Below are 229,175 nucleotides of genomic sequence, written 5' to 3' on the forward strand. Positions count from 1 at the left end.
CCGACGCGACGATCATGTAGCCGCATTTGACGAGGCCGCACGATGCTTCGTCGTCGCCGAGATACTCGGGGAACGTATTGAAGACGTGCCACGACTTGCGGGCCAGCTCGACGTTCTCCTTGACGGAGTAGTGCGTGCGCAGGATGCCCGAGGACTGCGAGGTCGTGCCGGCGCCGATCGTGCCCCGGTCCAGAACGAGCACGTTCTTGGCGCCGAGCTTCGACAGGTGGAACGCCACGGAGCTGCCGATCACGCCAGCACCGATTACGACGACGTCATACGAGTTCATGATTCCGTTTCCTTCTGGTCAGGGTGTGAACGAGTCTGACTCGGAAAAAAACGGAGCCCGGCAATATAAGCGCGGGCAATTTTTAGCAAAAGGCGCAGCGTGGCGAGCGGGCGCTGCCGGTATCGAGCGGAAGGATCCGGTCGCGTGCGCGGCAGGGAAAATCAACGCATGATTGTGTCGAGCATAAGGGGATCTTATGTCGACCGATATGTCGGACGTCAAACCATAAGATCGCTTCGACGCCGAACCGGACGCGTTGCGGAAGCGGTCGAAAAACGACCGGAAAACGGTCGATTTGCCGCGGAAGGACGGTCCGATCCGGCCGATTCACGGCGCACGCCATGTATCCGGCGGCAACGCCTTCGTGCAGCGTATCGCAATGTCCGGGTGGCGGTGACTGCTCGACGCGGTGGTCGACGCGTCGGCCCGGTTGCGCGGCGCATGCCGCGCAAAACATCAACTTACCAAGGAGACTGGCCGCCGATAGCGCTTGCGGGTTGATCGTCCAGTGCGGCAGTTCGGGCCGGAATATGCACTGACGTTGCCTGTCGAGCCTGAAGGTGTCCACGTGAGACATCATCGTGTCAAAGGCATTTTCTCGTACCGTTCCCGCTCATTCCCTGCCTGCGGCGGCACTATCCGGCAAACACCGAAAATTCCTCACGAAACTGACCGCCGTGATTTCGGGCGGCATGTTCATCGATGGATTCATCCTCGGCTGCATCGGCATCGTGATGCCTGCGATCACCCGCGACCTGCACCTGTCGTCGGTCTGGCAGGGGTTGATCGGCGCATCGGCGCTGATCGGCATCTTCATCGGCGGCCCGCTCGGCGGATGGCTGGCGGACCGGGTCGGACGCCGGCCGATGTTCACGGTCGACCTCGCCATCTTCCTGGTCGGCTCCGCGGCCCAGTTCTTCGTTGCCGAAGCGTGGCAGCTCTTCGTCGTGCGTCTGGTGATGGGGATTGCGATCGGCGCGGACTATTCGATCGGATGGCCGTTGCTCGCCGAATTTGCGCCGGCGCGCCTGCGCGGAAAATTGCTCGCGATGCTCGAGCTGGTCTGGTATGTCGGCTATCTCGTGTCGTATGCGATCGGCTGGGGGCTGACCGAGTCCTCGATGGCCAGCTGGCAGGTCATTCTGGGCCTGAGCACGGTGCCGACGGTCGTTGTCTTCCTGATGCGCCTCGGCACGCCCGAGTCGCCGCGCTGGTTGATGAGCCAGGGCAAAGTCGCCGAAGCGAAGGCGCTGGCGAAGGAATACATGGAGCAGGACGAACTCCGGGAACTGCAACCGGGTGGCGCGGCCGAAAAGTATGGATTCCGATCGTTGTTCTCGCCCGGATACTTCAAGACCACCTTCTTCGTGTCGATGTTCTGGGTATGTAACGTCACGCCTTACTTCGCCATCGGCGCGTTCGCACCGATCGTTCTCGAGCGGCTGGGGCTCAAGGAGGGAATGACGGGCGGCCTGGTGCTCAACGGCGTCGCCGTGCTGGGGACGATCATCGCGGTGATGCTGATCGAAAAGGTGGGGCGACGCGTGCTGGCCATTCCGCCGTTCTTCGTCTCCGCCATCGCGCTGATGAGCGTGGCGCTGTTCTCCGACGTTTCGTCGGCGCTGATCCTCGTCTGCTTCTTCACGTTCTCGTTGGTCAACGCCATTTCGACGGTGCTGACCGGCGTGTATCCCGGGGAAGTGTTTCCGACGGAAATCCGCGGGATCGGCGTCGGCGTCGCCACGGCCGTTTCGCGTGTCGGCGCGGCCATGGGCACCTTCCTCCTGCCGGTGATCATCGAAACGTATGGTGTGGGTGCCGCGATGATGATCGCCGCGGGCATCAGTCTCGTCGGCGGCGTGATTTCCTATGCATTGGCGCCGGAAACGAAGGGCAAGTTGTTGAGCGAGGCATCCGCTCCCCGCAAGTGAGTCGGATCGATTCGAGGGCGGCGCTCCCGACCGCTGCATCCGCTCGCCAATCCAAGCGGCGGTTGTTTGGAGCATCACGTCCGTTTATATCGCGTGACGTCGCATTCTCGATGGGTAGGATGGGCTCGACGTGTCGTGCGAATCATGGCGGGGACGCCACGCGCGAGCGGGCCGCGACCAGGGTCGCAGTTGGCCGGTGACTACCCATTTGAAAATTTGCGATATTCAGACATGAACACACAGAATCTCGTCGAGCAATTCGGCCCACGCGAATCCATGGAGTACGACGTGGTCATCGTCGGCGGCGGGCCGGCCGGACTGTCGGCCGCGATACGGATCAAGCAGCTGGCACTCGAGAGCGGCGGGGACGTCAGTGTTTGCGTGCTCGAAAAAGGCTCCGAGATCGGCGCGCATACGCTTTCCGGCGCGGTCATGGATCCGCGTGCGCTTCAGGAGCTGATGCCGGACTGGCGCGAGAAGGGCGCGCCGCTCGACGTCGAGGTGACCGAAGACCGCTTCCTGTTCCTGTCGCAACGCGGTGCGAAGCAGGTTCCGAACTGGCTGCTGCCCGACAATTTCAAGAATCATGGCAACTACGTCGTCAGCCTGGGTAACGTGACGCGTTGGCTCGGTCAGCAGGCCGAGTCACTGGGCGTCGAGATTTTCGCCGGGTTTCCGGCGGCCGAGATCCTGTACGGCGAGCGCGGCGAAGTCAAAGGCGTCGCGACCGGCAACATGGGCGTCGGCAAGAACGGCGAGCCGACCGAGAACTTCCAGCTCGGGATGGAACTGCACGCGAAATACACGCTGTTTGCCGAAGGCGCGCGGGGCCATCTCGGTCGTCAGTTGATGGATCGCTTCAAGCTTCGCGACGGTGCCGATCCGCAGGTGCATGGCCTCGGCATCAAGGAGCTGTGGGAAATCGACCCGACCATGCACAAGCCAGGGCTCGTCATTCATACGGCCGGCTGGCCGCTTGACCGCGATACGTACGGCGGGTCCTTCCTCTATCACCTCGACAACCATCAGGTGGTCGTCGGTTTCGTGGTCGGCCTCGGCTACTCGAACCCGTACCTGTCGCCGTTCGAGGAGTTTCAGCGATACAAGACGCATCCCGAGATTCGCAAGTTCCTCGAAGGCGGCAAGCGGGTGTCGTACGGCGCCCGTGCGATTACCGCAGGCGGGCTGACGTCGTTGCCGAAGCTCACGTTCGCGGGCGGCGCACTGATCGGCTGCGACGCGGGTTTTCTCAACGCGTCGCGCATCAAGGGCAGCCATGCGGCCATTGCGAGCGGAAAGATGGCCGCGGAGGCCGCCCATGAAGCGCTGCGCGCCGGCCGACAGCGCGACGAGCTGGTCGAGTATCCGCAGGCGTTCGAGCGTTCCTGGTTGAAGGACGAACTGCATCGCGCGCGAAATTTCAAGCAATGGATGAGCAAGGGGCTCTACGTGGGCACGTTCATGGTAGGCCTCGAACAGAAGGTGCTCGGCGGCCGCGCGCCGTGGACGCTCCATCACCGGCACGCCGACCACGAGACACTCAGGCCCGCATCGGCCTGCAGGGAAATCGTCTATCCGAAACCGGACGGGAAGCTGACGTTCGACCGGCTGTCGTCCGTGTATCTGTCGAATACGAACCACGAGGAAAACCAGCCCGCGCACCTGACGCTGAAGGATGCGAGCGTTCCGGTGCGGGTGAACCTGGCGAAGTATGCCGGCCCGGAAGCGCGGTTTTGCCCGGCCGGCGTCTACGAGTTCGGGACGAAAGCCGACGGTACCGAGGGGCTGACCATCAATGCGCAGAACTGCGTCCACTGCAAGACCTGCGATATCAAGGATCCGACGCAAAACATCGTATGGGTCACCCCGGAGGGCGGTGGCGGCCCCAATTATCCGAACATGTAAGCGCGTCGATTCAAGTCGACCCTCCCACCACGAGCCACGAGCGAAAAAATTGAATCTCGGATTTATCGGAACCGGCGTCATCACGAAAGCCATCGTTACCGGCCTGATCCGGTCGGGCTTCTCGTTCGACCGGATCGCGTTGTCGCCGCGAAACGCCGAAACGGCCGCGGAACTTGCCGCGCTGGATGCCCGCATTCAGGTCTGTACGTCCAATCAGGCGGTGCTCGACGCGTCGGACGTCGTCTGTCTCGCGGTCGTACCGCAAATTGTCGTCGACGTGCTGAACGCGCTTCGGTTCGAAGCGCGGCACCACGTCATCACCTTCGTCCCGGGAACGTCGATCGAGACGTTGAGTCGACTCGTTCATCCCGCGAGCCGGCTTGCTCGCGCGATACCGTTGCCGGCGGTCGCGGATCTCAAAGGCAGTACGGCGATCTATCCGCCGGATGAAGTCGCCAGATCGCTGTTTGCCGGGCTCGGCGAGGCTGTCGAGGTGGAAAGCGAGAAACAGTTCGATGCGGTGCACGCCGTGACGGCGACGATGGCCAGCTTCTATGCGGTGCTCGAACACCAGGCGACATGGCTGACGCAGCAAGGGCTTCGATACGACGCCGCGCGTGCATTCCTGTCCGGTTACTGCGTGGGCCTGGCCCACGACACGACCCGCACCGGCCAGTCGTTTGCCGAGATGATCGAGCACTGCATGACGCCCGGCGGCCTGAACGAGCAGTTGCATGCCGAACTCACTGCGCATGGCGCCTATCGGTACTACGGCGAAGCGCTCGATCGCATTCTGGCGCGCGTGGAAGGCCGCGCCTGAACGTCCAGTCCGGTCAGGACAAGTTCCGCTGAGTTTCGGCATCAGCGATGTTGATGCAAGCACCATGAGAGTGCGGGCGGCGCAAGATGAAAACACGCTGGCCTGTCGGGAAACGCCCGAAGGTCCGGCAACATTTTCGATCGTGGCCAGACACTCATGAATATCGACACTCACCATTCGACGCCCGATACACCCGATACGCCGGGTGCGACGTATCCGGCTTACCGGCAAGGCTCGGGCTGGAACGCGATGTTGCCGGAGCGACTCGCGCGCGGCCCGACGACGATCCGCAGCTTCGGATCGATCGTCATCGGAGGCGGATATACGGGCCTCGCGGCGGCGCGACGCATCGCGGAGCTGTGTCCCGACGAGCAGGTGCTGGTGCTGGAGGCGTCGAGCGTTGGAGAAGGCTCGTCGGGCCGCAACTCGGGCTTCATCATCAACCTGCCGCACAACACGAAGCTGGGCGGGCATACCAGCCCGCTGGAGGTGGCGCGCAGGCAGATCCGGATGTATGACGCGGGTCTTCGCTGGCTCGAGCGGCTCGTTCGCGAAAACGGGATCGAATGCGGCTGGAACGCGGCGGGAAAGTTTCATGCGGCCGCGACCGAAGCGGGTGTCCGGAATCTCCACGCGGCGCTGGCCCAATATCGGGAGTGGGGCGTGGCATACCAGGAGTTCGACCGGGACGCGCTCGCCGAAAAGCTTGGAACTGCATATTATCGGTACGGCTTTCACTCGCCGAGCAACGTCTTCGTGCAGCCCGCGGCGCTGATTCGAGGGCTGGCCGATGCGCTTCCGTCAAATGTCGTTCTGGTTGAAAACGAACCGGTCGTCTCGCTGGATGGCGCGTCGCCTTTCAAGGTTGCCACGGTCCGGGCGGAGTATTGCGCCAAGCGCGTCGTATTGGCCAACAACGGATTCGCGAAGTCGCTCGGTATCCTCCGTGACAGGCTGATCACGATCTTTACGTATGCGGCCGTCACGCCACGGTTGCCGGAGTCCGAACTGAAAAAACTCGGCGATGCATCGGAATGGGGCGTCATCCCCGCCAACCGGCTCGGGACCACGCTGCGTCGCATTCAGGACGGGCGTTTCATGGTGCGAAGCGCGTATTCGTACGAGCGCGAGCAATCGCCGGCCGATACCTTGGCGCAACTGACCGCCAGTTACCGGAATCGCTATCCGGACATGAAGTCTCATCGCTTCGAACACGTATGGGGCGGAACCACGGCATTGACGCGAAACGGTGCGACGTTCTTCGGTGAATTGCGCCCGGGCCTGTTTGCGTCGCTGGGATGCAATGGCGCGGGGGTGCTGAAGGGCAGCACCTACGGCAAGTTGCTGGGTGAAATGGCCATGGGCGCACAGTCGTCGCATCTGTCCGACGCGCTCGCCATGGAAGGGCCCAACTGGCTGCCGCCCGAACCGTTCCGCCGCATCGGCGTTGTCTCCGCGATCAAGTACCAGGCTGCAGTGGCCGGCCGGGAACGATGATCATTGTTGAATTACTCATCTGGAATCTGGAAATCGAAAGATGCCCGAAATCAAACGCAGTTACGTAGGAAAACGCCTGTCCGAGGCCGCTGTGCACCAAGGTGTCGTTTATCTGGCCGGCCAGGTGCCGAGCGACGTCACCCAGGACATGGCCGGCCAGACCCGCCAGGTACTGGCTTCGATCGATGCATTGCTCGCGGAACAGGGTTCGGACAAGTCGCGCATCCTGTCCTGCCAGATCTTCGTTTCCGACATGTCGCAGGTCGCGAAGATGAACGAGGTGTGGGATGCATGGGTGACGCCCGGGCAGGCGCCGCCGCGCGCGACGGTGGGGGCGCAACTGGCTTCGCCTGAAAAGCTGATCGAGGTCGTGATCGTGGCGGCGATCTGAACGCTGCCATTGCCGGTCGTGCGCTGCAGCAACCGTTCTCCCAACGGTTTTTCCTGCTCGGAGACCGCGCGCGTGACGGCAACTGGTGAAATACCCAGTTGCCCGGATTCCGGATCAGCCTCATTTCTTCCTGGCGTGGCAATTGGGCGACCACACGAATCCTCTCCCCATTGAACGCCTTCAGTGTCTCGGGGCTCCTCCCGGATACGCCCCAGGCAGATGCCGTTCAGGTCGCCGAACGCATTCGCGCAGCGATCGATGAGCTGGTACTCGAGCACATCGGTAGCGAATACGGACGCATTACCGCCAGCATTGGCCTGGCGAGTTGGATGGACGATCAGGAAGGTGATCCGCGGGTGGTGATCAGGGCGGCCGACGGGGCGCTGTACTACGCGAAGGCGACGGGCCGAAACAAGGTCGCGACCTTTCAGGTCCCCGGGTAATGCCTGAATGTGCCGCCGCCGCTGTGAACATCCCGGGCACCCATCGGGAATAGCGAAAGCAATTCCGGCGGTGTGATCCGAAACACCGACTTGGGGCGACTCGGTGCATATCGATATTGCGCCCGAAAAAATGAACTCGAGCGGTGCATTCCCGGCGGTGTGACTGGCGAATCGGCCCTGCACTCGAGATGGGCGATTAACGAAAATTAATTGATTTTCATTAAACTTTCCTTGATGCGACGAAGGCGCGACGCCTCGTTGTCTTGCCAGCGAAGCATTGAGTACGAACGGCAGGTCGGCCACGACGACGCGGCGTTCAGGCGCGCATCCGCAGGCCGGAGCGCTGAGCCTCTGCCGGGTACATTAAAAATGCACGCGTTATCTCGGCGAATTTCCTGAAACAGTGATGTGCAGTGGAGCGATTCGACCAGCAGCCGATAAACCAATGATTTTTCGCGGCAAATACACGAATGTCGATCAGGGTATGTGCGGAGGTAGATGGGGGGCCACGTAGTTGCTAGTACATATTCCCTAGACTAATATCCTCCTCGCATCGGTCGGTTTAGTCAGTTTAAATCGGACGACCGTGATGCAAGGCGTGCCAATCCGTTGTTTTGGTTTTGTAAGGAAATGAATCGCCCATGGCCGAGAAGAGCCTCGGAGGCGCCGTCGACGGTTTGATGCATCGTGCCGACGTGGCAGGCGATCTGCTGCATCTGCGGCCTGCGCAGGAAAGCGACCGTGCATTCCTGCGCACCGTATTCGAAAGCACGCGGATCGACGAGTTCGTGCAGGCCGGGTTGAGCGCGGATCGCATCGCGGCATTGCTGGTCGAGCAGTTTTCGATGCAGGACAGGTATTACCGAGCGCACTATCCGCATTGCCGGTTCGATGTGGTGATGCTCGGAGAGCATGCGATCGGTCGCCTCTATCACGATTGGCGGGGCGGTGAAGTGCGCGTGATCGATATCGCGCTGCTGCCCGCGCATCGCGGGGCCGGGGTCGGCACGCGGCTCGTGCACGCGATCGTATCGCTGGCAGCCGCCTGCGCAATGCCGGTCGTGCTCTATGTGGAAATGAACAACCCGGTGCGGGCTCTGTATCGGCGGTGCGGATTCGAGCAGACCGGCGAGAACGGGATCTACCTGCAGATGACGCGCCCCGCCGTGCCGTTCGACCGGGCGAACGTGAGGCCCCTGCCAGGCCTCGCGATCGAAGGCGCGCAGGCCGCGAGCAGTACGGACATCAGGCAGTAGCAACGAAAGACCGCGACCGGCCGTGCCGGTTACCGGTACAACGAACAAACAACGATCGGGGGCGTGCGTGCTGTCCATCCCTACCCATGCCGAATTGCTCGATGCGATCGGGCAACGGTTCACGTTTGGCGCCAGCGGCGGCGAGCCGGTCGACGCTGTACTCCTCGATGCACCGCCCGGCCTCCCGATGAACGACCAGTTCGTCTGCTACTCGGCAACGTTCGCGTTGCCCAGCGGTGTGCATCGTCCGCAGGACGTTTATCGCATCGTATCTCCGGCCGGCCATGCGTGGGCGCTGCTCGCGACACCGACGCGGCCCACCGAGAACGGATGCTCGACACTCACCGTCGTCGTGCACTGTCGTACCGATCAACTTGCCGGGGCCGCCGGCCCGCGCAGCGACGCGTAGGGTTTTTCTTCTTTTCCCGCAAGAGAGGAGGCGTGTGATGAGTGATCCGTATCTGGGTGAAATCCGCATGGTGGGGTTCAACTTTGCTCCCTACGGATGGGCATTGTGCCAGGGCGAGGTGTTGGCGATTTCCCAAAACCAGGCGCTGTTCTCGTTGCTTGGCACGTACTACGGCGGTAACGGCACGACGACGTTTCAGTTGCCGGATTTGCGCAGCCGCACGCCAGTTGGTGTTGGACAGGGACTGGGATTGTCCGCGGTCGAGATAGGCCAGATCGGCGGCACCGAAGGCGCATCGCTGACGACGCAGAACATGCCGCTCCATACGCACGTCGCGACGGTGTCGACCCCCGGCGCCGCGCAGGGATCGATCTCGATCCCCGCGTCGACTTCGACGGACACGAGCACGCAAAGCGCGGTGCCCGGCAATACGTCGGTGCTGGGAACGGTCAGCGTGTCGAATCGCCAGGGCGACCTCTACAGCACGGTGGCCGCCGATACGACGCTGAAGCCGTTCGACGTGACCTTGCCGGTTACGGCGCCGACGATCCAGAACGGCCCGGCTGGCGGCAGTACGCCGTTCTCGCTGCGTAACCCGTACGTCGGCATCAATTTCATCATTGCACTGACCGGTGTATTCCCGTCGCGGGGGTAATCGGTAAAGTGCGCGTGCCGCATGAGCGGCACGCAATCAAGGACATCGAGCGATGAAATTCGCCGGCAGCCTCCTGAAGCTTTTCGCCGCGATGCGTGCGTCCGATCCGCGCCCGCGTAATCGGACTGCCGCGCTGCCGGCGCCGCTCATCGTCGCGCTCGAGCCGCGCATCGTCTACGACGGGTCGGTTGCCGCGATGGGCGCCGTTGCCGTTGCGGCCGCGCATCCGGCCGGCGCCGACGCGCACGCCGCCAATGCGTCGCCCGACGCGGCATCGGCGGCCGGTGCACAAGGCGGCGCTCGCGCCGCCGACAGCGCGGCTCCATCGCACGCGGCGCACGGCGACACGCCGGCCGCGGTGGCCGGCACGGGCGCCATCCACACGACCGAGTCGGCCGCGATGCGCGCGGTGCACGGGCTTGCGGAAGTCGGGGGGCAGCCGACGGACCATCAGGTGGTGTTCGTCAACTCGAACGTCACCGACTATCAAACGCTCGTCGCGGGGCTGCCGCCGGGCACGCAAGTCGTCGTGCTCGATGCGACGAAGGACGGGCTCGCGCAAATCGAGCAGTATCTGCAGGCGCACCCCGGCATGAGCGCGATCCATCTCGTCTCGCACGGGTCGGATGGCGAAGTGCAGATCGGCAGCACCTGGCTCGACCAGGCCGATCTGTCGGCCTACGGTGCGCAGTTCGCGCAAATCGGCGCGGCGATGAAGCCGGGCGGCGACTTTCTGATTTACGGATGCGACGTGGCGCAGAATGCGGACGGCAAGGCATTCGTGCAGCAGATCGCCACGTTGACCGGATTGAACGTGGCGGCGTCGACCGACGTCACGGGTGCGGCGTCGCTTGGTGGCAACTGGACACTCGAGTACGACGTCGGCGAGGTGCATACCGGTGTGGTCTTCTCGACATCGGCGGAGCAGAACTTCGATCACGTGTTATCCGTCTTTGACGAGACGTATGACAGTCAGGTCGGATTCGACACCGGCGCGACGGCTGTCGCGTCCACCACGCTCGATGGTCTCGTCTATACGGGCGATCAGTCGGTCGAGTATTCCGTCGTCAATGGGTCGCTTCCCGCTAGCGGTTCTGGCGGCGAGTTCATCGTGAACGTGCAGGGCACGCAGATGTCGTCGCTGACGATCCAGCGGCAAGACGGCGCATTGATGGCGGTACAGAGCTTCGACATCGATGTCTTCCTGAGCTCGAAAGTGACGGTCCAAGGATTCGACTCGTCCGGCAACATTCTCGGCAGCGTCGTGCTCGATATTGCCAACAATGGCAACAACTCCGTGTTTCACGTCGACTTGTCCGGAAATGCGGCGTTCTCCCAGGTCAAGAGCATCAAGCTGGTGGAGTCGAGCAACGACGGCGGTTTCCTGTCGCCGACGCTCGACAACTTCGCTTACCTCGCGCCGTCGTCACCGCCGACGCTTACCGCCACGGGCGGCGCCACGTCGTTCGTGGCCGGCGACAACACGGCGTCGACGCCGGTGGCCGTCGACACGGGGATCACGCTGACCGACGGTAATTCGACTACGGCGGTGAGCGCTACCGTGGCGATCACGGGGAACCTGCACACCACCGAAGACACACTTGGCTTCACGAATACGAGCGCTGCCACGTACGGCAACATTTCGTCGACGTACAACGCGCTCACCGGCGTGCTGACGCTGACTTCGTCGGGCGGCACGGCGAGCATTGCGCAATGGCAGGCCGCGCTGCGCGCGGTCACGTACACCGATACGGCCGTGACGCCCAATGCCGCCACGCGAACCGTCAGCTTCGAGATCACGAGCGACGGCCATACGTCGGGCAACACCGTGACGAAGGCGATTTCGGTGACCGACACCGACCAGACGCCAATCGTTGCATCGACCGGCGGCACGGCGACCTATCGCTCGGGCACCGCGGCCGTGACGATCGATGGCGGTATTTCGGTGAGCGACCGCGACAACACGACGCAAGCGTCGGGCACGGTATCGGTATCGGGTGGCTTCCACAGTGGCGACACGCTCGGCTTCACGAACACCGACTCGGCACTGTTCGGCAATATCGTTGCATCGTACAACGCAGCGACGGGCGTCATGACGCTCACGTCGGCAGGTGCTACCGCCACCGATACGCAGTGGGCCAACGCGTTGTCGGCGGTCACGTTCTCGAGTACGAGCACGACGCTCGGCAATCGCACGATCTCGTTCGCGACAAGCGACGGCTCGAAAACGAGCGTCGCCGCGACTGACACGGTCAGCGTCGTGAGTTCGGCGCAAGTCACGACAGATTCTGGATCGGCGGCATTCGTCGCTGGGGACAACGTGCTGTCGACGCCGGTGCCGATCGATTCGGGCCTGACGGTGACCGACGCCGCTACCGGCACGCTCGCGTCCGCGACGGTGGCCATCACGGGCGGATTCCACAGCGGCGAGGACGTTCTGTCTTTCGTCAATGACGGTGCGACGATGGGCAACATCACCGCGTCGTATAACGCGGCTACGGGTGTACTGACGCTGACATCCGCGAGTGCGTCGGCGACGCTCGCCCAATGGCAGGCCGCGCTGCGGTCGGTCACGTATACCGACACGCTGGTGACGCCAGACGCGACGACGCGCACGGTCAGCTTTACCGTGGTCGACAGCGCGAGCAACACGAGCAATACGGCCACGCGCACCGTGACGGTGACGGACACGGACCAGACGCCGATCGTCACGACGACGGGCGGTACGACGAGCTACGTGGGCAACGCGCCGGCCGTAACGATCGACGGCGGCATTTCAGTCAGCGATCTCGACAACACGACGCAATCGTTCGGAACCGTGTCGGTGACGGCCGGATTCCACAGCGGGGACGTGCTGAGCTTCGTGAACACGAGCTCGGCGCTGTTCGGCAATATCGTTGCATCGTACAACTCGGCAACGGGCGTGATGACGCTCGTTTCATCGGGCGCGACGGCCACCGACGTGCAGTGGGAGAACGCACTGTCGGCGGTGGCGTTTTCGAGCACGAGCACGACGTATGGCAACCGGACGATTTCATTCTCGACGAACGATGGCGTGAAGACGAGCACCGTGGCGACCGATACGATCACGATGACCGCGCCGCCGACGATCACGACTGATGCGGGCTCGGCTTCGTTCGTGGCGGGAGACAACACGGCATCGATACCGGTGGCGGTCGATTCGGGCCTGTCGGTGACCGACGGCAGTGCTACCACGCTGGCGTCGGCAACGGTTGCGATCACCGGTAACTTTCACAGCGGCGAAGACGTGCTGGCGTTCGCCAACGATGGCTCGACGATGGGCAACATCACCGCGTCGTACAACGCATCGACGGGTGTGTTGACGCTATCCTCGGCCGGCGCGACGGCGACGCTCGCCCAGTGGCAGGCCGCGCTGCAATCGGTAACGTACACCGATACTGCCGTCACGCCGAACCCCGCAACGCGCACGGTCAGCTTCACGGCGCTCGACGGTGCAGGCAATGCGAGCGCCACGGCCGCGCGCACGATCACGGTCACGGACACCGACCAGACGCCAATCGTTACGTCGACGAGCGGCACGACGAACTACGTCGGCGGGACGTCGGCCGTGACGATCGACGGCGGCATGTCGGTCAGCGATCTCGACAACACGACGCAATCGTTCGGAACCGTGTCGGTGACGGCTGGCTTCCACAGCGGCGACACGCTGACGTTCATTAACTCGAACTCGACGACCTACGGCAACATCGTCGGTTCGTACAACGCCGCGACCGGCGTGCTGACCCTCACGTCGTCCGGCGACACCGCCTCTGATGCGCAATGGGCCAATGCACTGAGTGCAGTGACGTTCTCGGCGAGCTCGAGCGCGCCGCCGGGCAACCGCACGATTGCGTTCACGACCAACGACGGCATCAAGACGAGTGCGGCGGCGCTGGATACCGTAAGCGTGCTCGGCCCGCCGACGATTACCGCCGATTCCGGCTCGGCATCGTTCGTGGAGGCCGACAACACGGTGTCGACGCCGGTGGCGGTCGACCCGGGCATCGGGCTGAGCGACGGGGTCTCGGCGACACTGGCATCGGCCACGGTCGCGATCACGGGCAGCTTCCACAGCGCGGAGGACGTGCTCGCGTTCGTCAATACGAACTCGACGACGTACGGGAACATCACCGCGTCCTACAACGCGGCAACCGGCGTGCTGACGCTGAGTTCGGCCGGCGCAACGGCCACGCTCGCACAATGGCAGAGCGCGCTTCAGTCCGTGACATACACGGATACCGCGGTCACGCCGAACACGGCGACGCGCACGATCAGCTTCACGGCAGTCGACACGGGCAGCTATACGAGCAATACGGCGGTGCGTACGGTCACGGTCACCGCAACGGATCAATCGCCGGTGCTGGCGACCACGGGCGGGACCAGCTACGTGGGCGGCACGTCTGCCGTGACGATCGACGGCGGGATGTCGGTGAGCGACCTCGACAATTCGACGCAGTCGGCGGGGACGGTATCGATCTCCGGAGGCTTCCACAGCGGCGACACGCTCGGTTTCACGAACACGAGCGCGACGCTGTTCGGCAACATCGTCGCATCGTATGACGCGGCGACGGGCGTGCTGACGATGACGTCCGCCGGGGCAGTCGCTTCGAACGCGCAGTGGTCGCGTGCGCTATCTGCCGTGACTTACTCGAGTACGAGCACGGTGTACGGCAATCGCACGATTACGATTGCGGTGAGCGACGGTACCAAGACCAGCGCCGCGGCAACCGATACGGTGGCCATGACGGCGCCGCCGCAGATCACGACCGATGCGGGCTCGGCCGCGTTCGTGGAAGGGGACAATACGGCGTCCACGCCGGTGGCGATCGATCCGGGCCTGACGCTGAGCGACGGGAGCAGCGCCACGCTGGCGTCGGCAACGGTTGCGATCACCGGCAGCTTCCACAGTGGCGAAGACGTGCTGGCGTTCGTCAACGACGGTTCGACGATGGGCAACATCGTGGGCGCGTACAACGCGACGACGGGCGTACTGACGCTGAGTTCGGCCGGCGCGACAGCCACGCTCGCACAATGGCAGAGCGCGCTGCAGGCGGTCGCGTACACCGACACGGCTGTCATCCCGAACACGGCGACGCGTACCGTCGGCTTCACCGTTATCGACGGCGGCGGCAATACCAGCGCCACGGCGACGCGCACGGTGACGGTGACGGCGACCGACCAGACGCCGATCGTGACGTCGACAGGCGGCACGACGAATTACGTCGGCGGGACGTCTGCCGTGACGATCGACGGCGGCATGTCGGTCAGCGACCTCGACAACACGACGCAATCGTTCGGAACCGTGTCCGTGACGGCAGGTTTCCACAGCGGCGATACGCTGACGTTCGTCAATACGAATTCGTCCACCTACGGCAACATCGTCGGTTCTTATAACTCGGCGACGGGCGTGCTCACACTCACATCGTCGGGCGCGACTGCAACCGATGCGCAATGGGCGAGTGCCTTGAGTGCCGTGACGTTTTCGACGAGCGCCAGCGCCGTACCGGGTAACCGCACGATCGCCTTCACCACCAGCGACGGCACGAAGACGAGCGTCGCCGCGACCGATACCGTCGCCGTGATCGGGCCGCCGCACATCACGACCGATCCCGGCTCGGCCTCGTTCGTCGCGGGAGACAACACGGCATCGACGCCCGTGACGATCGATCCGGGGCTGGTCCTGACGGACTCCGGGGCACCGACGCTGGCGTCGGCCACCGTCGCGATCACCGGCAACTTCCATGCCGGTGAAGACGTGCTGTCGTTCACGAACGACAGCGCGACGATGGGTAACATCAGTGCGTCCTACGATGCGGCGACGGGCGTGCTGACGCTGACGTCGGCGGGATCGACGGCGACGCTCGCGCAGTGGCAGAGTGCATTGGCCTCGGTGACGTACACCGACACCGTGGTCACGCCGAACGCCGCGACCCGCACGATTGCCTTCACGGCCGTCGATACTGGCGCCATCGCGAGCAATACGGCAACGCGCACGGTGACCGTGACCGATACCGATCAGACGCCGATCGTGACGATGCCCGGCGGCACTGCGTCGTACGTGGCCGGTGCGTCGGCGACGATCGTGAATTCGGGCGTGAGCGTGACCGATCTCGACAATTCGACGCAGTCGTCCGCCACGGTCGCGATTACGGGTGGTTTCCGTTCGGGCGAGGACGTGCTGGCGTTGACGAACGGCGACGCAGGCGCGTTCGGCAACATTTCCGCGTCGTACGACGCGGCCACTGGCGCGTTGACTCTTTCCTCCGCAGGCGCGACGGCGACCGACGCGCAGTGGGCACGCGCATTGTCGAACGTGACGTTCGCGACCAGCGGCACGCACTTCGGAGATCGTACGATCGCGTTCCAGACGAACGACGGTACGAAGACGAGTGCATCGGCAAGTACCACCGTTACCGTGATGGACCGGCCACACGTCGACACCGGCGCGGGTTCCGCTTCCTTCGTCGCCGGCGACAATGCTCCGTCGGTGCCCGTCGCGGTGTCTCCCGGCCTTGCGTTGAGCGACGGCAGCAGCGCGGTGCTGAGGTCGGCGACGGTAGCGCTCACGGGCGGCTTTCATCCGGGCGAAGACGTGCTCGCATTCCGCAACGACGGTGCGACGATGGGCAACATTACGGCCAGCTATGACGCGGGCACGGGCGTACTGACGCTGACGTCCGCCGGCAGTACGGCGACGCTCGCGCAGTGGCAGGCGGCGCTCGCATCGGTCACCTATACCGACACGGCGGTTACGCCGGACGCCACGACACGCGTCGTCAGCTTCACGGTGACCGACGGCAACGGCACGGCCAGCGATGTACAAACGCGCAGCGTGACGGTGGCCGATACCGATCAGACACCGCGCCTGAGCGTCGACGGCAATGCGACCTATGTCGCGCAGGCATTCAATCCGGTGCCGGTGGCGGTCGCGCCACAGGTCGCGCTGAGCGATCGCGACGACACCACGCTGGCGTCGGCCCAGGTATCGATTGGCAGTGGTTTCGATGCGGCGCACGATACGCTGTCGTTTACCGCCAGCGCGGCGACGGGAGATATCGGCGCGCGCTACGACGCGGCCACCGGGGTGCTGACGCTCACCTCCGCCAGCGGCAAGGCGACGCTCGCGCAATGGACCACCGCGCTGCAATCGGTCAAGTATGCGGATTCCGCGCTCAACGCGGCGGGCAGCCGCACGGTCACGTTCACTGTGAGTGACGGCATGAAGACCAGCGCCCCCGCTTCGACCACGGTGACGATCGTCACGGGGCCGTCGGGCGGTGTACCAAACGTGCGCGAGCAGCCGACGATCATCGCGTCGCCCGGCCCGGCATCGCCTGCCGCGTTCGCGGGTTCGGACAACACCGCGCCGCCGGACGTGCTGCAGGAGCTTGAAGAGCCGCCCCGGATCGGATCGGTGCCGGTGGTACCGACCATCACGTTCCAGGATCCGGCGGCGCCGCGAGACGCGTACCTGATCAATCGCACCACGGTGTCGCGCTTCGATTTCGCAGCGCTCGACGCGGCCCTTGCCGCGACGCCGCTTGACGCACCGCTGCCGTTGCCCGACATGTCGTTCTCGATCGCGACGGACGAACCGTTCTCGATCGACGTGGCGACGCTGCTGCCGCTGTCGGAGGCGATGCACGGCGGCGCGCAAGTCACGGTACGGCTCGCAGACGGTCGTTCGCTGCCGGGCTGGATCCGCTACGACGCAGCCAATGGCGTGTTGCGCGGCAAGTTGCCGCCCGGCACGCAGGAGGTGCACGTTTTTATCCAGACGCGCGACGCGTCCGGCCATGCGACCCGCCGCGAGATCGTGCTGGCTCCCCATGCGCACAGTGACGCGCATCGCGCCGCTCACCCGGCCGGGCCCGGACCTGCTGCCGGGGAGATGGCCGGGCCGACGACCGCTGTGGCACGGCCGGCCGGCAAGCTGTCGCTCGATCAGCAGTTTGCGCAGGCGCGTGCCGCGTTGCATGTGCCGCATCCCGGCGACGCGGTGCGTCGCCTATGAATTCCCGTCATGCGCCGATAACCATGAGATCACAAACGTCCGTTGCCGAAGCGATGCCGTTGTCCGTCCTTGCTTCGCGTGCCGTGCCCGGCCGCCGTTCGACGCGCCTGCCGCGCTTGTCGCTGATCGCCGTCTCGGCAGCCGTGGTCTGGCTGTCGGGCTGCGCGGTTCACCCGACACCGTTTACGGACGCGGAGCGCGTGCAGACCGTGCGTGAGGACCGCGCCGCGATGTTCGCGAATCAGCCGCCGCTGGCCGGCCCCGTCACGCTGCAGGAGGCCTTGGCGCGCGCGATCCGCTACAACCTCGACCATCGGCTGAAAATGATGGAAGAGGCGCTCGCGGAAAAGCAGCTCGATCTCGCGAACTTCGAGATGTTGCCGCGCCTGACCGCCCAGGCCGGCTACACGACGCGCAATCATCCGCTCGCATCGTCGTCGCAGGGGCTCTTCACGAACACGCAGGTCGTGCCGCCGTCGTACTCGACGGACAAGAACGATCGCACGGCCGATCTGTCGTTCTCGTGGAACCTGCTCGATTTCGGCGTCAGCTACTTCGAGGCGAAAGAGCAGGCCGATCGCGTACTCGTCGTCGAGCAGCGCCGGCGCAAGGTGGTGCAACTGATGATGCAGCAGGTGCGCGAGGCGTACTGGCAGGCCGTTGGCGCGCAGCGTATGGCGTCGCGCGTCGGCCCGCTGCTTGCACAGGCCGGACAGGCGCTCGACGCGTCGCGCCAGTCGCAGCTCGAAGGCTTGCGCTCGCCGCTCGATACGCTCGCCTATCAGCATGCGCTGCTCGACATCATGCGCCAGCTCGAAGCCGTGCGCGACCAGCTCGACGAAGCCAAGCCGCGCCTCGCGTCGCTGATGAACATCGCGCCCGGTACCGATTTCCTGCTCGCGCCGCCCGGAAGTTTCACGGTGCCGAGCTTTGACATGCCGATGGCGCGCATGGAAGAGACGGCGCTCGAACGGCGTCCGGAACTCGTCGAGGCAAGCTACAACGAACGCATCAGCGTCAACGAGACGCACAAGGCGATCGCCAAGCTGCTGCCGGGCATCGAGCTGCAACTGGGTGCGCATTACGACAGCAACAGCTTCCTCGTCTATCACGCGTGGCGCGCGGCCGGCATCAACGTGAGCTGGAACCTGCTGAACGTGCTCAATGCGAAGAACATTCGCGGTGCGGCCAAGGCGCAGCTCGACGTCGCACATGCGCAGCGCCTCGCACTGTCGATGGCCGTGCTGACGCAAGTGCACGTCGCGCGCGCGGAGCTGAGCGCGAGACAGCGCCAGTTCGATCTGTTCAAGCAGATCAACGACGTGGACGACCAGATTCTGCAGCACACGCACAATGCGACGATCGCGAACGCGCAAGGCAGGCTCGAGGAGATTCGCGCCGCGACCTCCGCGATGATGTCGGAACTGCGGCTGTATCAGAGCTACGGCGAACTCGAAAGCGCATACGGCCAGCTGCTTGCGACGCTCGGGCTCGATCCCGTGCCGTCCTTTGCGCGCGATGCGGATTTGAAATCGATCGAGCAATCGATCGATACCGAGCAAGCGCGTTGGGCGCAATTCGGCCACGCGGACGGAGTAACGACGCAATGAATCGATGGTGCAGGGCAGGGCTATGCAGTGCCATCCTGATGGTGGCCGCTCATGGCGCTTGGGCGGCCGGGGCGCCGGGCGGTGCGGGTGCGCAGCGTGCCGTGGCAGCACCGGGCGCACTCCACGGTGTGCCGGCGGTGGTGCCATCCGTGGCGCACGCCGACGACGACGGCCGGATTCGCGTTCAGCTCGTCGCACGCGATCAGGTCGATATCTCGAGCGAGATCAGTGCGAAGATCGCATCGCTGCCGTTTCGCGACGGCGATGCATTCCGCGCGGGGCAGACGCTCGTCTCGCTCGATTGCGCTCTCTACGCGGCGCAACTGCGCAAGGCGCAAGCAGAGGCGGAAGCAGCGGGGCAACTGAAGCGCGTCAACGACCGGCTGCTGGAGCTGCATTCGATCGGGGCGGTCGACGTCGAGCAGGCCAACGCGAAGGCGAAAGCCGGGGCGGCCGAGGTCGCGTACATGCGGGCAACGGTGGGCAAGTGCAGGATCACCGCGCCGTTCGACGGACGGGTGGTCAAGCGCAGCGCGTCGGCTCAGCAGTTCGCCGAGCCCGGCAAGCCGATTCTCACCATCGTCGACACCGGCCATCTGGAACTCAAGATGATCGTGCCGTCGAGATGGCTCGCGTGGCTCAAGCCGGACCATCCGTTGAGTGTCTCCGTCGACGAGGTCGGCAAGACGTATCCGGCCACGGTCGCCCGAATCGGCGCGCGCGTCGATCCCGTCACGCAGACGGTCGATGTAACGGCCGCGCTGTCCGGCCGCCTGCCCGAGCTGCTGCCGGGCATGAGTGGCTGGGCGCGGTTCGCCGGCGCTGCCCGCTAGTCGCACGATGAACGCCCCGCTGCAGGTCGATGCGAATGCGATCGCCGTTCTCTGGCAGTTGTCCGCCCGCGCGCGCGAGGCGCCGAGCGAGGAGACGCTCGGCTTCGTCATGGTCAATGAATCGCTGTCGCTGGTGCCGTATCGCCAGGCGGCCTGGTGGCGGGCGCCGGGGCCCGTGCCGGGTGCGGTCGCGGCGGTGTCGGGCTTGCCGCAAAGCGATCCAGGCACGCCGTACGTGCAATGGCTCGGTGAAGTCTGTCGCGTGCTTGAACGCCAGTCGCGGCAAGCGGGGGCGCCAGCGCACCCTCCGAGCTCGGCTGTCATCGGCGGAGAGGCCGGTGCGTCTGCGTTGCCGCATGCATTCGACGCAAGCAGCCTGCCGGCGACGCTCGCGGCCGACTGGGCTGCCTGGTGGCCGTCGCACGCACTGTGGGTGCCGCTCGTCGATCGGGCCGGCCGTTCGTTGGGCGGTGTCGTGCTTGCGCGCGAGCAGCCATGGACGCCGATCGAGCAAGCGCTGCTCGCGGAACTTGCCCGTGTCTGGGGCCATGCGCTTGCTGCGTTTTCGCCGAGCGCATCATGGCTCGAACGCACGCAACTCGCGCTGCGCGCCGGCAAGCATCGGCGCCGCGCGCTCGCGGCTGTCGCCGTCGCGCTGGTCGTGCCGGTTCCGTTGACGGTCCTTGCACCTGCCGAAGTCACGCCGAAGGATCCGTTCGTCGTGCGTGCCCCGCTGGACGGCGTCATCGATCATCTGTTTGCGCAGCCGAATCAACGGGTCGCCGCAGGGGCGCCATTGTTCGCGCTCGATTCGACGGCGCTCGCATCGCGTTATGCGCTCGCGAACAAGAACTACGCGACGGCGCAGGAGGAGTACCGCCAGACCGCCCAGCTCGCGGTGACCGATGACAAGGACCGGCTCGACATGGCATTGCGCAAGGGCAAACTGGACCAGAGCGCGGTCGAGCTCGACTACACGGCGCGCGAACTCGCGCGCGTGAGCGTGACTGCGGCGCGCGCCGGCGTGGCAGTGTTCTCGGATCCGAACGACTGGAACGGGAAGGCGGTGTCGATCGGCGAAAAAGTGATGTTGCTCGCCGATCCCGCGCACGTCGAACTCACTGCGTATGTGCCCGTCGCCGACAACGTCGATGTTGTGCCGGGCGCGACCGTGACCCTTTATCCGAAGAGTTCGCCGCTCGATGCGTACGATGCGCGCATCGATACCGTGGCCTACCGCGCCGAGCCGACGCCGGATGGCGTCGTCGCCTACCGTGTGAAGGCGACGTTCGCGGGTACGGCGAAGCCGCCGCTCGGCATGATGGGCACTGCGCGCATTCATGGTCGCTGGGTGCCGCTTGCCTATTACCTGCTGCGCCGGCCGCTCGCGACGGCGCGGCAGTGGCTCGGCTGGTAGTCCGCGCATGGCCGCCGCTTTCACCGGACCTGGCGCATCGACGTCACGTCTCCCGTCTCTTCGCCAGGAGCTGACCCTGACGCACGGCGCCCCCACGCCGGGCGGCGCGCCGACCTGGATGCTGCACGACCCGGCGGCCAACCGGTTCTTTCAGATCGGCTGGCCGGCGTTCGAAATGCTCTCACGTTGGCCGCTGGGCGGCCCGATGGCGATCGTCGCGTCGGTCAACGCGGAAACGACGCTGCGCGTGACGATGGACGATTTCGAATCGCTCGTGCGCACGCTGCATCATCAGCACCTGTTCGTCGCGTCGAGCGCGGCCGATACGGGCCGGCTTGCGGGCGCGGCGGCCGCGAGCCGGCTGTCGCATGCGATGTGGCTGCTCAAGCATTACCTGATGATCCGCGTACCGCTGTGGCGGCCGATGCCGTTCCTGCGGCGCTTCGCCCGCCATGCGGACATCGCGTACCGGCCGGCGTTCTGGGGCGTGGTCGCGCTCGTGGCGCTCACTGGCCTGTTGCTGGTGTCGCGCCGCTGGGACGAGTTCGTTCATACGTTCCACGGCTACGCCGACCTGCGCGGACTCGTCGCGATCGGAATCACGATCGGCTGTGCCAAGGTTCTGCACGAGTTCGGACATGCGTTTACCGCCTATCGCTACGGCTGCCGCGTGCCGACGATGGGGATCGCGTTGCTCGTGATGGTGCCGGTGCTCTATACCGATACGACCGAAGCGTGGAAAGTACCGGGCCGCGCCGAGCGATTGCGAATCGGCGCGGCCGGCATGCTGACCGAACTGGTGCTCGCCGCGTTCGCGACGCTGGCCTGGAGCGTGCTGCCCGACGGGCCGCTGCGCGCAGGCGCGTTTCTGCTGGCGACGACGACCTGGATCGGCACGCTGACGATCAACGCCAGCCCGTTCATGCGCTTCGATGGCTATTTCCTGCTCTCGGACTGGCTCGACATGCCGAACCTGCACGATCGCGCGTTCGCGTTCGGTCGCTGGTGGATGCGCGAGCGGCTGTTCGGTTTCGGCGATCCGCAGCCCGAGCCGTGTGCGCCGCGCCGCCGCCGGTTCCTGATCGCGTTCGCGTTTGCGACGTGGCTTTACCGGCTCGTCGTGTTTTTCTCGATCGCGCTCGTCGTCTATCATACGTTCTTCAAAGCGCTCGGGTTGGTCCTGTTCGGTGTCGAGTTTGGCTGGTTCATCGCGCGGCCGATCGTACGCGAAGGCGTTGCTTGCTGGCGCCGTCGTTCGGCGCTCCGGTGGTGCCGAGCGACCCGGCGCGCCGCCGCCGTCGGTGCGGCGGTGCTCGGGCTGCTGGTGCTGCCGTGGTACGGCGGGATCGGCGCCCCCGCCGTGGTCGGCCCGCTGCGCGCGCAGGGACTCTACGTACCCGAGGCCGCCTATGTGACGGCCGATGCGCCGATTGCCCGCGATGGCCAGCACGTGCGCGCGGGCGACGTGCTGGCCGTGTTTGCGTCGCCCGACCTTGCGCATCGGCTGCAGGCGGCACGGGTTGCCGATGCGCTGCTGCGCTGGCAGCTCGAGCAGCAGCCGTTCGACTCGCGGCTGCTCGAACAGGGCGTCGCGTTAAAGCGCCGCTCGGACGCGGCGCATGAAACCGTTGCCGGGCTCGCGGCACAAGTTGCGCAATTGACGCTGCGCGCGCCGTTCGACGGCGTCGTGCAAACCGACGACACACTTGCGCCGGGCACCTGGCTGCCGCGCGGCGAGCATGCGTTCGACGTCGTCGGACCGGCCGGCGTGAAGGGCGAAGCATTCGTCAGCGAAGAGGATGCGGCGCGGATCTCGGCCGGCGATCGCGTCAGCTTCGTCGCATCGTTACCCGAGTTCGGCGCGCTGGACTGCCGGGTCAGTGCGATCGATCGCGTCAATGTCGCCACGCTCGACGCGCCGGCACTTGCGAGCGTCTACGGTGGTCCGCTGCCCGTGCAGCTTCAGCCGGGCACGCATCAGCTCGTGCCGCTCGCGGCGACCTATCGCGTGCGGATTGGCGATTGTCCGGCAAGCGTAGCGTGGCCGCGCGAGATCGTCGGCACAGCGACGATCGGCGGCGCGCGGCAAAGCTTCGCATGGCGCATGCTCGCGTGGCTGACGTCGGTGTTTGTGCGCGAGAGCGGCGCATAGGCATTGCGACGCCGGGAGTCGCGCGGTACCCCGGGGCGGCAGAGACTACCGGCATCGCGTCGGCTGTCGCAGTCGATCGATGTGCTCCATTCGCTCTTCGTACTCCCAATCCTTCCTTGCGGCCGGTCGACGGTTCAGCCTGTCATGTGTTCCCCCACCCCACGCCCCCGGCGTGCCGATTCGCGACATTGGCGCCGGAACGATCTTTTCCTGCCCGCGCAATGCTCCGGTGACCGTGCAGGGCATCGAAATGAAAACGTAATATTTTAGAATAAGTGCCGTGACCGGATACCGAATGAATAACAATCGACCGAATTGTTGCCAAAGTTGCCAAAGTTGCCGAGATTGCCTTGTTATATTGTTGATGTTCAAGGATGGATGCATTGTATTGGTAGCATAAGTTATTGATTTTTATAAGATAACTTCGTTTTTGTGCGGCCGCTTAATATTAATGTAAATGCAAGAAAATCACCTGCTGCCAATTGCCTTGAGCGATTGGAGAATTATCTTGTCGATCTCGCAAACGTATCCTATTGTCTTCAATGCAGAGAAAATAACGGCGTTTATTTCATAAACAAACGAAACGGAGCGAAGAGACCATGTCGACCAACAAGGCCACCCCCAGTCAGGCACTTCTCACCCTCGCGAAGAGTTTCAAGCTGGATGTCGAGAGACTTTCGCGTGGAGAAACCGTTGCGGCGACGATCGTCGTTTCCACGCCGCAGGAAATGAAAAAACTTCTCGCAATTCCGACGACGCCGGACACGTACGATCTGGTCGCAAAGACAATGGCGTTAAATGGAGAGGCACCCGATTCGTACGAAGCGGGACTGAAGCATTTCTCTGCCTATGCGTGTGGCGTGTCGAATCTCGATACGTCGATCGGGAGTGCCTTTTTCAAGAAAAGATTCCCGATGGAAATCCGGATGGTGGCGTCGTCGCAAATCGAACTGACGAGCGACTACGTCGTGAACCCGGGCTCGCCGCCGGTCTACATCGCGTGCGACGAATTGATTTTCAACGGCGGATCGTACGTGATACAGAGCACGAACTTTACGCTCTGGGTCACTTCGCAGTTGACGATCGAGTCGTCGGGCTCAAGGCCGTATCACATTGGTATCCTCGGCTCGCCCGGCGGCCCGGGTTCGAACGGGGCGAACGGTGGCACGCAATCGCAGGCGCCTAACGGTCAGAATTCGTCGCCGGCGTCCCCGGGGGTCTGCACCGGATCGGGCAGCGGCGGCAACGGTACGGTCGGCAACACCGGGTACAACGGCGGCGCGGGCGGAAACGGAATGAACGGTGTCGCGAGCGTCGTCGCAAACATCAACATTGCGAACTTCGCTTCGCCGCAGGCGCCGCTGGTCGTGTTCGGCATGTCCGGCACCGGTGGCAATGGCGGGAGTGGCGGCAATGGCGGCACGGGCCAGCAGGGCGGCAACGGTGGAAACGGCTGCAATGCCGGATGCGAGGGCACCAACGGTGGCAATGGCGCCAACGGCGGAGCAGGCGGCAATGGCGGAAATGGCGCTAATGGCGGAAACGGCGTCAACGGCGGAGCGATCTATCTGAACCTGAATCCGTCGCAACAGTCCGCGAATTTCTACACGTACATGAGCCAGCAAGCGGCACCCGGACAAGGCGGCGCGGGCGGCGCGGCGGGGCAGGGCGGCGCGGGTGGAACGGGCGGCAGCGGCGGTCACAGCAGTTCCGATGGCACCAACGGCAATACCGGTGCATCGGGCAATACAGGCGCGAACGGTGCGTCCGGCGCCGCATATGGCACGCCGCCGCAACTCATGGTCGCCAGCTACAAGGCCCCGTCGAACAGCGAGCTGCAGCTCGAGGTTCGTTCATGACCCCGGAGATCCACGCACAGGAGTTGAGATACTCGCTGAACGGGAACGGTTATGTTTGCCTCAAGGTCTTCGTCGTCAAGCGGATCTCGACCATCAATCTGAAAACGCAGCCGGTCTATCTGATCAAGACCGTGCTCAAGGTGTCCATCTACAACACTCAGGATTTCAACATCAATCCCGGGCCGGTGACGTCGTACATGAATTACCCGGCCATGTTCAGCTTTACCAAGTCGTTGACGTGCAGCGTATCGTCGCAGTCGGCCAACTTCAAGCTGCTGAACTATTCGCCGATCACCGTGAATTCGTCGATCACGACGTCCCGCAGCGATGTGACGGACAGTACACAGACGAACTCATCGCAACAGTCGGTCGGCTCGAGTGCGTCGCAGACCAACTCGTTCGGCGTCGACGTGCAGGCGGGCTGGATGATGGAGTCGCCGCTGCTGTCGATCGGCTTGAGCTACGACCACGCGTACACGTCGGCGAACAGTCAGGAGCGCACCACTGCGTCGGGCAACAGTGCTTCGCAGCAGAACGGTGTCGCGGATTCGTACAGCATCAAGGACTGGGGAATCTACGCGAATGTCAATCGCGAAAACCTCCAGACGACCTGGGTATGCGCGCAGGAATACCCGTGGGACATCCTCCAGTATCGCAGCGCCGACGGCACCGGCAACATCGGTCTGCCGCAGCCGATCGTCGACCGGATGCTGGTCGGCGAATGCGTGCTGCCGCCGTCGCAGCTTTCGCAGTTCGGCACCGACTTCACGTTCACCGCCGACTGGAGCTTCATGCCATCGGAGTTCAACGTCGACGTCGCCACACCTCTGCTGTCATTCGATATCGATACGGCTTACGTGCTCGGTTCGCATCAACGCACCGGGGATGCACCGCCGTACTCGCTCGCGGCATCGCTCGGGCAATCGACCACGAACTCCAATTCGCTGGCGCTTACATGGTGGCAACTCGAATGTCTCGCGCTGGATGCGATCGTGCCGGGCCGCAACGACGCGAGCGCGAATTTCGACAAACTGCCGGCATCGCGCTTTCCCGCGGACGGTTCGGTGCCGCTGGTCGTGATGTCGCCGACCAATACGCTGCTGTGTGTCGCGCCCGGTTTCAGCCCCGGAATGATCGTCGACGTCGCGAAGAACGACGCGACGTACACGCTGGCGTTCAAGGTCGTCGAAACGGTCGGTGAAATCACCCTCTATCTGAAACACTGGAAGCTGGACTCGACCGGCCTGGTGGTGAATATTGCCGTCAACGGTGCCGTGCTGCCGGTGCAGTACGTCGACGCGGTACAGGGCGCGGGCGGGATGGCAAACCGTACGGACATCACGCTGCGGTCGACCGATTACATGGCGGAGGATTTCAGCGACTATCTGGTGGTCGGGCTGAATACCGTGGTGGTGACCGTATCGGCGAGCGACGCGGGACCGCCGGCGGACACGGCGCGTTATTGCCTCGCGGCCGTCGTCGTGTCCTGAACGTGCCGCACTCCTATGGAAAATCGCTGAAGCGGTATTCCGCCAAGGAGCGCGTCGCAAAGACGGCTCTGGCGATTCGTACCGTTCGTTCGGCAATCAAGAAACCGGGCAGCGGCAGCATCCTGTCAAAGACACGTGTGCTGAAGGCGCACGATCCGAAGCGCAAGATCGCCAAGCTCGAGGACTATATGAAGGCGGGAATGAAAAAGACCTTTCCCGTCGTTTACCGAGGCATCTGGGACGCGCAGGATGAAATCGTTCGCACGTCGTTGATTACGGACCTGCTGGTCGGACTCGAAAAGGCGGGACTGAGCAAAGGGGAAATGGCGCGGCTCAAAACGGCAATCGACGGGTTTTCCAGCATCCGGCTTCCGACGCGCTGGTCCGGCTTCAAGCTGAAGGGCGGTGATACGGTGCTGGGATTCAGTGAAATGCAGCATCCGACGTCTGCCGGCAAGGGCATATGGATACCGTCGAAGTCCAGCTTCTCGAAGGCGCATACCGCGCTTGACGAAGCGCGTGTGAAGGCGGCACTCGACGCGATCAACACCTTCGTCGTGAAGGATAAGAACGGTGCCGTCACGCTGGCGTCGGGGGTCGCGATCGAGGACATCGTGAAGGCCGCGCTCATCGCGGCCGGCACATTTACGTTGAACTACTTTACAGCGCCCGCGCTCGCGAGCAACGTCGACGCCACCGCTTCCGGGAAAGTGAAGAAAGCGCAGACTCAAGCCCGTGAATTCATGAAGGATCAACTCGAGAGCATCGGTGCGAAGCGCGCTACCGGGTCGACCAGTATCGTGATTCCGAAGCTGAACCTTCCGACACGCGAGTGGAAGCCAGATGCACTGAACCCCGGAGAGGTCAGTCCGCGACGAGGATCTCCGATCAGTCTGTCGGTGGCAGAGCTCAGTTGGGCGGTCGAATAGTAACCGCGCCGAGGCACGTGCACGGTACTTCCCGACCGGCTTGAACAACTATGTATGCACCCGGATCTGGATGCGAACCATGGAACGCGTAGTCATCACCGGCATTGGACTCGTCTCTTGCCTCGGGCAAGACCTGGATACCGTCGCCACGGCATTGCGCGAAGGGCGCAGTGGCGTGGTGCGCGACCCGGAGCGCGAGGCGCTCGGTTTTCAGTGCGCGCTCACGGGGGCAATCACGGGGTTCGATCCGGCAGAGAGGCTGAGCCGCAAGGATCGACGGGGGATGGCAGAGCCCGCGCTGTACGGTGCGGTAGCCGCGCTGCGGGCGCTCGACGATGCGGCACTATCGCGCGACGCGCTGCGTCGACCGGAAGCCGGTGTAATCGTCGGAAACGACTCCAGTGCGGATGCGGTGCGCCGCGCGTGCGATGACACGCGCAGCGTGGGCACGACACGTCTGCTCGGCTCGTCGGCGGTGGTCGAGGCGATGAACTCGTCCGCGAGCATGTGTCTGTCGGTTCTGCTCGGTACCGGGGGCGCGTGCTGGACCGTGTCCGGTGCGTGCGCATCCGGTGCTCATGCAATCGGCCAGGCCAGCATGTTGATCGAAAGCGGCCGACAGGACATCGTCGTGGTCGGTGGCGTGCAGGAACTGAACTGGGCCGGGATGTGCGCATTCGACGGACTGGGTGCATTTTCAACATGGAGCGGCGAGCCGGCACAGGCATCGCGGCCGTTTTCCGCGAATCGCGACGGGCTCGTGCCGAGCGGCGGCGGTGCGATGTTGGTGCTGGAGTCGTTGCGACATGCGCAGGCACGCTCGGCCCGCGTGCGCGCGATGCTGCGTTCGTACGCGTTCTCGTCCGATGGCCGGCATCTGACGCTGCCGGACGGAGAGGGCGCGCGGCGCTGCATGCGCGACGCGCTGAGATACGCGAACTTCGCACCGGCAGACATCGACTACGTGAATGCGCATGCAACTTCGACGCCGTCCGGAGACGTTGCCGAAGCCGCGGCGATTCTCGACGTGTTCGGCGACGCGCGGCCGCCGGTATCGTCGACGAAGGGAATGACCGGGCATGAGTGCTGGATGGCCGGTGCATCGGAGGTCGCATATAGCCTGCTGATGGCTGAGCACGGATTCATCGCCGCGAACGCGAATCTCGGCGAACCGGATCCTGCGTGCGCGGAACTCGATCTCGTACGGCACGCACGCGATGCACGCGTGCGGACGATCATGTCGAACTCGTTCGGATTCGGCGGGACGAATGCAAGTCTTATTCTGGAGACCAAATCATGGTGACGAATCCCGTCGAAATTCAGGCCATCATTCAACGCGTCCTGGTCGATGTGTTCGAGTTGAACGTGGACGTGATCGTGCCGGAAGCTCGCCTGAAAGAAGATCTCGATCTCGACAGCCTGGATGCCATCGATCTCGGCGTGGCAATCGAGGAAGGGCTGGGCGTTAAACTCAATCAGTCCGCTTTGGCGCCATTGCGCACGGTCGGAGAAATTCAGGCGTATTTGATTCGTTCATTGACCTGACGCTTGCCGTGGCGCGCGGTGATCGAACGTGAGGCGCCGCACGCGTCGCCGAGCGAGTGGGCCACGTGCAAACGAGACCGTTCGGGATGTTGCATGAAGTTCGCTGTCAGCTTTATGTCTGAGGCGAGGTCATGTTCGCCAAAGCCTACCGATTCGATCGGGATTTTTGATGATGTTGTCCATCGGCCGCCTTGATCGACCTCGACATACGCGCTGCCCGTCCGGAGCAGCAGCGCGTCGGCGAGCGCAGCGACACGAGGGCGATTGAATTCGCGTCGTGCCGCCCGATAAGGCGGCATTCTTCGCGCACGAGAACCTGCACATTTTCGAAACGCATGACCCGGCGAGAATCGGGGCATTGTTCGCTGACCCTTACTCCGGGCTCTGAACGCTCCACACCAATAACGCCCGCTCTCCGCTACCGAGGATCCGTGGCATACGAGCAGGCTGCTGCTCAACTTTACGACCACCGCGGGCGTGTTCACGCTCGCCGTAACGGGTCAGACGCAGGAGGGCGGCTCCGACTCGCCGCGCATCCTGACCGATGAGCAGATTGATATCTGCCACGAGAATCTCGAGGGCATCGCGATGTACGTTGCCGTGCGACGCTCGAGGCTCGGCCTCAACCTGAAGTTGCAAAGCGCGTATGTGTCCGGTCAAGTATTTCGCTTACTGCATGGGACCGGCCGGGCGAGGTAACCCTTTCCGGTTACAAGCCGGTGGGTTAACCATACCGAACGTCATGCGCGGGCGTGCTCCATCGCTCAGAACGTGTCGCGTCTGCTTTTTAGTGTTCGGACTGCGGTAGGGGAAGTTTCGTTTTAGGGGCCACAGCGGAAAGCCTTGCGGGCATTGGCTCAGGTCACAGGCACAATTCAAAGTTAAATGAAATGTGACCCCTGCCCGCCGCAAAATTTTGCACAATGGCGACAGCGCGGCGTTGCTGCCGCCATTCGCCTCCCCGGCAACCCGGCCTTCCGGCCCGCAGGGGCGGCCAGATCGAACCTTCGAAACCGACCCGAGCCCCTACCGACGTGCCGCCGCCGACCGCCATGGACCACCCGAAACGCATCCTGATCGTCGAAGACGACGCCGACATCGCCGACGTGTTGAGCCTGCACCTGCGCGACGAGCGCTACGAAGTCGTGCACAGCGCCGACGGCACGGAAGGACTGCGCCTGCTCGAACAGGGCAACTGGGACGCGCTGATCCTCGACCTGATGCTGCCCGGCGTCGACGGCCTGGAAATCTGCCGGCGCGCACGCGCGATGGCGCGCTACACGCCGATCATCATCACGAGCGCGCGTTCGAGCGAGGTGCACCGGATCCTCGGCCTCGAACTCGGCGCCGACGACTACCTGGCGAAACCGTTCTCGGTGCTCGAACTTGTCGCGCGGGTCAAGGCGCTGCTGCGGCGCGTCGACGCGCTCGCGCGCGATTCGCGGATCGACGCGGGCACGCTCGACGTCGCCGGGCTGTCGATCGACCCGATCGCGCGGGAGGCGAGCGTCGACGGCACGCGCATCGACCTCACGCCGCGCGAGTTCGACCTGCTGTATTTCTTCGCGCGGCATCCGGGCAAGGTGTTCTCGCGGATGGACCTGCTGAACGCCGTGTGGGGCTACCGCCACGAAGGCTACGAGCACACGGTGAACACCCACATCAACCGGCTGCGCGCGAAGATCGAGGCCGATCCGGCCGAGCCCGTGCGGATTCTCACCGTGTGGGGACGCGGCTACAAGCTCGCCGCGCCGGACCAGCGGGACACCTGATGAAACTGACCCTCACCCAGCGGCTGTCGTGCGTGTTCGCGGTGCTGCTGCTCGCGTGCTCGGGCGCGTCGGCATGGCTGCAGATCCGTGCGAACGACATGCGCGAAAAGGAAGTCGTTCAGGGCCTGTCGCGCGATCTCGCCGCGCACATCGCGAGCAGCGCGCCGCTGATGGACGCGAACGGGCTGCGTCCGGATGCCGTGCGCACGCTGTTCGGCCAGCTGATGGGCGTGAACCCGAGCGTCGAGGTGTACCTGCTCGACAACGCGGGGCGTATCAAGGGCGACGACGCGCCGCCCGGCCACGTGAAGCGTGACCGCGTCGACCTTGCGCCGGTGCAGCGCTTCATCGCGGGCGAGCCGCTGCCGATCCTCGGCGACGATCCGCGCAGCCCCGACGCGCGCAAGGTGTTCAGCGCGGCGCCGCTGCAGCGCGCCGGGCAGCCGCCGTCGGGCTACATCTACGTGGTGCTGCTCGGCGAAGCGCACGACCGGCTCGCCGCGCGCGTCGACGCCGGCAACGTGCTGCGCACGACGCTATGGTCGATGGCGGTGGTCGCGCTGCTGGGCCTGCTCGCGGGCCTGACCGCGTTCAGCTTCATCACGCGCCCGCTGCGCCGGCTGACCGACGCGATGCGCCGCTTCGACGCGAACGGCGCGCCGGACACGCAGCCGCCGGTGCCGCGCTCGCCGCCCGGGCGGCGCGGCGACGACATCGCGGTGCTCGAATCCGCGTTCGCGCAGATGGCCGACCGGATCGGCGACCAGTGGCGCGCGCTGACGCGCCAGGACCAGCAGCGGCGCGAACTGATCACGAACATCTCGCACGACCTGCGCACGCCGCTGACGTCGCTGCACGGCTATCTGGAAACGCTGTCGCTGAAGTCCGATACGCTCGCCGAGACCGAGCGCCGCCGCTACCTGTCGATCGCACTCGCGCAGAGCACGAAGGTCGGCCGGCTCGCGCAGGCGCTGTTCGAACTCGCGCGGCTCGAATCGGGCGGCGTGCAGGCCGAGCGCGAGCCGTTCTCGCTCGTCGATCTCGTGCAGGACATCTTCCAGAAGTTCGAGCTGGCCGCGCAGTCGCGCGGCATCGCGCTGCATGCGCGGATCCCGCCGCGCGTGCCGGTCGTGTCGGCCGATCTCGGGATGATCGAGCGCGTGCTGACCAACCTCCTCGACAACGCATTGCGGCACACGCCGCAGCACGGCGAAGTCGAAGTGGCGCTGACGCCGCAGGACGATCGCGTGGTGGTGACCGTGTCGGATACCGGCGAAGGGATTCCGCCAGCGCGGCGCGAAGGGCTGTTCCAGCGGCCGCAGCGGCCGATGAGCGGCGGCGCGGCGACGAGCGGCGGGCTCGGGCTGCTGATCGTGCACCGGATGCTGGCGCTCAACGGCAGCGCAATCCGGCTCGTCGATCGGGACGGGCGCGGTGCGGTGTTCGAGTTTGCGCTGCCGGTCGCGCATCCGGCGCCCGGCGAAACGCGCTGAAACCGGCGACGAAGCGCTGGCGCGCGCTTACCCGCCGCGCTTGCGCCGCACGTCGCTCGGTGTCGTGCCGGTCCAGCGCTTGAACGCGTGGCGGAACCCGACCGCATCGCTGAAGCCGAGCGTCAGCGCGATGTCCTCGGTGCTGAGCGTCGTGGTGCTCAGGTAATCGATCGCGAGCGCCTTGCGCACGCTCGTCAGCAACTCGCTGTACGACGTGCCTTCGGCGTCGAGCTTGCGGCGCAGCGTACGCGACGTCATGCACAGCGTGTCGGCGATCGCGTCGATGTCCGGAAACTGCCCGGGCGTGCGCGTGAGTTCCTGGTATACGCGCCGCGTGACGCCGGCCTGGCTGCGCAATTCGTCGAGCAGGCGCGCGCAGTGCGACGACACCTGCGCGGCGGTGATCGGGTTCGCGAGTTGCGGCGCGCGCGTGAGCCACGCGGCCGGGTAGCTCAGCACATGGTGCGGCTGGTCGAACGCGATCGGGCATTCGAGCGCGTCGGCGAGCTGCGCCGCGTGCGCCGGCTGAGGCTGCGCGAACTGCGCGCGGGCCGGCACGCACCATGCACCCATCACGTCCTTGATGATCGTCACGTGCAGCGCGAACTGCATGTCGATCAGGAAGCGATACAGCGGCAGGTCCGGCTCGGGCAGCGCGGCTTCGTGCGGATCCGGGAACAGCCACGACGCGGTGTCGCCCTGTTCGACCCAGCGGATCGCGAGCATGCCGTTCGCGAGCTGGTGATATTTGACGGCCGAATCGAACGCACGCGCGAGCGATTCCGAGCACAGCATCGCGTAGCCGTACATGCCGTAGCTCGACGCGTGCAGCCGACGGCCGACGCGCACGCCGAGATCGGTGCCGTCGTAGCGGTCGATCGCATTGCGCGCGGCGGTCAGGAACTGCAGCGACGACGTGAGCGTGAACGGATCGGCGACGGCGTCCGGCGACAGGCCGGTGCCGTCGAGCACGGCGGCCGGGTCGAGGCCGAGTTCCTGGGTGACGCTGACGAGCACGGCCAGCTTGGCCGGCGAGAAGCGCTTCTCGCGCGACGCGTGGGCGGGCAGGGCGTCCGGCAGCGAGGCGGTGCCGGTGGCCGTCGGTTTCAAGAGCGCACTGCGCGGCATGGCGGGTTCTGCGTCCGATTCGATATCGTTCCGGTGCGCGATTCTGCGCCGGAACGCGCTGCGGCGCCATAGGGTTCACCCTGATGAGCATGAGCATGCACGGCCCGACACGGCGGGACCGATGCATGGACGGAAGCGGCGTCAGGCGGCCCGCTGCGCGCCGGCGTGTCCGTTTCGATCATCTTTTCGACCGTCCGGATCATTTTCAAAGCCTGTCCGGCGGGCGATAGTCGTCGGTCAGGCGGCGGCCTGCGCCCATCCGGTGCGCGGGCCGCCGTGCGAACGGCGCTGCCCGGCGCCGTCCCCCGAGGAGCAGGACATGACGAAGAGACACTGGATCGGGTCGTACGGCTCGATCCCCGCCGAGATCGATGCCGATCGCCATCCTTCCGTAACCGCGCTGCTGGACGACACGATGCGCCGCTTCGCCGAGCGTCCCGCGTTCCGCGCGTTCGGCCGCACGCTCACCTACGCCGACGTCGACCGCCTGTCGAGCGCGCTGGCCGCCTACCTGCAGCAGGTCGTGGGCGTGCGCAAGGGCGACCGCGTGGCCGTGATGCTGCCCAACGTGCTCGCGTTTCCGGTGGTGTTCGTCGCGCTCGCGCGGATCGGTGCGATCCAGGTCAACGTGAACCCGTTCTACACCGCGCATGAGCTCGAGCATCAGCTCAACGACGCGGGTGTCGAAGTGGCCGTGGTGTGCGGCGGCTCGATGGGCACGTTCGCCGACGTGGTCGGCAAGACGCGCATGCGGACCGTGCTGAGCGTGGGCCGCGGCGATCTCGGTATCGTCGATGCGCCGGCCGGCGCGTGCGACGCGCTGCCGCCCGGCTCGATCGCGCTCGCGGATGCGCTTGCCGCGGGCGAAGCGCTCGCCTTCGAGCCGGTCGCGCTCCGCGGCGACGATCTGTTGCTGCTGCAGTACACGGGCGGCACGACGGGGCTGTCGAAGGGCGCTGCGCTGTCGCACCGCAACCTGGTCGCGAACATCGAGCAGTTCGGCGCGATCGTGCCGGCCGCGCGGCGGCCGGGCGAGGAGGTCGTCGTCACGGCGATCCCGCTGTATCACATCTTCGCGCTGACGGTGAACTTCCTGTCCTACTTCGCGATCGGCGCGGAGAACTGGCTGGTCGCGAATCCGCGCGACATGGACGGCTTCATCGACGTGCTGAAGGACGCGCGGCCGTCGGTGTTCGTCGGCGTCAATACGCTGTATGCGGGGCTCGCCGGCCATCCGCGGCTGAAGGAGGTCGACTGGTCGCGGCTCAAGCTGTCGGCCGGCGGCGGCGCGGCGGTGATCGACGTGATCTCAGCGCGCTGGAAGGCGGTGACGGGCAACTTCATTCGCGAAGGGTACGGGCTGTCGGAAACGTCGCCGGTGGTCACGTTCAATCCGCAGTCGATCGACGCGTTCACGGGCACGACGGGCCTGCCGCTGCCGTCGACCGACGTGAAGCTGCTGGACGACCAGGATCGCGAGGTGGCGATCGGCGAAGCGGGCGAGATCTGCGTGCAGGGGCCGCAAGTGATGGGCGGCTACTGGCAGAAGCCGGAGGCGAATGCGACAGCCTTCACCGCGGACGGCTATTTCCGCACCGGCGACATCGGCGTGTTCGACGCGGCCGGCTTCCTGAAGATCGTCGACCGCAAGAAGGACATGATCATCGTGTCGGGCTTCAACGTCTATCCGAACGAGGTGGAAGCGGTCGCGACCGCACTGCCGGGCGTCGCCGAATGCGCATGCATCGGCGTGCCCGACGAGCGCACCGGCGAGGCCGTCAAGCTGTTCGTGGTGCTCGCGGCGGATGCGGCCGTGACCGAAGCGGAGATCGTCGCGCATTGCCGTGCCAACCTCGCGGCCTACAAGGTGCCGAAGCTGATCCGCCTGGTCGACCGGCTGCCGAAGTCGACGGTCGGCAAGATCCTGCGCCGGGAACTCAGCCGCGCCGACTGATGGTGCCGAAGCGCCGCGCACCCGGCGGCGCGCGGGCCGGTGCGCCGCATGCCGCGCATGTCCCGAAAGCCCGGTCCGGGCCGCTCCAGTACAATGCGAGCGGTTCGACCGATGGGGACGCGATGACCGGTTCAGACTCACCTTCCGCCCGGCCCGGGCGTGCGCTGCCGTCGCCGAGCGCGACGGTGCCGATCTCGCTCGTCAACGGTTTTCTGGCCAGCGCGGGCGCGCAGCGCGACGTGGTCGAGCGCTACCTGCGCGGCGCCGGCATTCCGCTCGAGCTGCTTGGCGAGCCGCATGCGCGCGTGACGGAAGAGCAGTTCTCGACGCTGTACCGCACGCTCGCGATCGACCTCGACGACGAGATGCCGGGCATCTTCTCGCGCCCGCTGCGCGGCGGCACGCTGAAGTACCTGTGCCTGAGCCTGCTCGATGCGCGCAACCTCGAAACGGCGCTGCATCGCTTCGGCCAGTTCTTCCATATCCTGCTCGACGACTTCTTCGTCGAATCGAGGCGCGACGGCCTGGTCGCGCAGGTGCTGCTGCGGCCGAACCCGGCCGTCGGCCCGATCGGCGCGCTCGGCCAGGAGCTGATGCTCAAGCTCGTGCACGGCGTGTGTTCCTGGCTGATCGGGCAGAAGATCCCGCTGCTGAAGATCGAGTTCGCGTGCCCGCGGCCGCGCCATGCGGTCGAGCATCTTTATTTCTTCTCCGGCTCCGTGCAGTTCGATTGCGAACGCACGCTGATGCGCTTCAGCGCCGACTACCTCGATGCGCCGATCCGGCAAAGCAAGCGCAACCTGCGCAAGTTCCTCGCGCGCGCGCCCGGCGACTGGATCTTCGAATCGTTCAGCGAACAGCTCGTGTGCCATCGCGTGCGGCAATACCTGTCGGCGGCGCTGCCCGACCTGCCGGTGATCGATCAGGCAGCCGAGCATCTGCATTGCTCGGTGCGCACGCTGAGCCGCCATCTGGCCGCCGAAGGCACGACGTTCCAGGCGCTCAAGGATGAACTGCGGCGCGACATCGCGATCCAGCGGCTCACCGACACGCTCGACACGATCGCGGCGATCGGCGCCGATATCGGCTTCGACGATCCGAGCGCGTTTCATCGCGCATTCCGCCACTGGACGGGGAGTACGCCGGGGACTTACCGGCGGCGCGCATAGCACGGGTTTTTCAAGCGCGCTCCCATAACCGGCATCCTTCGTGCGATCCCATGGATGGCTCCCCGTCGTTCCGGTACCGCGGATGTGCGTCGGCCCGTCACGCACTGCCGATGCGTGACGGGCCGACGGGTCATTGGGTCCACGCGCTGCTGAAACGGGCCGGTTGCCCGCTCCGCGCGCGTGGCCGCACTCAGGCTTTCAGTGCGCCGAAGATTTCATTGAGCATCGACTTCGCATCGCCGAACAACATGCGGTTGTTGTCCTTGTAGAACAGCGGATTGTCGACGCCCGCATAGCCGGACGCCATGCTGCGCTTCATCACGATCGACGTCTTCGCCTTCCACACTTCCAGCACCGGCATGCCGGCGATCGGGCTCGCCGGGTCGTCCTGCGCGGCCGGGTTCACGATGTCGTTCGCGCCGATCACCATCGACACGTCGGCCTCGGGGAAGTCGCCGTTGATCTCGTCCATTTCGAGCACGATGTCATACGGCACCTTCGCCTCGGCCAGCAGCACGTTCATGTGGCCCGGCATGCGGCCCGCGACCGGGTGAATCGCGAAACGCACGTCGACGCCCTTCTCGCGCAGCAGCTTCGTCAGTTCGAACACCGTGTGCTGGGCTTGCGCCACGGCCATCCCGTAGCCCGGCACGATGATCACGCGCTTCGCCTCGCGCAGCAGCTCGGCCGTTTCCGCCGCGCTCACCGCGACCGCTTCGCCGGCCGGCTGCGCAGCGCCGCCGGCTGCCGCCGGTGCGCCCGCGCCGCTGCCGAAGCCGCCCGCGATCACGCTGATGAAGTTGCGGTTCATCGCGCGGCACATGATGTACGACAGGATCGCACCGGACGAGCCGACCAGCGCGCCGATCACGATCAGCAGGTCGTTGCCGAGCATGAAGCCGGTGGCCGCCGCCGCCCACCCCGAGTAGCTGTTGAGCATCGACACCACGACGGGCATGTCCGCGCCGCCGATCGCCATCACCATGTGCACACCGAACAGCAGCGAGATCACGGTCATCACGGCGAGCGGCAGCATGCCGTCCTGGATGCTTTCCGCATGCAGGAACGCGCGGCCGTAGTAGATCACGATCAGCAGCGCGGCGAGATTCATCCAGTGCCGCGCCGGCAGCAGCAGCGGCTTGCCGCCGATCTTGCCCGACAGCTTGCCGAACGCGATCACCGAGCCCGCGAAGGTGATCGCGCCGATCAGGATGCCGACGTAGATTTCCACTTCATGGATGGCCTTCTCGGCGCCGGTGAGCTGCAGCGACGTGTCGATATAGCTCGCGAAGCCCACCAGGCAGGCCGCGAAACCGACCAGGCTGTGCATCAGCGCGACCAGTTCCGGCATCTGCGTCATCTGCACCTTCTTCGCGGCGTACAGGCCGACGGCACCGCCGACGACCAGCGCGGCGATCACGTACGGAATGCCCGCGGCCGACACGCGCGGACCGGCCACGGTGGCCAGCACGGCGATCAGCATGCCGATCATGCCGAGCAGGTTGCCGCGGCGCGCGGTCTCGGGATTGGCCAGCCCGCCGAGGCTGAGAATGAACAGGATCGCGGCGCCGATATAGGAGACGGTAGTCAGGTTGGAAGTCATTATTGTTGTCCCCTTATTTACGGAACATCGCCAGCATGCGCCGCGTGACCGCGAAGCCGCCGAACATGTTGACGGCCGTGAGCGTGAGCGCGCCCACCGCGAGACCGAGGATCAGCCCGGACGGACGATCGCCGGCGTTGGCCAGCTCGCCCAGCGGCGGCGCGACCTGCACGAGCGCGCCGATCGCGATGATCGACGAGATCGCGTTGGTCACGCTCATCAGCGGCGTGTGCAGCGACGGCGTGACGTTCCAGATCACCATGTAGCCGACGAAGCACGCGAGCACGAACACCGTGAAGTGCGACAGGAAGCTGGCCGGCGCGAACTGGCCGACCAGCAGGAACGCCAGCGCGCCGATCGCGAACACGATCGCGAGCGCCTTGGCCGACATCGGCTCGCCGCTGTGACCGTGGCCCTTGGACTTCGCCGGCGCGGCCGCGGCGGGGGCGGCCGCCGGCGGCTTGGGTGCGATGGCCGCCTGCTTGATCGGCGGCGGTGGCCACGTGACGTTGCCTTCCTTGATGACCGTGAGGCCGCGGATCGCGTCGTCGTCGAAGTCGACGTTGATCGTGCCGTCCTTGGTCTTGCACAGCTCCTCGACCACGCGCAGCAGGTTGGTCCCATACAGCGTGGACGACTGCCGCGACAGGCGCGACGCGAGATCGGTATAGCCGACGATGGTCACGCCGTGGCGCACGACCGCCTCGCCGGGCACCGTGAGTTCGCAGTTGCCGCCTTGTTCGGCGGCCATGTCGACGATCACGCTGCCGGGCTTCATCGACCGCACCATCTCGGCGGTGATCAGCTTCGGCGCCGGCTTGCCGGGGATCAGCGCGGTGGTGATGATGATGTCGGCATCCTTGGCCTGCTGCGCATACATCGCGCGCTGGGCCTGCTGGAAGCCTTCGCTCATCACCTTCGCGTAACCGCCGCCGCCCGAGCCTTCTTCTTCGTAGTCGACCTTGACGAACTCGCCGCCCAGCGACTTGACCTGATCGGCCACCTCGGCGCGCGTGTCGTTCGCGCGCACGATCGCGCCGAGGCTCGCGGCCGTGCCGATCGCGGCGAGGCCCGCGACGCCGGCACCGGCGATGAAGACCTTGGCCGGCGGAATCTTGCCGGCCGCCGTGACCTGGCCGTTCAGGAAGCGGCCGAACGCGTGGGCGGCCTCGATTACCGCGCGGTAGCCGCTGATGCCGGCCATCGACGTGAGCGCGTCCATCTTCTGCGCGCGCGACAGCGTGCGCGGCAGCGAATCGATCGCCAGCACCGTGGCGCGCTTCGCGGCCAGCTGCTGCATCAGTTCGGGGTTCTGTGCCGGCCACACGAAGCCGATCAGCGTGCCGCCTTCGCGCATCAGCGCGACTTCGTCGGCACTCGGCGGGCGCACCTTGAACACGATGTCGCTGCCGGACCAGAGCTCGGCCGCCGTGGCGGCGATGCTCGCACCGGCTGCGCGGTACGTATCGTCGTCAAAATTCGCGCCGGCACCGGCGCCGCTTTGGACGGTCACCGAAAACCCCAGCTTGATCAGTTTCTCGACCACTTCCGGTACGGTCGCAACGCGCCGTTCGCCGGTGGCTGTCTCCAGAGGAATCCCAATCTGTAATGTCATAGTATGAAAGATGGGTGATGGCCGTCGCGATGCGCTCGGGCCGGTGCGTCAAGGTACCAGAATCGTGTGTGTGTTTAGTGGATCACGCGAGAGTTTGCGTCAAGAAATGAAACGATCGTTCGCTGGGTGCGAACAGAGTATGCCTTATAACGACGGCACTATCGAGGATGCGAGCGCATCGAGTGCGTCGGGCGCCTCTGCAGTTGTACTGTTGCGTTTTATCCACGCGCGGGCCGTATCGCATCGGCCGAACGGATGTCGACGAGGTGCGCAGACTGCCGCTGTCGTGGTGCGACGTCGTTGCGTGACCCGGCAGGCGCGCGACGGCACCGCACGAGTTTCCCATAGCCGGCTTCCTTTGAGGGTTCCCATGGCCGGCTTCCGTCGGCGGTCCTGGCGTTGAATCGGATCACGCACACCGGGCACGATCCGGCTGATCTCGACACGCAGGCGCGTCATTCGTCAGCGGCCTGAAGCCATCCCGACCGACCGGTAGGCCAATGCCCGGCTGCTGACGACGGACCGCTGACCACCGACCGCAGGCGGCCTGCCAGCCTGTCGCGTCGATTACCCGATCAATTGAGCAGACACCAGATCGCGAGGAACGGCGCGTCGCCCGAACGCATCGCATGCAGTGCACCACGCGCGTTGTGGATGCCGCCGCCGATCCCGGGATCGAACCACGCGCCGTTTTGCTGCCGGAATTCACCGGTGGTCATGAGCACGTACGCTTCCTCCGGTGCGTGGCCATGATCCGGATATCGGACGTTGGGCATCATCAGCGAGAAGCCGAGCTGGATGTCGTCGCGGCTTTCCGCACCGCCGGGCCCGCAGATCATCCCGTTCACGTGCCCGTCGATGTAGTTCGGACTGCCGTCCTTTCCCGACGTGCGACGCGACCAACCCACCTCGGGCTCGAGCGACTTGATCAGTTGCGCGACGGTGGCGAACGTCGGGTCGACGCGCGCGACCGACTCGAGCGCGCGGTCGAGCCAGTCGCATGCGGGGTAGCGCGCCGCGAGCCGTGTTCCGTTGTCCGACGGCGTCTGCAGCCGGGCGAATACTTGCGGCGCGAACGCGCGCGCGGCGGGTGGCAGCTTGTCCGACTGGAACAGCTCGCCGGCGATCCGGACGAAATCCGCGATGTTCTTCGGGCGTTCACTCATGCTGGTCTCTGCTCCTGCGGCCACTTGGCTTGATGAAACGAAAGTCTACGCAGAAACGCGCGGGTCCTGAAAGCGAAAAAGGGCGTCCGATTTGGCACCGGCCGCCATGCATGCGCCGCTGTTGACGTCCGGCCCGCGGCCCGCATCGCCTTCTTTACAGCCAGTCGGTTTCGAACGCGCAGTCGGTCAGCGACACGCAGCCGTGCTCGGTCAGCACGACCTGCTGTTCGAGCTTGACGCCCTGGCTGCCGCCTTGCGCGCCGATATAGCTTTCGACGCAGACCGTCATACCGATCTCGAACCGGCCGTCGTAACCCGCGCTGTCCCAGTCGACCTGGTGCGCGATCGACGGATACTCGTCGACCATCCCGATGCCGTGCGCCAGGCAGCAGTAGCGGTTCTCCACGAACGGGTCGGGGATCTTCCACGCCTTTTCCGAGAACTCGCGGAACGTCATGCCGGGCCGCAGCAGATCCATGTTGAAATGCACCTGTGCATACGCGTATTCGTACAGCTTGCGTTGCTCGTCCGACGGGCGGCCGTCGCCGACGAGCCAGGTACGGGAGATGTCGGAGCAATAACCGTTCGGCCCGACCATGTCGGTATCGAACGCGAGCAGGTCGCCCGCCTCGAGCACCCGCGACGAACACTCGTGCATCCACGGATTCGTCCGGTCGCCGGACGCGAGCAGGCGCGTTTCGATCCATTCGCCGCCATGGCGGATGTTCTCGTAATGCAGGTTCGCCCAGATGTCGTTCTCGGTCAGACCCGGGCGCAGTTCGCGCCGCATCCGCTCGATCCCTTTCTCGGCGGTGCGCAGCGATTCGCCGATCAACACGAGCTCGCCCGACGACTTGATGAGCCGGGCGGTTTCCATCAGCGCCTGGCCGTCCGTCAGCGTGAGTCCGTGCTTCTCCAGATACGCGGTGCCGAACGGATCGAGGCGATCGACGGCCAGGAAGCGCTCGCCCGGCGCGTGCTTGCGGAACACGTCGACGATTTCGGCGCCCCACGTCTCGGCGCGCTGCTCCGCATCGGGGCCGGCGTTGAAGTAGGTCCAGCTGACCGCACCGCGCAGTTCCACATCGAGATTCAGGCCGTCCCACACGTGCTCGCTGCTGTGGAATTCCCACGCGACGATGCGCCCGGTGGCGAACACCATCACGTAGCGTGCGGGGTTGCGCCCGGCCCACACCTGCATGTTCGACGTATCGGTCGCGTAGCGAATGTTGACCGGGTCGTACAGCAGGATCGCCGGGATCTTGTGCGCGAGCAGTTGCTCCTGAACCCGGGCCAACCGGTATGCGCGTACGTCGCGCAAGACGGCATCCTTGTCATGCGAATTAATAGCACTGCTTACATCTAGGAGCTGATCGCCCGCCATACTGTGCCTCCTGGGGTTGTTCTGATGGTGCGTTTGCAGGGAACGCGGCGTGAGCGCGTCGGCGTGATCCGGGCTCTTGTGGAAGGGCCCGTGTCCGTGCCGCGCGCGGTTGCCGACGGACTAGAGTTCCAGCACGAGGTCCGACGTCGGGCGGCTGCAGCAGAGCAGCCGGAAGCCTTTCTGGACTTCCCGGTCGCGAATCCCGCCGTTGTGCTGCATGTCCACCGTGCCTTCGAGCACCTTGGTCTTGCACGTGCCGCAGATGCCCTGGCTGCAGGACGACGGAATCGCAAGGCCCGCCTTTCTCGCCGCCGACAGCACGGTGTCGGTGGCGTGCATCGTAAATGTCTTCGACGAACGCGACAGCTTGACCGTGAAGGTTTCCGACGACGCTTCGGATGCCGGTTCGACAGGTGCCGACGCGACGCCGGCGCTGATGTCGAAGCTCTCCTGGTGATAGCGCGCGGGATCGTGACCGCCGCCGCGCAGCAGGTCGCGTACCGCATTCATGTAGCCGGCCGGGCCGCAGGTAAATGCTTCGCGCTCGGCGTAGTCGGGCACCTGTTCGGCAAGCAGCGGCAGGCTGAGCCGGCCAATCGGTCCCGGCCAGTGCGCTTCGTCGCCGGCGCCTTCACAGACGAAGAACGTGCGCAGGCGCGGCGAAAGCGCCTCGAGCCGCCGCAGCTCGTTGCGGAACACGATATCGGCAGGCGTTCTCGCGCTGTGGACGAACACGATGTCCAGGTCGAGCCCGAGGTCGATGCTCGCGCGCGTCATCGACATCAGCGGCGTCACGCCCGAGCCGGCCGACAGGTACAGCAGCTTGGCGGCGGGTGCCGCGGTCGGCGTGAAGCTGCCCGACGGACCGTAGGCCAGCAATCGGTTGCCAGGCTCCATGTTGTCGTGCAGCCAGTTCGACACGACGCCGCCGGGAACCCGCTTCACCGTGATGGACAGCAGATAGGGGCGGGTCGGCGGAGACGAGATCGTGTAGCAGCGCTCGACCGACTGGCCGTGGACGTCCGCCGACACGGTCATGAACTGGCCGGGTTCGAAGCGAACGGGCGAGCCGTCGCCCACGCGGAACTCGAAGCTTTTGACGTCGTGCGTCTCGTCGACGACGCGGCAGCACGTCAGCACCTGCTGTTCGCCGCTCGCCCAGGTTCTTCCAGTGCTGTCCCACGTGCCGGGATGGGAGAGTCGGTCGTGTGCTTCGAGGGCGGGATCGAACATTCTGTCTACGGAGTTCATGGCATTGCTTCCTTGGGGCGCGCGGCACGCTCGACGTGCACGCTGTCATTCGCGAAGGCCGGGCTTCGATGACGGGCCTCTGTCGTGCCGCGTTCCGATGTCTCGCTCCATGCCCGGAGTACCTTCGCTGTGGCCCGAGTATTGGCATGCACTAAAACAGCGTCAATGCGCTTTATTTTCCGGCCGCCATTACATTAGGTTATGCGTGGCGCGCGTCCACGCGGCCAGTGCCGCGGCGGCAACGATCGGGCGCTTGCCGACGCGGATTTCGTTCGCGATGACGCGATGCGAGCCCGTGGGGGCGGATGATGCTTCGCGCTTGCCGCAGGCAGCGCGCGCCGCAGTCGATATGTCGATGCGTTGTGGTTGGGGACGGATCGCGATGGTCGGTCGCCCGACTTTCCCACCCGGCCATGTCATGCCGGCCGAATCGCGTGTCCCACGCAGCTTGTTCCTCTAACATCCGGGCTGGGAGCGCCTGGATCACCCTCCGGGCGGCCTCGGGAGGGGGAAGTCGCCTGCCGATCGCGGCCCGTCGAGCCGGTCTCGAGGCCGGTACCGATCCTCGCGGGGTAAGCAGTTTCCCGCATTAGACACATTGAAGTCTTGACGAATACAATTTGTATACAGACGATGCATGCAACAGGAGAGCACATGAAGGCGAATCTCGTGGACACCGAACGTGACGATGCGCAGTCGCCGTCGCTGGATCGCAAGGCGGTTCTGGCGCAGACGCTTCGACACCGGATCCTCAGCATGGAGCTCCAGCCCGGGGCGACGCTGGACGAGGTGGCACTCGGCGAGGAATTCGGGCTGTCCCGTCCGCCGGTGCGCGAATTGATGCGGCAGATGGCGGCCGAGGGCTATATCGAGCTCGAAGCCAATCGCGCCGCGCGGGTCGCGTCGATGAACTACGACTCGTTGCGCAACTATTTCCTGGCCGCGCCGCTGATTTACGTGGCGACGACCAAGCTGGCCGCGATGCATGCGACCCAGGGGGAAATCGACGGGCTGAAGCGTATCCAGGAGCGGTTTCGCGCGGCGGTGGAAAGCGGCGGGGTGGACGAGCGGGTGCTGCAGAACGACGAGTTTCACCTCGCGATCGGCAAGATGGCCCACAACCCGTACCTGCTGCCGAGCCTGTGCCGCCTGCTGATCGATCATGCGCGGCTCGCGAAGACGTTTTATCAACCGCGCGACGAGAAGATGGAAGCCGAGCTCGTCGAGGCGGTTCAGCAGCACGACGCGATCATCGACGCCATCGAGCGCCGCGACGCACAGGCTGCCGGAGAGATCGTGAGCGCGCACGTCTACCTGGCGCGCAGAAACATGGCGTCGTACGTGGCGCCCGAAGGTGTCGACGTATCGATTGATTTTTAGTACCACGAACCGAGCCGCTGATTCGGTTCCTCATGAAACCCTGTATCGATGAGAGACTGATATGACTGAGTTGCTGTCCCGGAGCGAGTATCAACGGATCGCTCGCGAGTTGAATCTGCCGCGCAGTGTCGTGATCGACGGCGAGGCCCACGCGGCGCGGTCGGGTGCCACGTTTGCCACGATCAACCCGGCAACCGGGGGCCGTCTCGCCGACGTGCCGGCGTGCGCGAAGGAGGACGTCGATGTCGCGGTCGCCGCCGCCCGCGCCGCGTTCGACGACGGCCGCTGGTCGAAGCTGCATCCGGCCGCGCGCAAGCAGGCGATTCTCCGGCTGGCGGACCTCGTCGAGAAGCATGCGCTCGAGCTTTCGGTGATGGAGAGCCTCGACAGCGGCAAGACGATCTTCGATTGTCAGACGGTCGATATCCCGGAAACGGTCAACGTGCTGCGCTGGCATGCGGAAGCGATCGACAAGATCTACGACCAGGTGTCGCCGGCCTCCGACGGTCATATTTCGATGATCGTGCGCGAACCCGTCGGTGTCGTCGGTCTGGTGCTGCCATGGAATTTCCCGCTGCTGATGCTCGCGTGGAAAATCGGTCCGTCGCTCGCGGCCGGCTGCACGCTGGTCGTGAAGCCCGCCGAGGAGACGTCGCTCACGACGATGCGGGTCGCCGAGCTGGCGCTCGCGGCCGGCATTCCGCCCGGCGTATTCAACGTCGTGACCGGCACGGGCCCGGCGGTCGGCGAACCGATCGGCCGCCATCGCGACATCGACATGGTGTCCTTCACCGGGTCCACCGACACCGGCCGGCGCTTCCTGTCGTACTCGGCCGAGAGCAACCTCAAGGAGGTCGTGCTCGAGATGGGCGGGAAAAATCCGTGCGTCGTGATGGCCGATGCGACCGATCTCGATGCCGTCGCGAGTCACATCGTGAACGGCGCGTTCTGGAACATGGGCGAAAACTGCTCGGCGATTTCGCGGCTGATCGTGCATCGTGATATCAAGGCGCCCTTGCTGGAGAAGATCACGAAGCTGGCCGACGAATGGCATGTGGGCGACCCGCTCGATCCGGCCAACCGGATCGGGCCGCTGGTGTCCGCGCAGCATTACGAGAAAGTGCAGTCGTATCTGGGTGGCGACACCACCGTGCTGTACGGCGGGCAGACGAGCGAAGGCCGTTATGTCCATCCGACCATCATCGACGTCGCGAACAACGACGCGAAGCACGCACGCGAGGAAATCTTCGGACCGATCCTGTCCGTCATCACGGTGGACGGCATGCAGGAGGCGATCGACATCGCGAACGATACGGACTACGGCCTTGCGGCGTCGGTATTCGCCGGAAACGGCAAACGCGCGATGCGTGCGGCACGTGCGGTTCGCGCAGGCACGGTGACGGTGAACGCATTCGGCGAAGGCGACATCACGACCCCGTTCGGCGGCTTCAAGCAGTCGGGCTTCGGCGGACGCGACAACTCGCTGCACGCCCATGACCAGTACACGCAGCTCAAGACCCTCTGGGTCGACCTGAACATTAACGAAGCGGACGAGGCATAACGACATGAAAGACTTTGCTTTCCCTGGCATCAACCTGGCAATCAGTACTCCTTTCGATGAGAACGGGAAACCGGATCATGCGCGCCTTGAGCAACTGATCGAGCGCTATCTCGCGGTGGGCATCGAGGGCTTCGTGCTGAGTTCCGGCACCGGCATGCACGTGTATCTGTCGCAGGAGGAATCGAAGGCGCTGGTCGCGTTCGGCGCGAAGGTTATCAACGGGCGCGCGCGCATCATCGCGCAGACGTCCGCGCTGCTCGTCGACGATGTCGTCGAGCGCACGCGTCACGCGGCCGATTGCGGTGCGGGCGGCGTGATGGTGCTGCCGCCGTTCTTCGAGGGGCCGACCGACGATGACGGCGTGTTCGAGTTCTACGCCGCCGTCGCGCGCGCCGGGCTGCCGATCATCGGCTACAACGTGCCGCAGGCGGTCGGGGTCGAGATCACGCCGTCGCTGCTGCACCGGCTGTGCCAGATTCCCGAATTCCTCGCGGTCAAGGACAGTAGCGGCGACCTGGCGAAGCAGGCCGCGCTGGTCCGCACGGGGCTGCCGATGATGAACGGTGCCGATCCGCTCGTGCCGTATGCGATGTATGCCGGCGTCAGCGGCCTGATCTGGGGCGGTGCCAACTTTGCACCGAAGACCTGCCTCGAACTCGTCGAGGCCGCGCAGGAACGTCGCTGGGTCGACGCGCGGGAAATCTGGCGACTGCTGGAGCCCGCGATGTCGCTGATCTGGGAAGGCGACTACGTGCAGTCGGTCTACGCCGCGGCCGAGATGACCGGCTACGGCGCGGGCAATCCGCGTCGCCCGCTGTCGCGCCTGTCCGCCGCGAAGCGCGACGCATTGCAGACCGCTGTCGGCGCGCTGGTCGAGCGCGAACGGCAAGCCGTGTAACGGAGCGGGTGAACCATCATGTTCGTAGCGAGCAAACTCCCGCAGCATCTCGGCAAGTCCGGCTGGGTCGAGATGCTGCCCCCGCGGACGCCGCGCGCGCCGCTCACCGGCACGGTGAACGCCGACATCGCGATCATCGGCGGCGGGTTCGCGGGCCTGTCCGCGGCGCGGCGCCTGTCGCAACTCGATCCGCGCGTCAAGGTCGTCGTGCTGGAGGCCGGCGAAGTCGCCGAAGGTGCGACGGGCCGCAATTCGGGCTTCATCATCGACTTGCCGCACGAAGTATCGTCGGAAGACTATGGCGGCTCGGGCAGCGACGAGCGGCGGCACGACATCCAGGTGCACCGGATGGCGATCGCAATGGCACGCGATCTGGCGCTCGAGAAGGGCTGGGGCAAGGACATTTTCGACCCGTGCGGGAAGTACAACGTCGCAATGGGGCCGCGGGGCGACAAGCACGTCGCCTCTTATGCGGTCCAGCTCGATAAGGTGAACGAACCATATCGTCTGCTCGATGCAGGAGAGATCGCGACGGTCACCGGCACGACGTCGTTCACGTCGGCGATCTTCACGCCCGGCACCGTGATGATCCAGCCGGCCGCCTACATCCGGGGCCTCGCCGATTCCTTCGGCGACCCGATCAGGCTTTTCGAGAATACGCCCGCGCTGTCGCTCGAGCGGCAGGGCGCATCGTGGCGCATCAAGACCCCGAACGGTGCGGTCAACGCCGGCAAGATCATCTTGGCGAACAACGGGCACGCGCAGAGTTTTGGCCTGTTGCCGGGCGTGCTGCTGCATGTCTACACGTACGCATCGATGACGAAGGCATTCGATCCGTCGCGGCTCGGCGGCGAGCGCGCCTGGGCCGCGACGCCCGCGTTCCCGATGGGGACCACGGTGCGTCGCGTGCGCGGCGACGACGGCGACCGGATCCTGATCCGCTCGCGCTACACGTACAACCCGCGGCTGCAGGTGACCGAAGGCGCGATCGCACGCGCGGGCCGCGTCCACGACCGCAAGTTCGACGCGCGTTTCCCGATGCTCAGGGGCGTGCCGATGGAGTACCGCTGGGCAGGCGCGATGGCGCTGACGTGGAACGGCGTGCCGGCGTTCGGCGAAATCGAGCCGGGCATCTTCGCGGCGATCGCATGCAATGGCGTCGGCGCGACGAAGGCGACCGCGTCGGGCATCGCGGCCGCCGAGGCGGCGCTGGGAATGGACTCGTGGCTCGTGCAGGTGTTCCGCGGGTTCGCGGCGCCGAAGCGGTTGCCGCCGCAACCGTTTCTGACGATCGGCGCGACGGCCAACCTGAGCGTCAAGGAATGGTCGGCCGGCATCGAATGAAGGACAACCCCCGACACGCCGGCCTATCGGCAGGCCTTCCGGCGGGCATCGGACTGATGGAGAATCAAATGGACTGGATACACACGTTTCCGCACATGCAGGACGACGCGCTTCTGAACATGAAGCGCTCGATCGACGACGGTTTCCGCGCTTTCACCGCCGCGTACGGCGACCCGATCGACGCGGCGTTCCAGCCGCTTCAGCAATTCCTGACGGCGGCCGAGCACTTCATGACGCGCACCCCGTGGCCGGTCATCATGCTGCTGGTGCTCGCGGTCGCATGGGTGGCGAGCCGGAACTGGAAGATCGTCGCCGGCTGCTTCGTCACGCTTGCCGCGATCGGCTACCTCGACATGTGGGAGGACACGATGCGAACCGTGTCCATGATTTTCGTTTGCACGTTCCTGTCGATCCTCATCGGCTTGCCGATCGGCATCCTGATGGCGAAGTCGAACCGGATCCGCAAGCTGGTCGACCCGGTGCTCGACGTGATGCAGACCATGCCGAGTTTCGTCTACCTGATTCCAGTCGTGATGCTGCTCGGCATCGGTCGCGTGCCCGGCCTCATCGCGGTCGTGATCTATGCGATCCCGCCGATGATCCGCCTGACCAATCTCGGGATCCGGCTGGTCGACGTGGACATCATCGAAGCCGCCGACGCGTTCGGTTCGTCGGGCTGGCAGCGGCTCGTGAAGGTGCAGCTGCCGCTCGCGCTGCCGACCATCATGGCAGGCGTCAACCAGACCATCATGATGGCGCTCGCGATGGTGGTGGTCGCCGCGATGATCGGTGTGCAGGGGCTTGGCCAGCCGGTACTGAAGGCCATCGCCAACCAGTACTTCACGCTCGGTATCTTCAACGGCCTCGCGATCGTCGGCATCGCCGTCATCTTCGACCGCGTCAGCCAGGCCTACGGCAAGCGTCTTCAAAAGCATCAGGAGGTGGTCCATGGCTGACATCCAGTCCGGCGGCATCGCGATCCGCAATCTCTACAAGATCTTCGGGCCGAAAGCCGCGTCCCATGTCGATGCCGTCAAGAACGGCTTGTCCAAGGCCGAACTGCTCGCGCAGACCGGCCACGTGCTGGGGCTGAGGAATATCAACCTCGACATTCCCGCCGGTTCCATCCAGGTGATCATGGGCCTGTCCGGCTCGGGCAAGTCGACGCTGATCCGCCACATCAACCGGCTGATCGACCCGACGGCCGGCGAGGTGCTGATCGGCGGCGTCGACGTGTGCCGGATGAAACTGAAGGAGCTGCGCGAATTCCGCCGGCGCCAGACGGCGATGGTGTTCCAGAAGTTCGCACTGCTGCCGCATCGAAACGTGCTCGAGAACGTGATCTACGGTCTCGAAGTGTGCGGCGTGGCGCGCGACACGTCGGTCGACACGGCGATGCGATGGCTCGAACGCGTGGGGCTGAAGGGCTTCGAGCAACGCTATCCGAATCAGCTGTCCGGCGGCATGCAGCAGCGCGTGGGCCTCGCTCGCGCGCTGTCGATGGACGCGCCCGTGCTGCTGATGGACGAAGCGTACTCGGCGCTCGACCCGCTGATCCGGATGGACATGCAGACCGTGCTGCTGGATCTGCAGAAGGAAATCCGCAAGACGATCGTCTTCATCACGCACGACCTCGACGAGGCGCTGAGGCTCGGCGACCAGATCGCGATCCTGCGCGACGGCAACATCGTCCAGCAGGGCACGAAGCAGGACATCGTGCTGCGCCCGGCCGACGAGTACGTGACCAACTTCGTCAGGCAGGTGAATCGCGGGCGCGTGGTCTGCGTCGAGGACGTGATGGCGCCGCTGCGCACGGGCGCGTCGGTGGTCGGGGCGCACGTCGCGGCCGGAACGACGCTCGAAAGCGCGCTGTCGATGCTCACGCGCGATCCGGGCATCGATCGCCTGACGGTCGTCGGCGAAGGCAACCATCCGCTCGGCACGGTCGACCTGCGCCAGCTCGCCTGCGCGCTGGCGACGCCGGAGGACGCGACCGACCTGCCGCACGTGCAGCCGGACGCGCGTGCGCGCGTGGAGGCCTCCGTCGCGGCGGTCCGCGGGTGAGCGCACCCGTGACGCTCGCGCAAGACCACTGACCCACATCTCGCCATCAGGCCGGCGATTCGAACGATCGCATGTGCCCGCAGTAATGCGCTCGACCGTGTCCGGTTCGGACCGAACACGGAAGGGCGTACAGACCAACGCATACCGGGGAAGGTCCGGCAACTTTGAGGAAACGGCAATGAAACTGACATCTCTTCGCGCACTCGCCGCAGTTGGCGTTTTGTTCGGCGGCTCGCACGCCTACGCTGCCGGTTGCGGAAACGTGACGATCGCCAACATGAACTGGCAAAGTGCCGAGCTGGAAGCGGCCGTCGACAAGGCGATCCTCGGCGAAGGCTACGGCTGCCAGGTCAACACCGTGATCGGCGATACCGTGCCAACGATTACGTCGATGGTCGACAAGGGCAAGCCGGACATCGTGTCGGAAGGGGCCATTGCATTGCTGCCGGCGATCGTGCAGCGCGGGATCGACGAGAAGAAAATCGTGATGGGCGCGAAGACCATTCAGGAAGGCGCAGTCTACGGCTGGTATATCCCGAAGTACGTCGCGGATGCGCATCCCGACATCAAGACGATTCCGGATGCGCTGAAGCACCCCGAACTGTTCGCCGACCCTGAGAATCCCGGCAAGGGCGCGATCTACAACGGCCCGCAAGGCTGGGGGATCACGACCAATACGACGCAACTATATAAGGCGTACAAGGCGCAGCAGGCCGGGTTCCGGCTGATCGATACGGGGTCGGCGGCGGGGCTCGACGGATCGATTGCGAAGGCCTACGAACGCAAGAAGCCCTGGCTCGGCGTCTACTGGGCACCGACGTCCCTGCTCGGCAAGTATCAGATGGTGAAGCTCGACGCCGGCGTGCCGGTCGATCAGGCGGAATGGAAGCGCTGCACGACGGTCGCGAACTGCCCCGATCCGAAGCCGACGGGCTGGCCGGTCGGTGAGTTGTATACGCTGGTGTCCAAGTCGTTCGCGGACAAGGCCAATCCGGACGTGATGAAGTATCTGAACACGCGCAGCTTCAAGACCGCGGACCTGCAACAGGTGATGCTCTGGATGACGACCAACCAGGCCACCGGCGACGACGGCGCGAAGCGCTTCCTGAAGGAAAAGCAGGACGTGTGGACGAAGTGGGTGACGCCGGCTGCGGCCGAGAAAATCAAGGCGTCGCTGTAAGGCGAAACCGAAGCTCGGGATCGTCACGCCTGCCAAGCGGTTCAAACACCGACGGGCGCGCGGCACGGATTGCCGCCCGCTCGTCGGTGACGTATCCGAAGCTGGTCACTCATACTCAACCAACAGGTTCACGGTGAAGCGGGCATGGACGGTGCAAAAGGTTATCGGCGACTCATTCCTTCGTTGACGGCGCTGGTGGAGTTCGAGGCCGTCGCCCGGCTGCGCAGCTTCACGCAGGCCGCCGCCGAACTGGGTGTCACGCAGGCTGCGGTCAGCCGGCAGATCCGTCTGCTGGAGGAATTGCTCGGCGTGCGCCTGCTGGACCGCCTGCATCGCGCGACGACGCTGACGGCCGAAGGCGCGGCGCTTTACGCGGTCGTGGCCGAGGCGATGGGCAAGATCGCCGGCGTGTTCGACCGGCTGTCGACCGGCATCGAAGACGAGGAGCTCGTGCTCGCCACGACCGCGGCGTTCTCGCATTTCCGGCTGATGCCGAGTCTCGCGCGGCTCAAGGAACTGCACCCGAACCTGCGTATCCGTCTCACGACGACGATGTTTACCGCCGATCTGCGCCACACCGAAGTCGATGCGGTGGTTCGCTGGGGCGACGGCAAGTGGCGCGACGGCACCGCGCATCTGCTGTTCGACGAGCAGGTGTTTCCAGTCTGTTCGCCCGCTTGGCGAGACCGGTACGGTACGCCGGATTCGCTGGACGAGCTCGCGAACATGACCTTCATCGAGGAAGACTCGACGTCTGAAGGCTGGCTGAGCTGGGACAAGTGGTTCCGGGCCGTCGGCGCGCGTCCGGCCAAGCTCAGGTACGGCGTGCGCACGTGCCTGTATCCGGACGCGGTTCAGGCGGCGTTGCTCGGGCAAGGTGTCGCGCTCGGCTGGAGCCGGCTGCTCCACGAGCATCTGGCGTCGGGTGATCTGGTGCGCCTGATGGACGTGTCGCTGCCGTTGAGCGACGCGTATTACGTGGTGGTGCCGCACGGGCGCTCGGTCACGCCGTCGATTCAGAAGCTGATCGACCTGTTGAAGGACGACGCCGGTGTCGCATGATGTGCGCGGGCGGAAGGAATCCGCGTGCGTTCCTGCGCGGTTCAATTAATTAATCATCCTTATCACTGACGCGGTTTCGCCGCCTGGGCGAACTGCCTTGTCCCGCGTCCCGCGAACTTCGAGCGAACTTGCCCGATGGCGCGGGATTTTTTTTGCGCGCAAGCCGCACCGAAGTCGCCCTGAAAGACCGGGTCCAGCCCTCACCGCCGACCCATAATCCAATGTAATGAAGCGGGGAAAATAAAGCGCATTGACGCGTTTTTCCGGCAATCCAATACTGCGGCTAGCGCGGGACCGATTCAGGTCCCGCTTCCCCATCAACGTTGGAGAAGACGATGTCAGACGTTCAATTGAAGCCCCTTGGCGAACTCGTGCGCAGCCGTGAGCCCGGCTGCGGAATGCCTGGGGAAGTGTTCAGCCGGCCCGATGTATTCGAGACGGACGTCGACATCTTCTTCCACAAGCACTGGATCGTGGTCGGCGTGACCGCCGACGTTCCGGAGCCGGGTGACGTGTCGGTCGTCGACATCGGCAACGCGTCGGTCATGATCGTGCGCGACGACGACGAAGCCATCCGCGCATATCGCAACGTGTGCCGCCACCGCGGCGCGCGTCTGAAGGAAGAAGGGAAGTCGACGGTCGGCATGCTCGTGTGTCCGTACCACCAGTGGACCTACGACCTCGACGGCAGCCTGCGTCACACCAAGCACATGGGGAAGGACTTCGACAGCACCTGCCGCAATCTCCTGCCCGTGCATGTGAAGGTGGTCGGCACGCACGTGCTCGTGTGTTTTGCCGACGAGCCGCCGGCCGACATTGCACACCTCGAGGGGACGATGGGGCCGCGCTTCGCGCCATACGAGCTGCAGAACACGAAGATCGCGTTCGAGTCGGAGATCGTCGAGGACGGCAACTGGAAGCTCGTGATGGAGAACAACCGCGAGTGCTACCACTGCGAGGCCGGGCACCCGGAGCTGACGCAGTCGTTCCTGCCCGAGTCGACTGGTTCGAGTGCGGACGACATGGACGAGGCGTCGCTGAAGGCCCAGCAAGCCTACGAGAAGCTCAATGCCGACACGCAGCGCAACTGGGAAAACGAAGGGTGGCTGTGCAAGGCGGTCGAAGCGCTGTCCGGCGACGTCGCGACGCATTTCCGCACCGAGCGGCTGCTGATCGCCGGTCACGGCGAGTCGCAGACGATGGACACCAAGGTGGCCTCGCAGAAGCTGCTGGGCAAGCTCACGCGCCGCGACCTCGGCGACACGCACATGTGGACGCACAACTCGTGGACGCACGTGATGAGCGACCACGCGATGATCAGCTACATCATCCCGCTCACGCCGGAAAAGACGCTGGTCCGCACGAAGTGGCTCGTGCATGCGGACGCGGTGGAGGGCGTGGACTACGACCTGACGAAGCTGACCGAGGTCTGGGTCGCGACGAATGCGCAGGACGCGAGCCTGGTGGCGATCAACCATCGCGGCGCGAAAGACCCGGGCTACATTCCGGGCCCGTACTCGCCGTCCACCGAAAACTACGTCGACCAGTTCGTCGACTGGTATGCGGGGCGCCTCGACGCACACGGGATCTGACGTGCGGCGCGTCGCGCGAACGCGCGTGGCCGGAGCCCGTGCACGACTGTCCTTACGTGCACTGCTCCGCCGGCACGGACGCGGCGGCGCGCGGCGCCCGCTTGCGCGTCGCGAGCCAGCACAGCACCGAGCCGCCGCACACGCAGAACGCGCCGCTCCAGAAGCCGGACGACAGCGACGCATCCAGCAGCAGCGCGGCGAGGCCGGCCGAGATGACCGGAATGAAGTACGACACGCCGGCGAGGAGCGCGACGTTGCCGCGCATGATGCCGATATTCCACGCCGAATAGCCGAAACCCATCGCCGCCGATGCGAGCACGAAGCTGGCGAGCGCATTGAAGCCGAACACGATCGTATGCTCACCGTCGAGCAGATATTTGATCCACAGCGACAGCGCGACGAGGATGAAGAACAGCGTGATGCCGTTCTTGCCATTCGCAATCCTGATCGTCACGGTGCAATAGGCGGCCCAGATCAGCGAGCCGGCGAAGGCAAGCCCGTAGCTGAGCGGGTTGTCGACGACATTGGCCACCATGCCGGCCGTATCGAAGCCGTGCTCGCCGCCGAGCACCCAGCCGACGCCGGCCATCGCGAGGATCACGCCCGGCACGATCAGCAGGTTCGCGCGCTGGCGGAGAAAGAGGATCGCGAACACCATCGTGAAGGTCGGCCACAGATAATTGACCATGCCGACCTCGATCGCCTGGCGCGCCGTGTGCGCGTTGCCGATCGACAGCGACAGGCACCATTCGTACGCGACGAACAGCACGCTGCCCCACAGCAGGTAGCGGCGCGGGAAATCGCCGAGCCGCGGCAGCCCGGTCGTCACGAGCAGCAGTGCCGCCGCCCCCGTGTAGATCATCGCGGCGCCGCCGGTTGCGCCGAAGCTGTCGCTGACACCGCGAATCAGCCCTACCACCGAACTCCATAAAACGATTGCGACGAATCCGATCAGCGTCGCCCTGTTCCTGCTGCTCATGCCTGTTTCCTGCCGATACCGGGTGAATACGTTGTGCCGGGCCGATTGCCCGGCAGATGTGACAAACCGGCCGCGATCGCTCGTGGCGACCGCGGCCGGCATACGGGTGCTGCGTGTCGATGAGATTATGCGCTGCGGGCCGGTACGTCGATCCAGATGGTCTTGATCTCGGTGTACTGGTCGTGCGCCCAGATCGACTTGTCGCGGCCGCCGAAGCCGGAAGCCTTGTAGCCGCCGAACGGGGTCGTGATGTCGCCTTCGCCGAAACAGTTCACCGTCACCACGCCGGCCTGGATCGAGCGCGACAGGTGAATCGCGTCGTTCAGGTTGCTGGTGTAGACCGATGCCGCGAGCCCGTAGACCGAATCGTTCGCGAGCGCGATCGCCTCGTCGGTGTCCGTGAAGGTCGTGACGGCCAGCACGGGCCCGAACACTTCCTCCTGGAACAGCGTGTGGTCGCGGCTCACGCCGTCCACCACGGTCGGCTCGACGAAGATGCCGTTCTCGGTCGAACCGCCGAACACCACGTCGAGCTTGTCCGCGCCGGCCTGGTCGAGGTACGTGCGGACCTTGTCGAAGTGCGCCTTGCTGATCAGCGAACCGACGCGGTGCTCGGGATCGAGCGGGTCGCCCATCTTCCATTCGCGCATCTGCACGCCGATGCGCTCGAGCAGCGCCGACTTGATGTCGGCATGCACGATCAGGCGCGACGACGCCGAGCAGTTCTCGCCCATGTTCCAGAACGCGCCGTTCACGACATGCTGCGCGACCGCGTCGAGGTCCGCGACGTCGCGCATCACGACGGCCGGGTTCTTGCCGCCGCATTCGAGCACGATCCGCTTCAGGTTCGATTCCGCCGCGTAGTGCAGGAAGCGCCGGCCGGTCGCGGTCGAACCGGTGAAGCTGACCATCGCGACGTCCGGGTGGCGGCCCAGCGGCTCGCCGACTTCCTTGCCGCCGCCCGGCACCACGTTGAACACGCCGGCCGGCACGCCGGCCTCGTGCGCGAGTTCGGCCACGCGCAGCGCGGTCAGCGTGGTTTCCGTCGCCGGCTTCACGACGATCGAGCAGCCTGCCGCCAGCGACGGGCCGATCTTCCACGCCAGCATCAGCAGCGGGAAGTTCCACGGCAGCACCAGGCCGACCACGCCGATCGGCTCGCGCACCACCAGTGCGAGCGCGTTCGAGCCGACCGGCGCGGTGTTGTCGTAGATCTTGTCGATCAGCTCGGCGTGCCAGCGGATCGTGTGGATCGTCTCCGGCACGTCGATGTTCTGGCATTCGCGGATCGGCTTGCCGCTGTCGAGGCTTTCCATCGTCGCCAGTTCGTGCGCGTGCTGTTCGAGCAGGTCCGCGAACTTCAGCAGGATGGACTTGCGCTGCGACGGCGGCAGCTGCCGCCAGCGGCCGTCGGCGAACGCCGCCTTCGCGCGTGCGACTGCATCGTCCACGTCGCTGGCGTCGCACGCAGCGACATGCGCGAGCACCTGATCGGTGGCCGGGTTGACCGTCGCGAACGTCTTGCCGGCGTTGGCGGGGCGAAATGCCCCGTCGACGAAGGCCTGCGTCGGCAGTTTCAGTTCGGCCGCGAGGGCCGCGTATTGCGATGCGCTGAGCAGTTCCGCCATCAGGCCTGGCCTCCGACGACCGCCGCGATCTCGCGCTTCACGTCGGCGACGATCTGCTTGAGGGTCGCCTTGTTCGCTTCGTCGAGCGGCTGGAGCGGGGCGCGCACGCCGCCGCTGCGCAGGCCGACGAGTTCGCTGCCGTACTTGATCGACTGCACGAACTTGCCCGCGTCCTCGAGGAAATCCATCAGCGGCATCATTGCCGACATGATGCGGCGGCCCTTGCGGAAGTCGTTCTCGACCACGCAGGCCTGGTGCAGCGCGACGTGTTCCGCCGGCAGGAAGTTCGAGCCCGCGCAGACCCAGCTGCTCGCGCCCCACGCGAAGAATTCGAGCGCCTGGTCGTCCCAGCCGCACGACACGCTGATGTTCGGGAATTCGCGCGCGAGCATGTGGAGCTGCGCCGTGCTGCCTGAGCTTTCCTTGATCGCGACGAAGTTCTTCGACGCAGCGGTGACGGCGCGGAAGAACGCGCGGCCCATCGACACGCCCATGCGCGCCGGGTAGTTGTAGAGCATCACCGGCAGGTCGGCGGCGCGGTCCACCGCGATCGCGTGCGCGGCGTTTTCCTGCTCGGTCGGCAGCGCATACGGCGGCGAGCCGACCAGGATCGCATCGGCCTTGATCTCTTTCGCGGACTTCGCGTATTCGACCGAATCCTCGGTGCGGATCGCGCCGGTGCCGATCACGAGCGGCACGCGCGTGCCGATCACCTGCTTCGCGTACGCGCCGAGCTCGATGCGCTCCTGCATCGTGTGGGCGTAGTACTCGCCGGTCGAGCCGCCGATGATGATGCCGTGCACGCCGGCGCCGATCAGGTATTCGAGGACCTCGGCGAACGCCGCCTTGTCGATGCCGCCTTCGGCGGTCAGGGGCGTGATGGCCGGCGTGTAGATGCCGTTGAAGTTCATGATGTGCTCCCGCTGGAATGAAAGTAAGCGTTGCGTGGGAAATGCCGACGCCGCGACCGTCGCGGCGTGCGTGAAATACGGGTCAATGACTGAGCGAAGCGGCTTCCTGCAGCGACAGCGATGCCGTTTCGGGCGCGAGCGCGACCGAGGCCAGCAGGCCGACGAACGACACGGCCGCCGCCGCGTACATCGTGTTGCCGATGCCGATGTTCTGCAGCGCGATCGGGACGAGCCAGGTGCCGACCGCCGCGCCGATGCGCGACAGCGACGCGCCCATGCCGACCGCGAACGCGCGGATGTCGGTCGGGAAGATTTCGTTCGGATAGACGAGCTGCAGCACCTGCGCGCCGCCGATCAGCAACGCGTATGCGCCGAACAGCACCAGGATCAGCAGGGCCGAGCCGTTCGAGCACGCGCCGAGCGCCAGCAGCGCGAGCGCCGACCACAGGAAGCTGTGGATCACCAGCGCGCGGCGGCCGAGCGTGTTGATCACGCGCGTGGCGAGCGCGCAGCCGACCACGAACAGCAGCGTGATGGCCACCGAACCGTACGCTTCCCAGTCGCCTTCGAGGTGCAGCGCCTGCAGCACGCGCGGCGCGAACGAATAGACCGCGAACACCGGGATCACCGAGCAGGTCCAGAACAGCACCACGAACAGCATGCGCTTGCCGTAGCCCGAGTGCAGCAGCGCGCCGAGCGAGATCTTCCGGTCGACCGGCTCTTCCGGCAGGTTGCGGATCGAGAACGACGGCCCGTACACCTTGCGGATCACCGCGTCGGCTTCCGCCTTGCGGCCCTTGTTGAGCAGCCAGCGCGGCGATTCCGGCGTGCCGATGCGCACCAGGAACAGCGCGACGCCGATCACGGCCGGGCTCGCGAGCACCCAGCGCCACGCGTCGGGGCCGGCCTGCGCGAGCAGGATGTTGCCGACGATGTACGCGAGCGCCGCGCCGAAGAACCAGATGATGGTCAGCATCGCGAGGCGCGGGCCGCGGTACTTGCGCGGCATGAATTCGGTCAGCAGCGATCCGGCCACCGGGTACTCGATGCCGACGCCGATGCCGGTGATGAAGCGCAGGACGAACAGCGCCTCGCCCGATTGCACCCACAGCTGCGCGATCGAGCAGACGATGAACAGCACGGGGCCGAAGAAGTAGGGCCGGCGGCGACCCATCCGGTCGGTCAGCCAGCCGCCGAGGAAGCCGCCGACGAAGATGCCGAGCAGCGCCGACGCCGCGATCATGCCTTCCCAGAAGCTGGTCAGGTGCAGCGCGGCCGAGAATTGCACCATGGCCACGCCGATGATGCTGAGCACGTAGCCGTCCATGAGCCAGCCGCCGCCCGAGCGTATCGTGAGCAGCTGGTGAAATCCGTTGAGCGGTACGTCTTCGATGGATACCGTCGTTTTTGCCATTGGCGGTCGTCTCCTTCCTTCCTGATGAATGGGGCGATCTCCGTGGGGCGCGCGGTGTCCGCGCGGCGCCCGATCGCTGAATCGTGGATTCGGTGGGTGGTCGTTCGATGCGGCCGGTTCAGCTCTCCAGGCCCGCCTTGCGCTGGCCCCACCAGAGCGTCGCGTTGACGCCGGCCGACAGGAACGGCTCCGGCGGGTTGCGGTTCGGGCCGGACGTCGCGAGCAGGAAGTCGGTCAGCGCGTCGCGCTTGCCGGCCAGCCAGTCGGCGAGCAGCGTGCCCGTCACCGTGCCGCGCGTGATGCCGAGGCCGTTGCAGCAGAGCGCGCCATAGACATTCGGCGCGAGTTGGCCGAAGAAGCCCTTGTGGTTCTGCGACAGCGCCAGCGAGCCGCTCCACGTGTAATCGAACTCGACCTCCGACAGCATCGGGAAGCGGCGCTCGAACGAGAGCCGGTGGCGCGCGAGCGCTCGCTCGCGATGGCGGTCGTTCGGGCGGCCGTTCGGATTGAAGCTGAAGCTGTTGCGGATCAGGATGCGGTTGTCGTGGGTGCGGCGCACCGTGCTGCCGAACGGATCGGCCGGAATCACGCCCCAGAACGGCTGGCCGCCCAGCCGCGCCTGTTCGGCGCCGGTCAGCGGCCGCGTGAGGCTCGCGTACAGGAACACCGGCAGCATCGTGCCGGCGAGGAAGCCGAAGCGCATGCCGAACGCGTTGTTCGAGAGCACCAGCTTGTCGACGACGATGCGGCCGCCGGCGTGCCCGAGCACGATCTTCTCGCCGTATTCGACGTCGGTGATCGGCGTGTGCTCGTGCAGCGTGACGTTCGGCGGCAGGCTGTCGGCCAGGCCCTTCACCAGCGCCGACGGCTGCAGCAGCATCGTGCCGGGCGTGAACAGCCCCTTCCGGTAGAAGCCGGTGCCGATATGCGCGGGCAGATCCTTGCCTTCGATCACTTCGTACGGCTGGCCGAGCTTGTCGAGACCGCGCCGGTACGCGTCGAGCACCGCGACGCCGCGCGGCTCGACCGCCGCCTGGTACTTGCCCGACGCGCGCAGGTGGCAATCGATCCCGTGTTCGTCGACCAGCGCGCGCAGGATCGACTGGCCGAGCAGGTTCAGTTGCAGGGTCGTCTTCGCCGTATCGATGTCACCGATGTAGTCGTCCGCGCCGATGTCGTGTGGCAGGTCGATCGCGAAGCCCGCGTTGCGCCCCGACGTGCCGAAGCCGACTTCCTGCGCGTCGACCAGCACGACTTCGTCGTCCGGGAAGTTCAGCGCGAGCTGGCGCGCCGCGGCGAGCCCGGTGAAGCCGGCGCCGATCACGCCCCAGCGCGCCTTCGTGGTGCCCGTGTGACACGGCCGCGGCACGCGCGGCGGGCTGGTGTGGTACCAGCCGCACGCGTGGTCGTCGGCAGGCAGCGCGCCGACCTTGACCTTGCGCGCATCGCGTTGAGGCTGCGCAGCCTCTTCTACCGTCGGCGAAGTAACCCTAAGCATTCCTGAATCCAGCGTCTCGTTGAGTGAAATGACACGCGCGTGCGGATGCGCCCATGTCCTTGTTGGTGATGTCGGCCCTGGCGGTTCGCGTGGTCGGGGCGGTCGCGTCGGGCTATCGGCGTGGCGTCCCGAGGCGCGAAACGCCTGACCGGAAAGAAAATTCTGTCGTGCGGCTAATAAACTATACTTAGTAGACAAACTATAGTCTAACAATCGTATTGCGGGAATCGAGGGTTAACCCTCGATGCGTGGGGTGGTTCGACTGGCGATGGTGAGGGCCGAAACGGCCGAAACGGCCGAAACGGTGGAAACGGTGGAAACGGCCGAAACGGCCGAAACGGCGGAAACGGCGGAAACGGCGGAAACGGCGGAAACGGCGGAAACGGCGGAAACGGCGGAAACGGCGGAAACCGGAAGCGGCGGTGCGAAGGGGCGCATGCCGTCGTGGCAGGTTTTCGTGACGGGGAAGGAGGGGGCGGCGGCGCCTGCATCGGCGCATGCCGTCGGGACAGGGGACGGCGCTAGCCATGGCCCGGGACGGGGCCTTATAGTACGCGCTTCAAAGTGACGAGGGCGTTATGAAAGGAACGGGTGGGGAGTCGGCACCGGCGGATGTGGCACAAACGGTCGATCGCAAGTCGGCCCTGGGCGAGGCATTGCGACGCCGGATCGTGAACATGGAGCTGGCGCCGGGCGCACTGATCGATGAAGCGGCGCTGGCCGACGAGTTCGGCATGTCGCGGCCGCCGATTCGCGAGCTGATCCGGCAGATGGCCGCGGAAGGCTATATCGAGCTCGAGACGAATCGGGCGCCGCGCGTCACGTCGATGAATTTCCAGTCGCTGCGCAGCTTCTTCATCGCCGCGCCGGTGATCTATATCGCGACGACCCAGCTGGCGGCGCTGAACGCGACACCCGACGACATCGCGCGGCTGCGGACGATCCAGGCGCATTTTCGGGCCGCGATCGAAAGCGGCAACGTCGCGAACCGTGTGTTCTACAACGACGAATTCCACCTTGAAATCGGCCGGATCGCGCAGAACGATTACCTGATGCCGAGCCTGCGCCGCCTGCTGATCGATCACGCGCGGCTCGGGAAGATGTTCTACCGCTATCCGGCCACGGACACGATGCAGCACACGCTCGAAAGCGCCGTCGTCCAGCATGACCAGATCATCGATGCGCTCGCGAGGCAGGACGCAGATGAGGCGGGGCAACTGGTCCGCGACCACTTCGAATTGTCGCGCCGACGGATGACCGAGTACGCGGCGCCGCAGGGCATGGCAGTCTCCGTGAACCTCGGCGATCCGGTGCTGACGCAGGACAAGCGATAGCGGAGGGCGGCCGGCGCGCCATGGTCATGGATGCAGCAAGCAATCCAGGCCGGGTCGTCGGCCCGGGACTGTAGTCGTCCACCATCCGCCGCCGGTTTTTTCCGTCCCCGCTGGTTTCATCGAGTACGGGGCGCTATCCCATAACCCGCTCCCTTCGCCGGCTCCCATGGCCGGCTTCCTTCGGCGACTCCCGTGATCGGCGCCGCGTCGCCGACCTTGCCACCCCGTTCACGGCGCCGTGGCGCGCCGTCGCTTCGACCCCATCACTGTATACATCCGGCCGGCACGCCGATTGCGCGTTGTCGTGCGCCGAAACCCGCATCCGGGAAACCCCGCCCCGACGCCCGCTTCCGACATTGCCTCGCGCATCGCGTGGCCGGTTTTGTCACCATGTGGGCCGGATATGACAATGGAAATCCGCCGGTGCGGCATTACGATGGGTCACGACGTCGCCTGGCGCTGGCCGGTTTTGCCGCAGCCGCCCGGGTCGCGCGCCTCATTCACCGCCTGATTGGAACATCGACCATGAGCTATAACGCCCCTGTCAAGGACATGCTGTTCGTGCTGAAGGAACTCGCGGGCATCGACACCGTTGCGCAGTTGCCGGGCTTCGAGGAAGCCGGCTACGACACGGCGCAGGCCGTGCTCGACGAATCCGCGAAATTCTGCGGTGAAGTGCTGGCGCCGCTGAACGTCGAGGGCGACCGCAACCCGAGCAGCTGGAAGGACGGTGTCGTGACGGCAACGCCCGGCTTCGGCGCCGCGTTCCGCCAGTTCGTCGAAGGCGGCTGGCAGGGCCTGCAGCATCCGGCCGAGTACGACGGCCAGGGGCTGCCGAAGCTGATCGCGACGCCGTGCATCGAGATGCTGAACGCATCGAACCTGTCGTTCGCGTTGTGTCCGCTGCTCACCGACGGCGCGATCGAGGCGCTGCTGACGGCCGGCACCGACGAACAGAAGCAACGCTACGTGCCGAAGCTGATCTCGGGCGAATGGACGGGCACGATGAACCTGACCGAGCCGCAGGCCGGTTCGGACCTGGCGCTGGTACGCTCGCGCGCGGAGCCGCAGGGCGACGGCACGTACAAGGTGTTCGGTACGAAGATCTTCATCACGTGGGGCGAGCACGACATGGCGGACAACATCGTCCACCTGGTGCTCGCGCGCACGCCGAACGCGCCGGAAGGCGTGAAGGGCATCTCGCTGTTCATCGTGCCGAAGTTCATGGTCAACGAGGACGGCTCGCTCGGTGCGCGCAACGACGTGCACTGCGTGTCGATCGAGCACAAGCTCGGGATCAAGGCGAGCCCGACCGCGGTGCTGCAGTACGGCGACCACGGCGGTGCGATCGGCTACCTGGTCGGCGAGGAGAATCGCGGCCTCGAATACATGTTCATCATGATGAACGCGGCGCGCTTCGGCGTCGGGATGCAGGGGATCGGCGTGGCCGACCGTGCGTACCAGAAGGCCGCGGAATTCGCGAAGGAGCGCGTGCAGAGCCGCCCGGTGGACGGTTCGGCCAAGCAGTCGGTGACGATCATCCATCATCCGGACGTGCGCCGCATGCTCGGCACGATGCGCGCGCTCACCGAAGGCGCTCGCTCGCTGGCCTACGTAGCAGCCGCGCACAGCGACATTGCCCACCGTCATTCGGACGAGGCGACGCGTGCACGTCATCAGGCAATCTACGAATATCTGGTGCCGGTCGTGAAGGGCTGGAGCACGGAGATGGTGAACGACGTGGCGAGCCTGGGCGTGCAGGTGCACGGCGGGATGGGCTTCATCGAGGAAACCGGGGCGGCGCAGTACTACCGCGATGCGCGGATCCTGGCGATCTACGAAGGCACGACCGCGATCCAGGCGAACGACCTCGTCGGCCGCAAGACGCTGCGCGATGGCGGCGCGGTGGCCAAGGCGCTGATCGCGGAGATCGACGACACCGTCGCGGCGCTCGGCAAGGTCGACGGCGCCGCGGCCGCGTCGATGAAGACGCGGCTGGAGAAGGGCGCGCGCGCGCTGTCGTCGGCGGTGGACTACGTGCTCGCGAACGCGAAGCAGGATCCGAATGCGGTGTTCGCGGGCAGTGTGCCGTACCTGAAGTTGGCCGGCGTGGTGCTGTGCGGATGGCAGATGGCGCGCGCGTTGCTGGCGGCGCATGCGAACCGCGCGAACGACAAGGCGTTCTACGATGCGAAGATCGCGATCGCACAATGCTATGCGGAACACGTCCTCGTGCAGGCCGGCGCGTTCGAAGCGTCGATCGTCGGCGCGAAGGGCAACGAGAGCGTGCTCGCGTTGACGGAAGACCAGTTCTGACCTGACGGTCGGGGCGCAGGAGGAGACAGGATTTTGACCACACAGGACTTGCTCGCGCAGTACGGCCCGCGCGAATCGATGGAATACGACGTCGTGATCGTCGGCGGCGGCCCCGCCGGGCTGTCGGCGGCGATCCGGCTCAAGCAGCTGGCCGCCGAGAAAGGCACCGAGATCGGCGTGTGCGTGCTCGAGAAGGGTTCCGAGATCGGCGCGCACATCCTGTCGGGCGCGGTGATGGATCCGCGCGCGATCAACGAACTGTTCCCCGACTGGAAGGAACGCGGCGCGCCGCTCGATGTCGAGGTGACCGAAGACCGCTTCCTGTTCCTGTCCGAGAACAGCGCGATCACCACGCCGAACTGGGCGCTGCCCGCCAACTTCCAGAACCATGGCAACTACGTGATTTCGCTGGGCAACGTGACCCGCTGGCTCGGGGCACAGGCCGAGGCGCTCGGCGTCGAGATCTTCCCCGGCTTCCCGGCCGCCGAGATTCTGTACAACGACGATGGCTCGGTGAAGGGCGTGGCCACCGGCAACATGGGCGTGGGCAAGGACGGCGAGCCGACCGAGAACTTCCAGCTCGGCATGGAGCTGCACGCGAAGTACACGCTGTTCGCCGAAGGCTGCCGCGGCCACCTGGGCCGCCAGCTGATCTCGAAGTTCAAGCTCGACGCGAACGCCGATCCGCAGGCGTACGGGATCGGCATCAAGGAGCTGTGGGAAATCGATCCGGCCAAGCACAAGCCGGGCCTCGTGATCCACACGGCCGGCTGGCCGCTGAAGTCCGATACGTACGGCGGCTCGTTCCTGTATCACATGGACAACAACCAGGTCGTGGTCGGCTTCGTGGTGGGCCTGGGCTACACGAACCCGTACCTGTCGCCGTTCGAGGAATTCCAGCGCTACAAGACGCATCCGTCGATCCGCGCATTCCTCGAAGGTGGCAAGCGCGTGTCGTACGGCGCGCGCGCGATCACGGCGGGCGGCCTGCTGTCGCTGCCGAAGACGGTGTTCCCGGGCGGCGCGCTGATCGGCGACGACGCGGGCTTCCTGAACGCATCGCGGATCAAGGGCAGCCACGCGGCGATCAAGACCGGCATGCTGGCCGCGGACGCCGCGTTCGATGCGGTGCAGGCCGGCCGTCAGTCGGACGAGCTCAACGCGTACCCGGATGCGTTCAAGCAATCGTGGTTGTACACGGAGCTGTACCGCGCGCGCAACTTCAAGCAGTGGATGGCCAAGGGGCTGTACCTGGGCACGCTGATGGTCGGTCTCGAGCAGAAGGTGATGGGCGGCAACGTGCCGTGGACGCTGCACCACAAGCATGCGGATCACGAGATGCTGAAGCCGGCATCGCAATGCACGCCGATCGAGTATCCGAAGCCGGACGGCAAGCTGACGTTCGACCGGTTGTCGTCGGTGTTCATCTCGAACACGAACCACGAGGAGAACCAGCCGGCGCACCTGACGCTGAAGGATGCGAGCGTGCCGGTGAACGTGAACCTGAGCACCTACGCGGGCCCCGAGGGTCGCTTCTGCCCGGCGGCCGTCTACGAGTTCGTGAAGAACGACGACGGCAGCGATCGGCTGGTGATCAACGCGCAGAACTGCGTGCACTGCAAGACCTGCGACATCAAGGACCCGACGCAGAACATCGTGTGGGTCACGCCGGAAGGCGGCGGCGGGCCGAATTACCCGAACATGTAACGCAAACGCATCCCCGCGCCCACGGGCGCGAACGAACCGGAGTGAGACGATGAGCAATGCAGCGAAGGAAGTCGTGGTGGTGAGCGGTGTCCGTACCGCGATCGGCGATTTCGGCGGGAGCCTGAAGGATTTCTCGCCGACCGATCTCGGTGCGAAGGTCGTCGCCGAAGTGCTGTCGCGCGCGAACGTGGCGGGCGATGCGGTCGGCCATGTCGTGTTCGGCCACGTCGTGAACACCGAGCCGAAGGACATGTATCTCGCGCGCGTCGCGGCGATCAACGGCGGCGTCGCGCAGCACACGCCGGCGCTGACCGTGAACCGTCTGTGCGGCTCGGGCCTGCAGGCGATCGTGTCGGCCGCGCAGACGATCATGCTCGGCGACGCCGACGTCGCGATCGGCGGCGGGTCGGAGAACATGAGCCGCGCACCGTACACCGTGCCGGCCGCGCGTTTCGGTCAGCGCATGGGCGATGCGAAGCTCGTCGACATGATGCTCGGCGCGCTGCACGACCCGTTCCAGACGATCCACATGGGCGTGACGGCCGAGAACGTCGCACGCAAGTACGGCATTTCGCGTGACGCGCAGGATGCACTTGCACTCGAATCGCATCGTCGCGCGGCGCGCGCGATCGCCGAAGGCCGCTTCAAGGATCAGATCCTGCCGATCTCGATCCGCACGAAGAAGGGCGAGGTCGCGTTCGACACCGACGAGCACGTGCGTCACGACGCCGGCCCGGACGACTTCACGAAGCTGAAGCCGGTGTTCGTGAAGGAAGACGGCACGGTGACGGCCGGCAACGCGTCGGGGATCAACGATGCGGCCGCCGCGGTGCTGATGATGAGCGCGGATGCCGCGCGCGCGCAGGGCGTGAAGCCGCTCGCGCGTCTCGTCGCGTATGCGCATGCGGGCGTCGATCCGGCGTACATGGGCATCGGTCCGGTGCCGGCCACGCAGAAGGCGCTGGAGCGCGCGGGCCTGAAGATCACCGATCTCGACGTGATCGAGGCGAACGAGGCGTTCGCGGCCCAGGCGTGCGCGGTCACGCAGGAACTCGGCCTCGATCCGGCCAAGGTCAACCCGAACGGCTCGGGCATTTCGCTCGGTCACCCGATCGGCGCAACGGGCGCATTGATCACGGTCAAGGCGCTGTACGAGCTCAAGCGCATCGGCGGGCGTTACGCGCTCGTGACGATGTGCATCGGCGGCGGCCAGGGGATTGCGGCGATCTTCGAGAACATCTGATAATCGAACGTTCAGCACCCGAACACACACAGGAATCGTCATGGCTATCGAAACCGTCGGCGTCGTGGGCGCCGGAACCATGGGCAACGGCATTGCGCAGACCGCCGCCGTTGCAGGACTCAACGTCGTGATGATCGACGTCAGCGATGCGGCGCTCGACAAGGGCGTCGCCGCACTGAAGGGCAGCCTCGAGCGGCTCGTATCGAAGGAGAAGCTCGACGCCGGTGCGCGCGATGCCGCGCTCGCGCGCATCACGACGTCGACCGATTACGCGAAGCTCGCCGCGGTCGACATCGTGATCGAAGCCGCGACCGAGAACGTCGAGCTGAAGAGCCGCATCCTGAAGCAGATCGAATCGGTCGCGCGGCCCGACGCGATCATCGCGACCAACACGTCGTCGATCTCGATCACCTCGCTCGCGGCGCTGCTCGCCGATCCGTCGCGCTTCGTCGGCATGCACTTCTTCAACCCGGTGCCGCTGATGCCGCTCGTCGAGATCATCCGCGGGCTGCAGACGAGCGAAGCGACGGCGTCGGCGGTGCGCGCGCTGACCGAGCGTTTCGACAAGTCGCCGATCGGCGTGCGCAACGCACCCGGCTTCGTCGTGAACCGGATCCTCGTGCCGATGATCAACGAAGCGTTCTTCGTGCTGGCCGAAGGCATCGCGTCGGCCGAGGAGATCGACGCGGGGATGAAGCTCGGCGCGAACCATCCGATCGGGCCGCTCGCGCTGGCCGATCTCGTCGGGCTCGATGTGTGCCTCGCAGTGATGGATGTGTTCCTGAAGGACTTCGGCGACACGAAGTATCGTGCGTGCCCGCTGCTGCGCGAGATGGTGTCGGCCGGGCGGCTGGGGCGCAAGACGGGGCGCGGGGTGTACGACTACAGCAAGTAAGCGGCGCATCGGTGCCTCTTCGCGCGGCCGCCTTCGGGCGGCCGCGTGCTTTGCACGGCCCGCTTGCGCATCCGGCACGGCCAGATCCCGCGGCAACGTCCGCTTGAACATCGCGAGCAGTGGCCGGGCCGTCTTCGGCGGCACGTGATCGCGTGCCGCACGGCCGCCGCGATCTGGCCGCCGCGGCCGTTCGACACGAGCAACGCGTGCCCTTCTGCAACGGGCTGTGCCGATCGCACGGTTCCGCTATGTGCGTCACCGGCGCAAGTTCGATCCGTCCATCGTCGACCGCCGATCCTGCGTGTCCGAGCCGGCTCGATGGCCGCCTGCGCCGTCGCGCGCCGGTTCTCTCGGTAGTTTCCCTCACATACCCCCGTCGGGATTTTCCCCTAGCGCACCCTCCCGCGCACCGCGTGCACCACATTGCGGCAATCACGGCGAAATCCCGCACAGCCGCGCCGGTATTGGCTTTCGTCACGGTCCTGCAGTGCACCGCCAGTCACGCTTTTCCGCACGTTTTCGATGCATTACCAAAGGTATGGAAAAGCGCACAGAAAATGTATCTGGAGCGACGAAATTGGATTGATACGCTGCAATCACTGCATCAGCGCCGTCAACCAAGCGAGCGCGCATCGAGCCCACGCAACAAACGTGGCAGTCGAAGGCGACTCGTACGAAGTTCGCGGTTTCCATTACCAGCTAGTCGGGATGACAGAATGGCCCCAAATCTGACGTTTGCACCGGGCGATGTACTTCCCCCCGGAGCAATCCACACCGACGGTGCGCCGTCGATCGCCCGGTCGAGTACCGCGACCGGAACCGACATCCTGACCGTCAAGCACCTGTCGAAGATTTTCGGTCCGAAGCCCGAGCGAGCGATCGAGCTGATGAAGCGCGGCGTCGGGCGCAACGAGATCTTCGCCGAAACCGGCAACATGGTGGCGGTCGATGACGTGAGCCTGAGCGTGCGGGCCGGCGAGATCTTCGTGATCATGGGCCTGTCGGGCTCCGGCAAATCGACGCTGGTGCGCCTGCTCAACCGCCTGATCGAGCCGACGTCCGGGCAGGTCGTGCTCGAAGGCCGCGACATCGCACCGATGTCGACGCCGGAACTGCGCGATGTTCGGCGCCAGAAGATGGCGATGGTGTTCCAGTCGTTCGCACTGCTGCCGAACCGGACCGTGATCGACAACATCGCGTACGGTCTCGAGGTCGCGGGGATCAAGAAGGCGCAGCGTTACGAAGTGGCGCGTGCCGCGCTGGAGCGCGTCGGCCTGGGTTCGTACGAGAAGCTGCTGCCGAGCGAGTTGTCCGGCGGCATGCAGCAGCGCGTGGGGCTGGCCCGCGCACTGGCGGTGAATCCGTCGGTCCTGCTGATGGACGAGGCATTCTCCGCGCTCGATCCGCTGATCCGCTTCGAAATGCAGAACGAACTGCTGCGCCTGCAGAAGGAAGAGCAGCGCACGATCGTGTTCATTTCACACGATATCGAGGAAGCGGTGAAGATCGGCGGCCGCATCGGCATCATGAAGGACGGCTGCCTGATCCAGGTCGGCACGCCGGCCGAACTGATCCAGACGCCGGCGGATGCGTACGTGCAGGACTTCTTCCGCAACGTCGACGTATCGCGCTTCCTGAAGGCATCCAGCATGATGACGAAGGTCGAGCGCGGGCTGCTGCGGTGCGATGCCGGGACGTCGTCCGACCGCTACCTGAACCAGCTGATCGACAGCGGCGCGGAATGCGGTTACGTGTGCGACGAGGCCGGCCATTATCTGGGCTGCGTCACGGCCGCCACGCTGCACCGCTCCGGCACGCGGCCGATTCGCGAGGCCTTCCTGCATGACTTCAACGCGGTTTCGATCGATACGGATCTGCATCGGCTCGCGTCGATCGCGCTGACCCAGGAGCACGACGTGCCGGTGACGGACGCAGCGGGACAACTGGCGGGCGTCGTGTCCTGCCGGACGATACTCAAGCAGATGATGCAACGGAGGGCAGCATGAATTCGTCGGTAATCGGGAAGTTCGCGGAAAATTTCGTCAATTTCCTGTTTCTGCATTTCCGCGGTGGCTTCGACACCTTCTCGGCGGGGCTCGGCGCGGTCGTGAAGCTGCTCGAAGACGGCCTCGCCGCCGTGCCGTTCATCGCGATGGTCGTGATCCTGGTCGGACTCGCGCTGTGGCGTCGCGGCATCGTGTTCTCGATCTTCGTCGGCTTCGCGCTGCTCGTCATTCACTACATGGGCCTGTGGGCGCAGACGGTCTCGACCCTCGCGCTCGTCACCGCGGCGACGTTCTTCAGCCTGGTGATCGGCGTCCCGCTGGGGATCTGGGGCGCGCGCAACAACCGGATCGGCATGATCCTGCGCTCGCTGCTCGACTTCATGCAGACGATGCCCGCGTTCGTGTACCTGATCCCGGCCGTGATCCTGTTCGGCCTCGGACGCGTGCCGGCCGTGATCGCGACGATCGTGTTCGCGATGCCGCCCGTCGTGCGGCTGACGACGCTCGGCATCCGGCAGGTCCGCGAGGAACTGATCGAAGCCGGCCGCTCGTTCGGCAGCACCGACTGGCAGCTTCTGTGGAAGATCCAGCTGCCGAACGCGCTGCCGTCGATCATGGCCGGCGTGAACCAGACGATCATGATGGCGCTGTCGATGGTGGTGGTCGCGTCGATGATCGGCGCGGGCGGCCTCGGCGAGTACGTGCTGAGCGGCATCCAGCGCCTCGACATCGGGATCGGCTTCGAAGGCGGGCTGGGCGTCGTGCTGCTCGCGATCGTGCTGGATCGCCTGACGGAGAGCTTCGGCGTGAAGGCGAAGAAGAAAAAGGCGCGACCGGCCGCTCGTGCAGGCAAGGCCGGCCCGCGTGGTGCGGCACGTACCTGACGGAAAAGGCAGTCGAAGGCAGTTGAAGGAAGATGAAGCGCCGCGGCCACGGTGCCGCGGCGGAACCGGTGTAGCAGTGCGTGGAGACCAGAAACGCCGATCGAAGGCGTTCCTCATCCTTGAAAGACTCGCGTGATTAACAAGGAGTACTAGATGAATACCCATACGTTCAAGTCGCTTCTGGCGAAACTTGCGGTATCGACGGTGGTTGCCTGCAGCGCAGGTGTGGGCGTGGCATCGGCGGCCGAGCCGGTCAAGATCGCGGTGACCAACTGGGCCGACGTGCTCGCGGTGGCCAACGTCGCGAAGTACGTGCTCGAGACGCAACTCAAGCAGCCGGTGCAGTTCGTCCAGGCCGACATCGGCATCCAGTACCAGGGCGTCGCGCGCGGCGACCTCGACATCATGGTCGGCGGCTGGCTGCCTGTCACGCATGCGACGTACTACGCGAAGTACAAGAACGACCTCGACGACGTCGGCATCATCTACACCGGCGGCAAGAACGGCTGGGCGGTGCCGACCTACATTCCCGAATCGCAGCTGTCGTCGATCGCCGACCTGAACAAGCCGGAGGTCAAGAGCAAGCTGAACGGCACGATCCAGGGCATCGAGCCGGGCGGCGGCCTGATGCAGGCGTCCGAGAAGACCATCAAGGCCTACAACCTGGACGGCTACAACCTGCAGGCGTCGAGCGAGGCAGGCATGCTGGCGAGCGTGTCGCGTGCGTACCAGTCGAAGCAGTGGGTCGTGGCGACGGTGTGGAGCCCGCACTGGCTGTTCCAGAAGTGGCAGATGCGTTACCTGAAGGACCCGAAGGGCACGCTGGGCGGTGAAGAGCAGATCCACGCGTTCGCGTCGAAGAAGTTCGCGGGCAAGTTCCCGCGCGCCGACGTGTTCTTCAAGCACCTGAAGCTGACGCTGGCCGACGTCGAGGCGATCGAGTTCGAAGGGAACAGCACGAACGATTACGCAACGGCCGCGAAGAAGTTCGTCGATGCCCATCCGGAGAAGCTGAAGGCCTGGCTGCAGCAGTGAGGCTGCGCCCCGGTAGCGCGGACGACGCGATTGGCGCCGTTCGCGCGAACCGGCGGCGCATGTCGCGCGATGCCGGCGGCCGGGGCCGCAACGAGGGCGCCGGCCTCGCAGTGTGTGAGGTACACGCAGTCCATGCAGCACGTCATGATTCGCGTTGCGGAGTCACCAAGTGAACGAGAACGCCCGCTTTTTTTCTGAAACGCTCCAGAGCCGGGATCCGGTGATCGCATCGGAGATCGCGCTGGAACTGCGTCGCCAGCAGAGCCAGATCGAACTGATCGCGTCCGAAAACATCGCGTCGGCGGCGGTGCTGGAAGCACAGGGCACCGTGCTGACGAACAAGTACGCGGAAGGCTATCCGTCCCGGCGGTACTACGGCGGTTGCGACCATGTCGACCGGATCGAGTCGCTCGCGATCGACCGTGCGTGCGCCCTGTTCGACGCGGCGCATGCGAACGTCCAGCCGCACTCGGGCGCGCAGGCCAACGGCGCGGTGATGCTCGCGCTCGTCAAGCCCGGCGACACGGTGATGGGCATGTCCCTCGATGCGGGCGGCCATCTCACGCACGGCGCACGGCCCGCGCTGTCGGGGAAGTGGTTCAACGCGGTGCAGTACGGCGTGAGCCCGGACACGCTGCGCATCGATTACGACGACGTGCGCCGGCTCGCCGAGCAGCATCGCCCGAAACTGATCATCGCCGGCTACTCCGCGTATCCGCGCGCGCTCGATTTCGCCGCGTTCCGCGAGATCGCGGACAGCGTCGATGCGAAGCTGATGGTCGACATGGCGCACATCGCCGGCATCGTCGCGGCCGGTCGGCATCAGAACCCGGTGCCGTTCGCCGACGTGGTGACGTCGACCACGCACAAGACGCTGCGCGGCCCGCGCGGCGGCTTCATCCTGACGAATCAGGCCGAGGTCGCGAAGCAGATCGATTCGGCGGTATTTCCGGGGTTGCAGGGCGGCCCGCTGATGCATGTCGTCGCGGGAAAGGCGGTGGCGTTCGCCGAGGCGCTGCGCCCGGAGTTTACGCGCTATATCGACCAGGTGTTGCGCAACGCGCAGACACTCGCCGGCGTGCTGACGGGCGGCGGCCTCTCGCTCGTCACGGGTGGCACGGACAACCACCTGCTGCTGGTCGACCTGCGTTCGCGACGTGTTACCGGCATGCAGGCCGAGAAGGCGCTGGAGCGTGCCGGCATCACCTGCAACAAGAACGGGATTCCGTTCGATAGGGAGAATCCGATGGTCACGTCCGGCATCCGGCTTGGCACGCCGGCGGGCACCACGCGCGGCTTCGGACCCGCGCAGTTCGCGCAGATCGGGGAAATGATCGTCGAAGTGCTGGCGGCGCTCGAGCGCGATCCGGGCGGCGACGAAGCGGTCGAGCGGTCGGTGCGGACCCGCGTGCGCGACCTGTGCAGCCAGTTCCCCATTTATGCGCATGCGGAGGCGTTCGCCTGATCCCGGCATCGGGATGGCCTGGAATATCGTTTTGATTACGTAGTGAATCGATCGGCGTGGCTGCGCGACTGCCGCGACGCGCCGACGATGTTTTGTCGAATTGCCGGTTTCCCGCCCGACGGGCGGAACCTGGCGCACCCATCTGAATGAGGAATCAAAATGAGCTTCGAGGGCGTACACACACCGCTGGTCACCCCGTTCGACGCGGACGGCGAAATCGATCATGCCCTGCTGGGCCGCCACGCGGCCGATCTCGCGGGCCGCGTGTCCGGCCTCGGCATTGGCGGGACGACGGGCGAATACTATGCATTGAGCTTCGACGAACGCGTGCGCACGTTCGACACGGTCGCGGCCGCGGCCGGCGGCAAGACGTTCCTGACCGCGGGCATCAACGCGACGACGACGAAGGAGGTGCTGCGCCTCGGCCGCGAAGCGAAACGCGCGGGACTGAACGCGCTGCTGGTTGCCGCGCCGTACTACGCGCAGCCGACCCAGCAGGAACTGCTCGCGCATCTGCTCGCGGTCGACGACGCGCTCGACATGCCGATCATGCTGTACAACTTCCCGGCCCGCACCGGCACGGAAATCGGCGACGACATTCTCGAGACGCTGCTCGCGCGCAAGAACTTCGTCGCGATGAAGGAAAGCACCGGCGATATCGCGCATCTGCATCATCTGTCGACGCATTTCAGCGGCCGGCTCGTGTTGAGCTGCGGGATGGACGACCAGGCGCTCGAATTCTTCGCATGGGGCGCGCGCAGCTGGGTCGGCGGCGCGTCGAACTTCCTGCCGGAAGCGCACACCGACCTGTTCGACGCCTGCGTGAAGCGCGGCGATTTCGCGACCGGCCGCAAGCTGATGGCGCAACTGCTGCCGGTGCTCGAACTGCTCGAGCGCAGCGGCAAGTTCATTCAGTACGTGCGCTACGGCTGCGAGCTGGCCGGCCTGCCGGTCGGCGTCGCCCGCGCACCGCTTGGCGCGCTGTCGGACGACGAGCGCGATGCGTTCGCGAAGCTCGTGAAACCGCTGCTGCGCGACGCCCGGTAATCCATCATGAGCTCGAACCTGGAATTCGCGCGGTTTCCGGCGCCGGACGGGATGAACGGGTGGTGGGAGAGCCTGCCGCCGGCGCGGGAAGCGAAGACCGTCACATCCGACAGCCGGTTCGACTGGGTCGTCGTCGGGGGCGGCATCACCGGCCTGTGCGCGGCGCGCCGGCTGGCGGAGCTCGCGCCCGACGCGTCCATCGCGCTCGTCGAGGCCGACCGGATCGGCCGCACGACGGCCGGGCGCAATTCCGGATTCTTCGTCGACCTGCCGCACGACATCAGCAGCGAAAGCTACTCGCGCAGCATCGACGAGGATCGCGCCGACGTGCGGTTTCAGCGGCACGGCATCGACTACGTGCGTGACATCGTGCGGCGCTTCGGCATCGATTGCGACTGGCGCGACGACGGCAAATTCCACGCATCGGTGAACAAGAAGGGCGCCGCCGCGCTCGCGCATTTTGCCGATGGCCTGACCCGCATCGGCGAAGCGTTCGAATGGCTCGACCAGGCCGCGATCAAGGCCGTGACCGGCACGGACTTCTATACGGGCGCACTGTTCACGCCCGGCTGCAGCACAGTGCAGCCGGCCGCGCTGATGCGCGGCCTGGCGGCGACGCAACCGGACAACGTGACGGTGTTCGAGCTCAGCCCGGTGACGCGGATCGAGCAGCGCGGCGACACGCGCGCGCTGCATTTCGCCGGCGGCACGATCGTCGCGAAGCAGGTGATCCTGTGCACGAACGCGTACGCGGCGACCTTCGGCATGCATTCGAACGGCCTGCTGCCGGTCTATACGTTCGCATCGCTCACGCGTCAGATGAACGCCGACGAAGTGGCGAAACTCGGCGGCGCGCGTTCGTGGTCGCTGATTCCGGCCGACCCGATGGGCACCACGGTGCGACGCCTGATCACAGATCGCATTTGCGTGCGCAACCATTTCGCGTTCCGGCCGGACGTGAAGGTGTCGCCGGCCGATCTCGCGAAGTCGCGGCAGTTGCATCAGCGCTCGTTCGAGCGCCGCTTCCCGATGCTCGGCGGCGTCGAGCTGGAATATACGTGGGGCGGGCCGCTGTGCCTGTCCGCCAACAACGGTGCGCTGTTCGGCAGGCGCGACGACGGCCTCTTCGAGGCGATCGGCTGCAACGGCCTCGGCCTGAGCCGCGGGTCGTCCTCCGGCAAGCTGATCGCCGAATACGCGCTCGGCGAATCGAACAGCCTCGTGCAGCAGTTGCTGAAGCAGCCGCATCCGCGTCCGCTGCCGGTTCGGCCGATCGTCGACCTGGCCGTGTCGGCGACGATCTGGGCCAAGGAGTTCTCGGCGGGTGCCGAGCTTTGATGATTGAGGAAACGACATGACGACCCATCAGGATTGGAAACAGAAGGCGAATGCGCTATCGCTCGACGGTCGCGCGTTCATCGCGGGGCAACGCAGCGCGGCGGCGTCGGGCGAGACGTTCGCCACGCTCAACCCCGCGTCCGGCAAGGTGCTCGCCGAAGTGGCGCGATGCAGCGAACGGGACGTCGAGCGGGCGGTTGCGGCCGCGCGCGACGCGTTCGAATCGGGTGTCTGGTCGAAGGCCACGCCCGCGCACCGCAAGGCGGTGCTGCTGCGCGTCGCGCAACTGATCGACGAGCACGCGGAGGAACTTGCGCTGCTCGAGGCGCTGGAAGCCGGCAAGCCGATCGGTGAATGCCTGGGGCTCGATATTCCCGAGTCGGCCGCGTGCATTCGCTGGCACGCGGAGGTGACCGACAAGCGTTACGACGCGTTGTCGCCGTCCGGCGCGGGCGTCGTGAGCATGATCACGCGCGAGCCGATCGGCGTCGTCGGTGCCGTGCTGCCGTGGAATTTCCCGGCGCTGATGCTCGCGTGGAAAATCGGCCCGGCGCTGTCGGTCGGCAACAGCGTGGTCGTGAAGCCGGCGGAACAGACGTCGCTGTCGACGCTGCGGATCGCCGATCTCGCGCTCGATGCCGGTGTGCCGCCGGGCGTGTTCAGCGTCGTCACCGGGTTCGGCGCCGAGGCCGGCGAGGCGATCGGCCGCCACCCGGACGTCGATCTCGTCGCGTTCACCGGCTCGACCGCGACCGGCAAGCGGTTCCTGCACTACTCGGCTGATACCAACCTGAAGCGCGTCGTGCTCGAGTGCGGCGGCAAGAATCCGCAGGTGATCCTGCCGGACGTCGCGAACCTCGATGCGGTGGCCGAACAGGCCGTCGCGGCCGCATTCTGGAACATGGGCGAGAACTGCAGCGCCGGTTCGCGGATTCTCGTTCCGGCGAGCCGCAAGGCGGAACTGCTGGAGAAGGTTCAGGCCGTGCTCGCCGGCTGGAAGACCGGCGATCCGCTCGACCCGGACGTGAAGCTCGGTGCGCTGATCGAGCAGAAGCACTACGAGAAGGTGCTCGGCCATATCGAGAAGGCGAAGGCGGAAGGCGCGCGCGTGGCGTGCGGCGGGCATGCGATCCTCGCGGAGACGGGCGGCTGGTTCGTCGAACCGACGATCTTCGATCAGGTGACGCCGGAGATGAGCATCGCGCGCGACGAGGTGTTCGGGCCGGTCGTGTGCTTCATCGAATACGACGACGTCGACGAGGCGGTGCGGATCGCGAACGATACGTGCTACGGGCTGGCCGCGTCGCTGTGGACCGACAACGTGAACAGCGCGCACAAGGTCGCCGCGCGGATTCGCGCGGGGACGGTCACGGTGAACTGCTTCGGCGAAGGCGACCTGTCGACGCCGTTCGGCGGCTTCAAGCAGTCGGGCTTCGGCGGGCGCGACAAGTCCGTCTACGCGCACGATCAATATTGCGAGCTGAAGACCACCTGGCTGAAGCTCGACTGAGCGCGCACGCCGCACGTGCCGCACGCCGGGCCCGCGCGGCCCGGCCGATGGCGTGCGCGCGGCGGCGCCGGCCGCTTCGCGCGTGCCGCGGATCGGCCGCGATGCGGCGCTGCACCATGCCGCACGAGCACGGCCGGAGCTCGATCGGCCGGCGCAGGCCGCGCCAGTTGCCCGTTGCGCGCGACGAACGACGATACGCGCGGCTACCTTGCCGTGACGGCACGGCGCGGCATGTGGTGCACTGCGCAAACGCGCGGCGCGGCGCGGGGTGGCGGCGCGGTCGACGGGCATGCCGATCCGCTGTTCGTCTTGCAGTCCCCCTCATCGCTTCCGATAATGGCGATGCGGTGCACAATCGATCGACAATGGCGTCATCGTGACGCCGTTTCAGCGTTCAACGTTGCCAGCCGCCCGGCTGACTCGCAAGCTGCACGATTCGGATGACCGAAAGGTTTGCGATGACATGGCCCGCAGGCAGCCGGCGGGCTGCGGACAACGGGTTCGTCGGCGCCGCGTCCGACCCGCGTTTTGAGAGTGAAAGCCATGTTGAAGAAGCAATTGTTTGCAGACCGACTCCTCGCGCAGATGCCGTCGCTTCGGGCGCTGCGGTGTTTCGTGACGGCGGCGCGCTACGAGAGCTTCACCCAGGCGGCCGAGGTGCTGTGCGTGACGCAGGCCGCGATCAGCCGGCAGATCAAGGAGCTCGAGGATTCGCTCGACGTCGCGCTGTTCGAGCGGACCGGCAGGCATATCGCGCTGACGGATGCGGGGCGGATTCTCTACAACGCGTCGTACCTGTCGATCATGAACATCGCCGAGGCGGCGGAGGCGGTACGCCGCACCGACAAGCATGCGCTGATGATCTGCGTGTCGCACACGTTCTCGGCGCTGTGGCTGTCGTCGCGGCTGCCGGCGTTTCGCGAGCAGTTTCCGGATATCCGGCTGCACGTGATCGTCACCGAGCACTTCATGGAGCTCGACGGGCTCATCGAGCCCGACATCATCATCACGAAGAACCCGCCGCGCGAGCCCGAGTTCGAAGTCGAGCCGCTGTTTCACGACATCGTGTATCCGGTGTGCAGCCCGTCGTTTCACGAACGCCATTTTCATCGCCGGTCGCTGAAGCCGCTGGACCTGCTGTCGTGCCCGACCCTGAACCTGTCGATGCTCGGTCGCGCGCAGGTGTGCGAGCACGTCGACTGGCGCGTGTGGCGCAACTGGTTCCAGCAAAGCGACGGCACCGACACGCTGACCGAGAGCAAGTATCTGGAAAGCAACGACTACCGGCTGCTCGTCGCGCAGGCCGAGGCCGGCGAGGGTACGCTGCTGGGCTGGCATCACCTTGTGCACCGGCAGATCGACCAGGGCATCCTGATGCGGCCGGTGCAGGACGTGCTGGTGTTTCGCGATCGCCATCACTATCTGATCACGCACCGGAATGCGCAGCCGCGCCCGGAATACCAGCTGTTCCGGCAGTGGCTGAACGACGAGGTCGGCGTGATGATGCGCGGCTGGCTCGATGCGGGCGTCGAGATCGAGGGATAGTGCGCTCGACGCCGGAGAGCCGGTGCGGCTGCCGGTCGCGTCATAGCGGATGACGAACGGCCAAGGGGCCGGACGTGCTGCAACGGAGTTGTCGGATTCGCGTGGAGCAGGCATATTGTGCGGGCGATCGGGGCCGGGCCATGCCCGAGCGCGTCGGAAATCAGAACAAACGCACGCACCACTCCACGGGGTTTGCATCATGACCGACTCATTCGATCGCAGGCGCTTCCTCAAGACGGCTTTCGGTTCGGCACTCGGCATCAGCGGCCTGGGCGCGCTGCCCGGTTGCGGCGGCGACACGGTGACGCCGGATCCGCTCGCGCCGGTGTCCGACGCGCAGATCGCGGCGGCGGTCGCGCAACTCGATCCATTCGTGAACGCGCTGCTGCGCAGTTCTGGCGTGCCCGGCATCGCGGTGGCCGTCGTGCACGGCGGCAACACGCTGTTCGCGAAGGGATACGGCGTCTGCAGTACAGTCACCGGCGAGCCCGTCGATGCGGACACGATTTTCCAGCTGGCATCGGTATCGAAGTCGATCGGCGCGACGGTCGTCGCGACCCAGGTCGGCAAGGGGCTCGTGAGCTGGGACACGCGGATGCAGCAACTGATGCCGTCGTTCGCGCTGTCCGACCCGTCGGTCACGCAATCGCTGACGGTCGGCGACCTGTACGCGCATCGTTCCGGCCTGCCCGAGCATGTCGGCGATCAGCTCGAGGAGCTCGGCTTCGATCAGGCGACGATCTTCAACCGGCTGCGCGACATTCCGCTCGACGGCTATCGCAGCCATTACGCGTACACGAACATCGGGCTCACGGCCGCGGCGATCGGCGTGGCCGACGCGGCCGGCATCGATTGGGCGACGCTGTCGGAGCAGGCGGTCTATGCGCCGCTCGGCATGACGCGCACGAGCTCGCGATATGCGGACTACCAGGCGAGCACGAATCATGCAATCGGGCACGTGCCGGCAAACGGCGCGTTCGTTCCCGTCGCCACGCCGCGCGATGCGGACCTGCAGTCGCCCGCCGGCGGTGTGAGCTCGTCGGTCAACGATCTGGCGAAATGGATGTCGATGGTGCTGGCCAACGGACGGGCCGGCACGACGCAGCTGATCCCTGCCGCCGCGTTGCAGCCCGCGTTGTCGCAGCAGATGCTGATCCGCCCGGCCAGCGCGGATGGCGCCGCCGCGTATTACGGCTACGGCTTCAACGTCGGGACGACCGCCGACGGCGGGCGGCCGATGGTCAGCCATTCCGGCGGGTTCCTGCTGGGCGCCAGTACCTTCTTCGTGATCGTGCCGTCGCTCGACATCGGCATCGTCGCGCTGGTCAACACCTGGCCGGTCGGCGTGCCGGAGGCGATCGGCTTCGCGTTCGTCGACCTGGTCCAGTACGGCGCGCAGCGTCGCGACTGGGCGGCCTTCGCGAAAGAGCAGACTGCATCGCTGACCGCGCCGGCCGGCTCGCTGGCCCGCGCGGCCGCGCCCGTGTCGCCGGCACCGCCGCAAGCGCTGAGCGCGTACGCGGGCACCTACGGCAACAATTACTACGGGCCGTTGACGATGAGCGTCGTGAACGGCGCCCTGGTGCTGACGATCGGCGCGGGCAACGTGCAGTTCGCGTGCACGCATTGGGACGGCGACACGTTCGCGCTGAGCCCGTCGGGCGAAATGGCGCCGCCCGGTTCGAGATACGCGCTCACGTTCGCCGGCACGCCGCCCGTCCGGGTGACGGCCGAACTGTTCAACGACGGCGGACTGAACGTCTTTACCCGCTGAAGTGGCCGTGCCGGCGCCGTTGTCGGCTCAGTCGGCCGTGTCGCTGCCGCCCCGGTCGGTGACGATCGCCACCCCCGAGCGCGTGCCGAGCCGCGTCGCGCCGGCCTCGAGCATCGCGAGCGCGGTCGCGCGGTCGCGCACGCCGCCCGATGCCTTCACGCCGAGCGTCGGGCCGACCGTGCGGCGCATCAGTGCGACGTCCGCGAGCGTCGCGCCGCCGTGGAAGCCGGTCGACGTCTTCACGAACGCGACGCCGAGCTCGCGGCACATCTCGCACACGCGCACCTTCTCGTCGTCGGTCAGCAATCCCGTTTCGAGAATTACCTTGAGCGGTGCCGGCCAGCTCGCGCGCGGCGAGCGGCACGTTCACCGAATTCACGCAGACAGAATAGAAGCGATGCTCGGCCGCCTGGCGGCAGAGTTCGCGGATCTGCGCGTCGCTCGCGTCGGGCGCGAGCAGTGTGTGATCGATGGTTTGGGCGAGTTGGTCGTTGGAAAACGGCATGTGTCAGGACTCCACAAATCGTGTGCCGAAGCAGCATGCCCGCGCGTATCGCAGTCATGCGTAAGCGCGGATCAGCGCGTCGAGATTGCGTCGCGCGAGCGGCGTGAGCGGCGCGAATTCCGCCGATTGAAACAGCGGGTCCTGCCCGCGCAGATGGCCGAGCGCCTGCTTGCGCCCGGCACGGAATGCCGCCGACGGCGCATCGGGATCCTGCGCCCACTCGCGTGCGATCGCGCGATCGTATTCGCGAAGCCGCTCGGGCGCGGCCGCGAGAATCGCGAGATCGGCATCGAGAAAAATCCGCCCCGCGCGCAGCACGTCCGGATCGGAGCCGAAGGCGTCGGGCAGCCGGTGCGACTTCGTCGCGAGCACCAGCGCGTGTGCGATGGACACCTGCAGCGCGTGCGCGTGCCGCCACGATTCGGTGCAGTGCGAATCCACGATCTGCGCGAGCCATTGCGCACTGCGCGCTTCGTTCTCCGCATAGTCCGGCAGCGTCGTCGCGTAGACGATGTCGTGCGCCCAGACGGCGAGCTCGATCGCCGGCCACAGCGGTTCGGCGCGATAGGGCGCGAGATGCCCGAACAGTTCGGCCAGGTGCGCGAGCGTGTGATAGAAGCGCTGCGGCTCGCCATACGCGCGCTCGACGAGCGGCCAGACGGCAGCCGTGCCGAAGCATGCGTCGCAGGAGGCACGCAACATGCGCGCGCTATCGGCAGTCAGGTCATTCATGTCGGCGATCGGCTCGGTCGGGCGATGCGCGCAGCATAGCAAACGCGCCGACGCGGCGGACGATGCGTTCGTCGACGCGCCGCTTCCGCGCTCAATGCGACGACACGTAAACCGCATCCTCGAATGCCGCCGGAATCGCGAACTGCGCGCGCATGCGCTTCGTCTCCTGCGCGGGCGTCAACCCGAACAGCCGCTTGAATTCCCGGCTGAACTGCGACGGGCTCGTATAGCCGACTGCATAACCGGCCGCCTCCGCCGTCAGGTCCTGGCGCACCATCAGCAGACGCGCCTGATGCAGCCGCGTCGACTTCAGGTACTGCATCGGCGACACCTGCGTGATCGCCTTGAAGTGGCTATGGAAGCTCGGCACGCTCATGCCAGCTTCGCCGGCCAGTTGCGTCACGTCGAGCGATTGCGCGTAGTCGGCGTGGATCAGGCGCAGCGAACGGCCGATCCGGCCGAACTGTCCACGCATCGCCAGCGCGTTTCTCATCGCGCTGCCCTGCGCGCCGGTGAGCACGCGGAAATACAGTTCGCGCAGCAGGCCGGGGCCCAGCACCACCGCTTCGAGCGGCCGATGCATCGCCTCGACGAAACGCAGCACGGTCGCCTGCATCGCGTCGTCCATCGGCGTCGACATCATGCTCCTCGGCGCCTGCACGGGCTCCGCGAGCCCTTCACGGTCGATCTGCGCGGCGAGTTCGGCGGCCATCGGGAAATCGAGGTGCAGATACAGCGCGAGCAGCGGGTGTGGGCCGGCCGCTCGATGACGCGCACGCCGCGCTCGATCGCCGATTACGACGCGATCTTCGATCCGATCCGCCAGGCGCGCGAGGAGAAAAGCGGCCGACAATTGGGCGATCCCGCCAAGGCCGCGCGCGCGATGCTCGCGGTCATTGCGGCGCGCCGCCCGCCGGCCCATCTGTTGCTCGGCAGCGATGCGCTTCGGCTCGTGCGCGCCAAATGGTCGGCGCTGGAAGACGACATGCGCGCGTGGGAAGCGGTGACCGTGTCGACGGACGCCTGAACCGACGCGTGATCACACGCGAGTCACGAGGCGCCGGCAGGTTCGTTACTCGCGCGCAGTGAATCGTGGCTCGATCGGACGATCAGGCTTCGGGATGCGAGCAGACCGCTTCGATGTTGTGCCCGTCCGGACCGATGACGAACGCGGCATAGTAGTTCGCGTGATACTGCGGGCGTAGGCCGGGTGCGCCGTTGTCCTTGCCGCCCGCTGCCAGCGCTGCCCGGTGGAACGCATCGACCTGCGCGCGCGTGTCGGCTGCGAATGCGAGGTGGAGACGGGCCGGTTTCTCGTCGGTCTGGAACAGGCACAGCGTCGGCTTGCCCGGCGCGCCGAGTTCGACGCCATAGGTCGGCACGCCTTCTGCGAGGACCGCTACGCCGAGCGGTTCGAGTGCGCGGAGAAAGAACGCCTTGCTCGCTGCATAGTCGCTGACGCCGAATTTGACGTGGTCGAACATGAGTGTTCCTGAAGTAAGTGGGCTGCGCGGCCGATCCGACGCGATATAGCCGCACGTCGCCGTCGCCCGCAGAGTGCCGATGCATGCCGGCATGTCATTGGCTTCATGACATGTTCGCAGTTTTCCGCTACAACGGGGAAGTGCCGAGTCGACCGACGCGATGTGCCGCCGCGCCGCAGTTCGTCACCGACACCCGCCCCCGGGCGATCGGCCGGCACGCGATGTTCACCTACCCCAAAGGAGCCTGCAGCCATGCCTTACATCACCACGAAGGACAACGTCGACATCTTCTACAAGGATTGGGGCCCGAAGGATGCACAGCCGATCATGTTCCACCATGGCTGGCCGCTGTCCTCCGACGACTGGGATGCCCAGATGCTGTTCTTCGTCCAGAAGGGCTACCGCGTGATCGCGCACGACCGCCGCGGCCACGGCCGGTCGGCGCAGGTTTCCGACGGCCATGACATGGATCACTACGCGGCGGACGCGTTCGCGGTGGCCGAAGCGCTCGACCTGCGCCACGCGGTCCATATCGGTCACTCGACCGGCGGCGGCGAAGTCGCGCGCTACGTGGCGCGGCACGGCGAGCCGGCCGGCCGCGTCGCGAAGGCGGTGCTGGTCAGCGCGGTGCCGCCGCTGATGCTGAAGACCGACGCGAACCCGGAAGGCCTGCCGCTCGAAGTCTTCGACGGCTTCCGCAAGGCGCTCGCCGACAATCGCGCGCAGTTCTTCCTGGACGTGCCGTCCGGCCCGTTCTACGGCTTCAACCGGCCCGGCGCGGTGGTGCACCAGGGCGTGATCCAGAACTGGTGGCGCCAGGGCATGATCGGCAGCGCGAAGGCGCACTACGAAGGCATCAAGGCCTTCTCGGAGACGGACCAGACCGAAGACCTGCGGTCGATCTCGGTGCCGACGCTCGTGCTGCACGGCGAAGACGACCAGATCGTGCCGATCGCGGATTCCGCGCTGAAGTCGGTCAAGCTGCTGAAAAACGGCACGCTGAAGACGTATCCGGGCTATTCGCACGGGATGCTGACGATCAACGCGGACGCGCTGAACGCCGATCTGCTGGCTTTCGTGCAGGCATAACGCGATCGGTGCATGCCCGCTTTCGCGGGCTGCGCCGTGCTGGCCGGCCACGCCGGCCGGCCCCATCCCGCTTCGCTGGCGTGTTTGACCGGTTATGCAGAACGATGCTGCCGGCACGAAATCGCGAAGTCGCCACGACGCAGTGCAGCGCGTCCCGCTCGCTGCCGTCGATTCCCGCCTCGATGCGCCGCAGGATTGCGGCCGCCGCCCGCCGCGGCGGGCCGGTATCCGAATTCGCGCGTCACCGGCGCATGCGCGTGCCGATTACCGGCGAAACGCATGTCCACTCACTGTGGATGCAACCCCACCTCGATTCCGGATCGTATGAATTAAGATGCAGCCGGCACTTCGGGGTGTCCGGGGATGGACGACAGAGGCAGTACGCAAGCCGCCGTTCGTACCGGAAGCAAAGGCCGTCCGCGCGATCGAACAGGGCCAGGCTCGACGAAAGCGCGGCATTCCACATCTATTGAATGGCACTGCTTATCAATATGTGCGGCAGGGTTGACCTGCTGCTCAGGCAAGTACGTGCCGTCAATCCAGAACAAGAGGATTGTGATGAAACCCGTAACCTGGGCTGTCATGGCCGTCGTTCTCGCGTTGACCGCATGCGGCGGCGACGACGTCTCGACGAAGAGCGATGCGTCGCAGTCGACGCCGACCCATCCCGGATCGCCTTCCGGACCCTCGTCGCCCGGCGGCGGCTCGAATGGCGGCCCGACGGGCGGGGGCACGTCGCAGCCGCAGGCCGGCTGGTCGGCGGCCGTCGCAGTGGACGGCAAGGGGCCGGAGGGCGACCCCAGCGTGACGATCGACGCGAGCGGCAATGCGCTCGCAACCTGGATGACCAACGGCCCGGCCGGCGCGAACGGCAATGAAATGTGGGGCGCGCGCTATATCCCGGGCTCGGGCTGGGGCAGCGCGACGCGGCTCGACACGAGCGACGGTTCGCATTCGATGAACAGCCTGACCGGCGTTCAGCCGCAACTGGTCGGCAACGCGAGCGGACAGGCGGTCGCGTTCTGGACCGAATGGACGCCGGGCCCCAACACGTACGCCCTGTGGGCGCGCCCGTACAGCCCGAATGGCGGATGGGGCACACCGGTCGCACTGGCGCCGGACATGGCCGGTTCGTCCTATACGGCCGGGATCGACAGCCAGGGCAACGCGCTCGTCGCATGGACGCAGTCGATCAGCCTGCTCGATACGCGCATCGCATGGACGCGCTATACGCCGGCGGGACAGTGGTCGCCGACGGCGTTGATCCAGATGCCGGTGCAGACCGGGCCGGGTGCGGTGACCGGCGATACCGACAACGTGAGGCCGATGATGTCGGTCCTGTCATCCGGCCGCGCGGTGCTCGCGTGGCGGCAGACCAACCATACGAAGTCGGCGCTGTGGACGGCCACGTACGACGCGACCAACGGCTGGACCGACGTCAACCAGGCCGTATCGAACACGAGCCTGTTTACGACGATCATCTCGCCGGTGGCCGGCATGGACGCGAAGGGCAACATCACGCTGCTCTGGGGGCAAATCGACGTGACGGGCGGGCAGATTCTCACGGCGACGATGTCGCAACGCTACGTATCCGGCACCGGGTGGCAGCCCGCACAGCCCGTGGCGCCGGCGATCGCGGAGCCGACAGGGTTCATCGCGACGCCGATGCTGACCGTCAACGAAAACGGCGTGGCCGCCGCGATGTGGGCGGAAGGGGGCGCCGTCCTGCAGGCGAGCGTGTCCGATGCCAGCGGCAACTGGGGGCCGCTGCAGCGGCTGACGGAACACCTGAACGGGGCGGCCGCGCAGTATCCGGCGCTGGTGGTCGACGCGGCGGGCAATGTGACGGCCGCATGGCAGGACACGGGCTTGCCGGGCGCGTCGGCCGTCATCGCGGCCAGCTATCGCAAAGGTGCGTGGAGCGCGTCGACGGTGGCGGCAGACAGTGCGTCATGGCCGGCACTGGCCGTCAACGCGACAGGGTCGATGGCGCTCGTCTGGCAATCGTATGTCGCGAGTATCGGCAGCCAGCTGCAGTCCAGTTTCTATACCCCGGGCTCGTGATCGCGTTGCGCGGAAAACCGAAGGAGAATCGATGAAGAAGACCTTGCATTGCACCGCACGGACCGCGCTGGGCGCCGCGGTTGCCGGCCTCGTGCTGTCCGCGTGCGGCACGACGCAGATGAACATGACCGACGTGCAGACGTCGACCGCGAAGACGCTCGGCCTCGCGTCGTCGGACGAAATCACGATCGCCAACGTGCAGTACGGGAAGAAGAACGGGCTCGGCGGCCAGCAGGTGAGTTACGACGCGACCACCGGCAAGGGGCGGCGGTTCACCTGCAACGTGTTCATGATTCCCGGCCTCACGCCGATCGACCGGCCGACGTACAACGACTGGGAATGCCATCCGCGCCGCTGACGCGTCGCGCCGAAGGCAGCGATGCCCGCCGCCGCATGTCGATCGACGGCGCGGCGGGCGATCCGGCGAATCCGCTGTCCGGCGCCGCATTTTGGTCCGATAATCGGCGAACCGATTCATCCTTCCCGTCGGCTCGAATAAGAACTGCCATGGATCAAGCGGATGCCATCCCCGTTTTCAAGTTTCGTACCACCGACTATCCGGTGCCGGACCGGTTCCACGTATGGGTCAAGGACATGCTCTGCGACTACCGGCTGGACGACATCGGCGGCTACGGCACGTTCGACGCGGAAGCGACCGGTGCGGCGCTCGGCCCGCTGATCTTTTCGGGACGGCGCTGGCGCTCGCGCGCGCCGACCTACACGGTGCACCGGACGCCCCGGCGGATCCGGCTCGACGGCCAGGATTCGATCCGCTTCACGCTGCTGCTGGGCGGGCATCTCACGTGCCGCACCGGCGGGCCGGAGCTGATCAAGCGCGCGGGCGACCTGTTCGTCTACGACGTCGCGCAGGTCAACGACTGCCGGGTCGAGGCCGGCGACGTGATCAGCCTGGTGGTGCCGCGCCATCTGCTGCCGGCCCATGCGGCGAACGCGCACGGGCAGACGCTGTCGAGCGGTGTCGGGCGGCTGCTGGGCGACCAGATGCTGTCGCTGTTCCGCAATCTGCCGGACCTGCGCACGCACGAGGTGCCGAGCATCGTGCAATCGTTGCTGCTGCTTCTGGCCGCGGCGGTCGCGCCGGGCGCGCAGGCATTCGACGACGCGCGCGGCCCGATCGACAACGCGCTGGTCGAGCGCGCGCGGCGCTATATCGACGCGCACCTGCTGGAACCCGACCTCACGCCCGACCGGATCTGCCGGGACATCGGCGTGTCGAGGGCGCGGCTCTATCAGCTGTTCGGGGAAGAGGGCGGCGTGATGCGGCAGATCACGCGCAGACGGTTGCGCCACGCGTACCACGTGCTCGGCGATCCGACGCGCCGACATCAGCGCATCGCGGAAATCGCATGGGCGCACGGCTTTCCGGACGAAAAATACTTCCATCGGCTGTTCAAGGCGGAGTTCGGCCATACGCCGAAGGAAACGCTCGCATGCGCGGCGGCGCCGGTCCTGCTGCCGGTCGGCGCGGACGGGGACAATCGCTGGGGCGACGGCGGGCGGCTGACGGGGTGGACGCTGCCGTTCGGGGTGCTCAACAACTGAGCCGACGGCGCGTGGCATGGCGATTCAACGCGCAAGCCGGTCCGCCCGGATGCGCGCGTCACGCATCGTTCGCGGCGCTGTCACCCATCTCATCCATATCGCCCTCGATCGCGGCCATCAGGTCGTCGATGCCTACCATCAGCGCCCGTACCTGCCGCAGCGATTCGTACTGATGCAGCACCGCGCGCCATGACGGCAGTTCCAGCAGCGCGTTCCAGACGGCGCACAGGCCGTGCGGATCGGCATCCGTGCGCTGCGCCAGCGCGCTCGCGTAGTCGAGGCTTGCCGGCGCCGACAGCAGCTGCATCCGGCTCGCGGCCCCCAGGAGGCGTGGCGTCGGGTCGGCCGATGCATCGCAGCAGTACAGTACCTCGTGCTGCAATGCCGCGTCGTCGGTCGTCAGCGCGCGCAGCGATGCGCCGTGCAGGCGCACCGCGCCTTCGCGCGTGTCGAACGCATAGACGGTGTCCGGATCGGCTTGCGCGAGCAGGCTCAGGCCGCGCAGCAGGCGCGGCAGATCGGTCGTCGCGGCATCCGCGGACGCCTTCGCCTCGACGAGGAAGCGGACGTGCCACGCGGCCGACGGATCGTCGCCGCGCGCGCGCTCGAGCAGCACCGCATCCCACTCGGTTTTCGCGCGGTCGTGCTTGGCCGGAATCGATGCCGGCACGCGCATCGACGTGACCACGCGATATGTGCGATGCGCATCGCTCGCATCGAGTTGCTCGGCCAATGCGTCGAGCGCCTGCGCGGCCAGCGCTTCGACGGCCGCACCGCGCTGTTGCGACGTGACGCCCTGCGCAACGGCGAGCGCGCTGCCTTCGAGCGGCCCCTGGCGTCCCCATAGCGTGCGGTACCGCTGGACATCGGGGTCCGGCGACAGGGCGTCGAGACGCTGCAGCCGCGCGAGCGCGGGGCTGTCCTTCAGTTTGACGATGTCCTGTTCGAACGCGGTGTCGGCCGCCATCTCCGGTTGCGCGAGCAGGTGCCGCAGCGTGGCATCGAGATCGTTCCACGACGCGCTGGCCGCGGCCGCGTGCAGCCGCGCGAGCGGCTCGCGTTGCCACGCCTGCGCATGCCGTTCGAGCCGGGCCGGATGCGCGATCGTGTTGACGGCCGAGCGCAGCGTGCGCCGATCCTGTTCGGCATGCGCGGCGAGCGACGCGTATTCGCGCACGGTCGCCGCGCCATGCCGCAGCACCGCCGCCTGGAACGCGGGGTCGCCCGATTGTGCGTCCATCGCGTCGCCGATCATGCGCGCGAGCGCGTCGACGAAACGGCGCTGCAATGCCGGGTCGGGTGCTCGGCCGTCCGCTTGCATCCGGCGCGCTTCCTCGATCACGATCGCGATGACGGTGGCCGGGTTCGCGGCGTCGGTCAGCGACGACGCGCGCACGAGCGGCGGCAGCCGGTAGCGGCGCTCGACGGTGCGCAGGACATCATCCAGCAGGGCGGGCAAGGGTGTCGGCGGCATGGCGAATGACGGAAATGAACGCGGCTTCGCGCGTGTGACGGCGATGTGCAACGGTATCACGCCGGGTCGGCAGAGGCAGGGCCGGGCGCCGCGCGTTCGCCGGGATTCGCGCGCGGGCCGCCCTGCCGCCGAGCCTCAGGCCGTCAGCGTCACCGACAGGCTGCCGAGCTCGCCGAAGCGCACGGTCAGCGCATCGCCGAGCGGCACGTCGATCGCGCCCGCATACGAGCCGGTCGTCACGATCTGGCCGGCGCGCGCGCCGTCGCCGCGCGATGCGAGGAAATTCACCAGCCACACGAGCGGCTTGAGCGGATCGCCATCCGGATGGCGGCCGTCGATCGTGCGGTTCAGCGCGCCCTCGAACGACAGCGCGAGCGTCTCGAGCGGCACGTTCAGCCCGTCGGGCACGACGGGGCCCACGCACAGCCCCTGGTTGAACTGCCCGTCGGCGAGCAGCTCGAACTTCGACGCGCGCGCAGGCTCCGCATAGCGGCAACCCAATACCTCGAGCACGACGCGCACTTCGCGGATCGCGCCGCGCACGTCGTTCTCGTCGTACGGCTGCGCACGGGCGGGCAGGTCGCGATCGAGCACGAACGCGATTTCCGGCTCGATCCGCACGATCGGGCCGCCGACGACGCGGTACGGCGCATCGGCTTCGCGGATCGTCGACGCGAAGATCGGCGCGACGATCACGCGGTCGGGCGGCGGCAGTGCGCATTTCCATCCGCCGATGGTTTCGCCGAGCAGGTCGGCGACGCGATGCTGGATCGCGAGCGCGGTGTCGGCGTTCTCTGGGCGGAAGGCGTCGGGCAGCAGCGGGCCGGGTACGCCGGCATGGCGGGCGGCGACGAGATGCTGGGCGGCGCCGTCCACGCGTTCGGTAGTCGTTGTCATGTCGGTTGAGCGAGTTGAAAGTGAGCCGGAAAAAAGGGGCCGGACGAAGGTCGCAAATCTGATGATAGCGCCTTCGGCGGCATGGCCGCTCGATTGCACGGCTCGGCCGCCCATCCGGTACCCCGGTTTCTCCGCGTGGCGCTTTGCCGCACGGCGCGCTTTCGGTGAATCTTGATCGCCGTCAACCTTCGAACCGGCCGCCGGCCGATGATGGGACATGGCCGTGCGCTACCGCGCGCGGCAACTCACCCCAGCGAGGTTCGCATGTACAAGAAGATCATGGTGGCCGTCGACGGCAGCGCTTCGTCGAAACAGGCGCTTGCCGAGGCGTTGAAGGTGGCGAAGGCGGGCGACACGCACGTCAGCGTCGTGTACGTGGTCGACAAGTCGGTGCTGTTCACGTACGCGGGCCGTTTCGACCCGCACGCGCTCATGGAGGAAATCCGCGACGAAGGGCGCAAGGTGCTGCGTGAAGCCGAACAGGTGATCGCGCAAGCCGGCGCGAAAGGCGAGGGCGAGCTCGTCGAAACCGAGAGCATCGGCGAGGACGTCGCGGAACGCCTGCAGCGTTATGTGAAGGAACACGCGATCGATCTTGCGGTGGTCGGCACGCACGGGCGGCGCGGGATCCGGCGCGTGGTGCTCGGAAGTGTTGCCGAGCGCTTCGTGCGCGGCTCGAAGTGTCCGGTGCTGCTGATTCGCGGCGGCGACGCCGACGTGTCGGCTTCCGCCGCGGCGGCCTGACGCGGCCGGCACGCGATGATACGTCGCCAGTACCGGATCGTCGTCGCGGCGATCGCCGTGTTCGTGTCGCTCGCCGGGATGATGGCTGTCGTGACCGGGCTGCTGTTCGACGACACGGTCGCGCTGCGCGGCGGCGCGATCGCGTTGATCGTCGGCGTGGCCGGTTTCGTCGTGATGCTCAACCCGGGGCCGAAGGGCGAGGGTTGACGCGGGCAAGCCGCCTGTCTTCTTGACGCGGCGCGTACGGGCGCCCGGCGGTGTCCCGTGATTGCTGCCCGCCGCGCGTGGCGGGCCGGTTGCCTGTTACGCGTTGCGCGTGACGTGCCGGTCGTGCCGGACGCCGACGCACCCGCATCGTCGGGCTTTGCCTGCACGTCCAGCCGTTTCAACGTTTCCTCCAGCTCGACGCTCGTCGGCTGAATTCTCCGCGCCTGCGCGAACGCAGCGCGCTTCATCCTGGCGGCCCGGCTTCCACAGTACGTCGCCCTTGTGCGTCAGGGCAGGTCGCCCACGCCTCATGCGTGTCGCGGTCGTCGTCTTTCGCGAAGATCGCGATCGAGCGGTCGACAGGTATGCGCGTTCCACGTCCAGCGCGTCCAGCACGTCCAGCACGTCCAGCACGTCCAGCACGTCCAGCGCGTACGCGACGCAGCCGATGGCGGCGGCAATGCATGCGGTGAAAAAGCGTGATGTCACGAAAATGCGGTTCTTATATGTGAAGGTGTGATCGACCGACGGCCGGTAAACCATCGAATGCGTTGCGCAGTCTTTTATAAACAGCGTGCTGCGGGCCGGCGATTCCCCGATGGGGATCGCCGTTCATTCAATGCCGTTCGATGCGGATTGCACCCGACCGATCCACGGGGAAGCGGATGGGCAGGTGCAGCGAAACTGCCCGCCAGCCGCATGACAGACGGCGCCGCGCAATCCGCCCCCATTTCAAGGGCGTTGCGCACGGATGAACGATATCGTGATTTGTATCAAGCCGTGATATGTCGGTTCGCCAGACAATGGGTTCGACCACGGTGAGAAGGATGGAGCGGCCAAAATCCAATCGTCCTTTACAACCGGTATTTCACCTCCTTAAATAATCAGGGTCTGCCAAAAGACCGGAAAAACGAGATCCCCATGAGCCATTTCCTGGATAGATTGCGTTATTTCTCCACAACAAGGCCAACATTCTCCGACGGACACGGCGCCGTCACCGACGAGGACCGAAAATGGGAAGACGGCTATCGGCTGCGCTGGCAGCACGACAAGATCGTCCGCTCGACCCACGGGGTGAACTGCACGGGTTCATGCTCGTGGAAGGTCTACGTGAAAGGCGGGATCGTCACGTGGGAAACCCAGCAGACCGACTATCCGCGCACGCGCCCGGACATGCCGAACCACGAGCCGCGCGGCTGCTCGCGCGGCGCGTCGTACTCCTGGTATCTGTATAGCGCGAACCGTCTCAAGCATCCGATGGTGCGCAGCGCGCTGGTGAAGCTGTGGCGCGAACGCCGGCGCACGCTCGCGCCCGTCGATGCATGGCGCTCGATCGTCGAGGACGACGACGCGCGGCGTTCGTACCAGAGCCGGCGCGGGCTCGGCGGCTTCGTGCGCGCGAGCTGGGACGAGGTCAACGAGATCGTTGCGGCCGCAAACGTCTACACGGTCGAGCAGTACGGCCCCGATCGCGTGGTCGGCTTCTCGCCGATCCCGGCGATGTCGATGGTGTCGTATGCGGCAGGTTCGCGCTACCTGTCGCTGATCGGCGGCGTGTGCCTGAGCTTCTACGACTGGTACTGCGACCTGCCGCCCGCGTCGCCGCAGACCTGGGGCGAGCAGACCGACGTGCCGGAATCGGCCGACTGGTACAACTCGACGTTCATCATGATGTGGGGCTCCAATGTCCCGCAGACCCGCACGCCCGACGCGCACTTCCTCGTCGAGGCGCGCTATCGCGGCACCAAGGTCGTGTCGGTGTTCCCCGACTACTCGGAAGGCGCGAAGTTCGGCGACCTGTGGCTGCATCCGAAGCAGGGCACCGACGCGGCGCTCGCGCTCGCGATGGGTCACGTGATCCTCAAGGAATTTCACCTGGCCGGGAAGAGCGACTACTTCGTCGACTACTGCAAGCGCTACACCGACATGCCGTGCCTCGTGCGCCTGGTGCCGCACGGCGACGGCTATGTGCCCGAGCGCCTCGTGCGCGCGTCTGACTTCGACGATGCGCTCGACGAGGCCGCGCATCCGGACTGGAAGACCGTGGTGATCGACGACGCGACCGGCGAATTCGTCGTGCCGGTCGGTTCGGTGGGCTTCCGCTGGGGACAGCAGGCCAAGGACGGATCGAGCGACAAGGGCAAGTGGAACCTGCGCGGCGAGACGTCGAAGGGCGCGGCGCTGTCGCCGCGGCTGTCCTGCACGGCCGGGCACGACGATGTGGTCGACGTGCTGTTCCCGTACTTCGGCAACCAGCCGCACGCGCACTTCAACTCGACGAGCCACGGTTCCGAGCTGTCGCGCCGGATCGGCGTGCGGCGCGTCGCGACGCGCGACGGCGAGATGCTGGTCGCGACCGTCTACGACCTGTTCGTCGCGAACTACGGGCTCGACCAGGGGCTCGGCGGGCGCGACGTGGCCGCGAGCTACGACGACGATCTGCCGTACACGCCGGCGTGGCAGGAAGCGATCACCGGCGTGAAGCGCGCGGACGTGATCTCGGTCGCGCGGCAGTTCGCGGAGAACGCGCACAAGACCCAGGGCAAGTCGATGGTGATCATCGGCGCGGGGATCAACCACTGGTTCCACATGGACATGTCGTACCGCGCGATCATCAACATGCTGATCATGTGCGGCTGCGTCGGCAAGCCGGGCGGCGGCTGGTCGCATTACGTGGGCCAGGAGAAGCTGCGTCCGCAAACGGGCTGGACCGCACTCGCGTTCGCGCTCGACTGGAACCGTCCGCCGCGGCACATGAATGCGACGTCGTTCTTCTACGCGCACACCGACCAGTGGCGCTACGACACGATGGACCCGAGCGCGCTGCTGTCGCCGCTCGCGGACAAGACGCAATTTCACGGCTCGCCGATCGACTACAACGTGCGTGCGGAACGGATGGGCTGGCTGCCGTCCGCGCCGCAGCTCGCGGTGAACCCGCTGAAGGTCGGCGCGAGCCTCGGCGATCCGGCGCAGGCCGGCGTGGATGTCGCGCGGCAGCTGAAGGCCGGCATGCTGCAGATGGCGTGCGAGGACCCGGACGCATCCGGCAACTTCCCGCGCAACCTGTTCGTGTGGCGCTCGAACCTGCTCGGCTCGTCGGGCAAGGGCCACGAGTATTTCCTGAAGCACCTGCTCGGCACGACCAACGGCGTGCAGGGCGACGATCTCGGCGCGACGGGCGGCGCCCGCCCCGAGGAAGTGAAGTGGCACGACGAAGCGCCGCGCGGCAAGCTCGACCTGCTCGTCACGCTCGACTTCCGGATGTCGACCACCTGCATGTATTCGGACGTCGTGCTGCCGACCGCGACGTGGTACGAGAAGGACGACATGAACACGTCCGACATGCACCCGTTCATCCATCCGCTGTCGGCGGCGGTCGATCCCGCGTGGGAATCGAAGAGCGACTGGGAGATTTTCAAGGGGATCGCGAAGCGCTTCTCCGAGCTGTGCGACGGGCATCTCGGCGTCGAACGCGACGTTGTGCTCGCGCCGATCGCGCACGATACGCCGGGAGAGCTCGCGCAGCCGTTCGACGTGCAGGACTGGAAGCGCGGCGACTGCGAGCCGGTGCCGGGCCGCACGATGCCGGCCGTAATCGCGGTCGAGCGCGACTACCCCAACACCTACGCGCGCTTCACGTCGCTCGGCCCGCTGATGGACAAGCTCGGCAACGCGGGCAAGGGCATCGGCTGGGATACGAAGGACGAAGTCAAGCTGCTCGGCCAGCTCAACTACACGGTTGCCGACGGTGCCGCGCAAGGGCGCCCGCGCATCGACACCGCGCTCGACGCGGCCGAGGTGATCCTCGCGCTCGCGCCCGAGACCAACGGCGAAGTCGCGGTGAAGGCATGGCGGGCGCTGTCCGGCATCACCGGTATCGATCACACGCACCTGGCCGTCGCGCGCGAGGACGAGAAGATCCGTTTCCGCGACATCCAGGCGCAGCCGCGCAAGATCATCTCGTCGCCGACGTGGAGCGGGATCGAGTCCGAGCACGTGTCGTACAACGCCGGCTACGTGAACGTGCACGAGCTGGTGCCGTGGCGCACGCTCACGGGCCGTCAGCAGCTGTACCAGGACCATCCGTGGATGCGCGCGTTCGGCGAATCGCTGTGCGCGTACAAGCCGCCGATCGACACGGGCAGCTACGCGCACATGGTCGGCAAGCGCTCGAACGGCAATCCCGAGCGCGTGCTGAACTTCCTGACGCCGCACCAGAAGTGGGGGATCCACAGCACGTACACGGACAACCTGCTGATGCTGACGCTGTCGCGCGGCGGCCCGATCGTGTGGATGTCGGAGGACGACGCGAAGGCGATCGGCGCGGTCGATAACGACTGGATCGAGTGCTACAACTCGAACGGCGCGTTGTGCGCGCGGGCGGTGGTGAGCCAGCGGATCCCGTCCGGGATGGTGATGATGTACCACGCGCAGGAGAAGATCGTGAACACGCCGGGCTCCGAGATCACCGGCACGCGCGGCGGCATTCACAACTCGGTCACGCGCATCGCGCTGAAGCCGACCCACATGATCGGCGGCTATGCGCAGCTGTCGTACGGCTTCAACTACTACGGCACGGTCGGCTCGAATCGCGATGAGTTCCTGATCGTGCGGAAGATGAACAAGATCGACTGGCTCGACGGAGAAGAAACCGCGGTCGACCCCACCACGCAACACGCGGTTCGCGCTGGAGAAACGTCATGAAAATACGTGCACAGATCGCGATGGTGCTGAACCTCGACAAGTGCATCGGGTGCCATACCTGCTCGGTGACCTGCAAGAACGTGTGGACCAGCCGCGAAGGGATGGAATACGCGTGGTTCAACAACGTCGAGACCAAGCCGGGCATCGGCTATCCGAAGGACTGGGAGAACCAGGACCGCTGGCGCGGCGGCTGGCAGCGGCGTGCGGACGGCCGGATCGAGCCGCGCCTGGGCGGCAAGTGGCGGCTGCTCGCGCAGATTTTCGCGAACCCGCACCTGCCCGAGATCGACGATTACTACGAGCCGTTCACATTCGACTACGCGCACTTGCAGGAAGCCGGCAACACGCGCGCGATGCCGGTTGCGCGGCCGCGCTCGCTGATCAGCGGCCAGCGTCTCGAGAAGATCGAGTGGGGCCCGAACTGGGAGGAAATCCTCGGCGGCGAGTTCGAGAAGCGCGCGAAGGACTACAACTTCGAGTCGGTGCAGAAGGAGATCTACGGGCAGTTCGAGAACACCTTCATGATGTACCTGCCGCGCCTCTGCGAGCACTGCCTGAATCCGGCGTGCGTCGCGTCGTGCCCGTCGGGCTCGATCTACAAGCGCGAGGAAGACGGCATCGTGCTGATCGACCAGGACAAGTGCCGCGGCTGGCGCATGTGCGTGTCGGGATGCCCGTACAAGAAGATCTACTACAACTGGCAGAGCGGCAAGGCGGAGAAGTGCATCTTCTGCTATCCGCGCATCGAGGCCGGCCAGCCGACCGTGTGTTCGGAAACCTGCGTGGGCCGCATCCGCTACCTCGGCGTGCTGCTGTACGACGCCGACCGGATCAGCGAGGCCGCGAGCGCGGAGAACGAGAAGGACCTGTACGAAGCGCAGCTGTCGCTGTTCCTCGATCCCGAGGATCCGGCGGTGATCGCGCAGGCCGAGCGCGATGGCGTGCCGGCTGCCTGGATCGACGCCGCGCGGCGCTCGCCGACCTACAAGATGGCGATCGACTGGAAGATCGCGTTTCCGCTGCATCCGGAATACCGGACGCTGCCGATGGTCTGGTATGTGCCGCCGCTGTCGCCGATCAACGCGGCCGCGAACAGCGGCGATCTCGGAATGAACGGCTACCTGCCGGACGTCGAATCGCTGCGCATTCCGCTGCGCTACCTGGCGAACCTGCTGACGGCCGGCGACGAGGCGCCCGTGAAGCTCGCGCTCGAACGGTTGCTCGCGATGCGCGCGTTCATGCGCGCGCGTCACGTCGACGGCATCGATGCGCGCGGCGTGCTCGACCAGGTCGGGCTGTCGCTCGCGCAGGTCGAGGAGATGTACCGCTATCTCGCGATCGCGAACTACGAGGATCGTTTCGTGATCCCGACGACGCATCGCGAGTATGCGGAGAACGCGTACGACCTGCGTGCGTCGTGCGGTTTCTCGTTCGGCAACGGCTGTTCCGACGGCCGTTCCGAGGGCAGCCTGTTCAGCCCGAAGAAGGGCGCGAAAACCATTCCGATCCACGAGGCGTCCCGATGAGTACCGCACCCGATCCGACCTATGCGGCGTTCGCGACGCTGCTCGACTATCCCGACGATTCGCTCGTCGACGTGCTCGACTCGATCGAAGCCCACCTGCGCGAACGCGCGCGCGTGCCGAAGGCGGTGCGCGCGGGCCTCGACACGTTCTTCGCCTACGTGCGCGAGCGCGACCTGCTGACGCTGCAGGAGAACTACGTCGCGCTGTTCGATCGCGGCCGCGCGACGTCGCTGCACCTGTTCGAACACGTGCACGGCGAATCGCGCGACCGCGGGCAGGCGATGGTCGACCTGCTGCAGATGTACGAGCGGCATGGGCTGGCGCTGAACCCGGGCGAGCTGCCCGACTACCTGCCCGTGTTCCTCGAATACCTGTCGCGGCTGCCGGCGCCCGATGCGCGCAACCTGCTCGGCGAGACCGGCGAGATCCTGCGCGCGCTGGCCGGCCAGCTCGCGCAGCGCGGCAGCCATTACAGCTTCGTCGTCGGCGCGCTGCTGCCGATGGCCGGCGTCGCGCCGGTCGACGCACCGGCGGACGCGGACGACGACGTGGCCGCCGAGCGGCCGAGTGCCGACGACTACCGCGCGCTCGACGCGTCGTATGCGGACGAAGCCGTGCGCTTCGTCGGCGCAACGACGCCGGCCGAGCAGACGGTGCGGTTCCACGACAAGCGGCCGGCCCGCGGCGCGTAAGCGCGGGCCCAACTGGGGAAAGACATGAACGCTTACTTGCATCAGTTCCTGTTCGGGATCTACCCGTACATCTGCCTCGCGGTGCTGCTGGTCGGCAGCCTGATCCGCTTCGATCGCGAGCAATACACGTGGAAAAGCGATTCGTCGCAGCTGCTGCGCCACGGGATGCTGCGGCTCGGCAGCAACCTGTTTCACTGGGGCGTGCTGGTCGTCGTGCTCGGCCACTTCGGCGGCTTTCTTGCGCCGCACTGGCTCGTGTCGCCGTTCCTGTCGGCGTCCGGGCACCAGCTCGTCGCGATGGTCGCGGGCGGTGCGGCCGGCGTCGCGGCGATCATCGGGCTGACGATCCTGATCTGGCGCCGCCTCGGTGACCCGCGCATCCGCAAGAACAGCCGCAAGTCCGACATCCTGATCGTGCTGATGCTGTGGGTGCAGCTCGCGCTCGGGCTCGGCACCGTCGTGCTGTCGACGCGCCACATGGACGGCGTGATGTTCGAGCAGCTCACCGACTACGTGAAGGGCGTCGTCACGTTCCGGCCGGACATCGCGAGCCTGCTGGTCGGCGTGCCGCTGACGTACCGGCTGCACATCCTGCTCGGCTTCACGATCTTCCTCGTGTCGCCGTTCACGCGGATGGTGCATATCTGGAGCGGCATCGCATCGGTCGCGTACCTGATCCGCCCGTACCAGCTCGTGCGCAAGCGCTGAGGAGGCCGCATGAACGACGTTCTCTCCGAAGTCGCGCCGGCGCCGCTGACGATCAACGGCGTCGCGATCGACGACGCGGCCATCGCGGCCGAAGCCGAACATCATGGCGATGCGCGCGATCCACTCGATGCGGCGCGGCACGCGCTCGCGGTGCGCGAGCTGCTGCGGCAGCGTGCGGTGTCGCTCGCGCTGATCGACGAAGGCGCGCCGCTCGACGATGCCGCGGTCGACGCGTTGCTCGAGCGCGAACTGACGCACGTGCCCGAGCCGGATCGCGCCGATTGCGAGCGCTACTACGCGCAGCATCCGGCGCGCTTTCGCCGCAACGACATCGTCTATGCGAGCCACGTGCTGTTCGCGGTGACCGACCGCGTGCCGCTCGCGCCGCTGCGGCAGCGCGCGGAACGCGCGCTCGCCGACGTGGTCGCCGCGCCCGATACGTTCGAAGCGCTCGCGCGCGCATCGTCGAACTGCCCGTCGGCGCAAGTCGGCGGCAGCCTCGGGCAGCTGCTGCGCGGCGACACCGTGCCGGAATTCGAGGCCGCGCTGTTCGAGTCGGACGGGCTCGGCGTGCTGCCGAAACTCGTCAATACACGTTTCGGCTTTCACATCGTGCGCATCGAGCGCCGCGTGCCGGGCGACGCGGTGCCGTTCGACGAAGCCGCCGGCCAGATCGCCGCGTACCTGTCGGAACGCGTGCGGCAGCGGGCGATGCGGCAGTACGTGGCGATACTCGCGGGCGGCGCGCGCGTCGAAGGTGTGACCTTCGACGGCGCGAACGGGCCGCTGGTCCAATGAAACGAGGTTTGGCTCATGGCAACTCAACAAGGTAACGTCGGCCTGGCCGCGGACGCGCAGGCCATCCCGCTGCGCGCATGGTCGGTGCTGGCCGCGAGCACGCTCGCGTTCATGGTGTGCTTCGTCGTGTGGATGATGTTCGGCGTGCTCGGCGTGCAACTGCGCACCGACCTCGGCCTGAACAGCACCGAGTTCGGCCTGCTCACGTCGACGCCGGTGCTGACCGGCGCGCTGATGCGCTTGCCGCTCGGCACCTGGACCGACCGCTTCGGCGGCCGCATCGTGATGACGGTGCTGCTCGTCGTGTGCGCGGTTCCCGTCTACATCGTCAGCTACGCGACGCAGCTCTGGCAGTTCCTGTTCATCGGGCTGTTCCTCGGCTGCGTCGGTGCGTCGTTCGCGGTCGGCACGCCGTATGTCGCGCGCTTTTTCCCGCCGAAGCGGCGCGGGCTCGCGATGGGCGTGTTCGGCGCGGGCACATGCGGCGCGGCAGTGAACCTGTTCGTCACGCCGCTGCTGCTGTCCGCGTACGGCTGGCGCTTCGTGCCGCGCGTCTACGCGATCGCGCTGCTCGTCACGGCCGTGATCTTCTGGTTCGCGTCCGCGCCCGATCCGGGCGCCGGCAAACGGGGCGGCTCGATGCTCGACGCGTTCAAGGTATTGCGCGACCCGCGCGTGTGGCGGCTCTGCCAGTACTACTCGATCACCTTCGGCGGCTTCACCGCGCTGTCGCTGTGGATTCCGCAGTACCTGAAGAGCGAATACGGGATGTCGCTCGTGATGGCGTCCGCGTTCGCGGCCGGCTTCTCGCTGCCGGGCTCGGTGCTGCGCGCGCTCGGCGGCGCGCTGTCCGATCGCTTCGGCGCGCACGCGGTCACGTGGTGGGGGTTGTGGATCGCGTGGATCACGCTGTTCCTGCTGTCGTATCCGGCGACCGACTTCGTGATCCACACGATCGACGGCACCGCGTCGCTGAACCTGGCGATGCCGGTGGCCGGCTTCGTCGCGCTGACCTTCGTGCTCGGTGCGGTGTTCGCGTTCGGGATGGCGTCGACCTTCAAGTACGTCGCCGACGATTTCCCGGACAACATGGGCGTCGTCACGGGCATCGTCGGGCTTGCGGGCGGCCTCGGCGGCTTCCTGCTGCCGATCCTGTTCGGCGTGCTGCTCGACCTGCTGCGCGTGCGCACGACCTGCTTCATGTTCCTGTACGGGATCGTGTGGGTGTCGCTGATTCTCATCTACCTGGCCGAGGTGCGGCGCACGCCTGTGACGGGCTGACGCGTTGCGATCGAGGTGAGGTGCGTGGGCGCGAGGCCGGCACGATCCGGTGTCGCGCTTCGTCGCTCGTCGCGCCCGGAACGCCGTGCGCGACGTATCCGGCCGCGCGCGCTTCTGTCAAACTGGCGCCCATGACACCGCGCCTCGCTTCATCGCCTTCCTCCGATTCCGCGCCCGCACCCGCGGGCTTTCCCGACGCCGACGAATTGGCCGCGCTGCGTGCGTGGTACGCGGGCATGACCGTGCGCCAGGCGGTCGAGCGCTATCTGCCCGATCGTCTCGGCGAAGGGCGGTCCGCGCGCGGCGTGATCGGCGGGATTCGGCGTCGCCTCGTGCGTGTTGCACGGCAGGCCGGGCGGCCGGATCTGGCCGAGCAGCTCGGTCATCCCGGCAGCGAGCGCATGCAGATCGCGAAGGCGGCGACCGATGCGATCGGCCTGCTGCGCCATGCGCGAGCGCCGGTGCCGCAGATCAGCGACGACGTCGGCCTGTGGCTGCCGGCGCGCGCGGTCGTTGCGCTGCGCGCGCACGGCATCGCGACGCTGGCCGACCTCACCGTGCGGATTCCGCGCCGGCGTCAGTGGTGGCGCGCGATCGCGGGGCTCGGTATGGCGAGCGCGCGGCATATCGAGGCGTTCTTTTCCGCACACCCCGAGCTGACCGAGCGGGCACGCGCGCTGATCGCCGCGACGCCGCGCAGCGGCATCGTGCCGTGGGAGCAGCTGAAGCTGCCGCACGAGGTCGACGGGTCGGCCGGCACGTTCCGCGCGCCGCGCGCGACCAGCACGCTCGACGCGGACAACGATTACGCGGCCGTGCACGCATGGCTGTCGCTGCACGAATCGGCCGCGACGCGCCGCGCGTACCGGAAGGAGGCCGAGCGGCTGATCCTGTGGGCGATCGTCGAGCGCGGACGCGCGCTGTCGTCGCTGACGACCGAGGACGCGGTCGCGTATCGCGCGTTTTTGCGTCATCCGGCGCCGCATGAGCGCTGGGTCGGCCCCGTGCGGCCGCGCGGCGCGCCGGACTGGCGGCCGTTCTCCGGCGGGCTGTCCGCGCGCTCGGCCGCGTACACGCTGTCGGTCCTCGGCGCGCTGTTCCGCTGGCTGATCGAGCAGCGCTACCTGCTGGCGAATCCGTTTGCGGGCGTCAAGGTGCGCGACACGCGCGGCGCGAATGCGCTCGACACGTCGCATGCGTTCACCGAAGGCGAGTGGCTGCTCGTGCGCACGATCGCGGACGGGCTCGAGTTTCGCAAGGACAAGGCGTCCGGCGCGCCGCAATCCGGCTGGACGCCGGCCGCCGCGCAACGGCTGCGCTTCATCCTCGATTTCGGCTATGCGACCGGGCTGCGCGCGAGCGAGCTGGTCGACGCGACGCTCGGCGACATCGACACGGACGCGCACGGCGACGCGTGGCTGAAGGTGATCGGCAAGGGCAGCAAGGCCGCGCGCGTCGCGCTGCCGCCGCTCGCGCGCACGGCGCTCGATCGTCATCTGGTCGCGCGGCGGTTGCCGGTGACGCCGGTGCGCTGGCGGCCGGATACGCCGCTGATTCCGAGCCTCGCGGAAGACGGCGCGGCCGGGATCACGAGCGTGCGGCTGTGGAAGGTGATGCAGCGGTTCTTCGTGCAGACGGCCGCACTCGTCGATGACGACAACCCGGCGCTCGCACAGAAGCTGCGGCAGGCGAGCCCGCACTGGATGCGCCATACGCACGCGACGCATGCGCTCGCGCGCGGCGCCGAGTTGACGACGGTGCGCGACAACCTGCGGCATGCGTCGATCTCGACGACGTCGATTTATCTGCACGGGGATGACGTGAAGCGGGCGCTGCAGATGTCGAGTGCGTTTTCGGCTGACAAATGAGTCGCACGCGGAGCCGAGCGCACGAGCGGTTGCGCGGGGATCGAACGGAACGACACCGCATCGGTGACGGTCAGAACGGTTATTCGGTCACGGAGCAGGTGGATGGCATCGAGTCAGGGAACCGTTGATTTCATCGTCGAGCAGATGGCTGCGGCGGGCACGGTATCGGCCCGCAAGATGTTCGGCGAATATGGAATCTACTGCGACGGCAAAATGGTCGCGCTGGTTTGCGACGACCGACTGTTCGTCAAGCCGACCCCGGACGGGCGTGCGTTTCTCGGTGCGTGCGAAGAAGGTCCGCCGTATCCGACGGCGAAGCCGCATCTCGTCATTGGAGGAGACCGCTGGGACGACCGCGAATGGCTGTCGACGCTGATCCGGATCACCGCTGCGCAATTGCCGGTACCGATGAAGCGGAGCCGATAGCGGTCGGCGTATTCTGTGAACCATGCGCGCCAATACTGCGCCCCCTCGCTGGAGCACAAGAATGGAGACATCCGAACACCCGCAAGCCCCGCGATACGCGCGCCGCGCCTGGCACGCGCTCGTCGCGGCGCTATGCGTCGGCTGGAGCGCGCTGTCGTTCGGCGCGGACGGTGCGGCGGCGCTGCTCGACCGCTATCACAGCCTCGGCGAGCAGTTGAAGAACAACCCGTTCCACCGCCCGCTGTACCTCGAATCGTCCGAAGCGTCCACCTTGCTGAAGGGCGATATCTACGCAGTCGTCGACTATCCGTTCTCCGTCGTGAACGGCAAGCTCAACGACCCCGCGCAGGGCCCCGCGAACTGGTGCGCGGTGCTGATCCTGCACCTGAACACGAAGTACTGTCACGCATCGACCGGCGGCAACGGCCCGGTGCTCGACGTGAACCTCGGCCGCAAGATCGAGCAGAAGCTGTCGGATACCTATCGCGTGCAGTTCCGCTACCGCGTGGCCGCCGCGACGCCCGACTACTTCCAGGTCGACCTGACCGCCGACAGCGGCCCGATGGGCACGAAGGATTACCGGATCGCGCTGGAAGCCGTACCGGTGGGCGGATCGCGCACGTTCCTGCACCTGACGTATTCGTACGGCTTCGGCGCGGTAGGACGCATGGCGATGAAGACCTACCTCGCGACGGTCGGCAGCGACAAGGTCGGCTTCACGGCAGCCAGCGGCGCGTCGGCAGCGCAGCCGCAATACATCGGCGGCGTGCGCGGATTGCTGGAACGCAACACGATGCGCTACTACCTCGCGATCGACACCTATCTCGCGACGCTCGACAAACCGCTCGACCAGCGCCTCGCGCGCTGGTTCGACGCAACCGAGCAGTATCCTCAGCAACTGCACGAAGTCGAGCGGGGCGCGTATCTGCAGATGAAAGCGCAGGAGGTGCAGCGGCAGCAGACGGCGCGGTGACGCCGCCTGCTGCCTGCTGCTCGGCGTCGATCAGTTCGACGCGCCGCCGACCGTGCGAATGCTGTGCCACTGCCCCTGTTCGACGCGGAACAGCGTGTAGGGCGGCTTGATCAGGTCGCCGCGCTCGTCGAACGAGATCTTCCCCGTCACACCGGTGACCGACACGCCCGGCAGGCTCGCGACGACCTTGCTCCGGTCGACCGAATCGGCCTTGTGGATTGCCGCAATCATCGCGAGCGCCGCGTCGTACGCGAACGGCGCATACAGCTCGACGTCCTGGTTGAAGCGCGCCTTGTAGCGCTGCGCGAACGCGATGGCGGACGGCAGCTTGTCGAGCGCCGGCCCCGGTTCGAGATCCTGCGTGCCTTCGCCCGCGTTGCCGGCGATCTTCAGGAACGCATTGCTTTTCAGCGCGCCGGCGCCGAACAACTGCGCGCGGATGCCGAGCGAGCGCATCTGCTTGACGAGCATCGCGCCCTGTTCGTCGAGGCCGCCGAAGAACAGCAGGTCGACGTTGTTGCTCTTCATCGTCGTCAGGATGCCGCGGAAATCGACGGCCTTGTCGTTGGTGTATTCGCGGTCGACGACGCTGCCGTGCGCATCCTTCACGCCCTTCTCGAATGCGTCCGCGAGCCCCTGGCCGAACGCGGTGCGGTCGTCGATGATGCCGATCCGCTTCGCCTTCAACTGCTCGACCGCGAAGCGTCCGGCGACCACGCCGCCGACGCCGTCGTGCCCCATCGTTCGGAACACGTTCTTGAAGCCTTGCATCGTCAGCTGCGGATTGGTCGAGCCGGGCGTGATCATCGCGACGTTCGCCTGCTTGTAGACGGCCGACGCGGGAATGCTGCAGCCCGAGTTGTAGTGGCCGACCACGCCGACCACGCCATCGTCGACGAGCTTCTGCGCGACCTGGATCGCGATGCGCGGATCGGCCTGGTCGTCCTGCACGTCGAGCACGAAGCGCACGGGTTTGCCGCCGACGGTCGGATGCTTCGCGTTTTCCTCGTCGAGCGCGAGTTGCGCACCGTATTGCAGATCCTTGCCGACGCGCGCGACCGGCCCCGTCAGCGGGCCGGCGAAGCCGATCTTGATGGTTTCCGGGTCCGCGGCCTGCGCGGACGCAGCGACCGTGCCGATCGAGCAGACGGCCAGCCATGCCAGCCAGTTACGACGATTCATGATGCCTCCTTGCAGGGATGAAAATGGCGGCGCGCGTCAGAATCGCGCGGCCCGGTATGGAGCGAGGTCGAGCGGCGGTGCGCGCTGCGCGACGAGATCGGCGACGATCCGCCCGGTGATGCCGGCGAGCGTGACGCCGAGATGCTGGTGGCCGAATGCGTGGATCACGCGCTCGCTGCGCCGCGCGCGGCCGATCACGGGCACGCCGTCGGGCAGCGTCGGCCGAAAGCCGAGCCAGCTGCGCGTCGGCGTGCCGAGCGAGGGCAGCGCTTCGCGGGCGGAACGCGTGAGCAGCGCGACCAGCGAGCGGTTCATGCCGGCATCGAAGCCGCCGAGTTCGACCGTGCCGGCCGCGCGCAATCCTTCGTCGAGCGGCGTCATGTAGAACCCGCGCTCGGCCCAGCCGACCGGTCGCGTGACGATCTGTTCATGCGCGGCGAACTGCACGTGGTAGCCGCGCTCGGTATCGAGCGGCACGGCGTCGCCGCACGCGGCGGCGAAGGCGCGCGAGCGGGCGCCGGCCGCAATCACCACATGATCGAAGCTGTGCGCCGCACCGCCCGCATGCAGGGTCACGCCGTCGCCGACGAGCTCGATCCGTTCGACTTGCGCGCGTTCGAGCGTCGCGCCGCCGGTGGCGAGGTGCGCGAACAATTCGCCGAGAAACCCGCACGGATCGGAGAAATGCCAGCTTCCGTGGAACAGCACGCCGCGCGTGAAGATCGGCGCGAGTGCGGGCTCGAGCCGGCGGATCGCATCCGCGTCGAGCGTCTCGAACGGCACGCCGAGCCGGCGCCGCAGCGCCAGCGATGACTGCGCGGCGTCGAACGACGCCTGCCGGGCGTATAGGTACAGGCATTCGCGCGGCCGCACGAATGCCGCGAGCCGCGTGGTCGCGAGCAGCGGCGCATAGCCGTCGGCGGCGCGCGACAGCAGCGCGGCCAGCGCGCCGGCGCTGCGCGCGTGACGCGCGGGCGTCGACGCGGCGAGGAACCGCACGAGCCACGGCGCGCCGCGCAGCAGATACGGCCAGCGGATGCGCAGCGGGCTGTCGGCGGCGAACAGGAAGTGCGGCATGTCGCGGAACACGGACGGGCCGTTGACGGGCACGCAGCCATACGGCGCGAACGTCGCGGCGTTGCCGAACGACGCGCCGTGGCCGACGCCGGCCGGGTCGAACAGCGTGACGCGATGCCCGTCGCGCTGCAGCCATGCCGCCGCGCCGAGCCCGATGAAGCCTGCACCCACGATGGCGATGTTCGCCATGACGCTTCTCCTCCGGCACACCTGATTCACACAAAGATGGGATTAAGAATCACACAGTAATTTTTTGTGTGCAATCAAAAATCGATTGTGTGGCGCTAGCGTTTACCCGATTCCAGTGCGCTGATTCAATAGACTTTTCGGCAGACGGTTGACCGGGCGGGGATGTCATATACAATCGCGAGACAGGTTTAGATGGCAGACAAACGCTCTTTGTGTGGGCACAGGCGATACATGGCAGCAGACAAACTTTCCGGAGAGCGCGACGGCAGTGCGCCGACGCAGGCGAAGCGGCCGACCTATGTCGAGGTATCGAGCTCGATCGAGGCGGAAATCCGCAACGGCATGTACCCGCCGGGCAGCCGCCTGCCGCCGCAACGCCAGCTCGCGACCGAGCTCGGCATCAACGTGTCGACCGTGTCGCGTGCGTACAAGGAGCTGCAATTGCGCGGCCTCGTGATCGGCAGCAAGCGGCGCGGGTCGCTCGTCACCGGCGGCGCGATGCCGAGCATCGAGCCGGCCCGTGCGTCGCTCGCGGCGGGCAACGGCGTGATCGACCTGACGGTGAACCGGCCGGCGACCGGCGAGTTCCTCGCGAGCCTCGCGCAGACGTTCGGCGAACTGCCGGGCGATCCGCGTTTCGCGTCGCTGCAGGAATACCAGCCGCCGCAGGGCCCCGACTGGGCGCGTGCGGCGGGCGCGCAATGGCTTGCCGCGCCCGGCTTCACGCCGTCGCCCGACCAGGTGGTCGTCACGAGCGGCGCGCAGCACGGGCTCTACGCGGTGCTGAACAGCCTGATCGGCACCGACGGCGTGATCGTCGCCGACCGGCTCACGTATTACGGCCTGAAGGCGCTCGCGCCGGTGTTCCAGTTCGAGATCGTCAGCGCGCCGGCCGACGACGACGGCCTGCTGCCCGACGAGATCGACCGGATCTGCCAGCGCATGCCCGTCAAGGCGATCTTCGTCGTGCCGAACCTGCAGAACCCGACCGTGACGACGATGAGCCTCGCGCGCCGGATGGCGCTCGTCGACGTCGCGCGCCGCCATCACGTGACGATCATCGAGGACGATGTGTACGGGCCGCTCGTGCGCGACCGGCTGCCGGCGATTGCCGGCTTGTGTCCCGAGCTGACGTTCCATATCGGCGCGACGTCGAAGATTCTCGCGCCGGGGCTGCGCCTCGGCTACCTGAGCTGCCCGCGCGACAGCGTCGCGCTGTGTGCGGAAGCGGTGCGCACGACGGCGTGGATGCCCGCGCCGACGTCGATGCTGATCGCGACGGTGTGGATCGAGAACGGCACCGCCGAGCGGATCATGAGCGCGCAGTTGGCGGAAATCCGCGCGCGCGTCGATCTTGCGCGGGAACTGCTGCCGGCCGGCCATCTGAAGTCGGACCCCGCGTGCATGTTCGTGTGGCTGCGGCTGCCGCCGCCGTGGCGTGCCGACGACTTCGCCGCGAACGCGAAGGCGCGCGGCGTGATCGTGATGCCGTCGTCGACGTTCGCGGTCGATCGCGCGGAAATCGAGCACGGCGTGCGCATCAACCTCGCGTGCCCGGCGACGCGCGACGAACTCGTCAACGGGCTGCGGATTCTGGCCGGCACGCTGAAGGACCGGCCGCGCGCGCTGTTCGGTTCGATCTGACGTTTTCCGCTCGATCGAGCAAACCCGCGATGATGTCGACGATCCGCCGCAGCAGCGCGTCGTCGTAAGGCAACCACCACACCCCCGCGCAGCGGTGTCGACTACCGGCTTGCTGCCCGTATCGGGCCGGCCGGCGTTGATTCTCACACCGAGCGCCGGCGAACAATCCGAGCGCTTCGTCCTCACCGGACGGGCCGCACCTCGTCCGGCTCTGACCCCCTCAAGATTCGCAGGCACCGGTACGGGCTGCCGCGCCGTTCTGGCGCCATTTTCATGGCAGCGCAGATCGGTCCGCCGCGGCCCATTCCTGTGGCACGGCGCGTATGGTGCCGACCAGAGCCGCGCAATCACGCGGTCTCGCCTCCGATCGCCGCTCACCCTGACGATTCATAAGACGTACAGTTGGCCCTGAATGACGAATTCGCGCCAAACTGTACTCTTGTGTGCGTATTCGATGTGTGTACTCTTCGCCAACTGTTCTGCTCTTAAGATTCCATCATCAAGTGCACAGTGTCGCGGGCCCAGACGTCACGGGCCTCTCGGCGCATTTTTAAAAGCGAGCCACTGCGATGGAAAAGGCAAAACCGGAGGGAGCAATCAGGCAGAACGACAGCCCGGTCGGCGGGCGGCACACGCGCGTATCGGACGCGCACGGCACGGCCGCGCGCATGCGCAGGCCGGCGGGGAGCGCGCGATGAAGCTCTACGAAAAACTTGCGGACGACATCGAGCGCCTGATTCGCCAGGGCGTGTACCGGCATGGCGACCGGATTCCGTCGGTGCGGCAGGCGAGCCAGCAGCACCGGATCAGCATCACGACCGTGCTGCATGCGTACCTGCTGCTCGAAAGTCGCGGGCTGCTGGAAAGCCGTCCGCAGTCGGGCTACTTCGTGAACCTGCGTCGCGACGACAACCACGCACCGGTGCGCGAGCTGCGGCCGTCGAAGCCGATCGCGATCTCGTCGTCGGTCGACATGAGCCGGCTCGTGCTGTCGACGCTGCGCTCGATCGGCACCGACGACGCGGTGCCGCTCGGTTCGCCGTATCCGGACCCGAGCCTGTTTCCGTTCGAGAAGCTGAACCGCTACGCGTATGCGGCCGGCCGCGACAAGTCGCTGTGGGGGGTGACGGACGGGCTGCCGCCGGGCCATCCGCGGCTGATTCGGCAGATCGCGCGACGCTACCTGGAAAACGGGATGTCGGTCGATCCGAACGAGATCATCGTGACGGTCGGCGCGACGGAGGCGATCAATCTTTGTTTGCAGGCGGTCGCGAAACCGGGCGACACGATCGCGGTGGAATCGCCGACGTTCTACGCGATGCTGCACGCGATCGAGCGGATGGGGATGAAGGCGATCGAGGTCGCGACGCATCCGGAATACGGCATCGACATCGCGGCGCTGGCGGCGATTGCAAAATCGCAGCCGATCGCCGCATGCATGGTGATGCCGAATTTCCAGAACCCGCTCGGCTTCCAGATGCCGGACGAGCGCAAGCGCGAACTGGTTGAATTCGCAACCCGCGTCGACATGCCGATCATCGAGAACGGTGTGTATAACGAACTGTATTTCGGCGAGTCGCATCCGAGCACGCTGAAGTTCTACGACCACAACGGGATCGTGCTGCATTGCGCATCGTTCTCGAAGAGCCTGACGGCGGCCTACCGGATCGGCTGGGCATTGCCGGGGCGGTATCGCGATCAGGTCGAGAAGCTGAAGTTCCTGAACACGCTGGCGACGCCGTCGCTGCCGCAGCTCGCGATCGCCGAGTTTCTCGAGCGCGACGGCTACGAGCATCACCTGCGGCGCCTGCGCAAGGCGTATGCGCAGCAGGCGAACCTGATGCGTGCAATGGTGGCGCGGTTTTTCCCGGAAGGCACGCGCATTTCGAGCCCGGCGGGCGGGTACGTATTGTGGGTCGAGTTGCCGGCACAGGTCGATGCGATGCGGCTGTACCAGCTCGCGCTGGAGCAGGGGATCACGATCGGCCCCGGCTACATGTTCTCGATCACCGACAACTACCGGAACTTCATCCGGCTGAACTACAGCAGCCCGTGGTCGCCGGAGATCGAGCAGGCGGTGATCGCGGTCGGGAAGCTCGCGGCATCGTGCATGCGGTGACGCGAAGGCCGGTGATGGGCCGGTGACGTCCAAAAAAAATGGCGCCGCAGGCATTCAGCCCGCGGCGCCATCGCGTGTCGCTACGACGGGCACCGCCCGACGCAGCTCGACCGCATGCTTAGATCTGCACGGTGTCGGCGACTTCCTTGAAGTCTTCGATCTGGTCGAAGTTCATGTACTGGTAGATCTTGTCGCCGTTCGCATTGAGCACGCCCATGTCGGCCATGTACTCTTCCTTGGTCGGGATCTTGCCCAGACGCGAGCAGATCGCTGCCAGTTCCGCCGAGCCGAGGTACACGTTCGTGTTCTTGCCCAGGCGGTTCGGGAAGTTGCGGGTCGACGTCGACATCACCGTCGCGCCTTCGCGCACCTGTGCCTGGTTGCCCATGCACAGCGAGCAGCCCGGCATTTCCGTGCGCGCGCCGGCCGTGCCGAACACGCCGTAGTGACCTTCTTCCGTCAGCTGCTTCTGGTCCATCTTGGTCGGCGGGGCGACCCACAACTTGACCGGAATGTCGCGCTTGCCTTCCAGCAGCTTCGACGCGGCACGGAAGTGACCGATGTTGGTCATGCACGAGCCGATGAACACTTCGTCGATCGTCGCGCCTGCGACGTCGGACAGCGTCTTCACGTCGTCCGGGTCGTTCGGGCATGCAACGATCGGCTCGTGGATGTCGGCCAGGTCGATCTCGATGACGGCCGCGTATTCGGCGTCGGCATCCGGCGACAGCAGTTGCGGGTCGGCCAGCCACTGCTCCATCGCCGCGATACGGCGCTGCAGGCTGCGCGGATCCTGGTAGCCCTGCGCGATCATCCACTTCAGCAGCGTGACGTTGCTGTTCAGGTACTCGATGATCGGTTCCTTGTTCAGGTGCACCGTGCAACCGGCTGCCGAACGCTCGGCCGACGCATCCGACAGCTCGAACGCTTGCTCGACCTTCAGGTCGGGCAGGCCTTCGATTTCGAGAATGCGGCCCGAGAAGATGTTCTTCTTGCCTTGCTTGGCGACCGTCAGCATGCCTTGCTTGATCGCGTACAGCGGAATCGCGTTGACCAGGTCACGCAGCGTGACGCCCGGCTGCATCTTGCCCTTGAAGCGGACCAGCACCGATTCCGGCATGTCGAGCGGCATCGTGCCGGTGGCGGCCGCGAACGCGACCAGGCCCGAGCCTGCCGGGAAGCTGATACCGATCGGGAAGCGCGTGTGCGAGTCGCCGCCGGTGCCGACGGTGTCGGGCAGCAGCATGCGGTTCAGCCACGAGTGGATCACGCCGTCGCCCGGGCGCAGCGCGATGCCGCCACGCGTGCTGATGAAGTTCGGCAGCGTCTGGTGCGTCTTCACGTCGACCGGCTTCGGATAAGCGGCCGTGTGGCAGAACGACTGCATCACGAGATCGGCCGAGAAGCCGAGGCATGCCAGATCCTTCAGTTCGTCGCGGGTCATCGGGCCCGTGGTGTCCTGCGAGCCGACCGAGGTCATCTTCGGTTCGCAGTACGTGCCCGGACGCACGCCCTGGCCTTCCGGCAGACCGCATGCGCGGCCGACCATCTTCTGTGCGAGCGAGAAGCCCTTGCCGCTGTCGGCCGGCTGGTGCGGCAGGCGGAACAGCGTCGACGGTGCGAGGCCCAGCGCTTCACGCGCCTTCGCGGTCAGGCCGCGGCCGATGATCAGCGGAATGCGGCCGCCGGCGCGCACTTCGTCGAACAGCACGTCGGACTTGACCTGGAATTCGGCGATCACGTTGCCGTCCTTCAGCGCCTTGCCTTCGTACGGGCGCAGTTCGACCACGTCGCCCATTTCCATCTGCGACACGTCGAGTTCGATCGGCAGCGCGCCGGCATCTTCCATCGTGTTGTAGAAGATCGGGGCGATCTTGCCGCCGAGGCACACGCCGCCGAAGCGCTTGTTCGGGACGAACGGGATGTCTTCACCCGTGAACCACAGCACCGAGTTGGTAGCCGACTTGCGCGAGGAGCCGGTGCCGACCACGTCACCCACGTAGGCGACCAGGTGACCCTTTTCCTTCAGCGATTCGATGAACTTGACCGGGCCGCGCTTGCCGTCTTCTTCCGGCGTGATGCCCGGGCGCGCGTTTTTCAGCATCGCGAGCGCGTGCATCGGGATGTCCGGGCGGGTGGTGGCGTCCGGCGCCGGCGACAGGTCGTCGGTGTTGGTTTCGCCCGTGACCTTGAACACGGTGATGGTCAGGCTTTCCGGCACTTCCGGACGGCTCGTGAACCATTCGGCGTCGGCCCAGCTCTGCAGCACGGCCTTCGCGTGCGCGTTGCCCTTGTCGGCGAGTTCCTTCACGTCATGGAACTGGTCGAACATCAGCAGGGTTTTCTTCAGCGCGTCGGCGGCGACGGCCGCGACGGCTTCGTCGGACAGCAGCTCGATCAGCGGCTGGATGTTGTAGCCGCCGAGCATCGTGCCGAGCAGTTCGGTCGCGCGCTCGCGCGAGATCAGCGGGCAGGCCGTCTCGCCCTTCGCGACGGCGGCCAGGAAGCCGGCTTTCACGCGTGCGGCTTCGTCGACGCCGGCGGGGACGCGGTGGGTGATCAGGTCGAGCAGCGTCTGCTCTTCGCCTGCGGGCGGGTTCGCCAGCAGTTCCACCAGTTCGGCGGTTTGCTGAGCGGTCAGCGGCAGGGGGGGAATACCAAGCGCGGCGCGGGCGGCCACGTGAGCACGAAAGTTTTCAAGCATGGGGGGACCTGCTGAGATTGCGTTTCAGGGGAAGGGCTTTCCAGGCACGCCGAGGCTGCTGTTCCGGAGACTGCTTCATTGCTTGGACGGGATTCTAATCGCAATATATTCAGGCGTCAAATGTCTTATGTCTTATATAAGAGTTGGTGGCGAGGTGGATGGATTTTCTTGCTGGGTCGATTCGACGGGATGTGCTGGAGCCTTGCCGTGCAAGGTTGTATGGGCAATTCAGGAGGAAAGTGGGTACGAGGAGAGGTCGAACGCCGGCAGGGCGTTCATGGCGTGGGACTTCGTCCGGCGTGGCGTCGAGGCTGTCGATGCGCGATTCCGCTATGTGAAAAAGTCGGAATTTTCCAATTAAGACCTGGCCTTGCCTGTCTACTGGGACTCACGGGCCTCGCCAGTACAGAAGCAAGTGGAGCAACCCTCATTCGGGCGTCGGAATCCGTGATGATCGTGGTCGCATCTGCAATCCTGTTTCGCGAGCGGTCGACGGGCAGATTCGTCGTGGGGATCGCGTTCAGCCTCCGCTCGCCTCAGCGCAACTCGACGCGTGATCACATCGCGTCAGCCGGCCGATGCGCATCCGTGTCCACGCAGCACACCAACACTTCCGCGGGCTGCTTGCCGGTACTCAGATACACATGCCCGACCGAACTATCGAAATACAGGCTGTCACCGGGTTTCAGTTCGAACACCTTGCCCGTTTCGAATCTGAGTTCGAGCGAACCCTGCAGCAAGAATACGAATTCCTCGCCGCTATGACGAATGTAGTCCGGGAAATCGGACAGCTTGCGCGCCCGCACATGTCCGCGCATCGGCACCATGCGCTTACCCGTCAGTTCATTTGCGAGCATGTGGTACTCGTAGTTGGGCGTGTCGTAGACCATTTGCTGATCCGCCGCCGTAAAGGTCGGCACGATATGGCCCGCCGCTCGTTGCGCGCGCCCGAATAGCTCATCGAAGCCGAGTTCCAGCGCGTGGGCAAGCGCCGCAAACTTGTCATAGGTCAGCGCGATGTCGCCGCGCTCCGCCTTAGAGATCGTCGATACGGCGATGCCCGAGCGCGCCGACAACTCCATCAGCGTCAGTCCATGCGCCTTGCGCGCATCGCGCAGGCGTGCGCCGACCGCCTTGTGATCAATCTGCGATGAAGCTTCGACGGATGTGGGCATCTGTCGCCCATTGGATCTGGCCATGACCGGTACGCTCGAATCGGGTATGCGGGTTTTGTCGTATACGAGAATAAAATTTTTCTCGTATATGATAACTCACATCGAGCCCTATCCTGAAGGATCCATCGCCATGTCAACACTTGCATTGGAAAAAGCAGGTCTTTCGAAGACCCAGGTCATCGCCGCGACGACGCTGGGTACGGCGCTGGAGTTCTACGACTTCACGATTTACAGCTTCTTCGCGATCCAGATCGGACAACTGTTCTTCCCGTCCGCGTCGCCGGTGAATCAGTTCCTGCTGTCGATCGGCGTCTTCGGCGTGGGCTTCGTCGTGAGGCCGCTGGGCGGGATCATCATTGGCGCTTACGCGGATCGTGCCGGACGCAAGAAAGCGATGGTGCTGACTATCATGTTGATGGCACTCAGCTGCGCACTGATCGCCTGCGCGCCGACTTATGCGGTCGCGGGCATGGTCGCGCCGTTCATCGTGCTCGCCGCACGACTGATCCAGGGCTTCGCGGCGGGCGGCGAGTTCGGTCCGGGCACGACGCTACTCGTCGAATATGCATCGGATTCGACCCGCGCCTTCTTCGCAAGCTGGAATTTCTCGGCTACCGCGCTAGGCGTCGCGATGGGCGCGGCGGTCGCGACGCTCGTCAATCTGGTGCTGCCGAAGGAGGCCGTTCTTGCGTGGGGCTGGCGCATTCCGTTCGTGCTGGGCATCGTCGCAGCGCCCGTCGGCATGCTGATCCGGCGGCGTCTGGAAGAAACCTTGAGCGATGTATCGTCGGGTGGCAAGCATGCAAAAGCGGGCGCGTTGAAGGCGGCGCTCACCACGCATCTCAAGCTGACCATCCTCGGGACTTTCGCGGAGCTCGGCGGCTCGGTTTCGGTGTACATCACGGCGTTCTTCCTGCCGAGCCATGCAGTGCGCACGCTGCATCTCTCATCGACAGCATCGGTCGTCGCAGGCCTGGTCAGTTCGCTCGTGCTGTTCTCCGCCGCGCCCATCGCCGGAAAGCTCGCGGACCGCTACAGCCGCAAGCGCGTGCTCGTGGTGTCGCGCGTGGTCTTGCTTCTGAGCATCTATCCTGCGTTCGCGTGGTTGTCGGCTGCGCCATCGATGGGCCTGTTGTGCGCTGTATCCGCGTTCCTTTCGATCTTCGTTGCCGGGCAGATCGTGCCGGTCCTCGTGATGATCCCCGAACTCTTTCCGAAGCACGTCCGTGCGACGGGCATCGCACTGACCTATGTGGTAAGCGCCTCGTTCTTCGGCGGATTCTCGCCGTTCATCGCGAGCTGGCTCGTTGTCCGCACCGGCAATGTGCTCGCGCCGGCATGGTACGTCGCAGCGGCCTGCGCGATCTCGCTCGTGCCAGTGATCTGGTTGCGCGACCGCACGGGCGAAGCCCTCAACTGAATCCACTTTGCATCCACGAAAGCACATGTCCGATACTGACGACCTCGTGAGCCGCAATGCAGTCGAGCTGCGGCGCATGATCGGTGCGAAAGAGATTTCGCCCGTCGAGCTGCTCGATGCGTGCATCGATCGCATCGAAGCCATCAACCCTGCCGTGAATGCCATCACGGCGACCTGTTACGACGCCGCGCGCGAAGCCGCGAAGGCCGCCGAACGCAAGGTGCTCGCCGGCGAGCCGCTTGGACTGCTGCACGGCTTGCCGCTCGGCGTGAAGGATCTCGAAGATACGGCGAATCTGCTTACCACGTATGGCTCGCCGATGTCGCGCGGCCACGTGCCGTCGCGCGACGTGGTGCTGGTCGAACGATTGCGCGCGGCGGGCGCGATTCTCGTCGGCAAGACGAACGTGCCCGAACTCGGCGCCGGCGCCAACACGCGCAACCCCGTGTGGGGCGCAACGGGCAATCCGTTCAATCCGGAACTGAACGCGGGCGGCTCCTCCGGCGGCTCGGCAGCTGCGCTCGCGTGCGACATGCTGCCGGTCTGCAGCGGCTCGGACACAGGCGGCTCGCTACGGATTCCCGCATCGAAATGCGGCGTGGTCGGGTTCAGGCCCTCTGCCGGACTCGTGCCGAACTCGCGGCGGCTGCTCGGATGGACGCCGATTTCTGTCGTCGGTCCGATGGGCCGCGACGTCGAAGAAACAGCCTTGCAGCTTGCTGCGACGGCCGGTCTCTCATCGGGCGATCCGCTCAGCTACGAAGTCGACGCAATGCGCTTCACGACCTTGCCCGAGTTCGATCTGGCCACGCTGCGTGTCGGTTATACGGAGGACTTCGGCGCGTGCGATGTCGATGACGACATTCGTGCCGTGTTCCGCTCGCGCATGGCCGCGCTCGGCGAGATGGTCCATACGTGCGAGCCGGTCAGCTTCGACCTCGGCGATGCGCATCGCGCGTTCGATGTGATTCGCGCGGAAAGCTTCGTCGCCGGACTGCGCGATGCCTACGCGCGCGACCCCGGCGCACTCGGGCCAAACACGCGCGCGAACTATGAAATGGGTGCGTCGATGACACTCGCCGACAGCGCATGGGCGCAAGCCGAGCAGACGCGTATCTTCAGGCGCTTCCAGTCCGCATTCGAACGTTACGATGTGATTGTGTCGCCGACCACGCCCGTATCGCCGTTCCCTTGGCGCGAGTTGTATGCGGCGCAAATCAACGGCCGCGCGCAGGAAAATTACTATCGATGGCTCGCGCTGACTTACGTCGTGACGCTCACGACACATCCGGCGATCTCGCTGCCGTGCGGCGTCGATCATGCGGACATGCCATTCGGCTTGCAGATCGTCGGCCCGTTTCACGGCGATCTGAAAACGCTGTCCGTTGCGCGCGCGATGGAACGCGCATTCGACAACGATCCGATCATGCGCAGACCACGCCCCGATCTCTCGAAGCTCACGCAACCGAACCCGGCGCTGAAGTCGATCGTCACCGCGCCGCCAATCCTCACTTCGACGAGCCCGGATCAGTCCGGCATGTCGTCCGTTTAACACTCGAGAGCCCGTCATGTCCAACGAAATCAAAAGACTGCAAACCAACGCACGCATGAGTCAAGTGGTGATTGTCAATGGCGTTGTCTACCTGTCCGGACAAATACCAGACACAGCCGGCGCATCGATCACCGCGCAGACGACGGAAGTATTGACTCGCATCGATGCACTGCTTGCAGCGGCAAGCATCGACAAGACGCGCCTCATTTCAGCGAATATTTGGCTTAGCGACCCGAAGCACTTCGACGAATTCAATGCGGCTTGGGAAGCGTGGGTTCCGTCGGGCCATGCACCGACACGTGCCTGCGTGCAGGCATTGCTGATGAGGCCCGGTCTCGATGTCGAGGTGGCTGTCACCGCGCTCGCCTGACGAGAAATGCAATGAAGTTCGATACGCTCGTACTCGGTGGCGGCATGGTGGGTGTTTCCATCGCCGTGCATCTGCAAAAACGTGGATTGTCCGTCGCGCTCGTCGACCGCAAGGCGCCGGGAAACGAGACGTCGCTCGGCAATGCAGGGCTGATCCAGCGCGAAGGCGTGTATCCCTATGCGCTTCCGCGTGATGTCGCCACACTCGCGCGGTACGCGCGTAACCGCTCGCCGGATGTGCGCTATCATCCGCGCGCCATGCCATCGGTGATGCCTTTTCTGTACCGGTACTGGCATCACTCGCGAGCGGACCGTCATGCGGCCATCGCCCGTGCGTATTCGACGCTGATCGAGCACTGCGTCAGCGAACATCGTGCGTTGGTCGAGGCTTCGGGTGCGCAGGCATTGCTGCGCACCGGCGGCTGGCTCAAGGTGTTTCGCAGCGCGCACAAGCACGACGCCGAGATGCGCGTCGCGGAACAATGGAGGACGCAATATGGCGTCGGGTTCGACGCGCTTGATGCCGCACAATTGCAACGCGACGAGCCGTCGCTGAGTCACGCGCTGATCGGCGCATTGCGCTACACGGATGCCGATTCCGTGAGCGACCCGAATGCGCTCGTCACGGCATACGCACGCTACTTCGAGAAGCTGGGCGGTCGCATCTTCATCGGCGATGCGACGACGCTCGAGCCAGGATGGAGCGTCTCAACGGAGGCGGGCCGCATCGATGCGCACTCGGCTGTGATCGCACTCGGTCCGTGGTCGGATGTGGTCACTTCACGCTTGGGATATCGGCTGCCGCTTGCCGTCAAGCGGGGTTATCACATGCACTACGCGGCGCAGGAAGGGGCGCACCTAAATCAGCCGGTGCTCGATGCGGAAATCGGCTACATGATGACACCGATGGCGCGCGGCATTCGTCTCACGACAGGTGCAGAGCTGGGGTACCGCGATGCGCCCGCCACGCCCGTGCAACTCGAAGCAATCGAACCGATTGCACGTGAGACATTTCCGCTTGGCAAGCGGCTCGATGAACAACCCTGGCTCGGCCGTCGCCCCTGCACGCCGGACATGATGCCGATCATTGGGCCCGCGAAGCGACACAAGGACCTATGGTTTGCCTTTGGACACGCGCATCATGGATTGACCCTTGGGCCCGTCACTGGGCGCTTGCTCGCCGAGATGATGGTTGGGGCCGAACCCGTCGCGGACCCTTTCCCGTTCCGTGCTGACCGATTCAGTAGCTGATGAGACTCGACCAGGATTGAACGCCAAACACCGGGTCCCGGTCGTTAGCGATCTTTACGAGGTGCGTCAACAGGCTGTGCAAAGGCCAATGAAAAGGTCGTTCCGGCGCTTCGTTCGCGCTTGCGGGGCCGCCCCCAACAGGTTAGGCGGTCACCCGGGTTTCGACACAGCCGCTACCAGCCTCCACTTCAAGCTCCCCTGCGCGCCTGCCGCGCCTCTGCCAGCGTACGGCGCAGCCCTTCGAACGAGTAGAGCGCGAGCGCGACCCAGATTGCGCCGTAGCCGATCGCGCGCACCGACCCGAACGGCTCGCCGTAGATCAGCACGCCGGTGAGGAGCTGGAGCGTGGGCGTCACGTACTGGATCAGGCCGAGCGTCGAGAGCGGGATGCGTCGCGCAGCAGCCGCGAAGAGTAGCAGTGGCACGGCCGTGATAGGCCCGGCGGCAGCCAGCAGCAGTTGCAGACCGAGCGACGCATGGGTGAAATGGCTCGCACCGGCCATGCCGATCATCATCAGATAGACGATCGCCACGGGAAATAACAGCACCGTTTCGAGCGCGAGGCCCTCGAGCGCGCCGAGCTTTGCAGTCTTGCGCAAGAGGCCATAGCCGCCGAACGTCAGCGCGAGCGCGAGGCTGATCCACGGCGGGGCACCGTTTTGCCAGGTGAGCCAGGCCACGCCGAGCGCCGCAAGCGCCACCGCGCACCATTGCAGCACGCGCATCCGCTCGTGCAGGAAGACGAAACCGAACAACACGTTGATCAGCGGATTGATGAAGTAGCCGAGGCTCGCCTCGACGATATGCCCCGCGTTCACGGCCCAGATGTAGATGCCCCAGTTGGCCGAGAGCAGCATGGCACTCGCGGCGAAGCGTGCGATCAGGCGCCTGTCGCGCAGCGCGGGGCGCAGCCACGCCCAGTGGTGGCGCGCGACGAGCACGGCGAGGATGAACACGAGCGACCATGCCATGCGGTGGGCGAGTATTTCGAGCGCGGGAATCTGGTGGAGCGTCTTGAAGTAGACGGGAAAGAGTCCCCAGATGACGAACGCGGAAAAGGCGTAGACGATGCCGGAATTCATGGTTGATTGTAGTTGGCCGGTGCGCGTGGTTGGTGCGAGGCGGCGTCGGTGGCAAAAAATTTCGTGCAGATTTCAGCCGGCCCTGCGCCGATCGGCCGGTTTTGCGACGATAGCTGATTTTGGCCGCCAGCCTTTGCCGCTGTCTAGCCCGACGCGACGCTTACGATGAACGGTAGGCGCGCGCAGGAGATAACAGCGTCATGCGCGAGGCCGGCGGCCCCCTTTCATGGGGCGGCCAGGAGGCCTTTCGATGATTATCACTTGTTCGGCAGAGGTGGCCTGGTCGGCTTGGGCATCACAAGTACGCGGCCAACCTCTATCGACAGGCACCGGTGCTTCGATTCGGCAGATACGTCCTTCATCCTTGCAGCTCACGTATTTTTCTCGCGCGAGGACTTGCGTTGCCGCGTGTCCGCCGGTCATCTTGTCCGGGCTACGCGTTGCGCCCGTACAGTCCCGTCACCGCCGCAACCTCTTGCGTGAGCTTGTCAATGAGCTCCGACGGCCCCAGCACTTTCACCTCCGCCCCAAACCCCAGCAGCTTGCGCGCACCATGCTCGATCGATTCGATCGGCATCAAGAGCGCTTTCCACCCGGACGGCACCGCAGCGCTATCCGCATGCTCCAAAACCGGCATGACCTTGACGCGCGCATTGACCAGCCAGTTTTCCCCGCGCGCCGACACCGCGACATGCGCGGTCAACCGATAAAGCTCCGCCTCATACCGGCTCATCGCATCGCGCCAGTGCTGCGCCAGATCGAACCGCGCGGGCCGCTTGAACCGCCGGCGCGACGTGCCGAGTTCCCGGATATTCGCAAGCCGAAAAGTCAGCGGATCGCGCTTGCCCGCAATCTTCGCCACCACGTACCACGCGCCACCCTTGAGCACCAGCCCGAGCGGATCGAGTTCGCGACGCGACACACCACGCCAGCTTTCGTACATCACGTCGATCCGGTGCGAATTCCACACCGCATCGGCCACTTCGCGCAGAAACGCCGGCGTTTCCTGCGCCCGATACCAATCGACGGTATCGACGTGCAATCGGCTGGCGACGCGATCCGCATGTTCGCGCGAGTCCGGCGGCAGGCTGGCGATCATCTTCAATCGGGCGGATGTGGCGATCCCGTCCAGCCCGAGTTCTCCCGCCGGCCCCGGCAAACCCGCGAGGATCAGCGCGTGCGCTTCCTGCTCGGTGAGCCCGGTGAGATCGGTGCGCCAGCCATCCCGCAACTGAAAGCCGCCATTGCGTCCGCGATCGCCCCAGATCGGCACGCCGGCCGTCGACAACTGATCGATATCGCGCAGGATCGTCCGCTCGGACACCTCCAGCGCGGCAGCCAGCGCCGGCGCGGTCATGCGGCCGCGTGCCTGCAACATCATCATGATCGACAACAGGCGGCTGGCTTTCATCTGCGGCACCTCATCCGAAAATATATGACACTAGATGTCATGTTATCGCACCTATTATCGAACCCATTCGCGCTCGGCTCGCGCAAACAGGCGTCGAGCGCGTTTTTACCGACCAGCAGGAAGCGTCGCCGTGAACGTCACGATGCGAAATCCCATGGAGAAGCGACAGATGAAAATCATTACCGGTCCGCTGAGCATGTTCGGCGCCAAGGTCGAGATCGCGGCGTACGAGAAGGGCATCGCCTTCGAGCGCGTGCTGGTGCCGTTCAGCCAGCAGCGCGGCTACGAGCCGAAGCATCCGGACGTCCTGCGCGTCAACCCGAAGCGTCAGGTGCCGGTGCTGATGGACGGTGAACTGGAGATTTTCGATTCCACGCAGATCTTCGAGTATTTCGAGGACCTGAAGCCCGATCCCGCGTTATGGCCGGCGCAGCCGAAGGCACGCGCCGTTGCGCGTCAACTGGAGCACTGCAGCGACGAGATCTATTTCCCGCACATCATCCGGCTGATGGGCCTCGAAGCGACGCCGGATCATCCCGCGGCGCAGGCCGCGCGCGACGAAGCGCGGCAATACTACCGCCGCATGGAGCACGTGCTGGCGGACCGGGAGTTCCTGGCGGAAACCTATTCCTACGCGGACATCGCGTTCTACATGGCGCAGTTGTTCGGCGCACGCAAGGGCGCGCCGATGACGGCGGAAATGCCGAACCTGCTTGTGTGGCGCGAACGGATGACCGCGCGTCCGGCCGTGCGGAAAGTGGCCGGCGCGATGGCGGGTTATCTCGCTTCGATCGACCATCCGGTTCCGGACTTTCTGCGCGGACTCTACTAGCGATCTGTTGCGCATCGAGCGGCTACGACCTGCCGATCCGCCGATCGCCGACCGATGCAAACGGATCACCCGCCCGTCACCGGCGGAAAGAATGCCACCTCGCTATCTTCCCGCACGACGAACCCGCCGGTCACCATTTCCAGATTCACGGCCGCCCGCACCGGGCGGTCCATCCGCAGCGCTTCTGCACTACGCGCATCGCGCGCGGCGAGCGTGCCGCGCAGCGCGTCGACGGTGACTTCATGCGCATCGATCTCGACGACTTCTTCGTCGGTATGCAGTTGTTCGCGAATGCTCGCAAAGTATTTGATGGTCAGTTTCATTGCGATGTCCTGGGCGGAATCTGCGGAATCGAAATCGGAAAGGCATTGGCCGGCACGTTCAACCCCATCGCCGCATCGCCTGATCGTCATGCGCCTTCGGTTCGACCCAGCCGGCCACGCCGTCGTGCCGGATCTCCTTCTTCCAGAAAGGCGCATGCGTCTTCAGGAAGTCCATGATGAACTCGCATGCATCGAACGCGGACGCGCGATGCGCGGCGGCGACCACGACGATCACGACCGGGTGGCCAAGCGGAATGCGCCCGACGCGATGCACGATCCTGACCGCTTCGAGCCGCCAGCGTGCACTGGCTTCCTCGACGATGCTCCATAACGCCTGCTCGGTCATCGTCGGGTAGTGCTCGACTTCGAGCGCGATCACGTCGTCGGCGTCGCCTTCGTTGCGTACGACACCGAGGAAATTCACGACCGCGCCGACATTCGGATTGCGAACGATCGGCGCGATCTCGGCACCGGCGTCGATCGCCGCGTATTGCACGCGCACTTCGAAGCCGGCGGCAATCGCCGGCGGCGGTTCGGCGTGCGGGTCGGCGAGTTCGGGATGGCTGCCGTCACGCGACGGATCGTCGGGTGGCGCGGCACGGGATTCGGTGGAAGTCGTCATGACGGTTCTCCATTAAGCGGTGCGCGCCGCTTCGCGCGGCAGCCGTCAGCCGCCGACGAGCGACATGCGCACGGTCGGATAGGTCTTGCCCGACGGCCGGGCCGCACGCGTGGCCCGCCGCTCGGAATAGCGGTCGTCGCGCTGCATCCATCGCGCACGCACGGCGTCGGCGAGGTGGTCGATCGCCGCGCCAGCGTCGAGCCACGGTCGCAGGTCGGTGCCCTGCATGGCGAACAGGCACGTATAGAGCCGGCCGTCGGCCGACACGCGCGCGCGCGAGCACGTGCCGCAGAACGGATGCGACACGCTCGCGATGAAACCGACTTCGCCGGCGCCATCGATATGCCGGCACCGGATCGCAGTGGCGTCGTGGCCCGGTTCGCCGACGAGCACGAGCGGATAGCTCGCTTCGATCAGCTCGCGCATCCGCTTGGCCGGCACGACCTTGTCGCCGGACCACGCGCTCGCACCGCCGACGTCCATGTATTCGATGAAGCGCACGGCCACGCCGCTATGCCGGAAGTGGCGCACGAGCGGCAGGATCTGGTCGTCGTTGGCACCGCGCTCGATCACGGCGTTGACCTTCACCGGCGCGAGCCCGGCCGCCTGCGCGGCCTCGATGCCGGCCAGCACGCGCGCGACGGGCACGTCGGCGTCGCTCATCCGGCGGAACACGGTATCGTCGATCGCGTCGAGGCTGACGGTCACGCGCGACAGGCCCGCATCGCGCAGCGAGCGTGCCTTTGCGGCGAGCAGCGAACCGTTGGTCGTCAGCGCGATTTCGACGGGCTTGCCGTCGACGGTGGTCAGCGTCGCGAGCCGCTCGATCAGCGCTTCGAGGTTGCGGCGCAGCAGCGGCTCGCCGCCGGTGAGACGAATCTTTTCGACGCCGAGCGAGACGAACGCGCGGGCGATTTTCTCGAGGTGCGCGAACGACAGCCGCTCGGACGACGGCATGAACGCATAGTCGGGCCCGAAGCTGTCGCGCGGCATGCAGTAGCCGCAGCGGAAGTTGCACTGGTCGATGACGGACAGCCGCAGATCGCGCAACGGCCGCTCGAGCGTGTCGAGCGGGCGGGAGAAGGCGCCGGGCGATGCGCCACCGGATACGGCGGCGGTCGGCGCGGAAACGATGGCATTCACGATCGGTTCGTCGGCCTGCATGAAGTGAGCGTAACGGCGTCGCCGATCGGCCGCGTATGCGCCGACGTGTCGGCGCACGGGGCGCGGCGAGCCTCATCCTGAGGATAGTCCGCCGGATTTTTCCGGCAGAGACACAATCCCGCCCGAAATACAGGAATACAGTTCGTCATCCTGCGTGCGCCCCTGCATGCACGACAGGCGGGCATGACGAGCGTGCTCATGCTGATGCGAGCCAGTGCGCGAAATCGTAATACGGCACCGCGTCGCCGCGCGCGATGCGTCGACCGGCCGGCAACCGCGCGAGCCCGCTCGCCTGCACGAGCGATTGCAGCGTGCCGGCGCCTTGCTGCCGCAGCGTATCGAGTACGGGCGCGCCATTGGCGTCGATGGTGCGGCGCACGCGCACGAAGCGGTCGCGCTGCGCATCCGGCTCGACGTCGATATCGATCGGCAGCGACGGTACGGCCGGCAGGCAGTCGTCGCGCCCCTGCAGGCAGCGGATCAGCGGTGCGACAAACAGCGCGAACGCGATCGTCGCGGCGCCCGGATTGCCGGGCAGCAGCACGACGGGCCGTTCATCGAGCCGCGCGAGCGCGACGGGCTTGCCGGGTTTCATCCGCACGCCCGAGACGACGAACGACGCGCCGAGTGCGCGCAGCGCGGGGCGCAGCAGGTCCTTGTCGCCGACCGATGCGCCGCCGACGCAGACGACCAGATCGCAGCGCGCGGCCATCGCGCGCAGTGCCTGATCGACGGCTGCCGCGGTATCGGCGGCATGCTCGCTCGCCGTGACGATGGCACCGGTTCCCGACACCAGTGCGGCGAGCATCGGCGCGTTGCTGTTGTAGATCTGCTGCGGCGCGCGCGGCTGGCCGCACGGAACGAGCTCGTCGCCGGTCGTGAGGATGCCGACGCGCACGGGCGGCCGCACGTCGATGTGCGTGCAGCCCTGCGCGGCGGCGACACCGACGTGCATCGCGCCGAGCCGCACGCCGGCCGGCATCAGCAGGTCGCCCGCGCGCACTTCCTCGCCGCGGCGGCGGATATGCGATCCGGCGCGCTGCGGTGCGTCGAACGCGACCCAGCCGTCCTGCTCGTGCGCGTGCTCCTGCATCACGACGGTGTCGGCACCGGGCGGAATCAGACTGCCGGTGAAGATGCGCGCGGCCGTGCGCGGTGCGAGCGGCGACGGCGCGTCGCCCGCATAGCAGCGCTGTGCGACGCGCAGCGGCTCGCCGTGTGCGAGGTCCGCGTGACGGAGCGCGTAGCCGTCCATCGCGCTCTGGTCGGCGGGAGGCTGGTCGAGCACGGCGGCGAGCGGCGCGGCGAGCACGTGGCCGGCGGCCTGTGCGACCGGAATGGAGACGGTCGAATGCAGCGGCGCGAACATGCCGGCGAACTGCCGTTGGGCGGTATCGAAATCGGTCAGGGGTTTCATCAAGCGGTGTGAGCATGCGGTTGCGCATGCGTCGTTTCGGGTAACGGGGGCGCGTCGGGCGACACGTATTCGACGAAGCCGTCGTTGCGGCAGAAGCCGAGCAGCCGCACGCCGGCTTCGCGGGCGACGTCGATCGCGAGCGACGTCGGCGCCGAGATCGTCGCGATCATCGGGATGCCGACGCGTGCCGCCTTGCGCACGAGCTCATAGCTCGCGCGGCTCGACAGGAACACGAAGCCCGCGCGCAGGTCGACGCGGCGTCGCGCGAGCCGGCCGATCAGCTTGTCGAGCGCGTTGTGGCGGCCGACGTCCTCGAAGACTTCCAGCACGGTGCCGTCTAGATCGCACCACGCGGCCGCGTGGATGCCGCCGGTCGCGCGCATCAGCGGCTGCCGCTGCGGCAACGCGCGGGCGGCGCGCGCGACGGCGTCGGCGCCGATGTCGGCCGCCGCACCCGCGGCCGCGATGCGCGGTGGATGCAGGTCGAGCTGCGCGATGCTTTCGATCCCGCAGACGCCGCAGCCGGTGCGGCCAGCCAGCGCGCGCCGGTGTGCCTTCAGCGCCATGAATGCCTGTTGCGACACGGTGAGCCTCACTTCGGCGCTGCCGGGCCGGCATTCGCTGTCGATATCGAAGACGTCGGACGCGCGCTCGACGATGCCTTCGCTCAGCGCGAAGCCGAGGCCGAACGCGTCGAGGTCGATCGGCGTGGCCATCATCACCGTGTGTGCGATGCCGTTGAACACGAGTGCAACCGGCGTCTCGTCGACGACGCGATCGACGGTGCCCAATGCTTCGCCGGCACGATGACGCGTCACATGACACGCGCGGCTGCCGTCCGGATCGTGGAGGCGGTCGCTGGGCTCCATGCGGTTTTCTCCAAGGGGGCGGCCGGCGCGGGCGCCGGGCGACGGAAACGGATTCTGCGACGGGCGATGCGCGGTGTCGCTCGCTCGCCACGGACAGGCTACGAGCCGATGGTACGGGCGTTCGGGTGTACCGCGGATGCACAGCGTTGCAGTGCGGAAAGCAGTACAGCTGACGGCCTCCCGGCCCCGAAACGGATTTTCCGTACACACATCTTCGACCCTCGGGAAAGCACAGTTTCAGCGCACGTTTGCGCGATTGCGAGTATCGTCGGAAACGCGATATCGTCATTCACGCTTCGTTGCCGTGCACTGCGATCCGTTTATGTATGCACGTGCCGTCGCGAAGCCGTCGCGCGATTTCCCGCTTCGAGCTGACGTCCTCACAACCACGAGCAAATTACGGTCATGGAAATCTTCGATGCGTTCCATCTCGCACGATTGCAATTCGCGTTCACGGTGTCGTTCCACATCGTGTTTCCTGCGATCAGCATCGGTATGGCGAGCTTCCTGGCAGTGCTGGAATGGCGTTATCTCGTCACCGGCGACGCCGCCTATAAATCCATGTTCCAGTTCTGGTCGAAGATCTTCGCGATCGGCTTCGGGATGGGCGTCGTCTCCGGCGTCGTGATGGCCTACGAGTTCGGCACGAACTGGGCGGGCTTCTCGCGTGTCGCGGGCAACATCACCGGCCCGCTGCTCACTTACGAAGTCCTGACGGCCTTCTTCCTCGAAGCGGGCTTCCTCGGCGTGATGCTGTTCGGCTGGCAGCGCGTCAGCCCGCGTGCGCACTTCTTCGCGACGCTGATGGTCGCGGTCGGCACGCTGATCTCGACGTTCTGGATCCTTGCGTCGAACAGCTTCATGCAGACGCCGCAGGGCTACAAGATCGAGAACGGCCTCGTCGTGCCGGTCGACTGGTTCAAGATCATCTTCAACCCGTCGTTCCCGTATCGCCTCGTGCACATGACGATCGCGGCGTTCATCGTCGCGGGCTTCATCGTTGCCGCGTGCGGCGCATGGCACCTGCTGAAGGGGCGCCGCGACGAGCCGGTGAAGCGCAGCTTCTCGATGGCGTTGTGGATGCTGCTGCTGCTCGCGCCGATCCAGATCGTCGTCGGCGATGCGCACGGGCTGAACACGCGCGAATACCAGCCGGCGAAGATCGCGGCGATCGAGGGGCTGTGGGAAACCGAGAAGGGCGGCACGGCGCTGAACCTCTTCGGCTTGCCCGACATGCAGGCCGAGACGACGCGCTATGCGATCCAGGTGCCGCACCTCGGCAGCCTGATCCTCACGCACAGCTGGGACGGCGAGATCCGCGGGCTGAAGGAATTCCCGCCGCAGGACCGCCCGTATTCGCCGATCGTGTTCTGGACTTTCCGGATCATGGCCGGCCTCGGGATGCTGATGCTGCTCACCGCGCTGCTTGGCCTGCTGCTGCGAAAGGGCGGACGCCTGTATGAAACGCGCTGGTTCCAGTGGTTCGTCGTATGCATGGGGCCGTCGGGCATCGTCGCGCTGCTGGCCGGCTGGATCACGACCGAGGTCGGGCGGCAGCCGTGGACCGTGTACGGCGTGCTGCGCACCGTCGATTCGGTCGCGCCGCTCAGCGCGCAGCAGGTCGGCGTGTCGCTGCTGATCTTCGTGGTCGTGTATTTCCTGGTGTTCGGAACGGGTATCTATTACATGTTGAACCTGATGAAGCACGGGCCGGCCGCACAGGCCGGATATATCGAGCTGCACCGGCATCCGGGGCTGCGCAAGAGCGCGCTGTCCACGCCGCTGAACGTCACCGAAGCGGAGTAAGCCATGCAAATCGATCTTCCAGTCGTGTGGGCCGCGATCATCGGCCTCGGCGTGTTCATCTACGTGATGCTGGACGGCTTCGACCTCGGCATCGGCCTGCTGTTTCCGTTCTTCGATGCCAAGGTCGAACGCGAAGTCATGCTGAACACCGTCGCGCCGGTGTGGGACGGCAACGAGACCTTTCTCGTGCTCGGCGGCGCGGGGCTGTACGGTGCGTTCCCGGTCGTCTACTCGACGCTGCTGCCGGCCAACTACCTGCCGCTGATCCTGATGGTGGTCGGGCTGATCTTCCGCGGCGCGGCATTCGAGCTGCGCGCGAAGGCGAACCGCACGCAGCACCTGTGGGATCTGGCATTCATCGGCGGCTCCGCGCTCGCCGCGTTCTGCCAGGGGATCACGCTCGGTTCGCTGCTGCAGGGCATCCATATCGTGAACAACCAGTTCGCGGGCGGGCCGTTCGACTGGCTGTCGCCGTTCAGCCTGTTCTGCGGGATCGGTGTGCTCGTCACCTATGCGACGCTCGGTTGCGGCTGGCTGATCCTGAAGGTCGACGGCGAGCTGCAGCGCAAGATGCGGCTCCTGATGAAACCGCTCACGGGCGTGCTGCTGGCCGTGATGGGCGTGGTCAGCCTGTGGACCGTGATCGGCCTGCCGGCCGTCGCGCATCGCTGGTTCGGCAGCGGCAATCTCGGCTGGTTCCTGCCGGTGCCGGTGCTCGTCGTCGCATGCGTGTGGGGCATCTTCCACACGGTGAAGCACCGGCACGAAGCGACGCCGTTCCTGCTGACGCTCGCGATCGTGTTCCTCGGCTACACGGGGCTCGTGATCAGCATCTGGCCGAACATCGTGCCGCCTTCGCTGACGATCTGGGATGCGTCGTCGAGCCATTCGAGCCAGCTGTTCGCGCTCGTCGGCACCGTGATCGTGCTGCCGATCATCCTCGTATACAACGCAATGCAGTACCGCGTGTTCCGCGGCAAGGTGCGCGAGGGCGACGCGGGCTATCACTGACCGGTGCGCCCGGTGACGGGCGCGGCCTGTGCGGGCGTATCATCACGCGCGGTGCGGTGCATCCCGTCGCCAGACCGGGTATCGACGCGACAGCGGCCCGCCACGCGCGGGCCGTTTCGCATCGGGCGCGCCGTGTGCACTGCGTATTCCTTTGGCAGTCGAGACAAGATCATGATCGTCAGACCACGACAAAACTGGCTCAGGATGCTGTTCGTATGGAACGGCTCCGTGCTGCAATCGATCATTCCGCAACTCGTGTTCATGGCGATCGTCAGCACGCTGGCGGTCTTCACGAACGGGCGCATCTTCGGCGAGAAGATTCCGCTGAACACCGCGCCGTTCACGCTGTTCGGGCTCGCGCTCGCGATCTTTCTCGCGTTTCGCAACAACGCGAGCTTCGAGCGCTTCAAGGAGGCACGGCTGCTGTGGGGCAACCTGCTGATCGCCGCGCGCACCGTCACGTCGCAACTGCGGCGCTACCTGCCCGACAGCGTCGGCGATGCGGAGCGCAACAGGCTCGCCGATCTGCTGATCGCACTCACCTATGCACTGAAGCATCAGCTGCGTCATACCGATCCGATGCAGGACCTGCAGCGCATTCTCGGCGCCGAGCGGGCCGCTGCGCTCGCGCACAAGTGCTACCAGCCCGTCGCGATTCTCGATGAACTGCGCGGTGACATCGTCCGCGCGCTGGGCCGCGCGCCCGGCAGCGACGCGACGTGCTGGATGTTCGATGCGCAACTGGTCGAGCTCGGCAAGGCGGTGGGCGGCTGCGAGCGGATCCTGACCACGCCGATTCCGTTCTCGTACAGCGTGCTGCTGCATCGCACCGTGTATGCGTACTGCGTGCTGCTGCCGTTCGGTCTCGTCGATTCGACGGAATTCTTTACACCGCTGATTTGCGTATTCATCGCATACACGCTGATCGCGCTCGAAGCGATCGCGAACGAGGTTGCCGAACCGTTCGGCCTCGCGCCGAACGCGCTGGCGCTCGATGCGATGGCGCGCACGATCGAACGGTCGGTGCTGGAGCTGGGCGATCGCGCGATGCCGGAGGAATTCGTGCCGGCGTCGACGTACCAGATCACGTAAGCGGCGCGGCGACGTGCGCGTCGGCACGCACGATCCGGAGAACATCCATGCGTATCTACGTCACGAGCATCTTTGTCGACGATCAGGACAAGGCATTCGCGTTTTATACCGAGGTCCTCGGCTTCCGGCTGAAGAACAACGTGCCGGTGGGCGAGTACCGCTGGCTGACGGTCGTGTCGAAGGACCAGCCGGACGGCACCGAACTGATGCTGGAGCCGAGCCATCATCGCGCGGTCGGGCCGTACCGTCAGGCGCTTTACGAGGACGGCATTCCGGCGGCGTCGTTCCAGGTCGACGATCTCGACGCGGAGTTCGCGCGGCTCGACGCGCTCGGCGTGCGCTTCACGCTGGCGCCGATGGATGCCGGGCCCGTGCGGGTCGCGGTGCTCGACGATACGTGCGGGAACCTCGTGCAGCTCATGCAGTTGAAGTGACGCGCCGAACGCGTGATGTCCGCGCGGTTGCCGACGGGGCCGCCGAATGCCGCGTAGTCGAGCATCGCATTGCCCGCGAAAAGCCGCTCGAATTCGTTCCAGTCGCGCCGGTCGGCGGCGTGGCAGTAGCGCGTGAGCAGATCCTGGATTTCGAGCCGGTCGATCGTTTCCCGGGACGTCAGGATGCCGCGTGGGTGATAGGGAAACGATAGCGTGCGGGAGACGCGGCGCGATCGGCTCGCGATTCCCGGGGGCGCTAGGTTTCGATCGCTTCGGAGTCCCACGTCCCGAGCGATATCGCTTTGCGCAACATGCCGACGGTCAGTGCATGTCGCTGGAACGTATGGGGCTTCCCGAGCAGATATTTTCGCAAGACGTGATACAGCAACCCTTCGCCCTCCATCAGGAAGTAGCGACCAAAATCGTAGTCCCCGCGATCGACGTCGAATCGGTCGAAAAAACGTTCCATGAAGATGTCGGCGTCGTCCCCGGTCTGCCCCAGATCATCCCGGATGGAGGTGTTCTCCGTAATCCGGCGCTTGCCCGATACGGCTGCTTCCTTGCGAACGAATGCTTCCAGTGCCTCCCAGTCTTGATGGTCGTCCATTAAAGAATCCTGTCTTCCGGTTTCACAATCTGGTTGGACCGGTAAATGGTGTTTCGGACAATATGGAAGCCATCCGTGGCAAGCAGCACCCAGCCGACTCCCGGTATTGTTCGTCCGACAAACACAGCGAGGCGATGCGTCAGAATTACCCTCAATGGTTTGATGCTTTTCAGCGTGACGGTCGGCAAAACTTTGCGCTTGAATTCATACCGAAATATCGGCCTCGACATGACTGATGCGACGGACGTACCTCGGGTCGTGCCGGCCGGCTTGGCTCGGGTTGGAAGAATGGGTAGGCCTGACAGAATCAGAACAACTGCTTCGACGTCGTCGATGTTGGCCTGCTTGCAGGTTTCGTCTGCGGCAATGAGGAAGAACAACTCGATCGAAGTCAGGTCTTGCTGATTCTTGTAGCGATAGGTATTCATGCGGTGCCCTCGGGATGCCGGCGAGGTAGGCCGCACGCGCTATACGCCCCGTTCGCCGTCGTTGTTGTCGGCGCCACGGTAGCGAGGGGGGCTTGACGGGTCAATGTCGGAAGCAGGCTGGCCGCGGCGGGTGCACTGACAGGCGATCCGCACGAAAGCAACACGATGGCCGTTGCTCACGCTCTGGTTACCGCCGAGCGGCACGGAGCGCTCGCGAAACCGGTCATTTTCTTCGACGTGATGATAGGAGCGGAAGGTTTTCGGATTGTTGCAGGTTGCGCTCCATGCCAACGTTCATTCCGGACGCGCATTGTGTGGTGGCTGCAATGCGCGCCGCCGCCCCGCTCAATCGAAATACGTGAGCCCCATCGCGCCTTTCACCTCGGCCAGCGTCGCACCCGCCACCTCGCGCGCATGCATCGTGCCGCGCTTCAGGATCGCCATCACCTCCGCCTTGTCCGCCTCGAATTCGCGGCGGCGCGCACGGATCGGCTCGATCAGCGCCTGCAGCCGCTCGTTCAGCACGCGCTTCACGACGCTGTCGCCGAGGCCGCCGCGGCGATAGTGCGCCTTCAGTTCGTCGACCATCCGCACGTCGGGTTCGAACGCGTCGAGGAACGTGAACACGACGTTGCCCTCGACCTGGCCGGGATCGCTCACGCGCAGGTGGTTCGGGTCCGTGTACATGTCCTTCACGGCCTGCGCGATCTCGTCGGGCGTCGAGCCGAGCGTGATCGCGTTGCCGAGCGACTTGCTCATCTTGGCCTTGCCGTCGATGCCCGGCAGCCGCGTGACCGCCGACAGCACGGCCTCGCATTCGACCAGCACCGGCGTGTCGACCGTCGCGTTGAAGCGGCGCACGAGTTCGTTGGTCTGCTCGATCATCGGCAACTGATCGTCGCCGACCGGCACGTGCGTGGCCTTGAACGCGGTGATGTCGGCCGCCTGGCTGACGGGGTAGGTCAGGAAGCCGGCCGGGATGTCGCGCTCGAAGCCGCGCAGACGGATCTCTTCCTTGATGGTCGGGTTGCGCTCGAGACGCGCGACCGTGACGAGGTTGAGCAGGTATTGCGACAGCTCGGCGAGCTCGGGCACCTGCGACTGGACGACGATCGTCGAGATCGCCGGGTCGATGCCGACGGCCAGGTAGTCGAGCGCGACCTCGATCACGTTCTCGGTGACGCGCTGGCGGCGGCCCATGTTGTCGGTCAGCGCCTGCGTGTCGGCGAGCAGCAGGAACTGCGTCGCCTCGTGCTGCATCTGCACGCGCGCGCGCAGCGAGCCGATGTAGTGGCCGAGATGCAGCGGGCCGGTCGTGCGGTCGCCGGTGAGGATGGTCGGTCGAGTCGGGTGCGTCATGGTATGGGTTGGCTCCGGGTTATCGAAGCCGCCAGCCATGACGTGGGCGCAGAAACGACAATGCCGCCATGGCTGGCGGCATCACGTTCGGGACATGCAAAAGTGCAAAAGGAAACGGGCCGCCTGGGTCAGGCGCGCCACCAGCGATGCACGTTCGGCGAGGCAGGTTGTTGGGTTTCCATCGCGCAAGTATAGCGCAGCGGCGGGCGGACGGCGCGTCAGCGCACCATCGATTCCATCGCGAGGCGCGCGACTTCCGCGGACGGCCACAGTAGGTACAGCAGGCCGGCCATCAACAGCAGCGCGCAGGCGCGCACCACCGGCGTACGGTCTTTCTCGCTCAGGGTGCGGATGTGCTGCTTCAGTTTCTTCATGCTTGCAGGCGCGACGTGCGCCACTCCAACGGTTGCTGCAACGGGGCCGGGTGGGCGCCGAGATGCTACGAGGTTCAACGAGGGACAGGCTGGCGCACTACGGGGATGCGCACGGGCGGAAAAAGGGGACGATCAGACATCCGGTGCATCGCGTGGGCGAGGCGATGCGCATCCTATCAGTTCGGGGGCGCACGCACAGTCAAGAATTGTCGGGCAACGACCGGATGAAAGTGCTGTCGCATGTTGTGGCAAGGAGGAAACTCAATGAAATCAAAGGCTAAATGATCAGGTTAAACGTGCGGGCGACGCGGCGATCCGAGCGCGCCGTTGCCGAATGCCCATCGACGAGTGAACGTGACCGGAAATGCCGGGCGCTTTTGTTGGCGCGCTCGATTAGAACAATCGTGCGATCAGGGCTCATTGGGGCCGTCGTCAAGACGCGCTGGCCCACGTCCTGATGCCGCAGAGCATCGATTTGACGGCGGGCCGGTGCACGAGTGTCGAAGGGCGGCTCGCATATCTGTCTTCACACCCGGACTTGCCGCTGGCTGCTTTTGGGGGCTCCTGCTTTCACCCCGCATCGCGAGACGGATCAACTGCCGGAACGACGGATGATTCATGCACGCAAACGAATGCATCCGGCATTCGAGGACACGGAAATCAACGGAGGGCAATCGCACATCACCATCCCTGGTCGGAGGGGCATCGAGATACTTGATGCCCGACCCGTTCAAGCAGCGGTATGGTTCAACCGAAGCAACCGGGGTCATTCTCCAGGATTGAAATAGTCAGAAGAAATCAGGCAGTGCGAAATTACGCTCATTTTGAGCAAGAGCGGCCTCCCTGGTCTCAGGCGGCGGGTCGTCAATATTCACGATGGTCGTGTTCGTGATAGTGCTCGCGCCACGGATCACGTTCACGCGGATGACGATGCCTCCACGCGTCGTGCTCCCAATAGCGATGGCCGTCCCAGTAGCGGTCGCCGTGCATGCCAATCGTGACTGACACACCCGGGGCCGGACGTGGCTCTTCGTACCTCGGCTGCGGTGCAACGTAGACTTGCGCGAAGGCCGCGCCGGCCGCGACGAGTGTGCTGCCTGCCACGAGTGTCGCCAGAATTCGACGTATTGCAATTGTCATGGGCTTCATCGTCCTGTCCTCCATCAAATACCTGAGGACGAGCACGATTTGTTCCCATACGAAGCGGCCGCCGCATCGGTTGCGATGCGGCGGCCGGGAGCGCGGGAGAGGGGGCAGGCAGGAATCAGTGCGCGGCGTGTCGTATCGTGCCGTGCCTGACTAATCTGCCTGCCCGCGGATCAGACGACCGCCGAGCGCGCGACGCGCACCGGCACCGACTTGTACGACGGCGTGCCGCTTTCCTTGTCGATGTAGTCGAGCGGCACGAGCACGTTCGCTTCCGGGTAATACGCGCCGACCGATCCCGGTGCGATGTCGTACTCGATCGCGGTGATCTTCTCGAGACGCAGTGTGCGGCCCGATGCGGTGATCGTCTCGATGTCGACGAGGTCGCCGTGTTCGAGCCCGTACTTCGCGAGATCCGCCGCGTTCATGAACAGCACATCGCGTCGCCCGAACACGCCGCGATAGCGATCGTCGAGCCCGTAGATCGTCGTGTTGTACTGGTCGTGGCTGCGCAGCGTGATCAGCCGCAGCACCTGCTCGCCGCCGAGCACGTCCGCGTCTTCCTTCACGCCCGTGTAGACCGAGAACATCGCCTTGCCGGTCGGCGTCGGCCACACGCGCTCGGTGGGTGGCAGCGGCAGGCGGAAGCCGCCCGGCGTGCGGATGCGCTCGTTGAACGCCTCGAAGCCGGGCACCGTGCGGTCGATCAGGTCGCGGATGCGGTCGTAGTCGGCGATCAGGTCGAGCCACGCGACCTTGCTGGCCGGCAGCGTCGCGTGAGCGATTCCCGCGACGATCGCGGGCTCGGAGCGCAACTGGTCGGACGCGGGCTTGAGCTTGCCGGCTGACGCGTGGACCATCGACATCGAATCCTCGACGGTGATCGACTGCCGGCCGCTCGCCTGCATGTCGAGCTCGGTGCGGCCGAGCACGGGCAGGATATAGGTTTCCTTCGCAACGAGCAGGTGCGAGCGGTTCAGCTTCGTACCGAGGTGCACGCTGAGATCGAGCTTCGCCATCGCGGGGAACGACAGCTCGGGGTCAGGCAGCGCGACCGCGAAGTTGCCGCCGAGGCACAGCAGTGCCTTGGCCTGGCCGTCGACCATCGCCTGCATCGCCTGCACGGCGTCGTGCCCGTGATGCGCGGGCGGCTTGAAGCCGCACACGTCCTCGATCTTCTGCAGGAACTCGGCCGACGGCTTCTCGGTGATGCCGACCGTGCGGTTGCCCTGCACGTTCGAGTGGCCGCGCAGCGGGCACACGCCCGCGCCGGGCTTGCCGAAGTTGCCGCGCATCAGCAGCAGGTCGGCGATCAGGCGCACGGTCGCGGTGCCCTTGTTGTGCTGCGTGACGCCCATCCCGTACGTGATGATCGTCGCGTTCGACTTCGCATAGGCGAGCGCGACCTCCTCGAGCTGCGCCTGGCTCAGGCCGCTCGCGCGCTCGATGTCGTCCCACGACGTGGCCTGCAAGTCGGTGGAGAACGCGTCGAAGCCGTTGGTGTGCTGCGCGATGAAGTCGCGGTCGAGCACGTCACCGCGCTCGGCCTCGAGCTGCAACAGCGCCTTCATGATGCCCTTCAGCGCGGCCGCGTCGCCGCCCGCGTCGACCTGGTAGTACGTCGACGCGATGCGCGTCGAGCCGAACGACGCCATCTCGATCATGTCCTGCGGATCCGCGAAGCGTTCGAGTGCGCGCTCGCGCAGCGGGTTGAACACGATGATCGGCACGTGGCGGCGCGAGCACTCGTGCAGCGTGCCCATCATCCGCGGATGGTTGGTGCCGGGGTTGTGGCCGATCGAGATGATCAGCTCGCAGTGGTCGAAATCCTCGAGCGACACTGTGCCCTTGCCGATCCCGATCGACTGCGGCAGGCCGACGCTGGTCGGCTCGTGGCACATGTTCGAGCAGTCGGGGAAGTTGTTGGTGCCGAGCTCGCGCGCGAACAATTGATACAGGTACGCGGCTTCGTTCGACGCACGGCCCGACGTGTAGAACTCGACCTGCTCGGGCGGCAGTGCGCGCAGCACCTCGCCGATGCGTGCGAACGCGTCGTCCCATTCGACCGCGCGGAACGTGTCGGTCGCGCGATCGTAGACGAGCGGATGCGTGAGCCGGCCCATGTTCTCCAGCTCGTAGTCGGACATCCGCAGCAGCGACGATACCGTGTTCGCCGCGAAGAAATCGGGCGTCACGCGCTTGGTCGTCGCTTCCCACGTGACGGCCTTCGCGCCGTTCTCGCAGAACTGGAACGTCGACTTGTGTTCCTTGTCGGGCCATGCGCAGCCGGGACAGTCGAAACCGTCGGGCTGGTTGGTCCGCATCAGCACGATCGGCGCCTCGATGGTGTCCATCTGCGTACGCACCGCATCGGCTGTCGCACGAAGCGCGCCCCAACCGCCGGCGGGCCCATCGTACTTCCTGATGCCTGGCACTTCGCGTCGATTTGTCATGTGAATCTCCATCAGCCGCACCCTGTGCGGGCGGCTCGGTTGCGCCGTGTCGCGGCGTGGGGCGGCTCCGTCCGGCGGACGGAGCCGGTCATGCAAGCCCGTGCGTCCGGGCCCGCGTGGTGTCAATGCGCGTCCTTCTTCGCACCGGACGACTTCTTGCCGGATGACTTCGTGGCGGCCGGCGATCCGGCGGCCGGCGACCCGGCGGCCGGAGGCGTATCGGATTTCGATTCGTCTTCCTTTTCATCCGACGACGCGTTCGCTGCCTTGCCGTTCGGCTTGGACTTGCCGTCGGCGCTCTTGCTCGCGCCCTTGGCTTCAGGCGGCGCGAGCGTGTTGAACTTCACTTCGTCGCTGTCCTTGTCGTAGTCGACCTCGCACCGGTCGCCCGATTTCAGCCGGTCGGCCAGGATCTCCTTCGCGAGCCGCGTCTCGATGGTCTGGCGGATCTGCCGCTTCAGCTCTCGCGCGCCGAATTCCGGCTGGTAGCCGGCTTCGGTCAGGTGCTCGACGAGCGACTCGCCCATCACGAGCGTGATGTCCTGCGCGGCGGCGGTGCGCACCACGCGATCGAGCTGGATCTGCACGATCGAGCGGATGTTCTCCTTTGACAGCGCATGGAACACGATCACCTCGTCGATCCGGTTCAGGAACTCGGGGCGGAAATGGCCTTTCAACACCTGCATCAGCTGCTCGCGGATCGCCTTGTCGGTCTTGCGCGCGGCTTCGGGCTGCGTGAGGTTGTCCATGATGATCGCGGCGCCGAGGTTGCTCGTCGCGATGATGATCGTGTTGCTGAAGTCGACCACGCGGCCCTTGCCGTCGGTCAGCCGGCCGTCGTCGAACACCTGCAGCAGCACGTTGTAGACGTCCGGGTGCGCCTTCTCGATCTCGTCGAGCAGGATCACGCTGTACGGGCGGCGCCGCACGCGCTCGGTGAGCTGGCCACCCTCGTCGTAGCCGACATAGCCGGGCGGCGCGCCGATCAGCCGCGCGACCGCGTGCCGCTCCATGTACTCGGACATATCGATGCGGATGATCGCCTGCTCGTCGCCGAACACGGTCTCGGCGAGCGCCTTCGCGAGCTCGGTCTTGCCGACGCCGGTCGGCCCGAGGAACAGGAACGTCGCGATCGGCCGGTGCGTCTGGCCGAGCCCGGCGCGCGACAGCCGCACTGCATCGCTGACGGCGACCACCGCATCGCTCTGGCCGACCACGCGCTCGCGCAACTGCTCTTCCATCTTCAGCAGCTTCTGGCGTTCTTCCTGCGTGAGCTCGGACACGGGGATGCCGGTCAGCCGCGACACGACTTCGGCCACCGATTCGACGGTCACTTCGAGCGTTTCCGAGCCGGTCTTGCGCTGCCACGCCTCCATCATCTCGTCGACGGTTTTCTGCTTCGCGTTGATCTGCTCCTCGAACTGCTTCGCTTCGTCGAAACGCTTGCGCGACGTTGCGTAGTCCTGCTCGCGCTTCAGTTGCGCGATCTGCGCTTCGCCTTCCTGGATGTCGACCGGGCGCGACGTCGCGCCGATCCGCACGCGCGCGGCGGCCTGGTCGATCAGGTCGATCGCCTTGTCGGGCAGGAAGCGCGACGTGATGTAGCGATCGGCGAACTCGGCCGCCGCGACGAACGCATCGTCGGCGAACGTCACCTGATGATGCGCCTCGAGGCTGTCGCGCAGCCCGCGCAGGATCACGATCGTTTGCTCGACGCTCGGCTCCGGCACGAACACCGGCTGGAAGCGCCGTTCGAGCGCGGCGTCCTTCTCGATGTACTTCTGGTACTCGTTGAGCGTGGTCGCGCCGATCAGGCTCAGCTCGCCGCGCGCGAGCGCGGGCTTCAGCACGTTCGCGATGTCGAGGCCGCCTTCGCCGCCGCCCTGGCCCGCACCGACGATCGTGTGCAGCTCGTCGATGAACAGGATCAGTTCGTCCTGCTTCGCAGTCACTTCGTCGATCAGCTGCTTCGCGCGTTCCTCGAATTCGCCGCGATACTTCGCGCCGGCCACCATCGAGTTGATGTTGACTTCGACGAGCCGCTTGTCGCGCAGCACTTCGGGCACGTCGCCGTTGACGATCCGCTGCGCGAGCCCTTCGACGATCGCGGTCTTGCCGACGCCCGGCTCGCCGATCAGTACCGGGTTGTTCTTCTTGCGGCGCGCGAGCACTTCGATCGTGCTCTCGATTTCCTGCGCGCGGCCGAGCACCGGGTCGAGCTTGCCCTGGCGCGCGATCGCGGTGAGGTCGCGGCCGAACTTGTCGAGGTTCGGCGTGCCGGTCGGCGCATCGACGCGGCCGTCCTCGGCACCTTTGCCGACCACCTTCACGACTTTCTGGCGCAGCGCCTCGGGCATCACGCCGTATTTTTTCAGCAGCGTGCCGGCGACGCTGTCCGGCACCGACGCGAGCCCGATCAGCAGGTGCTCGGGGCCGATGTACGAGTGGCCGAGATCGCGCGACGCCTGGAACGCGTACTGCACGGCCTTCTTCACGCGCGGCGAGATCGACAGCTTGTCGAGCGGCGCATCGGCGTCGGCCGTGCCGGTATGCGCATGCTCGTCGATGTACGACTTGATGTCCTGCGGCGACAGCTTCAGTTCCTTCAGCAAGGCGGCGCACACGTCGGTGTCCGCGAGTGCGTACAACAGGTGTTCGGAGTCGAGCTCGCTGCGGCGCAGTTCGTGCGCCTTCTCGGCCGCGCGCTGCAGCAGTTCGAGCGTCTGCTCGCTGAACGCGTCGGTCGGGTCGACCGATTCGCGCGGAATCTCGGCGGCCAGCGGCGATTCGTCGCCGAGCCCGCCGAACAGCGACGACGGTCCGCCGCCGCCCAGCAGCGAATCGAACGGATTCAGCATGCTCTGATGGCGCATCAGCTGACGGAAGTGGTAGTCGCAGATCGAGATCGTCTTGCGCTCGCCGTCCTGCATCACGGTGGCGCGCGCGACGGCCGGCCGGGCGTGACAGATATCGCAAAGTGCGGGCATGGTGGTCTGGCTCCTGTCGGTGAAGGTGGGTCGAAGGGTGAGGTCCCGATGCGGTGTGGCGCTTGCGCGTCCAGACGGCGACCGCGACCGCACGACGCACGACGCGGCGGCGCACGACGCACGACGCACGACGCACGACGCACGACGCGGCGGCGCGCGTGCCGCGCCTCTGCGGTCGCGCAGCGCGCGTCGGCGTGGCGCACGGGCGCGTCGGGAAGCGCGAGTGCTGCGAGGAGCCCACGGCATCGCTTCGACTGCGTTCAAAATAGCGAATCGGCAGGGGCCATCCAAGACACAGTTCCACGCCGGACCGGCCCTGAATTGCACCCTCACATGGACGCGCGCATCGGCGGCAAGGAGTACAGACGGGCGTGCGCACGGCGGTGCGGGCGTGCGCGGCGGGTGAGGCGTGCGATGGCTGGACGCGGAGGCGGGCGGCACGCGAACGGCGCGCGGTGCGACATCGGCGCGCAGGGCGCCGGCAGCCGGAAAACGGCTCGCAAGGCGGGAGGCGTGGCACGGTGCGTGTGCCGACGGGCGAGCGTGCGGGAACCGGTCATGACCGGCCACGCGCGCGCCGCAGCCGATGCGTGCGTGGGGGCCGAAGGCGAGGGCGGGTTGCACGGGTCGGGCCGGACATGGCGCAACCGTGGGGAACCGCGATCAGTCGGAAAGTTTCATCGCGAGCCGCTGCCGCGCAATCTGTTTCACGTCGGTCGAGAGTGCCGCATTCGGCAGACCATTGGCCCAGACGGAGAACGAATCCTCGATCAGGTTGCGCGTGTCGGGCGGCAGCTCGGCCAGCATCAGCGACACCACGGTAAACAGCACGGCGGTATCGCCGGTCTGGCTGCTCGCGTTCGCGTCGACCGTCTTCTTCAGGGTGTCGACCGACGCCTGCAGCGCCTGCAATGCCTCATTCGAATCGCTCATGACACACACTCCATGCAAGATGGGCTGGATCGGCGACGAACATGCGGCCGGCGGCGCGGCCGGTCGCGCACGATGCCCGGGCGGACATCGTGCGCCGGCAACCGCGCTCAGGCCGCCGTGCTGTCCTGCGGCGCCACGGCCACCGATGCCTCGCTCGTCAGCATCAGGAACGTGAACGTTTCGCGCAGGTACAGGCGGACGGCCTTGTCGGTGTGGCTCGTATAGCCGATCGAGACGTCTTCCCCGAGGTGCAGCTCGTAATCGCCGCCGCGCGTGGACAGCACGCAGCCGCCGCTGATCGCCGGCGCCCAGATGATCTCGCCGCTGACGATGCGCTTGATGTGGCCGAGCACCGGATAGCCCTGGTCGCGCGCTTCGCTGAGCGCCGTGTAGGCGTCCGAACCGAGCACGACCGAGTACGGGCCGTCGACGCCGGCGAGCCGCAGCGCTTCCAGCGCATCGCTGATTGCGTCCGGGTACGCGCTGACGTCGGTCGGCAGCGTGAGCTTGCGGTTCGACGTGCCCTCGCGGATGCCGACGATGCCCGCGGCCTGATAGCCGTCGAAGATCGCGCCGTCTTCGGCGAACGCGAGGCGCTGCGCGGCGTCCTTCGCAGGCTGCCAGTCGGCGTCGCGCGCACCACGCTCGACGCTGTCGATCGCATCGCGGCTCAGCTCGAACGGTACCGTCAGCTCGACGATCGTGCGCACTTCGCGCAGCCGCGCGCTCACCTGCTCGCGCGGCGCGGCAACCTCGCGCTGATGCCCGGTGCCGACGGCCGACAACTCGGGGCCGGCCGGGCCTTCGACGTCGACCACGCGGCGCCCGGCCACCGAGCGCTTGAACGTGCGTGCGACTTCTTCCTCGATCTGCTCCCAGGCGGACGACGAAATCGGCGCGAGTTCGCGGTGCAGGTTATTCATAGGCTTTGGTTCCTTTCAGCGATCCGATGTTCAGCGAGCCGTCACGACGCGACTCGGGCGATGAGGGGGCCGGCTGCGCGGCGGCGGCGGTGGCGTCGGCCGGTACCGCGCGATCGGCGAGCGCTTCGAGCAGGTCGGCCGACGGCACGAAGAACAGCGACCCGGTGACCGCGCGGCTGTAATCGAGCAACCGGTCGTAGTTGCCGGGCGGGCGGCCGACGAACATGTTCTCGAGCATCTGCTCGATCGGCGCCGGCGAACGCGCGTAGCCGATGAAATAGGTGCCGAATTCGCTGGAGCCGGGGCGCCCGAACGGCATGTTGTCGCGCAGGATCTTCACTTCCTGGCCGTTTTCGTCGAGCGTGGTCAGCGAGCTGTGCGAGCACGACGGCTTCACGTCCGGCGCGAGCTCGATGTCGGACAATTTGGTGCGCCCGATGATGCGCTCCTGCGTCTCGACCGCGAGCGCGTTCCAGCCGGCCATGTCGTGCAGGTACTTCTGCACGATCACGTAGCTGCCGCCGGCGAATTCGGCGTCCTCGTCGCCGATCACCGTGAAGTCGACTGCCTCGCGGCCTTCCGGGTTCTCGGTGCCGTCGACGAAGCCGATCATCGCGCGCTGGTCGAAATTGCGGAAGCCGTGCACCTCGTCGACGACCGTGACCGCGTCGCCGAGCGCGCCGAGCAGTTGCGTGGCGAGTTCGAAGCACAGGTCCATCGCGTCGGCGCGGATGTGCAGCAGGATGTCGCCCGGCGTCGCGACGGCGACACGCTGGCCGGCGCCGAATTCGCGAAACGGATGCAGCGACGCGGGACGCGGATCGCCGAACAGCGCATCCCACGCGTCGGCGCCGAAGCCGCATACGCAGGACAGGTTGCCGCCCGGCACGCGCTTGCCGACCGAGCGCACGAGCGCGGCGATGTCGCCACACCATGAGCGGATCGTGTCGGCGTGATCGGCGCCGGGATTGATCGTCGCCACGAGGAAGATCGCGCTGCGCGTGATCGGGCTGTGAACGGCCTGGGAAAGCGGGGGACGGGTTTGCATCGCGGCCTGCCGGTCAGTCATGTCGGGACGGACGGGCCGCGGATGCCGCGGCGCGCGAAGACGAACGGTTGGACTGTGTCATGCGACTGTTCTCTTTGTGACATGCGGATGAAGGACGTTGCGCGAGCATCGCGCAACGGGCCGCAGCGGCGGCGGGCTGCCGCTGCGGGCGCGCAACGGGCGACGGACAGGGTGGCCGCGCGTTCGCCCGGCGTGTGACCCTTGCGCACCGCGTAACGTCGTCGAGCATGCAATCTAGCAGCTTCGGCGGGTCTTTGGAACACGTATCGACCATCTGTCATTTGAATGGGTTGATCGGGGTCCGATTTTGCGTCGCGCGCCTGCAGCTGTACTCCTGAAGCCCGCGGCGCTGTGCTCTTGAGCGGGCGTGACGCGTGCAGTAGATTAGGTTCGCTCCGAGCGCCGACGAGGACCATCATGATGAACCTGTTGGAAGCGATGCGTATTTTCGTTGCGGTGGTCGAGCACGGCGGGCTGTCCGGCGCGGCGGCCGAACTGAAGCTCGGCGACGCGCAGGTGAGTGAGCGGCTCGACTGCCTCGAACGGTATCTCGGCTGCCGGCTGTTGCTGGATCGCGCGGGCGACGGCGTGGCGTGCACCGATGCCGGCGTCGCGTTCCACCAGTGCTGCCGGCGGACGCTGTCCGCGGTCGCGCAGGCCACCACCGCGGTCGGTGCGCGCGCAACCGTTCCCGATGCGCACGCCGCGGGTTTCCCGCCGCCCGATACCATCCGTCGCGTCGACGCAGCGTCGAGCGCGACACATACGTCATTGCACCGGTCATCGCCTTGAATACGTCTACTGCATCCGCCGATACGGCCGCCGAGCGCATCCGCCGCCGCTTCGGACACTTCCTCCATGCGGCCGAACTGGCCGGCCTGATCGTGATCGGCCTCGCCACCTCGTTCGCGATGGTGCAGGAAGCGTGGAAGGTTGTGCTCGCGGGCGAGGTGTCGCTCACCGACCTGCTGCTGATGTTCCTGTACCTGGAAGTGCTCGCGATGGACGTGCGATACCTGCGGCTCGGCCGGCTGCCCGTGCGCTTTCCGCTGTTCATCGCGATGACGTCGCTCGCGCGCGACCTGATCCTGCGCGGCGCGACGGATAGTCCGGAGCGGATGCTGATGACCACGTTCGGGATCGTGCTGCTCGCGGTGGGCGTGCTGATCCTGAGCTTCGGCCAGCATCGTTTTCCGGCGGAAGTCGACGATGTCGAGGAGGATGCGCATGCGCGCCGGTAACGTGCGGCCCGCACCGCACCGCACCGCACCGCACCGCACCGCGCGGCGCGGCGCGGCGCGGCGACAGGCACGTCAGGCATTTCAGGCATTTCAGGCATTTCAGGCACTTCAGGCGCTTCAGGCGCTTCAGGCATGTCACGCACTTCACGCACGTCACGCACGTGTATCGAACCCACGGATATCGGCACGCAACGCGCGCCCGGTCCGAACCGTCCGCGGATGATCGTCGACTGGCGGCGCGCGCGCGGATCATCAACAGGAGAGGTGTCGAATGACCAGGCAACTGATCGTCGCCGTATTCGGCAGCGTCGAAACGGCCCGTCGGGCCGCGAACGATTTCGAGGCGCTGTCGGACAAGCATGAAGGATTCCACGTCGACAACGGCGTCATCGTCGAGAAGGACGCGGCCGGCCAGCTCGCCGTGCTCGACGCCGAGTCGCGGCCGTTCAAGGGCGGCCTGATCGGTGCGTTCGCGGGCGGCCTGCTGGGGATGCTCGCCGGGCCGCTTGGCGTGATCACCGGCATGGCGGCCGGCGCGGGCGCCGGCATCGTCGCGGACGCAGCCGGCAATGCGCTGCTCGACGGCCAGTTAGTCGAATCGGTCGCGACGCGGCTCGTGCCCGGCAGCGTCGCGGTCATCGTCGAGGCCGAGGAGGCGACGCCGTTCTCGGTCGACAACATCGTGACGGGATTCGGCGGCAAGATCGTGCGCCACGCGCTCGGTTAGGCATCCAGCGCTCGCACCCGACGCGACTCGGCGATCGGCTATTGCGCGAATCGCGTCGGCGCCGCGCATCGCGACGCACGTACCTGCATTGCGCGTTCGCGAGCCGCAGACAATCAGAATTGCCGAGTGTCGGTGCGCATGAACTCGCGCGCGAACGCCACCGTGCGTTTGCATCGTGCCGTTGCGCGGCGACGATCCGCGTCACGACCGCATGTGCGCGGCGGCACGGATCGCACGGGACGCGGCTGCATGCCACGACCCTCCCATCTGTTCACCACACCCGCGCGATTTGACGTTTGATCGCCAAACTGTCACTTACATTCGCCGAATTGACGCAGTAGGATGCCGATCCTCGTCATGATGGATTTCGCATTGCTATCCGCCTTCAATTTCGGTAACGGCCGACGTTCGCACCAGGACACCCGCCACCGGGCTCGGCTATCCGGCTTCGCGCATCGGCGCGGCACGCGCGCACACGCGTCGCAGGCTGGTTCACCGCAGGCGGGGCGAGGCGGATGAAGCTCTACGAGAAATTCGCGAACGACATAGAGAGACTCATCCGGCAACGCGTGTATCGACATGGCGATCGTGTGCCGTCGGTACGGCAGGCGAGCCAGCAGCACCGGATCAGCATCACGACCGTGCTGCATGCATACCTGCTGCTCGAAAGCCGCGGGCTGCTGGAAAGCCGCCCGCAGTCGGGCTACTTCGTGAACCTGCGCAACGACGACGGCCACGCGCCGGTGCGTGAGCTGCGGCCGTCGAAGCCGATCGCGATCTCGTCGTCGGTCGACGTGAGCCGGCTCGTGCTGTCGACACTGCGCTCGATCGGCACCGACGACGCAGTGCCGCTCGGCTCGCCGTATCCGGACCCGAGCCTGTTTCCGTTCGAGAAGCTGAACCGCTACGCGTATGCGGCCGGCCGCGACAAGTCGCTGTGGGGGGTGACGGACGGGCTGCCGCCGGGCCATCCGCGGCTGATCCGGCAGATCGCGCGACGCTACCTGGAAAACGGGATGTCGGTGGACCCGAACGAGATCATCGTGACGGTCGGCGCGACGGAGGCGATCAATCTTTGTTTGCAGGCGGTCGCGAAGCCCGGCGACACGATCGCGGTGGAATCGCCGACGTTCTACGCGATGCTGCACGCGATCGAGCGGATGGGGATGAAGGCGATCGAGGTCGCGACGCATCCGGAATACGGCATCGACATCGCGGCGCTGGCGGCGATTGCAAAGTCGCAGCCGATCGCCGCATGCATGGTGATGCCGAATTTCCAGAACCCGCTCGGCTTCCAGATGCCGGACGAGCGCAAGCGCGAACTGGTTGAATTCGCAACGAAGGCCGACATGCCGGTGATCGAGAACGGCGTGTACAACGAACTGTATTTCGGCAATGCGCACCCGAGCGCGCTGAAAGCGTTCGACCGCAACGGGATCGTGCTGCACTGCGCGTCGTTCTCGAAGAGCCTGACGGCGGCCTACCGGATCGGCTGGGCATTGCCGGGCCGCTATCGCGAACAGGTCGAGAAGCTGAAGTTCCTGAACACGCTGGCGACGCCGTCGCTGCCGCAGCTCGCGATCGCCGAGTTTCTCGAGCGCGACGGCTACGAGCATCACCTGCGGCGCCTGCGCAAGGCGTATGCACAGCAGGCGAACCTGATGCGCGCGATGGTGTCGCGGTTTTTCCCGGAAGGCACGCGCATTTCGAGCCCGGCGGGCGGGTACGTATTGTGGGTCGAGTTGCCGGTGCAGGTCGATGCGATGCGGCTGTACCAGCTCGCGCTGGAGCAGGGGATCACGATCGGCCCCGGCTACATGTTCTCGATCACCGACAACTACCGGAACTTCATCCGGCTGAACTACAGCAGCCCGTGGTCGCCGGAGATCGAGCGGGCGATCGTCACGGTCGGCAAGCTCGCGACGGCCTGCATGGACTGACGGCGCGGCGGTGCATCGCGTGCCGTCTCGTCAGGTCACGTGAGCCGATAGGATTGCTTGCCCGTCCCGGCAAGCGTCCCGCCGTCGACGATCAGGTATTCGTTGCGGATCGGCGTCCCGTCGAACCAGCTCTGCAGGATCTCCAGCGTGCCGGCCGCATAGCGCGCCTGCGCGGACAGCGACGTGCCGGAGATGTGCGGCGTCATCCCGTTGAACGGCATCGTGCGCCACGGATGGTCGGCGGGCGCCGGCTGCGGAAACCAGACATCGCCGCCGTAGCCGGCGAGATGCCCGGACGCGACGGCGCGCACCACCGCGTCGCGCTCGACCAGCTTCGCGCGCGCGGTGTTGATCAGGTACGCGCCGCGCTTCATCCGCGCGAGCATCGCCGCGTCGAACAGGTGCTCGGTCGACGGGTAGAGCGGGATCTGCAGGTTGACGATATCGACCGCGCCCGCGAGCGACGCGGCATCGGCGTGCCAGGTCAGCCCGAGTTCCTGCTCGATCGCGGCGTCGAGCCGGTGCCGCTGCGTGTAGTGCAGGTGCAGGCCGAACGGCTTCAGCCGGCGCAGCACCGCGAGGCCGATCCGCCCCGCGCCGACCGTGCCGAAATGCATGCCTTCGACGTCGTAGCTGCGCGACACGCAGTCGGCGATGTTCCAGCCGCCTTGCTGCGCGATCGCATGAGACGGCAGGTAGTTGCGCACCAGCGCGAGCGTCGTCATCACGACGTGTTCGGCCACGCTGACGCTGTTCGAGCCCGTGACTTCGGCCACCGTGATGTGCGCGCGGGCCGCGGCGTCGAGATCGACGTGATCGGAGCCGATGCCGGCCGTCAGCGCGAGCTTGAGCCTGGGCGCCATCGCGATCCGCTCGGCCGTCAGGTAGGCCGGCCAGAACGGCTGCGAAATCACCACGTCCGCTTCGGGCAGCCGGCGCTCGAATTCGCAGTCGCGGCCGTCCTTGTCGCTGGTCACGATCAACGTATGGCCGTGCGCTTCCAGATAGCCGCGCAAACCGAGCGCGCCCGATACCGAACCGACGAGTTCGCCGGGCCGGAAGCCGGGCGGGCCGGCCGGCGTCGGCGCAATCTGGCCGTCGGCGTACCGCGTGATGACCGGAATCGTGTCGCGCACGTAATGCGGCGGATAGCCGTCGACCGGGTCGGGATAGAGCACGCACAGGACGGTGGCCATCGGGTCGCTCCTCGTGACGGGATGAAGGCAGGTGCGGCATGTGGATTGCTCGGCGCGGCGGACAGCCGCACATGCGCATCCGGTGTGTTGCGCCGCAGCGTGGATGACGTTCTACGCCGGTCGTGGATCGCATACAAGCCACAGTCCGTGTTTGCGTGCGCTGCGGGGTCGTCTGTACCTGTTCTTTTCAGGAAGGACGCCGATAATGGGATCGTTACCCACCCCCCCGGGAGCCACGCCATGTCCGGAAGCGCCGCCTCGTCTTCACATCCCGATCTCGCGCAAGGCATCGCGCTCGACGACATCGCCGACGGCGCGATGATCGAGGGCCGGGTCGGCGACGCCACGGTGCTGCTCGTGCGCCGCGCCGACGAACTGTTCGCCGTGGGCGCGCAATGCCCGCACTACGGCGCGCCGCTGGCCGACGGGTTGCTCGTCGGCGACACGATTCGCTGCCCGTGGCATCACGCGGCGTTCTGTTTGCGTACCGGAGAACTGCTGCGCGCGCCGGCACTCGACGGCCTGACGTGCTGGCGCGTCGAGCGTCGCGACGGCCGCGCGGTCGTGCTCGATGCACGGCCCGCCGCAGCGCCGCCCGTCCTGAACGCGGCCGGGCTGCCCGAATCGGTGGTGATCGTCGGCGGCGGCGCGGCTGCGATCGCGGCGGCCGTGACGCTGCGACAGGAAGGCTATCCGCACGCGATCACGCTGCTGAGTGCGGACAGCGAGCCGCCGTACGACCGGCCGAACCTGTCGAAGGATTATCTGGCCGGCACGGCCGAAGCCGACTGGCTGCCGCTGCGCGGGGCGTCGTTTTATACCGACCAGCGCATCGACGTGCGCTGCGGTACGCGCGTTGCGCGGATCGACCCCTCGCAGCACGCGGTCGAACTCGCGGACGGCAGCCGCGTCGGCTACGGCGCGCTGCTGCTCGCGACCGGCGCCGAGCCGAACCGGCTGACCGTGCCGGGCGCCGATCTGCCGCACGTGTGCGTGCTGCGCTCGCGCGCCGATTGCGATGCGCTGATCGGCAAGCTGAAGACGGCGCAGCGCTGCGTCGTGGTCGGTGCGAGCTTCATCGGCCTCGAAGCGGCTGCCGCGTTGCGCACGCGCGGGCTCGTCGTGCAGGTGGTCGCGCCCGATGCGCATCCGATGGCGCGCGTGCTCGGCGAAGCGCTCGGCGACACGATCCGCGCGCTGCACGAGTCGCACGGCGTGACGTTCCATCTCGGCGCGACGCTGGCGCAGATCGCGCCGGACTGCGTGACGCTGTCGAGCGGCGATGCGCTGCCGGCCGACGTCGTGGTGGTCGGCATCGGCGTGCATCCGAACGTCGCGCTCGCGCAGGAGGCGGGCCTGGCCGTCGATCGCGGCGTGACGGTCGACCGGTTCCTGCAGACGAGCGCACCCGATATCTATGCGGCCGGTGACATCGCGCGCTGGCCCGATCCGTTGACGGGCGAACGTATTCGCGTCGAGCACTGGGTCGTTGCGGAGCGGCAGGGCATCGCGGCGGCGCGCAACATGCTCGGCCAGCAGCGGCCGTTCGACGCGGTGCCGTTCTTCTGGAGCCAGCACTACGACCTGACGGTCCGCTATGTGGGACATGCGGAGCAATGGGACCGCGTCGAGATCGACGGCGATCTGCGCGCGCATGACGGTTCGGTGACGTACTGGCGCGGCAACGCGCGGCTCGCGGTCGCGACGATCGGCCGCGATCTCGACTGCCTGCGGGCGGAAGCGGCGCTGGAGCAGCAGGGCGCGCCGCACGTGTGATGGCGGGATGGCCCGCAGACGTGCCGCGCCATCGCGCGGCGCGCGCACCGAAACCGGCATTCGATACGCGTTGCACCAGCGGAGCCCGCCTGTGAACCTCGACTTCAGTTTCTCCATCAAGGTGTTCGCGGCACTGTTCGCGATCATGAACCCGATCGCGAACATTCCGGTCTTCCTGTCGCTGACCGACGGCGCGGCCGACACCGTGCGCCGCAAGGTCGCGCTGACGGCCGCGATCGGCGTGACGATCGGCTGCATCGTGTCGGCCGTCGCGGGCGGCGCGATCCTGCGCGCGTTCGGCCTCACGATCGACGATTTCCGGCTCGCGGGCGGGCTGCTCGTGCTCCTGATCGCGCTGTCGATGCTGCACGGCGCGCCAAGCCGCCAGCATTCGCCGGGCGACGACGAGGGGGCCGATCCGGCGGCGGCGGACAGCATCGCGATCTATCCGCTGACGATCCCGCTGCTGGTCGGTCCCGGCACGATCGCGACGATGATCGTGCTCGGCCACACCGCGTTCTCGAGCGGCCAGACGCTCGCGTTCGTGCTCGGGCTCGTCGCGTTCCTGGTGCTGCTGAGCGCGGCGCTTTTCGCCGCGCCGTTCATCGGCCGCTACCTGTCGCCGCGCGTGACGGCCGTCACGCAGCGCCTGATGGGGATGATTCTTGCCGCAATCGCGATGCAGATGATCGTCGCGAGCCTGAAGGCCGCGTTCGGTTTGACGCATTGAACGCAGCGCAGCCGCCGATTTCCTGATTGCTTGTGCGCGCCCCCCCGGGTGCGCGCCTTGCTCGATCGATGCGTATCGCGCGTTCGACGTGCGCGAGCCGGGCTGGATGAAAGTGAAGCCGCCGCCATGACGAGTCGAACCGGAACGAGGAGCGATGCGATGAACGAGATGAGCGCTTGCTACGACAACTGCATGGCCGCGTGCGACGCGTGCGCGCATGCCTGCGATGCATGTATGGCCGGATGCCTGGCCGAGTCCGACGCGCACAAACTGGCCGACTGCATCGCGCTCGACATCGAATGCGCGCAGCTGTGCCGCTTCGCGTCGGGCGCGATGGCGCGCGGCGGCGTGCTCGCGCCGCGCGTGTGCGCGTTGTGCGCACACGCGTGCGACCTGTGCGCGGCCGAATGCGCGCGGCATGCGCACGAGCATTGCTGCCGCTGCGCGCTGGCATGCGAAAGCTGCGCGGCGATGTGCCGCGCGATGGCCTGAGCGCTCAGCGCGTGCCCTGAACCTTCCGCGCGACGCGCTGCAGCAGCGCGTCGAGCACCGCCATCTCGACGGGCTTCACGAGGTGATCGTCGAAGCCCTCGCTCGCGGTGCGTGCAAGATCGTCCGGGCGCGCATGGCCGGACAGCGCGGCGCAGGTCATGCCGGCCAGTGCGTCGATCGCGCGCAGTTCGCGCAGCAGCGCGAAGCCGTCGACGTCGGGCATCGACAGGTCGATGAGCATCAGGTGCGGAACGGTGTCGCGGGCGAGCGCGAGCGCGTCGTCCGCGTTGTATGCAACGCGCGGCGCGTGGCCCTTGACCTGCAGCAGGACGGCGAGCGTGTCGGCGGAGTCGCGGTTGTCGTCGACGACGACGATGCGAAGCGGCGCACCGGCCGGCTGTTCGGTTGCGCGCGGCGCGGGCGCGTCGACGGGCGCTGAGCGCGCTGCGTGCTCGACCGGCAGCCGCACCGTGAACGTCGCGCCGTGGCCGGGGCCGTCGCTTTCGGCGGCAATCATCCCGCCGTGCAGCTCGACGAACGACCGGCAGATCGCGAGGCCGAGCCCGAAGCCGTCCGACGGGTGGCGCCCCGGCACGCCTTCCTGTTCGAACAGGTCGAAGATCGATTCGAGCGAGCCCGGCGCGATACCGACGCCGTGATCGGTCACGTGGATCGCGGCGACCGAGCCTTCGACGCGCGCGCCGACGTCGATGCGGCCGCCGTGCGGCGAGAATTTCGATGCGTTGTCGAGCAGGTTGTGCAGCACCTGCACGAGCCGCGCGGCGTCGCCGCGCACCACCAGCGGATCGCCCGGCAGGTCGACGCGGATATGCTGCTCGCGCGCGGCCAGCTTCGGCTGGATGCTTTCCACGCCGCGGCAGACGAGGTCGCGCACCGTCATCGGCGCGTCGTCGAGTTCGACCTTGCCGGCCGTGATGCGCCCGACGTCGAGCAGGTCGTCGACGAGTCGCGTCAGTTGCGTGACCTGGCGGTGCACGGCATCGCGGCACAGCGCGAGCGCAGGCGCCGGATCGGGCAGGCTCTGCAGCACGCCGACCGAGTGCCGCAGCGGCGCGAGATGGTTGCGCAGCTCGTGCGCGAGCATCGCGATGAATACGCTGAGCCGGTGCGTCGACACTTCGAGTTCCGCGAGCCGCTTGCGTTCGGTCATGTCGCGCGTGATCTTGATGAAGCCCGCCAGCCGGCCCGCGTGATCGTGCACGGCCGTGATCGTCACGCTGGCCCAGAACAGCGAACCGTCCTTGCGCACGCGCCAGCCTTCATCCTCGAAGCGACCGTTCGCGACGGCTTCGTCGAGCCCGAACGCCGGCCGGCCGGCCGCGATCGCGTCGGGCGGATAGAAGCGCGAGAAATGGTGGCCGACGATCTCGGTGGGGCGATAGCCCTTGATGCGCTCCGCGCCCGCGTTCCACGTCGCGACGTTGCCGTGCGGGTCGAGCATGAACACCGCGTAGTCGGTGATCGCCCCGACGACGGTCTCGAAGCGGAACTCCGCGAAGCGGTGCAGCAAATCGCGCGCATCGGCAGGGCCGAGCGGCGGGGGAGGAGCGGAAATGACGTCGTGTTTCTTCATCGGAACGGCAAGTCGGATGCGAGCGCGCAAACCGCGCCCTGCCACAGCCGGGCGGACCGGCGGCAGCAACTCGAATCGGATTGGCACCCCGAAAGCATAGGGGAACTCAATTCGCCTGATCAACGGGTGCGTATCGCGTGTGCCGCCCGGCGCTCGCGGCAGGAATCGCGGCAGGAAATCGGCCGGCGGCGGCTCGCGCAATAGCGGCGCGGCATGCCGCTTGCATCGCTATCGAGTCCGCACGCCGTGGCGGGCCGGGCGCGACAGCCGGCCCGGCAGCGGCGGGGCGCTCCACGGCTACACGAGGGCATCGCCATGAACAGCACACTGAACCCCGACAACGAACCGGCCGGCCCGGACGACGACAACGCACGGCGCGGCCGCGACGGCCGCGCGCTGGGGCCGAGCGATTCGTCCGACAGCGGCAGCGACACGGCCGGCGCGCGCCGTCATGTGTTCGACGTCGATTCGCCGCTCGACGAGCACGCGCTGGAGCGCGGCGACGCGGCGCTCGACAGCGATACCGACCGCGCGGGTACCGGCGAGCGCGCGTCCGCGGACGGCGATGCGGGGCTGGAGGACGGCGCCGACATCGAGCCGGATCGCACGGAGCGGCTGAGCGAGCCCGGCAGCACGGACGATCCTGACGCGCCGGAGGAACCGGGCGCGGGCGGCGCATAGGGTCGCGATAGGGCGCCTTGCCGCGCAAAAACTTCAATCGCGTTGCAGATAGGGACGCCCGGTTAGGGACGCCCGGTCAGGGACGCCCGGTTAACGACACCCAATTAGCGACGCCGGGCCGAGGGCGCCCGACAGAAGATTGCCAAAGCGAAGGGCGCAAACGGCGCAATTCAACGAGCCGCCCCGCATCGCCCGTCCGCGTCGCGGTGTCGGCCCCGGGCCGCGAACGCGGCACGCGATTTGCAACGATCCGACCGACGCGCGCCGCGACGCGGCATGGGGCCGTGCGCGGCACTGGCGCGCGCAAGGAGAGACACGATGCAACGACGATATCCCGGACGGCAAGCCGAACGGAGCGGCCCGCCCGACTGGCAGGAACGCAGCGAACGCGCGTACCGGGGTGCCGGCGAGCGCGACTTCCGCGACGACGGACCGCAGCGGCACGACGCGGACTATGAATCCGCGTACCGGCGCTTCGCGAGCGAGGACGTCGGACCGGAAGACTGGGGCAGCGAGTGGAGCGAACGCTCGGCGCGGCCGGCGGCCGAACGGCGTCGCGGCGACACCGGTGCCGACTGGCGCGACGCGCCGGGCGGAGCGCGCGATCCCGCGTGGGAGGCCGAACGCGGCTACGGCAGCCATGGCTGGCGTGCGGAAGGTGGCGAGGGCCGTGAAGGCTGCTACGGTGGCGACCAGCCGGGGTCCCGCGGTCATCACCGGATGGGCTGGTACGGCGGCGAGCGCGATTACGACCCACGCGACCCACGCCGTGCCGATGCGCCGGACCTGTCGCGTTTCGGCAGCGATGCGCAACGCGAGGCCATGCGTCACCGCCGCGGCCCGAAAGGTTATACACGCTCGGACGAGCGGATTCGCGAGGACGTCTGCGAGCAGCTCACGTATGCGCTCGACATCGATGTGAGCGACGTCAGCGTGCAGGTGCGCGACGGCCGCGTCGAACTCGAGGGCACCGTGCCGTCGCGCTGGATGAAGCACGACATCGAGGACATCGCCGACGGCTGCGTGTGCGTGCGCGACGTCGAAAACCGCGTGCGCGTGCGTCGCGATGGCGAACACGACACGGGCATGGTGCTGCATCCGTCCCAACGCACCGTCACGCCGACGCAGCCTGCTGCGCGTGATCCCGAACCGGGCGGCGGCGCGGGCCGCGATCGCGAACCGCACCATTGACGGCGCGATGCGCGGGACGACCGGGCCGCGGATACGAGCGCCACGTGAGCGTGCCCGAGGCGGAACTGAACCCGCGCGCGGTCGACAGCCTGCTCGACGTCAATACCGCAAGTACTTCGACTTCGCGACTTCGCGCGCGACGACGTCGAGCGCAGCCGACCTGACCAAGCCCGCGATAGCGGCCGACCCGATCGCGGCGCTGCGCGCTCGCGTTTTCCTCTGGAGAAATCCATGGCGAATCTTCCGAACCGGACGACACCCGGCGTGCTGACCGAGCGTCGCGGCGGTAGCGCGTTCGCCGATCGCCAGGCCGCGGTCGCGGCCGTCGAGCTGCTGCTGCCGACGTTGTCGGCTGCGCTGCAGAGCGACTTCGTCGGCGACAGTGGCTGCCTGCACATCGTGATCATGGATCCGGCGCTCGGGCCCCGCGACGCGGCGTTCGAGGACGCAATCCTGTACGAGTTCTCGCTACCCGACCCGAAGGACTGGGATGCCGACTATCGCGCGTACGCACGCGCGAAGGCGCGGCTGTCGTGGGAAACCGGCCGCGACTGCCATGTCGTGCAGGCGCTGGAGCCGTACCGGCTGCGCGCGGGCGACACGAACCTGTGGGGTGGCGTCGCACAGCACGGGATCGTGGTCGGCGTGTCGGGCGCGCAGCCGTGGTTCGACGAGGCGTTCGCGGGCTGCATTGCGCACTGCCTGCGCGCGCTCGCGAAGCACCGCGCGCAGGCGACGCCGGACGGGCTCGCGATCTGAGCGCGGCCGGCCGGGCAGGTTTTTACAGCAGGTTATAAAAAAGCCAGCGAGCGCGCGCCGCGGCCCGACATGGCGCGGGCGTGTGCAGACGGGCACGGTTCTCGCTGGATCTCCTGTATCGACGCTTGTCGCGACAGGCGTCACGACCATGATTCTTACGATTCTTCGGCCGCTGACAGGAGGTGCATGTTGAACGCGACCCACGATCCCGCCCGCCCGCCGCTCGCGGGCCGCACCGCGCTCGTCACGGGCGGCGGCCGCGGCCTCGGCGAAGCCATCTGCGAGGAGCTGGCGCAACACGGCGCGCACGTGATCGTCGCCGATCTCGACGGCGATCGCGCGGCGGCTGTTGCGCAACGCCTCGAGCGGGATGGCGGCCAGGCGATCGGTCGGCCGCTCGACGTGCGCGACGAGGCGTCAGTGCTGCAGGTCGTGCACGACGCGCGCGAGGCACTCGGCGATCTCGATGTGATCGTCAACAACGCGGCGATCGACGTGACCGCGCCGATCGACGACGTGAGCGTCGCCGCGTGGCAGCAGGTGCTGATGACCAACCTGTTCGGCCCGTACCTGATGTGCCATGCCGCCGTGCCGATGATGAAGGCGCGCGGCAGCGGCCACATCGTCAACATCGCGTCGACCGCATCGAAGCGCGCGTGGCCGAATGCGTCCGCGTATCACGCGACGAAGTGGGGGCTGCTCGGCCTGTCGCATGCGTTGCACGCGGAGCTGCGGCCGGCCGGCGTAAGCGTGTCGGCGATCGTCGCGGGCGGGATGCGCACGCCGTTCCTGCTCGACCGCTTCCCCGACATCGACGAGGACACGCTGCAGCCGCCCGAACACGTTGCGGCCGCCGTGCGCTTCGTGCTGACGCAGCCGCCGGGCACCGTCGTGCCGGAGCTGATGGTGCTGCCGATGAAGGAGACGTCATGGCCCTGACGCGCGCACGACGGTTGCCGGGCGCGGTGCTGCTCGACAAGGACGGCACGCTGCTCGAGAACATCCCGTACAACGTCGATCCCGCGAGGATGCAGCTCGCGCCGGGCGCCGCGCACGCGCTGCGCACGCTCGGCGCGATGGGCATGCCGCTCGCGGTCGTATCGAACCAGCCGGGCGTCGCGCTCGGCCGCTTTACCGAACACGAGCTTGGCGCGGTCCGCCGGCGCCTCGCCGAACTGTTCGAAGCAAACGGCGCGACGCTGGCGGACTTTTTTTACTGCCCGCATCACCCCGCGGGCAGCGTGCCGCGCTACAGCTGCGACTGCCTCTGCCGCAAGCCGCGCCCGGGGATGGTGCGCCGCGCGATCGCGACGCTCGGCGCCGTGGCCGAATGGAGCTGGATGATTGGCGACATCCTCGATGACGTCGAAGCCGGCCGCGCCGCGCACTGCAGCACGATCCTCGTCGATTGCGGCAACGAGACCGAATGGCGGCTCGATGCCGCGCGCACGCCGCACCATGTGGTCGACCGCGTCGATCTCGCAGCCGACATCGTCGTGCGCGAGACCGTGCGCCGTCACGGCTTGTGGGGGCGGCGATGAGCGCCGCCTGGGATCGTGCGCGCCGCATCCTGTGCGTGCGGCTCGACAGCCTCGGCGACGTGCTGATGACGACGCCCGCGCTGCGCGCGCTGAAGGAGAGCGGGAACGGCCGGCGGATCACGCTGTTGACGTCGCGCACCGGCGCGGCGCTGACGAAACATCTGCCGATGGTCGACGACGTATGGACGTATGACGCGCCGTGGGTCAAGCATCCGGACATGCGCGGCGATCCGGTCGTCGATCTCGACATGATCGACCAACTGCTGGCCGGCCGCTTCGACGCCGCCGTGATCTTCACCGTCTACAGTCAGAGCCCGCTGCCGGCCGCGATGATGTGCTGGCTCGCGGGCATTCCGCTGCGGCTCGCGCATTGCCGCGAGAATCCGTATGAACTATTGACCGACCGCGTCGCGGAGACCGAGCCGGAATCGCACGTGCGCCACGAGGTCGCGCGCCAGCTTGCGCTGGTGCGCTCGGTCGGCGCGAAGACGTCCGACTGGCGAATGGCGTTCGAGCCCGGCGATGCGGCGCGGCGCGCGCTGCACGCTCGGCTGCGCGCCGCGTTGCAGCGAGTCGGCGGCCCGCGGCGGCCGCGGCGGGCGCGCCCACGCTGGCTGGTCGTGCATCCGGGCGCGAGCGCATTGTCGCGGCGCTGGCCGGCCGAACGCTTCGGCGCTGCCGCCGCGCGACTCGCGCCGCTGTTCGACGGCATCGCGGTGACGGGCAGCGCCGACGAGCGTGCGCTCGTCGAGGCCGTGTGCGAACGCGCGGGTCCGCGCGCGGTGCCGTTCGCCGGCGCGCTGCCGCTTGGCGAACTCGGTGCGCTGATCGAGACGGCCGACCTGCTGCTGTCGAACAACAGCGGCCCCGTGCATCTCGCGGCCGCACTCGGCACGCCGGTGGTCGACCTGTACGCACTGACCAACCCGCAGCACACGCCTTGGCGCGTGCCGCACCGCGCGCTGAACGTCGATGTGCCGTGCCGCAACTGCTATCGCAGCGTGTGCAACCAGCCGGGCCATCCGTGCCTGCTCGGCGTGAGCGTGGACGACGTCGTCACGGCGACGCACGCGCTGCTGCGCGGCAGCGAGCGCCATGCGCGGCGTGCGGCCGCGCGGGCCGCTGCGTCCGGCGACGAGCCGATCGCGGCGAACGCATCGAACGTGATTCCCTTCGCGCATGTCACGACGAGGAGCTGACACATGCCCGGACCCATCTACACGCTCGGCATCAACGCCGCGTTTCACGACAGTGCCGCGTGCCTCGTGCGCGACGGCGTCGTGATCGCGGCGGCCGAGGACGAACGCTTCACGCACGTGAAGCATGCGAAGCGACCGGTGCCGTTCTCGACGTGGGAGCTGCCGTATCACGCGATCGACTACTGTCTCGCGGAAGCGGGCATCGTGCTCGCGGACGTCGACCATGTCGCGTATTCGTATGATCCGTGGCTCGAACTCGATCGTCGCGGCAACACGCCCGAGCTGACGCTGCCGCTTGCGCCGTCCGCGCACGCGCCGCACGCCGACGGCGACGGCGCGTCCCCGTGGCATCCGCTGTTCCTGTCGTCGATCGTGAACGCGCCGCGCCAGCTCGCGGGCGGCGCGCCGCACCACCTGCAGCAGCGCTTTCGCGGCGTCGCGCACGACGGGCCGTTCCGCTGGCACTTCATCGAGCACCATCTCGCGCACGAGGCCAGCGCGTTCCTCGCGGCGCCGTATGATCGCTGCGCGGTGATGACGATGGACGGACGCGGCGAGCGCGCGACGACGAGCTACGGCGTGTTCGACGGCCAGTCGTACCGGCGGCTCGGCCAGGTCAACATGCCGCATTCGCTCGGCCTGCTGTACGAGCACGTGACGCGCTATCTCGGCTTCCTGCACTCGTCGGACGAATACAAGGTGATGGCGCTCGCGTCGTACGGCAAGCCGGTGCTCGCCGACGAGATGCGCAAGCTGGTGCGCTACAACGGCGCGGGCCGCTACGAAGTCGCCGACTGCGACCTGGCCGCGCGGTTCGGCGCGCCGCGCGAACGCGGCGGCCCGATCGAGCCGCATCATTGCGACATCGCGCACGCGCTGCAGCTGGTGCTCGAGGAAACCACGCTGCAGGCGGTCGACTGGCTCGCCGCCGAGAGCGGCGAGAAGCAGCTCGCGATGGCGGGCGGCGTCGCGCTGAACTGCGTGATGAACGCGAAGATCCGCGATCGCGGCCCGTTCGACGACGTCTGGGTGCAGCCGGCCGCTGGCGACGCGGGCACCGCGCTCGGTGCAGCGCTATGGACCGACTTCCGGATGCGCGGGATGCGCGGCAACTGGCGGATGGATCACGCGTATCTCGGGCCGTCGTACAGCGACGACGCGATCGAGGCGTTCCTGAAGGAAGCGCAGCTGCCGTACCGGCGGCTGGCCGACGTCGCCGCGCAGACGGCCGCGCTGCTTGCGGCGAACCGCGTGATCGGCTGGTTCCAGGGCCGCATGGAATTCGGGCCGCGCGCGCTCGGCGCGCGTTCGATCCTCGCGTCGCCGACCGATCCGGACATGCAGCGCAAGCTGAACCGGATCAAGGATCGCGAGGACTTCCGGCCGGTCGCGCCGGTCGTGCTCGAAAGCCGTGCACATCACTGGTTCAACGGCGGCCGGCGCACGCCGCTGCGCGCGCCGTTCATGCTGTTCGTGTACGACGTCGCGCCGGGTGCCGAAGCGACGATTCCGGCGGTGCGCCACATCGATGGCACCGCGCGCGTGCAGACCGTCGACGAAGCGCAGCATCCGCTGCTGCATGCGCTGCTGTCCGAGTTCGACGCGCTGACCGGCGTGCCGGTGCTCGTCAACACGTCGTTCAACACGCGCGGCGAGCCGATCGTCTGTTCGCCGCGCGACGCGCTCGAATGCTTCTGGACGTCGCCGCTCGACGCACTCGTGATCGGTTCGTTCCTGCTGGAGAAACCGAGATGAACATGCGCGATACGCAACTGCCGCCGGTCGTGTCGGTCGTCGTGCCGACCTACCGGCGCCCCGATCTGCTCGAACGCTGCCTCGACGCACTGTGCGGGCAGGTGTTCGATCCGACCACCTACGAGATCGTCGTCGTCGACGACGATCCGGCCGGTAGCGCGTGGCCCGTCGTCGACGGGTGCCGTGAGCGCGTGGCCGACGTGCCGGTGATCCGCTACATGACCGCGCCCGATACGCAGGGGCCGGCCGGCGCGCGTAACATCGGCTGGCGCAGCGCGCGCGGCGCGCTGATCGCGTTCACCGACGACGACACGATTCCCGATCCGACCTGGCTGCGCCACGGTGCGGCCGCGCTGCTGGCCGAACCGTCGGCGGTGGCGGCGGCGGGGCGCATCGACGTGCCGCTGCGGCCGCATCCGACCGACTATGAGCGCGACGTGGCCGGCCTCGCGCATGCGGAGTTCGCGACCGCGAACTGCTTCGTGCGACGCACGGCGCTCGAGCGCGTCGGCGGGTTCGACGAACGCTTCACGCGCGCATGGCGCGAGGATGCCGACCTGATGTTCGCGCTGCGCGAGCATGCGGGGCCGATCGTCGGCGTCGATGCCGCGCGGATCGTGCATCCGGTGCGTCCCGCGCACTGGGGCGCGAGCATCGGACAGCAGTCGAAGGTGTTCTTCGATGCGCTGCTGTACAAGAAGCATCGCGCGACCTACCGGCGTCACATCCGGCCGATGCCGCCGTGGAACTACTACGCGGCCGTGCTGTTCGCGCTCGGCGCGATCGGTTGTTTCGCGGCCGGCTGGCGCGCGCCGGGCATTGCGTGCGCGGCGGCCTGGGCCGTGATCACCGCCGCGTTCTGCTCGAAGCGGTTGCGCGGCACGCGGCTCACGCCGTCGCATGTCGCCGAGATGATCGTCACGTCGATCGCGATTCCGCCCGTGTCGCTGTACTGGCGCATGCGCGGCGCACTTCACTTCCGGGTGTTCTTCCTATGATGCTCGACTCTGCCTCGTCGTCCGGTCCGATGCGCATCGCGGTATTTCGCGCGCTGCAGCTCGGCGACATGCTGTGCGCGGTGCCGGCGCTGCGTGCGCTGCGGCGCGGCGAACCGCGTGCACGCATCACGCTGATCGGGTTGCCGTGGGCGCGCGAGTTCGCGTCGCGCTTCTCCGACTACATCGACAATTTCATCGCGTTTCCCGGTGCGCCGGGTCTCGGCGAACAGCCGGAAGCCGAGCCGGCTGCGCGCGAGCGGTTCGTCGCGGAATGCCGCGCACGCGATTTCGATCTCGCGATCCAGCTGCACGGCAATGGTGTGCAGACCAATGCGATCGTCGCGTCGCTCGGCGCGACGCGTACCGCCGGATTCATGCCGCCCGACGGCTGCACGACCGCGCTCGACTGTTCGGTCATCTGGCGCGACGGTGAACCGGAGGTCACGCACTGCCTGTCGCTGACGCGCAAGCTCGGCTATGCGGATTGGGGCGACTATCTGGAATTCCCGCTCGGCGGCCTCGACTACGCGCTGTGGCATGTGCTGTGCGACGAGCATGCGCTCGATCCGGGCCGCTACGTGATCGTCCACCCTGGCGCGCGGATGGCGTCGCGGCGCTGGCCGGTCGAGCGCTTCGCGAGCGCCGCGCGGCAACTCGCGGACGACGGCTGGCAGATCGTGCTGACCGGCACGCGCGCGGAACTCGCGCTGGCTGCCGCATTCGTCGAGCATTTCGCGCGGCCGTGCGTGAACCTGTGCGGGCGCACGCCGCTCGGCGCGCTGGCCGCGCTGATCGGCCGCGCACGGCTCCTGTTGTGCAACGACACGGGCGTGTCGCACGTCGCGGCGGCGTTCGGTACGCCGAGCGTCGTCATCGCATGCGGCAGCGACACGGCCCGCTGGGCGCCGCTCGACGCCGAACGCCATCGCGTGCTCGCGAACTACCCGGCCTGCCGGCCGTGCATGTTCGACACCTGCCCGTACGGACACGAGTGCGCGATCGCGATCGGCGTCGACGACGTGATGGAGCGGGCAGGCGAACTGCTCGCGGAGGAGAGACGTCATGTCACGTAAGCGGTTGCGCGTGCTCACCTGGCACGTGCATGGCAACTATCTGTATTACCTGTCGCAGGCGCCGCACGATTTCTACATCGTGACGAAGCCGCAGCATCCGCCTGGCTACGCGGGGCGCGTCGGGCACCTGCCGTGGGGCGACAACGTGTACGAGGTGAGCGCCGAATGCGTGCGCGACACCGAGTTCGACTGCGTGCTGTATCAACATCACAGTCACTACGCGCACGACCGGATGCGCCTCCTGAGCGACGCGCAGCGCGCGCTGCCGACGCTGTTCGTCGAACACGATCCGCCGCGCGAGCATCCGACCGACACGCTGCATCCGGTGCAGGACCCGAACGTGTTGCTGGTGCACGTGACGCCGTTCAACGCGCTGATGTGGGATAACGGCATCACGCCGACGCGCGTGATCGAGCACGGCGTGCTGCTGCCCGATGGCGTCGAGTATCGTGGCACGCTGCCGAAGGGCGTGACGGTCGTGAACAACCTCGCGCGACGCGGACGGCGTCTCGGCGCGGACCTGTTCGAGGTCGTGCGTCACAGCGTGCCGCTCGACCTGATCGGAATGGGCTCGACCGAACTCGGCGGCATCGGCGAAGTGCCGAACCCGGCACTGCCGCAGTTCCTGTCGCACTACCGGTTCTTCTTCAATCCGATCCGCTACACGAGCCTCGGGCTCGCGGTGATCGAGGCGATGACGATCGGGTTGCCGATCGTTGCGCTCGCAACTACGGAGATGGCGCAACTCGTGAGGAGTGGCTACAACGGTGTCGCCGATACGCGGCCGGCCGCGCTGATCGACGCGATGCGCATGCTGATCCGCGATCCGGAACTCGCGCGCGAGTGGGGCGCGGCGGCGAAGCGCGACGCGTGCGAGCGGTTCGGGATCGAGCGGTTCGTGCGCGATTGGGACAACGCGTTGCGCGACGTCGCGTCCTAGCAGGCGCGGCCTTTGGACGGCCCGCTTACGCGGGGGGGGTGCCCCTATGTCCTTCGTCAAGCGTTAAGGGCTGACTTGGGTTGGTAAATGGTGCCGTCACGCAGCATGGCGAACAGAACGTCGCAGCGTCGCCGTGCGAGCGCGATGAGCGCTTGGTTATGACGCTTGCCTTGCTGGATCTTGCGCGAGTAATAGGCCCGTGAGACTGGGTCCCGTAAGGCCGCGAAGGCGGATAGGAACAAGGCGCGCTTGAGCACCTTGTTGCCCCGTCTGGATGGGTGCTCGCCACGGATCGACGAGCCTGAGCGTCGGGTGACTGGCGCGAGGCCTGCGTAGGCTGCTAGGTGTGCAGCCGAGGCGAAGGCTTTGTGGGCAACTTCGGTCAGGAGTCTGGCGGCAGTCCTGACGCCGACTCCCGGCATGCTGGTCAGGACCGGCCAAAGAGGGTGAGCAAGCACCAGTCGCTCAACTTCGGCAGCGACCTCGTCGCGTTGCTGACGCAAGGCCGCAAGCTGTTGGGCTAAACGGGGCATGACGATGGTAGCGGCTTGCGTGCCGGGCACGGTCACGGCTTGTTCGCTCAGTGCCTGAACGATCTCGGCCGCTAAGCCTTTGCCCATGCGAGGAGCGAGCTTGGTCAGGCGATTGGCGAGCGTTTTCTCGCTGGTGCCGGCAAGCGCGGCGGGCGACGGATAGCGCTCAAGCAGATCGAGTACCGCCGGATGGTCAAGGCGCGGTCCGAGAACACGCTCGAGCGCTGGATGGATCTGAGTAAGCAGGCCGCGAATGCGGTTGCTGGTTTGCGTGACCTGAGCGGCGAGGTCGTCATCGAAGCCGCAGAGCATGGTGAGTTCGGCGAGCTGCTCGTCGGCCAGGCGAAGCGAGCGCAGCGTATGCGGCATCGAACGAGCGGCTTCGGCGATGATCGCGGCGTCGCGGGCGTCGGTCTTGGCTTCGCCAGCGTGCAAATCAGCGATGCGGCGCATGGCCAGTCCGGGCAGATAGGCGACGAGTACGCCTTCAGCGCGGGCGACGGCTACAGGAAGCGCGCCGATGGTGGAAGGCTGATCGACGACGAACAGCAGTCGACCGTGAGTCTTGAGTTCGGCGATGAGGGCGCGCAGCTTGGCCTCGTCGTTGGGTAGAGCCTTGTTGTACAGGCGCTTACCGTTCCGATCGAGTGCCACGGCGTGATGGTGGCCTTTACCGACATCGACGCCGACAAAGATATCGACGGCGTCACGTTGTTGAGTGTCTTGCATCGAAGTTTATGCAGAGTGAACGGATTGGCCTGCAACAACGGTGGCAAGTCTCGGCATCCACGTTACGGACGGCGTCGGGATATCCCGGCCAAACCCCTATCAGCGATCACCAGCCACCCACCAGGCCCGGTGACAACACCCCCCGGATCATGACTGCGACTGGGGGCGAGAATCATGCCGGGCCTGGCTGGCCAAAGCCCCAATTATCGGGGCGTGAAGATAGTAACGGGGGGGAGCTGGGTGGCGTTGCCGCGCTCGCGGCAACGGCGGAGCCGCCGGCGTCGGCCGCGCCGCTCGCAGCGTTGCGTTCGTGTTCGGTTAGCAGCGCGAGGCGGTTGTACAAGGTCTTCAGGCTGATGCCGAGCGCCTTCGCGGTACGCGGCTTGTCGCCGTTGAAATGGCGCAGCGATGCGACGATGAAGCGCTGCTGCGTATGCGCGAGCGTCGTGCCGATGTGCAGCGTCATCGCGTTGTGGCGCACTTCCTCGCGAGGCGGCTGCCGGCGCGGCAGCTGCAGTTCGATCTGTTCGTCCGCAAGGATGAACGCGCGCTCCAGCGCGTTGCGCAGCTCCCGCACGTTGCCGGGCCACGTGTAGGTGCGCAATGCCTTCATCGCCTGCATCGACAGGCGCTTGCGCGTGCGGTGCCGCGCGTTCAGCCGTTCGACGATCTGCAGCGCGATGTCGCCGACGTCGTCCTCGCGCTGCCGCAGCGCGGGCACGTGCAGCGCGATCGGCGCGATCCGGTAGAAGAGATCCTCGCGCAGCCGGCCGCTGCGCACGGCTTCGACCGGATCGTGATGGGTGGCCGCGACGATCCGCACGTCGAGCGGAATCGCTTCGTGGCCGCCGACGCGCACGATCGTGTTCGACTCGAGCGTGCGCAGCAGCTTCACCTGCAATTCCGCAGGCATTTCCGCGATTTCGTCGAGAAACAGCGTGCCGCCGCGCGCGGCTTCGAACATGCCCACATGTTGTGCAACGGCACCGGTGAAGCTGCCTTTTTCATGTCCGAACAAATGCGACTCCGCGATGTCCTTCGGAATCGCACCGCAGTTGACGGGCACGAACGGCCCGCGCCGGCGCGGACTCATGTCGTGGATGAGCCGCGCGACGATGTCCTTGCCGGCGCCGCTTTCGCCGACCACCAGCACACTGACGCGCGTCACGGCGACGCGCGATACCTTCAGCAGTAAGTCCTGGATCGTTCGCGAGCGGCCGAACAGTCGCGTGCCGTCATCGTCTGATTTCGACATGAGTAAGATCGTATTGGGAAGTTTTGACCGAAATCGGCGAGGCAAGATGAAAAAATGACGCGATGCGCGCCGTCTTTTATGTGGAAAGCATACCTTTTATACCCGTCCCGCCGGATTGAATCTGGCAATGTGTCCGCCGCGACCGGATAGATTTATTCGATGAGCGGCGAATGCACGACACGCTTCTTCTATACTGCTAAACACTCGTTTGTCATGGCAGGACAGCTTGTCTGCTCATTCGCATGCGGTGAGGATGTGCCGCCGAGTGACCGGCGTCGTACCCCGCATCGCATGCCCGCCGCGGTTTCGGCCGATGCTCGAGCCGGGCCGCATCACAAGGAGCTTCGATGCCTTATGTCCTGATCGTCGAAGACGATGCCGATACGCGCGCGATGCTCGCGACGCTCGCTCAGGCGCAGCAGCTTGCATGCGACACGGCCGCGACGCTCGAAGAAGCGCGCACGCTCGTTTCGACGAATACCCCCGATCTCGTGCTGTGCGACCTCGTACTGCCGGACGGCAACGGGATGGATCTGTTCGACGCATTGCCCAAACGCGCGCATTGCGAAATGGTGCTGACCACCGGTCATGCAAGCCTCGAAACCGCGATCGATGCATTGCGGCGCGGCGCGACCGACTACCTGGTGAAACCGCTCAACATGCAGCGGCTGAACAGCATCTTCGCGCGCGTGCCGCGCACCACCGCGTTGCATGAGGAAATCGCCGAGCTGCGTTCGGAACTGCAGCGCCTCGGCCGCTTCGGCCGGATGCTCGGCAGTTCCCCCGCAATGCAGACCGTGTACGACGCGATCGGCCGCGTCGCGCGCACCGAAGCGTCGGTGCTGCTCACCGGCGAGTCGGGCACCGGCAAGGAGCTTGCCGCGCAGACGGTGCACGACCTGAGCCTGCGTCGGCGCGGCCCGTTCCTCGCGGTGAACTGCGGCGCGATCGCCGCGAACCTCGTCGAAAGCGAGATGTTCGGCCACGACCGCGGCAGCTTCACGGGTGCGGAGCGGCAGCACAAGGGTTTCTTCGAGCGTGCGGACGGCGGCACGCTGTTCCTCGACGAAATCACCGAGATGCCGGTCGAATCGCAGGTCAAGCTGCTGCGTGTGCTGGAAACCGGGCGGCTCACGCGGCTCGGCTCGACACGCGAGATCGACGTCGATGTGCGCATCGTCGCGGCGACCAATCGCGATCCGGAAGCCGCGATGGCCGACGGCAAGCTGCGGCCCGATCTCTATCACCGGATCAACGTGTTTCCGATCCCGCTGCCGTCGCTGCGCGAGCGGGGCGACGATATCCCGATGCTCGCGGATTCCTTCCTGCAGCACTACAACGAGGAAAGCGGCCGCAACCTGCGCTTTGCGCCGGCCGCGCGCGAAGCGCTGAAGACCTACGCATGGCCCGGCAACGTGCGCGAGCTGCGCAACTTCGTGCAGCGCGCGAGCATCTTCAGCGACGCCGACGTGATCGACACGCTGCCGCCGCCGATCATGGACGAGCTGTCGAGCATGGTCGATACGCATGAAGATCGCGTGACGGTGCCGTTCGGCACGCCGCTCGAGGAGGTCGACCGCAAGCTGATCCTCGGCACCATCGCACAATGCGGCGGCGTGAAGGCGCAGGCCGCCGAGGTGCTCGACGTCAGCCTGAAGACGATTTACAACCGGCTCGCGCAACTGGAAGACGAAGCGGAAAAACCGGACTCCTGATGCGGTGACCGATGCGCTCACGCACGTACCGGTGCGGCTGCGCACGCGCAGGCGGTGCCGTATCGCGGGCCGCAATACGCGCGAAGACCGAGACGACGACCGAGCCGGATGCCTGCGCGAGCCGCCGTCCGCAACCGAAGACGGCATCGTCGAGATGCGGCGAGATGACGAGCCAGCGTGTTGGAGCGGCCATGTCTCGAAGGTCTCCCTCGTAGCAGGTGCAAGCGGCCGAGCCAGCGGTGCCGGCCCGCGGGCAGGGGGACGAGCACGCGGCATGCCCGCCCGTTCACCCGTGGCCGGCCGACGCCGGCCTGGCGGCAGGAGCGTGTCCGATGATTGAAATTGCACGGCCGCGGGCCGGAAGTTACGCAACCGCCGTGATGCTCGTCGCGATCGCGACCGTGCTGCAGACGCTCGCGATCCGCTTCGGCGGCGCGAATCTGCCGCTCGTTCTGTACTACCCGATGCTGGCCGGCGCGGCGTGGGCGACGTCGTTCCTGTTCGGCTTCGTATCGACCGTCGCCAGCGGGCTGCTGGTCTGGACGCTGTTCCTGTCCGATCCGGATGCCTACACCGGGCCACTGCACGATCGGCTCGTGCAGCTCGGCATCTTCATGCTGGTCGGCGTGCTGGTCTGCGCGATTGCGGCGATGCTGCGCCACGCGCGGCTCACAAACGACGTCGCGTGCCGACGCGAAGCCGCCGCGCGGCGGCAGCTCGAAGCCGTGCTGCAGGCGCTGCCGCATGGCGTGATCGCGGCCGATACGAAAGGGCGCGTGACGTATCTGAATGCAGCCGCGGCCGAGCTGGCCGGCTGCCGCGCGGACGATGCGCCCGGCCGGCCCGTGCGCGACGTGCTGCGCGTGTTCGATTACGACGACCGGCGCGTGCAGACGACCCCGCTCGATCGCGCGCTGGGCGGCGCGCATGCGCTGTCGGACCGGCACTGGCTGCACGGCGCCGATGGTGGCACGCCGGTGCCGATTGTCGAAACGGCGTCGCCGATCGCGGACGCGGACGGCAACGTCGACGGCGCGGTGCTGCTGCTGCGCGACGCCGGCGCGGAACGCGCGCTCACCGATACGTCGCGGCTGCAGCTCGCGGTGGTCGAAGCGTCGCCGGACGCGATCGTCGGGATCGACGACGAGGGCCGCATCGTCAGCTGGAACCCGGCCGCGCAGCGGATTTTCGGGTATGACGAAGCCGACGCGCGCGGGCGTCCGCTCGACACGCTGGTGGCGATGCGCTGGCTGCGGCGCAATCCGCTCACCGAATCGTTCGACACGATGCGCGAAGCGGTCGGCCCGCTCGAACTGTTGTGCGTGCGGCGCGACGGCCGGCGCTTTCGCGCGACCGTGTCCGCGTGCCCGGTGCGTGGCGATGCGCGCAATTGCGTCGCGCTGTCGCTGACGCTGCGCGAGACCGGCGCCCAGCGCCGCCGCGACCTGCGCGCGCAGCGCTCGCTGCAGGGCGCGCGCGACGCGCGCGACCAGGCCGATACGTCGAACCGCCTGAAGGACGAACTGCTCGCGACCGTGTCGCACGAGCTGCGCACGCCGCTGAACGTGATCTACGGCTGGGTCGAGGTATTGCGCAATTCCGGCGACGCCGCGCTGCAGCAGCAGGCGATCGACGCGATCGACCGCAGCGCGCGTTCGCTCACGCGGATGGTGGGCGACATCCTCGACGCATCGTCGCTCGCGACCGGCAAGCTGCGGATCGATGCGATGCCGGTCGACGTGGTGCGGCTTTTCTCCGATGCGGTCGGGGCGTTCCAGACGGCCGCGTCGTCCACCGGCATCGTGCTCGAATTCGAGTGCACGGAGCGTGCATGCATGGTATCGGGCGACGCGGAGCGTCTGCGGCAGATGGTGTCGAACCTCGTGTCGAACGCGCTGAAGTTCACGCCGGGCGGCGGCGCTGTGACGGTCACGCTGTCGCGCGACGATGCGCACGCGGTGCTGACCGTCGCCGACACCGGACAAGGCATTCCCGCCGCGTTCATTCCGCATGTGTTCGACATGTTCCGCCGCGCGGACGAATCGCCCGCGTCGTCGCGGCGCGGGCTCGGGCTCGGCCTGTCGATCGTCCGGCATATCGCCGAGCTGCACGGCGGCAACGTGCGCGTCGAAAGCGCGGGCCGCAATCGCGGCGCGACGTTTACCGTGACGCTGCCGGCCGGCTGGCAGCCGATCGGGGCGATGGCGTGGGGCGTCGCGCAGCCGGGCGTGCGTGCCGATCCGCTTGCGCTCGATACGCAGCGCATCCTGATCGTCGACGACGACGCGACCACGCGCGCAAGCCTGACGGCGGCGCTGACGACGCTCGGCGCGGCCGTCGCGATCGCATCGTCGGGCCGCGAAGCGCTCGCGCTCGTCGACGACATGCAGCCGACCGTCGTGCTGTCCGATCTCGCGATGCCCGACGGCGACGGTTTCTGGCTGCTCGACGCATTGCGTCACGGCGGCGCGAACGGCGTCACGCCGCCCGGGTTGCGCGTGCTCGCCGTGACCGCGCATGCGGGTCTCGCCGACGAGCGCCGCGCGCTCGAAGCGGGTTTCGACGGCTATCTCTGTAAGCCGGTCGACGTGCGCGAGCTGGCGCAGAAGATCGCGCGCGTGACGCAGCGCGACGGCTGATGCGTCGTGCGCATCGGCCGTCACGGCGGGGCGTGCCGGCCCGTCAGCTCGCCGCTGCCGGCCGGTTCCGCGTGCTGATCTGCGCGAGCATGTGCGACGCGATCTGCGTGCTGCGCACGAGGTCGCCCGGCGCGTGATGCACCGCCTGCCGATGGATGAAATACTGCGCGGTATGCGCGAGCCCGCTCGCGAGCGGCGTGGTCGCGCGCCAGTCGAGGCGCCGGTGCGCGGCGTCGAGATCGGGCCGACGCTGGCGCGGATCGTCCGACGGCAGCGGGCGGAACTCGATCGCGACCGTCGCGCCGACGATCCTCACGACCTCGCGCGCGATGTCGATCATCGCGATCTCGTCGTCGCTGCCGAGGTTCACCGGCTCGCAGGCGTCGCCCGGCTCGTTCATCAGCCGGATCAGCGCGTCGACCATGTCGTCGACATAGCAGAACGAGCGCGTCTGCCTGCCGTCGCCGTACACGGTCAGCGGCTCGCCGGCCAGCGCCTGCGTGATGAAGTTCGACACGACCCGTCCGTCGGCCGGATGCATGCGCGGCCCGTACGTATTGAAGATCCGCGCGATCCGCACGTCGACGCCGTACTGGCGGTGATAGTCCGCGAACAGCGTTTCCGCGCAGCGCTTGCCTTCGTCGTAGCACGCGCGCAGGCCGATCGGATTCACGCGGCCGCAGTAGTGCTCGTCCTGCGGATGCACGTCGGGGTCGCCGTACACCTCGCTCGTCGATGCCTGCAGGATGCGCGCCTTCACGCGCTTCGCGAGGCCGAGCAGGTTGATCGCGCCGTGCACGCTGGTCTTGGTCGTCTGCACCGGATCGCGCTGGTAGTGCACGGGCGACGCCGGGCACGCGAGGTTGTAGATCTCGTCGACCTCGACGTACAGCGGAAACGTCACGTCGTGCCGCATCAGCTCGAAGTTGGGCGCATCGAGCAGGTGCGCGATGTTGTCCTTCGTCCCCGTGTAGAAGTTGTCGACGCACAGCACGTCGTGCCCGGATTTCACGAGGCGTTCGCACAGATGCGAACCGAGAAATCCGGCGCCGCCGGTGACGAGTACGCGTTTGCGATCATAGCCCTTCATCATGCATTCTCCTTGCGGTGCGCGAGTACGCCCGGCGTGGTCGCGACGGGCGTGCGGCGATTGCCGGCCGCGGTGCCGGCGCGCTGCGGGTGCGCGACGTCGCGATAGATGTCGACGAGGCGGTCGGCCACGCCGCGCCACGTATAGAAGCGGTGCGCGCGCAGGTAGCCGGCGCGGCCGAGCGCCGCGCACAGATCCGGTTGCGCGCGCAACTGAACGAGCCGCGCGGCGAGCGCGCCCGGATCGCGCGGCGGCACCAGATAGCCGGTCGTGCCGTCGTCCACCGTGGTGCGGATGCCGCCGACGTCGCTGCCGATCACCGGTGCCGCGCATGCCATCGCCTCGACCGGCGTGATGCCGAACGGTTCGTACCACGGCGTCGTCACGAACACGTCCGCGGCGCTGTAGTACAGATGCAGCGCGTCGCGCTCGCGCCGGCCGACGAAGGTCACGCGCTCCGCGATGCCGGTGTCGTGCGCGAGCGCGACGAGCCGCGCGAGTTCCGGATCGCGCGTGGGGTCGGGCGTCGCATGGCTGCCGCCGACGATGTAGAGCCGCGTCGGCCGTTGCGGATCGCGCGGCATCCGCGCGAGCGCGTCGATCACGGTGTCGATTCCCTTGCGCGGCACGAGGCGCCCGAGCTGCAACACGATGAACGCATCCTGCGGCCAGCCGAGCCGCGCACGCGCATCGATGCGCGGCACCGGCCGGAACTCGCCTGCATCGAATCCGCACGGCACGATCTCGATGCGCGCCGCGTCGGCGCGGTAGTGCGTCGCGAGATCCAGCGCATCCTGCGGGCATTCGGCGATCAGCCGATCCGAGCGTCGCGTGAGCCGGTCCTCGATCGCGAAGCGTTCGTCCGGGAAACCGTCGGCCGCGCCCTGATGCAGGCGGCGCACGCGGCCGAGCGCATGGAACGTCGTGACGAGCGGAATGCCGAGACGCTGCTTCACGCGCAGTGCGGCCTCGCCCGACATGAAGAAGTTCGCGTGCATCACGTCGACCGGATCGGGTTCGCGCCGCATGCGCGCGATCATCTGCTCCGCGAACGCGCCCATGTACGGCAGCAGCCGCTCCTTCGGCACGTCGACGGGCGGGCCGGCCGGCACGTGGATGACGCGCATGCGCGAGCCGATCCGCACGGCCTCGGGCAGGTGCGGATTGTCGCAACGCGTGTAGACGTCGACGTCGAGGCCGCGCTCGGCGAGTTGCTTCGCGAGGTTCGCGACGTAGATGTTCTGCCCGCCCGCATCCACGCCGCCGATCACCCCCAGCGGCGACGCATGTTCACTGATCAACGCGATTCTCTGCATGGTGTTGCTCCCAGGATCGGGGCCGCGCCGATGGGCCCCGTTGCGTCCCTGTTCGGCAATCGGCATGCCCGGAACCTTGCGGGGGAAACGGCGCGCCGGTGCGCCGAAAAAATTACAACGGGTTGGATGAAAGGGCGTCCGATCGGCGTGCCGCGTATCTGCGCGGCTTACCGCGCGCGGCACGCGACTTGCGCCATCGGGATACCCGCCGGCCATGCCGGCCCCCACGAAAGGAGGTCACGATGAAGATATTCCCGCTGCAAGCCCGCGCATCGCGATTCCGCCGTCATCCCGCCAGGCGCCTCGGCATGGCGATCGCCATCGCCGCGGCCGCTGCCTGCACGGTCGTCGCACCGAACGTGTTCGGCGCCGGCGACGACGGCACGGCATCGTCATCCATGTCGTCGTCGACGCATTCGAGCACCGGCACGAAGATCCACGACGCGACCATCACCACCAAGGCCAAGGCCGAACTGGTCGGCACGAGCGGCCTGTCGGCCGGCGACATTCACGTGAAGACGCGCCACGGCATCGTGATGCTCAACGGCAGCGTGCCGGACGAACAGCAGCGCACGCAGGCGGTCGGCGTCGTCAGAAAGATCGACGGTGTGCAGGACGTGCGCGACCAGCTGACCATCCGTGCGAAATAACCTCGGCGCCGTAGAAGGAGTCCAGTGAGATGAACTGCATGCTCAAACCGGTCGGCGAGCAGACGATCGTGATCACGGGCGCCACGAGCGGCATCGGCCTCGTCACCGCGCGCAAGGCGGCACGGCGCGGTGCGAAGCTGGTGCTGTTCGCGCGCAACGAGGACGCGCTGAACACGCTATGCGAGGAAATCCGCCAGCATGGCGGCCTCGCGGTGCCGGTCGCCGGCGACGTCGGCAACGTCGAGGATCTGCAGCGCGCGGCCGCGAAGGCGGCCGATACCTATGGCGGCTTCGATACGTGGATCAACAACGCGGGCGTATCGATTTTCGGCACGGCGGCCGCGGTGCCGCTCGAGGATCAGCGCCGGCTGTTCGATACCAACTACTGGGGCGTCGTGCACGGCTCGCTCGTCGCGTCGGACCATTTCCGGCGCAAGAGCGATTTCCACGGCGGCGCGATCATCAACATGGGCAGCGAGGCGTCCGACGCACCGGTGCCGCTGCAAAGCGCGTACGTGGCGTCGAAGCACGCGGTGAAGGGCTTCACCGATTCGCTGCGGCTCGAGCTGGAGTCGGATCGTCTGCCCGTATCCGTCACGCTGATCAAGCCGGCCGCGATCGACACGATGCTGGTGATGCACGCGAAGAACTACATGAACGTCGAGGCGAAGCTGCCGCCGCCGATCTACGACCCGGACCTCGTCGCCGACGCGATCCTGTTCGCGGCCGCGCATCCGCGCCGCACGCTGTTCGTCGGCGGCGCCGCGAAGTTCACGTCGGCCAGTGCGTATCACGCGCCGCGGCTGTTCGATCGCGTCGCGGCCACGCTGTTCTCGCGCGGCCAGCGCACGGTGCGCCCGGCGCGACCGCGCGACGACAACGCGCTGTACGAGTCGCGCCACGCGCTGCACGAGCGCGAAGGGATGGACGGACCCGTGCTGCGCGGTTGCGCGTACAACGCGATGGTGCAGCGGCCGAAGGTCGCGGGCGCGCTCGCGCTGGGCGCGGCGGCGCTGGTGGTCGCCGCGCTCGCGCGCGCGCGCCGCGCGTCGACGTGATCGCATGCCTTTCCGTTTTTCATTCGAAGGAGGTTTTCATGTCATCCCGACAACATACGGGCCACGAATACAGCCACGCGCGCGCGCACGAAGGCGAGCGCACGCAGCAGGACCACGACAAGGGCGGCCATCAGACGGGGCATGGCAAGGCGCCGAGCCCGGTCGACGTGCAGAAGGCGCTGAAGGGAATGGACTATCCGGCGAGCAAGTCGGACGTCGTGCAGTGCGCGGAACGCTCGCATGCGGACCCGGGCGTGCTCGACATGCTGCGGCAGATTCCCGATCGCGAATACGCGACGCCGGCATCGGTCTCGAAGGAACTCGGGCGGCTGAGGTGAGTGCCGCCGCGTCGCGCCGTGCGCGCCGTCGCGTGCACGGCGCCTCACCGTCACGAGGAGCACGAGCATGGCGATGATCGTCGCAGGCCGCTTCACGACGCTCGATGAAGCGGAAGGTGGGGCGCGCCACCTTTACGAGCGCGCGTTCGGCCCGGATGACGTGTCGATCTTCTTCCTGAACCCGGGCGGCCAGCACGCGCGCTTCCCGATCGGCGGCGACGTGTATGCCGATACGGCCGCGAAGCCGGGCGGCCGCGGCGCGATGGTCGGTGCGCTGCGCGGGCTGCTGATCGGCGCGATCGTCGGGTTGATCGTCTATGCGCTCGGCCTGCGCTATTGGTTCGTGCCAGCCGCCGGCGCGCTCGCCGGCGCGTATCTCGGCGCGTTCGGCGGCGCGCTCGGCCGGATGCGCGGCGAGCAGGCTGAAGGCAAGGGCATGCTCGCGCAGAGCGAATCCGGCGTGATCCTGGCCGCACGCGTGACGGCGACGACCGCGGCCACCGCGGAAGGCGTGCTGCGCGCGACCGGCGCGCAATCGATCGAGCGTGTCGAAGGCGACTGGCACGACGGCGAATGGCGCGACTTCGATCCGGTGCGCCGGCCGGACGGCACCACGCAGGGCAGCCCGCGCTGAGCGCGCTGTTTCGTTTCTGCATGCGTTTGCAACGCGGCGTGCGGCACGGTCCGTGCAACCGTGCACGGGCCGGCGGGCCGCGCACGGCACGCTGCTTGCGCCGATTCGCGGACACCGGTTCAAGGATGAACGCGTGATCACGGCAAAGACCCCGCCGCCCCAGCAGCAGCCGAGCAGGTATCGAAGTTCGGTTCGAACGTGCCGCTCAAGCGGCCGGGGCAGCCGGACGAGCTGATCGGCTGCTACGTGCTGCTCGCAGCGGAAGGCGCGAGCTACATGACGGGACAGACCTTGCATCCGAACGGCGGCTCGATCGTCGGCGGGTGACGATTCCCCCCACAAGGAGAAAGCGCATGAAACAACCCAACTGGACGATCGCGGCGCTCGCCGCGGGCATGCTCGCCGTGTCGGGACTCGCGCATGCCCAGATGCCGAGCGAGCCGCCCGCATCGAATTCGCACGTGCCGGGTGGCGTGATCAATCCGTCGTCGGGCGCCGCTGCCGGTGATCCGGGCATCGTGAAAGCCCCGCAGAGCGGCGACGCCGAATTCGTTGACAAGGCCGCCATCGCCGGCAAGGCCGAGGTGCAGGCGAGCCAGCTCGCGCTGAAGCAGGCGCAGTCGCCGGACGTGCGCGCATTCGCTGAACGCATGGTCGCCGATCACGGCAAGGCGAACGCGAAGCTCACCGAGATCGCGTTGCGCAAGGGCATGAAACCGCAGGTCGACCAGATCGCGGATCCGGACGTCGAAGCGCTGCGCGGCAAGCGCGGCCACGACTTCGATGCTGCGTACGTCGCGGCGGTCGGCCCGGATGCGCACCAGAAGGCGGTCGCGCTGTTCGAAGGCGAGGCGCGCGACGGCAAGGACGCGCAGCTGCGCGCGTTCGCGAAATCCACGCTGCCGACGCTCAAGCACCACCTGAGCATGGCAGAGGCACTCCAGCGCAAGGTGGGTGCGCAGTAACACGCGCCCGCTTCAACCCCAGGGCCGCTCGGGCGGCCCGTTTTTTCGGAGAGGCAGTCATGGCCCAACGGCAATCGAAGCACGAAGGCATCCTCGAACTGCTCTGCCAGGCTTACGAGACCGAGCTTGGCGGCGCGAAGCTCTACGAGGCCGCGCTCCAGTGCGCGACCGACGAGGATCTGCACAAGGAATGGGAGAAGTACCACCGCGAGACGATGCATCACCAGGAAGTGCTGCGCAAGGTATTCGACACGCTCGGCCTCGATCCGGATACGCAGTCGCCGGGGCGTGCCGCGGTGGCGGCGACCGGCAAGTCGCTCGTCCAGGTGATCGAGCAGGCGAAGAAGCAGGCCGACCCGGCGGTCGCGCAGGTCGTCGCGGCCGAGTGCGTGGTGCTCGCCGAGACCAAGGACCACCTGAACTGGGAGCTGATCGGCTATGCGGCCGACCAGTTGCGCGATGGCGACGCGGCGAAGGCGCTGAAGGCCGCGCACGATGAAGTCGAGGCCGACGAGGACCATCACCTGTATCACACCCGCGGCTGGGCGCGCGAGATGTGGATCGAGTCGATGGGCTTCAAGGCCGTGCTGCCGCCGCCGGAGGAAGTGAAGAAGGTCGAGTCGGCGGCCGATGCGGCGCGTGCCGAACGTTCGCGTGGCAAGATGATGTAAACGCGCAGGGCCGGCAACCTGGCGTGCCGCGCGCGGCACGCCAGGTTGCCTTTTTAACGGTTGCGTACACAACGATGTCGTCAAAGTCGGGTGAGTACATCCACGGCCATCATGACCACCGACGCCGCCATCAGCGTGACGGCAAGCCATCCGAACACCTTCGATGCGATCCCGCTGCCCGGCTGGCCGGCGGCATCGCGCCGCTGCGACAGCAGCATCACCAGCACGAGCATCGGCACTGCCGCGACGCCATTGAGCACCGCGCTCCAGTACAGCGCCTTGATCGGATTGACCGGACTGAAACAGATCGCGATGCCGACGATCACGCACGCCGCCAGCACCGCATAGAACGCGGGCGCGCGGCGCACCGGCTCGTTCAGGCCTTCGCGGAACCGCCATGCCTCCGCGCAGCCGTACGCGGCGCTGCCCGCGAACGCGGGAATCGCCAGCAGCCCACAGCCGACGATGCCGAACGCGAACACGAGGAACGCCGCTTCGCCGGCGATCGGCCGCAGCGCCTCGGCGGCTTGTGCGGTGGAGCCGATGTCGTGCCTTCCGTGCGTGAAGAACACCGCCGCGCCGATCGCCATGATGCAGAACGACACGGCGTTGGTCACGATCATCCCGATCCAGGTGTCGAACGTGATGCGCCGCTCGGTCTCGCGGCGCGCGCCGGGGGCGCACGCGGTGTCGCCGTTGCGGCGCTCGGCCTGGGTTTCCTCGACTTCGAGCGCGGCCTGCCACACGAACAGGTACGGGCTCAGCGTCGTGCCGAGCACCGCGACCGCCGTCGTCGCATAAGCGTGCGTGAACGCGACGTGCGGCAGCACGATCGCATGCAGCAGGCTGCGCCAGTCGATTCGCACGAAACCGAGTTCGAGCACATAGGCGAGCAGGCCGAGTGTCATCCACTTGAGCCAGCGCGCGTAGCGTTCGTAGGAGAGCAGCATCTGCAGCGCGAGCGACGCGAGGCCGTAGACGGGCGCATACCAGTAGCTGCGGCCGCCGACGACGAGCGTGGTCGCGTCGCCCATCGCGGCGAGATCGGCGCCGACGTTCACGACGTTGACGATCACGACCATCACGATCAGGGTTTTGGCGACGCGATCGGAGAAGTGCTCGCGGATGCCCGCGACGAGGCCTTCGCGGTTGGTGCGTCCGACGAACGCCGACGCGAGTTGCACGACGACCATCATCGGCAGCGTGACGACGATCATCCAGAGCATGTGGAAGCCGAACTGGCTGCCGGCCTGCGCGTAGACCGCGACGTTGCTCGGATCGGCATCGGACGCGCCCGCGAGCAGGCCGGGGCCGAGCCGTTGGTACCACGGCCTGGCGGCGGGGGGATCGCGCGATGCGTCGTCCTGGCGCAGGTCGCTCATTCGGCGTCTCCGTGCGTACCGCCGTTGCTGCCATTGCCGCCGTTGCCGCGCGCAAGGCGCGACGCGGTGCGCAGTGCATCGACGAGCGTCCGGTACGCATGCTCGCGCGAATCGGCGCCGCGCGTGCGCAGCACGTAGGACGGATGATAGGTCGCGACGACGAGACAGCCCTCGGGCGAGCGAACCGGCTTGCGCGTGTCCTCCAGCGTCGCGTCGTTGTCCTGCAGCACCGCGCGCAGCGCCGTCGCGCCGAGTGCGACGATCACGCGCGGCGTCAGCGTATCGAGTTCTCGTTCGAGCCAGTAGCGGCACGCTGCGACTTCGCGTTGCGCGGGCGTCTTGTGCAGCCGCCGCTTGCCGCGCGGTTCCCATTTGAAGTGCTTGACCGCGTTGGTCAGATAGACGGACCTGCGCTCGATGCCGGCCTCGTCGAGTGCGCGATCGAGCATGCGGCCCGCCGCGCCGACGAACGGGATGCCAGTGCGGTCCTCCTGGTCGCCCGGCTGCTCGCCGACCAGCACGATCCGCGCATCGGCGGGCCCCACGCCCGGCACCGGCTGCGTCGCGTGTTCCCACAGCCCGCAGCGGCGGCAGGCGTCGAGCGTGGCCGGCGCATCGTCGTCGGTGGCGGCCTCGGCCGTGGCAGGCTTTAGCGGCGCGCGCTGCGTCATGTGGCCCCTCCGGCGCAGCCGCGCGCTTGTCGGTGCGTTGCCGGTGGATTCAGCGTCAAGCCGGGTCGGAACATCGGCAGTGCACGCATCGACGGCTCCCGTATCGACGATATCGACGACATGCAGCAACCGGCATGCCGCATGCAGTCGATATGGACGCGCGGTGTGCGTCGGGGCCGCATCCGGTTACAGGGAGAAACGCGATGCAAACCACTCTTCGGCGACGATCCGGCCGATGACGACGTGCAGCTGTGGCGCGCGCCCGGACGGGCGCATTACACGGAGCTTGTAAAACGGTATCGAAGCGGAGCACCTGGCGCCGCTCAGCCGCCGGCCACGCGCGGTGCCGCGGCGCGTCCGGCCGCGAACGCCACCACGCCAGCGAGGACGAGCAGCACCGCGCTCATCGCGAACGTCGCGCGATAGCCGTGCAGGTCGAACAGCACGCCGCCCGTCGTCGCGCCGAGCGCGATCGCGAGCTGCACGACCGCGACCATCAGCCCGCCGCCGGCTTCCGCGTCGTGCGGCAGCGTGCGCGCGAGCCACGTCCACCAGCCAACCGGCGCGGCCGTGCCGGTCAGGCCCCACAGAGCGAGCAGCCCCGCGGTCGCCGCGCTCGACGCGCCGCACCAGACGAGCGCGACGGCGATCGCCGCCATCAGCAGCGGCGTGACGACGAGCGTGCGATAGAGGCCGTTCTCGAGGAACGCGCCGATCAGGATCGTCCCCGCGAGCCCGGCCACGCCGATCGCGAGGAGCATCAGCGACAGCGCGGCATGGTCGACGTGCGTCACCGTTTCGAGGAACGGCCGCAGGTACGTGAACAGCGCGAACTGCCCCATGAACAGCAGGCTGACGGCGACCATGCCGAGCGCGACCGGCGGGCGGCCGAGCAGCTTCACCACGTTGCCGGGCGCTGCGTGTGACGCGGCTTTCATCGGCGGCAGGCTCACGAGCTTCCAGCCGAACGCGATCGCCGCGACCGGCACGACGCAGAAGAACGCCCAGCGCCAGCCGACGATGCCGCCGAGCAAGCTGCCGAGCGGCGCCGCGACGACGGTCGCGAGCGCATTGCCGCCGTTCACGATTGCCAGCGCGCGCGACACCTGGGCATCGGGCACCAGCCGCATCGCGGTTGCGGCCGACATCGACCAGAAGCCGCCGATCGCGACACCGATCAGTGCGCGTCCCGCGATGAACGCGAGGTAGTTCGGCGCGAATGCGACGACCGTTCCGGAAACGATCATCACCAGCGTCAGCACGAGCAGCAGCCGCTTGCGGTCGCGCCTTCCGGCCAGCGACGCGATGAACAGGCTCGTCACGAGCGCGAAGGCGCCGGACACGGAGATGGCCTGGCCCGCCTGGCCTTCGCTGACATGCAGGTCGCTCGCGATCGGCGTCAGCAGGCTGACCGGCATGAATTCGGACGCAACGAGCGCGAACGCGCCGAGCGCCATCGCGAGGACGGCACCCCATGCGGCGGTGTGGACGGGCGCGTGGCCGCGATCGGAAGGGGAAACGGCTTGCATCGTTGAAGTCGGGGTGGGTCGGGTGGAGTCGCGCCGCAGGCGCGCGTTAGTCGCAGCGGGCACCGGCCGTGCCGCGACCGGCCATCTGAGCGCGACCGTCGGCATCGCGTGCGGCCGTTACGCGCATGGACGCGGCTTGCACATCGTCGACCCACGTGCGCGGATTGGCGCGCGCCGGATTGAAGCCGGCGGCTTGGTAGCGGATCATGTCCTCGCGCACCTGCGCGCGCGTCAGGCCCTGCGCATGGGCGAGCAACGGGCTGGAAACGGCAAGTGCGACGACGAAAAGGCGAAGAAGGGATTTCACGAGATGGATTCCGGGAAGCATGCGTGGACGATTCCCGAGACCGGCTACAGTCGCTGGGGAACCTGAAGGCTTCGCAGTCTATCGGGCCGCCGCCGATCGATTAAGTAGCGCCGCACGCTTGGACTTATAAGCTGGGCCGATGAATCGGCGCAGGCCGCGCGGGGCGGTGTCGGTGCTAGGATGGGCGTCCGTTTCGACAGGAGCCGCCCGACATGCCGCGCGAAAACCTCAACGATCTGCTCGTGTTTCTCGCCGTGGCGCGCGACCGGAGCTTCACGCGTGCGGCGGCGCGGCTCGGCGTGTCGCAATCGGCGCTGAGCCAGACCGTGCGCGATCTCGAAACGCGCCTCGGCGTGCGGCTGCTGACGCGCACGACGCGCAGCGTGTCGACGACCGCAGCGGGCGAGGAACTGTTTCAGGCCGTCGCGCCGCGCATCGACGAGATCGAGATGAAGCTCGCGGCGGTGTCCGATTTCCGGGACAAGCCGGCCGGCGTCGTGCGGATCACGGCCACCGAGCATCCGATCGACACGATCATCTGGCCGAGGCTCAGGAAGGTGTTGCCCGATTACCCCGACATCCGCGTCGAGCTGTCGGTCGACTACGGGCTGTCGAACATCGTCGAGGAGCGCTACGACATCGGCGTGCGCTATGGCGACCAGGTCGCGAAGGACATGATCGCGGTGCGCATCAGCCCGGACATCCGGATGGCGATGGTCGCGTCGCCCGCCTATCTCGATGGCCGCAAGCCGCCGAAGACGCCGCAGGACCTGCTCGATCACGATTGCGTGACGCTGCGGCTCGCGACCGCGAAGGGCATCTATGCGTGGGAGCTGAAGAAAGGCCGGAATGCGATCCAGGCGCGCGTGAACGGCCGCATCACCTGCAATACGCAACCGCATCTGGTGCAGGCGGCGCTCGACGGGTTCGGGATTGCGTTCGTGACCGAGGACATCGTGCTCGACCACGTGCGCAGCGGGAAGTTGCGGATCGTGATGCCGGACTGGTGCCCGGTCTTTCCCGGCTATCACGCGTACTATCCGAGCCGCCGCCAGGCATCGCGCGCGTTCTCGATCGTGATCGATGCGTTGCGCCATCGCGCGTAGCGGGGCGTGGGAGCCGGGCATCTCCGGGCTGGGTGCGCGTGCCCGGATCATGCAAAATACGCGGCATCTGAGATGCGGAGACCGGGCCCGTGGGAATCAACTTCGATTTGACCGACTTGCAGGCGTTTCGCGCGGTCGTGGAGCTCGGCAGCTTCCGCAAGGCCGCCGACGCGATCAGCATTTCGCAACCTGCGTTGAGCCGCCGGATCGACAAACTGGAGGAAGCGCTCGGCGTGCGCCTGTTCGAGCGCACCACGCGCAGCGTCACGCTGACCACGGTCGGCCGCGTGTTCGCGCCGAGCGCCGAGCAGTTGCTCGACGACCTCGACGTCGCGCTGCTCGGCATCCGCGACGTTTCGTCGAGCCGCCTCGGCCACGTGACGATCGCGTGCGTGCCGTCGGTAGCGTACTACTTCCTGCCGAACGTGATCGCGAGCTATCATCGCCGCTTTCCGCGCATCCGGGTCAAGCTGCTCGATGCGAGCGCGAACGAGGTGCTCGGTGCCGTCATCAGCGGCGAGGCCGATTTCGGCGTGAGTTTCATGGGCAGCCAGGAGCCCGAGGTCGAGTTCAAGCTGCTGCTGCAGGAGCGGTTCGTTGCCGCGTGCCGGCGCGATCATCCGCTCGCGCGCAAGAAGCGCGTGACCTGGAACGAGCTTTACGAATACGAGTATGTGTCGGTGGACAAGACTTCCGGCAACCGCCTGTTGCTCGACCAGGCGCTGACGGCCGTCGCGCCGCGTGCGCCGAGCGTGTGCGAAACGCGCCACGTGACGACGATGCTCGGGTTGATCGAGGCGGGGCTCGGCGTCGCCGCGGTGCCGTCGATGGCGATGCCCGGCAATGACCATCCGCTGCTCACGAGCGTGCCCCTCGTCGAACCGGTGGTCAAGCGCCGGGTGGGCATCGTGAAACGGCGCGGACGCCCGCTGACGCCGGCCGCGGAGGAATTTCACCGGGCGGTCGTCGACGCGAAGCGCGGCGGCGACACGTCGAAGTGACGCGTCCAGGCGATGCATACGACGAACCCGACAGGAACATCGAGGAAGATCGCATCGTGAAGCTGGCAACACCGCTTCGTTCGCTCTACGTACAGGTTCTGCTGGCGATGGTGCTCGGCGTGGGCGTCGGCCATTTGTGGCCATCGGCGGGCGCGCTGCTCAAGCCGCTCAGCGATGCATTCGTCGATCTCGTGCGGATGATGATCGCGCCGATCGTGTTCTGCACGATCGTCTCGGGCATCACGTCGCTCACGAACGGAAAAGCCATCGGACGCACGATCGTCCGCGCGCTGGTGCTGTTCTATCTGCTGACCGCCGCCGCGCTCGCATTCGGGCTCGTCACCGCGTTCGTGCTACGGCCCGGCGCCGGCATGCACGTCGACGTGCGCCATCTCGATTCGAGCATCGTGGCGCAATACGTGCAGCATGCGCAACCGCACGGGCTCGTCGAGTTCGCGCTGAGCGTGATCCCGGACACGATGCTTGGCGCGTTCCAGACGGGCGAGGTGCTGCCGGTGCTGCTGCTGTCGCTGCTGTTCGGCTTTTCGCTGAATGCGTCTCCACAGGCCGGGCGGCCCGTGCTGGCGCTGATCGACGGTGTCGCGCAGGTCGTCTTTCGCGTGCTCGCGATGATCATGCGGCTCGCCCCGCTCGGCGCATTCGGCGCGATGGCGTTCACGGTGGGCCGCTTCGGCATCGGCTCGGTCGGCTCGCTCGCGCGACTGATGGCGTCGTTCTACGTGGCCTGCGTGCTGTTCGTCGCGCTGGTGCTCGCGCCGCTCGCACGGCTGCACGGCTTCGCGCTGTGGCGGCTGTTGCGCTACCTGCGCGAGGAGTTGCTGATCGTCCTCGCGACGTCGTCCACGGAGCCGGTATTGCCGCGGCTGATCGTCAAGCTGGAGGCGCTGGGTTGCGACAAGGGTGTCGTCGGGCTCGTGCTGCCGGCCGGCTACTCGTTCAACCTGGACGGCACCGCGATCTACCTGACGCTCGCGGCATTGTTCATCGCGCAGGCGTGCGACGTGCCGCTTTCCGCGCCGCAAATCGCGGCGATGCTGGCCTTGATGCTGCTGACGTCGAAGGGCGCGGCCGGCGTGTCCGGCAGCGGGCTCGTCGCGCTCGTCGCGACGCTCGCGGTGATGCCCGACCTGCCGATGGCCGGCGTCGCGCTTCTGGTCGGCATCGATCGCTTCATGTCGGAGGCGCGGGCGCTGACGAGCGTGATCAGCAATGCGTGCGCGGTGATCTTCGTGTCGTCGTGGGAAGGGGCGTGCGATCGTGCGCGTCTCGCACGGGTGCTGAGTGCGGCCGGGCCCGCAGGCCCGAACGGCGCCGACGATGCCGCCGATGTCGGGGCCGATGTCGATGCCGGCCGCGACGGGAAGGCTGTCTGACGCACGCCTTCCCGGGGTTCGTGCTCAATGAGCGGAAACGGAATCCAGCCCGGTCGATTTCACTTCCGCCTGCACGTCGGGCGACGCGAGATAGTCAAGGAGCGCCTTCGCTTCCTTCGGATGTTGCGCGCCGACGGGAACGCCGGCGGCGAAGCGCGTGACGGACTGCAGCGATTCGGGGATCTTGCCGACGAAGGTCGCGCCCTTCACGGGCAGCAGTTCGCTCACCTGCTGGAAGCCGATCTCGTAGTCGCCGTTCGCGACCACGGACGCGACGGGAATCCGCGGGACCATCTTCGCCTTCGATTTCACCTGATCCTCGATGCCGAGCTTCCTGAACAGCTCGCGCTCGATATAGACGCCGCTCGCGCTGTCCGAATAGGCGATCGATTTCGCATGCAGCAGAACCTGCTTGAGGCCGTCGGCGGTGCTGATGTCGGGTTTTGCCGCGCCGTCGCGCACGACCATGCCGATGCGCGAATCGGCCAGCTCGACGCGCGAGCCGGCGATCACCTTGCCTTGCCGGATCAGATCGTCGAGCGCGTAGCCGACCATGATCACGGCGTCGGCCGGCTCGCCGCGCGCGAGCCGGTTCGGGATCGCTTCGGGTGACTTGCCCATCGACGGGCCGAGCGCGGTGTCGAGCGTGTTGCCGGTGCGTGACGCGAACTGCGGGCCGAGCTGCTTGTAGGCGGCGGTGAAGCCGCCCGAACTCATCACGTGCAGCTCGGTGGCCTGCACGTTCGCGGCGACGGCGGAGGTGGCGACGAGTGCGGTCGCGCCCAGTTTCAGGAGCAGGTTTTTCATGGTCGTGGTCGTAGTCTGGGTCGTGCGGAGTCGGGGCAGGTTGTTCTGCATGAGGCTTCAGTGCGCCGGCGTCAGCGTCACCGGCTGGCGGCGATAGAGCGCGAAGGTCGCCAGCAGCGCGCACACCGCGGCGAGGCTCATCCAGTAGCCCGGTGCGGCCTTGTCGCCGGTCAGGTGAATGAGTGCGGTCGAGATCGCGGGCGTGAAGCCGCCGAACACCGCCGTCGCCAGGCTGTAGGCGAGCGAGAAGCCTGCGACGCGCACCTCCGCCGGCATCACTTCCGTCAGCGCGACGACCATCGCGCCGTTATAGATCCCGTACATGAACGACAGCCACAGGAGCACGAGCAGCATGTGGACGAACGACGGCGCGTGAGCGAGCAGCGACAGCGCCGGATACGCGGTCGCGATCGCGAGCAGCGTCATGCCGACGAGCAGCGGCCGGCGGCCGATGCGATCGGACAGCGCGCCGCCGATCGGCAGCCACACGAAGTTCGACACGCCGACGCACAGCGTCACGAGCAGGCTGTCGGCGGTGCTCAGGTGCAGGACCGTCTTGCCGAAGGTCGGCGCGTAGACCGTGATCAGGTAGAAGCTCGTGGTGGTCATCGCGACCAGCATCATGCCGGCGACCACGACGCCCCAGTTCCGCACCAGCGTAACGAAGGCTTCCTTCATGCCCGGACGATGCCGGCGCGCGTTGAATTCCTGCGTTTCCTCGAGGTTGCGACGCAGCATGAAGATGAACGGCACGATCATGCAACCGACGAAGAACGGCACGCGCCATCCCCACGCGGCGATGGCCGACGCGCTCAGCCAGTGATTGAGCGCGAAGCCGAGGCCGGCCGCGACGACGATCGCGACCTGCTGGCTGGCGGACTGCCAGCTCGTGAAGAAGCCCTTGCGGCCGGGCGTGGCCATTTCGGCGAGATAGACGGACACGCCGCCGAGTTCGGCGCCCGCCGAGAAGCCTTGCAGCAGCCGCCCGATCAGCACGAGCGCGGGCGCGAGCAGGCCGATCGTCGCGTAGCCCGGCACGAACGCGATCAGGATGGTGCCGCTCGCCATGATGGCCAGCGTGACGATGAGGCCCTTGCGACGGCCGACGTCGTCGATGTACGCGCCCAGCACGATCGCACCCAGCGGCCGCATCAGGAAGCCGGCGCCGAAGACCGCGAACGTCATCATCAGCGAAGCGAACTCGCTCGCGGCGGGAAAGAACACGGCCGCGATCTGCGTTGCGTAGAAGCCGAACAGGAAGAAGTCGAACTGCTCGAGGAAGTTGCCGGCCGTCACGCGGAATACCGCGGCGGCCTTCGAGCGTCCGGTCGAAAGGGTGGGCGAGGGGTGCATCTGGGTGTCTCCAGGGAATCGGGGAAGTACGCGGGGAGCGGTTGATTGTCGTTTCGGCAATGGTCGCCCGGAGACGGGGAAACGATAAGTGCGAATTTTGGAAGGATTGATGTTGTTTGGTTATCAATGGGCTGGGCTCCGGCAGAAGGATTCCGTGGGGCGCGCACGGGCTGAATGGCGGCGTCAGCAAGGAAATGCCCGATCACCCATGCCGCGCTGCGACTGTCTCGCGTAGAGCAGGCGACAGGCGACGCCGGCCGTGCCGCCGACGATCGTCGCGCGACGAGAAATATCGCACCGAGACCGATATGGCTCGTGTCCAGACGGACATGCTCGATGCGGGTGCGTGGAACAAATGCCCCGCTCGGCTCATTGTTGCGATTCCGCGCAATTCCTTTCCCCTCCCCTTGCTTGAAGTCGACGCAATCCAATTTTGAGAAAGGGCTTGGCCGAACCGCTGTAGAGTTTTTCCGCTCGTATCGCAGGATGCCGCAAGGGCATCGCATACATCTCTTTGTGACAAACAGGAGGACGCGTGAAAGACCAGCACGGACAGGACATGATCCGCTTGGGCGATGCCACGGATCACGGCGGCGAAGTCATCGAGGCGGCCGGCGATTTGAAGCATATGGGGATTGCCGTTGCGCTGGAAGGCCACGCGGTGAGGTGCCACCGATGCGGCGGCGTGTTTCCACTACTGGCAAGTGGTTCGCGCACACATCGCGGCCGGCGTGTCGGCTATCACGGTGACAAGACCGGTTGCGGTGCGACCGTCATCGGTCAGCGAACAACAGGAGCGGAGTAAATGGCAAAGTTTACTCAGGCTCGCACGCTGTCACTCGCCGGCGCAGCGCTGCCGACCTATGGGATGGATGCGTTGCCGGTCTTCGTTCCAGTGCGGTTGCAAGGCACCGAAACCATCGGCCGTCTCGATGCATGCCGCTATCTCGTCACGTTGCGAACCGACGACGCCTATGCGGTCTCCCCCAGTCGCACGGCCGATCTCGATCTGGACAAGATAGTCGGCACGGAAGTAACGGTGTCGATCCAGCTCGAAGGCAAAGGGCGGTTCATTTCGGGGCTGGCCGGCGCCGCCGGACTTGGCAACATCGGCGCAGGCACGCGCGAGATCACCGGGCTGGTCGAAGCGGCCCGGATCGCCGGTCAGGATCGCGACTCGATTCTGTACGAACTGGAACTACGCCCGTGGCTCTATCGAGCAACGCTGACGCAGGATTGCCGCCTGTTCCAGGATATGACCGTCGTTGAAATCACCGACGCGGTGCTTTCGAAATACCCCTATCCCGTCGATAAGCGCTTGGGCGCATTCCGGGGCGTCTATCCGACACGCGATGTGCAGCGACAGGCGTTTGAATCGGACTGGGCATTTCTGCAACGCCTCTGGGAAGAATGGGGAATCTGGTGGTGGTTCGAGCACGACGGCGGCCATCATCGTCTGGTTCTGTGCGACACGATGGGTGGCCATCATCCGCACGGTGCGGCGTACGAGACGCTGCGCTATCTGCCGCCCGATGGTCAGCATATCGACGAGGAACACATTCACACGCTGTCCGTGACCAGCCGCCTGACGCCCGGACGCGTGACCGTGACGGATTACGACTACACGCGCCCGCGCGCCGATCTGGCGACCACGGTGGAAAACCCTCGCCCGACCGCAAGCGCCGACGGCGAGCTATACGGTTGGGGCGATTACAGTCAGCCGCTCGCGGGCGCGCAAGGGCTCACGGGCCAGCCGAACGATACGGCTCGTGAATCGCACCACTTCGCAAACGTTCAACTTGAGGCGCAGCGTTGCACGGGGCGGCGCGCGAACGGGAAAGGGAATCTGCGTGGCCTGACGATCGGATACACCTTTACGTTGACCGGCTATCCGCAGCAGGCGGCGAATCGTGAATACCTCGTTGTATCGTGCGTGCTCGACATTGAGGAAGTCGTGGGGCGGACCGGCGGCGCGCAGACGTATCGCGTCGATGCGCAGTTCGAACTGTTGCCGACGAACGAACCGTTCCGACTGGTACGCAGCGTCCGCAAGCCCGTCCTGAGCGGGCCTGAGAAAGCAACGGTCGTCGGCCCCGCCGGGCAGGAAATCTGGACCGACCAATACGGTCGCGTGAAGGTGCAGTTCGAATGGGATCGGCAGGGCCGGCACGACGAGCATTCGGGTATCTGGCTGCGCGTGCTGTCGCCGTGGCAAGGCGTGGACATGGGCACGACGTTCCTGCCGCGTATCGGCCATGAAGTGGCCGTGTCGCATTACTACGGCGACCCGGATTTGCCGGTGATTATCGGCAGTGCCGTCAACGCGTTCCGCCAGCCCGTGCTGGACCTGCCGCACAATCATGCGCTGTCGGTGCTGCGCGGCAAGGAATTCCACGGCACTGCATCCGGCCATCTCGCGATCGACGATACGCGGGAACAAATCCAGACGCAGATTGCGAGCGATGCCGGTACGTCGCAACTCAGTCTCGGCAACATCCGGCGCATTACGCGAAAAAAGGGACGTGCCGATGCGCGCGGCAAAGGCTTCGACCTTCGCACCGACGATTGGGGCGTGGTGCGAGCGTTGAAGGGTTTGCTTGTGTCGACGGACGGTCAACCGGGCGGTCCTGGCCACGCGAAGGACGCCAAAGAGGCCGTCGGCCGGCTGACGCAGGCGCGCGAACTGCAGGAAAGCCTGACGAATTTGGCGCAACAGCACGACGCACAACAACGTGATGCGGACCAGAGCGACGTCACCCGTGCGATCAAGGCGCGTAACGATGCGATTCGGGGAACACCGTCCGGCGGCGCGGATGACTTCCCGGAGCTGACGGAACCGGACATTGTGATGGCCGGGCCGGCGGGGATCAGTTTCGCGGCCGAGCGTAGCGCCCATATCGCGAGCGGAGAGGATGTGGCGGTCACGAGCGGCCGGCATGTCGGGATCGCCGTGGGGCGTTCGCTGTTCGCGAGCGTGTCGAATGCGTTCTCTCTGTTCGTGCACAAGGCGGGCATGGCGCTCGTCGCCGCAGCGGGGAAAGTGCGCATCGAGGCGCGGACCGATGGTATCGACGTAACCGCCAAGAAGGCAATCCGGATCACGAGCACGGCCGACAGTATCCACCTGCATGCGGCAGAGGAAATCGTGCTGCACGCCGGCAGTACGGAGGTTCGCATCAGCGATCAGGGTTACGTGGTGCGGACGGCCGGCGAGCACACGGTCTATGCAGGCAGTCATCAAACGTTCGGCCCGGAGTCGGTCGCGAAGCCGTTTCCGGGGATGCCCGGTGCGGATTTCGAAGAGTTCTACACCCTCCGGGATCGAGCGGGCAAGGCGCTGCCCGACTGCGCTTATCAATTGACGCATCCGGATGGTCGTGTGGTCGAGGGGCGCACCAATGCGCAGGGACATACCGTGACGGCCTATGCGGAATCGACTGCGCCCGTGCATTGCGAGGCGCTGCCCGATGACGCGGCGGATTTTGTGCGGGCGCGGTATTGGGACGACGAAGCGGAATACAAGCTGGATTTTGCGCGCATCAGTGAAACGGGAGCGAGCCAATCATGACAAATACAACCCCTCCGCCCCGCAAGCAAGCGCCGAACGTGCCGAAACTCGGCAAGGGTAGCCAGACGAAGCGGCCGGACGCAGCCGGCACGGTGTTGCCCGTCGAGAACCCGATGGACCTTTGGTATCTGTGCCAGAAAGCGGGCTTCGCGGAACGGTTCCCGATGCGCGATGCACGGGGGCGTGCGCTGTGCCAGCGGCAGGTGTCGCGCTGGGTGCACTACGACAGCAAGGGAAGCCGCTGGCAATGGCCGTATTGGGGTGAGGTCGGCTTCGACATGCTGCCTGCCGGTGGGCGGCCGCCCGAGGCCATCATGAGCTGCAGCGAGCCGTTCCGGCCGTCAACCATGCCGCTATCGCGCTACGAGATCATCCGGCGGCGCGTGGCGTTCCAGGCGGGCATCGATGCGGGCACGTTGCCGTGGGTGCAGATCGGTTTGGCGGAGCCGCTGGTGACGACTGCGTATCTGGAGGACAACCTGTCGCCTGACGAGGTACGCGAAGCATATCGGCTGGTGCGCTCCGCCGATACGGGGTGGGACTGGACGGCGATGGATCGGCCGAAGATACCGGGGTTGCTTCGCATTCCTGACGTAATTCGTTTGCATGACTACAAGGGGCGCACGGGATCAGCCCGGTTTGCTGCCGACAACATTGCTTACCTGATCGAAATCAAGTTCGAGGGGGACGCGTTGACGCCGGAGCAGACGCGAGATTACTACAAGATTGTGAACAACAATCGGAATAAATTTCGGCTACTGGAAACGAAGGTCTGCAAGACGCCGCGCCGACGGCGAGAATGGCTGGATAAGGCGCGTAAGTCGGAGCCGGTGTTTCGCACGGTCGAGGGCGGTGTGACCTCGCCGGAGCGGCTCAAAGAGTTTCATGCGCAATTGCCTCAGTCGGCCATGCTGTTGCAAGACATGGAGGCCGAGCAGCAGGCGGTGCGGCGGGTATTCGGGAACGGTGCCCGCCGGATTGATGACCATCGATATCTGGCGGAGTTGCACAGCTACGATTCGCAGGGGGCCGCACGCGAGGAGGCGGAGCGGCGACGCTTGCGGGAACAACTGACGCTGATTCTCGGTGCGCCGCTGGCGGGCGCGGCGGCCGGCGCGGCGCTTGCGGGAGCCGGTGCGCTTGCCGGCGCTGCGGGTGAACTGGGCGGTGCGGTGGAATTGGTTGGACACGGAGCGCAGACACTGGCGCGTTTCCCGATCGGGAAGGTTGCCGTGACGGCGGCGGCAGCCAATGCCGCGATCTATAACGCAGCGGCACAGACGCCGCCAACAAGCGACAACATGGCCCCAAGGATGACGCAGGACGCGCTGCGGATGCTGGACATGCTGAGGCACAACCTGACGGTGCGCGTGTTGTATCTGTCGGATTAAGAGGAGAGGAAACATGGAATTCTTTGAGGAATGGGACGCGGCGAAGTGGCACTTCACTTACGGGTCTGAGGACGATCCGGACAAGGTCGTGTTGCAGGGTGGGCTGGTGATCGTGTTCTACCTGCTGAAGTCGTATGCGCAAGCGAACCGGTCGGAGCTGGCCGGGGTGATGCGGCGGCTAGAAGAAATCATGGGGCGGCGGTTGCATTGGGGCTATTGGGAGCATCCGCGCAAGAGGGGCAAATACACGCCCGAGCGCTTTTCGGCATTTGCGGAATCAGTGCGCACGCAACCACCTACCCATGTTGTCCAATTCACGTGGTCGTCGGGGCAGGGTTATGACTTCGTCGGCGATTGGGGGATGCGAGGATTTTCGCAGATGAGCCTGAAGGAAGAGGCGTGGAAAGACCTTTCTTACCTCCAAATCTATTTGCCCGTCGAAGTGCTGCGCGGCGACGGCCGGGCGGCCTTCGAGAAGCTACTGGCGGAATTGGCGATGCGGCTGCCCGTGTTACATGGTCACGCCGGACTGGGCTTTCAGCAATGCGACGAGTTCCACCGTTATGAGAATCTCGAATTTGAGCAAGCCGAGCAGTTTCTAGGGTTTGACGTCGGTGATCCACTGGCCCACGACGAACTGCGTGAAGGCATCAAGAGCGTGAACTGGTACACGATCCTGCACCGAAGCTGGCTAGAGAAACTGGGCGGCCGGGAAGCGCTGGAACGGGCAGTCCAAGACGAGGCGGCGAACGGACTATCGCTGATCGATTACGCAAACGGCGTGATGGTGAAGGCGGGCGAATGGCCGTCGCTGGGTTGGACGGAGCGCGATCCGCAGCCGGCCGCCTATGTGGCCGCGAACCGGCTCTTGAAGCCAATACGCGTGCCCGAATTGCGTTGCTTGCATATGGGCTCGATCGTGGGTGAAGTTCGATTCGACGAGATGTCGTCGAACGAGTGGCTGCGCCGGTTCGACGCACCGGGTATCTGGCCGCCGCGCCCGGTTGAGCCGATTGCATTCCCGTCTGGGCCAGTGATGGATGAACCCGCCATTTCCCCGCCCCCGCAGGCACCGCAGCCGTCGGGTGGAAGGGTGCTGCGAGCCTATCCGGGCCAGCCGTGCCCGCGTGACGGAGATTGGTTTAGCCCGTTCCTGAAGCGCACGGAGCGGCTGAAGGAAGGCGAACCGATGCCAGGGCCAGAAACAACCCGGCAAGGGGCGGTGAGGTGGTATCTGCGCGAGGCGGACGGCTGATCGTGTAGATCGGCAATCTGCCCAAAAAAAGCCCCGCATCCGCGGGGCCCGTCGGCTAAACCACCGCCAAACCAAATCGTGACCGGTCAATGATGCCCGCGCGTGCGCGGATCGTTCAATTCCTCGGTCGGATCGGTCAGCCCGAGCTCGTCGCCCGCGCTCCAGTACGGCGCGCTGCCGTAGTACTCGTGCAGCGGCTCGGCCCATTGCGGGTCGGCCATCGCCGGCCAGTGGTCCTTGTCGAAGCCGGGGGCGTTCTTGATCCGCTCGGACGATACCGACAGCAGGAAACACTTGCGTTCGGTATCGAGCGTGAGCGCGCTCCATGGGATCGCGAGCAGTTTGTCGCCGATGCCGAGCAGGCCGCCGCTCGACAGCACGGCGTACGCGATGCGGCCCGAGCGCACGTCGAGCATGATGTCCTTGATCTTGCCGACGTCGTCGCCATCGGTCGTATAGACCTTGTCGCCTTCAAGCGTGTCGGCTGCCATCACGTCGGGGCCGGGGCCCGCTGCCGTCGCGGCGCCCTTGCCGATGATGCGGGTCCGTCCTTGATCGGGAGTCTGCATGGTTGTCCTCCAGGCTGCATGGAGCGCGACCGTGCCCGGGATGGGCCCTGCGGGTCGCGCGGGTGGTCGGGGCGGGGCGAGGATCGCCCCGTCACGTCCGCTTCGGTTGCGATACGCCCTCGAGCGTGTTCGCGACGTCGTCGCGCGCGGGGCCGGCCGTGCGCGTCGCGATGTCCGCGAGCGACAGCATGCCGACGAGGCGCTTGTCGTGATCGACGACGGGCAGGCGGCGCAGTTGCGCGTCGGCCATGTAGTGCTGGATCTCGTCCAGCAAATCGTCCTCGAAACACCATTCGATCGGAGCCGACGCGACTTCGTGGATCCGCGTTTCCGGCGACTTGCCGGCCGAGATCGCGCGCACAGCGAGGTCGCGGTCCGTGACCATGCCGATCAGCCGGTTGTTGTCGCACACGGGCAGCGCGCCGATGTCGTAGCGCTCCATCAGTTGCGCTGCATGACGGATCGAGTCGGTGGGCGCGATGTGCACGACGTCCTGCGACATGATTTCGTTGACGCGATGCATGAAATCCTCCTTGCGGGTTGAAGCGGGGCCGTCCGGTTCAGCAAGCGGCGTGCCGTTCGGCACGGGGTGTCTGTCGAGCGCGACGTCATTCGTCGCGGCGCCTGGCCGGGTCCTGCCACGGGCCGTCGTCGTGCGTGCCCGGGGGCGTGTCGGGCTCGATGCGCGTGACGCCGCCGGTGGCGGGCGGATCGCTTGCGGGGAACGTGTCCTCGAGCTGCTTGTCGATATGACGCTCCGAGTGGCGCGTCTTCGTCTGGTCCTGCTGCTTCAGCGGCGATGACGGGTCGGGATGCCGTTCGTGCGCCGGCGCGTCGCGGCCGGACCGGGTCGAATCCTTCATGGCAAGCCTCCGTGTCGGTGACGATGACGCGCTGATCACGCAACGGCCATGCCCGCTGCGTTCAGGCGGCACGCGACTTGCCGCTGCGGCGGGTGACACGACAACGCGCGGCGCAGCGCGCCGCACACACACGCAGATCAAGCGGGAGGCACGATGACGATTCCAAAACGGCGACCTGGGGTGCGCTACGAAGTCAACGTATGCGGCGGCGGGTTCGACTCGGTGAAGAGCCATTTCAGCGCATGGAAACAGGAGCCGCTGATCTACCGGCCCGATCGTCGGATGTTCGAAGGCAAAGCCGATGTGCGGCCGCTCGATGAGACGTTCGGCTCGACCGAGCCGGCGCGGTTCGCGCTGCAGCGCGCGTGCGAGCCGGCCGATCCGTATGCGCTCGCCGCGCGCGTGCGCGACGACGACCACGAGCTGTGGCTCGTGATGGCCGCGTACGAAGCGTAGCGCGATGCCCTTGAAAGAATTGCAGCGCGCGGTGTAGCGAAGGCACGGCGCACCGCGCTTCGGCATGTGCGCCAGCGCGTGACGGCGCCGTACACGGACGGCACGCACCTTGCGGCCCATGTGTTCGGTAGATCATCGAGCGGCGCAGGCGCGCCGCGTAACTGATCCGATCCCGTGAGGACACCGCAACGATCGCATGCCCATGAACCCGCACCGCACCCAGTCGCTACACCGGCCCGAGCCGCCGGTGCCCGACGTCAACCCGGACCCCGAGCCGCCCGCGCCGGACGATTTGCCGCCCGGCACGCCGGAACCGTATCACGACCCGGAGGGCGACCCGCCGGAGCAGCCGCCGCCGGAACGCGAGCCGCCGACGCGGGAACCGCCGATCCACGTGCCGCCGACGGGCATTCCGCCAGTGGCGTTCACCCGATCCACGGAGGGCCCACGATGAGCATCAGCGTGAAACCCGGCATGTTGCGCGATGTGGCCGAAACGCTCGGCCGCCATTTCGAGGCGCGCGCGATGCCGTTCCACGTCGAGGAGCAGCCGGCCGGCGCACTGCATTTCGGCTTTCGCGTCGACGGCCATCCGGCGTCGCTGACCGTCACCTTCGACGCTGACGCGTTCGCGGCGCTCGAACAGGCCGATGTCGAGCGGCAACGCGGCGCATTGACGCGCGTCGCGGCCGAGTTCGACACGATGATGGCGCGCCGCGCACCGACCGCGTATGCGGGCGATTTCCATTTCAACCGGCTCTGAGCCGTGCCGCCACGGCCGGCGCAGGTGCCGCCGATTCCACGGAGGATTCCGATGAAACTGATCCAGACGATACGCGTGGGCACCTGTGCGTTCGCCGCCGTGTGCGCGCTGGGCGCATGCACGCAACCGCAGGCCACCTACGGCACGCGCGGCGCGCCGCCGGCGCCGCCCGACGGCCATGGCGCGTCGCCGACCACGACGATGCCGGACGCGAATACGCGCTACGACACGCGTCCGTCGCCGCACAACACGATGCCTCCGGGCGCGACCGGCGGCGAAGCGGCCGACGTGCCGCCGCCGGGACCGAACGGCGTGCAGAGTGGCCAGCAGATGCCAGGCACGCCGCCGCCGACGCTGTACTGACGGGACGCAGCGCGCGCATCACGCGCCGCGCGGCGTGACGCGCGCGCAGGAGCACGATGGTGAGCCCGCACGAATAGTTCGCCTGCGCGACGGCGATGCGCCGCAGCACCGGGCGCCCGCGTGCGGCCCTGCGCGAATTCCGTGCCTCCTAACTTCCCGCCGCTTGTAAAAAAGCGGTTCCGACGGCGCGACGCGACGGGGTACGAACCCGCGAGAACCGCGCCGGACGGCGATTTGCCCCGCTGGCATGGAAGCTGCGTGGATTCCGACACACGAATTGCGCACACCCATCAGGAGGGCAATGATGTCAGTCACGCTTGCGCTCCAGATGCGACAGCATCTGGCACTCACGCCGAGGCTTCAGCAGTCGCTTCGCCTGCTGCAGTTGTCTTCGCTCGAATTCCAGCAGGAATTGCGGCAGGCGCTCGACTCGAATCCATTTCTCGAAGATGGCCAGGGCGACGACGAAGCCGCCGCCGACGCGCCCGAACACCCGGCCGAAGCCGCGGCGCCGGAGCCCGCGCCCGAGCGCGAGGAGGTGCGTCCGCCGGACGGCGAGGTGTCGTACACGGCCGCGCCGGCGCCGCGCGGCACGGGCCGCCAGGCCGACGACGCGGGCGACCTGTCGCCCGGCGAATGGATGGCGGCGGAGCCGTCGCTGCACCAGCAGCTGCACGACGCGCTGCGGCTCTATCCGCTGAACCGGCGCGACCGCGAGGCCGCGCGCATCGTGATCGACGCGCTCGACGAAGACGGCTACCTGCGTCAGGAGCTGGCCGAGCTGCTCGTCGCGGCCGATCCGGCGCTGCTGCTGTCGGAACAGGATCTCGCGGTCGCGCTGCGGCTCGTGCAGATGCTCGATCGCCCGGGCATCGCGGCGCGCTCGCTGTCCGAATGCCTGGTGCTGCAGCTCGACGCGATTCCGGCCGGCACGCCGGCGCTCGCGGAAGCGAAGGCGATCGCGCGCGAGCATCTCGAACGGCTCGGGCGGCGCGAGACGGCGGAGATCCAGCGGCGCGTCGGCTGCAGCCAGCCGACGATGCATGCCGCGTGCGCGCTGGTACGCGGGCTCGATCCGCGCCCGGGCAACCACTACGGGAGCACGCGCGGTGACTACGTGGTGCCCGACGTGATCGTGCGCCAGGTGCGCGACGAATGGATCGTGACGATCAACCCGGCGGTGCTGCCGCGTGCGCGGCTGCACGAACGCTATGCGACGCTGTTCGCGCAGTCGAGCGGCGAGCGCGATTCGCCGCTCGGCCAGCAACTGCAGGAAGCGCGCTGGCTGATCCGCAACGTGCAGAAGCGCTTCGACACGATCCAGCGCGTCGGCGAATGCATCGTCGCGCGGCAGCGCGATTTCTTCCGCTACGGCGAGATCGCGATGAAGCCGCTCGTGCTGCGCGACATCGCGGAAGAGCTCGACCTGCACGAGTCGACCGTGTCGCGCGCGACGGGCAACAAGTACATGGCCACGCCGCATGGCACGTTCGAGTTCAAGCATTTCTTCCCGCGCAAGCTCGAGGCGGCAGGCAAGGGCGTGTGTTCGGCAGCGGCCGCGAAGGTGCTGATCCGCGACATGATCGCGGCCGAGTGCCACACCGAGCCGCTGTCCGACGTCGCGCTCGCGCAGAACCTCGCGGGCCGCGGCATCCTTCTTGCGCGTCGTACGGTGACCAAGTATCGCCAGGCGATGAAGATTCCGCCGGCCGAACTGCGCCGGCGCGACGCCGCATGACGATACCGTCCGAACCGCGCGCGGCCCGCATGCCGCGGCCGTCGCGCGCGCCACCGAGAGGAGGAACGTCATGCCAGCCAAGTCCCAGGCACAGCAGCGCGCCGCGGGGGCCGCCCTGTCGGCCAAACGCGGTGAAACCAAAATGAAGGATCTGAAGCCGCCTTCGAAGTCGATGGCCAAATCGATGACCGAGAAGGCGCTCGAGAAAATGGCTTCGACGCCGACCCACGGCAAACCCAAGCACAAGCACGATGCTTGATCGGCGTCGACGCGCGTCGACAATCGCCGTTCTCCAGGACTCGGGAGGAATTCATGCTTCGATATGCCATCATCTTCTTCGTCATCGCGATCATCGCCGCCGTGTTCGGCTTCGGCGGCATCGCGGCGGGCGCGGCCGAGATCGCGAAGATTCTGTTCTACATCTTCGTCGTGATCTTCCTGGTCACGCTGCTGCTGGGCGTCGTGCGACGATGACGGTCACGCCCGACCGTTCGCAGCGCATCGCGGAACTCGAAAATGCGCTCGCGAACGGATTTCCGTCGCAGTCGACCCTCGTCGTGCATGCGGACGACGCATCGGGTCGGCTGACGATTCAGGTGTCGTGGGTGCGTGTGCCAGCCGACGAAAGCGCGCGTCAATGGCGCTGCGTGGTCGACCTGCACTTCGATCCGGACGTGCTCACACGCTATGCATCGCTCGGCGCGGCCGATCGGCTGCGCGTGCGCACCCTGCTGTGCGACCTCGCACGGCGCGCGGTGGACGAACAGAAGCCGCGCGTCGAGGACGCCGAGATCGAATGCAGCGTCGCGCTCGACGTGACGCGCGCCGAACTCGATCGCGCGTTGCGCGCGCCCTGACGCAGCCGCCGCCGCCTGCAGCGACATCGCGGCCGGTCCGTCGCGGGTTGCACTGCGCGGCTCGTCCGTTTCCCGCGACGGCCCCGCGTGCGCCGCAATTCGGTCGCGCCCGCCGTCGCCCTTTATCGAACCGATACGAGGACGCGCGCATGACGAATCCCCCTCCATCCGGCACTCCGCCGCCCAGCCTGCAGCCGCCCGACAGCCCGAAGTCGCGCCAGCTCGACGAGAATCGCGTGCGGCCCGACGGCGAGGCGCCGCGCACCAACCGGGGCTTGCGCATCGCCGGCAACCAGAACACGCTGCGCGCCGGTGCGCGCGGCCCGTCGCTGCTCGAAGACTTCATCGTGCGCGAGAAGGTCACGCACTTCGATCGCGAGCGGATTGCTGAACGGATCCTTGAGCGGATTGCCGAACGGGTCGGGCACGCGGCCGATCCCGACGCGGTGCTCCGCACGTGCCCGGACGACATAGGCCGACGTCGCGTGCGGACTCGTGAACGGCAGGCGGCGGAGCGACCCGCGTAATGCCGCACGGGCGCCCGCCAGGCCGGGCGGCGCGCACGCAGCAAAGGAGGACAGGCATGGCACCGCGGATGATATGGAAAGGCGCGATCAGCTTCGGGCTCGTTCACGTGCCCGTGCAGCTGTTCCCGGCGACGCGTACCGTGAAGCCGTCGTTCCGGCTGCTCGACAAGCGCTCGATGGATCCGGTCGGCTACCGGCAGATCAACAAGCGCACCGGCAAGGAGGTCACGCGCGAGGACATCGTGCGCGGCTACGAGTACGAGAAGGAGCGCTACGTCGTGCTGACCGACGAGGAAATCCGCGCGGCGAATCCCGAGTCGACGCAGACCGTCGACATCCTGACCTTCGTCGACGAGGACGCGGTGTCGTTCCTGTATCTCGACACGCCGTACTACCTCGTGCCGGACCGCAAGGGCGAGAAGGTCTATGCGCTGCTGCGCGACGCGCTGAAGGACAGCGGCAAGATCGGCATCGCGCTCGTCGTGATGCGCGACCGCCAGCATCTCGGCGCGCTGATTCCGGTCGGGCCGCTGCTTGCGCTCGACACGCTGCGCTGGCAGGAAGAGTTGCGGCCGCTCGACGAGCTGTCGGTGCCCGCCGACGATGCGAAGCGCGCGGGCGTCACCGCGCGCGAACTCGGGATGGCGAAGAAGCTGATCGACGACATGTCGGGCAAATGGGCGCCCGACGAGTATCACGACACGTTTCGCGACGACATCCTCGAGCTGGTCGAGCGCAAGGTGCGTGCGGGCAAGATCGAGGAAATCGAGGAGCGTCCGCCGCAGACGGGGCGCGCGGCGGCCAACGTGGTCGACCTGACCGAGCTGCTGAAGCGCAGCCTGAAGGGGGGCGGCGGCGCGCATGCGGCGGACCTGCGCGATGCGGACGACGAGAGCGATGTGGACGCGGACGCTTCGTCTTCACCGTCGCGCGGCGGCGGGCGCCGCAAGCCGGCTGCGAAGGGGGCGTCGAAGGCGGCGTCGAAGGGCGCGACCACGAAGGCCGCGGCGAAACGGCCGGCCGCGAAACGCGCTGCGACGGGAGCGCATGCGGAGAAGAAAACCGCTGCGCGCCGCAAGCACGCCGCATGATGCCGCCCGACATGAGGTGACGCGATGGCCGGCAAGCTCGATCCGTATCGCCGCAAACGCCACTTCGGTGCGACGCCGGAGCCCGAAGGCACGCATGGACGCCGGCGTGCGAAGGCCAGCGCGAAGGCCAACGCGAAGGCCAACGCGAAGGCCAACGCGAAGGCCAGCGCAAAGGCCAGCGCAAAGCCCGACGCAAAGCCCGACGCAAAGCCCGACGCAAAGCCCGACGCAAAGCCCGACGCAAAGCCCGATGCGCGGCCGGCTTCGCGCTCCCGTCATCCGCTGCGCTTCGTGATCCAGGAGCATCATGCGCGGCGCCTACATTATGACTTCCGGCTCGAACTCGACGGCACGCTGAAGTCGTGGGCCGTGCCGAAGGGGCCGAGCTTCGATCCGTCGGTGAAACGCCTCGCCGTGCATGTCGAGGATCATCCGCTCGAATATGCATCGTTCGAAGGCGAGATTCCGGCCGGGCATTACGGTGCGGGGTCGGTCATCGTGTGGGACGAAGGCACGTGGACGCCCGACGGCGGCCTCGCGCAGGCGCGCGACGGCTACCGCGCGGGCAAGCTGACGTTCCGGCTCGATGGCGAAAAGCTGCACGGCGGCTGGGCGCTCGTGCGCAGCGGGCGCCAGCAGGGGCGGCAGGAGCAGTGGCTGCTGATCAAGGAGCGCGACGACGACGCGCGCGGCGCGGATGGATTCGACGTCGTCGGCGAGCGGCCGGGGAGCGTGCATGATGGTGCGGCGTCGGCGCAGGCGTCGGCGGCGGCGGCGCGGGCGGACTCCAGCGGCGGTTCGACGCGTGCGCGCCGTTCGCAGCGTGGCCGGGGCGACAAGACCGGCGAACGCGACAAACGCGGCAACCGCGCCGCACGCCACGACGACCACGCCCGCTTGCCCGCCGATCCTTCCGTTATCGAAGGCGCTCTGCGCGCACCGCTGCCCGAACGCGTCGCACCGCAGCTCGCGACGCTGGTCGACGGTCCGCCGACGCAGGGCGACTGGCGCTACGAACTGAAGTTCGACGGCTACCGAATCCTCGCGTGCATTTCGGGGAAGGGCACGCGCCGGCACGTGAAGCTGATGACGCGCGAAGGCCGCGACTGGACGGCGAAACTGCGCGCGCAACGCGACGCGCTCGCGGCGCTCGACGTCGACGACGCCTGGCTCGACGGCGAGGCCGTCGTGCTCGGCGGGAACGGTCTTCCCGATTTCCAGGCGCTGCAGAATGCGCTCGGCGCGGGGCATTCGGACGCGGTCACATTGTTCGTGTTCGACTTGCCCTGTCTCGACGGTTACGACCTGCGCGACGCGCCGCTCACCGCGCGCCGCGCGTTGCTCGAACCGCTGCTCGCCGACAGCGATCCCGCGCGGCTGCGCTTTTCGCCCGATCTCGGCGACGACGTGGCATCGCTGATCGCGAGCGCGTGCGATACCGGCCTCGAAGGGCTGATCGGCAAGCGTGCGGACGCGCGCTATCGGGCCGGCCGCTCGCCCGCCTGGATCAAGCTCAAGTGCCGGCGCCGGCAGGAGTTCGTGATCGGCGGCTATACCGAGCCGTCCGGCAGCCGGCACGGCTTCGGCGCGCTGCTGCTCGGCGTGCACGAACCGGCGCCGGACGGCAGGCGGCGGCGCGGGCCGATGCCGCTGCGCTATGTCGGCCGCGTTGGCACCGGCTTCGACGCGCGAATGCTCGACCGGCTCGCGGCGATCCTGCGCAAGCACAAGCGCGACACGACGCCGTTCGATCCACCGCCGCGCGAACGCACGCGCACGCGCGTGCACTGGATCGAGCCGACGCTCGTCGCCGAATGCGAATTCGCGGAATGGACCGGCGACGGTATCGTGCGCCAGGCCGCGTTCATCGCGTTGCGCGAGGACAAGCCGGCGGTGCAGATCGTACGCGAAGTATCGAAGCATACGGAAACGGAGGTGGCGATGGACCCGCGTCAAATCGCGCATGACAACGAACGCAAGCACGCGTCGCACGCCGATCGCGATTCGGGCGACCGCAAGCACCCTGCGCGTTCACGCGCATCCCTCCGCGCTGCGGCCGACGATACCCGCTCCGACCAGCTCGGCCGCGTGCGCATGACGCATCCCGATCGCGTGCTCGATCCGCATAGCGGCACGCGCAAGATCGATCTCGCGCATTACTGGAAATGGGTGGCGCCGTGGCTGCTGCCGGACCTGAAGGGCCGGCCTGTGTCGCTCGTGCGCGCGCCCGGCGACATCGCGGGCGAGCTGTTCTTCCAGAAGCACGCGGAGCGCCGCGAGATCCCGTTCGTCACGCAGCACGAGGGGCTCGATCCGGGCCATGGCTCGCTGCTGTCGCTCGACAGCGTCGACGCGCTGCTCGGCGCCGCGCAGATGGGCACGATCGAACTGCATACATGGAACGCGCACGCGTCGAACATCGAGCGGCCGGATCGCATCGTGTTCGACCTCGATCCCGATCCGGCGCTGCCGTGGCGCGCGATGATCGAGGCCGCGCAGCTCGTGCGCGGGCTGCTCGATGAATTGGGTCTCGCGTCGTTCTGCAAGACGAGCGGCGGCAAGGGGCTGCACGTCGTCGTGCCGATCACGCGGCACATGGGATGGGACGACGTTAAGGATTTTTCGCGCGCGGTCGCGCAGCACGTCGCGGGCGCGCTGCCCGATCGCTTCACCGCGACGATGGGTCCGAAGCACCGGCGCGGCAAGATCTTCATCGACTACCTGCGCAACGGCCGCGGCGCGAGCACGATCGCCGCGTATTCGGCGCGCGCGCGGCCCGGGATGGGCGTGTCGGTGCCGCTGCGCTGGGACGAGGTGCCCGACACGACGGGCGGCGCGCAATGGACGATCGACACGCTGCACGCACGCCTCGACCGGCTCAAGCGCGATCCCTGGGAAGGCTATGACGATACGCGCCAGCGGATCACCGCGCAGATGCGCGCGCGGCTCGGTACGTCGTGACGCAGTCAGCGCCGGTGCTGCAGCCGGTAATACCAGTCCATCAGCGGCGTCGCGGATATGCCGTGCGCGATCACGGATGCCGACACGACGGCGAGCACCGGTGCCGCGAGCGGCCGCACCGCGCTGGACGGCCCATGTTCAAGCGCGAACAGCAGGTAGTAGAACGAGCCGATCCCGCGTATCCCGAACCAGGCCATCAGCCGCCGCTGTGCATGCGTCGCGCGCGAGCCGGTGAGCGTCAGCAGCACCGCGAGCGGCCGCACGGCGACGAACAGTGCGACGGCCAGCCCAACCGCGCCCCACGTGACGAGCGGCGCCGACAGCGTGCCGAGCACGCTGCCGATCATCGTCATCACGAGCGCTTCCGCGATCCGTTCGAGCTCGATCGTGAAATCGAGCACCGATTCGGCCATGAACGCGTGGACTTTTTCCGGATGTTTCTCGGTGGCGACCACGTCTTCCGAATCGATCCGGCCGATCACTTCGCGCGGCCGGCGGTCGCCGCTCGCGCGATGCTCGACGCGGCGCATCGCGACGCCCGCGGCGAACGTCGCGATGAAGCCGAACGCATGCGCGAGTTGCGCGGCGCCGAACGACAGCACAATCAGCGCGAGCGCGAAGAAGCTTTCGAAGCCGAGCGCCTGCGCATAGCGGGTGCGCAGCCAGCCGATCGCCTTGGTGGTGGCCGCGCCGAGCACGCCGCCGATCACGGCCGCGCCCGCGATGCCCCACAGCGCGGCGAGCGCGAACGAGCCCGACAGCGCGGGCCGCGCGTGCGGCGTGTCGGGCGCGCCGCACAGCGCGAGGCCGGCGAGTGCGAACGGCAGCGCGATCCCGTCGTTCATCCCGCCTTCGCCGGACAGCGCGAAGCGCACCAGGTCGCGATCGCCCGGATCGTGCACCTGCACGTCGTGCGCGAGCACCGGGTCGGTCGGCGCGAGGATTGCCGCGAGCAGCAGCGCGGGGCCCCAGCCGAGCCCGAGCGTCAGCACCGCGCAGCCGGCGAGCAGCGGCACCGTGGCGATCATTGCGAGCAGGCCGAGCCGGCACGGCACGAGCCACAGTGTGTCGGACAGCGGCACGCGCAGCCGCAGCCCGATCGCGAACAGCGACACCAGCAGCGCGACCTCGACGATCTCGCGCAGCAGTTGCGCGTCGCGCTCGATGTCGAGCTGCAGGAGCCCGGCGCCGGACGGGCCGAGCGCGACGCCGAGCGCGAGATAGATCATCGCGGCGCTGCACGGCAGACGACGCAGCGCCGACGTCGCGATGCCCATACCCATCAGCACCGCGCCGACGATCAGATACCACTGCGTTTCATGCATGCGGGCGAGCGGAGCAGGTCGATAGGGAGCAGGCGCGTGGCGTCACGGCTTGCGGCCGAACGCCTCGCGCAGTTTGCGCTTCGCGCGTTCGAGCGTCGCGCGGCGTGTTTTCGGCAGATTGCGGCCCGCGCGGTTCACGTAGAAGTTCAGCATCGACATCGCCGACTGAAACGGCGACGCCTTGCGGCGGCGGCTGTGTTCGGCCGAACGCTTGAGAGACGCCGCGATCTTGCCCGGATCGTCGGACTTGAAGATTTCGGGCTCGAGGTCGAGCGCATCGCTTTTCTGCATGACGCCGGCGGACCAGCGCTTGCGGTGATGCGGGTCGTTGCTGCGCGCACGGCCCGCGCGGCGGGTCGCGCGTTTGCCGTGCGGATGGGAAGCTGAAGGCATGGCAGGACTCCGTACGGAATCGGGATGGATGACTGGTCGTGGGCGTCGCAAGCCGCGTGCCGCGCATCGTTGACGGCACGGGCCTTGCTGAATCGTATGCGCAGGCATTTCCACGACAGCGGTTCCATCGAGGGAGAACATTTCATGAACGCAGCATCCGAATCGAAATCTGCCGCGTGCCGCATCGTCGCGTGCGCGGCCGTCGCGCTAGTCGCCGCCGCACCGGCCGCGTGGGCACAGAATTCGCAGCGCCCGGGCGAGGGCACCGGCGCGCCGATCCTGTCGCCGCCCGATACGTCGGCACAGGACACCGGCGGCGCCATGTCGAATGGCAATACGGCCACGCCGCCGCCGGCAACTCGCATGCAGGAGCCGCGCGGCACACGTTCGCACGGCCGCCCGCACGTGCCCGCCAAGCCGGGCGGCCCGAGCGGTGCCGGTACCGGCAGCAGCGGCAGCACGGGCGGCGCCAACGGCGGCGGTAGCGCGGGGGCGGGCGCGACCGGGATGGGCAGCGCCGGCACGGGCGGCATGGGCGCGGGCCAGGGCGGCACCGGCACGGGCGGCACCGGCAGCGCGGGCTCCAGCGGTTACTGACGATCACGGCGCCGCGCCGGCCCGGCCGGCGCGGCGCGATGGCGGACGCGGGCCGGGGGCCGGCATGCCGCCACCACGCAGGAGGACATCATGCAATCGAATGACCGGACCTCGTTCGACCCGAGCGACCTGGACAGCGATGTCGATACCGACGAACTCGACACGACCGTTCATCTCGACGTCGAGACCGGCAGGATCATGTTTCAGGCGGCGTGGGCGCTCCCGCCCGATGCGCCGCCCGATACCGCGCGGCACTCGGTCGTGCTCGCGCTCGACTGCGACACGATGGAGCGCTACGCGGACCTCGACGAAGGCGCGCGCATGCGCGTGCACGCGATGCTGCACGAGAGCGTGCAGGCCACGCTCGACGCGCTGCCGGACGTGACCGACGACTTGACGCTGACGGTCGAATTGACCGACGCGATGCTCGACGCGGCGCGTCACCTGCAGTGAGCGCGGCGGGGCGGCCCGGGCGCACCTCGTACGAAGGCCGCTGGCGATCCCGCTGAATGCGGACGCGTTACACATTCCGTTGAAATCTTTGCAGATGCCGCGCGGCGCGATGTGACGCGGCCGGCGCACGCCGCGAGGCGGCACGCCCGCGCACCGTCGATCGCCGATTGCGGGTCGCGCCCCACCGAAACGGGGTCGTACTGCCCGAATCCGCAGGGGCGCGGCACGCCGCTTGCTGCGCCACGGACACGGCACGACGGGTGCCGCAACACGACAGGGAGCGTTCCATGACCGGCAAGCTGGACCAATGCAAGGTAGCGATACTCGCGCTCGACGGTTTCGAGGAAGCCGAACTGGTCGAACCGCAGCGCGCGCTGATGGCCGAAGGCGCGCAGGTCGACGTGATTTCGCAGAAGCGCGGCGAGATCCAGGGGCTCAGGCACGTCGACAAGGGCGAGCGCGTGAAGGTCGACCGCACGTTCGACGATGCGCGCGAAGGCGACTACGACGCGGTCGTGCTGCCGGGCGGCGTCGTCAACGGCGACACGATCCGGATGCTGCCGGCCGCGCGCGAATTCGTGACCGCGGCCGTCGGCGCGGGCAAGCCCATCGCGGCGATCTGTCACGGCGGCTGGCTGCTCGTGTCTTCCGGGCTGGTGGACGGCCGCACGATGACGAGCTGGCCGAGCCTGCGGGACGACATTCGCAACGCGGGTGGCAAGTGGGTCGACCAGGAGGTCGTGCGCGACGGCAACCTGATCACGAGCCGCATGCCCGACGACCTGCCCGCATTCAACGGCGCGCTGGTGCAGTGCCTCGCGTCGCACGGAGCGTGAGCGATGCCGGCCGATTCCGTTCACCACGTGACGCTGACCGATGCGCCGCCCGAGTTCGACGGCGCGACGCTGCAGATGCGCTTCGTCGTCGACGTCGACGGAAAGCCGCTGACGTGCGCGATCACGGTGGAAGCACTCGAGGATCATTTCGGTGCGCGCTCCGCGCTGGAAGACGACTTGCGCGACGCGTTCGAGCGCGGCCGCGCGCGCATCGAGGCAGCGTGCAAGGACGTGCTCGCCGATGGCAAGGGCGGTGTGGAACTGCACAGTGGCTATTTCCGTGCGCGCGACAACGCGGCGGGCAATACCGCGCGGGCCGGGCTGGCCCGCTCGCGGAAGTCGTGAGCCGCGCAAAGTGGCTCGAGCACGGGTTCCGCGTCATGCTCCTGTTGGCGCGCCATTACATGCCGTTGAAAACTTTGCAGCGGCTCCCGAGCGGCCTGGAGTGACAGATCGCGCCGCGCGCCGGCTGCTCCTGGAGTTTCGTTTTCCCACATACTGGCACGCTCCCTGCATGTATTCCCGATTGCGGCGCACGATTCGCGCCCGCGCCATCGCGATGCGGCCACCGCATCGCGCCAAGAGCCAATAGGGAGACAACATGCTGACCGCCCATGAATTTGCCGCGCTGTTCCTGGTACTCCGCGCGCCGGAACAGATCCAGGCCGACCGCGAAGACATCGTCTCGCTGATGGAGCAACACCTGATCGAGATACATTCAGACGAATCGGGCGCGCGCCGGCTCGCCCTGACGCCGAACGGGCTGTCGATCGTGCAGTGCATGCAGCGGCAGGTCGGGCGTGGATTCAGCAGCGCCGACGCGTGAGGTCGCCCGGCGTCGCTTGGCGTCGCTCAGCGCGCGATCGCGACCGACGCGTTGACCTGCACGACCGGCGTATCGCCGTCGAACGGCGGCGCCTGCAGGAAGCAGTCGATCACGTCGGGCTCGAACAGCAGGCAGAAGGTCGAGCCGCCGTACTGGAAATAGCCGATCTCGTCCCCTTTGTCGACGCGCTGGCCCGGCACGACCTCGATCACGCACGACGACACGTCACCCATCCCGACGAACACGGCTGCCACCGTGCCGATTCCCGGATCGTCGCTCTCGATCGCGACCACCGCGCGCGCGGCCACGGCCGTCATGTAGCCCTGCGAATCGTTGAGCCCGGCCGGGTCCGGGCCTTCCGCTTCCGCGACCGAATAGTAGGTGCCGTCGACCCGGTAGGCGTGCGTGACGGTGCCGCGCACCGGCGCGTGCCAGCGGTGATAGTTGTATGCGCTGAGATACGCTTGGTACAGGTCGCCGCCGACGAAGCGTTCGGCGAGCGGCAGCCGCGTGGGCGTGAAGATGTCGCGCAGCGAGTACGGCTGGCCCTTGATCCAGAACGTGTCGCGCAGCTTCACGTTCGATTCGGCGTGATACGGCGCGGCCTCGCATGCGCTGACGATCACGTGCGAATCGTCCGGCGCCGCGATCGGCCGCGCGCCCGCGCGAAAGCGGCGCGTGAAGAAGTCGTTCCACGAGTCGAAGCCCCAGTGCGGTTGGTTCTCGCGATACTGGAACTGCGACAGCCCGAGGCGCTTGCACGCTTCGTCGCAGAACCAGCCGTCGGGCGCCGACGTGTCGAGATGCGTGCACGAATGCGGGCCGCCGAGGAAGTCGCACCACACGTTCAGCACGTCCTTCAGGTGCGCGTTGACCGCCGCGTCGCGAAACACCGCGTGGCCCGACGGCATGCACATCGGCCAGTCGAGGAACGCGTTCAACGGGCACACGATCAGGCTCGTTTCGCTGAACGGCGGCGTATAGGTCATCAGGTGATCGATCACCGTCATCAACTCGCCGATCGATGCGTAGCCGAGCGTGCGGCCCGATTCGAGCGCCTCGTCGATTGCGCGGGTGAGGCTCATGCGCAGCACCGCGTCGTCGTCGAACAGCCGCGCGAGCGCCTGCACGGCCGGCGTGCGCAGCCGTTCGCCGGCATGCGCGCGCGCCTGGTTCGCAATTTTTTCGCGGTACGCGGCCATATGCGATTCCTCGCGGGCCATCCATTCGCCGAGGCGATGGCGCATCGCGGGCGGTGCGCTGTGGTCTGTCGGCATGGTCGCCTCCGGCAACGGTTGCGGTACGAACGCGGGAAGCAAGACGCTTGCCCGGCGCGCGGCACCGAAATTGCGGCGTTCGGGCGACCGGCTTCGATCAATCACACAGGAGAGGATCCATGAACGCAGCTTCGAATGCGCGACAGACCAAGGATGCGGCTTCGACCGGCGAGCGCCGTGGCGGCGAGCAGCGGACCGTGGCGCCGACACGCACGCGGGCGCGGGTACGTGCCGCGACGTCGCGTGACGGTGGGCGGCACAACGAACGCGGCGGGGGGAAGATCACGACGGGCCGCGGGGAAGGGGCGGCCGAGCCGCATTGGGAGGACGACGGCGGCGCGATGCCGCCGGAAGAGTGGTCGTGACGTCGCGCGCTTACTGCGCTTTCTGTTGTCCCGCTGGCCGCTCCGGCCGCTCCGGCCGATAGCGATCGACGACTGGAAGATCGGTCGATTCATCGCGAAAGGCCGAAGACACTGCGACCACGATGGCGGGCCGGACGCCGGCTTGTTGCAGGACAGGCAATTCCGCGGCGAGAACGTTGCCGAGTTGCCTTTGGTTCTGCCCTTTCGAGCAGAGCACGCTGTCAGCCTGCTGGTCCGGCATTTCCACGATTTCCTTGACCGCCCACCGACCCTGCGCGCCAGCTTCCAACGTTTCCATATTTCGAGTATTATCGAAAAATGGAAACGAACCAGACCATCGCCGCCCTGTCGGCCCTCGCGCACGAGTCGCGCCTCGCCGTCTTCCGTGCGCTCGTTCAGGCCGGCCCGTCGGGCTTGCCGGCCGGGCAAATCGCGACGCTGCTCGACGTGCCGCCGTCGTCGCTGTCGTTTCATCTGAAGGAACTGGCCCATGCGCAGCTCGTCACGAGCCGCCAGGAAGGCCGCTTCGTGTTCTATTGCGCGAACTTCGCGACGATGAACGGGCTCATCGACTACCTCACCGAGAACTGCTGCGGCGGCAATCCGTGCTCGCCGGCCTCCGTCTGTTCGACCTCCTGCTCCGACCCCGCGTAAGCACGCATTCACGCACCCGCCGATGACCACCAACGTCCTGATCCTCTGTACCCACAACTCCGCGCGCAGCGTGCTCGCGGAGGGGATGCTCAACCACTGGGCCGCGAAGCTCGGCCGCGACGTGCGCGCCTACAGCGCCGGCAGCGCACCGAGCGGCCGGCTCAATCCGTTCGCGCTGGAGGCGCTCACGCGTGCCGGCGTCGACGTCGCCGGATACCGCAGCAAGAGCTGGGACGAATTCGTCGGCGACCACGCGCCGGAAATGCGCATCGTCATCACGGTATGCGACAGCGCAGCCGCGGAGACGTGCCCGTACTGGCCCGGCAGTCCGGTGAAAGCCCATTGGGGCTACGCCGATCCGTCGAACGCGCCGGGCGGCGATGCGGGCAAGCAGCTCGCGTTCGAACTGACGCGCGAGGCGCTCGGCTACCGGATGCTGCAGCTGCTCGCGCTGCCGCTCGAGCGCATGAGCCACGCCGAACTCCAGGCGGGATTGACCGCCATTTCGCGAAACTGAGCGGTCGCATCGCGGCATATGTAAGCCGGCGTGCCGCGTGCCTTCTCCAGCTCCAGCCCGACTCCTCCTGTCCGATGAACACGTCCAACGTCATTCCGCCTCGCCACGCCGTCGTCAAGCCCGCGATCAACTTCTTCGAACGCTACCTGACGGTCTGGGTCGCGCTGTGCATCGTCGCCGGCATCGCGCTCGGCCAGCTGCTGCCCGGCCTGTTCCAGCGGATCGGCCGCATCGAGTACGCGCAGGTCAACCTGCCGGTCGGGCTGCTGATCTGGGTGATGATCGTGCCGATGCTCGTGAAGGTCGATTTCGGCGCGCTGCATGAAGTGCGCCAGCATGTGAAGGGCATCGGCGTCACGCTCGTCGTGAACTGGCTCGTCAAGCCGTTCTCGATGGCCTTGCTCGGCTGGCTGTTCATCCGGCAGCTGTTCGCGCCGATGTTGCCGGCGGACCAGCTCGACAGCTATATCGCCGGCCTGATCCTGCTGGCCGCCGCACCGTGCACGGCGATGGTGTTCGTGTGGAGCCGGCTCACGGGCGGCGATCCGCTGTTCACGCTGTCGCAGGTCGCGCTGAACGACAGCATCATGGTGATCGCGTTCGCGCCGCTGGTCGGGCTGCTGCTCGGGATGTCCGCGATTAGCGTGCCGTGGGCGACGCTGCTCACGTCGGTGCTGCTCTACATCGTGATTCCGGTGATCCTCGCGCAGATCTGGCGCAAGCGGCTGCTGCGCAACGGACAGGCCGCGTTCGATGCCGCGATGGCGAAGATCGGCCCGTGGTCGATTGCCGCGCTGCTCGCCACGCTCGTGCTGCTGTTCGCGTTCCAGGGCGAAGCGATCCTGAAGCAGCCGCTGGTGATCGCATTGCTCGCGGTGCCGATCCTGATCCAGGTGTTCTTCAATGCGGCGCTCGCATACTGGCTCAACCGCGCGGTGGGCGAGAAGCACAACGTCGCGTGCCCGTCCGCGCTGATCGGCGCATCCAATTTCTTCGAGCTCGCCGTCGCGGCCGCGATCAGCCTGTTCGGTTTTCACTCCGGTGCGGCGCTGGCGACCGTCGTCGGCGTGCTGATCGAAGTGCCGGTCATGCTGCTGGTGGTGCGCATCGTGAACCGGTCGAAGGGCTGGTACGAGCGCGCCTGAGCCAACCACGTAAATCCCGCCATGACCGACCGACTGACCGATCTGCCGCAACTCGACCCCGAACTCTTCCGCGTGCCGGATGCGAGCCGCTTGCGGCCGGCGTCGCCGTCCACGCATCCGCCGCGTTTCCTGCTGCTGTACGGCTCGCTGCGCGAACGTTCGTTCAGCCGGCTGCTGGTCGAGGAAGCCGAGCGCCTGCTCACGGCGATGGGGGCCGAGGTGCGCGTGTTCAATCCGAGCGGCTTGCCGCTGCCCGACGATGCGCCGGAGAGCCACCCGAAGGTCGTCGAGCTGCGCGAGCTCGTGATGTGGTCGGAAGGGATGGTGTGGTGCTCGCCGGAGCGGCACGGCGCGATGACGGGGATCATGAAGTCGCAGATCGACTGGATTCCGCTGTCGGTCGGCGCCGTGCGGCCGACGCAGGGCAAGACGCTGGCCGTGATGCAGGTCAGCGGCGGCTCGCAGTCGTTCAACGCGGTGAACCAGATGCGCGTGCTGGGGCGCTGGATGCGCATGCTGACGATCCCGAACCAGTCGTCGGTGGCCAAGGCCTTCATGGAATTCGACGAAGTGGGGCGGATGAAGCCGTCGGCCTATTACGATCGCGTTGTCGACGTGATGGAGGAGCTGGTCAAGTTCACGCTGCTCACGCGCGACATCGGCCCGTATCTGGTCGATCGGTACAGCGAGCGCAAGGAAAGCGCGGAGGCATTGTCGAAGCGGGTGAATCAGCGCGGGATCTGACCTGCACCGATGCCGCCGATCCAATCGGGAGTCGATGTCATGCAACTTCGTTCTGCAGCGTTGTCCGACCTGGCCGCGATCGAGGCATTGCTTCGCGCGTCGAACCTGCCTGTCGCCGGTGTCGCGGCGCACCTCGAAAACTTCGTCGTGCTCGCCGATCCGCCTGCCGTGACCGGATGCGGCGGTATCGAATATTACGGGGACTTCGCGCTGATCCGGTCGATCGCCGTCGCATCGGATGCGCAACGGAACGGTCACGGTCGCGCGATCGTGGCGCGGCTGATCGCGGCGTGCCGCGCGCGCGAGGTCCAGTCGATCGGGTTGCTGACGACGACCGCGGAAGACTATTTCGCCGGTTTGGGTTTCGTGCCTGTGGCCCGCAAGGATGTTCCGCGGCCGCTGCTGGCGTCCAGTCAGTTTCAGGGGGTATGTCCGGATGCGGCCACGGCGATGTTGCTGGCGTGTTGAACGGACTGGCTGGAGCGCAGCGAGGCGGCTGGTGTCGGGCGCCGCTCGTCCTTGCACAAAATCGATTGGCGAAACCTGTTTTGTGCGAAAAACGATTTTGGTCGTGCAAAAACGATTATTTTCGGGCCGATTTGCACAAAATCGATTACCGCTGCGGGCCGTTCGTATCGGTTGCCACGAGCACCGCGACCGGCAACGCCGCCAGGCAGCGATCGAGCCGCATCGTGCCGTCCGGCGCTCCGGCTTCGCGTCCGTCGTTCAGCCAGTCGATCCACTGCTCGCTGGCGCCGCGCGGCAGCACCACGGCCGTATCGCCCCATTCCCGAGGCTCGATGCGCGGCAGCCCCGGCACTTCGCCAAGCAATCTGCACGCGAGCCGCGTCACGATCACCACGATCGTTGCCGTTTCGTCGCACCGTGCGAATGCCACCGCGTGCCGTCCGAGCCTGCCGCGCACGCGCAGCGGCACATAGGCGCCATCCGCGAACGTCGCAGGCCAGCGCGTGCGCAGCGCGAGCATCCGCTCGACGAGCGCCCGCTTCACGCGCGCATCGGGCCAATCCTGCAGATACGCGGCGACCTGCCCGTCGACCCGTTCGGCCGCGAGCGCGGCAAACGGCACGTCGCGCCGATTGTCCGGATCGACGAGCGAGTGATCCCATGACTCGGTACCTTGGTACAGGTCGGGCACGCCCGGCGACGCCATCCGCAGCGCCGCCTGCGTGAGACTGTTGACGACGCCGGCCGGCGCGATCCGCGTGACGAACGCATGCAGCCGGTGCACGAAATCGCCCGTGCCGTGCGGCGTCAGGATCGCGCGGACGAACTGCTCGCAAGCGTGCTCATAGTCCGCGTCGGGGGCGAGCCAGTCGGTGTGCTGTTTCGCTTCGCGCAGCGCCTTCGTCTGCCAGCGCACCACGCGTTCCGCAAGCGCCGCGAGCCCGGCCGCATCGTCGGGTGCGAGCCGCGGCGGCCAGCAGCCGACGAGCGTCTGGTACAGCATCGCTTCCGCGGCCGGCCCCGGCGCCCACGCGAGATCGCGATGCGCGCCGCCGCGGTGCGGCTGGTTCAGCGCGGACCAGTCGAGCGACACCGCGTGCCATGCGTCGGGCACTTCGCTCAGCACCGCGAGCCGCGCGCGCGCATCCTCGCCTCGCTTGTGATCGTGCGTGGCGGTCGCGACGAGCGTATGCGGGACGGTGCGCGCGCGACGCCGGTTGCGTGCATGGAACGCGCCGCGCGACAGGCTGAAATCGCCCGCATCGGCGCCGACCTCGTTGCGCGACAGCAGCCGGCCGTAGCGGTAGTTGGCCGTGTCCTCGACGCCCTTCGCGGCGAGCGGCGCGGTGAGCTGTGCGAACGCGACGCGCGCCGCGTGCAGCGCCGCGGCATCCGCGCGCGGCACGCGCGTGCCCGGCAGCCCGAGCCAGCCGGCGACGCGGTCGAGCGCGTAGCGGTCGGACGGATCGATCGCGGCGCACGCCGCGTCGTACGCGTGCGCCAGCACGCGGCGATCGGCGCAGGTCGGCTCGTCGCCGGCTGTCGGGTACATCCGGTACACGGGCAGGTGCACGGCGAGCTCGCCCAGCACGCGCTGGAGCGCGATCCGGCTGATGTCGCGCGTCGCGGGGGCCGCGCGCGCGATGCGGTGCAACGCCCGTGCGACGCGTTCGTGCTCGCCGGCGAGTTGTCGCATCAGCACGCGCCGCTTGCCGGCCACCGCTTCCTGCGCGAACGACCGCGCCGATCCCGACACGGCTGCCCAGTGCGCGGCGAGCGGCGCGGCGCCGGCCGGGTCGTGCAGCAGCGCGGCGACGTCGTTCATGAAGTCGTAGCCGGTCGTGCCGGCGACGCGCCAGTCGTCGCGCAGCGTCTCGCCCGGCGCGAGGATCTTCTCGACGACGACGTACGGCTGCTCGTCGCGCTGCGCGGCGAGCCGCGCATGCAGGCGCCGGCAGTACGCGCGCGGATCGGCGAGGCCGTCGACGTGATCGACGCGCAGGCCGTCGATATAGCCGGCCGCATGAAGCGCCAACGGCAGCGCGTGCACCGCGTCGAACACCGCTTCATCGTCGACGCGGACGGCCGCGAGCGTCGCGATATCGAAGAAGCGCCGCCAGTTCAGTTCGTCGGCGGCCGTGCGCCACCACGCGAGCCGGTAGTGCTGGCGTTCGAGCACATGGTGCAGGCATGCGCGCGAGCGTGCGCGGCGCGGATCGGCGCCGCGCAATATCGCGTCGAACGCGTGCGGGCCCTGGGCGGCGGCGTAGTCGCGCAGCGCCGTATGCGCGGCCGCGAGACGCGTGCTGCCGCGTGTCGCCGCGGCGGTGAAGCGTTCGGCGAGCGCGTTCAGGTCCGCGCGGTTCGCGATGCGCAGGATCTCCGCATAGGTTGCCGGCGCGACCGGCAGGGTTCTGCCCGGGCATGCGATGAAGAAGCGGCCGGCCGACGAATCGGCGCCGAGCGTGATGTCGCCGGCCGCGAGCGCGTCACCGTACGGCGCGCCGAGGCAGGGCAGCAGCACCTTGCCGTCGAGCGCCGCATCGGGCGGATGCCAGTCGATGTCGAAGTAACGTGCATACGGGCTTGCCGGCCCCCATTCGAGCACGTCGTTCCACCAGCCGTTCGACGTGCCGCCGACGCCCATGTGGTTCGGCACGATATCGACGATCACGCCGAGGCCGTGCGCGCGCAGCGCGTCGACGAGGCGCCGGAAGCCGGCTTCGCCGCCGAGCTCCACGCCGATCGCGCGATGGTCGACGGTGTCGTAGCCGTGCAGCGAGCCGGGCTCGGCCGTCGTGATCGGCGACAGGTACAGGTGGCTCACGCCGAGCCTGGCGAAATAGTCGGCGTGCGCGGCCGCGTCGTCGAACGTGAAGCCCGCGTGCAGTTGCAGCCGCAGGGTCGCGCGCGGCGTCATGCTTCGTCCTCCCGAGCCCGGCGCGCGTGCTCGATCGCCGCGATGCGCTTGCGCGCGTCGGCGTCGAACAGCGCGTCGACCGCGCGCGGCAGCCGGCGCAGCCAGTTCGGATGGCCGCATGGCGGGCCGGGGAGATTCGGTTGCTCGTCCAGTGCGAGCAGATCCTCGAGCGGCACGATCGCGAGCGGCGACGGGCTGCGCGCGACGTATGCAAGGATCGCGCTGACGGGCGGTGCGTCGGCGGACGGGATCGGCGCGCCGGCCGGCGCGCAGCGTGCGTGCTGCAACGCGTGCCACAGCGCCGCGCGGTCGGCGGCGCGTTCGGCCTCGGCGGTTGTGAGGTCGGGGGCGATGGGTGACGCGTCGTGTGTGGAAGGCACGTTGCGGCCGTCGTCCGCAGCGGGGGTATCGTCATTACGCAGACCCGGACTGTTCCGTTCGTCGCGGCCCGAGCCGTGTGCGGCTGCAGTGCGACCGATGTCGTCATCGGCGTTGCGCGCACTCGCGGTTCGTCGCGTGTGGTTGCTTTCATCAGCCGCACGTGCATGTTTGGCGGCATCGGCATCGGCATCGGCATCGGTAACCGCACCCGCCACGACCCGCCGCCACGCGAGATCGACACCCTGCCACCAGCCCGCCACCGTCGGCAGGTCATGCGTCGACGTCATCGCGATCGTGTCGCGATCCCACGCCGACGGCGGCCGAAATGCGCGGTCCGCTTCCCGCTCGAACCACAGCACGCGCATCCCCGCGATGCCCTGCGCGCCGAGCCGTTCGCGAAACCCCGCCGGCACCGTGCCGAGATCCTCGCCGATCGCGACCGCGCGATGCCGTGCCGCCTCCAGCGTGACGAGCCGCACGAGATCGTCGACCGGATAGCGCAGGTACGCGCCTTCGCGCGGCGACCGGCCTTCCGGCACGATCCATAACCGCGCGAAGCCGAGCACGTGATCGATGCGGACCCCGCCCGCATGGGCGAAGGCCGCGCGCAACAGGTCGACGAACGGCGCGAAGCCGTTCGCGCGCAGCGCGGCGGGTGTCCACGTCGTCACGCCCCACGCCTGGCCGTCCGCGTTGAACAGGTCGGGCGGCGCGCCGACCGACACGCCGCGCAGCAGCGTCGTGCCGTGCGCCCACGCGTCGCTGCCCGCGCGATCGGAGCCGACCGCGAGGTCGGCGATCAGCCCGATCGTCATCCCGGCGTCGCGCGCCGCCTGCTGCGCGTTGCCGAGCGCGTCCGACGCGCACCATTGCAGGAACGTGTGGAACGCGATCGTCTCGGCATGCGCATGGGCGAACGCGTCGGCCTCGGCCAAAGCCGGCATTTGCCATTGCGCGGGCCATTGCCGCCAGTCCGCGCCGATCCCGTGTTCGATGCAGAACGCCTGCAGCGCATCGAAGCGCGCATGCGCGTCGAGCGCCGCGCCGCCCGCCGCGCGAAATCGCTCGAACGCGTCGCGCGACGGCTCGCCGTTCGCACGCCACGCGTCGAAGCACGCGCGCAGGCGTCGCAGTTTCAGCGGCAGCACGTGCGGCCAGTCGATCAGCGGCGTATCCGCTGCGTGTACGTCACCTGCTGCCGCGCCGTTCATCCGCCGCACGATATCGGCCCCCGGCACCGCATCGCAGTCGAGATACGCGACGTTGTGCCAGCGCCGCGACGACGGTGAATACGGGCTGTCGTGCTCGGGCAGCGCGGGATAGCCCGCATGCGTCGGGCTGATCGCGACCGCATGCGCGCCATGCCGCGCCGCGCGCGCGGCGAGGCCGGCGAGCGCGGTGTAGTCGCCCGCGCCGTCGTCGCCCGCGCGGCGCAGGCTGTAGAGCTGGGCCGCGATGCCCCACCGGCGCCGCGCTTCCGGCATGCCGCGGCGCGCATCGAACGGCCGCGCACGCGGCGGCGCGATCGCGAGCCCGATGCGCTGCTCGCCGATGTCGAGCGTGTGATAGCCGGGCAGCGCGAGCGGCGGCAGCGTGCCGTGTTCGCCTGCGCCGGCCACACGCCCGTCGACGTGCCCGCCCGATTCGAGCGCGATCCGGAAGCGCGCGCCGGGCGGCGCGATACTGCGCGGCAGCGTCAGCGGCATGCCGGCGTCCCCGGTCACGACACGCGGCGTCGCGTCGCGCGCGTCGGTGAGCGCGGCTGCGCTGTCGGCCCGCTCGCTCGGCGTGCCGCACGGCCAGCCGAGCGCATCGACGAGCGCAACGAGCGCATCGTCGTCCACCCGTCGCGCGACACCGCCCGCATCGATCCAGTCCGGCTCCAGCCCGGCCGCACGCGCGAGTTCGGCGATCGATACGTCGGTCGTCATGGTCGCGTGTGCCCGTTCGCGCGGTGACTCAGCGCATCGTGGTTGACCGCGCCGTCGCGCCACGCGATGCAGGTGTGTGCGGGCAGCCGCTGGTCGGCGAGCCGGTCGCGCGCGCGCGGCGGCGTCTCGAACACGATCTTGCCGACCGGCAGCGCAGGCAGCACCGCAGCGTGCGAGCCGGGATTGAACGCGATCGTCAGCGTGCTGCCGTCGCCGAGCTGCCAGCGCGCGACGAGCGCTTGCGCGTCTCCGCCGCCGTTGCCGGACAACAGCTCGACACCGAGCGCGCGGGCGCCGGCCAGATGCGGCGTCACGAGCGCCGCGCGCACCGTCAGCGCGCTGCGGTAGAAGCGCCGCCACGCGTCGGCGTCGGGCCAGGCGGTGGCGTCCGCGTGGCCGGGCGACGAGCGCACGAAGGTGCCGACGTCGTTCGGATCGGGAATCGCACTGCGATGCGCGGGATCGGCGAACGCGGAAAACGCGGCGAACTCGCGGCGCCGGCCTTCGCGCACCGCATCGGCGAGTTCGCCGCGATAGTCGGTGAAGAACTGGAACGGCTGCGTGCTGCCGTCTTCCTCGCCCATGAACAACAGCGGAATCTGCGGTGCGAGCAGCATCAACGCGGTCGCCGCGCGCACCGCGTTGTCGTTCGCGAGCGCGCGCAGCCGTTCGCCGAACGCGCGATTGCCGATCTGGTCGTGGTTCTGCAGGAACGTGACGAACGCGGTCGGCGGCAGGTGCGCGCTTGGCTCGCCGCGCGGTGCGCCGTCGTGCAGCGGCGACGGCTCGCCCTGGTATGCGAACCCTTCGCCGAGCGTGCGCGCGAGATGACGCAGCGGCGCATCGGCATAGGCGCGGTAGTAGCCTTCGCGCTCGCCGGTCAGCAGCACGTGCGCGCTGTTGTGGAAGTCGTCGTTCCACTGCGCGTCGAAACCGTCGGGCCCGAGCAGGCTCGCCGCATTGCGTTCGTTCTCGAGCACCAGATGCACGTGGCGCGCACCGCCCGCATGCGCGCGCACGCGGCGCGACAGCTCCCGCAGCCATACATCGTCGTCGATCGCATGCGCGGCATCGATGCGCAGGCCGTCGAAGCGGAATTCGTCGAGCCAGTACAGCGCGTTCTCGATGAAGAACGCGCTCGTCTGCGCACGCGAGAAGTCGATTGCCGGGCCCCATGCGGTCGGCCGGTCCGTGCGGAAAAATGCGGGCGCATAGCGCGGCAGCAGGTTGCCGTCGGGGCCGAAGTGGTTGTACACGACGTCGAGAAACATCTGCAGCCCGAGCCCGTGCGCGGCGTCGACGAGCGCCTTCAGTTCCTCGGGCCGCCCGTACGATGCATCGGGCGCGAACGGCAGCACGCCGTCGTAGCCCCAGTTGCGCGCGCCCGGGAACGCATTGACGGGCATCAGCTCGAGCGCGGTCACGCCGAGCGCGGCGAGGTCGGCCAGGCGCCGTTCGACGTTCGCATAGCCGCCGCATGCGCCGACGTGCAGCTCGTACAGCACCGTCTCGTGCCACGGCCGGCCGCGCCACGCGTCGTGGCGCCAGCGGTACGCGGCCGGATCGACGACCTGGCTCGGGCCGTGCACGTCATCCGGCTGGAAGCGCGATGCGGGATCGGGCACCGCGAGGCCGTCGTCGAGCAGGAAGCGGTACAGCGTGCCGGCGCCGCACGGCGCGACGACCTCGAACCAGCCGTCGCCGGCGGCCTGCATCTCGACGCGCCGTTCGCCGTGCACTTCCACCGCGGCCGCGCGGCTCGCGGGCGCCCACAGCCGGAAGCGCGTGTGCTCGGCGTCGAGGCAGGCCGCGCCGAACGACGACGCGAATGCGTGCGTGCCGGGCGGATGGGCGGTATGTGACGTCATGGCGGCTCCTCACGAGGGCTGGGCGGGTGGCACGGCCGCGACCGCGATCACGGCTGCGTGCGCGACGACGTCGAGGCCGGCATCCGGCCAGGCGCGCGGGCCGGCGTCGGGCGTCGCGGTATCGAGCAGCACGCGGTAGTCGAGCACGGGTGCCGGCGGCTTGAACCGGATCGTGTGGGTCGACGCATTCAGCATCACGAGCAACGCCTCGGTGCGCCCGGTGCGGCCGGTGCCGACGCGCCGCATCGTCAGCGCGCGCCGTTCGCCGTCTTCCCACGCGGGCACGGTCAGCGGGTCGCCGCGCTCGTCGAACCAGTCGATCTCGTGCATGCCCGGTGCGCCGTCGCGGTCGCCGGACGGATAGTGCGGCGCCGACATCACCGTGTACATGCGCCGCAGCGCGGCGAGCCGCGACACGAAGCGCATCATCTGCACGCCTTCGTCGCTGCGCGCGAGGTCCCAGTCGAGCCATGACAGTTCGTTATCCTGGCAATAGGCGTTGTTGTTGCCGTGCTGCGTCCGGCCGAATTCGTCGCCGGCCACGATCATCGGCGTGCCGAGCGCGGTAAACAGCGTCGCGAGCATCGAGCGTGCGACCCGCGCGCGCAGGTCGCGGATCGACGCATCGTCGGTGGCGCCTTCGGCGCCCCAGTTCGCGCTGCAGTTGTCGTCGCGGCCGTCGTGGTTGTCCTCGCCGTTCGCGTCGTTGTGCTTGTGCGCATACGACACGAGATCGGCGAGCGTGAAACCGTCGTGCGCGGTGACGAAATTGACCGACGCCCACGTGCGCCGCCGCTGGTGGTTGAACAGGTCGGCCGAGCCCGCGAGCCGCGCGGCGAGTTCCGGGCGCTGGCCGGCGTCGCCGCGCCAGAAGCGCCGCACGGTGTCGCGAAAGCGGTCGTTCCATTCGGCGAAGCCGGGCGGATGGCGGCCCAGCTGATAGCCGCCGGGGCCGAGATCCCACGGTTCGGTGATCAGCTTGCGCTGCGCGAGCACCGGGTCCTGCCGCAACGCGTCGAAGAACCCGGCGCCGGGTTCGAAACCGTGATCCTCGCGGCCGAGCGTCACGCCGAGGTCGAAACGAAAGCCGTCGATGTTGAACGCGCTCGCCCAGTAGCGCAACGAATCCATCACCATCTGCACCACGCGCGGATGCGACAGGTTCAGCGTGTTGCCGCAGCCGGTCTCGTCGACGTGGTAGCGCGGATCGTCCGGCCGCAGCCGGTAGTAGCTCGCGTTGTCGAGGCCGCGCCACGACAGCGTCGGGCCGAGCTCGTTGCCTTCGCACGTATGGTTGTAGACGACGTCGAGCACGACCTCGATGCCGGCCGCATGCAGCTGGCGGATCGCAATGCGCATCTCGTCGAGCCGCCGCGTCGTCAGGTACGACGGCTCCGGCGCGAAGAACGCGGCCGTGTCGTAGCCCCAGTAGTTGCGCAGGCCCCGGTTCACGAGCGCGCGCTGCTGCAGGAACGCATGCACCGGCAGCAGCTCGACCGTCGTCACGCCGATCGACAGCAGGTGATCGATGAACGCCGGATGCGCGAGCGACGCGAACGTGCCGCGTTCCGGCGCGCGCAGCCCCGCGCGGCGCATCGAGGCGCCGCGCACGTGAGCCTCGTAGATGACGGTGCTGCGCCACGGCACGTCCGGGCGCCGGTCGGTGCGCCAGTCGAACGCCTCGTCGACGACCACGGCCTTCGGCATCGCGGGCGCCGAGTCGCGGCGGTCCATCGACAGATCCGCGCGGTTCGAATGCACGCGATAGCCGAACAGCGCATCGGACCAGCGGAAGTTGCCGACCAGCTTGCGCGCGTACGGATCGAGCAGCAGCTTGGTCGGATTGAAGCGATGGCCGTGCTGCGGCTGGTACGGGCCATCCGCGCGAAAACCGTACACGGTGCCCGGATGCGCGTTCGGCAGGTAGCCGTGCCACACCTCGTCGGTGCATTCAGGCAGGTCGAGCCGCGCGAGCTCCTTGCGCCCGGTCGGGTCGAACACGCACAGCTGGATGCGCTGCGCGTGCGCGGAAAACACCGCGAAATTGGTGCCGAGACCGTCCCAGGCCGCGCCGAGCGGATAGCAGCGGCCGGGTTGGAGACGGGCAGGCAGGGCGGTCGGCATGGGGATCGTCTCCGTGTCGAGGGCGCCGGGTGTCAGGCCGGGCTCAGCCAGACGGTGGCGAGCGGCGGCAGGCGCAACGCGGCCGACCACGACTCGCCGTGCGCGGGGATGTCTTCCGCCCACACGGCGCCGTCGTTGCCGGCATTCGTGCCGCCGTACACGGCGGCATCGGTGTTCATCCGTTCGCGCCACTGCCCGGGCGCGGGCAGCCCGACGCGATAGCCGGCGCGCGGCACCGGCGTGAAGTTGCAGATCGCGACGACGAGGCGCCCGGACTCGTCGCGGCGCGCGAACGCGAACACGCTGTTGTCGCGATCGTCGCCGATCAGCCACGCGAAGCCGGCCGCGTGGCAGTCGAGCGCATGCAGCGCCGGCTCGGCCGCATACGCGCGGTTCAGGTCGCGCACGAGCCGCTGCACGCCGCGATGCGCGGGGGCGTCGAGCAGGTCCCAGTGCGGTGTCGCGTCGTGCGCGAATTCGGCCCATTGCGCGAATTCGCTGCCCATGAACAGCAGCTTCTTGCCCGGATGCGCCCACATGAAGCCGAAGTACGCGCGCAGCGTCGCGAGCCGCTGCCAGGCGTCGCCGGGTATCTTCGCGGCGAGGGAACCCTTGCCGTGCACGACCTCGTCGTGCGACAGTGGCAGCACGAAGCGCTCGGAGAACGCATAGACGAGCCCGAACGTCATCCGGTCGTGGTGATAGCGGCGATGGATCGGATCCTCGCGCAGATAGGCGAGCGTGTCGTGCATCCACCCCATGTTCCACTTGAAGTCGAAGCCGAGCCCGCCGTCGACGGTCGATGCGGTGACGCCCGGCCATGCGGTCGATTCCTCCGCGAAGGTGACGACGCCGGCCGGCGCGAGCGCACCGTGCAGCGTATCGTTCAGCGCGCGCAGGAACGCGACCGATTCGAGGTTCTCGCGCCCGCCGTGGATGTTCGGCACCCATTCGCCTTCCTTGCGCGAATAGTCGCGGTACAGCATCGACGCGACCGCGTCGACGCGAATCCCGTCGACGTGATAGCGGCGCGCCCACGCGAGCGCCGACGCGACGAGGAACGCGCCGACTTCGTTGCGCCCGAGATTGAACACGCAGGTGTTCCAGTCCGGGTGCATGCCTTCGCGTGGATCGGCATGCTCGTATAGCGCGCTGCCGTCGAACTGCGCGAGGCCGTGCGGGTCGTTCGGAAAGTGCGCGGGTACCCAGTCGACGATCACGCCGATGCCGGCCGCATGCGCGCGGTCGACGAAGCGCGCGAAGCCGTCGACCGGCCCGAAGCGCGCGGACGGCGCGAACTGCGCGAGCGGCTGGTAGCCCCACGAGCCGCCGAACGGGTACTCGGAAATCGGCATGAATTCGACATGGGTGAAGCCCATCCCGCGCACATACGGGATCAGCCGCTCGGCGAGTTCGTCCCAGGTCGCGCTGCGATCCATTTCCTCGGGCACGCGCTGCCACGATTCGGGATGCACTTCATAGATCGACCACGGGATGCGAAAGCGGCGGTCCGCGTGCGGCCGCGCGTGCAGCCAGCCGTCGTCGTGCCATGCGAATCCGTCGAGCGCCGCCGTATCGGCGACGACGGATGCGGTGCCGGGTGGCGCCTCGGTCGCGCGCGCACACGGATCGGCCTTGTGCGGCAGCACGTGCCCGTCGGCCGCGCACAGCTCGTACTTGTAGTGCTCGCCGGCGCCGATGCCCGGCACGAACAGCTCCCATACGCCCCACGGCCGCCGCAGCCGCATCGGGTGACGGCGGCCGTCCCAGGTGTTGAAGGCGCCGACCACCGACACGCGCTGCGCGTTCGGCGCCCATACCGCGAACCGCACGCCGTCGATCCCGTTGACGCGCGCGGGCGTGGCGCCCAGGCAGTCGAGCACGGCGGCCGGGTCGCCGGCCGAGAAACGCGCGAGCGCCGCGTCGTCGAGCAGCAGGCCGAACGCATACGCGTCGTCGGTCACCTGGCGCGCGTCGGGCCAGTCGATGGCCAGCCGGTAGTGGCCGTCGTGCGCGATCGTTCCTGCAAAGCAGCCGGCATCGTCGATGCACGCGAGCGTGCCGAGCTCGTCGCCGTCGGGCGTCACCGCGCGCACGCGCCGCGCACCGGGCAGCAGCGCGCGCACGACGGTCGCGCCCGCATGCCCGTGCGGGCCGAGGCACGCGAACGGGTCCGGATGGCGGCCGGCGAGCAGCGCATCGATATCGCGGCGGTCGAACAGCGTATCGGTCATCGGGGGTCTCCGTTGTCGGAAGCGCCGTCGGCATCGAGCAGGCGTTCGACGAGCGCGGCGAGCCCGCCCACCGGCACGCCGAGCCAGTCGGGGCGGTTCGCGGCTTCGTAGCACAGCTCGTACGACGCCTTGTCGATCAGGAACAGCGCGAGCAGGCGGTCCGCATAGCGCGGGTCGACGAAGCGTTCGGGCGCGTGGTCGGTGGCCGCGCGATAGCATTCGACGAAGCGATCGGCGGCGGCCTGCCCGAACCGGTCGTATAGCGCGCGCTTGCGGCGCTCCGCCTGCGGCGGCGCCTTCTCGATCGCGAATTGCGCGGTCGCGCTCACGTACGACAGCGAGCGCAGGAAGCCGGCCACGTCGCGCAGCGGATGCGACTTCGCGCGGCGCCGCTCCAGCGCACGCGCAGGCTCGCCCTCGAAGTCGATCAGCAGCGCGTCGCCCTGCACGTCGAGCACCTGGCCGAGATGGAAGTCGCCGTGAATGCGGATGCATCGCGCGTCGAGCGTGCGCGGCACCAGTTCGCCGAGAGCCTGCACGGCCGCTTCGCGCGACGCGAGCAGCGTATCGGCCGCGGCGCGCTCGGTCGGGTCGAGCGCATCGAGCCGCGTGGCCAGCACGTCGAGCGCCTGCTCGAACGATGCGATCGCGTCGATGCACCAGTGGTCGACGTAGTCCGGCGTCGCGCGCTCCGGCGTGAATGCCGGGTCGTCGGACGGCTGCGCGAGCGCGACGTGTAGCTGGCCGAGCCGCGTGCCGACGATCCCCGCGAACGCCGCGTAGCCGAGCAGCGCATCCGGTTCCTCGTCGGGCTCGGCCGCTTCGCCATCGTCGACGGCGGGCAGCGCGAGCTCGTCGACCGCGCGCCTCAGGAAGTCGAACGAGCGCGTCCACGCGTCGCCCTGGTTGTCGACGTAGCGCTGCAGGATCGCGACCGTATGCGGCGTGCCGTCCGGATCGACGTGCACGACTTCGCCCGCGAGCGTCGCGGTGTTCGCATAGCCGATCCGCGTCAGGTGGCGGCTCATCTCCGCTTCCGGGTGGATGCCGTGCGCGACCTTGCGCACCAGCTTCAGCACGATCGCGTCGCCGATCACGAGCGAGCTGTTGCTCTGCTCGGCCGCGAGCCAGCGCACCTCGGCGTCGTCGCCGGGATCGAGCCCGGCGAGCGCGAACTCGGGCAGGAAGTCCAGGCGGCCGCCGTCGGACGTCGGCACGGTCGCGCCGTCGCGCAGCTTGCGCAGCATCCCGCGCGCGAACGACGGCAGCGCGAACGCGTCGGTCAGGTAGCCGACCGTATGGCCACGCCGCACGCGCGCGAGCGCGAGCTGCGCGAACAGCGGATGCGACGTCTCGCCGCCCCACGCGGCGGCCAGCGGCACGACGTAGCGTTCGACGCCGCCGTCGCTTGCGGACACCCAGGCCTCCGCGTACTGGAACGGTTCGTCCGGCATCGGCGTGACGATGTTCAGCCACGCGTCGCCGATCGCGCGATCCTTCGATGCGAACCAGCGCCGCCGCGCGAGCCACGACGCGAGCGCATCGTGCGCGAGCGTATGAAGCTGCCCGACGTCCGGCCGCACGTCGCCGCGCCGCATCACGATCGTCACGAGTTCGGGCAGCGGCTCCGCGTGCGGCTGCCGCCACGACGGCTCGCGGCCGTGCTCGGACAGCACGAACCACAGGAACCCGTACGGCGGAAAGGTGAGCAGGTACGTGAGCTGCCCGATCGGCGGAAACGCCGAGTCGGACGTCATCTCGATCGGCACGCGGCCCGCGAATTCGGACAGGTCGAGCTCGACCGCCTGCGACGCGCGCGACAGGTTCGCGACGCACAGCACCGTCTCGTGGCCTTCGAGTTCGCGCAGGTATGCAAGCACCTTGCGGTTCTCCGGACGCAGGAAGCGGATCGTGCCGCGCCCGAACGACTGCGTCGCGCGGCGCGTGGACAGGATCCGGCGCGTCCAGTTCAGCAGCGAATGCGGGTCGCGCGTCTGCGCTTCGACGTTGATCGCGTCATAGCCGTACAGCGAGCCCATCACGGGCGGCAGCACCAGCAGTTCCGGGTCCACGCGGGAGAAGCCGCCGTTGCGGTCCGACGACCATTGCATCGGCGTGCGCACGCCGTCGCGGTCGCCCAGGTGGATGTTGTCGCCCATCCCGAGTTCGTCGCCGTAGTAGATCACCGGTGTGCCGGGCATCGACAGCAGCAGCGAGTTGATCAGCTCGATGCGGCGCCGGTCGCGCTCCATCAGCGGCGCGAGGCGGCGGCGGATCCCGAGATTGATCCGCGCGCGCCGGTCGGACGCGTAGGTCTGCCACAGCAGGTCGCGCTCCGAGTCGGTCACCATCTCGAGCGTGAGCTCGTCGTGGTTGCGCAGGAACACGGCCCACTGGTTGCTCGGCGCGAGCGCGGGCGTCTGCCGCATGATGTCGACGATCGGGAAGCGGTCCTCGCTCGCGATCGACATGTAGATGCGCGGCATCAGCGGGAAGTGGAACGCCATGTGGCATTCGTTCTCGTCGCCGAAGTATTCCTGCACGTCCTCCGGCCACTGGTTCGCTTCCGCGAGCAGCATCCGGTTCGGATACTCGGCGTCGATCGTCGCGCGGATCTTCTTCAGGATCGCGTGCGTCTCGGGCAGGTTCTCGTTGTTGGTGCCTTCGCGCTCGACCAGGTACGGCACCGCGTCGAGCCGCAGCCCGTCGATGCCGAGATCGAGCCAGAAGCGCATCACCTGGATCACCTCGCGCACGACGGCCGGGTTGTCGAAGTTCAGGTCCGGCTGGTGCGAGTAGAAGCGGTGCCAGTAGTACTGGCCGGCGATGGGGTCGTGCGTCCAGTTCGACGTTTCCGTATCGAGGAAGATGATCCGCGTGCCCGCGTATCTCGTGTCGGTGTCGGACCACACGTAGTAGTCGCGATGCATCGAGCCGGGCTTCGCGCGCCGCGCGCGCTGGAACCACGGATGCTGGTCCGACGTGTGGTTGATCACGAGCTCGGTGATCACGCGGATCCCGCGCGCGTGCGCTTCGCGGATGAAGCGGCGCACGTCGGCGAGCGTGCCGTAGTCGGGATGCACGTCGCGGTAGTCGGCGATGTCGTAGCCGTCGTCGCGGCGCGGCGACGGGTAGAACGGCAGCAGCCAGATCGTGTCGACACCGAGCTCGGCGATGTAGTCGAGCTTCATGATCAGGCCCGGGAAGTCGCCGATCCCGTCGTTGTTCGAGTCGTAGAACGACTTCACGTGCACCTGGTAGATGATCGCGTCCTTGTACCACAGCGGATCGTCCGCGCAGAGTGCGGGCGCACGGCGCCGTGAACGGCGCCGGCGCGGCGTGCCGGCCGGTGCGAGCGACGGGAACTGCGCGCGTCGCACGTCGTCGAGGGAGTCTTCGCGTTTCATCATGCGTGTGCTCCGGAAGGGCCCCGGGCAACGCCCGGGTCGGGCGCCGCGGCTCGCGCGGCGCTGGGAGACGGCGCGAGCCGCCAGATCGCATACGGCCGCACGTGCGGGTCGAGCGATACGTACTGGCGATGCCCGCGCCAGGTTTCGGCATGCGCGGCGTCCTGTTCGAGCGCGTCGAGCGGTTCGCCGTCGACGAGCCCGAAGCCGCGCCACAGCGATGCGTCGAGCGTGAAGTTCGCGGCCTGCGGATGCCACGGGTCGAGGCTGATCGCGACCGCGACGACGTTGTCGTGCGCGGGCGTCGCCTTCACGAACACGAGCACCTGGTCGTTGTCCGCGTCGACGAACGTGAGGCCGAGGTGCGTCTGCAGCGCCGGATGGTCGCGCCGCGCGCGGTTCAGTCGCGCGACTTCGGCGCCGATGTGCGCGGCCTTGTTCCAGTCGCGCACGCGCAGCTCGTATTTCTCCGCGTCCGCGTATTCCTCGCTGTCGGGCAGCGGCGCCGATTCGCCGATCTCGAAGCCCGAGTACAGGCCCCACGACCCGGCGAGCGTCGCCGCCAGCGCCGCGCGGATCACGAACTGCGAGCGCGGCGCGTTCTGCAGATGGCGCGGATTGATGTCGGGCGTGTTCACGAAGAAGTTCGGCCGGAAGAACTCGCGCGCGGGGCCGGCCGCAAGCTCGGTCAAATAGTCGATGAATTCGCGCTTCGTCTCGCGCCACGTGAAATACGTGTACGACTGCGAGAAGCCGATCTTCGCGAGCCGGTACATCATGCCCGGCCGCGTGAACGCCTCCGACAGGAACACGACGTCCGGATGCCTGCCGCGCACGTCGGCGATCATCCACGCCCAGAACGGCAGCGGCTTCGTGTGCGGATTGTCGACGCGGAAGATCCGCACGCCGGCATCGACCCAGAACAGCACCGCGTCGCGCAGCGCGAGCCACAGGCCGGGCAGC

General features: G+C 67.0%; 192 protein-coding genes and 8 pseudogenes (2 of these 200 only partly in view). 130 read left to right on the forward strand and 70 right to left on the reverse strand.

The window, feature by feature from the left end; genetic code table 11:
* Positions 1-289 carry the beginning of an NAD(P)/FAD-dependent oxidoreductase gene (locus tag AC1Z3W_RS15410; protein ID WP_057927669.1) on the reverse strand. Its footprint begins 899 nt before the window's first position, so 289 of the gene's 1,188 nt are visible here — the first part of the coding sequence; its start codon is at positions 287-289; the stop codon falls past the left edge of the window.
* Between the two features lie 677 nt (positions 290-966).
* Here AC1Z3W_RS15410 and AC1Z3W_RS15415 point away from each other — a divergent pair.
* The 19 genes and pseudogenes from AC1Z3W_RS15415 (at position 967) to AC1Z3W_RS15505 (ending at position 29,466) form a co-directional block, all read left to right on the forward strand.
* The gene (locus tag AC1Z3W_RS15415; protein WP_242431861.1) at positions 967-2,220 is read left to right on the forward strand and encodes an MFS transporter; all 1,254 of its coding nucleotides are present in this window, start codon (positions 967-969) and stop codon (positions 2,218-2,220) included.
* 231 nt (positions 2,221-2,451) lie between these two features.
* On the forward strand, positions 2,452-4,125 hold the full coding sequence (locus tag AC1Z3W_RS15420) for an electron transfer flavoprotein-ubiquinone oxidoreductase (protein ID WP_483507913.1): 1,674 nt from the start codon (positions 2,452-2,454) through the stop codon (positions 4,123-4,125).
* 49 nt (positions 4,126-4,174) lie between these two features.
* Positions 4,175-4,945: a pyrroline-5-carboxylate reductase gene (locus tag AC1Z3W_RS15425; RefSeq protein WP_483507914.1), complete on the forward strand. Its 771-nt coding sequence runs from the start codon at positions 4,175-4,177 to the stop codon at positions 4,943-4,945.
* Between the two features lie 156 nt (positions 4,946-5,101).
* Positions 5,102-6,442, forward strand: coding sequence for an NAD(P)/FAD-dependent oxidoreductase (locus AC1Z3W_RS15430; protein WP_483507915.1), 1,341 nt, complete (start codon positions 5,102-5,104; stop codon positions 6,440-6,442).
* Positions 6,443-6,482: 40 nt separating this feature from the next.
* Complete coding sequence (locus AC1Z3W_RS15435; RefSeq protein WP_483507916.1) at positions 6,483-6,833, forward strand: RidA family protein; 351 nt, start codon at positions 6,483-6,485, stop codon at positions 6,831-6,833.
* 194 nt (positions 6,834-7,027) lie between these two features.
* Positions 7,028-7,276, forward strand: a pseudogene (locus tag AC1Z3W_RS15440) (GGDEF domain-containing protein); the annotation flags it as partial.
* 641 nt (positions 7,277-7,917) lie between these two features.
* On the forward strand, positions 7,918-8,532 hold the full coding sequence (locus AC1Z3W_RS15445) for a GNAT family N-acetyltransferase (protein WP_124834488.1): 615 nt from the start codon (positions 7,918-7,920) through the stop codon (positions 8,530-8,532).
* 67 nt (positions 8,533-8,599) lie between these two features.
* Positions 8,600-8,941, forward strand: a complete 342-nt coding sequence (locus tag AC1Z3W_RS15450) for a DUF6916 family protein (RefSeq protein ID WP_063791554.1) — start codon at positions 8,600-8,602, stop codon at positions 8,939-8,941.
* Between the two features lie 37 nt (positions 8,942-8,978).
* Positions 8,979-9,596 (forward strand): phage tail protein, encoded by a 618-nt coding sequence (locus AC1Z3W_RS15455; RefSeq protein ID WP_057927677.1) that lies wholly within the window; start codon positions 8,979-8,981, stop codon positions 9,594-9,596.
* Positions 9,597-9,648: 52 nt separating this feature from the next.
* Positions 9,649-17,631, forward strand: a complete 7,983-nt coding sequence (locus AC1Z3W_RS15460) for a DUF4347 domain-containing protein (protein ID WP_483507917.1) — start codon at positions 9,649-9,651, stop codon at positions 17,629-17,631.
* A 53-nt stretch (positions 17,632-17,684) separates the two neighbouring features.
* Positions 17,685-19,241, forward strand: a complete 1,557-nt coding sequence (locus tag AC1Z3W_RS15465) for a TolC family protein (RefSeq protein WP_057927679.1) — start codon at positions 17,685-17,687, stop codon at positions 19,239-19,241.
* A 149-nt stretch (positions 19,242-19,390) separates the two neighbouring features.
* A complete protein-coding gene (locus AC1Z3W_RS15470) occupies positions 19,391-20,074 on the forward strand; it encodes an efflux RND transporter periplasmic adaptor subunit (protein WP_483507918.1) in 684 nt (227 codons plus the stop codon).
* A 7-nt stretch (positions 20,075-20,081) separates the two neighbouring features.
* Entirely contained in the window at positions 20,082-21,491 is a 1,410-nt protein-coding gene (locus AC1Z3W_RS15475) for an efflux RND transporter periplasmic adaptor subunit (RefSeq protein WP_483507919.1), read from the forward strand.
* A 7-nt stretch (positions 21,492-21,498) separates the two neighbouring features.
* Complete coding sequence (locus AC1Z3W_RS15480) at positions 21,499-23,643, forward strand: site-2 protease family protein (RefSeq protein WP_483507920.1); 2,145 nt, start codon at positions 21,499-21,501, stop codon at positions 23,641-23,643.
* A gap of 599 nt (positions 23,644-24,242) precedes the next feature.
* A complete protein-coding gene (locus tag AC1Z3W_RS15485) occupies positions 24,243-25,502 on the forward strand; it encodes a hypothetical protein (RefSeq protein WP_483507921.1) in 1,260 nt (419 codons plus the stop codon).
* Positions 25,499-26,992: a hypothetical protein gene (locus AC1Z3W_RS15490; RefSeq protein ID WP_483507922.1), complete on the forward strand. Its 1,494-nt coding sequence runs from the start codon at positions 25,499-25,501 to the stop codon at positions 26,990-26,992. Before AC1Z3W_RS15485 ends, AC1Z3W_RS15490 begins: the two co-directional genes overlap by 4 nt.
* 2 nt (positions 26,993-26,994) lie before the next feature.
* Entirely contained in the window at positions 26,995-27,921 is a 927-nt protein-coding gene (locus AC1Z3W_RS15495; protein ID WP_057927683.1) for a hypothetical protein, read from the forward strand.
* Between the two features lie 79 nt (positions 27,922-28,000).
* Positions 28,001-29,224, forward strand: a complete 1,224-nt coding sequence (locus tag AC1Z3W_RS15500; protein ID WP_063791555.1) for a beta-ketoacyl-[acyl-carrier-protein] synthase family protein — start codon at positions 28,001-28,003, stop codon at positions 29,222-29,224.
* A complete protein-coding gene (locus tag AC1Z3W_RS15505) occupies positions 29,218-29,466 on the forward strand; it encodes an acyl carrier protein (RefSeq protein ID WP_057927685.1) in 249 nt (82 codons plus the stop codon). Before AC1Z3W_RS15500 ends, AC1Z3W_RS15505 begins: the two co-directional genes overlap by 7 nt.
* Here AC1Z3W_RS15505 and AC1Z3W_RS15510 read toward each other — a convergent pair.
* Positions 29,436-29,765, reverse strand: coding sequence for a hypothetical protein (locus AC1Z3W_RS15510; protein WP_483507923.1), 330 nt, complete (start codon positions 29,763-29,765; stop codon positions 29,436-29,438). The two genes, AC1Z3W_RS15505 and AC1Z3W_RS15510, sit on opposite strands and share 31 nt — an antisense overlap.
* Positions 29,766-29,943: 178 nt before the next feature.
* On the opposite strand from AC1Z3W_RS15510, the gene AC1Z3W_RS15515 reads away from it, so the two are divergent.
* The 3 genes from AC1Z3W_RS15515 to AC1Z3W_RS15525 all read left to right on the forward strand — a co-directional run bounded on the left by AC1Z3W_RS15515 (position 29,944) and on the right by AC1Z3W_RS15525 (position 32,731).
* Positions 29,944-30,165, forward strand: coding sequence for a hypothetical protein (locus AC1Z3W_RS15515; RefSeq protein ID WP_483507924.1), 222 nt, complete (start codon positions 29,944-29,946; stop codon positions 30,163-30,165).
* Between the two features lie 353 nt (positions 30,166-30,518).
* On the forward strand, positions 30,519-31,238 hold the full coding sequence (locus AC1Z3W_RS15520) for a response regulator transcription factor (protein WP_057927783.1): 720 nt from the start codon (positions 30,519-30,521) through the stop codon (positions 31,236-31,238).
* Positions 31,238-32,731: a sensor histidine kinase gene (locus tag AC1Z3W_RS15525; RefSeq protein WP_483507925.1), complete on the forward strand. Its 1,494-nt coding sequence runs from the start codon at positions 31,238-31,240 to the stop codon at positions 32,729-32,731. The genes AC1Z3W_RS15520 and AC1Z3W_RS15525 overlap by 1 nt, the downstream gene beginning before the upstream one ends.
* 27 nt (positions 32,732-32,758) lie before the next feature.
* Here the strand turns inward: AC1Z3W_RS15525 and AC1Z3W_RS15530 are convergent, their stop codons facing one another.
* On the reverse strand, positions 32,759-33,859 hold the full coding sequence (locus AC1Z3W_RS15530; protein WP_057927688.1) for an AraC family transcriptional regulator: 1,101 nt from the start codon (positions 33,857-33,859) through the stop codon (positions 32,759-32,761).
* Between the two features lie 319 nt (positions 33,860-34,178).
* Here AC1Z3W_RS15530 and AC1Z3W_RS15535 point away from each other — a divergent pair, with 319 nt between their 5' ends.
* A complete protein-coding gene (locus AC1Z3W_RS15535) occupies positions 34,179-35,813 on the forward strand; it encodes an AMP-binding protein (RefSeq protein WP_057927689.1) in 1,635 nt (544 codons plus the stop codon).
* Positions 35,813-36,982 carry an AraC family transcriptional regulator gene (locus tag AC1Z3W_RS15540; protein ID WP_483507926.1) on the forward strand — a complete coding sequence of 390 codons (1,170 nt, stop codon included), beginning with the start codon at positions 35,813-35,815 and terminating at the stop codon, positions 36,980-36,982. The genes AC1Z3W_RS15535 and AC1Z3W_RS15540 overlap by 1 nt, the downstream gene beginning before the upstream one ends.
* 190 nt (positions 36,983-37,172) lie before the next feature.
* Here AC1Z3W_RS15540 and pntB read toward each other — a convergent pair whose 3' ends face one another.
* The 5 genes from pntB to AC1Z3W_RS15565 form a co-directional block, all read right to left on the reverse strand.
* Positions 37,173-38,585: a Re/Si-specific NAD(P)(+) transhydrogenase subunit beta gene (pntB, locus tag AC1Z3W_RS15545; RefSeq protein ID WP_483507927.1), complete on the reverse strand. Its 1,413-nt coding sequence runs from the start codon at positions 38,583-38,585 to the stop codon at positions 37,173-37,175.
* A gap of 13 nt (positions 38,586-38,598) precedes the next feature.
* The gene (locus AC1Z3W_RS15550; protein ID WP_483507929.1) at positions 38,599-40,200 is read right to left on the reverse strand and encodes a Re/Si-specific NAD(P)(+) transhydrogenase subunit alpha; all 1,602 of its coding nucleotides are present in this window, start codon (positions 40,198-40,200) and stop codon (positions 38,599-38,601) included.
* A gap of 575 nt (positions 40,201-40,775) precedes the next feature.
* Entirely contained in the window at positions 40,776-41,366 is a 591-nt protein-coding gene (locus AC1Z3W_RS15555; protein WP_483507930.1) for a dimethylsulfonioproprionate lyase family protein, read from the reverse strand.
* 154 nt (positions 41,367-41,520) lie between these two features.
* Positions 41,521-42,750 (reverse strand): M24 family metallopeptidase, encoded by a 1,230-nt coding sequence (locus AC1Z3W_RS15560; protein ID WP_124834473.1) that lies wholly within the window; start codon positions 42,748-42,750, stop codon positions 41,521-41,523.
* A gap of 120 nt (positions 42,751-42,870) precedes the next feature.
* A complete protein-coding gene (locus tag AC1Z3W_RS15565) occupies positions 42,871-44,001 on the reverse strand; it encodes an FAD-binding oxidoreductase (RefSeq protein ID WP_124834472.1) in 1,131 nt (376 codons plus the stop codon).
* Between the two features lie 654 nt (positions 44,002-44,655).
* Between AC1Z3W_RS15565 and AC1Z3W_RS15570 the strand changes: the two genes are divergently transcribed.
* From AC1Z3W_RS15570 to AC1Z3W_RS15610, 9 genes are all read left to right on the forward strand, one after another.
* A complete protein-coding gene (locus AC1Z3W_RS15570; protein WP_057927697.1) occupies positions 44,656-45,381 on the forward strand; it encodes a GntR family transcriptional regulator in 726 nt (241 codons plus the stop codon).
* Positions 45,382-45,442: 61 nt separating this feature from the next.
* The gene (locus AC1Z3W_RS15575) at positions 45,443-46,942 is read left to right on the forward strand and encodes an aldehyde dehydrogenase family protein (RefSeq protein WP_483507931.1); all 1,500 of its coding nucleotides are present in this window, start codon (positions 45,443-45,445) and stop codon (positions 46,940-46,942) included.
* A 4-nt stretch (positions 46,943-46,946) separates the two neighbouring features.
* Positions 46,947-47,840 carry a dihydrodipicolinate synthase family protein gene (locus AC1Z3W_RS15580; protein ID WP_483507932.1) on the forward strand — a complete coding sequence of 298 codons (894 nt, stop codon included), beginning with the start codon at positions 46,947-46,949 and terminating at the stop codon, positions 47,838-47,840.
* An 18-nt stretch (positions 47,841-47,858) separates the two neighbouring features.
* Complete coding sequence (locus AC1Z3W_RS15585; protein WP_483507933.1) at positions 47,859-49,184, forward strand: NAD(P)/FAD-dependent oxidoreductase; 1,326 nt, start codon at positions 47,859-47,861, stop codon at positions 49,182-49,184.
* A 68-nt stretch (positions 49,185-49,252) separates the two neighbouring features.
* Positions 49,253-50,140: an ABC transporter permease gene (locus tag AC1Z3W_RS15590; protein WP_057927701.1), complete on the forward strand. Its 888-nt coding sequence runs from the start codon at positions 49,253-49,255 to the stop codon at positions 50,138-50,140.
* Entirely contained in the window at positions 50,133-51,248 is a 1,116-nt protein-coding gene (locus AC1Z3W_RS15595) for a quaternary amine ABC transporter ATP-binding protein (RefSeq protein ID WP_124834468.1), read from the forward strand. The genes AC1Z3W_RS15590 and AC1Z3W_RS15595 overlap by 8 nt, the downstream gene beginning before the upstream one ends.
* Before the next feature lie 178 nt (positions 51,249-51,426).
* A complete protein-coding gene (locus tag AC1Z3W_RS15600) occupies positions 51,427-52,428 on the forward strand; it encodes a glycine betaine ABC transporter substrate-binding protein (RefSeq protein ID WP_057927703.1) in 1,002 nt (333 codons plus the stop codon).
* Positions 52,429-52,572: 144 nt separating this feature from the next.
* Entirely contained in the window at positions 52,573-53,490 is a 918-nt protein-coding gene (locus tag AC1Z3W_RS15605) for a LysR substrate-binding domain-containing protein (RefSeq protein WP_057927704.1), read from the forward strand.
* A gap of 335 nt (positions 53,491-53,825) precedes the next feature.
* Entirely contained in the window at positions 53,826-55,082 is a 1,257-nt protein-coding gene (locus AC1Z3W_RS15610) for an aromatic ring-hydroxylating oxygenase subunit alpha (RefSeq protein ID WP_124834467.1), read from the forward strand.
* A 52-nt stretch (positions 55,083-55,134) separates the two neighbouring features.
* Here the strand turns inward: AC1Z3W_RS15610 and yddG are convergent, their stop codons facing one another.
* The 5 genes from yddG to AC1Z3W_RS15635 form a co-directional block, all read right to left on the reverse strand.
* Positions 55,135-56,061, reverse strand: a complete 927-nt coding sequence (gene yddG, locus AC1Z3W_RS15615; protein ID WP_483507934.1) for an aromatic amino acid DMT transporter YddG — start codon at positions 56,059-56,061, stop codon at positions 55,135-55,137.
* Positions 56,062-56,186: 125 nt separating this feature from the next.
* Positions 56,187-57,689, reverse strand: a complete 1,503-nt coding sequence (locus AC1Z3W_RS15620; protein WP_483507935.1) for an aldehyde dehydrogenase — start codon at positions 57,687-57,689, stop codon at positions 56,187-56,189.
* A complete protein-coding gene (locus tag AC1Z3W_RS15625) occupies positions 57,689-58,600 on the reverse strand; it encodes a dihydrodipicolinate synthase family protein (RefSeq protein ID WP_483507936.1) in 912 nt (303 codons plus the stop codon). The genes AC1Z3W_RS15620 and AC1Z3W_RS15625 overlap by 1 nt, the downstream gene beginning before the upstream one ends.
* A gap of 82 nt (positions 58,601-58,682) precedes the next feature.
* Entirely contained in the window at positions 58,683-60,014 is a 1,332-nt protein-coding gene (locus tag AC1Z3W_RS15630; RefSeq protein WP_483507937.1) for an MFS transporter, read from the reverse strand.
* Between the two features lie 118 nt (positions 60,015-60,132).
* Positions 60,133-61,335 (reverse strand): NAD(P)/FAD-dependent oxidoreductase, encoded by a 1,203-nt coding sequence (locus AC1Z3W_RS15635; protein ID WP_483508312.1) that lies wholly within the window; start codon positions 61,333-61,335, stop codon positions 60,133-60,135.
* A 445-nt stretch (positions 61,336-61,780) separates the two neighbouring features.
* Between AC1Z3W_RS15635 and AC1Z3W_RS15640 the strand changes: the two genes are divergently transcribed.
* The 15 genes from AC1Z3W_RS15640 (at position 61,781) to AC1Z3W_RS15710 (ending at position 81,611) form a co-directional block, all read left to right on the forward strand.
* Complete coding sequence (locus tag AC1Z3W_RS15640) at positions 61,781-62,080, forward strand: hypothetical protein (RefSeq protein WP_483507938.1); 300 nt, start codon at positions 61,781-61,783, stop codon at positions 62,078-62,080.
* A gap of 10 nt (positions 62,081-62,090) precedes the next feature.
* Positions 62,091-62,846 (forward strand): GntR family transcriptional regulator, encoded by a 756-nt coding sequence (locus AC1Z3W_RS15645; RefSeq protein WP_057927709.1) that lies wholly within the window; start codon positions 62,091-62,093, stop codon positions 62,844-62,846.
* Positions 62,847-63,371: 525 nt separating this feature from the next.
* Entirely contained in the window at positions 63,372-65,162 is a 1,791-nt protein-coding gene (locus AC1Z3W_RS15650) for an acyl-CoA dehydrogenase (protein WP_483507939.1), read from the forward strand.
* Between the two features lie 78 nt (positions 65,163-65,240).
* Positions 65,241-66,869, forward strand: coding sequence for an electron transfer flavoprotein-ubiquinone oxidoreductase (locus AC1Z3W_RS15655; RefSeq protein WP_483508313.1), 1,629 nt, complete (start codon positions 65,241-65,243; stop codon positions 66,867-66,869).
* A gap of 49 nt (positions 66,870-66,918) precedes the next feature.
* Positions 66,919-68,112 (forward strand): beta-ketothiolase BktB, encoded by a 1,194-nt coding sequence (gene bktB / locus AC1Z3W_RS15660; RefSeq protein ID WP_057927711.1) that lies wholly within the window; start codon positions 66,919-66,921, stop codon positions 68,110-68,112.
* A 40-nt stretch (positions 68,113-68,152) separates the two neighbouring features.
* Positions 68,153-69,007 carry a 3-hydroxybutyryl-CoA dehydrogenase gene (locus tag AC1Z3W_RS15665; protein ID WP_057927712.1) on the forward strand — a complete coding sequence of 285 codons (855 nt, stop codon included), beginning with the start codon at positions 68,153-68,155 and terminating at the stop codon, positions 69,005-69,007.
* A 716-nt stretch (positions 69,008-69,723) separates the two neighbouring features.
* Entirely contained in the window at positions 69,724-71,013 is a 1,290-nt protein-coding gene (locus tag AC1Z3W_RS15670) for a quaternary amine ABC transporter ATP-binding protein (RefSeq protein ID WP_057927713.1), read from the forward strand.
* Entirely contained in the window at positions 71,010-71,897 is an 888-nt protein-coding gene (locus tag AC1Z3W_RS15675; RefSeq protein ID WP_124834940.1) for an ABC transporter permease, read from the forward strand. Before AC1Z3W_RS15670 ends, AC1Z3W_RS15675 begins: the two co-directional genes overlap by 4 nt.
* 153 nt (positions 71,898-72,050) lie before the next feature.
* Positions 72,051-72,932 (forward strand): glycine betaine ABC transporter substrate-binding protein, encoded by an 882-nt coding sequence (locus tag AC1Z3W_RS15680; protein ID WP_483507940.1) that lies wholly within the window; start codon positions 72,051-72,053, stop codon positions 72,930-72,932.
* Positions 72,933-73,101: 169 nt separating this feature from the next.
* Positions 73,102-74,397: a serine hydroxymethyltransferase gene (glyA, locus tag AC1Z3W_RS15685; RefSeq protein WP_124834938.1), complete on the forward strand. Its 1,296-nt coding sequence runs from the start codon at positions 73,102-73,104 to the stop codon at positions 74,395-74,397.
* Between the two features lie 159 nt (positions 74,398-74,556).
* A complete protein-coding gene (locus AC1Z3W_RS15690; RefSeq protein ID WP_057927717.1) occupies positions 74,557-75,444 on the forward strand; it encodes a dihydrodipicolinate synthase family protein in 888 nt (295 codons plus the stop codon).
* A 6-nt stretch (positions 75,445-75,450) separates the two neighbouring features.
* Complete coding sequence (locus tag AC1Z3W_RS15695) at positions 75,451-76,782, forward strand: NAD(P)/FAD-dependent oxidoreductase (protein ID WP_124834937.1); 1,332 nt, start codon at positions 75,451-75,453, stop codon at positions 76,780-76,782.
* A 16-nt stretch (positions 76,783-76,798) separates the two neighbouring features.
* Positions 76,799-78,292, forward strand: a complete 1,494-nt coding sequence (locus AC1Z3W_RS15700; RefSeq protein WP_483507941.1) for an aldehyde dehydrogenase — start codon at positions 76,799-76,801, stop codon at positions 78,290-78,292.
* A 543-nt stretch (positions 78,293-78,835) separates the two neighbouring features.
* Entirely contained in the window at positions 78,836-79,837 is a 1,002-nt protein-coding gene (locus AC1Z3W_RS15705; RefSeq protein WP_057927720.1) for a LysR substrate-binding domain-containing protein, read from the forward strand.
* A 199-nt stretch (positions 79,838-80,036) separates the two neighbouring features.
* Positions 80,037-81,611, forward strand: coding sequence for a serine hydrolase (locus AC1Z3W_RS15710; RefSeq protein ID WP_483507942.1), 1,575 nt, complete (start codon positions 80,037-80,039; stop codon positions 81,609-81,611).
* Between the two features lie 27 nt (positions 81,612-81,638).
* On the opposite strand, the pseudogene deoC reads toward AC1Z3W_RS15710, so the two are convergent.
* The 3 genes and pseudogenes from deoC to AC1Z3W_RS15725 form a co-directional block, all read right to left on the reverse strand.
* Positions 81,639-82,116 (reverse strand): annotated as a pseudogene (deoC, locus tag AC1Z3W_RS15715) (deoxyribose-phosphate aldolase).
* A gap of 54 nt (positions 82,117-82,170) precedes the next feature.
* A complete protein-coding gene (locus tag AC1Z3W_RS15720; RefSeq protein WP_175825260.1) occupies positions 82,171-82,848 on the reverse strand; it encodes a hypothetical protein in 678 nt (225 codons plus the stop codon).
* A gap of 91 nt (positions 82,849-82,939) precedes the next feature.
* Positions 82,940-83,611, reverse strand: a pseudogene (locus tag AC1Z3W_RS15725) (AraC family transcriptional regulator); the annotation flags it as partial.
* On the opposite strand from AC1Z3W_RS15725, the pseudogene AC1Z3W_RS15730 reads away from it, so the two are divergent.
* Positions 83,600-83,875, forward strand: a pseudogene (locus AC1Z3W_RS15730) (short-chain dehydrogenase/reductase); the annotation flags it as partial. The pseudogenes AC1Z3W_RS15725 and AC1Z3W_RS15730 sit on opposite strands and share 12 nt — an antisense overlap.
* An 82-nt stretch (positions 83,876-83,957) precedes the next feature.
* On the opposite strand, the gene AC1Z3W_RS15735 reads toward AC1Z3W_RS15730, so the two are convergent.
* Positions 83,958-84,332, reverse strand: coding sequence for a VOC family protein (locus AC1Z3W_RS15735; RefSeq protein WP_057927725.1), 375 nt, complete (start codon positions 84,330-84,332; stop codon positions 83,958-83,960).
* Between the two features lie 252 nt (positions 84,333-84,584).
* Here AC1Z3W_RS15735 and AC1Z3W_RS15740 point away from each other — a divergent pair, with 252 nt between their 5' ends.
* From AC1Z3W_RS15740 to AC1Z3W_RS15755, 4 genes are all read left to right on the forward strand, one after another.
* Entirely contained in the window at positions 84,585-85,421 is an 837-nt protein-coding gene (locus AC1Z3W_RS15740; RefSeq protein ID WP_483507943.1) for an alpha/beta fold hydrolase, read from the forward strand.
* A gap of 558 nt (positions 85,422-85,979) precedes the next feature.
* On the forward strand, positions 85,980-87,485 hold the full coding sequence (locus AC1Z3W_RS15745) for a hypothetical protein (protein WP_483507944.1): 1,506 nt from the start codon (positions 85,980-85,982) through the stop codon (positions 87,483-87,485).
* A 31-nt stretch (positions 87,486-87,516) separates the two neighbouring features.
* Positions 87,517-87,843, forward strand: a complete 327-nt coding sequence (locus AC1Z3W_RS15750) for a hypothetical protein (protein WP_057927728.1) — start codon at positions 87,517-87,519, stop codon at positions 87,841-87,843.
* 149 nt (positions 87,844-87,992) lie between these two features.
* Positions 87,993-89,048 carry a helix-turn-helix domain-containing protein gene (locus AC1Z3W_RS15755; protein ID WP_057927729.1) on the forward strand — a complete coding sequence of 352 codons (1,056 nt, stop codon included), beginning with the start codon at positions 87,993-87,995 and terminating at the stop codon, positions 89,046-89,048.
* 58 nt (positions 89,049-89,106) lie between these two features.
* Here AC1Z3W_RS15755 and AC1Z3W_RS15760 read toward each other — a convergent pair whose 3' ends face one another.
* Positions 89,107-90,522 (reverse strand): hypothetical protein, encoded by a 1,416-nt coding sequence (locus AC1Z3W_RS15760; RefSeq protein ID WP_057927730.1) that lies wholly within the window; start codon positions 90,520-90,522, stop codon positions 89,107-89,109.
* Between the two features lie 135 nt (positions 90,523-90,657).
* On the reverse strand, positions 90,658-91,419 hold the full coding sequence (locus tag AC1Z3W_RS15765; RefSeq protein ID WP_124834930.1) for a 2-keto-4-pentenoate hydratase: 762 nt from the start codon (positions 91,417-91,419) through the stop codon (positions 90,658-90,660).
* Between the two features lie 264 nt (positions 91,420-91,683).
* Here AC1Z3W_RS15765 and AC1Z3W_RS15770 point away from each other — a divergent pair, with 264 nt between their 5' ends.
* Positions 91,684-92,163: a universal stress protein gene (locus AC1Z3W_RS15770; protein ID WP_483507945.1), complete on the forward strand. Its 480-nt coding sequence runs from the start codon at positions 91,684-91,686 to the stop codon at positions 92,161-92,163.
* Positions 92,164-92,178: 15 nt separating this feature from the next.
* Positions 92,179-92,370 (forward strand): DUF2964 family protein, encoded by a 192-nt coding sequence (locus AC1Z3W_RS15775; RefSeq protein ID WP_057927733.1) that lies wholly within the window; start codon positions 92,179-92,181, stop codon positions 92,368-92,370.
* A gap of 96 nt (positions 92,371-92,466) precedes the next feature.
* Here the strand turns inward: AC1Z3W_RS15775 and AC1Z3W_RS15780 are convergent, their stop codons facing one another.
* A complete protein-coding gene (locus tag AC1Z3W_RS15780) occupies positions 92,467-92,913 on the reverse strand; it encodes a hypothetical protein (protein ID WP_483507946.1) in 447 nt (148 codons plus the stop codon).
* 378 nt (positions 92,914-93,291) lie between these two features.
* Here AC1Z3W_RS15780 and AC1Z3W_RS15785 point away from each other — a divergent pair, with 378 nt between their 5' ends.
* The 9 genes from AC1Z3W_RS15785 to AC1Z3W_RS15825 all read left to right on the forward strand — a co-directional run bounded on the left by AC1Z3W_RS15785 (position 93,292) and on the right by AC1Z3W_RS15825 (position 105,346).
* A complete protein-coding gene (locus AC1Z3W_RS15785; RefSeq protein ID WP_483507947.1) occupies positions 93,292-97,074 on the forward strand; it encodes a nitrate reductase subunit alpha in 3,783 nt (1,260 codons plus the stop codon).
* Entirely contained in the window at positions 97,071-98,600 is a 1,530-nt protein-coding gene (gene narH, locus AC1Z3W_RS15790) for a nitrate reductase subunit beta (protein WP_057927736.1), read from the forward strand. Before AC1Z3W_RS15785 ends, narH begins: the two co-directional genes overlap by 4 nt.
* On the forward strand, positions 98,597-99,292 hold the full coding sequence (gene narJ / locus AC1Z3W_RS15795; RefSeq protein ID WP_483507949.1) for a nitrate reductase molybdenum cofactor assembly chaperone: 696 nt from the start codon (positions 98,597-98,599) through the stop codon (positions 99,290-99,292). The genes narH and narJ overlap by 4 nt, the downstream gene beginning before the upstream one ends.
* Before the next feature lie 24 nt (positions 99,293-99,316).
* The gene (gene narI / locus AC1Z3W_RS15800; RefSeq protein WP_057927738.1) at positions 99,317-100,000 is read left to right on the forward strand and encodes a respiratory nitrate reductase subunit gamma; all 684 of its coding nucleotides are present in this window, start codon (positions 99,317-99,319) and stop codon (positions 99,998-100,000) included.
* Positions 100,001-100,009: 9 nt separating this feature from the next.
* Positions 100,010-100,798, forward strand: coding sequence for a peptidylprolyl isomerase (locus AC1Z3W_RS15805; RefSeq protein ID WP_483507950.1), 789 nt, complete (start codon positions 100,010-100,012; stop codon positions 100,796-100,798).
* 15 nt (positions 100,799-100,813) lie between these two features.
* A complete protein-coding gene (locus AC1Z3W_RS15810) occupies positions 100,814-102,079 on the forward strand; it encodes an MFS transporter (RefSeq protein ID WP_057927740.1) in 1,266 nt (421 codons plus the stop codon).
* A 131-nt stretch (positions 102,080-102,210) separates the two neighbouring features.
* Positions 102,211-103,947, forward strand: coding sequence for a phage integrase family protein (locus AC1Z3W_RS15815; RefSeq protein ID WP_483507951.1), 1,737 nt, complete (start codon positions 102,211-102,213; stop codon positions 103,945-103,947).
* A gap of 102 nt (positions 103,948-104,049) precedes the next feature.
* Complete coding sequence (locus AC1Z3W_RS15820; RefSeq protein ID WP_124834923.1) at positions 104,050-104,373, forward strand: TfoX/Sxy family protein; 324 nt, start codon at positions 104,050-104,052, stop codon at positions 104,371-104,373.
* A 61-nt stretch (positions 104,374-104,434) separates the two neighbouring features.
* Entirely contained in the window at positions 104,435-105,346 is a 912-nt protein-coding gene (locus AC1Z3W_RS15825) for a hypothetical protein (RefSeq protein ID WP_057927743.1), read from the forward strand.
* Between the two features lie 30 nt (positions 105,347-105,376).
* Here AC1Z3W_RS15825 and AC1Z3W_RS15830 read toward each other — a convergent pair whose 3' ends face one another.
* Positions 105,377-106,528, reverse strand: coding sequence for a branched-chain amino acid ABC transporter substrate-binding protein (locus AC1Z3W_RS15830; RefSeq protein ID WP_124834921.1), 1,152 nt, complete (start codon positions 106,526-106,528; stop codon positions 105,377-105,379).
* Between the two features lie 36 nt (positions 106,529-106,564).
* Positions 106,565-107,794 (reverse strand): FAD-dependent oxidoreductase, encoded by a 1,230-nt coding sequence (locus AC1Z3W_RS15835; RefSeq protein ID WP_175825250.1) that lies wholly within the window; start codon positions 107,792-107,794, stop codon positions 106,565-106,567.
* Between the two features lie 231 nt (positions 107,795-108,025).
* Here AC1Z3W_RS15835 and AC1Z3W_RS15840 point away from each other — a divergent pair, with 231 nt between their 5' ends.
* Positions 108,026-109,438 (forward strand): aminotransferase-like domain-containing protein, encoded by a 1,413-nt coding sequence (locus AC1Z3W_RS15840; RefSeq protein WP_057927746.1) that lies wholly within the window; start codon positions 108,026-108,028, stop codon positions 109,436-109,438.
* A 694-nt stretch (positions 109,439-110,132) separates the two neighbouring features.
* Positions 110,133-111,557 carry an aminotransferase-like domain-containing protein gene (locus AC1Z3W_RS15845; RefSeq protein WP_057927747.1) on the forward strand — a complete coding sequence of 475 codons (1,425 nt, stop codon included), beginning with the start codon at positions 110,133-110,135 and terminating at the stop codon, positions 111,555-111,557.
* Between the two features lie 118 nt (positions 111,558-111,675).
* Here AC1Z3W_RS15845 and acnB read toward each other — a convergent pair whose 3' ends face one another.
* Both acnB and AC1Z3W_RS15855 read right to left on the reverse strand, forming a co-directional pair.
* Positions 111,676-114,261 carry a bifunctional aconitate hydratase 2/2-methylisocitrate dehydratase gene (gene acnB, locus AC1Z3W_RS15850; RefSeq protein WP_483507953.1) on the reverse strand — a complete coding sequence of 862 codons (2,586 nt, stop codon included), beginning with the start codon at positions 114,259-114,261 and terminating at the stop codon, positions 111,676-111,678.
* A 557-nt stretch (positions 114,262-114,818) separates the two neighbouring features.
* A complete protein-coding gene (locus tag AC1Z3W_RS15855) occupies positions 114,819-115,460 on the reverse strand; it encodes a helix-turn-helix domain-containing protein (RefSeq protein WP_057927749.1) in 642 nt (213 codons plus the stop codon).
* 106 nt (positions 115,461-115,566) lie between these two features.
* Here AC1Z3W_RS15855 and AC1Z3W_RS15860 point away from each other — a divergent pair, with 106 nt between their 5' ends.
* The 4 genes from AC1Z3W_RS15860 to AC1Z3W_RS15875 are packed head-to-tail and all read left to right on the forward strand — an operon-like array spanning position 115,567 to position 120,028.
* The gene (locus AC1Z3W_RS15860) at positions 115,567-116,856 is read left to right on the forward strand and encodes an MFS transporter (protein WP_483508314.1); all 1,290 of its coding nucleotides are present in this window, start codon (positions 115,567-115,569) and stop codon (positions 116,854-116,856) included.
* Positions 116,857-116,881: 25 nt separating this feature from the next.
* On the forward strand, positions 116,882-118,408 hold the full coding sequence (locus AC1Z3W_RS15865; RefSeq protein ID WP_057927751.1) for an amidase: 1,527 nt from the start codon (positions 116,882-116,884) through the stop codon (positions 118,406-118,408).
* Between the two features lie 16 nt (positions 118,409-118,424).
* Positions 118,425-118,778, forward strand: coding sequence for a RidA family protein (locus AC1Z3W_RS15870; RefSeq protein WP_057927752.1), 354 nt, complete (start codon positions 118,425-118,427; stop codon positions 118,776-118,778).
* A gap of 11 nt (positions 118,779-118,789) precedes the next feature.
* Positions 118,790-120,028, forward strand: coding sequence for an NAD(P)/FAD-dependent oxidoreductase (locus AC1Z3W_RS15875; RefSeq protein ID WP_483507954.1), 1,239 nt, complete (start codon positions 118,790-118,792; stop codon positions 120,026-120,028).
* A gap of 188 nt (positions 120,029-120,216) precedes the next feature.
* Here AC1Z3W_RS15875 and rarD read toward each other — a convergent pair whose 3' ends face one another.
* Together rarD and AC1Z3W_RS15885 are read right to left on the reverse strand one after the other, a co-directional pair.
* Entirely contained in the window at positions 120,217-121,110 is an 894-nt protein-coding gene (gene rarD, locus AC1Z3W_RS15880) for an EamA family transporter RarD (RefSeq protein WP_175825247.1), read from the reverse strand.
* Between the two features lie 433 nt (positions 121,111-121,543).
* Complete coding sequence (locus tag AC1Z3W_RS15885; protein ID WP_124834916.1) at positions 121,544-122,521, reverse strand: helix-turn-helix transcriptional regulator; 978 nt, start codon at positions 122,519-122,521, stop codon at positions 121,544-121,546.
* 169 nt (positions 122,522-122,690) lie between these two features.
* Here AC1Z3W_RS15885 and AC1Z3W_RS15890 point away from each other — a divergent pair, with 169 nt between their 5' ends.
* The gene (locus AC1Z3W_RS15890; protein ID WP_483508316.1) at positions 122,691-123,353 is read left to right on the forward strand and encodes a glutathione S-transferase family protein; all 663 of its coding nucleotides are present in this window, start codon (positions 122,691-122,693) and stop codon (positions 123,351-123,353) included.
* Positions 123,354-123,418: 65 nt separating this feature from the next.
* Here the strand turns inward: AC1Z3W_RS15890 and moaD are convergent, their stop codons facing one another.
* The 5 genes from moaD to fdhD form a co-directional block, all read right to left on the reverse strand.
* Positions 123,419-123,676 (reverse strand): molybdopterin converting factor subunit 1, encoded by a 258-nt coding sequence (gene moaD, locus AC1Z3W_RS15895; protein ID WP_057927757.1) that lies wholly within the window; start codon positions 123,674-123,676, stop codon positions 123,419-123,421.
* Positions 123,677-123,734: 58 nt separating this feature from the next.
* Complete coding sequence (locus AC1Z3W_RS15900) at positions 123,735-124,298, reverse strand: molybdenum cofactor biosynthesis protein MoaE (protein WP_057927758.1); 564 nt, start codon at positions 124,296-124,298, stop codon at positions 123,735-123,737.
* Positions 124,299-124,343: 45 nt separating this feature from the next.
* Positions 124,344-125,462 carry a GTP 3',8-cyclase MoaA gene (moaA, locus tag AC1Z3W_RS15905; RefSeq protein WP_175825245.1) on the reverse strand — a complete coding sequence of 373 codons (1,119 nt, stop codon included), beginning with the start codon at positions 125,460-125,462 and terminating at the stop codon, positions 124,344-124,346.
* A gap of 196 nt (positions 125,463-125,658) precedes the next feature.
* Entirely contained in the window at positions 125,659-126,879 is a 1,221-nt protein-coding gene (locus tag AC1Z3W_RS15910) for a molybdopterin molybdotransferase MoeA (protein ID WP_483507955.1), read from the reverse strand.
* Positions 126,879-127,748: a formate dehydrogenase accessory sulfurtransferase FdhD gene (fdhD, locus tag AC1Z3W_RS15915; protein ID WP_483507956.1), complete on the reverse strand. Its 870-nt coding sequence runs from the start codon at positions 127,746-127,748 to the stop codon at positions 126,879-126,881. The genes AC1Z3W_RS15910 and fdhD overlap by 1 nt, the downstream gene beginning before the upstream one ends.
* A gap of 405 nt (positions 127,749-128,153) precedes the next feature.
* Between fdhD and AC1Z3W_RS15920 the strand changes: the two genes are divergently transcribed.
* From AC1Z3W_RS15920 to AC1Z3W_RS15935, 4 genes are all read left to right on the forward strand, one after another.
* Positions 128,154-129,554, forward strand: a complete 1,401-nt coding sequence (locus AC1Z3W_RS15920) for a cytochrome ubiquinol oxidase subunit I (protein ID WP_483507957.1) — start codon at positions 128,154-128,156, stop codon at positions 129,552-129,554.
* Between the two features lie 3 nt (positions 129,555-129,557).
* Entirely contained in the window at positions 129,558-130,565 is a 1,008-nt protein-coding gene (cydB, locus tag AC1Z3W_RS15925; protein WP_124834910.1) for a cytochrome d ubiquinol oxidase subunit II, read from the forward strand.
* 171 nt (positions 130,566-130,736) lie between these two features.
* Positions 130,737-131,657 carry a bestrophin family protein gene (locus tag AC1Z3W_RS15930; protein ID WP_124834909.1) on the forward strand — a complete coding sequence of 307 codons (921 nt, stop codon included), beginning with the start codon at positions 130,737-130,739 and terminating at the stop codon, positions 131,655-131,657.
* 47 nt (positions 131,658-131,704) lie between these two features.
* The gene (locus tag AC1Z3W_RS15935; RefSeq protein ID WP_057927765.1) at positions 131,705-132,091 is read left to right on the forward strand and encodes a VOC family protein; all 387 of its coding nucleotides are present in this window, start codon (positions 131,705-131,707) and stop codon (positions 132,089-132,091) included.
* A gap of 56 nt (positions 132,092-132,147) precedes the next feature.
* On the opposite strand, the pseudogene AC1Z3W_RS15940 reads toward AC1Z3W_RS15935, so the two are convergent.
* The 12 genes and pseudogenes from AC1Z3W_RS15940 to AC1Z3W_RS15995 all read right to left on the reverse strand — a co-directional run.
* Positions 132,148-132,375 (reverse strand): annotated as a pseudogene (locus AC1Z3W_RS15940) (nuclear transport factor 2 family protein); the annotation flags it as partial.
* On the reverse strand, positions 132,348-132,698 hold the full coding sequence (locus AC1Z3W_RS15945) for a DUF1493 family protein (RefSeq protein WP_057927766.1): 351 nt from the start codon (positions 132,696-132,698) through the stop codon (positions 132,348-132,350). The gene AC1Z3W_RS15945 and the pseudogene AC1Z3W_RS15940, both read right to left, overlap by 28 nt.
* Positions 132,698-133,126, reverse strand: a complete 429-nt coding sequence (locus AC1Z3W_RS15950) for an STM2901 family protein (protein WP_483507958.1) — start codon at positions 133,124-133,126, stop codon at positions 132,698-132,700. The genes AC1Z3W_RS15945 and AC1Z3W_RS15950 overlap by 1 nt, the downstream gene beginning before the upstream one ends.
* A 39-nt stretch (positions 133,127-133,165) precedes the next feature.
* Positions 133,166-133,417, reverse strand: coding sequence for a hypothetical protein (locus tag AC1Z3W_RS15955; protein WP_483507959.1), 252 nt, complete (start codon positions 133,415-133,417; stop codon positions 133,166-133,168).
* 54 nt (positions 133,418-133,471) lie between these two features.
* A complete protein-coding gene (gene trpS, locus AC1Z3W_RS15960) occupies positions 133,472-134,485 on the reverse strand; it encodes a tryptophan--tRNA ligase (RefSeq protein ID WP_057927768.1) in 1,014 nt (337 codons plus the stop codon).
* A gap of 218 nt (positions 134,486-134,703) precedes the next feature.
* Positions 134,704-134,859, reverse strand: coding sequence for a hypothetical protein (locus AC1Z3W_RS15965; protein ID WP_162840566.1), 156 nt, complete (start codon positions 134,857-134,859; stop codon positions 134,704-134,706).
* Between the two features lie 864 nt (positions 134,860-135,723).
* Positions 135,724-136,008: a hypothetical protein gene (locus AC1Z3W_RS15970; protein ID WP_082664965.1), complete on the reverse strand. Its 285-nt coding sequence runs from the start codon at positions 136,006-136,008 to the stop codon at positions 135,724-135,726.
* A 170-nt stretch (positions 136,009-136,178) separates the two neighbouring features.
* The gene (locus AC1Z3W_RS15975) at positions 136,179-138,458 is read right to left on the reverse strand and encodes an FdhF/YdeP family oxidoreductase (RefSeq protein ID WP_483507960.1); all 2,280 of its coding nucleotides are present in this window, start codon (positions 138,456-138,458) and stop codon (positions 136,179-136,181) included.
* 122 nt (positions 138,459-138,580) lie between these two features.
* Positions 138,581-141,445, reverse strand: a complete 2,865-nt coding sequence (locus tag AC1Z3W_RS15980; RefSeq protein WP_483507961.1) for an ATP-dependent Clp protease ATP-binding subunit — start codon at positions 141,443-141,445, stop codon at positions 138,581-138,583.
* Between the two features lie 663 nt (positions 141,446-142,108).
* Positions 142,109-142,378: a hypothetical protein gene (locus tag AC1Z3W_RS15985; protein WP_124834902.1), complete on the reverse strand. Its 270-nt coding sequence runs from the start codon at positions 142,376-142,378 to the stop codon at positions 142,109-142,111.
* Between the two features lie 107 nt (positions 142,379-142,485).
* Complete coding sequence (locus AC1Z3W_RS15990) at positions 142,486-143,301, reverse strand: family 1 encapsulin nanocompartment shell protein (RefSeq protein ID WP_057930067.1); 816 nt, start codon at positions 143,299-143,301, stop codon at positions 142,486-142,488.
* The gene (locus tag AC1Z3W_RS15995; RefSeq protein WP_124834900.1) at positions 143,294-144,370 is read right to left on the reverse strand and encodes a Dyp-type peroxidase; all 1,077 of its coding nucleotides are present in this window, start codon (positions 144,368-144,370) and stop codon (positions 143,294-143,296) included. Before AC1Z3W_RS15995 ends, AC1Z3W_RS15990 begins: the two co-directional genes overlap by 8 nt.
* A 417-nt stretch (positions 144,371-144,787) precedes the next feature.
* Here AC1Z3W_RS15995 and AC1Z3W_RS16000 point away from each other — a divergent pair, with 417 nt between their 5' ends.
* The 4 genes from AC1Z3W_RS16000 to AC1Z3W_RS16015 all read left to right on the forward strand — a co-directional run bounded on the left by AC1Z3W_RS16000 (position 144,788) and on the right by AC1Z3W_RS16015 (position 148,278).
* Positions 144,788-145,162 carry a LysR family transcriptional regulator gene (locus AC1Z3W_RS16000; protein WP_483507962.1) on the forward strand — a complete coding sequence of 125 codons (375 nt, stop codon included), beginning with the start codon at positions 144,788-144,790 and terminating at the stop codon, positions 145,160-145,162.
* Positions 145,159-145,611 (forward strand): phosphate-starvation-inducible protein PsiE, encoded by a 453-nt coding sequence (locus tag AC1Z3W_RS16005; protein ID WP_057930069.1) that lies wholly within the window; start codon positions 145,159-145,161, stop codon positions 145,609-145,611. The genes AC1Z3W_RS16000 and AC1Z3W_RS16005 overlap by 4 nt, the downstream gene beginning before the upstream one ends.
* 271 nt (positions 145,612-145,882) lie before the next feature.
* Positions 145,883-146,338 carry a DUF1269 domain-containing protein gene (locus tag AC1Z3W_RS16010; RefSeq protein ID WP_483507963.1) on the forward strand — a complete coding sequence of 152 codons (456 nt, stop codon included), beginning with the start codon at positions 145,883-145,885 and terminating at the stop codon, positions 146,336-146,338.
* Positions 146,339-146,853: 515 nt separating this feature from the next.
* Entirely contained in the window at positions 146,854-148,278 is a 1,425-nt protein-coding gene (locus AC1Z3W_RS16015) for an aminotransferase-like domain-containing protein (protein ID WP_483507964.1), read from the forward strand.
* A gap of 35 nt (positions 148,279-148,313) precedes the next feature.
* Here the strand turns inward: AC1Z3W_RS16015 and AC1Z3W_RS16020 are convergent, their stop codons facing one another.
* Positions 148,314-149,474, reverse strand: coding sequence for an NAD-dependent formate dehydrogenase (locus AC1Z3W_RS16020; protein ID WP_175825239.1), 1,161 nt, complete (start codon positions 149,472-149,474; stop codon positions 148,314-148,316).
* Between the two features lie 240 nt (positions 149,475-149,714).
* Here AC1Z3W_RS16020 and AC1Z3W_RS16025 point away from each other — a divergent pair, with 240 nt between their 5' ends.
* From AC1Z3W_RS16025 to AC1Z3W_RS16035, 3 genes are all read left to right on the forward strand, one after another.
* Positions 149,715-151,250, forward strand: a complete 1,536-nt coding sequence (locus AC1Z3W_RS16025; protein WP_483507965.1) for an FAD-dependent oxidoreductase — start codon at positions 149,715-149,717, stop codon at positions 151,248-151,250.
* Between the two features lie 91 nt (positions 151,251-151,341).
* Positions 151,342-151,980, forward strand: coding sequence for a MarC family protein (locus AC1Z3W_RS16030; protein ID WP_483507966.1), 639 nt, complete (start codon positions 151,342-151,344; stop codon positions 151,978-151,980).
* Between the two features lie 168 nt (positions 151,981-152,148).
* Positions 152,149-152,472 carry a four-helix bundle copper-binding protein gene (locus AC1Z3W_RS16035; RefSeq protein ID WP_483508317.1) on the forward strand — a complete coding sequence of 108 codons (324 nt, stop codon included), beginning with the start codon at positions 152,149-152,151 and terminating at the stop codon, positions 152,470-152,472.
* Between the two features lie 4 nt (positions 152,473-152,476).
* Here AC1Z3W_RS16035 and AC1Z3W_RS16040 read toward each other — a convergent pair whose 3' ends face one another.
* Positions 152,477-154,066: a PAS domain-containing hybrid sensor histidine kinase/response regulator gene (locus AC1Z3W_RS16040; RefSeq protein ID WP_124834892.1), complete on the reverse strand. Its 1,590-nt coding sequence runs from the start codon at positions 154,064-154,066 to the stop codon at positions 152,477-152,479.
* Between the two features lie 315 nt (positions 154,067-154,381).
* Between AC1Z3W_RS16040 and AC1Z3W_RS16045 the strand changes: the two genes are divergently transcribed.
* The 10 genes from AC1Z3W_RS16045 (at position 154,382) to AC1Z3W_RS16090 (ending at position 164,203) form a co-directional block, all read left to right on the forward strand.
* The gene (locus AC1Z3W_RS16045) at positions 154,382-154,747 is read left to right on the forward strand and encodes a chemotaxis protein (RefSeq protein WP_124834891.1); all 366 of its coding nucleotides are present in this window, start codon (positions 154,382-154,384) and stop codon (positions 154,745-154,747) included.
* Positions 154,748-155,065: 318 nt separating this feature from the next.
* Positions 155,066-155,938 (forward strand): BON domain-containing protein, encoded by an 873-nt coding sequence (locus AC1Z3W_RS16050; RefSeq protein ID WP_483507967.1) that lies wholly within the window; start codon positions 155,066-155,068, stop codon positions 155,936-155,938.
* A 231-nt stretch (positions 155,939-156,169) separates the two neighbouring features.
* A complete protein-coding gene (locus AC1Z3W_RS16055) occupies positions 156,170-156,697 on the forward strand; it encodes a hypothetical protein (protein ID WP_260428367.1) in 528 nt (175 codons plus the stop codon).
* A 186-nt stretch (positions 156,698-156,883) separates the two neighbouring features.
* Positions 156,884-157,636: an SDR family oxidoreductase gene (locus tag AC1Z3W_RS16060; protein WP_483507968.1), complete on the forward strand. Its 753-nt coding sequence runs from the start codon at positions 156,884-156,886 to the stop codon at positions 157,634-157,636.
* A complete protein-coding gene (locus tag AC1Z3W_RS16065; RefSeq protein WP_483507969.1) occupies positions 157,627-158,238 on the forward strand; it encodes a D-glycero-alpha-D-manno-heptose-1,7-bisphosphate 7-phosphatase in 612 nt (203 codons plus the stop codon). Before AC1Z3W_RS16060 ends, AC1Z3W_RS16065 begins: the two co-directional genes overlap by 10 nt.
* Complete coding sequence (locus AC1Z3W_RS16070; protein ID WP_124834887.1) at positions 158,235-159,437, forward strand: glycosyltransferase family 9 protein; 1,203 nt, start codon at positions 158,235-158,237, stop codon at positions 159,435-159,437. Before AC1Z3W_RS16065 ends, AC1Z3W_RS16070 begins: the two co-directional genes overlap by 4 nt.
* Before the next feature lie 3 nt (positions 159,438-159,440).
* Complete coding sequence (locus AC1Z3W_RS16075) at positions 159,441-161,192, forward strand: carbamoyltransferase family protein (protein ID WP_483507970.1); 1,752 nt, start codon at positions 159,441-159,443, stop codon at positions 161,190-161,192.
* Positions 161,189-162,190, forward strand: a complete 1,002-nt coding sequence (locus AC1Z3W_RS16080) for a glycosyltransferase family 2 protein (RefSeq protein WP_124834885.1) — start codon at positions 161,189-161,191, stop codon at positions 162,188-162,190. The genes AC1Z3W_RS16075 and AC1Z3W_RS16080 overlap by 4 nt, the downstream gene beginning before the upstream one ends.
* Positions 162,187-163,263 (forward strand): glycosyltransferase family 9 protein, encoded by a 1,077-nt coding sequence (locus tag AC1Z3W_RS16085; protein WP_483507971.1) that lies wholly within the window; start codon positions 162,187-162,189, stop codon positions 163,261-163,263. The genes AC1Z3W_RS16080 and AC1Z3W_RS16085 overlap by 4 nt, the downstream gene beginning before the upstream one ends.
* Positions 163,253-164,203: a glycosyltransferase gene (locus AC1Z3W_RS16090; protein WP_483507972.1), complete on the forward strand. Its 951-nt coding sequence runs from the start codon at positions 163,253-163,255 to the stop codon at positions 164,201-164,203. Before AC1Z3W_RS16085 ends, AC1Z3W_RS16090 begins: the two co-directional genes overlap by 11 nt.
* Positions 164,204-164,259: 56 nt before the next feature.
* Here the strand turns inward: AC1Z3W_RS16090 and AC1Z3W_RS16095 are convergent, their stop codons facing one another.
* Together AC1Z3W_RS16095 and AC1Z3W_RS16100 are read right to left on the reverse strand one after the other, a co-directional pair.
* Positions 164,260-165,465 carry an IS110-like element ISBma3 family transposase gene (locus AC1Z3W_RS16095; RefSeq protein ID WP_124618186.1) on the reverse strand — a complete coding sequence of 402 codons (1,206 nt, stop codon included), beginning with the start codon at positions 165,463-165,465 and terminating at the stop codon, positions 164,260-164,262.
* Positions 165,466-165,637: 172 nt separating this feature from the next.
* Positions 165,638-166,720: a sigma-54 interaction domain-containing protein gene (locus AC1Z3W_RS16100; RefSeq protein ID WP_483507973.1), complete on the reverse strand. Its 1,083-nt coding sequence runs from the start codon at positions 166,718-166,720 to the stop codon at positions 165,638-165,640.
* Between the two features lie 347 nt (positions 166,721-167,067).
* Between AC1Z3W_RS16100 and AC1Z3W_RS16105 the strand changes: the two genes are divergently transcribed.
* The gene (locus AC1Z3W_RS16105) at positions 167,068-168,435 is read left to right on the forward strand and encodes a sigma-54-dependent transcriptional regulator (RefSeq protein ID WP_124835775.1); all 1,368 of its coding nucleotides are present in this window, start codon (positions 167,068-167,070) and stop codon (positions 168,433-168,435) included.
* Between the two features lie 49 nt (positions 168,436-168,484).
* Here AC1Z3W_RS16105 and AC1Z3W_RS16110 read toward each other — a convergent pair.
* Positions 168,485-168,628: pseudogene (locus tag AC1Z3W_RS16110) on the reverse strand (PIG-L family deacetylase); the annotation flags it as partial.
* A gap of 139 nt (positions 168,629-168,767) precedes the next feature.
* Between AC1Z3W_RS16110 and AC1Z3W_RS16115 the strand changes: the two are divergent.
* The gene (locus tag AC1Z3W_RS16115; RefSeq protein ID WP_483507974.1) at positions 168,768-171,074 is read left to right on the forward strand and encodes a hybrid sensor histidine kinase/response regulator; all 2,307 of its coding nucleotides are present in this window, start codon (positions 168,768-168,770) and stop codon (positions 171,072-171,074) included.
* 43 nt (positions 171,075-171,117) lie between these two features.
* Here the strand turns inward: AC1Z3W_RS16115 and AC1Z3W_RS16120 are convergent, their stop codons facing one another.
* Positions 171,118-172,164, reverse strand: a complete 1,047-nt coding sequence (locus tag AC1Z3W_RS16120; protein WP_124835792.1) for a UDP-glucuronic acid decarboxylase family protein — start codon at positions 172,162-172,164, stop codon at positions 171,118-171,120.
* Positions 172,164-173,480, reverse strand: coding sequence for a glycosyltransferase family 4 protein (locus AC1Z3W_RS16125; RefSeq protein ID WP_483507975.1), 1,317 nt, complete (start codon positions 173,478-173,480; stop codon positions 172,164-172,166). The genes AC1Z3W_RS16120 and AC1Z3W_RS16125 overlap by 1 nt, the downstream gene beginning before the upstream one ends.
* 242 nt (positions 173,481-173,722) lie before the next feature.
* Here AC1Z3W_RS16125 and AC1Z3W_RS16130 point away from each other — a divergent pair, with 242 nt between their 5' ends.
* The 7 genes and pseudogenes from AC1Z3W_RS16130 to AC1Z3W_RS16160 all read left to right on the forward strand — a co-directional run bounded on the left by AC1Z3W_RS16130 (position 173,723) and on the right by AC1Z3W_RS16160 (position 177,796).
* On the forward strand, positions 173,723-174,130 hold the full coding sequence (locus AC1Z3W_RS16130; RefSeq protein ID WP_483507976.1) for a BON domain-containing protein: 408 nt from the start codon (positions 173,723-173,725) through the stop codon (positions 174,128-174,130).
* A gap of 29 nt (positions 174,131-174,159) precedes the next feature.
* A complete protein-coding gene (locus tag AC1Z3W_RS16135; RefSeq protein ID WP_124835779.1) occupies positions 174,160-175,188 on the forward strand; it encodes an SDR family oxidoreductase in 1,029 nt (342 codons plus the stop codon).
* Between the two features lie 38 nt (positions 175,189-175,226).
* On the forward strand, positions 175,227-175,526 hold the full coding sequence (locus AC1Z3W_RS16140; protein WP_124835780.1) for a DUF2795 domain-containing protein: 300 nt from the start codon (positions 175,227-175,229) through the stop codon (positions 175,524-175,526).
* Positions 175,527-175,593: 67 nt separating this feature from the next.
* Complete coding sequence (locus AC1Z3W_RS16145; protein WP_483507977.1) at positions 175,594-176,160, forward strand: hypothetical protein; 567 nt, start codon at positions 175,594-175,596, stop codon at positions 176,158-176,160.
* Between the two features lie 171 nt (positions 176,161-176,331).
* Positions 176,332-176,487 (forward strand): annotated as a pseudogene (locus AC1Z3W_RS16150) (SDR family oxidoreductase); the annotation flags it as partial.
* 26 nt (positions 176,488-176,513) lie between these two features.
* Positions 176,514-177,125 carry a DUF4142 domain-containing protein gene (locus tag AC1Z3W_RS16155; protein WP_124835782.1) on the forward strand — a complete coding sequence of 204 codons (612 nt, stop codon included), beginning with the start codon at positions 176,514-176,516 and terminating at the stop codon, positions 177,123-177,125.
* A 59-nt stretch (positions 177,126-177,184) separates the two neighbouring features.
* The gene (locus AC1Z3W_RS16160; protein ID WP_124835783.1) at positions 177,185-177,796 is read left to right on the forward strand and encodes a hypothetical protein; all 612 of its coding nucleotides are present in this window, start codon (positions 177,185-177,187) and stop codon (positions 177,794-177,796) included.
* A gap of 80 nt (positions 177,797-177,876) precedes the next feature.
* Here AC1Z3W_RS16160 and AC1Z3W_RS16165 read toward each other — a convergent pair whose 3' ends face one another.
* The 4 genes from AC1Z3W_RS16165 to AC1Z3W_RS16180 form a co-directional block, all read right to left on the reverse strand.
* On the reverse strand, positions 177,877-179,178 hold the full coding sequence (locus AC1Z3W_RS16165; RefSeq protein WP_483507978.1) for an Nramp family divalent metal transporter: 1,302 nt from the start codon (positions 179,176-179,178) through the stop codon (positions 177,877-177,879).
* Positions 179,175-179,849 (reverse strand): UdgX family uracil-DNA binding protein, encoded by a 675-nt coding sequence (locus AC1Z3W_RS16170; protein WP_483507979.1) that lies wholly within the window; start codon positions 179,847-179,849, stop codon positions 179,175-179,177. Before AC1Z3W_RS16170 ends, AC1Z3W_RS16165 begins: the two co-directional genes overlap by 4 nt.
* A gap of 323 nt (positions 179,850-180,172) precedes the next feature.
* Positions 180,173-181,378 (reverse strand): MFS transporter, encoded by a 1,206-nt coding sequence (locus tag AC1Z3W_RS16175; RefSeq protein WP_483507980.1) that lies wholly within the window; start codon positions 181,376-181,378, stop codon positions 180,173-180,175.
* 46 nt (positions 181,379-181,424) lie between these two features.
* Positions 181,425-181,685 carry a DUF4148 domain-containing protein gene (locus AC1Z3W_RS16180; protein WP_124835787.1) on the reverse strand — a complete coding sequence of 87 codons (261 nt, stop codon included), beginning with the start codon at positions 181,683-181,685 and terminating at the stop codon, positions 181,425-181,427.
* Between the two features lie 212 nt (positions 181,686-181,897).
* Here AC1Z3W_RS16180 and AC1Z3W_RS16185 point away from each other — a divergent pair, with 212 nt between their 5' ends.
* The 3 genes from AC1Z3W_RS16185 (at position 181,898) to dctA (ending at position 185,186) form a co-directional block, all read left to right on the forward strand.
* Positions 181,898-182,791 carry a LysR family transcriptional regulator gene (locus AC1Z3W_RS16185; protein WP_483507981.1) on the forward strand — a complete coding sequence of 298 codons (894 nt, stop codon included), beginning with the start codon at positions 181,898-181,900 and terminating at the stop codon, positions 182,789-182,791.
* Positions 182,792-182,880: 89 nt separating this feature from the next.
* Positions 182,881-183,792: a LysR family transcriptional regulator gene (locus AC1Z3W_RS16190; RefSeq protein WP_483507982.1), complete on the forward strand. Its 912-nt coding sequence runs from the start codon at positions 182,881-182,883 to the stop codon at positions 183,790-183,792.
* A 56-nt stretch (positions 183,793-183,848) separates the two neighbouring features.
* A complete protein-coding gene (gene dctA / locus AC1Z3W_RS16195) occupies positions 183,849-185,186 on the forward strand; it encodes a C4-dicarboxylate transporter DctA (RefSeq protein ID WP_483508319.1) in 1,338 nt (445 codons plus the stop codon).
* Between the two features lie 24 nt (positions 185,187-185,210).
* Here dctA and AC1Z3W_RS16200 read toward each other — a convergent pair whose 3' ends face one another.
* Both AC1Z3W_RS16200 and tcuC read right to left on the reverse strand, forming a co-directional pair.
* On the reverse strand, positions 185,211-185,993 hold the full coding sequence (locus AC1Z3W_RS16200; RefSeq protein WP_057930082.1) for a substrate-binding domain-containing protein: 783 nt from the start codon (positions 185,991-185,993) through the stop codon (positions 185,211-185,213).
* A gap of 57 nt (positions 185,994-186,050) precedes the next feature.
* Entirely contained in the window at positions 186,051-187,346 is a 1,296-nt protein-coding gene (gene tcuC, locus AC1Z3W_RS16205; RefSeq protein WP_483507983.1) for a tricarballylate/proton symporter TcuC, read from the reverse strand.
* 559 nt (positions 187,347-187,905) lie between these two features.
* Between tcuC and AC1Z3W_RS16210 the strand changes: the two genes are divergently transcribed.
* The 4 genes from AC1Z3W_RS16210 to AC1Z3W_RS16225 all read left to right on the forward strand — a co-directional run bounded on the left by AC1Z3W_RS16210 (position 187,906) and on the right by AC1Z3W_RS16225 (position 193,560).
* Entirely contained in the window at positions 187,906-188,151 is a 246-nt protein-coding gene (locus AC1Z3W_RS16210; RefSeq protein ID WP_057930087.1) for a PAAR domain-containing protein, read from the forward strand.
* A 63-nt stretch (positions 188,152-188,214) separates the two neighbouring features.
* Positions 188,215-190,914, forward strand: coding sequence for a type VI secretion system Vgr family protein (locus tag AC1Z3W_RS16215; protein WP_483507984.1), 2,700 nt, complete (start codon positions 188,215-188,217; stop codon positions 190,912-190,914).
* Positions 190,911-192,305 (forward strand): VRR-NUC domain-containing protein, encoded by a 1,395-nt coding sequence (locus AC1Z3W_RS16220; RefSeq protein ID WP_175825229.1) that lies wholly within the window; start codon positions 190,911-190,913, stop codon positions 192,303-192,305. Before AC1Z3W_RS16215 ends, AC1Z3W_RS16220 begins: the two co-directional genes overlap by 4 nt.
* Positions 192,306-192,318: 13 nt before the next feature.
* On the forward strand, positions 192,319-193,560 hold the full coding sequence (locus tag AC1Z3W_RS16225; protein WP_483507985.1) for a type VI immunity family protein: 1,242 nt from the start codon (positions 192,319-192,321) through the stop codon (positions 193,558-193,560).
* A gap of 86 nt (positions 193,561-193,646) precedes the next feature.
* On the opposite strand, the gene AC1Z3W_RS16230 is transcribed toward AC1Z3W_RS16225, so the two are convergent.
* From AC1Z3W_RS16230 to AC1Z3W_RS16240, 3 genes are all read right to left on the reverse strand, one after another.
* Positions 193,647-194,129 (reverse strand): PRC-barrel domain-containing protein, encoded by a 483-nt coding sequence (locus AC1Z3W_RS16230; RefSeq protein WP_124833405.1) that lies wholly within the window; start codon positions 194,127-194,129, stop codon positions 193,647-193,649.
* Between the two features lie 91 nt (positions 194,130-194,220).
* The gene (locus AC1Z3W_RS16235) at positions 194,221-194,652 is read right to left on the reverse strand and encodes a CBS domain-containing protein (RefSeq protein WP_057927071.1); all 432 of its coding nucleotides are present in this window, start codon (positions 194,650-194,652) and stop codon (positions 194,221-194,223) included.
* Between the two features lie 85 nt (positions 194,653-194,737).
* Positions 194,738-194,992, reverse strand: coding sequence for a hypothetical protein (locus tag AC1Z3W_RS16240; protein WP_057927070.1), 255 nt, complete (start codon positions 194,990-194,992; stop codon positions 194,738-194,740).
* A gap of 153 nt (positions 194,993-195,145) precedes the next feature.
* On the opposite strand from AC1Z3W_RS16240, the gene AC1Z3W_RS16245 reads away from it, so the two are divergent.
* The 11 genes and pseudogenes from AC1Z3W_RS16245 (at position 195,146) to ligD (ending at position 203,747) form a co-directional block, all read left to right on the forward strand.
* Positions 195,146-195,448, forward strand: coding sequence for a hypothetical protein (locus AC1Z3W_RS16245; RefSeq protein ID WP_057927069.1), 303 nt, complete (start codon positions 195,146-195,148; stop codon positions 195,446-195,448).
* A 196-nt stretch (positions 195,449-195,644) separates the two neighbouring features.
* Entirely contained in the window at positions 195,645-195,902 is a 258-nt protein-coding gene (locus AC1Z3W_RS16250) for a hypothetical protein (protein WP_483507986.1), read from the forward strand.
* Positions 195,899-196,210, forward strand: coding sequence for a hypothetical protein (locus AC1Z3W_RS16255; RefSeq protein ID WP_124833407.1), 312 nt, complete (start codon positions 195,899-195,901; stop codon positions 196,208-196,210). Before AC1Z3W_RS16250 ends, AC1Z3W_RS16255 begins: the two co-directional genes overlap by 4 nt.
* A 51-nt stretch (positions 196,211-196,261) precedes the next feature.
* Positions 196,262-196,573, forward strand: a complete 312-nt coding sequence (locus AC1Z3W_RS16260; RefSeq protein WP_124833408.1) for a hypothetical protein — start codon at positions 196,262-196,264, stop codon at positions 196,571-196,573.
* A 304-nt stretch (positions 196,574-196,877) separates the two neighbouring features.
* A complete protein-coding gene (locus AC1Z3W_RS16265) occupies positions 196,878-198,311 on the forward strand; it encodes an RNA polymerase factor sigma-54 (RefSeq protein ID WP_124833409.1) in 1,434 nt (477 codons plus the stop codon).
* Between the two features lie 70 nt (positions 198,312-198,381).
* On the forward strand, positions 198,382-198,570 hold the full coding sequence (locus tag AC1Z3W_RS16270) for a DUF3008 family protein (RefSeq protein WP_057927064.1): 189 nt from the start codon (positions 198,382-198,384) through the stop codon (positions 198,568-198,570).
* A 53-nt stretch (positions 198,571-198,623) separates the two neighbouring features.
* Entirely contained in the window at positions 198,624-198,785 is a 162-nt protein-coding gene (locus tag AC1Z3W_RS16275) for a DUF1328 family protein (protein ID WP_006498332.1), read from the forward strand.
* Positions 198,782-199,168, forward strand: a complete 387-nt coding sequence (locus AC1Z3W_RS16280; protein WP_057927063.1) for a DUF3022 domain-containing protein — start codon at positions 198,782-198,784, stop codon at positions 199,166-199,168. Before AC1Z3W_RS16275 ends, AC1Z3W_RS16280 begins: the two co-directional genes overlap by 4 nt.
* Positions 199,169-199,317: 149 nt before the next feature.
* Positions 199,318-199,569 (forward strand): annotated as a pseudogene (locus tag AC1Z3W_RS16285) (catalase); the annotation flags it as partial.
* Positions 199,570-199,751: 182 nt separating this feature from the next.
* Positions 199,752-200,786, forward strand: a complete 1,035-nt coding sequence (ku, locus tag AC1Z3W_RS16290; protein WP_124833413.1) for a non-homologous end joining protein Ku — start codon at positions 199,752-199,754, stop codon at positions 200,784-200,786.
* 24 nt (positions 200,787-200,810) lie between these two features.
* On the forward strand, positions 200,811-203,747 hold the full coding sequence (ligD, locus tag AC1Z3W_RS16295; RefSeq protein ID WP_483507987.1) for a DNA ligase D: 2,937 nt from the start codon (positions 200,811-200,813) through the stop codon (positions 203,745-203,747).
* Positions 203,748-203,752: 5 nt separating this feature from the next.
* On the opposite strand, the gene AC1Z3W_RS16300 is transcribed toward ligD, so the two are convergent.
* Together AC1Z3W_RS16300 and AC1Z3W_RS16305 are read right to left on the reverse strand one after the other, a co-directional pair.
* The gene (locus AC1Z3W_RS16300) at positions 203,753-205,072 is read right to left on the reverse strand and encodes a cation:proton antiporter (RefSeq protein ID WP_057927059.1); all 1,320 of its coding nucleotides are present in this window, start codon (positions 205,070-205,072) and stop codon (positions 203,753-203,755) included.
* Positions 205,073-205,114: 42 nt separating this feature from the next.
* Positions 205,115-205,465: a DUF3175 domain-containing protein gene (locus tag AC1Z3W_RS16305; protein WP_057927058.1), complete on the reverse strand. Its 351-nt coding sequence runs from the start codon at positions 205,463-205,465 to the stop codon at positions 205,115-205,117.
* A gap of 144 nt (positions 205,466-205,609) precedes the next feature.
* Between AC1Z3W_RS16305 and AC1Z3W_RS16310 the strand changes: the two genes are divergently transcribed.
* The 5 genes from AC1Z3W_RS16310 to AC1Z3W_RS16330 all read left to right on the forward strand — a co-directional run bounded on the left by AC1Z3W_RS16310 (position 205,610) and on the right by AC1Z3W_RS16330 (position 208,177).
* Complete coding sequence (locus AC1Z3W_RS16310; RefSeq protein WP_124833415.1) at positions 205,610-206,062, forward strand: hypothetical protein; 453 nt, start codon at positions 205,610-205,612, stop codon at positions 206,060-206,062.
* Positions 206,063-206,152: 90 nt separating this feature from the next.
* On the forward strand, positions 206,153-206,515 hold the full coding sequence (locus AC1Z3W_RS16315; RefSeq protein ID WP_057927056.1) for a DUF3022 domain-containing protein: 363 nt from the start codon (positions 206,153-206,155) through the stop codon (positions 206,513-206,515).
* A gap of 287 nt (positions 206,516-206,802) precedes the next feature.
* Positions 206,803-207,351: a type 1 glutamine amidotransferase domain-containing protein gene (locus AC1Z3W_RS16320; RefSeq protein ID WP_124833416.1), complete on the forward strand. Its 549-nt coding sequence runs from the start codon at positions 206,803-206,805 to the stop codon at positions 207,349-207,351.
* A 3-nt stretch (positions 207,352-207,354) separates the two neighbouring features.
* Positions 207,355-207,696 (forward strand): DUF1488 family protein, encoded by a 342-nt coding sequence (locus AC1Z3W_RS16325; protein WP_124833417.1) that lies wholly within the window; start codon positions 207,355-207,357, stop codon positions 207,694-207,696.
* Positions 207,697-207,952: 256 nt separating this feature from the next.
* The gene (locus AC1Z3W_RS16330; RefSeq protein WP_124833418.1) at positions 207,953-208,177 is read left to right on the forward strand and encodes a hypothetical protein; all 225 of its coding nucleotides are present in this window, start codon (positions 207,953-207,955) and stop codon (positions 208,175-208,177) included.
* A 26-nt stretch (positions 208,178-208,203) separates the two neighbouring features.
* Here the strand turns inward: AC1Z3W_RS16330 and AC1Z3W_RS16335 are convergent, their stop codons facing one another.
* On the reverse strand, positions 208,204-209,454 hold the full coding sequence (locus AC1Z3W_RS16335) for a phosphatidylserine decarboxylase family protein (RefSeq protein WP_175825224.1): 1,251 nt from the start codon (positions 209,452-209,454) through the stop codon (positions 208,204-208,206).
* A 119-nt stretch (positions 209,455-209,573) separates the two neighbouring features.
* Between AC1Z3W_RS16335 and AC1Z3W_RS16340 the strand changes: the two genes are divergently transcribed.
* Positions 209,574-209,819, forward strand: a complete 246-nt coding sequence (locus AC1Z3W_RS16340; RefSeq protein WP_483507989.1) for a hypothetical protein — start codon at positions 209,574-209,576, stop codon at positions 209,817-209,819.
* 10 nt (positions 209,820-209,829) lie between these two features.
* Here the strand turns inward: AC1Z3W_RS16340 and AC1Z3W_RS16345 are convergent, their stop codons facing one another.
* A complete protein-coding gene (locus AC1Z3W_RS16345; protein WP_483507991.1) occupies positions 209,830-210,117 on the reverse strand; it encodes a hypothetical protein in 288 nt (95 codons plus the stop codon).
* Positions 210,118-210,137: 20 nt separating this feature from the next.
* On the opposite strand from AC1Z3W_RS16345, the gene AC1Z3W_RS16350 reads away from it, so the two are divergent.
* The 5 genes from AC1Z3W_RS16350 (at position 210,138) to arsN2 (ending at position 213,347) form a co-directional block, all read left to right on the forward strand.
* Entirely contained in the window at positions 210,138-210,473 is a 336-nt protein-coding gene (locus AC1Z3W_RS16350) for an ArsR/SmtB family transcription factor (protein WP_483507992.1), read from the forward strand.
* 22 nt (positions 210,474-210,495) lie between these two features.
* A complete protein-coding gene (locus AC1Z3W_RS16355) occupies positions 210,496-210,990 on the forward strand; it encodes an arsenate reductase ArsC (RefSeq protein WP_483507993.1) in 495 nt (164 codons plus the stop codon).
* A 74-nt stretch (positions 210,991-211,064) separates the two neighbouring features.
* Complete coding sequence (gene arsB / locus AC1Z3W_RS16360; protein ID WP_483507994.1) at positions 211,065-212,135, forward strand: ACR3 family arsenite efflux transporter; 1,071 nt, start codon at positions 211,065-211,067, stop codon at positions 212,133-212,135.
* Between the two features lie 21 nt (positions 212,136-212,156).
* A complete protein-coding gene (gene arsH, locus AC1Z3W_RS16365; RefSeq protein ID WP_175825222.1) occupies positions 212,157-212,879 on the forward strand; it encodes an arsenical resistance protein ArsH in 723 nt (240 codons plus the stop codon).
* Positions 212,880-212,888: 9 nt separating this feature from the next.
* Positions 212,889-213,347 (forward strand): arsenic resistance N-acetyltransferase ArsN2, encoded by a 459-nt coding sequence (gene arsN2 / locus AC1Z3W_RS16370; RefSeq protein ID WP_483507995.1) that lies wholly within the window; start codon positions 212,889-212,891, stop codon positions 213,345-213,347.
* Positions 213,348-213,492: 145 nt separating this feature from the next.
* Here the strand turns inward: arsN2 and treY are convergent, their stop codons facing one another.
* The 7 genes in view from treY to AC1Z3W_RS16405 are tightly spaced (at most 32 nt apart) and all read right to left on the reverse strand, a layout consistent with a single transcriptional unit that may run on beyond the window.
* Complete coding sequence (treY, locus tag AC1Z3W_RS16375; RefSeq protein ID WP_483507996.1) at positions 213,493-216,267, reverse strand: malto-oligosyltrehalose synthase; 2,775 nt, start codon at positions 216,265-216,267, stop codon at positions 213,493-213,495.
* Positions 216,264-218,579, reverse strand: coding sequence for a 4-alpha-glucanotransferase (gene malQ, locus AC1Z3W_RS16380; protein WP_483507997.1), 2,316 nt, complete (start codon positions 218,577-218,579; stop codon positions 216,264-216,266). Before malQ ends, treY begins: the two co-directional genes overlap by 4 nt.
* A complete protein-coding gene (gene treZ, locus AC1Z3W_RS16385; protein WP_483507998.1) occupies positions 218,576-220,447 on the reverse strand; it encodes a malto-oligosyltrehalose trehalohydrolase in 1,872 nt (623 codons plus the stop codon). The genes malQ and treZ overlap by 4 nt, the downstream gene beginning before the upstream one ends.
* Positions 220,448-220,456: 9 nt before the next feature.
* Positions 220,457-222,571 carry a glycogen debranching protein GlgX gene (glgX, locus tag AC1Z3W_RS16390; protein ID WP_483507999.1) on the reverse strand — a complete coding sequence of 705 codons (2,115 nt, stop codon included), beginning with the start codon at positions 222,569-222,571 and terminating at the stop codon, positions 220,457-220,459.
* A gap of 32 nt (positions 222,572-222,603) precedes the next feature.
* Positions 222,604-224,805, reverse strand: coding sequence for a 1,4-alpha-glucan branching protein GlgB (gene glgB / locus AC1Z3W_RS16395; RefSeq protein WP_483508000.1), 2,202 nt, complete (start codon positions 224,803-224,805; stop codon positions 222,604-222,606).
* Positions 224,802-228,212, reverse strand: a complete 3,411-nt coding sequence (gene treS / locus AC1Z3W_RS16400; RefSeq protein ID WP_483508321.1) for a maltose alpha-D-glucosyltransferase — start codon at positions 228,210-228,212, stop codon at positions 224,802-224,804. The genes glgB and treS overlap by 4 nt, the downstream gene beginning before the upstream one ends.
* Positions 228,212-229,175: the final stretch of a maltotransferase domain-containing protein gene (locus tag AC1Z3W_RS16405; RefSeq protein ID WP_483508001.1), read on the reverse strand. It continues 2,429 nt past the right edge of the window; 964 of the gene's 3,393 nt are visible here — the last part of the coding sequence; its start codon lies off the right edge, out of view; the stop codon is at positions 228,212-228,214. The genes treS and AC1Z3W_RS16405 overlap by 1 nt, the downstream gene beginning before the upstream one ends.

This window comes from Burkholderia sp. 10_S31 (genome assembly GCF_056930375.1).

What these genes read in the sequence shown, in the direction of transcription:
- treS (WP_483508321.1), bottom strand. Translation starts at nt 228,212, where the DNA reads ATGAAACGCGAAGACTCCCTCGACGACGTGCGACGCGCGCAGTTCCCG.
- AC1Z3W_RS15540 (WP_483507926.1), top strand. Translation starts at nt 35,813, where the DNA reads ATGGTGCCGAAGCGCCGCGCACCCGGCGGCGCGCGGGCCGGTGCGCCG.
- AC1Z3W_RS16315 (WP_057927056.1), top strand. Translation starts at nt 206,153, where the DNA reads ATGCAATCGAATGACCGGACCTCGTTCGACCCGAGCGACCTGGACAGC.
- AC1Z3W_RS16115 (WP_483507974.1), top strand. Translation starts at nt 168,768, where the DNA reads ATGATTGAAATTGCACGGCCGCGGGCCGGAAGTTACGCAACCGCCGTG.
- moaD (WP_057927757.1), bottom strand. Translation starts at nt 123,676, where the DNA reads ATGAAACTGACCATCAAATACTTTGCGAGCATTCGCGAACAACTGCAT.
- AC1Z3W_RS16100 (WP_483507973.1), bottom strand. Translation starts at nt 166,720, where the DNA reads ATGTCGAAATCAGACGATGACGGCACGCGACTGTTCGGCCGCTCGCGA.
- AC1Z3W_RS15755 (WP_057927729.1), top strand. Translation starts at nt 87,993, where the DNA reads ATGGATCAAGCGGATGCCATCCCCGTTTTCAAGTTTCGTACCACCGAC.
- AC1Z3W_RS15965 (WP_162840566.1), bottom strand. Translation starts at nt 134,859, where the DNA reads ATGAAGAAACTGAAGCAGCACATCCGCACCCTGAGCGAGAAAGACCGT.
- AC1Z3W_RS15590 (WP_057927701.1), top strand. Translation starts at nt 49,253, where the DNA reads ATGGACTGGATACACACGTTTCCGCACATGCAGGACGACGCGCTTCTG.
- AC1Z3W_RS15865 (WP_057927751.1), top strand. Translation starts at nt 116,882, where the DNA reads ATGTCCGATACTGACGACCTCGTGAGCCGCAATGCAGTCGAGCTGCGG.
- AC1Z3W_RS16060 (WP_483507968.1), top strand. Translation starts at nt 156,884, where the DNA reads ATGTTGAACGCGACCCACGATCCCGCCCGCCCGCCGCTCGCGGGCCGC.
- AC1Z3W_RS15935 (WP_057927765.1), top strand. Translation starts at nt 131,705, where the DNA reads ATGCGTATCTACGTCACGAGCATCTTTGTCGACGATCAGGACAAGGCA.
- AC1Z3W_RS16035 (WP_483508317.1), top strand. Translation starts at nt 152,149, where the DNA reads ATGAGCGCTTGCTACGACAACTGCATGGCCGCGTGCGACGCGTGCGCG.
- AC1Z3W_RS16085 (WP_483507971.1), top strand. Translation starts at nt 162,187, where the DNA reads ATGATGCTCGACTCTGCCTCGTCGTCCGGTCCGATGCGCATCGCGGTA.
- AC1Z3W_RS16040 (WP_124834892.1), bottom strand. Translation starts at nt 154,066, where the DNA reads ATGAAGAAACACGACGTCATTTCCGCTCCTCCCCCGCCGCTCGGCCCT.
- AC1Z3W_RS16280 (WP_057927063.1), top strand. Translation starts at nt 198,782, where the DNA reads ATGACGGTCACGCCCGACCGTTCGCAGCGCATCGCGGAACTCGAAAAT.
- AC1Z3W_RS16340 (WP_483507989.1), top strand. Translation starts at nt 209,574, where the DNA reads ATGAACGCAGCTTCGAATGCGCGACAGACCAAGGATGCGGCTTCGACC.
- arsN2 (WP_483507995.1), top strand. Translation starts at nt 212,889, where the DNA reads ATGCCGCCGATCCAATCGGGAGTCGATGTCATGCAACTTCGTTCTGCA.
- AC1Z3W_RS16065 (WP_483507969.1), top strand. Translation starts at nt 157,627, where the DNA reads ATGGCCCTGACGCGCGCACGACGGTTGCCGGGCGCGGTGCTGCTCGAC.
- glgX (WP_483507999.1), bottom strand. Translation starts at nt 222,571, where the DNA reads ATGCCGACCGCCCTGCCTGCCCGTCTCCAACCCGGCCGCTGCTATCCG.
- AC1Z3W_RS16070 (WP_124834887.1), top strand. Translation starts at nt 158,235, where the DNA reads ATGAGCGCCGCCTGGGATCGTGCGCGCCGCATCCTGTGCGTGCGGCTC.
- AC1Z3W_RS16310 (WP_124833415.1), top strand. Translation starts at nt 205,610, where the DNA reads ATGAACGCAGCATCCGAATCGAAATCTGCCGCGTGCCGCATCGTCGCG.
- AC1Z3W_RS15890 (WP_483508316.1), top strand. Translation starts at nt 122,691, where the DNA reads ATGAAAATCATTACCGGTCCGCTGAGCATGTTCGGCGCCAAGGTCGAG.
- AC1Z3W_RS15705 (WP_057927720.1), top strand. Translation starts at nt 78,836, where the DNA reads ATGTTGAAGAAGCAATTGTTTGCAGACCGACTCCTCGCGCAGATGCCG.
- AC1Z3W_RS15680 (WP_483507940.1), top strand. Translation starts at nt 72,051, where the DNA reads ATGAATACCCATACGTTCAAGTCGCTTCTGGCGAAACTTGCGGTATCG.
- AC1Z3W_RS16175 (WP_483507980.1), bottom strand. Translation starts at nt 181,378, where the DNA reads ATGCAAGCCGTTTCCCCTTCCGATCGCGGCCACGCGCCCGTCCACACC.
- fdhD (WP_483507956.1), bottom strand. Translation starts at nt 127,748, where the DNA reads ATGGAGCCCAGCGACCGCCTCCACGATCCGGACGGCAGCCGCGCGTGT.
- AC1Z3W_RS15775 (WP_057927733.1), top strand. Translation starts at nt 92,179, where the DNA reads ATGATACGTCGCCAGTACCGGATCGTCGTCGCGGCGATCGCCGTGTTC.
- AC1Z3W_RS15735 (WP_057927725.1), bottom strand. Translation starts at nt 84,332, where the DNA reads ATGTTCGACCACGTCAAATTCGGCGTCAGCGACTATGCAGCGAGCAAG.
- AC1Z3W_RS15530 (WP_057927688.1), bottom strand. Translation starts at nt 33,859, where the DNA reads ATGCCGCGCAGTGCGCTCTTGAAACCGACGGCCACCGGCACCGCCTCG.
- AC1Z3W_RS15810 (WP_057927740.1), top strand. Translation starts at nt 100,814, where the DNA reads ATGGCAACTCAACAAGGTAACGTCGGCCTGGCCGCGGACGCGCAGGCC.
- AC1Z3W_RS16265 (WP_124833409.1), top strand. Translation starts at nt 196,878, where the DNA reads ATGTCAGTCACGCTTGCGCTCCAGATGCGACAGCATCTGGCACTCACG.
- AC1Z3W_RS16095 (WP_124618186.1), bottom strand. Translation starts at nt 165,465, where the DNA reads ATGCAAGACACTCAACAACGTGACGCCGTCGATATCTTTGTCGGCGTC.
- AC1Z3W_RS16045 (WP_124834891.1), top strand. Translation starts at nt 154,382, where the DNA reads ATGAACAGCACACTGAACCCCGACAACGAACCGGCCGGCCCGGACGAC.
- AC1Z3W_RS15805 (WP_483507950.1), top strand. Translation starts at nt 100,010, where the DNA reads ATGAACGACGTTCTCTCCGAAGTCGCGCCGGCGCCGCTGACGATCAAC.
- AC1Z3W_RS16305 (WP_057927058.1), bottom strand. Translation starts at nt 205,465, where the DNA reads ATGCCTTCAGCTTCCCATCCGCACGGCAAACGCGCGACCCGCCGCGCG.
- rarD (WP_175825247.1), bottom strand. Translation starts at nt 121,110, where the DNA reads ATGAATTCCGGCATCGTCTACGCCTTTTCCGCGTTCGTCATCTGGGGA.
- AC1Z3W_RS15610 (WP_124834467.1), top strand. Translation starts at nt 53,826, where the DNA reads ATGTCAGACGTTCAATTGAAGCCCCTTGGCGAACTCGTGCGCAGCCGT.
- AC1Z3W_RS16255 (WP_124833407.1), top strand. Translation starts at nt 195,899, where the DNA reads ATGAGCATCAGCGTGAAACCCGGCATGTTGCGCGATGTGGCCGAAACG.
- AC1Z3W_RS15560 (WP_124834473.1), bottom strand. Translation starts at nt 42,750, where the DNA reads ATGGCGGGCGATCAGCTCCTAGATGTAAGCAGTGCTATTAATTCGCAT.
- AC1Z3W_RS15505 (WP_057927685.1), top strand. Translation starts at nt 29,218, where the DNA reads ATGGTGACGAATCCCGTCGAAATTCAGGCCATCATTCAACGCGTCCTG.
- AC1Z3W_RS15620 (WP_483507935.1), bottom strand. Translation starts at nt 57,689, where the DNA reads ATGGCGGAACTGCTCAGCGCATCGCAATACGCGGCCCTCGCGGCCGAA.
- AC1Z3W_RS16000 (WP_483507962.1), top strand. Translation starts at nt 144,788, where the DNA reads ATGATGAACCTGTTGGAAGCGATGCGTATTTTCGTTGCGGTGGTCGAG.
- AC1Z3W_RS15645 (WP_057927709.1), top strand. Translation starts at nt 62,091, where the DNA reads ATGAAAGGAACGGGTGGGGAGTCGGCACCGGCGGATGTGGCACAAACG.
- AC1Z3W_RS15520 (WP_057927783.1), top strand. Translation starts at nt 30,519, where the DNA reads ATGGACCACCCGAAACGCATCCTGATCGTCGAAGACGACGCCGACATC.
- AC1Z3W_RS16260 (WP_124833408.1), top strand. Translation starts at nt 196,262, where the DNA reads ATGAAACTGATCCAGACGATACGCGTGGGCACCTGTGCGTTCGCCGCC.
- AC1Z3W_RS15765 (WP_124834930.1), bottom strand. Translation starts at nt 91,419, where the DNA reads ATGACAACGACTACCGAACGCGTGGACGGCGCCGCCCAGCATCTCGTC.
- AC1Z3W_RS16020 (WP_175825239.1), bottom strand. Translation starts at nt 149,474, where the DNA reads ATGGCCACCGTCCTGTGCGTGCTCTATCCCGACCCGGTCGACGGCTAT.
- AC1Z3W_RS15840 (WP_057927746.1), top strand. Translation starts at nt 108,026, where the DNA reads ATGGCAGCAGACAAACTTTCCGGAGAGCGCGACGGCAGTGCGCCGACG.
- AC1Z3W_RS15510 (WP_483507923.1), bottom strand. Translation starts at nt 29,765, where the DNA reads ATGCCGCCTTATCGGGCGGCACGACGCGAATTCAATCGCCCTCGTGTC.
- treZ (WP_483507998.1), bottom strand. Translation starts at nt 220,447, where the DNA reads ATGACGTCACATACCGCCCATCCGCCCGGCACGCACGCATTCGCGTCG.
- pntB (WP_483507927.1), bottom strand. Translation starts at nt 38,585, where the DNA reads ATGACTTCCAACCTGACTACCGTCTCCTATATCGGCGCCGCGATCCTG.
- AC1Z3W_RS15595 (WP_124834468.1), top strand. Translation starts at nt 50,133, where the DNA reads ATGGCTGACATCCAGTCCGGCGGCATCGCGATCCGCAATCTCTACAAG.
- AC1Z3W_RS16145 (WP_483507977.1), top strand. Translation starts at nt 175,594, where the DNA reads ATGGCGATGATCGTCGCAGGCCGCTTCACGACGCTCGATGAAGCGGAA.
- AC1Z3W_RS16220 (WP_175825229.1), top strand. Translation starts at nt 190,911, where the DNA reads ATGACAAATACAACCCCTCCGCCCCGCAAGCAAGCGCCGAACGTGCCG.
- AC1Z3W_RS16155 (WP_124835782.1), top strand. Translation starts at nt 176,514, where the DNA reads ATGAAACAACCCAACTGGACGATCGCGGCGCTCGCCGCGGGCATGCTC.
- AC1Z3W_RS15570 (WP_057927697.1), top strand. Translation starts at nt 44,656, where the DNA reads ATGAAGGCGAATCTCGTGGACACCGAACGTGACGATGCGCAGTCGCCG.
- AC1Z3W_RS15640 (WP_483507938.1), top strand. Translation starts at nt 61,781, where the DNA reads ATGGTGAGGGCCGAAACGGCCGAAACGGCCGAAACGGTGGAAACGGTG.
- glgB (WP_483508000.1), bottom strand. Translation starts at nt 224,805, where the DNA reads ATGACCGATACGCTGTTCGACCGCCGCGATATCGATGCGCTGCTCGCC.
- ligD (WP_483507987.1), top strand. Translation starts at nt 200,811, where the DNA reads ATGGCCGGCAAGCTCGATCCGTATCGCCGCAAACGCCACTTCGGTGCG.
- AC1Z3W_RS16325 (WP_124833417.1), top strand. Translation starts at nt 207,355, where the DNA reads ATGCCGGCCGATTCCGTTCACCACGTGACGCTGACCGATGCGCCGCCC.
- AC1Z3W_RS16350 (WP_483507992.1), top strand. Translation starts at nt 210,138, where the DNA reads ATGGAAACGAACCAGACCATCGCCGCCCTGTCGGCCCTCGCGCACGAG.
- AC1Z3W_RS15875 (WP_483507954.1), top strand. Translation starts at nt 118,790, where the DNA reads ATGAAGTTCGATACGCTCGTACTCGGTGGCGGCATGGTGGGTGTTTCC.
- AC1Z3W_RS16245 (WP_057927069.1), top strand. Translation starts at nt 195,146, where the DNA reads ATGACGATTCCAAAACGGCGACCTGGGGTGCGCTACGAAGTCAACGTA.
- AC1Z3W_RS15565 (WP_124834472.1), bottom strand. Translation starts at nt 44,001, where the DNA reads ATGAACTCCGTAGACAGAATGTTCGATCCCGCCCTCGAAGCACACGAC.
- AC1Z3W_RS15535 (WP_057927689.1), top strand. Translation starts at nt 34,179, where the DNA reads ATGACGAAGAGACACTGGATCGGGTCGTACGGCTCGATCCCCGCCGAG.
- AC1Z3W_RS15920 (WP_483507957.1), top strand. Translation starts at nt 128,154, where the DNA reads ATGGAAATCTTCGATGCGTTCCATCTCGCACGATTGCAATTCGCGTTC.
- AC1Z3W_RS16200 (WP_057930082.1), bottom strand. Translation starts at nt 185,993, where the DNA reads ATGAAAAACCTGCTCCTGAAACTGGGCGCGACCGCACTCGTCGCCACC.
- AC1Z3W_RS16135 (WP_124835779.1), top strand. Translation starts at nt 174,160, where the DNA reads ATGAACTGCATGCTCAAACCGGTCGGCGAGCAGACGATCGTGATCACG.
- AC1Z3W_RS16355 (WP_483507993.1), top strand. Translation starts at nt 210,496, where the DNA reads ATGACCACCAACGTCCTGATCCTCTGTACCCACAACTCCGCGCGCAGC.
- AC1Z3W_RS15580 (WP_483507932.1), top strand. Translation starts at nt 46,947, where the DNA reads ATGAAAGACTTTGCTTTCCCTGGCATCAACCTGGCAATCAGTACTCCT.
- narH (WP_057927736.1), top strand. Translation starts at nt 97,071, where the DNA reads ATGAAAATACGTGCACAGATCGCGATGGTGCTGAACCTCGACAAGTGC.
- AC1Z3W_RS16025 (WP_483507965.1), top strand. Translation starts at nt 149,715, where the DNA reads ATGTCCGGAAGCGCCGCCTCGTCTTCACATCCCGATCTCGCGCAAGGC.
- AC1Z3W_RS15740 (WP_483507943.1), top strand. Translation starts at nt 84,585, where the DNA reads ATGCCTTACATCACCACGAAGGACAACGTCGACATCTTCTACAAGGAT.
- AC1Z3W_RS16320 (WP_124833416.1), top strand. Translation starts at nt 206,803, where the DNA reads ATGACCGGCAAGCTGGACCAATGCAAGGTAGCGATACTCGCGCTCGAC.
- AC1Z3W_RS16215 (WP_483507984.1), top strand. Translation starts at nt 188,215, where the DNA reads ATGGATGCGTTGCCGGTCTTCGTTCCAGTGCGGTTGCAAGGCACCGAA.
- bktB (WP_057927711.1), top strand. Translation starts at nt 66,919, where the DNA reads ATGAGCAATGCAGCGAAGGAAGTCGTGGTGGTGAGCGGTGTCCGTACC.
- AC1Z3W_RS15490 (WP_483507922.1), top strand. Translation starts at nt 25,499, where the DNA reads ATGACCCCGGAGATCCACGCACAGGAGTTGAGATACTCGCTGAACGGG.
- AC1Z3W_RS16010 (WP_483507963.1), top strand. Translation starts at nt 145,883, where the DNA reads ATGACCAGGCAACTGATCGTCGCCGTATTCGGCAGCGTCGAAACGGCC.
- AC1Z3W_RS15675 (WP_124834940.1), top strand. Translation starts at nt 71,010, where the DNA reads ATGAATTCGTCGGTAATCGGGAAGTTCGCGGAAAATTTCGTCAATTTC.
- AC1Z3W_RS15815 (WP_483507951.1), top strand. Translation starts at nt 102,211, where the DNA reads ATGACACCGCGCCTCGCTTCATCGCCTTCCTCCGATTCCGCGCCCGCA.
- AC1Z3W_RS15555 (WP_483507930.1), bottom strand. Translation starts at nt 41,366, where the DNA reads ATGAGTGAACGCCCGAAGAACATCGCGGATTTCGTCCGGATCGCCGGC.
- AC1Z3W_RS15985 (WP_124834902.1), bottom strand. Translation starts at nt 142,378, where the DNA reads ATGAGCGATTCGAATGAGGCATTGCAGGCGCTGCAGGCGTCGGTCGAC.
- AC1Z3W_RS16250 (WP_483507986.1), top strand. Translation starts at nt 195,645, where the DNA reads ATGCCCATGAACCCGCACCGCACCCAGTCGCTACACCGGCCCGAGCCG.
- AC1Z3W_RS16225 (WP_483507985.1), top strand. Translation starts at nt 192,319, where the DNA reads ATGGAATTCTTTGAGGAATGGGACGCGGCGAAGTGGCACTTCACTTAC.
- AC1Z3W_RS15970 (WP_082664965.1), bottom strand. Translation starts at nt 136,008, where the DNA reads ATGAAGCCCATGACAATTGCAATACGTCGAATTCTGGCGACACTCGTG.
- AC1Z3W_RS15785 (WP_483507947.1), top strand. Translation starts at nt 93,292, where the DNA reads ATGAGCCATTTCCTGGATAGATTGCGTTATTTCTCCACAACAAGGCCA.
- cydB (WP_124834910.1), top strand. Translation starts at nt 129,558, where the DNA reads ATGCAAATCGATCTTCCAGTCGTGTGGGCCGCGATCATCGGCCTCGGC.
- AC1Z3W_RS15445 (WP_124834488.1), top strand. Translation starts at nt 7,918, where the DNA reads ATGGCCGAGAAGAGCCTCGGAGGCGCCGTCGACGGTTTGATGCATCGT.
- AC1Z3W_RS16275 (WP_006498332.1), top strand. Translation starts at nt 198,624, where the DNA reads ATGCTTCGATATGCCATCATCTTCTTCGTCATCGCGATCATCGCCGCC.
- AC1Z3W_RS15770 (WP_483507945.1), top strand. Translation starts at nt 91,684, where the DNA reads ATGTACAAGAAGATCATGGTGGCCGTCGACGGCAGCGCTTCGTCGAAA.
- narI (WP_057927738.1), top strand. Translation starts at nt 99,317, where the DNA reads ATGAACGCTTACTTGCATCAGTTCCTGTTCGGGATCTACCCGTACATC.
- AC1Z3W_RS15780 (WP_483507946.1), bottom strand. Translation starts at nt 92,913, where the DNA reads ATGGTTTACCGGCCGTCGGTCGATCACACCTTCACATATAAGAACCGC.
- ku (WP_124833413.1), top strand. Translation starts at nt 199,752, where the DNA reads ATGGCACCGCGGATGATATGGAAAGGCGCGATCAGCTTCGGGCTCGTT.
- AC1Z3W_RS15420 (WP_483507913.1), top strand. Translation starts at nt 2,452, where the DNA reads ATGAACACACAGAATCTCGTCGAGCAATTCGGCCCACGCGAATCCATG.
- AC1Z3W_RS16165 (WP_483507978.1), bottom strand. Translation starts at nt 179,178, where the DNA reads ATGAGCGACCTGCGCCAGGACGACGCATCGCGCGATCCCCCCGCCGCC.
- AC1Z3W_RS15900 (WP_057927758.1), bottom strand. Translation starts at nt 124,298, where the DNA reads ATGACGACTTCCACCGAATCCCGTGCCGCGCCACCCGACGATCCGTCG.
- AC1Z3W_RS16335 (WP_175825224.1), bottom strand. Translation starts at nt 209,454, where the DNA reads ATGCCGACAGACCACAGCGCACCGCCCGCGATGCGCCATCGCCTCGGC.
- AC1Z3W_RS15950 (WP_483507958.1), bottom strand. Translation starts at nt 133,126, where the DNA reads ATGAATACCTATCGCTACAAGAATCAGCAAGACCTGACTTCGATCGAG.
- AC1Z3W_RS16185 (WP_483507981.1), top strand. Translation starts at nt 181,898, where the DNA reads ATGCCGCGCGAAAACCTCAACGATCTGCTCGTGTTTCTCGCCGTGGCG.
- AC1Z3W_RS16170 (WP_483507979.1), bottom strand. Translation starts at nt 179,849, where the DNA reads ATGACGCAGCGCGCGCCGCTAAAGCCTGCCACGGCCGAGGCCGCCACC.
- AC1Z3W_RS16090 (WP_483507972.1), top strand. Translation starts at nt 163,253, where the DNA reads ATGTCACGTAAGCGGTTGCGCGTGCTCACCTGGCACGTGCATGGCAAC.
- AC1Z3W_RS15625 (WP_483507936.1), bottom strand. Translation starts at nt 58,600, where the DNA reads ATGAACTTCAACGGCATCTACACGCCGGCCATCACGCCCCTGACCGCC.
- AC1Z3W_RS16080 (WP_124834885.1), top strand. Translation starts at nt 161,189, where the DNA reads ATGAACATGCGCGATACGCAACTGCCGCCGGTCGTGTCGGTCGTCGTG.
- acnB (WP_483507953.1), bottom strand. Translation starts at nt 114,261, where the DNA reads ATGCTTGAAAACTTTCGTGCTCACGTGGCCGCCCGCGCCGCGCTTGGT.
- AC1Z3W_RS15820 (WP_124834923.1), top strand. Translation starts at nt 104,050, where the DNA reads ATGGCATCGAGTCAGGGAACCGTTGATTTCATCGTCGAGCAGATGGCT.
- AC1Z3W_RS15650 (WP_483507939.1), top strand. Translation starts at nt 63,372, where the DNA reads ATGAGCTATAACGCCCCTGTCAAGGACATGCTGTTCGTGCTGAAGGAA.
- AC1Z3W_RS15600 (WP_057927703.1), top strand. Translation starts at nt 51,427, where the DNA reads ATGAAACTGACATCTCTTCGCGCACTCGCCGCAGTTGGCGTTTTGTTC.
- AC1Z3W_RS15720 (WP_175825260.1), bottom strand. Translation starts at nt 82,848, where the DNA reads ATGAATGACCTGACTGCCGATAGCGCGCGCATGTTGCGTGCCTCCTGC.
- AC1Z3W_RS15990 (WP_057930067.1), bottom strand. Translation starts at nt 143,301, where the DNA reads ATGAATAACCTGCACCGCGAACTCGCGCCGATTTCGTCGTCCGCCTGG.
- moaA (WP_175825245.1), bottom strand. Translation starts at nt 125,462, where the DNA reads ATGCAGGCCGACGAACCGATCGTGAATGCCATCGTTTCCGCGCCGACC.
- AC1Z3W_RS15885 (WP_124834916.1), bottom strand. Translation starts at nt 122,521, where the DNA reads ATGAAAGCCAGCCGCCTGTTGTCGATCATGATGATGTTGCAGGCACGC.
- AC1Z3W_RS16330 (WP_124833418.1), top strand. Translation starts at nt 207,953, where the DNA reads ATGCTGACCGCCCATGAATTTGCCGCGCTGTTCCTGGTACTCCGCGCG.
- AC1Z3W_RS15910 (WP_483507955.1), bottom strand. Translation starts at nt 126,879, where the DNA reads ATGAAACCCCTGACCGATTTCGATACCGCCCAACGGCAGTTCGCCGGC.
- AC1Z3W_RS16050 (WP_483507967.1), top strand. Translation starts at nt 155,066, where the DNA reads ATGCAACGACGATATCCCGGACGGCAAGCCGAACGGAGCGGCCCGCCC.
- AC1Z3W_RS15870 (WP_057927752.1), top strand. Translation starts at nt 118,425, where the DNA reads ATGTCCAACGAAATCAAAAGACTGCAAACCAACGCACGCATGAGTCAA.
- yddG (WP_483507934.1), bottom strand. Translation starts at nt 56,061, where the DNA reads ATGAGCAGCAGGAACAGGGCGACGCTGATCGGATTCGTCGCAATCGTT.
- AC1Z3W_RS16015 (WP_483507964.1), top strand. Translation starts at nt 146,854, where the DNA reads ATGAAGCTCTACGAGAAATTCGCGAACGACATAGAGAGACTCATCCGG.
- AC1Z3W_RS15750 (WP_057927728.1), top strand. Translation starts at nt 87,517, where the DNA reads ATGAAGAAGACCTTGCATTGCACCGCACGGACCGCGCTGGGCGCCGCG.
- AC1Z3W_RS15695 (WP_124834937.1), top strand. Translation starts at nt 75,451, where the DNA reads ATGAGCTCGAACCTGGAATTCGCGCGGTTTCCGGCGCCGGACGGGATG.
- AC1Z3W_RS15835 (WP_175825250.1), bottom strand. Translation starts at nt 107,794, where the DNA reads ATGGCGAACATCGCCATCGTGGGTGCAGGCTTCATCGGGCTCGGCGCG.
- AC1Z3W_RS16235 (WP_057927071.1), bottom strand. Translation starts at nt 194,652, where the DNA reads ATGCATCGCGTCAACGAAATCATGTCGCAGGACGTCGTGCACATCGCG.
- AC1Z3W_RS15980 (WP_483507961.1), bottom strand. Translation starts at nt 141,445, where the DNA reads ATGCCCGCACTTTGCGATATCTGTCACGCCCGGCCGGCCGTCGCGCGC.
- AC1Z3W_RS15575 (WP_483507931.1), top strand. Translation starts at nt 45,443, where the DNA reads ATGACTGAGTTGCTGTCCCGGAGCGAGTATCAACGGATCGCTCGCGAG.
- malQ (WP_483507997.1), bottom strand. Translation starts at nt 218,579, where the DNA reads ATGACGACCGACGTATCGATCGCCGAACTCGCGCGTGCGGCCGGGCTG.
- AC1Z3W_RS16130 (WP_483507976.1), top strand. Translation starts at nt 173,723, where the DNA reads ATGAAGATATTCCCGCTGCAAGCCCGCGCATCGCGATTCCGCCGTCAT.
- AC1Z3W_RS15655 (WP_483508313.1), top strand. Translation starts at nt 65,241, where the DNA reads ATGGAATACGACGTCGTGATCGTCGGCGGCGGCCCCGCCGGGCTGTCG.
- AC1Z3W_RS16120 (WP_124835792.1), bottom strand. Translation starts at nt 172,164, where the DNA reads ATGAAGGGCTATGATCGCAAACGCGTACTCGTCACCGGCGGCGCCGGA.
- AC1Z3W_RS15745 (WP_483507944.1), top strand. Translation starts at nt 85,980, where the DNA reads ATGAAACCCGTAACCTGGGCTGTCATGGCCGTCGTTCTCGCGTTGACC.
- AC1Z3W_RS15945 (WP_057927766.1), bottom strand. Translation starts at nt 132,698, where the DNA reads ATGGACGACCATCAAGACTGGGAGGCACTGGAAGCATTCGTTCGCAAG.
- AC1Z3W_RS15465 (WP_057927679.1), top strand. Translation starts at nt 17,685, where the DNA reads ATGCCGTTGTCCGTCCTTGCTTCGCGTGCCGTGCCCGGCCGCCGTTCG.
- AC1Z3W_RS15930 (WP_124834909.1), top strand. Translation starts at nt 130,737, where the DNA reads ATGATCGTCAGACCACGACAAAACTGGCTCAGGATGCTGTTCGTATGG.
- AC1Z3W_RS15475 (WP_483507919.1), top strand. Translation starts at nt 20,082, where the DNA reads ATGAACGCCCCGCTGCAGGTCGATGCGAATGCGATCGCCGTTCTCTGG.
- AC1Z3W_RS15690 (WP_057927717.1), top strand. Translation starts at nt 74,557, where the DNA reads ATGAGCTTCGAGGGCGTACACACACCGCTGGTCACCCCGTTCGACGCG.
- AC1Z3W_RS16140 (WP_124835780.1), top strand. Translation starts at nt 175,227, where the DNA reads ATGTCATCCCGACAACATACGGGCCACGAATACAGCCACGCGCGCGCG.
- AC1Z3W_RS15630 (WP_483507937.1), bottom strand. Translation starts at nt 60,014, where the DNA reads ATGGCAAAAACGACGGTATCCATCGAAGACGTACCGCTCAACGGATTT.
- trpS (WP_057927768.1), bottom strand. Translation starts at nt 134,485, where the DNA reads ATGACGCACCCGACTCGACCGACCATCCTCACCGGCGACCGCACGACC.
- treY (WP_483507996.1), bottom strand. Translation starts at nt 216,267, where the DNA reads ATGACGCCGCGCGCGACCCTGCGGCTGCAACTGCACGCGGGCTTCACG.
- AC1Z3W_RS15845 (WP_057927747.1), top strand. Translation starts at nt 110,133, where the DNA reads ATGAAGCTCTACGAAAAACTTGCGGACGACATCGAGCGCCTGATTCGC.
- AC1Z3W_RS15710 (WP_483507942.1), top strand. Translation starts at nt 80,037, where the DNA reads ATGACCGACTCATTCGATCGCAGGCGCTTCCTCAAGACGGCTTTCGGT.
- AC1Z3W_RS15550 (WP_483507929.1), bottom strand. Translation starts at nt 40,200, where the DNA reads ATGACATTACAGATTGGGATTCCTCTGGAGACAGCCACCGGCGAACGG.
- AC1Z3W_RS16345 (WP_483507991.1), bottom strand. Translation starts at nt 210,117, where the DNA reads ATGGAAACGTTGGAAGCTGGCGCGCAGGGTCGGTGGGCGGTCAAGGAA.
- arsB (WP_483507994.1), top strand. Translation starts at nt 211,065, where the DNA reads ATGAACACGTCCAACGTCATTCCGCCTCGCCACGCCGTCGTCAAGCCC.
- AC1Z3W_RS15525 (WP_483507925.1), top strand. Translation starts at nt 31,238, where the DNA reads ATGAAACTGACCCTCACCCAGCGGCTGTCGTGCGTGTTCGCGGTGCTG.
- AC1Z3W_RS15670 (WP_057927713.1), top strand. Translation starts at nt 69,724, where the DNA reads ATGGCCCCAAATCTGACGTTTGCACCGGGCGATGTACTTCCCCCCGGA.
- AC1Z3W_RS15500 (WP_063791555.1), top strand. Translation starts at nt 28,001, where the DNA reads ATGGAACGCGTAGTCATCACCGGCATTGGACTCGTCTCTTGCCTCGGG.
- AC1Z3W_RS15605 (WP_057927704.1), top strand. Translation starts at nt 52,573, where the DNA reads ATGGACGGTGCAAAAGGTTATCGGCGACTCATTCCTTCGTTGACGGCG.
- AC1Z3W_RS16240 (WP_057927070.1), bottom strand. Translation starts at nt 194,992, where the DNA reads ATGAAGGATTCGACCCGGTCCGGCCGCGACGCGCCGGCGCACGAACGG.
- AC1Z3W_RS16105 (WP_124835775.1), top strand. Translation starts at nt 167,068, where the DNA reads ATGCCTTATGTCCTGATCGTCGAAGACGATGCCGATACGCGCGCGATG.
- AC1Z3W_RS15760 (WP_057927730.1), bottom strand. Translation starts at nt 90,522, where the DNA reads ATGCCGCCGACACCCTTGCCCGCCCTGCTGGATGATGTCCTGCGCACC.
- AC1Z3W_RS16125 (WP_483507975.1), bottom strand. Translation starts at nt 173,480, where the DNA reads ATGCAGAGAATCGCGTTGATCAGTGAACATGCGTCGCCGCTGGGGGTG.
- narJ (WP_483507949.1), top strand. Translation starts at nt 98,597, where the DNA reads ATGAGTACCGCACCCGATCCGACCTATGCGGCGTTCGCGACGCTGCTC.
- arsH (WP_175825222.1), top strand. Translation starts at nt 212,157, where the DNA reads ATGACCGACCGACTGACCGATCTGCCGCAACTCGACCCCGAACTCTTC.
- AC1Z3W_RS15700 (WP_483507941.1), top strand. Translation starts at nt 76,799, where the DNA reads ATGACGACCCATCAGGATTGGAAACAGAAGGCGAATGCGCTATCGCTC.
- AC1Z3W_RS16055 (WP_260428367.1), top strand. Translation starts at nt 156,170, where the DNA reads ATGGCGAATCTTCCGAACCGGACGACACCCGGCGTGCTGACCGAGCGT.
- AC1Z3W_RS15585 (WP_483507933.1), top strand. Translation starts at nt 47,859, where the DNA reads ATGTTCGTAGCGAGCAAACTCCCGCAGCATCTCGGCAAGTCCGGCTGG.
- AC1Z3W_RS16300 (WP_057927059.1), bottom strand. Translation starts at nt 205,072, where the DNA reads ATGCATGAAACGCAGTGGTATCTGATCGTCGGCGCGGTGCTGATGGGT.
- AC1Z3W_RS15830 (WP_124834921.1), bottom strand. Translation starts at nt 106,528, where the DNA reads ATGAATCGTCGTAACTGGCTGGCATGGCTGGCCGTCTGCTCGATCGGC.
- AC1Z3W_RS15995 (WP_124834900.1), bottom strand. Translation starts at nt 144,370, where the DNA reads ATGACTGACCGGCAGGCCGCGATGCAAACCCGTCCCCCGCTTTCCCAG.
- AC1Z3W_RS15480 (WP_483507920.1), top strand. Translation starts at nt 21,499, where the DNA reads ATGGCCGCCGCTTTCACCGGACCTGGCGCATCGACGTCACGTCTCCCG.
- AC1Z3W_RS16210 (WP_057930087.1), top strand. Translation starts at nt 187,906, where the DNA reads ATGATCCGCTTGGGCGATGCCACGGATCACGGCGGCGAAGTCATCGAG.
- tcuC (WP_483507983.1), bottom strand. Translation starts at nt 187,346, where the DNA reads ATGCACCCCTCGCCCACCCTTTCGACCGGACGCTCGAAGGCCGCCGCG.
- AC1Z3W_RS15975 (WP_483507960.1), bottom strand. Translation starts at nt 138,458, where the DNA reads ATGACAAATCGACGCGAAGTGCCAGGCATCAGGAAGTACGATGGGCCC.
- AC1Z3W_RS16270 (WP_057927064.1), top strand. Translation starts at nt 198,382, where the DNA reads ATGCCAGCCAAGTCCCAGGCACAGCAGCGCGCCGCGGGGGCCGCCCTG.
- AC1Z3W_RS15825 (WP_057927743.1), top strand. Translation starts at nt 104,435, where the DNA reads ATGGAGACATCCGAACACCCGCAAGCCCCGCGATACGCGCGCCGCGCC.
- AC1Z3W_RS15460 (WP_483507917.1), top strand. Translation starts at nt 9,649, where the DNA reads ATGAAATTCGCCGGCAGCCTCCTGAAGCTTTTCGCCGCGATGCGTGCG.
- AC1Z3W_RS16160 (WP_124835783.1), top strand. Translation starts at nt 177,185, where the DNA reads ATGGCCCAACGGCAATCGAAGCACGAAGGCATCCTCGAACTGCTCTGC.
- AC1Z3W_RS15485 (WP_483507921.1), top strand. Translation starts at nt 24,243, where the DNA reads ATGTCGACCAACAAGGCCACCCCCAGTCAGGCACTTCTCACCCTCGCG.
- AC1Z3W_RS15855 (WP_057927749.1), bottom strand. Translation starts at nt 115,460, where the DNA reads ATGGCCAGATCCAATGGGCGACAGATGCCCACATCCGTCGAAGCTTCA.
- AC1Z3W_RS16075 (WP_483507970.1), top strand. Translation starts at nt 159,441, where the DNA reads ATGCCCGGACCCATCTACACGCTCGGCATCAACGCCGCGTTTCACGAC.
- AC1Z3W_RS15455 (WP_057927677.1), top strand. Translation starts at nt 8,979, where the DNA reads ATGAGTGATCCGTATCTGGGTGAAATCCGCATGGTGGGGTTCAACTTT.
- AC1Z3W_RS16230 (WP_124833405.1), bottom strand. Translation starts at nt 194,129, where the DNA reads ATGCAGACTCCCGATCAAGGACGGACCCGCATCATCGGCAAGGGCGCC.
- AC1Z3W_RS15860 (WP_483508314.1), top strand. Translation starts at nt 115,567, where the DNA reads ATGTCAACACTTGCATTGGAAAAAGCAGGTCTTTCGAAGACCCAGGTC.
- AC1Z3W_RS15430 (WP_483507915.1), top strand. Translation starts at nt 5,102, where the DNA reads ATGAATATCGACACTCACCATTCGACGCCCGATACACCCGATACGCCG.
- AC1Z3W_RS15435 (WP_483507916.1), top strand. Translation starts at nt 6,483, where the DNA reads ATGCCCGAAATCAAACGCAGTTACGTAGGAAAACGCCTGTCCGAGGCC.
- AC1Z3W_RS15665 (WP_057927712.1), top strand. Translation starts at nt 68,153, where the DNA reads ATGGCTATCGAAACCGTCGGCGTCGTGGGCGCCGGAACCATGGGCAAC.